We start from the raw sequence: 225,589 nt of genomic DNA, 5'->3' as shown, positions 1-225,589 counted from the left end.
GGTTGTCGGCGTAGTGCAGCGCGTACTGGCCGGCCCGGTCCGGGAGGAACTGCACCACGGAACGCGCCCCGGGTACGCCGCTGAGCAGCGGGGAGAGCAGGAAGACGGTCGGCACCAGCAGGCCCATCGCGGCCGTGAGGTTGCCGAGCAGAGCGGTCGCGCCGATGCAGAACACCACCAGCAGGACGGGGTACAGCACCCCGGCGGTGGCGCTGCGGGCGAGGGCCGGGCCGTCCCATGCACCGGGTGTGGTGGCGGCGTATCCGGCGAAGGAGCCGGCCGTCCCGATCAGGCCGACGGCGAGGGCGACGAGTGCGCCGACGGCGAGTTTGCCGCCGTAGAACAGGCCTCGGCGGGGGACGGCGGTGAGCGAGACGGTGATCATGCGGGTGTTCAACTCCTGGCCGATCAGCAGGACGCCGAAGCAGACCAGCGCGGCCTGGCCGAAGTTGAGGCCGTAGTAGAGGCCGACACCGGGGTCGTCGGTGAGGCTGTGGTCCTTGCCGCCGAGAGCGGCGCCGACGGCGGTGGTCAGGCCGACGGTGAGCAGGGCGGCGAGGACCGGGGTGAACCAGAGCGAGCGGAGGGTGGCGAGCTTGATCCCTTCGGACCGCAGCAGGTTCAGTGCGGTGGACGTGGACGTGGACGTGGACGTGGACGTGGCCGGGGCCGGGGCCGGGGCCGGTACGGACGGAACGGTGCTCATGCCGCCGCCGCCCGGTACTCGACGCTGTCGGCGGTCATCCGCATGAACGCCTCTTCCAGCGAGTCCTGCTGGACGGCGATCTCGTACAGCACCACGCCGTTCGCCGCCGCCAGCGCCGCGATCCGCTCCGGCTCGGCCCCGCTCACCTCCCAGGCGTCGCCGTCCACCGGCTCGGCGGTCACCGTTCCCGAACCGAGACTCCCGAGGTCGCCGCCGAGCAGGGCGGCCAGCTTCGTCCGGTCCACCGCGCGGACCCGGATCCGGGTGCGGCCGTGGCGTTGAAGGAATTCCGTGGTGGCGTCGTCCGCCAGCAGCCGGCCCCGGCCGATGACGACCAGATGGTCGGCGGTGAGCGCCATCTCCGTCATGAGGTGGGAGGAGACCAGCACGGCCCGGCCCTCGGCGGCCAGATCGCGCAGCAGGGTGCGGATCCAGCGGATGCCCTCGGGGTCGAGGCCGTTCACCGGCTCGTCCAGCAGCAGCACCGGCGGGTCGCCGAGCAGCGCGGCGGCCACGCCGAGCCGCTGGCGCATGCCGAGCGAGAACCCGCGGATCCGGCGGCCCGCCGCCTCGGTCAGGCCGACCTGCGCGAGCACCTCGTCCACCCGGCGGTTCGGCAGCCCGTTGCTGGCGGCCAGCCAGCGCAGCTGGCCGCGCGCGGTGCGGCCGCCGTGCACGGCCTGGGCGTCCAGCAGGGCGCCGACCTGCCGCAGCGGGTCGGCCAGTTCGGCGTACCGGCGACCGCCGACCAGGGCGTGGCCTGCGGTGGGCCGGTCGAGGCCGAGGATCAGCCGCATGGTGGTGCTCTTGCCCGCGCCGTTCGGCCCGAGGAAGCCCGTCACCACCCCGGGCCGGACGACGAAGCCGAGGTCGTCGACCACACGCTTTCCGTCGTACTCCTTGGTGAGGCCCTGAACCTCGATCATGACGCCCTCCCGCGTGCTCCCCGGACCTTCCCCGGACTCGCTTCGGGCTCCTCCGGATTCACTCCGACCCGCTCCGACCCGCTCCGGGATTCCGGACCCCGGCTCTCCGGCTCCGACGGCCCCATTCCACCGGAGCGGACCACTCCGGCGGATCCCGCCGGGGAGTGGAGCCCTCTCCCTCTTGGGAGGGAGTCGCGGCACATCGCTGACCTGGCAGGATGGCGTCATGCCCAGGATCCTCGCGCCCCTGCTGAGCGCCGCCACCTACGCGCGGTGGCTGCATCTGGTGATCGGGTGGATATTCGCCGGCGTCGTCCTGATGATCTACCCGGGGACGTACGGGTTCAGCCTCGCCGAGGTCCTGGCAAGGGCCGTTCTGCTGGATGCCGTGCTGCTCACGCTGGCCGCCCTGCTGCCCGCGATGCGCCGGGCCGAGGGCGTGCAGGCGCGGCTGCTGCTGATGCCCGAACGCGAGCAGGACATCGCCGCCGAACCCGCCCGTACCTGGGCCGACCGCCGACGCACCGCCGTCTGGTTGATCGGCCGGGTGGCTCTCGGCTCGGTGGTCGGGATCCTCGCCGTGCTGGTGCCCGCCGGCGCCGTCGAGCTGGTCGCCGACTCCGCGCCGAACCTGCACGGAATCCAACTCCCGCACCAGCACGGACTGCTCTGGTACCCGCTGCTGGCGGCCGCGGCGCTGTTCGGCTACGGCTGGCTGGTGGTCTGGGCGGGGCGTCTGCAACTCGCCATGGCGGTAAGGCTGCTGGGACCGTCCCCGGCCGAACGGCTGGCCGAGGCGGAGCTGCGGGCCGAACGTCTGCTGGAGCGCAACCGGTTGGCCCGCGAGCTGCACGACTCCATCGGCCACGCACTGACGGTGACGGTCCTTCAGGCCGGTGCGGCTCGGGAGGTGGGCGACCCGGCCTTCGTCGCCAAGGCGCTCGAAGTCATCGAGGAGACCGGCCGACAGGCCATGGACGACCTGGAGCGCACGCTCGTCCTGCTCCGCGAGGCCTCGGACCGGCGGGACGCGTCGGACGGGTCCGTCACCGAGCGCCCCGGCATCGAGCAGCTGTCCGCGCTCTTCGACACCGCGCGGGCCGCCGGCAGCCCGGTGGAGGCATGGATCGACGTGCCGTCGGGGAAGCTGCCCGGGGTGCTCTCCCGCGAGTCCTACCGGATCCTCCAGGAGGGCGTCACCAACGCCCTCAAGTACGCGCCGGGCGAGCCGATCAGCGTCCGGATCGCCCTGCGGGGAGGCCGGTTGGAGCTGCGCTGCGCCAACGCGACGGGCGGGCCTGGCCCGTCGTCCGCGCGCAGCGCACCGCGCAAGGGCGGCAAGGGACTTCGCGGTATCCGGGAGCGGGCCGCGCTGCTCGGTGGCGAGGCCTCGGCCGGGCTGGAGTCCGGCGAATGGGTCCTGGCCGTCCGCATGCCCCTACGCTTGGGCGTGTGATGATCGACATTCTGCTGGCCGACGACGAGGAACTGGTCCGGGCCGGACTGCGGGCCGTGCTGGAGGCGCAGGGCGACCTGCGGGTGGTCGGTGAGGCCTCCGACGGAGGCGAGGCGGTGGCCATGGCCCGGGAGCTGCGCCCGCACGTGGTGCTGATGGACGTCCGGATGCCGGAGGTCGACGGTCTGGCGGCGACCCGCGCCCTCGTCCGGTCGGGCGCGACCGGGGAGCAGCCGCCGAAGATCCTGGTCGTCACCACCTTCGAGAACGACGACTACGTCTACCAGGCCCTGCGCGCCGGTGCCGACGGCTTTCTGCTGAAGCGCTCCCGCCCGGCCGAGATCGCCCACGCGGTCCGGCTGGTCGCGGCGGGCGAGTCGCTGCTCTTCCCGGCCGCGATCCGTCGTCTCGCCGCAGGCCAGGGCAACGCGGCCGCCCGCGCGACGATGGCCCGTGCCGCCCTGACCGAGCGTGAGGCCGAGGTGCTGCGGCTGGTGGCCCGGGGCCTCGCCAACAGCGAGATCGCCGAGCAGCTGTTCCTCGGCGTGCAGACGGTGAAGACGCACGTCAGCAGTGTGCTGGCGAAGCTCGGCGCCCGCGACCGCACCCAGGCGGTGATCGCCGCGTACGAGTCCGGCTTCGTGGAGCCGGCCGAGGACCGGCTGTCCGAGGAACAGCCGAACCGTGCGGACCCGACGCGGAGTTGAGCCGGCCGTAGGGCAGGAGCCGGCCCCGCCGTCCGGCCCCGCCGTCCGGGACCGGTAACCGGTGGGCCGAAGCGATACCCGGCGGGCCTGGCCGGTACCCGGTGACGGGTGGCCGATGAGGGTGCTCAGGCGGGGTACGCGTGGGTCTGGGCGGCCTTGACCGAGGCCCAGACGGTGGTGCCGGGGGCGAGATCGAGCTCGGCGGCGGCGGCCGGGGTCAGGTCGGCGGCCATCGGCAGGTCACCGGCCAGGTCGGCGCGGACCTGGTCGCCGTGCAGGTCCAGGCCCGCGACCTGGAGCTCCCAGACGTTGCGCGCGCTGGACTGCGGTCGCTCCCGGTGCAGCGTGACGGCGGACGGCGGGAACGCCACGAAGGCGGGGCCGGTCAGCTCCTCGGTGGTGGCCAGCACGGGGCCGTCGGCCAGCGTCACCCGGTGGCCGTCCGCCGTGCCCTGGTAGAGGTTGAGGCCGACCAGGCGGGCGATGTAGTCGGTGCGCGGACGCCGGGCGATCTCGGCGGGGCTGCCGGACTGCACCTCGCGGCCGCCCTCGATCACCACCAGCCGGTCGGCCAGCACCATCGCGTCCAGCGGGTCGTGCGTCACCAGCACCGCCACCGCCTCGAACTCGGCCAGATGGCGCCGGAGTTGGGCGCGGACATCGAGCCGGGTGCGGGCGTCCAGGGCCGCCAGCGGCTCGTCCAGCAGCAGCAGCCGCGGCCGTACGGCCAGCGCCCGGGCGAGTGCCACCCGCTGCGCCTGGCCGCCGGAGAGGCGGCCGGGGCGGGCGCCCGCGTGGTCGGCCAGGCCCATCCGCTCCAGCCAGCCGGCCGCCTCGGCCCGGGCCTCGCGCTTGGGACGGCCCTGGCAGCGCGGGCCGAAGGCGACGTTGTCGAGGGCGCTGAGGTGCGGGAAGAGCAGGTAGTCCTGGAACACCACGCCGACCGGACGCTCCTCGGCGGGGGTGTGCAGCCGCTGCGCCGGGTCCTCCAGGACGCGGCCGTCCAGCCGCAGGTGGCCGCCGGTGAGCGGGAGCAGCCCGGCGAGGGCGCGCAGCGCGGTGGACTTGCCGGCGCCGTTCGGTCCGAGCAGGGCGACCACCTCGCCGGGGGCGGCGGTGAGGGCCAGGTCGAGGGTGAAGGCGGCGCGTTCCACCCGGAGCCGGGCGTCGAGCGCCGGGCCGTTGAGCGCCGGGCCGTTGAGCGCCGGGCCGTTGAGCGCCCGGTCGTCGGGCGTGTGGTCGTCGGGTGTGTGGTCGCTCGGGGTGTCGGCGGGGGCGGTCGTCATGGGGTGGGCGTCCAAGGGGCGGGGGCCGGAGCGGGGGCGGGTGTGCGAGGTGGCGGGCCGGGTGGTCCGGCCCGCCACCGCGGCGCGGGCGGCGCGGCGCTCACGGGGTCGACATCCAGCGGTCGCGCAGCCCGACCAGGACGGCGATGGAGACCACCAGCAGCACCAGCGAGAGCGCGATCGCGGCCTCCGGGTCGGACTCCATGGCGAGGTAGACGGCGAGCGGCATGGTCTGGGTCTTGCCGGGGAAGTTGCCCGCGAAGGTGATCGTCGCGCCGAACTCGCCGAGCGCGCGGGCCCAGGCCAGTACGGCGCCGGCACCGATGCCGGGGGCGATCAGGGGCAGGGTGACCCGGCGGAACGCGGTCAGCCGGGAGGCGCCCAGGGTCGCGGCGGCCTCCTCGTACCGAGGGTCGGCGGCCCGCAGCGCGCCCTCGACGCTGATCACCAGGAACGGCATCGCCACGAACGCCTCGGCGATCACCACGCCGGTGGTGGTGAAGGGCAGCGTGATGCCGAAGGCGGAGTCCAGCCAGGAGCCGACGATGCCGCGCCGGCCGAGGACCAGCAGCAGCGCCACGCCGCCGACCACCGGTGGCAGCACCAGCGGCAGGGTGACCAGCGCCCGGATGACGCGGCGGCCGGGCAGCTCGGTGCGCGCGAGCAGCCAGGCCAACGGCACCCCGAGCAGCAGCGACACCGCCGTGGCCGCCGTCGCGCAGACCAGCGAGAGGCGCAGCGCCTCCCAGACCTCGGCGCTGGTGAGCTGGTCGGACAGCGTACTCCAGGGTGCCCGGACCAGGAGCCCGACCAGCGGGAGGATCAGGAACGCCAGCCCGAGCAGCGCCGGGAGCAGCAGCGCGACCGGGACGCGGTGTGGGCGCCGCCGTCGGCGCGGCATCCCCTTCCCTGGGTGCGCCGCGCCGCCGGTGCCGGTGTTGTGGCCGGTGGCACCGGTGCCGGTGGCACCGGTGGTCCCGGTGGTGCGTCCGCTCACGGTGCCTGGAAGCCCGCCGCGGTGAGTACCTGCGTGGCCTCGGGTGACTCGATGTAGGCGACGAAGGCGGCGGCGCCGTCCTTGTTCGGGGCCTTGGCCAGCGCGGCGATCGGGTAGTCGTTCACGGCCTTGTCGGCCTCGGGGAAGTCCACGCCGTCGATCTTCGCAGCATCGGCCTTCACATCGGTCTTGTACACCAGGGAGGCGTCGACCTCGCCCAGCTCGACCTTGGTGAGCGCGCCCTTGACGTCCTGCTCCAGGGTGACCGGGGTCAGGTTCACGTTGCCGGCCTTGAGCGCGGTCAGGGCGGCGGCGCCGCAGGGCACCTCCTTTGCGCACAGCGCGACCTTGACGCCGGGTGCGGTCAGGTCGCCCAGGCCCGCGATGTGCTTGGGGTTGCCCTTGGGGACGGCGATGGTGAGCGTGTTCTTGACGAAGGTCTTCGACTCGCCGCTGACCCCGCCCGCGTCGGTGACGGTCTTCATGGTGGCCGGGCTCGCGGCGGCGAAGACGTCGGCGGGGGCGCCGGAGTTGATGCTGGTGGCGAGGCCGGAACTGCCGCCGAAGTTGAACTTGACCTTGGCGCCCGGGTTGGCGGCCTCGAACTTCCTGCCGAGTTCGGTGAAGCTCTCCTTGAGCGAGGCGGCGGCGAAGACGTTGATCTCGCCGGAGGCCTTCGGGGTGCCGGCCGACCCGCTGGCGGAGGCGCCCGTGTCGCCCGAGCTCTTGCTGCCGCCGTCGCTGCCGCAGGCGGTGACCCCGAGGCCGAGGGCGAGGGCCACCGCGGTGGCGACGGCGACTCTGCGCGTGGTGGTCGTACGGGTGCTCATCGGTGGTTTCCCCTCCTGGGCGCGCCGGAAGGGCGCGGGGACTCGGTTGCAGATGCGGCCATTAAGGCGATCATAGTGTCGCAAATACGAGTGAAAGTTTGCCTGCCGCATTGCACAGGCAAGGTGCATCAAGGGCGAGTGCCCCGCCGTGGGGAGCCTCAAACGGCGCCGCCCCCGGAAGCCCCGCCTCCCGGAAGCGTGCTCACGGAAGACCCGCCCCCGGAAGACCCGCCCCTGGAAAACCCGTCGCGGCGAAGCGCCCCGGGGCGCGACAGTGGTCACCGTCCGTACGCACCGCCGGCCGACCGGCCGAGCCAAGGGGAGGAGTACACCCATGTCCACGCTGCGCGTCACCGCCGAGCGGCTGACCATCCTGGCGCACCCGAACGCCGACGCACTGGAACTCGCACAGGTCGGCCTCTACCGGGCGGTGGTCGCCAAGGGCGCGTACCGCAGCGGCGACTACGCCGTGTACATCCCCGAGCAGGCGGTCCTGCCCGCCCCGCTGATCGAGGAGTTGGGGCTGACCGGACGGCTGGCCGGGGGAAACGCCGACCGGGTCAAGGCGGTCCGGCTGCGCGGGGAACTGTCGCAGGGCATCGTCTGCCGTCCCGGCGCGCTGGCCGGCACCGACCTGGCGGCCGCCGCCGAGCGCGGCGAGGACTTCGCCGACCTGCTCGGCGTCACCAAGTGGAAGCCGCCGGTCCCGACGTCGATGAACGGCGACGTGGTGAGCGCGCCGGATCTGCTGCCCTGGGTGGACATGGAGAATCTCAAGCGTTTCCCGGGCGTCTTCGAGCCGGGCGAACCGGTGGTGCTGACCGAGAAGCTGCACGGCAGTTGCTGCCTGGTCACCTACCATGCCGCCACCGGCGAGGTGCAGGTGTCGTCCAAGGGCATCGGGGCCCAGGGGCTGGCGCTGGCCGAGGACGAGCGGAACCTGTACTGGCGGGCGGTCCGGGCGTACGGCATACCGGCGGTGGCCGCCCGGCTGGCGGAGCGTCTCGGCGCCGAGCGGGTCGGCATCTTCGGCGAGGTCTTCGGCGCCGGTGTGCAGGACCTCACCTACGGCGAGTCCGGCCGCGCCGAGCTGCCCGGTTACGCCGCATTCGACGTCTCGGCGGTGCTGGACGGACAGTTGCGCTGGCTGCCGGCCGCCGAACTGCTGGACGGCCGGCTGCCGCTGGTGCCCGAGCTGTGGCGCGGGCCGTTCGACCCGGACACCGTGCTGGCGCTGGCCCAGGGGCGGGAGACCGTCTCCGGGCGCGAGCTGCACCTGCGGGAGGGCGTGGTGATCCGCCCGGTGGCCGAGCGCTGGAGCCCGGTGGTGGGCGGGCGGGCCATCGCCAAGGTGGTCAGTGACGCCTACCTGACCCGCAAGGGCGGCACCGAGTACGAGTAGGCGCAGCCGGTGGGCGTGTGCGGCCGGGGCGGCACATGCCGGTTGATGTACGAGCCGCGGCCGGGCGCCGGCGCTGCACGCCAGGGGGCGTGCGGGGCGGTCGTGGGTGATCCGCGACCGCCGTTGTGAGCCCTTCTCCATGTGATTACCAGTCAGTTAAGTTCGGGGGACGGTACTGGAGGAGGAGACAGATGACCACCGCTGCCCAGATACCCGGCCCGCCCGGACTCCCGTTGATCGGGTCGATGCTGGACCTCACCCGGCGCCCGCTGCAGACCTACCTCGCCGCCCGGCGCGACTACGGGGACGTGGTCCGCTTCGTCGCCGGACCGCCCGGGCTCCGCGCCGAGTTCTTCATGGTGTTCTCCCCGGAGGGCGCCCACCAGGTGCTCGCCGGTGAGGCGGCCAACTTCCGCAAGGACAACGGCTTCTACGACGAGCTGCGGACCAGCATCGGCAACGGCCTGCTGACCAGCCAGGACAACGACTACCAGCGCCAGCGCCGGCTGATCCAGCCGCTGTTCACCCGCCGCCGGGTGGATGGCTATGTGGACGCCATCGCGCTGGAGGCGGATGCGCTCACCGAACGCTGGCGGGCGGTGCCCGGCGGTGTGGTGGACGCGGCGGACGAGATGTCCCGGTTCGCGCTGCGCGCCGTCGCCAGGATCCTCTTCGGCTCCGACGTGGAGGCGGCGGTGGAGGTGGTGCACCGCAGCTTCCCGGTGCTCGGCGAGTACATACTCGAGCGGGGTTTCTCCCCGGTCCGCATTCCGCGCGCCTGGCCCACGCCCGCCAACCGGCGCAACGCCGAGGCGCAGCGTGACCTCTACGGGATCTGCGACCAGATCATCGCCGAACGGTCGGCCCGGGCCGGGGCCGTCGAGACGGACGACCTGCTGGCACTGCTCGCCCGGGCCCGGGGCGAGGACGGCGCGGGCCTCGATCCGACGGAACTGCGGGACCAGGTCCTGATCTTCCTGCTGGCCGGGCACGAGACCACCGCGACCTCGCTCGCCTTCGGGCTGCACCTGCTCGCCCGGCACCCGGAGGAGCAGCGCCGAGCCCAGTGCGAGGCGGAGGCGGCGCTCACCGGCCGGTCGCCGACCGCCGCCGATCTGGAGGCCCTGCCGTACATCACCCAGGTGTTGAAGGAGGCGATGCGCCTCTATCCGGCGGCCGCGCTGATGGGTCGGCGCTCGGTGGCCGAGACGGTGATCGGCGGGCACGTCGTCCCGGCGGGCGCGCAGGTGATCCTCGCGCCGTGGGTCACCCACCGCCACCCCGACCACTGGGCCGACCCGGACCGCTTCGATCCGGACCGTTTCCTGCCCGGCCGGGAGAAGGAGCGGCACCGCTACGCCTGGTTCCCGTTCGGCGGCGGTCCTCGCGCGTGCATCGGGCAGCACTTCTCGATGCTGGAGGCGGTGCTGGCGATGGGGGTGCTGCTGCGCGACTTCGACATCGAGGCGGTGGACCACGAGGTGGCGCTCGCTCAGGGGATCACCCTGCGGGCGGACAGCCCGATGCGGATCCGGCTGACGCCGCGGGGCTGACAGGCTGACAGACGGGCGGCTGACAGGCGGCGGCCGGCAGAAAACAGATGACAGAAAACAGATGTCGGATAACAGATAACGAAAGTCGTCATCTGTTCGCCGTCCTCCCGGGTGGCGCCGGGGTCGACCCGTTCGAGCGCGGGCCCGCCCCGGGTGGTGCGGTGTGCGCGGAAGGGGTGGGGGGTGCGGGCGGAGGGGGTGCCGCCCACCGGGACGGCACCCCCTCGCTCGTCTCCACTCGTCCGATCGCCCGCGGCTCAGCCGCGCGACTGGAAGACGATCCTGGTCCAGCTGGAGCCCGGGCAGTTGCCCCAGACCGCCCACGGCTGCGGTCGCGCGCCGATCCACAGGCCGGTGGTGGAGGTGCCGTTGGCGCAGTAGGTGATGGTGCGCAACTCGCCGGAGTAGATCGTGCAGTTGCCTTCCCAGCGCCAGCCGTAGTTGGCGGTGATCACGCAGTGGTAGGAGGCGGCGATGGCGTCGGCCGTCGTCACGCCGGATCCGGCGGTGATGGACTGGTCGGGGACCGGCTCGGCGGTGGCCGGCAGGGCGGTGGTGCCGAGCACGCCGAGGGCGGCCACGGCTACCACGCCGAGCTTGGTGAAGGTCCTGGCGATACAACCTGACATGGCGTTGTCTCCTCGCTCATGGGGGTTCGTCCCGGCCGGGTGCGGTGCTGGTCGGAATTCCCCGACGCCACCCGACCGGTAACGCAATGCACACGAATGACTGCGAAGAGTGAGACGACGAACTATGATGTGACCTGTGTCACAACTAGGCCTTCAGGGTGCCGATTTCCGAGGGGAGCGGCATGGAACTCAGTGGTCGGTGCACAGGTGGGCGGGAGCCGGATTTCGGCGACGCCGGAGGCGTGCCCGGTCGCGCCCCGGATCCTGGGGCCGCGAATCCCGGCGCGGCTGATTTCGACCGGGTGTTCACGGAGCTGCTGCCCCGGCTCCATCGGGCGGCCGCCTCGCTCACCGGAAGTTCGTTCGCGGCCGGTGATGTGGTGCACGACGCGTATCTGCGAATAGCCCGGCGCCCCGAGCACTTCCTCGGCCATCCGCAGCCGTACGCCTACGTGTTCACCACGATGGCGAACATCGTGCGCGACCAGTGGCGCCGGGAGCGCCGCCGGGCGGCCCTGTCGGGGCCGGTCGAGGCCGAGTTCGGTGCGGCCGATCCCTTCGGTGGCGGGGTGGGCGAACTGCAGGCGCACTGGGAGGTGGTCCGGCTGCTGCGCTGTCTGACCGTCAAGCAGGCCCGGGTGGTGGTCCTGGTCGACCTCGACGGCTACAGCGTCGACGAGGCCGCCGAACTGCTGGGTGTGCACCGCAGCACCCTGGCGGTCACCCGGCGCCGCGCCCTGGGGCGGCTCCGAGCCGTCCTCGAACACGAACGCGAACACGAACACGAGCGCGAACGCGAACGCGGCCGCGAACCCGCCGTCGAACCCGAACCCGGCCCCGGCCCTGGCCCCGAACCCGGCCCCGGCCCTGGCCCCGGACCCAGGCCCGGCCCCGGACCGGCGTCCGGTGCCGAAAGAGCTCCCGACGCACCGAACTGACGATGTGTCAGCTGATCCGCCGCCCCGGCCCGTACGCTGCGAATCGTGATCACGTACGAGGAGCAACGCCACCGCGCCCTGGCCGGCGAGGGCCGCTGGTCCGAACTGCTGGGTGTCTACCGGCAGGCCCGGGCGGCGGCCGTCGTACGCGGCGGTGAGGACTGGGCGGGGGTGGAGACCGCGCCGCTCGGCCATCTGATCGCCTACGCCGCCCCTCCCGAGCTGGCCGTCCGGCTGTTCGACCCGGACGGTGGCCCGGGCACCGCGGCCGGGGTCGCCGACCACGATGCCGGGCCGCTCTGGGAGGTACTGGCGACCCGGCACTCGTGGCTGCGGCTGGCCCCGCTGCTCACCCCCGCGCCGGTCCGCCGGCTGGTCGCGCACACCCGGGTGCTGATCGGCGAGGACCTCTCGTACGGCGCCGAGCCCGCCCCGGAGGGCGTGCCGTTGCTGCTGGAGCCCTGGGAGTCGGCGGGCTGGGGCGAGGGCGCGCGGGTCCGGGAGTACCTGCCGTCCGGTGGCTCGTGCAGCGCGCTGCTCACGCTCCCGGCCTCCCGGGAGGGGCTGGGCCCGGTGACACTGCCCGCGCCGGGCGCCCGGCTGCGTGGCCAGCGGGCGACCAGGGCGCTGGCCGCACTGGTGGGCTGGGCGGACTGGGCGGAGGTGGCCTGCGTACGCGGGCCGGCGCCGCAGGCGGTCGCACAGCTCGCCCCGGGGGCGCGGGTCACCGGGGGGTACCTGTCGTTCGCCGCCGCCTACCCGGCCCTGGTCCATGCGGGCGTCGCGGACCGGTCGCACGGCTCGGCGCACGGGCGGCTGGCCCTCTGGCGGGCGCTGGCCGCGATGGCCGGCGCCGACGGGCCGGACCGGGCCGAGGTGAACGCCCTGGTGGCCCGGATGCGCTGCTTCACCTGGTGCGACCCGGCGGACGGTCTGCGTCATCTGCATCTCGCGGTCGAGGACCCGGCGTCCGGCCTGAGCTGGGCGGTCAGCGGCTCCGAGGAGTTGTAGGGCCGGTCCGGCAGCCCCTGGCATCCTTCGGGGCCGCAACCGCGAACCCCCGACCCGGCGCCGCTCGGGGGTTGGGCGAGGCGCCGGACCGGGGGAGAAGGGGAGGCTCAGGCGGCCGCCGGGGTGGGCGCGGGCGTCGGCTGGGCCCCGCCGGGTACGTCGGTCCCACCGGGCACACCGGCTTCGCCGGACCCCGCGTGGGCGTCCGCCCCCGGGTGGCCGTGCGCGTCGACCAGCGTCCGCTCGTCGAACGGAACCGCGCCCGCCAGCACCTGCCGGGCGCGCTCCCGGTCGAACTCGCCGGTCCACTGCCCGACCAGCACGGTGGCGACGGCGTTCCCGGCGAAGTTGGTCAGCGCCCGGGCCTCGGACATGAAGCGGTCGATGCCGACGATCAGGCCGACCCCGTCCACCAGCGCGGGCTTGTGCGACTGCAGCCCGCCCGCCAGGGTGGCCAGGCCGGCGCCGGTGACCCCGGCCGCGCCCTTGCTGGCGATCACCATGAAGACCAGCAGCGACAGCTGCTCGCCGAGCGACATCGGCTTGTCCATCGCCTCGGAGATGAAGATCGACGCCATGGTGAGGTAGATCGCGGTGCCGTCCAGGTTGAAGCTGTAGCCGGTCGGCACCGTGATGCCGACCACCGGGCGGCTGACGCCCAGGTGTTCCATCTTGGCGATCAGCCGCGGCAGCGCGCTCTCCGAGGAGGAGGTGGAGAGGATCAGCAGGAACTCGCGGCCGAGGTAGCGCAGCAGCGCGAACACGTTCACCCCGGCGACCAGGCGCAGCAGCGCGCCGAGCACCACGACCACGAACAGCGCGCAGGTGACGTAGAAGCCGATCATGATCACGGCGAGGCTCTTCAGCGCGGCCGTGCCGGTCGCCCCGACCACCGCGGCCATCGCGCCGAACGCGCCGATCGGTGCCACCCACATGATCATCGCCATGATGCGGAACACCAGCCGCTGCATGTGCTCGATCCCGCGCAGCACCGGGGCGCCGACCGGGCCCATCGCCTGGAGGGCGAAGCCGGCCAGCAGCGCGACCAGCAGGGTCTGGAGCACCTTGCCCTCGGTGAGGGACGAGACCATGGTGGTCGGGATCATCCCGAGCAGGAAGTCGGTGGTGGACTGCGCCTCGCCGGCGGCGGCCTGGGCGTGGCCGGACTTGGCGAGCGCCGCGGTGAGGTGGAGGCCGGAGCCGGGCTCCAGCAGGTTGCCGACCGCCAGGCCGATGGCCAGCGCCACGGTCGACATGGTGAGGAAGTAGCCGAGGGCGAGCCCGCCGACCTTGCCGACCTTGGCGGCCTTGGTCACCGAGCCGATGCCCAGCACGATGGTGCAGAAGATGACCGGGCTGATCATCATCTTGATCAGGTTGACGAAGCCGGTCCCGACCGGCTTGAGGCCGACCGCGAAGCCGGGCGTGGCCAGTCCGACCACGACGCCCGCGACCACCGCCGCGATCACGGCGAGGTAGAGGTAGTGGGTGCGGTCCTTCGCTCTGACCCCGGCCGGCCGACCGGCCGGCCCTGCGACTCCGGTGATGGACATCTGCGGCTCCTTCGCCCTTGCACGTCCGGCAAGTCCTGGCGGCCCCGGGTGGTGGGCCGCTCCGACTATGGGCCCGCCTCGTGACGAAGGTCACGTTTGTGTTCATAGAGTTCACGGCACGCGGTGGCCGGCGGCTCTGCTCCGGGTGTGGTGCACACTGTCAGGCATGTCCGTGCGCACCCTCCCCGCTCCGCGCCGGCTGGTCCGCAGTCTGGCCGGGCAGCTCTTCGTCGTCCAAGTGGTCATCGTCGCCGCGGTGGTGGCGGGCGGCGCCGTGCTCGCCTACCTGTTCACCGCCGGCCGCACCGAGGCCGCGGCCCGCCGCCAGGTCACCGCCGTCGCCCGCGCGGTCGCCGATTCCCCGTCGGTGCGGGCCGCCGTCGCCGGGCCGGACCCGTCCGCGCTCCTCCAGCCGTACGCGGAGCAGGTGCGGGCGGACACCGGGGTCTCCTTCGTCACCGTGATGGACACCGCCGGGGTGCGCTGGACCCACCCGCTGCCCGAGCAGATCGGCAGGACCTTCCTCGGGCACATCGACTGGGCGCTGGCGGGGGAGACCCGCAGCGAGACGTACACCGGCACGCTGGGCCCGTCGGTCCGCGTCGTCACGCCCGTGCTGGACGACCGGGGCCGGGTGGTCGCGCTGGTCAGCGCGGGCCTCACGGTGCAGTCCATCTCCGCCCAGCTGCGCGGGCCGCTGCTGGCCCTGGCCGGTGTCGCGGTGGCCGCGCTCGCCCTCGGCGGGCTCGGCACCTACCTCGCCAACGCCCGGCTGCGGCGGCACACCCACGGCATGGGGCCGGCCGAACTCAGCCACCTCTACGAGTACCACCAGGCCACCCTGCACTCGGTGCGCGAGGGCCTGGTGCTGCTCGACCGTGGGCACCGGGTGGTGCTCTGCAATGACGCGGCCCGCGAACTCCTCGGCCTGTCGGGGAAATTGGAGGGGCAGCCGATCGCCGGTCTGGGCCTGCCGGAGGCGCTGCTCGACGCCGTGCTCGGCGCCGGGCCGGCGCGCGACGAGGTCCACCTCACCGCCGAGCGGGTGGTGGTGCTCAACACCTCCGTCATCGGCACCGGCCTCGGCCGGGTCGTCACCCTTCGCGACCACACCGAACTACAGTCCCTGAGTGGCGAGTTGGACTCCGTCCGGGGCTTCACCGAAGCGCTCGGCGCACAGGCGCACGAGGCCGCCAACCGGCTGCACGCCGTCGTCTCGCTGATCGAACTCGGCCGCCACGAACAGGCGGTGGAGTTCGCCACCGCCGAACTCGCCCTCGCCCAGCAGCTCACCGACCGGGTGGTCGCCGCCGTCGGCGAACCCGTGCTGGCCGCCCTGTTGCTGGGCAAGGCCGCCCAGGCGGCCGAGCGGGGAGTGGACCTGACCCTCACCGAGGACAGCCGCATCGACGACGGTGTGCTGCCGCCGGACCTCTCCGACCGCGATCTGATCACCGTCCTCGGCAACCTGCTCGACAACGCGGTGGACGCGGCCGTCGCCGGCGCCGCCGGGAACCCCGCCCCGCCCGAGGTCGCCGTCACCGCCCGGATCGACGACGGCCACCTGCTGCTGCGGGTCGCCGACACCGGTGCCGGGATCGACCCGGCCGCCGTGGACGACGTGTTCCGGCGCGGCTGGAGCACCAAGCGGGACGCCCACGGGCACGGCCTCGGGCTCGCCCTGGTCGCCCAGACCGTCCGGCGCAACGGCGGCACCGTCGAGGTCGGACGCGAGCACGGCGCGGTGCTGACCGTCCGGCTGCCGCTCACCCCGGCCGCCCGGCCGCAGCCGGCGGTGGCCCGGTGACCCCCGCACCTCCCGCCGTGCCGCCGACGCCGGCCGGACCGCCCGCGATCTCCGTCCTGGTGGTCGAGGACGACCCGGTGGCCGCGGCCGCCCACACCCTGTACGTCGAGCGCGAACCGGGCTTCCGCGCCGCCGGGACGGTGCACAGCTGCGCCGACGCCCTGCGCTTCCTGGACCGGGCCCGCGCCGCCGGGACGCCCGTCGACCTCACCCTGCTCGACCTCTACCTGCCGGACGGCCACGGGCTCCAGCTCTGCCGCGGCCTGCGCGCCGCCGGCCACACCACCGACATCATCGCCGTCACCTCCGCCCGCGACCTGGCCATGGTCCGCCAGGCGGTCTCGGCGGGGGTCGTCCAGTACCTGCTGAAACCCTTCAGCGGCGCCGCCCTGCACGACCGCCTGGAGCGCTACGCCCGCTACCGCGACAGCCTGGGCCGTACCGGCGAGGCCACCGGCCAGGACGAGGTCGACCAGGCCCTCGCGCTGCTCCGCACCCCCGAGCGCACCGACCTGCCCAAGGGTCTCAGCGCCCCCACCCTGGACACCGTCGCCACCGTCCTGCGCGAGGCCGCCACCGGCCTCTCCGCGGCCGCGGCCGGCACCGAGGCCGGCGTCTCCCGGATCACCGCCCGCCGCTACCTGGAACACCTCGTCGACACCGGCCTCGCCGTCCGCGAACCCCAGTACGGCACGGTGGGCCGACCCGAGCTCTGCTACCGCTGGCGGGGCAGGTGAGCCCCGGAGGCCGCCGCCCGGGGCGACCGCCCCGGACCCGGACGTGCGACCGTGCCGCCGCCGGTGCCGACTACGGGTGGACCCGGGTCGCCAGGGCGAGGTACCGGTCGTCCCGGTCCGTGTAGCTGTCCAGGTGCCAGTGGGAGGCGGCGAGGAGGGGGCGCAGGCGGGGTTCGGCGCGCAGGTCGTCGGGGGTGAGGGCGCGGCCGTGGCGGGCGGCGAGGGCGGCGCGGCCGACGGGGTGGAACAGGGCGAGGGCGGCGCCGGGGCGGGTGACGCGGGCGAGTTCGCGCAGGGTGCGGGCCGGGTCGGGGAGGTGGGAGATCAGGCCGGCCGCGAACACGGCGTCCAGGGCGGCGCCGGGCAGCGGCAGCCGGGCGCAGTCGGCGAGCAGCAGGGTGGCGGTACCGGGGTGGCGGGTGGCGGCCTGCTGGAGCATCTCGGGGGTGACGTCGGCGCCGAACACCCGGCCCTCGGCGGCGACCGCCGCGCGCAGCAGGGGCAGGGCGCGGCCGGTGCCGCAGCCCGCGTCGAGGACGGACTGCCCGGGCCGCAGGCCGAGTTCGGCGATCGCGGCCGCGTAGCGCGGGCCGTCGTCGGGGAAGCGGGCGTCCCAGTCGGCGGCGCGGGTGGCGAAGAACTCGCGGGTCCGGGCGAGTTCGGCATCGTACGGCGAGGACGGGGGCAGCTGCGGCATGCCCGGAAGAGTAGCGCGCGGGCCGTAACCACCAGGGCGGTCGCTCGTTGGAGAAGCGGGGTTCGTGTCACTCGCCAGGGTGGTTCTCGCTGCCTGTGGGGGGAGCCGACACCAACGGTCGGTAAAGTTAGGCTTACCTAACTTGACTGGGAGTATGCCTTGACGCTCGCCGCTGAGCCCGCCACCGGGCCCGCCGTCCCCGCCCAGGCCCCGGGCGACGCCATCCTGCGCCGCCAGCGCGTCCGCGAGTCCGCCGCCCGTACCTACGCCCGCTCGTTCCCGATCGTCCCCGTGCGCGCCAACGGCATGACCGTCGAAGGTGCCGACGGCCGCCGCTACCTGGACTGCCTCTCCGGCGCCGGCACCCTCGCGCTCGGCCACAACCACCCCGTGGTGCTGGAAGCGATCCGCCGCACCCTCGACAGCGGAGCGCCGCTGCACCTGCTGGACCTCGCCACCGCCGAGAAGGACGACTTCACCACCGCCCTGTTCGAGAGCCTGCCGAAGGGCTTCGGCGAGCACGCCCGGGTGCACTTCTGCGGCCCCGCCGGGACGGACGCCGTCGAGGCCGCGCTCAAGCTGATGCAGACCGCCACCGGCCGCTCCGGCGCCCTCGCCTTCACCGGCGCCTACCACGGCATGACGGCCGGGGCCCTCGCGCTGACCGGCAACGTCGCCGTCAAGGAGCCGCTCCCCGGCGGCGGGGAGGTGGTCCGGCTGCCCTACCCGTACGGCTACCGCTGCCCGTTCGGCGTCGGTGGCGAGACCGGCGCGGACCTCGCCGCGACCTATGCCGAACGGCTGCTGGACGACCCCTCGGGCGGGGTGGTCAAGCCCGCCGCGATGGTCCTGGAGGTGGTCCAGGGCGAGGGCGGCGTCGTTCCCGCCCCCGACGGCTGGCTGCGCGCGATGCGCCGGATCACCGCCGAGCGCGGCATCCCGCTGATCGTGGACGAGGTGCAGACCGGCGTCGGCCGCACCGGCGCGATGTGGGCGGTCGAGCACAGCGGGATCGTCCCCGACGCGATGGTGCTCTCCAAGGCGATCGGCGGCAGCCTCCCGCTCGCGGTCGTGGTCTACCGCGAGGACTACGACGGCTGGCGACCCGGCGCGCACACCGGCACCTTCCGCGGCAACACCCTCGCCATGGCAGCCGGCGCGGCCACCCTCCGGTACGTCGCCGCCCACGGCCTGGCCGAGCGCGCCGCCCTGGTCGGCGCCAGGATGACCGGGTGGCTGCGGGCCCTCGCCGACGAACTGCCGGTGATCGGCGACGTCCGCGGCCGCGGGCTGATGCTCGGCGTCGAACTCGTCGACCCGGACGCCGAACCGGACGCCTGCGGAGCCCGCCCGGCCGCGCCCGCCCTCGCCGTCAGGGTCCGCGAGGCCTGCCTGGCCCGCGGCCTGATCGTCGAACTCGGCGGCCGCCACGACGCCGTACTGCGCCTGCTCCCGCCGCTCACCATCACCGACGAGCAGGTCGCCGCGGTCCTCGACCGGCTCGCCGACGCCATCCGGGCCGCCTCCGGGGAAACCCGGTGACGGCCCCCGACGAGCCCCGCCTCGACGGATCCCCGCCGGCGGACCCCGGCCCGGTCGACACCCCGCTCGACGCTCTGGCCGGCGGTGTCGCCGGCCCCGCCGCGCTCGGGCCGCTGCTGGCCACGGTGCTGGACGCGCTCGACACCGGGGCCGCCCGGCGCGGCGGTCCGCTGCCCGCCGGCAGCCCGGCCGCGATCGCCGCGCTGGTCACCGAGACCCTGGCCGGCGCCCACGGCCGGGGCGCGCTCGCCCGCCTCACCGAACTGCTGGCCCACGGCGCCGCCGACCCCGCCGACCCGGCCTGCGCCGCCCACCTGCACTGCCCACCGCTCGCCGTCGCGGCCGCCGCCGACCTCGCGGTCAGCGCCCTCAACCCCTCCCAGGACTCCTGGGACCAGGCCCCCGCCGCCACCGCGCTGGAGACCGCGCTGATCGCCGAACTCGCCGCCCTGGTCGGCTACGACCCGGCCCGCGCAACCGGCGTGCTCACCTCCGGCGGCACCGAGTCCAACCTGATGGGCCTGATGCTGGCCAGGGACCAGAAACTCGACGGCATCGTCGAGTTGGACGGCATCCCGGCGGGTGTGACCCCCCGGATCATCGCCTCCCGCGCAGCGCACTTCTCCGTCCAGCGCGCCGCCGCCCTGCTCGGTCTCGGCGAACGCGCCGTCGTCCCCGTCCCGGTCGACCGCGAACTGCGCATGGACCCGGCCGCGTTGGAACGCGCCCTGGCCGAAACCAGCTGGGCCGGGCAGACCCCGATCGCCGTCGTCGCCACCGCCGGCACCACCGACACCGGCGCGATCGACCCGCTGCACACCGCCGCCGACCTCGCCGCCCGCTACGGTGCCTGGCTGCACGTGGACGCCGCGTACGGGGGCGGCGCGCTGCTCTCCGCGCGGCTCGCCCCGCTGCTGGACGGCATCGCCCGCGCCGACTCCGTCTCCCTCGACTGGCACAAGCTCGGCTGGCAGCCCGCCGCCGCCGGGATCTTCCTGACCCGCCGCGCCGAGAGCTACGTCTCGCTCGCCCGCCGCGCCGAGTACCTCAACCCGGCCGACGACGAGCAGGCCGGCTACCCCAGCCTGCTCGGCCGCTCACTGCGCACCACCCGGCGGGCCGACGCCTTCAAGATCGCCGTCACCCTGCGCACGCTCGGCCGGGACGGCCTGGGCAGGCTGGTCGACGCCTGCCACGAACTCGCCCTCGACACGGCCGAGGCCGTCCGCGCCGAGCCCGAACTGGAACTGCACGGCGAGCCCGTCCTCACCACGGTGGTGTTCCGCTACCGCCCGCCGGGGGAGCGGGACCCCGCCGCCGTGGACCGGCTCAACGGCGCCCTGCGCCGGGCGCTGCTGCGCACCGGCCGGGCCGTGGTCGGCCGTACCGAGTTGCCGGGCGAGGGCCCCGGCCGGGTCCGGCTGAAGCTGACGCTGCTCAACCCGCACACCACCCCGGCCGACGTGGGCGCGTTGCTGCACGAGGTGGTCCGGGCGGGCCGGGAGGCCGGGGCGGGGTGACGCGGGGCCGCGGCGACCACGTCCGCGCGGCGGCGGTTGGCCGGTGGTCCGGGCGGGCCGGTGGTTCGAGCGGGTCGGGGCCAGGCGGGCGCTACTCCCCGAACAGGACGGCCCGGGTCTGCTCCCAGGTCTCCTGGTCGGCGGCGACCAGCAGGCCGTCCTCGCCGCCCGGCGCCTCCGGCCGGTACGGGCTGCCGTCCAGCCGGGCGGAGACCCCGCCGGACTCGGTGACCAGCAGCGAACCGGGGGCGTGGTCCCACGGCAGGGTGCGCCAGTAGAGGATGAAGTCCAGCGCTCCCTCGACGAGGTCCGGGTACTCGATCCCGGCGGCGTTCCGGCCGGGCGTGAGCTCGCCGAAGGCCGCCGCGGCGCTGGTCTGGAGCCGGCGGTGCGACGCCGGGTCGAGGTAGCGGCTCTTCACCGAGCCGCGCCACTTGGCGGGCACGGCGGGTGCCGGGGTCCGGGTCAGCCGGTGGCCGTTCCGCCAGGCGCCGGCGCCCAGTTCGGCGCTGTAGCAGGTGGCGGTGACCGGCTGCCAGATCCACGCGGCGACGGTCTGCCCGGCGCGCACCAGCGAGGCCATCACGGCGTAGTCGGGGCGCCCGGCGATGAAGTTCGACGTGCCGTCGACCGGGTCCACCAGCCAGACGGCGGGCTCCGAGTGCAGGGCCTGCGCGAGGGCCGGGTCGGCGGCGACGGCCTCCTCGCCGACCACCGGGACGGGCAGCAGCTCGCGCAGCCGCCGCTCGATGATCACCTCGGCCTCGCGGTCGGCTATGGTCACGAGGTCGCCGGGGGCCTTCTCCATCACCTCGCCCGCGGCCAGGGCCCGGAACCGCGGCTCGACCACCTCGGCCGACGCCTCGGCGAGGATCTCCGCCACCTTGTCCATCAGCACGTGCCCGCTCCCTTCGCTGCCTACCACTCTCGCACGCCTGTGCGGTGGTGACCTGCGGCAGCCCCCTCGGCGGGGCGCGCGTCGCGGCCCCGCGCCGGGCTCCGCCGGTGTCCTCGGCAGCCCCCGGCAGCCTCCCGGCTGTGCCGTCAGCCGTCCCCGGTGGCCGCCCCGTCCAGATAGTGGAAGCCCGGGCGAGGGTGCATCAGGAACTCGTGGTGCGAGATGTTCCACCCGTACGCGCCGGCCATCGCGAACAGCACCCGGTCCGCCGTGCGCAGACCGTCCGCCGCCGGGGCGGCGCGGGCGAGCACGTCCTTCGGGGTGCAGAGCTGACCGGCCAGGGTGGCCCGGCCGGTGGTGACGGCGGGCCGCGGCCAGGGGTGGGGCCAGTCCGGCACCGGCAGCACCGAGAACGGCTGGTCGTGGCCGCGGGTGGCGGGGGTGCGCAGATGGTGGGTGCCGCCGCGGACCACCGCGAAGTCCTCGCCGTGGCTCCGCTTCACGTCCAGGACCTCGGTGGCGTACCAGCCGCAGTAGGAGGTCAGCGCGCGCCCCGGCTCGATCCGCAGGGTCAGGCCGGGGTGGCGGTCGAGAAGTCCGGCCAGGCCCGCGCCGAAGGCCGTCCAGTCGAAGCGGGCGGCCGGGTCGGCGTAGTCCACGGCCATGCCGCCGCCCACGTTGACCTCGTCCAGGACGAACCCGTGCCGGGTGGCCAGCGCGGCCGACCAGCCGACGATCCGCTCGGCGAGGGCCAGCTGCTCCCCGGCGGCCAGCCCGCTGGCCAGGTGGGCGTGCACACCGCGCAGCCGCAGCCGCCGTCCGAGTGGCCCGGCGAGCAGCCGGACGCACTCCTCGGCCCGCTCCGGGTCCAGCCCGAACGGGGTCGGCCGCCCGCCCATCGCCAGCGCCACCGAGGCGAGCGTGCCCGTCGCCACCGGCAGGTTGACCCGCAGCAGCACGTCCACCACGGTCTGCGGCCGCCCGGCCAGGACGGCGGCCAGCCGGTGCAGCTCCTGCTCGCTCTCGACGTGCCAGCGGTGCACCCCGGCGGCCACGGCGGCGGCGATCTCGGCGGGCGTCTTGCCCGGGCCGCCGAACGCCAGCCGGGCGCCCGGCACACTCGCCCGGACATGGGCCAACTCGCCTCCGCTGGAGACCTCGTAGCCGTCCACGGTGTCCCGCAGCGCGGTCAGCAGGGGGGCCTCGGGGTTGGCCTTGGCGGCGTAGTACAGCTCGACCCGCCGGGGCAGCGCGGCCCGGACGGCGGCGGCGTGCGCGCGCAGCGCCGCCAGGTCGTAGACGTAGGCGGGCAGCGCCTCCGGCGCGAGGCCGGCCACGTGCCGGCGGACGGCCTCGGTCATCGGGCACTCCCTGCGGCAGCGGGAACGGCGGTGGCGGGAACGGGCCGAGCGCCCGCGAGCGCGTCCCGGCCCGGGGGCTGCGCGGCCCCCGCCAGGACGTGCCCGGCCAGCGGGGACGGCAGCCGGACGTACCCGGCCTCGCGGTCCGCCTTGCGCTCCCAGCGGGTGAGCAGGTTGGCCTTGGCGGGCAGCGGCGCCCCGGCGAGCAGGGCGCGCAGCCTCGGCGGGCAGCCGTGGGCGTGTGCGTACCGTGCCAGTGTGTGGCGGACGGCCTCCCAGAGGGCGCCCTCCAGCGCGGGGTGGCGGTCGGCGAGCGCGGCCAGCAGTTCGGCGATGTGGTTGACCAGCAGGCAGTAGACGACGCGGTCCCAGCCGCGCTCGGCGTCGTACGCCATCGGCCCGGCCACCTCGGGCGGCAGGACGGCGAGCGGGGCGGCGTTCCGTTCGGGGAGGAGCTTGGTGCCCTCCAGGTCGCGGAAGATCACCTGGGCGGGCCACCCGGCCGCGTCCACACCGATCAGCACATTCTGCAGGTGCGGCTCCAGCACCACGCCGTGGTCGAAGTAGGCGGCCAGCACGGGTGGGACCAGCAGCCGCAGATAGGCGTTCCACCAGTCGAGCGCCGCCCGCCCGTCCTCCCGTCGTTCCCCGCCCCCGGGGCCGTCCCGCTGCCCGAGCAGCCGCGAGATGTGCGCCGAGCTGGTCGGGTGCTCGTCGGCGACGGCGGCCGCGAGCAGCGGGGTGACGCCGGGCCGCAGCACACCGGCGAAGCCCTCCCGGACGATCAGGCCGAAGCCCTCGTACAGCGCCTGGTCCGGGCGGCCGTCGGCGCCGGGCAGGGCGAGGGTGCGGAACGCCGGTTCGCGCAGCACCGCGGCGTCCGGGAAGCGTTCGGCGAGGTCGGCCAGCGCCGGGGCGAGCAGCCGGGTGAGCGCGACGGCGCCGGTCAGCTCGTACGCGGCGTTCTTGCGCAGGCAGTTGGTGATCCGGACGTTGAGGCTGAACTTCAGGAACGCGCCCGCGCCGTGCAGGGTGCGCACCGAGGCGGTGGCGGTGAACGGTTCCCCGCCGGGCCCGAGGTCCAGGATCTCCCCGCCGGCCAGCGCGTCACGCAACAGCGGGTGGTCGGCGAGGAGCTGGTACTGCCAGGGGTGGGCGGGCAGCAGTCGGTAACCGGCGGGCGCCTCGCCCAGTCCGTCCAGCAGCGCGGTGGCCCGCTCGTCCAGCGAGGAGTGCGCGAGCAGTTCCTCCCGGACGGCGAGGTGATGCAGCCGGAAGACGGCCCGGGACTCCGGCGCGTAGGCGCGCCAGTCGCCGCGCGCGGCGGAGCGGGACTTCGGGGCGGGGTGGAAGCGATGGCCGAACAGCAGGGCCTGCTCGGACTCCAGGTAGCGGTCGGTGCCGGGTTGTGGTCGGTTCTCCAGCCCCTCCCGCACGCCGTCATGGCTGGACGCCAGCTGGTCGAGGAACTCCTCGTTCACCGTTCCGGTCCGCAGCTCCAGCTCGTGCTGGACGTGCCCGGCCAGCTCACGCCAGTCCAGCTCGGTCCAGCCGTCCGGGCGTTCCTCCTCCACCGGGCCGGTGAAGCGGTGCGCGCCGAGCAGCGAGGTGCGGCGCAGCGTGATCCGCAGCCGGACGCCCAGCCGGGGCAGCCGGACCAGCAGCCGGCCGTCGGTGACGGCGGTCCGGCGCTCGGGTGCGGAGACCTCGCGCAGCAGGCAGTTGAGCAGGGTGTGGGCCACCGCCTGGTCGGCGGTCGGCAGTTCGTGGGTCATCGGCGACTCCAGCGCTTGCGGGACGGGAGGGCTGATCCGGTGGCCGCGACGGCACCGATTCCGGAGTACCACGCCACGGTGTTCGCGCTCATCGCGCGGGCCCGGGCGCCAGGAGGTAGTTGGGGCCGCTGGTGTAGTGCTTGTTGATGTCGGCGGCACCCGAGCGCTGCTTGCCGAGCAGGGTGCCGGCGGTGACCATGGCCTTGACGGGCAGCCGCCCGGCGTCCAGCAGGGCGGTGCGCAGCGGTGCGCCGGCCGGTCCGATCCGGTCGACGGCCTCGGTCAGGCGGCCGCGCAACAGGGCCAGGGTGTCGGTGAGTTCGGCGCGGCCGTGTGCGGCGAGGCCGAACGCCAGGGCGCCGGTGCAGAGATGGCCGGTGATGGTGGTGAACAGGTCGGTCAGCGGCCGGTCGTCCGTGCCGAAGATCCGGGCGTCGTCGAACTCCTCCCGGGCCGGGGCCTGTTCGCCGAGGGTGGCGGCGAGCCGGCCGGTGTGGACGCGCGGTCCGTCGTCGTCCTTGTAGAGCAGTCGCAGGCCGTCGCCGTCCAGGACGAGCGAGGTGTTCTGCTGGTGGGACTCCAGCGCGATGCCATAGCCGAACAGTGTGGTCTGCCAGTCGAGCAGCAGCTCCAGCAGGGCGTCGTAGAGGGCGAGCGGGTCACCGCCGTAGTAGCGGTCGGCCAGGTGGTCGAGGACGAGGCGGCCGCCGGGGGCGGGGGCCAGCAGGGCGGCCAGCGGGACGGTGACGGCCCGGTCGAGGCCGGCGGGGTAGCGGCGGCAGAGGACGGCGAGCAGTTCGTGCCCGGCGTGGGCCCAGCTCTGTTCGTCGGCGTGCAGGATTCGCCCGGCCAGGCGCGGTTCGCGGGCCAGCACGGCCTCGACCAGTCGCTGGCCGGCGGCGCCGTCGAGCAGGGTGCCGGGCTTGATGGTGCGCCGGTTGAGCCGGCCCAGCGTGGCGGTGGCGAGCGGGAGTTTGAGGTGGCGGGCGGGGTCGTCGGCGACCGCGACGGTGCGCATGGAGAGGGTGGGGACGACGGTCAGGTAGGGCCGCTCGGCGAGCACGGCGCGGTCGGCCAGGCCGGTGGCGCGCAGGGCCTCGGCGAGCGGCGCGCCGACGGTGAGGGGGTGCACCGGCAGGGTGGCCCAGGCGGCGTCGCCGCCGTCCAGGTCGAGGCCGAGCCAGCTGGGGGTGGGCCACCAGCTGGGCAGCGGCCGGTCGCCGTGCGCGGTGACGGCGCCGGCGGGGAGGGCCAGCCAGCGCAGTTCGAAAGCCGGGTGGAACTCCGGTGCATACGAGCGGAGTTGCTGTTCGGTGAGGCCGGCCCGGCCGCGCGCGGTGGGGTAGACCGGGTGGTCGAGATAGGCGGCGAGGGTGTCGTGGCCGAGGGTGGCGGCGGGGCCGGTCCAGTCGGCCGGGTCCGCGCCGTAGAGGTCGGTGAGCGCGGTGTGCACCTCGGCCCGGGAGCGCCGGTGCAGTTCCATGGTGGCCAGGGTCTGCCGGCATTCCTCGGTGAAGGCCGCCCAGCCGGGCCGGTCCTCGTCCTCGGAGAGCCCGGCGAGGGCGGCCACCACGGCCTCCAGGGAGGTGAGTCCGGTGCCGTGGAGTTCCAGCAGCGGCCGCCGGGCCGCGTACTCGCACTGGAAGCCCTCCGTGGCGACGGGCAGGGCGAGGCCGGCCTTGGGGAGGACCAGCCAGCGCCCGTCCGCCCGGTCCTCGGGCCGGCTGTGGCTGCGCAGCCCGAGCACGTCCTCGCGCAGCAGCGCGGAGAGCACCCGCAGGGTCAACTGGGCTTCGGTGGACTGGGGTTCGACGGAGTCCGGGCCGGTGGTGTTCGCATCGGGTGCAGGGCGCGCGGTGCTCACGGGGTGATCTCCCAGCGGTTGGCCGCGCGGAAGCGGGCGACGGCGGTGTCCACGGCGGCCTGGTCGGTGCCGACGGCCCAGATGACGCCGAGGTAGTCCCGGTTGGTGCGGTAGTGCTCGTGGCGTTCGCCGAGCGGGCGCAGCGGCCGGTAGGCGAGCCGGACGCCGTCGCGCTCCTCGTCGTACGGCCCGGGGGCGGCGGTGAGGATGCCGGCCCGGTCGGCGCAGACGGCCTCGTTGCGGGCGCGGCGGGCGGTGTCGGCGCAGTGCTCGCCGAGATCCTCGGGCAGTGCGCGGCCGAGGTGGGCGCCGAGGATGTGCTCGAACAGCGGGATGCCGAGGACCTCGGCGAGCATCAGGTCGCACTGGTCGCCGATGGCACGGTAGTTGACCTCGATGATCCGGGCCCGGCCGTCCGGCTGGACGACGAACTCGGTGTGGCAGGCGCCGAGCCCGATGCCGATCGCGTCGAGCTGGGCGAGCACCTGGCCGACCACGTGCGGCGGGTGCGCGGGGGTGAACTCCAGTGCCTCCTCGATGAAGTGCGGGGGAGGGGAGAGCCTGGTCCGGAAGCCGCCGAGGACATGCCGCCGCCGACCGTCACCAAGCGTCTCCAGGGTGTGCAGCCGCCCCGGCAGGAACTCCTCGACGACGAGGGTGGCACCGGCCCGGCGGTGCTGGATCTCCCGGCAGCGGAGCGCCAGTTCGGCGGCGTCGCCGACCAGTGTGACGTCCTCGCTGGCGACGCCCTCGCGCGGTTTGACGACGCAGGGGAACGGCGGGTCCAGCTCGGCCGGGTCCTGCCCGGGCGCCAGCTCGGCGGACCAGACGGAGTCCAGGCCGGCCAGGGCGAGGTGGCGGCGGAGCTGGCCCTTGTCCTTGGCGCGCAGCGCGGCCTTCCAGTCCTTGGCGGGCAGCCCGAAGTACTCGGCGGCCAGGGCGGTCTGGGTCTGGAGGTGGTCGCTGTTGCTGAAGACCGCGTCGGGCGCGTGGTGACGGGAGATGCGGCTGACCACCGCGCGGAAGTCCGGTACCTCGCACTCCAGCACCTCGGGCGCGAACTCCATTCCGGTGTAGGCGCGGTGGTGAGGGCCGGCGTGGTCGGTGAGCACGGTGACGTCCAGCCCGAGCCGGGCGGCGGCCGGGAGGAACCCCTCGGTGACCGAGTCGGTGGGATTGAGGGCGAGCAGATAGAGCCGCATGTCTGGCCTCTCCGTGGTGCGGACGGCTGCCGCCGGGGCCGCGGTGTCCGGCGGGTCGATTCTCGGCACGGGGCGAGATCCTAGGTTAGGTTTGCCTAAGTCCGTCAAGTCGCCCCGGTGTGGTCCGGGGCATCCATTGATCGCCTATAAGGTAAGCCTCACCTCATTCGATCTCGGGAGTGCCGATGATCTCGGGAACACCTGTGCCCGCCGTGCCCCGCGTCGCGCAGCCCCTCCGCGCGGACTACCGGCGGCTGTCCGACCTCTGCCCGGTGCTGCGGGTCCGGCTGCTCGCCGCCGGCGAACCGCCCCCGCCGGCGGCCATGGGCTGGTACTCGGCGGTCGAACTCGTCCGTGACCCACAGGCGCTGGATGCCGCGCTGGCCGGCGAGGCCGCCCGGATCGCCGCGGCCGACGGCACCGCCCCGCGCCCCCATGTCACCGCCTCCCGGCTGCTGCACCACTACCTGTGGTCCGTCTGCGTCCTGATCGCCGGACCATGGCACCTCGGCCGCCGGGTGCCCACGATCGACCCCGCGGACCTCTGGCTGCACGCCCCCACCGGCGACCTCGCGCTCCGCCCGCGCGACCACATCACCCTCCCCGGTGACGACGAACTCCGCGCCGAACTGCGCGCCGCCGTCGTCACCCACGTCGAACCCCTGCTCACCGCCTTCGCCGCCCCCACCCGGCGCGGCACCCGGGCGCTGTGGGGCATGGTGACGGACGATCTCGCCTCCGCGATCTGGTACCTCGGCCGGATGCTGGGCGAGGAGGACGCCGCCGTCGCCGCCGCCGAGGCCGTCCTGCCCGGCGGCACCCTGCCGCTGCCCGGTGCCGCCGCCTTCCGCCGCCTGACCGGCGCCGACGGCCGCGAGCACATCACCCGCACCCGGCTCGGCTGCTGCCTCTACTACGCGGTCGGCCCCGCCCCCGCCTGCCTCACCTGCCCCCGGACCTCGGACGAGGAACGCCTGCACCGCCTCTGACGCCCCGTCCGTCACGAGCGGGCCGCGGCACCGGTGCCGGTGACGGCCGCCACGCTCGCCCACATGCTCCGCGCCCGGGGAGCCCGAACCGCGGCCGGTCGATGCCGCTCACGCTCCCCGCGGCAGCTCCCGCCGCCCGAACACCGCGACGCCCCGTTCCAGGTCGACCCCCGTCCCGGGCGGAGCACCCGCCAGGTTGTCGTCCCGCAGGGCCAGCTGCTCCTGGCGCTGCTCGATCTGGACCCGCTTGTTGGGGTTGAAGAGGGCGTGCAACTCCTCGATCCCGGCGGCGCCGAGGCCCACCCCGGTACTCCGCGCGCCCGGGCTCCGCCCGCGTCGCCCGATCCGGCGCACCGCGACCGACCCGATCAGCACCAGCATCAGCGCCGCCATCGTCAACATGCTCACGACTATCGCCATGCTGGTCCAACGAGCCCCGGCCGCGCCTTGGTTCCGAGTACCCTGCACCGTGGATCATCTCCCGGACGACCATCTCCCGGACAGTCGTCCCCCCGACAACGGAAGCGAGACGCCGATGGCCACCGTGCGCGGAACATCCGTGGACATCCCCACCCAGGACGGCACCGCCGACGCCTACCTGACCCACCCGGACGACGGCGCGCTCCACCCCGCCGTCCTGTTCTACCTGGACGCCTTCGGGCTCCGGCCGCACATCCGGGCGATGGCGGACCGGCTCGCGGCCGCCGGCTACACCGTCCTGGTGCCCAACGTCTTCTACCGGCACGGCCGCGCGCCGGTCGTCGAACTGCCCGAGTTCATCGCCGCGGGCGCGGACCCGGGCCTGTTCGAACGCCTCGGCCCCATCGTGGGGTCGCTCACCCCGGAGCAGACGGAGCGCGACGCCGACGCCTACCTCCGCTGGCTGGCCGACTCCCCGCTCGCCGCCGACGGGCCGGTGGGCATCACCGGCTACTGCCTGGGCGCCCGGCTGGCCCTGCTGACGGCCGCCGACCACCCCGAGCGGGTCGCGGCGGCGGCCGGCTTCCACGGCGGCTTCCTGGCCACCGAGGCAGGGGACAGCCCGCACCTGCTCGCCGACCGGATCACCGCGGAGCTGTACTTCGGGCACGCCGACCAGGACCCTGCGCTCCCCGCCCAGCAGATCGACCGTCTGACGAAGGCCCTCACCGCCGCCGGTGTCCGCCACACCGCCGAGGTGTACGAGGGAGCCCACCACGGCTTCACCCAGGCCGACACCGACCGCTACGACGCGGCGGCGGACGAACGGCACTGGACCGCGCTGCTGGCCCTGCTGGAGCGCGCGCTCTGAGATGATGAGCCGCCTTCCCGCCCGGCCCCCAGGCGGCCACCGTGCGGCAACTCCCCGACGGCACCTGGACGACCCTCACACCCCGCCCTCGGCCGCCCCCTGACGCACCGACTTCCACGCACTGATCGACCCCGAGGCCATCGTCCGAGGTGCAAGGCCGTGGCGTACGGGAGAGTTCGCCCGGCCTCGGGGTGGATGGAAAACCGGTGTCGGCGAGCGTCCTGAGCTGGGATGATCATGTGGTGGTGCACACTGACTACCCACTCCCTCCGTCGCCGGCCGAGGCCGGCTTCCTCGGCGAGTTCGAGACCCATGTGACCGTCGCCTGCCCGGACGGCGATCTGCCGGGGCTCGAACGGTGGGCCGCCGAGCGCGGAGTGAAGCTCCTCCACATCCGCCTCGCCCGGGGCCGGACCAAGTCCCAGCCGATGGTGACCCTGAACGGCGCCGGATCGCTGCGCCAACAGCGTGTCGCGGCGGAGGAGTTGACGGACGGTCTGAGCGCCGCCGGGTACCGGCCGGTGCGGGTGAAGATCGAGGCCACGCCCTGGACGGACGGCGTTCCGGCGAGCGACGAGGACGCGCGCCGGCTCGGCCCGGAGCGGTACTTCGAGCACCATCTCAAGGTGGCTCTCGCCGCCGACGCCGAGCGCGAGGCCCTGACCGCCGTCGCCGTCGGCCACGGCGCGCACGTCTCCTGGAACGCCCGCCGGGTGGCCGGGCCGTCCGGGCGGCAGCAGCGGTTCGTCACCCAGCGCTGCCACGGCGTCGGCCTGCGGACGGCGGGGGACCGGCTGGACCGGCTGGTCGGCGCGGTCGCCGGGGCCGGCTTCGACATCCTCTCGGTGGAACGGGAGTTCGTCGTGTACGACAGCAATCTGGCGGTGGACGACGGTTGGCTCGACGGAACGGACAGACGATGACCGGCACCTGGGAATCCTTCGGATGGCGTAATCGGGAGGTGCCGAAGGCCCCGCTCGACGACGAACGGCGCCCGGGGTACGGGCTGCCGCTGACGCTCCGGCCGGTACAGGACCCGCGCGCGGTCCAGAAGGCGGTTTTCGACCCCGCCCTCAAGCAGTACCCGAACGCCTACCGGGCCACCGACCCCCGGTTCGCGGACCGCGAGGTCGGGCTCGCCTGGCGGGACGCCCGGCGCCGCGCCATCGACCTCGTCCTCGCCGGCATCGCCGGCTCGGACTGGGCCGACCACCTGGTGCTGCGCGGCAGTGTCCTGCTGCGCGGCTGGTACGGCGAGGCGGCGCGCGAGCCGGGCGACCTGGACTTCGTGGTCACCCCGGCCGACTGGGAGATCGGGGAGCCCCGGACGGCCGCGATGATCGACGGCATAGCCCGCGCCGCCGAGCTGGCGGCCGGGCAAGCTGCCGCCGGGCACCCGGTGCGCTTCGACGCGGCAGGCGCCGTGAGCGAGGACATCTGGACGTACGAGCGCGTTCCCGGCCGGCGCCTGGCCCTGCCCTGGACGGCCGAGGGGCTCCCCGGCGGCACCGTGCAGCTCGACTTCGTGTTCAACGAGCGGCTGCCGGTGGCGCCGGAGCGACGGCTGGTCCGTCCGCTGGCGGACGGGCCCGGTGCCCCGGTGCTCGGGGTCACCCCCGAACTCTCGCTCGCGTGGAAGCTGATGTGGCTGGTCACCGACCGGTACCCGCAGGGCAAGGACCTCTACGACGCGGTGCTGCTGGCCGAGTCGTGCCGGCTGCGCCGGTCGGTGCTGCGGGACGCCTTCGTGGGCGGGGAGCACTGGTACGCCTTCCACCCCGTCACCGCGGCGAGGATCGGGGAGCTGGCGGTGGACCTGGAGTGGGACGACTTCGCCCGGGAGTATCCCGAGGTCGAGGGCGGCCCCGAGCAGTACGTCCGACGGCTGGCCGAGGCCCTGGCACCGACCTTCGACGGCGACGACGGGACCGGCCCCGAGGCGAAGCGCTGGTGGCTGGCGGGCTGGGTGGACCGGTATCGCGAGGTGCTCGACAGCGCCGGTATGCCGGAGGTCCAGCGGCGGCTCGCCACCTCCGACGCCCCGGCCGCCCTCGCGATCGTCATCACCCGGGAACTGCTCGGAGGTGAGCGGTGCCGCTTCGAGGACGCCTGCGCCGTCGTCCTGGCGGAGCCGGCCTGGTCCGGCCTGGTCGACCGGTACGGGCGGGACCCGGAGTGGTGGGCCGGCCTGGTGCGAGAGGCCCGCGACGGGGCGTGAGTGCCGGTCGACGGACTGTCAGTGGCGGGTGCGAGGATCGCCGCCATGACCGAGGAGACCTTCGACTGGCGTTCGTTCCTCACCCGGTGGAGCGAGGAGTGGGCGGACGCGCACGCCGACGCCGACGACAACGGGGCGGGTGACGAAGAGCCGCTGCGTGCCCGCTGGCTGGGGTTCGAGCCCGCGTCCGCCGAGCGGACAGCCGCGATGGAGGCGTGGGTGGGGCAGCCGCTGCCGCCGTCGTACCGGGCCTTCCTGGAGGTCAGCGACGGCTGGCGGCACGCGGGCGGCTTCGTCTGGCGGCTCGCCGGTACCGAGGGGGCCCGTTGGCACCGGGACGGCGCGGGGGTGGGGCGGCTCGACCGTGAGTTCCTGGACGAGAACTCCTCGCCGGAGCAGGTCATGCGGGCCGGGATGTGGGATCGCGCGTTGCAGTTGGACGTCGAGTCCGACCTGGTGCTCGTCCTGCTCGACCCGCTCGACCGGGACGAGGCCGGGGAGTGGGCGGTCTACCGGCACGCGTCCTGGTCCGGTGGCCCGCCGACCAGGTACGGGTCGTTCCGGGCGTTCATGGCCGCCATGTACCGCGAGTTCCACCGGCTTGCCTCCGGCCGTACGGAGGGGAGGTTCGTCAACAGCACGACCCGGGCGCTGGACGAACTGGTCGAGCAGGGCCGGGCCGAGGCGCTGCGCGGGGGGTACGAGCGGGCCGAGGCGGCACTGAAGGAGGCGGCGGAGTTCGGCAGGCCGCGCGCCACGGAGATGCTCGACCAGATCAGGCGTCTTCTCGGGCAGACCTGGTCGGTCGGCTTTGGCGGCCTGGCGGCCGATCCGCGTTACACCGGTGACGTGGTGGCCGTGCTGGCGGCCGAGCACATCCGGTCCCAACGCGACCAGGGTTCATGGGAGTTCGTGCTGCGTTCCGCGTCCGGAGAGGTGCGCGGCGCGGCGGCGGAGATCCTGCGGCAGGTGGCGGAGCAGACCTTCCGCTACACCGCTCCCGGCGCGTTCGGCCGGGCCGTGGAGCACGCCCGGGAGCAGGCGCGATGGGGCGGCACGGACGAGGCCTGGCGGACGCTGCTCGCCGGGTTGCCGCACTGGACACCGCTGGGGCCGGACCATCTCGCGCCGCTCGGCCTGCTCGCCGACCCCCTCCTCGGGCCGCTCGTCACGCCGGAGCGCGGACGTGAACTCCTCGCCGTCCCGAGGGGCGGGTGCGCCGACGACGGACCGGCGGGGGTCGTCGCCCCGGCCGGCGGGTCCGGGTCCGGCTCCGGCTCCGGGTGCGGGTGCGGGTGCGGGGGCGAGTCCGGGTGCGATGGCCTGGCCTGGCTGGCCGCCGAGGACCGGCAGGGGCGCCATGACGGGTACCGCTTCGTCCTGGTCGAGGGTGTGGCCCCGGACGAACTGCCCGCCCGGTTCGGGGCGGACGGCGACGCCACCGCGCTGGGTGCGCCGATGACCCGTTGGGAGGCTCAGCGGCAACGGTTCGCCGGCGGCGTGAGTTCGACGTACGACGACAAGGCGCAGGCCTTCGTCGCCCGGGCCGGAGCCGGTTGGAGCGTCGCGTTCGACACGGACCCGGCCTCCTTCTGCGCCCCGCGCTTGGAGTCCCCGGCCGCAGCCGCCTCGCACGGCACCCGGGCGGTCGTGGTCTGGGGCGTACCGGCCGAGTCGCACGCGGCCGGGGACGGCCTGTTCCACCTCTCCGTCGCGGAGGACGGCGAGGAGCGGTACGCGTACACCGTCGAGGGCGCTGACATCCGCCGCAGCGGCGCGATACCGTCGGCGCTCGACCCGGACCGGTTCTTCGCCCGGGGTGAGGACGCCGGCCCGGACCACGTCATTGCGGAACACGTTCTACCGGAGCAGGACGACCGGCGGGGCGATCGGCGGGCCGAGCGCGCGGCTCTGACGGCGATCGCGGCAGAGTTCGGTGTCGCGCTGCCCCGCTTCGCCCTCACCGAGGGCCGTCTGCACTCCTTCACCACCCGCTCGTGGACGCGCCCGCCGGGGCCCGGCGAGAGCTACGGGGAACTCAGGTGGATGGCGGCGGGCGAGAGCTGACGTGCGGTCGCACCGTGACGGCCACCGGGGTCACCGGGGTCGCGGGGGTCGCGGGGGTCGCCGGGGCGGACCGGCTTTCCTACGGACCGCAGGCGTCCTCGCCCTCGCCGCCGGCGCGTGGCTCCAGCCGCCGCTGGCGCAGCAGTTCCTCGTACTCGGCGTGCACCCGCCGGTCCATCGCCAGCGCGAACTGCGCGTCCGCCACCGTCCGGGCCAGCGGGCGTACCCGGAGGATCCGCTCGGTCAGCCGGGCCGCCTCGCCGGGCGGCAGCGGGGCGTCGGCGGAGAGCGCGCCGAGCAGCTGCTCGGCGACCACGGTGGTGAAGATCTCGGCGATCGCGTCCACGTGCTCCCGGGTGCGCCGGCTGGCCTCCAGGACGGCGGAGAGCGGCACCCCCTCGGCGACCAGCGCCATCGTGGCGTCCATCAGCCGGCGGCTGACGTGGGTGATGCCGTCGTCCTCCACGGTGATGTAGCCCTGGGCGATGGACTCGGCGGTGTTCTCCTCGGTCAGCTGGTCGCCGAAGGTGGCCTTGAGCTCTTCCCAGTCCAGGCGCACCGGCGTCTCGTCCGACCAGGGCGCGACGATCGCGGCCTCCAGCCCGATCAGCTCGGCGACGTCCCGGCCGCTCTCGCCGGCGCCGATCAACTCGGCGATACCGCCCAGGGTGTGGCCGCGCTCCAGCAGTTCGGCGATCACCCGCAGGCGGGCCAGGTGGGCGTCGCCGTACCAGGCGATCCGGCCCTCCCTGCGGGGCGGCGGGAGCAGTTTGCGCTCGCGGTAGAAACGCAGCGTGCGGGCGGTGATGCCGGCCGCTTCGGCCAGTTCCTCCACCCGGTACTCGCGTTGTCCGTCGTCCGCAGCCGCTCTGAGCTTCTCCACGGCGCTCAGCATAGGACCGGCGGTCGTCGAAACGGGGTGGTCGTCCTTCTTCCATCAACTGTCAGCAAGGGCTACCCTGCCAACCATGCCAGTGATTGCTGGCATGGTTACCCGGTCTCCGGGGGACGCTTCCCGGGACAGTTCCTCTTGGCAGTGTGCAATCCGCGATCCCACCCTCAGGAGGACGCCGCATGGCATCCAGCACCAAGCGCCCCCGGCCCGGCACGCCCGCCCAGGAGGCCGGAAACACCCAGGACGCCGACGACTCCCACGACGCGCACGACGTCCCGGAGACCGACGACGCCCCGGCCGCCCACGACCCCCAGGCCCCCGCGGCCGTCCCGCACGTCCGGGTGGCGGTCATCGGCTCCGGTTTCGGCGGCCTCGGCGCCGGCGTCCGGCTGCGCCGCGCCGGCATCACCGACTTCGTCATCCTGGAGCGCGCCGACTCGGTCGGCGGCACCTGGCGGGACAACAGCTACCCCGGCTGCGCCTGCGACGTCCCCTCGCACCTCTACTCCTTCTCCTTCGCGCCCAACCCCGACTGGCCGCGCAGCTTCTCCGGCCAGCCCGACATCCGCGCCTACCTGGAGAAGGTCGCCGACGTCTTCGGCCTCCGCCCCCACCTGCGCTTCAACACCGAACTCACCGAAGCCCGTTGGGAGGCCGAGCAGACCCGCTGGCGGATCACCACCACCGCCGGTCAGTGGACCGCCGACGCGATCGTCTCCGCCTCCGGGGCGCTCGCCGACCCGCAGATCCCCGACCTGCCGGGCCTGGACACCTTCCCCGGCAAGGTGTTCCACTCCTCCCGCTGGGACCACGACTACGACCTCGCGGGCCGGCGGGTCGCCATGGTCGGCACCGGCGCCTCCGCCGCCCAGATCATCCCGTCCATCCAGCCGAAGGTCGGCCGGCTGACGGTCTTCCAGCGCACCCCCGCCTGGGTCCTCCCGCGCGGCGACCGCGAGATCAGCGGGCTGGAGAAGTGGCTCCACGGGCGGCTGCCCGTCACCGCCAGGATCCGCCGTGGCGCGCTGTTCGCGCTCCGCGAGCTCCAGGTGGACGCCTTCGTCCGCCGGCCCGGCGCGCTGCGCCTCGTCCAGGGGCTCGCCGAGCGGCACCTCGCGCAGGGCGTCGCCGACCCGGCGCTGCGGGCCCGGCTCACCCCGGACTACCGGATCGGCTGCAAGCGCATCCTGCTCAGCAACACCTACTACCCGGCACTCGCCGCCGCCAACACCGAGGTGGTCGCCTCCGGCCTGCGCGAGGTGCGCGGTTCGACCCTGGTCGCGGCCGACGGCAGCGAGCACGAGGTGGACGCGATCGTCTTCGGCACCGGCTTCCACGTCACCGACATGCCGATCGGCGCACGGGTGTTCGGTGCCAACGGCACCAGCCTCGCCGAGGAGTGGAAGGACGGCATGGAGGCACTGCGCGGGTCCACCGTGCACGGCTTCCCGAACCTCTTCTTCGTCGTCGGCCCCAACACCGGCCTCGGCAACAGCTCGATGATCCTGATGATCGAGTCCCAGCTGAACTATCTGATCGACGCGCTCACCACGCTCCGCTCCGTCGGCGCCACCGCGATGCAGCCGACCGCCCGCGCGCAGCGGCACTGGAACCTCGAACTCCAGCACCGGATGGACCGCACCGTCTGGACCACCGGCGGCTGCCGCAGCTGGTACCTGGACAGCAGTGGCAGGAACACCGTGCTCTGGCCCGCCTCCACCACCGCGTTCCGCCGCGCCACCCGCAAGGTGGACCTCGCCGAGTACGAGCTGATCACGCGTACCGCGCCCGCGCCCGCCGCCGCCACCGCCACCACCGAGGAGGCCCTGGTATGAGCCCGACGCTCCCGGCCGACTGCCTTCCGCCCGCTCCCGTCGAGGAGTTGGACGTCCGCTCGACCGACGGCATCCGGCTGCACGTCGAGATTCACGGGCAGCCCGCGGCGCCGACCGTCGTCCTCGCCCACGGCTGGACCTGCTCGACCGCCTTCTGGGCCCCGGTCATCCACCAACTCGCCGACCGTTACCGGGTGGTGGCCTACGACCAGCGCGGCCACGGTCGCAGCGAGATCCCGCCGAGCCGGGTCCGCTACTCCACCCGGGCGCTCGCCGAGGACCTCTCGGCCGTGCTCACCCGGACCGTCCCGGCGGGGGAGCGGGCCCTCCTCGTCGGCCACAGCATGGGCGGCATGACCATCATGGCCGCCGCCGGCCGCCCCGAGGTCGCCGAACGCACCGCCGCCGCCCTGCTGGTCTCCACCGGCCCCGCCGACCTGATCGCCGAACTGACCATCCTGCCGGGCGCGGTGCGCTCCCCTGGGCTGCGCCGCTTCCTCCACCGCCGGCTGCTGGGTTCCCGGCTGCCGCTCGGGCCGGTCGGCCCGGCCAGCCGCGCCGGGCTCAAGTACGTGACGATGGGAGCGGCGTCACCCACCGACCGGGTGCAGGCGGCGGCCCGGATCGTGCACGCCTGCCCGACCGCCGTCCGGGCCAACTGGGCGGGCGTGCTGGAGCGGCTGGACGTCAGGGCCGGACTCGCCCGGCTCACCGTGCCGACCGCCGTCATGGTCGGCACCGAGGACCGGATGACGCCCCCGGTGCACGCCCACCGGATGGTCGCCGCGCTGGCCGACCCGCAGGGACTGCTCCTGCTGCCCGGCATCGGCCACATGCTGCCCGTCGAGCGGCCCGCAGAGGTCGTCGCCGAGATCCACCGCCTCGCGGGCGCCCATCTCGCCGTCGCCCACCCGCCCGGCGTCCAGCCGTCGGCCGCCTCACTTGAGAGGACCGCCGACGCATGAACGCCATTCCGCCGCTCTCCGCGCAGGTCGTCGTGATCACCGGTGCCGCCCGAGGCGTGGGCGCCGCGCTCGCCCGCACGCTCGCCCGGCGCGGCGCCGAGGTCGCCCTGGTCGGCCTGGAGCCGGCCGAGCTGAAGAACGTCGCCGCCCTCTGCGGACCGACTGCCACCGCCTGGGAGGCCGATGTCACCGACATCGACGCGCTCACCGAGGCCGCCCGGCAGATCAAGGAACACCACGGCCGGATCGACACCGTCGTCGCCAACGCCGGCATCGCCGTCGGCGGCCCGCTGCTGGACAGTGACCACCGGGTGTTCAGCCGGGTGATCGAGGTCAACCTCCTCGGCAGTGTCGCCACCGCCCGGGCCTTCCTCCCCGCCCTCACCGAGAGCCGCGGTTACCTCCTTCAGATCGCCTCGCTCGCCGCGATCGCGCCCGCCCCGCTGATGAGCGCGTACTGCGCCAGCAAGTCGGGCGTCGAGGCCTTCGCCCACGCGCTCCGCGCCGAGGTCGCCCACCAGGGCGTCAAGGTCGGGGTCGGCTACCTGAGCTGGACCGACACCGACATGGTGCGCGGCGCCGACCAGGACGTCGTCCTCGCCCGGATGCGCTCCCGGCTGCCCTGGCCGGCCGGCAAGACCTACCCGCTGGATCCGGCGGTGGCCCGCCTCGCCGCGGGCATCTCCCGCCGCTCCGCCCACGTCTACGCCCAGGCCTGGCTGCGCGGCATTCAGCCGGTCCGCTGGCTCCTCCCCACCCTGATCGCCGCAGTCGGCTCCCGCGATGTCGCCAGGCTGGCCCCGGAGCTGAAGGCCACCGCCGCCACCCGGACGCGCCCCGTCGGCGCGGGCGGCGCCGCCGACGAAGCGGCGCGCGGCGAACGGACCTGAGCGGCACGGGCAACGGAGGATAGGTAACAGACAACAAGCAACAGATAACAGATTTCGAAATCTGTTATCTGTTACTTGTTGTCCGAACCTTGTCCGCCCGCGCAGCCTTACCTGGCAACGTGCTTCAGTACCTCGTAGCCGCGCTGGACGAAGCGTCCGTCCAGCGCCGGGCCGCAGTTGGCCAGAGCCCCGACGACCGAGGCGGTCTGGGGGCAGAAGCCGACCAGTGAGGTGAAGCCGCGCGTGGCGCCGGAGTGGAAGAAGAGGTCGCGGCCGCCGACGCGCCGGTGGTTCCAGACCAGGCAGAGCTGGTCGGTCGAGCGTGGCAACCGCAGCCGGAGCTGCTGGACGTCGTCCAGAGCCTCTCTCAATTCGCTTTCCTCGCCGGGAAGATGCGCGCGGAGGAAGCGCAGCACATCGGCGCCGCCGGCGCGGACGGCGCCGGCGCCGGGCAGGCCGGGGATGCGCCAGGGCGGCAGCGGGCGGCCTCGCCGGTGTCCGACGGCCCGGTCGGGGGCGTCGGGGGAGCAGGTGGTGGACCGCAGGTCCAGCGGGCGGAGAATGCGGTCGGCGAGCAGCTCGGGGTAGGTGGCGCCACCGGCCTCGGTGAGCAGGCGGCCGAGCAGGGCGACACCGTAGTTGGAGTAGCCGAACCAGCTTCCTGGTCTGTGGTGCACGGTGGTTCGCGCCAGGCCCTCCCTCAACTGCTCGTCAAGATAGGCGGCGTACGGGTTGCTGAACCAGGTGGGGACGGCCTCCGCGAGCAGGCCGGGCGGCAGTCCGGGAAGGCCGGAGGTGTGGGTGGCCAGGTGGAGCAGCCGGATCGGGCCGCCGCGGCGGACGGTCGCAGGGCGCCAGCGCTCGGGGAGGTGGCGTTCCACCGGGTCGTCCAGGGCGAGTTCGCCGCGGGCCGCCATGGTGGCGAGCAGCAGTGCCGTGAACGTCTTGGTCACCGAGCCGAGTTCGAAAACGGTTTCGGGCGTGCACGGCGCGGCGCTGTCGCGGGCGAGCCGCCCGTGGCAGCGGACGGCCTGCCGGTCGCCGCGGGCCACCGCCAGTGTGACGGCGGTGGCGTGCGGCGCGGCGGCCCGTACGAGTTCGGCCAGCTCCGGCTCGCCGAAGCCGTCGAGTTCGCCGGGTTCGCCCAGGTCGTCGAGGCGATCCAGGCCGCCCGGGCCGCCCAGACCGTAGGGCCCGCCAGTCGTGGTGGGCCCGCCAGGCCCGTTCACCCGGCCGAACGCGTCGGGCTCCCCCGAACCGCCGAGGGCGCCCGCCACGTTCATGCGGCCACGGCGGCGCCGCCGAGCGCGCGGGAGAGGGTGACGGTGCCGGCCACCACCCCGACCACGGCGGTGTGTTCGTGGTCCTTGAACGCCTGGGCCGGATCCTCCGATACGGGTTCGGAGCTGTCGCGGGGGATCAGTCCGTCCTCGCGCTGAACGGCGGCCAGCGCCTCCCAGCCCTGCATGCCGGTGACGGGCTCGCCGATGCACGAGTCCACCACCAGCAGTTCGCCGACCAGGTCCCACTCGCCGACCTCCAGCCAGATGTCCACCCAGACGGGCAGCCAGGCGCGGACGAAGTCGGCCATCGGCTCGGGCAGGCCTTCCGGTCGGGCGCCCCAGTCGGTGAGATGGAAGACGGCATGAGTGATGTGGTAGCCGGTCATCCAGTCCATGGCCCACGGTTCGGGCGTGGCGCTGAGCCATGTCCCGGCGGCGAGGGCGGCCCAGTCGTCCGGCCGGTCGGCGAGGCCCACCACCCGGCGGGCGTTGGCGACGGCGAGCCGGCGGCCGGGCAGGATCTCGACGGCGTGCACGGACCGCAGCCGGCTGAGCGACGCCAGCAGCTCTTCCAGTGCGGGATGCCGGTAGCCGGCCCTGGCGAAGTGGACATAGGTTTCCAGCGGGTCGGTCATCACCAGATGGCGCAACTGCCGCTCGTAGAGGAGGTTTCCTTTCTGCAGCTGGGACCAGCCGAAGTCCAGCATGTCGCGGGCGACCTGGGCGTCCCGCGGGCCGGTGACGCCGTCCCGCAGGACCAGCGAGGCGGCCAGCGCGCATTCGGCGATCGGCTTGTAGGCGTTGTTGGGGTCGGAGAGGTCGACGGTGACGTTGTCCGGGAGCCGGCCGAAGCCGCGTTCATGGGAGGCGTGCAGCCAGGCCATGGCACGCGAGCCGATCTGCTGTGCGATGGACAGCCGCTGATCGTCCGTCATGCCGTCGCTCCGTTCGGGGTGATGGCCAGCAGGGCTTCGGCGATGCCGAGTTCGAGCGCGGTTCGGGAGCTGCCGTCTCCGGCGGCGTGGATCCGCTCCAGCACCGGTTCGACCTCCAACGGCAGTGACAGGCCTTCGGCCCGGGACCAGGCGAGCCAGCGGGCGAGCCGGGCGGCCACCCGGTGGTCGCGGCGCAGCATGGAGCGGACGGTGCCCCGGGCGAGCGCAAGGGTGTGGGTGCGGGCGGTCCGGTGCACCGGGCCGTCGAGGCCGGGCAGGGCGAGCGCGGAGAGCTGGGCCATCCGGACCGACCAGGCCTGCCAGGCATGCGGTTGCGGCTGCGGCGCGTGGTCGGGCTGGGGTGCGCGGAGGGAGAGTTCCGCCAGGCCGGGAGTGCTGATGGAGCGCAGGGTCCGGGCGAACAAGGCCCCGGTGGCCCAGTCCCGCCAGGCGGCGATCAGTGCGGCGCCCTCGGGGGCGTCCGGGCCGTCCGCCTCGGCGGCGGTTGACGGAAAGGCCCGGTGCGCCTCGGCGAGCAGCAGGACGGCCTCGGTGTCGGGCGCGGCGCCGCCGAGCAGTTGCGGGGCGAACAGGTCCGGCCCGAGCACCCGGACGGCGGCGAGCAGCGGCCGGGACGCGTTGGCCGTGCCGGGGTCGACGAGCGCGACCGCACCCCCGGCGCCCCGAAGGGCGCCGAGGGTCTGGGCCGCCGTCTGCTCGACCGCTGCGGCGTACTCGTCGCGGAGCGAGGTATGGGCGAATGACATGGCTGGGTGGTCCTCCTTGAGGAAGGCTTCACGAAGGCTTGCGGGGAGGCCCGTTGGGAGAAGTTCCACATCGGTGGGCTTCGCGACGGGTGGCTTCACCGCGCAAGCCTTCGTGCGTGGCCGGTACCCGTTCCGGTTACCGGGTCTTCTCCTTGGGCGGCTTCGGGGACAGAAGGATGAGGCCCAGCAGCAACAGCAGCCCGGCGGCTTCGGGGCGGTACGTGGGCGCGTCGCTGACGACGGCCTCGTCCTCCACCATCAGGGCGCCGAGGGTGTCGAGTTCGGCCCGGGTCGCGCGCGACGCCGGGGCTTTTCCGGTCAGGTACTGAGCAAGCATCAGAAGTGCCTCCTCATAGGATCGTCATCGCCTGGTCCGGCGATGCCCCCGGACCGACCTTATGAGCGCCCACCGATACCTGCATCCGCAGTGCGCTGATCGGTTACCTTTCCGGTCTGTTGGGCCCGCCGGGGGTGGGGTCGGTACGGTCGGGGATATGACCACTGCCTTGATCACCGGCGCGACCGCCGGCATCGGAGCCGCGTTCGCCCGCCGGCTCGCCCGGAGCGGCTATCAACTCGTCCTGGTGGCCCGGGACACCGGGCGGCTGGAACGTTCCGCCGCGGACCTGCACGCGAAGTACGGCGTCGAGACGGAGGTGCTCACCGCCGATCTCGCCACCGACGAGGGCATCGCGGCCGTCGAGGCCCGGCTGGCCGATGCCGCCCGCCCGGTGGACCTGCTGGTGAACAACGCCGGCTTCGGCAACAAGGGCGCGTTCCTGACCGTCCCGCTCCAGGACGAACTGGACATGCTGAAGGTGCACATCGAGGCGATCCTGCGGCTGACCACGGCGGCCCTGCCGGGCATGCGCGAGCGGCGGCGCGGGGCGATCGTCAACGTCGCCTCGGTCGCGGCCTTCCTGCCGCGCGGCACGTACGGTGCCAGCAAGGCGTGGGTGGTGAGCTTCACCCAGGGGGTACTGCGCGATGTCGGCGGGACGGGAGTGCGGCTGATGGCGCTCTGCCCGGGCTTCACCCGGACCGAGTTCCACCAGCGGGCGGGCATGGGGACGGGCAACATCCCGTCCTGGGGCTGGCTGTCCGCTGAACGGGTGGTGGACGAGGCCATGCGGGACCTGGCCCGCGGCCGTTCGCTGTCCATCCCGGGCAAGCGCTACAAGGTCGCGATCGCGGCCGCCCGGCTGCTGCCGTCCGGCGCGCTCGGCGGGCTCTCCTCCAAGGCGGCGCGCACCTACGGACCCAACTAGGGCTTGCCCGACGGCCGGGGGCCGGTCGGGCGGCGGTCGGGGAGCGCGGGAATAGAGTGAGCCTCATTATTAGCTTTGCTAACTATGAGCTATTCTCGCTGTGCTGGTGGCCGCCCGACCGCCATGCCCGCCGCGCGCCCGCGCGTCCGACCCCGGGAGGTCCGCCCTTGAGGCCCGAAGGCATCCGATGGACCCCACCCGAGCGCGCCGAGGGCGAGCCCCGCCCGCCGTCCCAGTGGCGCCGGATCCTCGCGCTCTTCCGCCCGTACCGCGGCCGGCTCGCCGTGGTCGGCCTGCTGGTGGCGGCCTCCGCGGTGGTCTCGGTGGTGTCGCCGTTCCTGCTGAAGGCCGTCCTCGACACGGCCATCCCCGAGGGCCGCACCGGGCTGCTCAGCCTGCTCGTGCTCGGGATGATCGCCACCGCCGTGGTGAACAGCGTCTTCAACGTGCTGCAGACGCTGATCTCCACCACCGTCGGCCAGCGCGTCATGCACGACCTGCGCACCGCGGTCTACAGCCACCTCCAGCGGATGTCGCTGGCGTTCTTCACCCGGACCCGCACCGGTGAGGTGCAGTCCAGGATCGCCAACGACATCGGCGGCATGCAGTCCACGGTGACCTCCACCGCCACCTCGCTGGTCTCCAACTTCACCAGCGTGATCGCCTCGGTGGTCGCCATGGTGGCGCTGGACTGGCGGCTGACCGTGGTCTCCCTGCTGCTCCTGCCGCTCTTCGTGTGGATCAGCCGCCGGGTGGGCAACGAGCGCAAGAAGATCACCACCGAGCGGCAGAAGCAGCTCGCCGCGATGAGCTCGGCGGTGCAGGAGTCGCTCTCGGTCAGCGGCATCCTGCTCGGCCGCACCATGGGCCGCTCCCACTCGCTCTCCCGGGAGTTCACCGAGCAGTCCGACCAGCTGGCCGAGCTGGAGGTGCGCGCCAGCATGGCCGGGCGCTGGCGGATGAACACCATCCAGATCGTGATGGCCGCGATGCCCGCGGTGATCTACTGGGCGGCCGGCCTGGCCGCGGCCGGCGGTTCGCCGATCGTCTCGGTCGGCACCCTGGTCGCCTTCGTCTCGCTCCAGCAGGGCCTCTTCCGGCCGACCGTCAGCCTGCTCTCGACCGGTGTGGAGGTGCAGACCTCGCTGGCGCTGTTCCACCGGATCTTCGAGTACCTCGACCTGCCGGTGGAGATCGCCGAGCCCGAGCGGCCGGTCGGCCTGGAGAAGATCCGGGGCGAGGTCCGCTTCGAGGGGGTGGAGTTCCGCTACGACCCGGAGCAGGAACGGCCCACCCTGTCCGGCGTCGAGCTCAAGGTCCCGGCCGGCGGCTCACTCGCCGTGGTCGGCGAGACCGGCTCCGGCAAGACCACGCTCAGCTACCTCGTCCCCCGGCTGTACGACGTGACCGGCGGCCGGGTCACCATCGACGGCGTGGACGTGCGCGAGCTGTCCTTCGAGACGCTGTCCCGGGCGGTCGGCGTGGTCTCCCAGGAGACCTACCTCTTCCATGCCTCGGTCGCCGACAACCTGCGCTTCGCCAAGCCGGACGCCACCGACGCCGAACTGGTCGCCGCCGCCGAGGCCGCGCAGATCCACACGACCGTCGCCGGACTGCCGAACGGCTACGACACCCTGGTCGGCGAGCGCGGCTACCGCTTCTCGGGCGGGGAGAAGCAGCGCCTCGCCCTCGCCCGGACCATCCTGCGCAACCCGCCGGTGCTGATCCTGGACGAGGCCACCAGCGCGCTGGACAACCGCACCGAACGTGCCGTCCAGCAGGCCATCGACACCCTGGCGGCGGGCCGGACCACCATCACCATCGCCCACCGGCTCTCCACCGTCCGGGCGGCCGACCAGATCGTCGTCCTGGACCGGGGTGAGATCGCCGAGCTGGGCAGCCATGACGAACTGGTCGAGGCGGACGGCCGGTACGCGGCGCTGCTGCGGCGCGAGGCGCCGACGGCCGTGCTGGACCGGGCCTGACGGGCGCGCGTTCCGGCCGCGCGTACCGCAGGGCCGGGTACCGCCCGGGGGTCAGGCGGCCTTGGGGACCTCGTTGTAGCTCTCCACGACCTCCTGGCCGGAGAGCTGCTGGATCGCCCGCATCACCTCGTCGGTGACCTGCCGCCGGGCCTTCAGCGAGCGGGCCTGCCCGTGCAGTTCGTCGAAGTGCAGCGGTTCGCCGAAGCGGACCGTCACCTTGCGGACGCGCGGCACGCGCTTGCCGATCGGCAGGATCTGCTCCGGGCCCTCCAGCGCCACCGGCACCACCGGGACACCGGCGGTGAGGGCCAGCCAGGCCACGCCGGTCTTGCCCCGGTACAGCCGGCCGTCGAGCGAGCGGGTGCCCTCGGGGTAGATGCCGAACGCCTTGCCGTCCTCCAGGATCTCCAGCGCCGACTCCAGCGAGGCCTGGGCGGAACGGTAGGTGCCGCGCTCGACCGGCACCGCGCCGATCGACTCGAAGAAGCCCTTGGACAGCGCGCCCTTCAGCCCGGTGCCGGTGAAGTACTCGGCCTTGGCCAGGAAGTGCACCCGGCGCGGCGCGGTCAGCGGGATCACCACGCTGTCGATGAAGGAGAGGTGATTGCTGGCCAGGATCACGCCGCCCTTGCGCGGTACGTTCTCCAGACCTTCGATGTTCGGCCGCCAGATCCCCCGGGAGAGCGGTTTCAGCACCAGCTTGGTGACGAGATTGAGCATGGTCCCTCCCTGGACGAGCATGCCCGGGAGGCGCCCGGGCCTGAACATACGACAATCGGTGATCGGTTCCCGGCCGGGCCGAGATCAGAACCGCAGACTACGACACCCACCCCCGAGCCCGTCCACTCCCGCCGGCCGTGGCGCTCGCCACGGCCGGGTAGGGTACGGCCGTCGGAAACGCACATCAGCAGTTCATAGGAGGGGCAACTCATGGCAGACGTCGACACGATCCGCGCGGCCTTCGACAAGTACGACGTGAACGGCGACGGCCGGATCACCGCCGCCGAGTACGCCAGGGTCGCGCGCGAGCTCGGCGACCTGACCACGTCGATCTCGGTGGCCGAGGCCGTCATCAAGCAGATGGACACCAACCACGACGGCGAGCTGACCTTCGACGAGTTCCTGGCCGCGCGTCAGGGCTGAGTCCGGTCGCAGCCTGCGGGGCCCGCCGGGCGCGGGCCCCGCAGCCGTGTTCCCGGCCCTCCGGTCTCAGCCCCCGGCTGCCGCCCCCTGGGCTGCCGGCCTCAGCTCTCGGTCGGGAACACCCGGCGGACCACCCGCTCCGCCGCCCCGCCGTCGTCCCACGGGCAGAACCGCTCCCGGAACCTCGCCCGCGCGGCCGGCTCCGGGTCGCCCGCCAGCAGCGCCGCCGCCAGCCCGTCGGCGTCCACCGTCACCGCGCCGGGCGGCTCCGCGAACAGGTCGAAGTAGACCCCGCGCACCCGCCGGTACTCGTCCCAGTCCGGCGCGAAGATCACGATCGGCCGGTCCAGCACGGCGTAGTCGAACATCATCGACGAGTAGTCCGTGACCAGGACGTCCGCCGCCAGGTACAGGTCCTCCACGGTCGGGTGCGCGGAGACGTCCACGATCTCCGCCGCGCCCTCGCCCGCCGCCAGGTCGCCCGGGCCGCCGGTGTGGAAGTAGTGGGTCCGCACCAGCAGGGTGAAGCCGGGCCCGAGCCGCCTGGCCAGCTCGCGCACGTCCAGCAGCGGTACGTACCCGCCGCGGCCCTCACGGTGGGTCGGCGCGTACAGCACCGCCGTCCGGTCCGGGGCCAGCCCGAACCGTTCGCGCATCGCGGCCACCTCGGCCGGCGTGGTGTTCGCCAGCCGGTCGTTGCGCGGGTAACCGGTGTCCAGCATCTCGTAGCGGCCGGGGAAGGCCCGGGCGAAGTGCTCGCTGGTGTGCGGGTTCGAGGAGACCAGGAAGTCCCAGCGGTCGACCGCCTCCTGCAGCCGGTCGAAGTCCATCCCGTCCGCGGCGGCCGGGTGGTCCCTGAGGTCCATGCCCATCGCCTTCAGCGGCGTGCCGTGCTGGGTCTGCACATGCACCGTGCCCGGCCGCTTGACCATCGTGCGCGGGAAGTTGACGTTGTTGACGAAGTACTTGGCGGTCGCCATCGCCTTCAGATAGGCGGGCGTGTTGACGATCACGTACGGCACCCCGGCCGGCAGGGTGGCCGCCTGGGCGCGGTTCTCCACCACCCAGACACCCCGGACGCCGGGCACCAGTTCCTTCGCCTTCTCGTAGATCGCGGCCGGGCTGCACGCGTAACCCCGGTGCCAGTAGGCCGCGTAGACCGCCAGGTGCTCGTCCAGCGGCAGCCGGCGGAACGCGTTGTACGCGGTGAAACGGGCGCTGCTGCGCACCCCGCGCTTCACCGCCGGGGCCACCGCCCGTGCCCCGCGCTTGAGTTCGCGCGGCAGCCGGCCGGTACGGCGCAGCTCCGCGTACGCGATCCGCGATCCGCGCGCCGCCAGCCGGTACTGCACGCCGCGCAGGCCGCCGGGGAAGTGGTAGCCGGCCGGCCGGTGGCGGCCGAAGTGCTCGGAGATCCGGCGGAAGAAGTCCTTGCGCAGCTCGGGCGGGACCAGCCCCGGGGTGTCGTAGACGGTCAGCGCCTGCTGGACGGTCCGCTCGAAGACCAGGGTGCGCAGGGTGTCGGGGACGGGCCGGCCCGGGCGGTCCGGACGGTCGAGGAAGCCGAAGATCGCGTCGTACTGGGCGAAGGCGTCGGCGTGCTTGGGGGAGGCGGTGCTGGTGATCGCGCCGGCCCGGCCGCGCCGGTAGAAGTAGCAGGGGCGGTCGAGGTAGCGCAGCCGTTCGGCGGCCAGCAGCGCCGGGTAGGTGACCGAGATGTCCTCGTAGAACCCGCGCCCGAAGGAGACGCCGAGGCCGGTCAGGAACTCGCGGCGGAACACCTTGTTCCAGACCGACATCACGGTCCGGAACAGCGCCGGGTGCTCGGCCAGCGTGCAGCCCTCGACCAGCGGGGAGCCGGCCAGCACGTGCCGCCAGGGGTTGGGCTCGGTGCCGCCGTCGGGGTAGACGTGGGTGAAGCCGGTGAGCAGGACGTCGGCCGGGGTCTCGCGCCGGTGCTCCTGCTCCAGTTCGTCGAGGACCGCCCCGACGGTGCCCTCGGGGAGCCAGTCGTCGCTGTCGACGAACCAGACGTACTCGCCGCGCACCTCGGGGAGGGCGGCGGTACGGGCGCCGCCGAGGCCCTGGTTCTCGGTGAGGTGCAGGACGCGCAGCCGGGGGTCGCGGGCCGCGTACTCGTCCAGGATCGCGCCGCAGCGGTCGGGGGAGAGGTCGTCGACCGCGATCACTTCGAAGCGGGGCCCGCCGGCCGCGCCGGACCTCTCGGCCGGGCCTGGTTCGAGGATCGAGTCGAGGCAGCGGGGCAGGAAGCGCTCCACTCCGTGGACCGGGAGCACGATGCTGAGGAGAACTGGCACGCTGGCCGAGTCTACCGAGCCGGACCAGCGGCGGAGCCGCCCGGGTGCGACCGCCCGGCCGGTACGGGGCGGAGGCCGGAACCGCCGGTGCCGGACCCTGTGCGGGACGGCACCGGCAGTCTGGTGGTGGCCCGGCCGACCCTCTACGGCCGAGCCGCCGGTCCGGACCCCTTCCGAGCCTGGCCGCCGCAGCGTCGAGGCGGCCTGGCAGTGGCTCGGAGGAGCCGGAAATCTTCATCAGTCGAACACATGACTGGACACTCTCCCCTAAAGGGGCGTCGATAGAGATATTGCTTGGAGGGTCCGTTTGAGTCAATCCCTCGTATGTGTTCACTTCCTGAAGTGATTTTCCCGGAGTGGCTGCGTGGAGAGGCGTCACCTTCTCTCGTCGCCTCTCCGGTCACCCGGCTCCTGGCGGTGCCCCCGTGCGCCCGGCGCGTGCCTCCCGGCCGGGCGCAGCGCCGGTGCGCCCGGGGCCCCGTGTGCTCCGGCCGGTCGTGCACCATCATCGATGCCTAGTCGTGACCGGCCCGGCGGCCCCTGGTGCAGCGTCAGTTGACGCCGCACGATACGGTGGCAGAACACCAGGACGGTTGCGCGAAGACCGTCTGTCACGGATAGTCTTCGCCTCACGGCCCTGGCGCCTCGTAGGGGTGGGAATACTGATGGAACAGATGCAAGTGCGGACTCGGCCCCGAGTGCCGGCGATCCAGTGCGGTGTCGGCGCGACCGGCCGCCGGATCGACCGCCACCTGGCTGTGCTCGGCGCGCCCGCACTCCCGGCGGTGGAGACCGCCGAGGCGGTCGGGTTGATAAGGGAACTGACGCCCCGCGGCGCCAGTGCCCCGACCGCCCGTCGCCGTCACGCGCGGGTGTCGCTGCTGACGCCGCTGCGCCGACTGCGCCGGAGCCTCTTCGGCGGGCGAGGCTAGGGCCCTCACGGCTCGCTGTCGCGCCGCTCGGCACGCGACCCGACGGACCTCCGGGACCGTCGGGTCTTCGGCGTGTCCGGATGTCTCCTTCGCGGGGCGCGGTGCCGGGTTGTTCCGGGGTTCCTGGAGGCTCCCGGGGGGCTGCTTCGGGCCGCCCGCGCGGGCCCGGTTCTCCGGGCGGAAAGGTCTGAACCTCTCAGCGTACGACACCTTGCCCACCTGGCACGGAGAGTCGGCGAGGCAGGTCATCGCACCCCCGGGCGTGGGCCAGGATGGCGTCATGGCGGACAACATCCACTCCACCCCCCTGCAATTCCCTTCCTCCTACTCCAGCACCTTTCACTCCACGACCTTCGAGATCACCACCGGCAGCCACGAGGTGGCGCTCGACATCACCGACCGCTGCGCGGAGTTCCTCAACGAGCAGGCGACCGGGCGCGACGGTCTGCTCAATGTCTTCGTACCGCACGCCACAGCGGGCATCGCCGTTCTGGAAACCGGTTCGGGCAGCGACGACGACTTCCTCGCCACCCTGCGCGAGCTGCTGCCCCCCGACGACCGCTGGCGCCACCGCCACGGCAGCCCCGGCCACGGCCGCGACCACGTGGTGCCCGGCCTGGTCGCCCCGCACGCCACCCTGCCGGTCATCGGCGGTCAACTGGCGCTCGGCATCTGGCAGTCCGTGGTCCTGATCGACACCAATGGCGACAACCCGCACCGGACGGTCCGGCTGTCCTTCCTGGGCTGACGCGCCACCGTTCGGCTGACGGGCTACCGCTGGATCGCGGTGTCCGGGGCGTCGGTGTTCCGGGCCCCGGTGTCCGAGAGAGCTGTAGTGCCGGACGGGCCTGCGGTGCCCGACGTGGCCGGGGCGGTCGTGGCGGCAGTGCCGTCCGCGGCCGCCCCGGCGACCGCCGCGAGATAGCGCTCGATCGCCAGGTACTGGCAGAGCACCGCCACCGGGCGGCCCAGCCGCGCGTACCAGGCGGCGAGCCGGGAGAAGGCCGTGACCTCGAACCACACCTCGCCCGCCGCGTCCATGCTCACCAGGAACGCCTCCTCGCCGCACTCCGGGTGTCCCGGCAGCGTCCCGTACGCGAAGCCGATCCGGTCCGGCGCGTCCACCGTCCACACCACCCGGCAGGGGATCACCAGGCGCGGGCGCCGCAGCCCGGGCAGGCTCAGCCGCAGCAGCACGGTGGCGCCCTGTTCGGCGGGGGCATAGGGATGGACGGCGAACCCGCTGCCCAGCTGGCTGCCCCAGCCGAGGACGTACCGTCCGGCCCGCTCCAGCACCTCCGGCCCGTGCCCGAGGTGGATCCGCCGCCGCAGCTGCGCGTACCCCGCGGGCAGTCGGGCGTCCCGGGTGGCACCCACCTCCGGGTAGTTGGGCGAGGCGGCGCGGGCGGCTTCAAGGCGCCGGTGGAGAGCGGTCGGCATGGGCCCCACCGTAGCGGGCGCGTTCGGCGGGTGAGGCGGTCGGTCCGGGTGGCGGGTCGCTGGGCCGAGCCCCGCCACCCGGGCCCGGACGACCTTGCGGGCAGGCGGGGGAGCGGAGTAGGAAGGCGGCATGAGCGAAGCGGTGGACACGGCGGGCGTGCTGAACGAGGACGACGGGCCGGTCTGTGCCCTGGTTCCCACCGGGGCGGAGGCGGCGCTGACGCGTGCCCCGGAGTCGGCCGGTCCGCGCGCGGACTGCGTGCTGTGCGGGGAGCCGACCGAACTGCCCGCCGACCACCCCGGCAGCACGCTCTGCCCCGTCTGCGCCTGGCAGCAGGCCCAGCGGATCGCCTGCACCGGCTGACGGACGCCCCGTGGTCCCATGGCCGCCTGTCCGTTACACCCGATGAGGTGCACCGGGCTGGCTCAGCCGTCGGTGTCGGGGAGCGGGCCGACCCTGGTCACGGCTCCGGTCCACCAGCCCGGTTGATCGGTGGCCGCCCAGTCGACGTCCAGCTCCCGGCAGGTGAGCTCCGCGGCCTTGAGCCGCATGGCGGCCTGAGCGGTCTCCGGCTCGCAGGAGACCGCAGGACGATCGAGAGCGCCGTCGGCGATGCCCCGGGGGTTCTCGAAGTACACGGCGTAGCGCCAGCGGTCAGGGGTGCGGTACAGGACGAGCGTCCTCGGCGTCCCGAAAGTACGCCAGTACGGCTTTCGTGCGTTTCCCATGCCCGCACGGTATCGGTGCGGGTGCGGACTGCCCGCACCCCGGGCGGCCGGCCCGGAGATCACGCGGGCCGGCCGGCTCGCCGCACCCCGGCCGGCTCGGCGTCGCCCGCCCCTCAGGCGTCCTCCCGGCCGGCCAGGGCGAGGGTGGAGCCGTGACGGCCCTTGCGGACCAGCAGCTGGGCCGGGATCCGGCTGCGCAGGTCGGCCACGTGGCTGACGATGCCGACTGCGCGATCCCGCTCCCGCAGCCCGTCGAGGACGTCCATCACCTCCTCCAGCGCCTGCTCGTCCAGCGTTCCGAAGCCCTCGTCGATGAAGAGGGTGTCCAGCGGCATCCCGCCGGCCTCGTCGGTGACCACGTCCGCGAGGCCGAGGGCCAGGGCGAGCGAGGCGAAGAAGCTCTCGCCGCCGGAGAGCGTCGCGGTGTCCCGTTCGGTGCCGGTCCAGGCGTCGACCACACGCAGCGCCAGGCCCGAGCGCTTGTTGCCGGTGCCCCGGTCGTCGCTGTGGACGAGGGTGTAGCGGCCGCCCGACATCCGCACCAGGCGATCGCTCGCCGCCGCCGCGACCTGCTCCAGCCGGGCCGCCAGGACGTACGACTCCAGGCGCATCCGCAGCCGGTTCTCGGTGGAGGTGCCGGCCGCCAGCGCGGCGAGCCGGTTGATCCGGCCGTAACGGACCAGGGCCGGGGCCAGCGAAGCGGCCAGCTCAGCCAGCCGCCGCCCGATCGCGGCCAGCGCCTCGCAGCGCTCGCGCGCCGCGGTCTGGGCGGCGTGCGCCCGGCGCAGCCGGTCGACGGCCTCCTGGAGCCGGGCCCGCGCGCCCGGCACGTCCGCCGGAGGGCGGGCCGCCGCCTCGACCAGCTCGGGCAGCGCGAGCTGCCGCTCCACCGCCGCCAGCTCGGCACGGTGCCGCTCCAGCCGGGCCTCCAGCCGCTCGCGCTCCTCCCGTCGCAGCAGGACGGCGGTGGCCTCCTCCGCGCTCGGGAACCCGGCCGCCACCGCGGCCCTGGCCAGCTCGTCGTCGGCGTTCTTCAGCCGGAGCGCCGCCTCCGTACCGGCCCGCGCGGCCGCGGCCAGCGCCGCCACGCCCCCGGTGAGCCGGGTGAGCGCCGCCGCCCGGTCGGCCACCGAGGGCGCGTCGCCCCGGGCGGCGGCCACCCGTTCGGCCAGGTCCGTCCGCTCGGTGCGGAGCGCCTGGATCCGGGCCGTGAGCGCGGCGCTGCGCTCACCGGCCTCGCGCAGTGCGGCGAGCCGGACGGTCTGCTCCCGCGTCAGCCGCTCGACCCGCTGGGTGACCGGGCCCAGCCCCTCCGCCACCCGCAGCGCCTCGCGGTGCTCCCGCTCCAGCGCGGTGAGCGCCTCCGCCAGCGTCTCCGTGCTCTCCGGCCCGGCCGCGCCGGCGGCGGTGGCCTCGCGGACCCGGAGCCCGGCCAGCTCCCGTTCGGCGGTGTCCGCCGCCTGCTCGGCCGCCGTCTGGGCCGCCCTGGCCCGCTCCTCGTCCTCCGCGCTGACCTGGCCGCCCGCGGGCCGGGCCGGCGCCGGGTGCTCCGGCGAGCCGCAGACCCGGCAGGACTCGTCGGGCCGCAGCTGTGCCGCCAGTTCGGCGGCCATGCCGCCGAGCCGGCGTTCACGCAGGTCCTGGCTGTGTTCGCGGGCGTCCAGCGCCCGGGCCCGCAGGGCCAGCGCCCGGGGCTCCGCGTCCCGGATCTCCGCGCGCAGTCCGTCCCGGCCGCGGGCGGCGGCCAGGCGGTCCGTCGCCTCGCCGCGCCGCGTGTCCACCTGCTCGACCCGCGCACCCGCGGCCCGGGCCGCCGACTGCTCCTCCTGCAACGTGGCGAGCCGGCCGTCGAAGCCGTCCAGCCACTCACCCGCCTCCTCGGCCAGCTCCTCGGCCCGCTGCCGGTCGGCGTCCAGCGCCCGCTCCTGGTGCCCGAGCTCGGCGCACCGCCGCTCGTCGGCCTGCGCCGCCTCCAGCCGGACCACCTCGGCCCGCAGCCGGAGCTCGGCCTGCGCCAGCTCCTCGGCCTCCGCATGGGCGAGCGCCAGGCCCGTGCCGGCCATGACGCGGGCCTCGTCCGGGCCGTAGGCCTTGTCCGGCCCGGCCGCCCCGTCGGGGACACGCTCCCCGCCCGGGACTCGTGCCGTCTCCGGGATGCGCGCCAGCGCCGCGCGGTGGCGCCGCTCCTCGTCGCCCGCCACGCGGTAGGCCTCGGCGGCGGCCTCGCGCAGCCGTAGCACCGACTCCACGCCGACGGCCGCCTGCGCGGCGGCCAGCCTCCGCCGGTCGCGCCCCAGCGCCGCCTCGCCCTCGGCGAGCCGGGCGGCCTGGAGCGCCGCCTCCTGGTGGCGCCGCTGCCGGCCGGCCAGCTCCTCGGCGGCCTCCCGCGCCAGCTGCGCCTCCCGGTGGCCGGCCTCGGCCCCGGCCAGCGCGGCATCGGCGACCGCGAGCTGTTCGGCGGCGCCGCTGCGTAGCATGGCGGCCCAGCCGAGCACCCCGCCGGCGAGATCGGTGCCGGACCGCGTGGGCTCGTCCTCGGCGGGTACCCAGCCCTCGGCGGGCTCGGCCGCCGGGCCGGCCGCCTGTTCGGCCTTGCTGGCCAAGTCCCGAAGGCTCCGCCGCCCGGACTGGACGGCGGCCTCCTGGGCCCTGCGCTGTTCGGCCAGCCAGGACTCGACCTGCCCGAACCGCTCGGTGTCGAACAGCCGGCTCAGCAGCTTGCCCCGCTCCACGGCGTCCGCGCGCAGGAAGCGTGCGAAGTCGCCCTGCGGCAGCAGCACCACCTGGCAGAACTGCTCCCGGCTCATCCCGATCAGCCGGTGGATCTCCTCGCCGGCCTCCTGGTGCGATTTGCTGACCGCCTGCCAGCCGGGTGCGCCCCCGCCCGCGTCGGCCGTCCACTCGCGCAGCAGGGTCTGGGCCCGCTCGACCGTCGTCCCCGTGCCGACCTTCTTCGGCCGTCGCTGCTCCGGGAGCCGGGTGATCTCCAGCCGCCGCCCGCCGAGCGTCAGCTCCAGCCTGACCTCGGTCAGCCGCCGCGGGTCGGCGTGGTCGCTGCGCAGCCGGCTGGCCCGGCGGGCGCCGGGCACCTCGCCGTAGAGGGCGAAGCAGACCGCGTCCAGCACGCTGCTCTTGCCCGCGCCGGTGGCACCGCGCAGCAGGAAGAGCCCACCGGCGGAGAGGGCGTCGAAGTCGACCGTCTCGGCGCCGGCGAACGGGCCGAAGGCGGTGACGGTCAGCCTGTGCAGTCTCATCGGGGCAGCTCCGCCTTCCGGTCGGTGGTCTCCCGGACGCTTTCGAAGCCCTCGCGCAGCCAGCCCAGCTCGTCCCCGTCCGGTTCGGAGCCCGGGCGGACGTGGCGGAGGAAGCCCTCGGCGATCTCCAGATCCGCGCGCCCGCTCACCCGGGCCGCGTACGACTGCGAGGGCGCCGCCTCGGCCTCCTCGGGGTCGAAGAGCAGTTGCAGGGTGTGCGGGAAGCGCCGGCGCAGCTTCTCCATCGGCTCGGCGGGGCGGCCCGGGTCGGTCAGGGTCGCCTGTACCCAGGACTGCTCGAACGGCGCGTACCTCTCGTCGGACAGCAGCTCGTCGAGCCTTCCGCGCAGGCAGGCCAGCGGGCGCGGCCGCGGGCAGTCGATCCGCTCGGCGGCCACCGAACCGTCCGCGGCGAGGTCGACCAGCCACATCGTCTTGCGCTGGGTGGCCTCGGAGAAGGAGTAGGCGAGCGGGGATCCGCTGTAGCGCAGGTGCGGGGCGAGGGTCTGGCAGCCGTGCAGGTGGCCGAGCGCGGCGTAGTGCACACCGTCGAAGACCGAGGCGGGCACGGAGGCGACGCCGCCCACCGCGATGTCCCGCTCGCTGTCGCTGGGCGCGCCGCCGGTGACGAAGGCGTGCGCCAGCACCACCGCTCTGGTACCGGCCTGGCGGGCCGCCAGGTCGGCTCTGACCTGGTCCATCGCCGCGCCGAGCACCGCCGCGTGGCCGCCGCGCTCCAGCCCGAAGCGCTCCCGGACCAGCGTCGGCTCCAGGTACGGCAGCCCGTAGACGGCGACCGGCCCGTGCGCGTCCGCCAGCAGCACGGGCACCGCGCACTCGCCGGGGTCGGTGCGCAGATGGACGCCCGCCCGGCCGATCAGCCCGGCGCCCACCCCCAGGCGGCGTGCCGAGTCGTGGTTGCCGCTGATGAACACCGTCGGCACGCCGAGCCCGGCCAGCCGGTGCAGCACGTCGTCGAACATGGCGACCGCCTCCAGGCCCGGCAGCGCACGGTCGTACACGTCGCCGGCGACCAGCACGGCGTCCACGCGCTCGGCCCGGACCACCGCCACGAGGTGGTCCAGGAAGGCGCGCTGGGCGTCGTGCAGGCTCTCCCGGTGGAACGAACGCCCGAGATGCCAGTCGGAGGTATGCAGCAGTCGCATGGTTCCCGACCCTAACGTCCGTCACCGACAACGCGGCCCGGAACTGGGATCCCGCCCGTTCCACCGGGCTGCCGGTAATCGCTCTGGGTGGATTGTCGGTGACGGTGTGTAGGTTCTCGATCGTCGGTCGCCCGCGGGATTCCGGGGCGGCCGTGAGAGATGCGAGAAGAGAGAGGGAAGCCATGTCCGTTCGGTCCCGGTACATCGAGTTCTCCGGTCCGGTCGGCCCTGCCGGTTCCGACCGGTACCGGGCGGCGGTGCCGACGGGGAGGCGGGGTCTGCCGCGGGTTCGGGTGCACGCCGGGCAGCGCCCGGGCCCGGGCGGGCCGGGGGGTGGCCTGCCCGGCGGCGGTGCCTCGTCGGGTGGTGGGCCTCCGGCCGGGGGTCCTCCGCGCGGGGGCGGGGCGGGCGGGCCCGGCGGGCGTGCGCGTCGCCGGGGTGGCGGCTCGCGGGGCGCGCCGCCCCCGGAGCCGGTGGCCCTCGCGGTGGCCGCCCGGGCCGCCGACTTCGTGGGCCTGGCCCGGTACGGGCTGTTCGGCACCGCCCCCTACCGGGAGTACCTGCGGCGGACGGAGAGCCGGCTCCGAGCGCTGCGCGGGCAGGGGGTGGAGGTGCACCTGCGGGTGTTCGACGCGGCCGACTACGAGGACTACTGCGAGGCGTTCGGCCTCGACCCCGGTGAGGCGGCCGCCCGGGTCGCGTACGCGGCCGATCCGCAGCTGGCAGGGGAGCCCTTCGTGTACGCGGGGGAGCGGCTGGCCGAGTTGCTTCCGGTACTGGTCGACGACCACCGGGCCAGGGTACGGATCTCGGTCGCCGGCGAGGCGCTGCTGGACGCGGTCGGCGACGGCCCGTACGGGCAGCGGCGGCTGGTGGCGGTGATGAGGTTCGTCACCGCCGCCTACCTGGCACTGGCCGGGGGCGCGGGCGAGGGCTGCCACCTGCTGACGCTGCGCTGCCACGGCCCGGAGGACGGCGAAGAGCTCACCGCCGCGGCGGACGTCCGTGTCGAGGGCGGTCGGCTCGTCGGCACGGGGCGGGACGCGGAGGCGTTCTGCGTCACGCTGGCCGCGGGCGTGGCCGCGCGCGGCTCCGGCGCGCTGCTGCTGCACGGCGACCCGGCCGCGTCCGCCGGACCGCAGGTGCGCGGCTGGGCGCTGGCGGGCGGGCGGTTGCGGCCGATGGCCGTCCAGGAGGTGGCCGACTCGCTCACCGACGACGCCGACCGGGGGCTGCCCTTCCCGCCGGGAGCCGTGCCGCTGCCGGGCTTCCAGCTGCCGGACGGCCCGTCGGCGGCGGGGCCGTCCGGGGTCGAGGACGGGGGTGAGCCCCTGGGCTGACCAGCCGGTTCTGGCCCGGGTGTCCACCAAGCGGCGCTGGGGACTGTTCATCGACCGCCTGTTCGGGGAAGATTTCGGGGAAGATCAACAGGAGGAGCGGGCGGTGCCCCATGCCGCCGCTCCCGAAGCTCTGCCCCGAACCGCGTACCGCAGGTCTCCCCGCGCACCGCCGGTCCGGCGAGCCCGACACGGAGAGGGGGACGCATGGGCCGGATCGAGTTCAGCGCGGAGATCGCCGAGCTGCTCGGCAAGGTGCGGCGGCGTCCCACCGCGGGCTGGCCGTGGCGACCGGGGGAGCCGGTGCCCGCCGGGCTGCCGGTGAAGCAGTCGTGGGGGTGGCTGTTCGCCCCCGACGGCCGGGTGCTGACCCTGGTCAACCCCCGGGACGGCATCGTCTCGCTCCCCGGCGGTTCACTGGAACCGGAGGACACCGGCGATCCGGGCTCGGCGCTGGCACGGGAGGCGGCCGAGGAGGCCCAGGCCGTGATCGGCGCGCCCTACTACCTGGGCTACCTCTACGACCGGGTCGGCTCGGCCAACGGCGGGCACGAGTGCGCGCGGGTCCGGATGGCCGCCGCGCTGCGCGCCGTCGGCCCCAGCGCCGCGGACCCGGCCTCGGGCCGGCACTACCGGCGGCTGCTGGTCGCGCCCGGCCTCGCCGTCGAACTGCTCGGCTGGGGCGGGCCCGGGCTGCGTCAGGCCCGGTCGGCGGTGTCCGCCGCCGTCCAGTGGCTGGGTGTGCCCGCCGCCGCCAACGAGACGATCGAGGAACTGCCGGCCGGGGGCGCCGTGGTGTTCCCCGGCACCGCCCACTCGGGCACCGTCTACCCGGCCGGAGGCTGAGCCGGTGACGCTGCCGACGCCGGAACCGCGGGCTGCCGGGCAACCGGCCGCGTCGTCGTCCCCGGGCGCGGAGTGGGGCGAGGAACCGGCCGCGCCGTCGCTCCCGGACGGGCAGCCGGACGCGCAACCCGGCACGGCCGGGGACCGGCGCGGGCTGTTCCACCACGTCGAGCTGTGGGTGGACGACCTCGCCACCGCCGAGGCGCAGTGGGCCCCGGTCCTGCTCGCCCTCGGCTGCGAGCCGTTCCAGCACTGGCCCGCCGGCCGCAGCTGGCGCCTCGGCGCCGCGTACCTGGTGATCGAGCAGTCGCCCGCCCTGCTGCCGGGCGGCCACCAGCGCCTGCGCGCCGGGCTCAACCACCTCGCCGTGCACGGCTCACGCGAGGCGGTGGCCGCCGCGCTCTCCGCCGGTTGGACGGTACGTGTCGACACCGGTGAGGCCGCGCACCTGATCGACGGTCAGGGCTTCGAGCTTGAGGTCGTCTACCGTGCCGCGCCCGCCGACCCCTCGGGCGCGACCCCCGGCGCGAACGGCGCGAACGGGGTCTGACCAGCGCGGAAGCGCCCGTGTGGGATCCAATTCACCCCGTCGTTATCAGACTGTTCGTCAATATCCTTGGCATGACCACTTCCCGGGGAAGCTACTGCCTGGTATCACTTCTGTGACCCTCGTCACTCCAGGAGACTTCATGCTGCGCCCCACTCGTGTCATGTCGACTTCCGCCCTCGCGGCGGCCCTCACCCTGACCACCTTCTTCGCCGCCTCGTCAGCCGGCGCGGCCACCGTCAACTACGTCGCGCTGGGGGACTCGTACTCCGCCGGCGTCGGCGCCGGCAGCTACACCGGCGAGAGCGGAAGCTGCAAGCGGAGCACCAACGCGTACCCCTACCTCTGGAAGAACGCGCACTCCCCGTCCTCCTTCTCCTTCGTGGCCTGCTCCGGTGCCAAAACCGGTGACGTGCTCAACAACCAGCTGTCGGCGCTGACCTCCGGCACCACGCTGGTCAGCATCAGCATCGGCGGCAACGACGCGGGCTTCGCCGGCACCATGCAGACCTGCGTGCTGGACTCGGAGAGCGCCTGCCTCAGCGCCGTCGCCACCGCGAAGAACTACGCCACCAACACCCTGCCCGCCCAGCTCGACCGGGTGTACTCGGCCATCCACGCCAAGGCCCCCAACGCCCGTGTGGTGGTGCTGGGTTACCCGCACCTGTACAAGATCGGCGGCAGCTGCATCTTCGGCATCGGCGACACCAAGCGCGCCGCCATCAACAGCGCGGCCGACGCGCTCGACGGCGTCCTCGCCAAGCGCGCCGCCAACGCCGGGTTCGCCTTCGGCGACGTCCGCAGCATCTTCACCGAGCACGAGATCTGCGGCTCCAGCACCACCTGGCTGAACAGCACCACCCTCCCCGTCGACGAGAGCTACCACCCCAAGGCCTCCGGCCAGTCCGGCGGCTACCTGCCCGTCTTCTCCGCGCAGGTGTAGTACCCCCGCTCCGCCGGTCCTCCCCCTCCCCCCGAAGGGGGCGGGCCGGCGGAGCGTCACCAGGCCCTACGCCCTCGGCCGCGGGTTCGGCGGGAACGGAATCCCGGCGAGGACGGGCAGCAGGGATTCCTCCTCATAGGCCAGATGCGCCTCCAGCACCACGACCGGCAACACCCGTGCGGTGTGCGCCTGGTAGTCGCCGTACCCCGGTGCCGCCCGGACCACGGTCTCGAACAGCCGGTCCCGCCGCGCACCCTCGGCCGGTACCGCGATCGCGTCGAACACCTCCGTCCCGAGCTCCACCCGCACCACCGGTCGGGCGAGCAGATTGCGGTACCAGTGCGGGTGCTCCGGCGCCCCGGCCGCCGACGCGACGACCAGCAGCAGCCCGTCGGCCCGGACGTACCCGAGCGGCACCGTGTGCGGGCGGCCCGACCTCGCGCCGGTGGTGGTCAGCAACAGCAGGTCACCCCCCTCGAAGGGGCCGCCGACCCGGCCGCCGTTGGCGCGGAATTCCTCGATGATCGCTTCATTGAAAGACATGGACATACGTGTGTGAAGTCTCCGGAAAAGGGGAGCCGAGGCCGCGGACAGAACGGCGCACGCACGCGACGGAACGACAACGAGGCGGGCGCGCGCAGGCACTGCTGCGACCGCTTGCGTCAGATCAGGGGAGCGGAGTGAGAACTCATCGCGCATCGTCCCTCGGTGAAAGGTGCTCGCCCGGTCACCGGCCGGCCCACATCTCTTTGGCCGGCGCCACGCTGCACGCCCCCATTGGAGTCACCCCACCCGCCGCCTGTCAACGAGCATGATCACGCCGGATGGGCGTCCCGTCGGTGGCCCGGGGATTCTCGCGGGGCGCGTGTCGCCCGGGGTTCTCGGCCCGGACACACCAGTGGTCCGCCGGCGGCGAGGGCGGAATGCTGCCGGGCTCCGGGATCACCTCCGCGGCCCGAACGGCCGCGGCCCCGGCCGACGTGGTGTCGGGCCGGGGCCGCCGTAGGGCTTGTTCGGGACCGCTCAGGCGCACTTCATGGTGCGGTTGGCGAGCGCGACCCCGGTGACCTTCTCGCCGTCCACGGTGAACTCGTACTGCCAGCCCGGCTTGCCCTCGACCGGCAGCTGGAACTTGCCGCTCTTGGCCAGCTCCAGGCCCTTGGCACCGTAGGCCTGCTTGAGCGCGTCCACGGTCGAACCGGCGCCGATGCCCTCGGCGGTCCGGGCGTCCGCCGGAGCGACCAGCTCGCGCAGTCCGTCGACGCCGAAGGAGACCCGCCCGGCGGTCAGGAACGCCGCGTCCCGGGCCTCACGGGCCACCATCAGCTGGGCGGTGGACATCGTCGCGTCCGCGATCGTCTTGGCGTCGGCCGCGGAGTTCTTGGCCGAGCCGTACGCGCCCGCGGCGAACTCGGCCGCCTCCTTCGCCGAGGCGTTCGGCGGGAGGGTCGAGCCGGCGGCGGGCTTCTTGAGCGCGTCCGCCTTGGCGTTCAGGTCCTTGTAGGTGGCCTCGGTGGCCGCCTCGGAGGCCATCCGGGCGGCGTCCGGCGCCGGGCCGCCCTTGTAGGCGAAGTCGGTGCAGCCGTCGAGCAGCGACACCGGCGCGGGCTCCAGCGCGCCGGTCGCCAGTGCCGCGTCCTTCGCGATACCCGGCGTCAGGCCGCGGTAGCCGGCGGCGCCGAACGCCACCGGCGTCGGCGTCGCGCTCGCCGGGGCGGTCGCGCTCGCGGCGGCGCCGGTCCGGGCGGCGGCCGCTCCCGTGGCCTTCGAGTCGGCGGCGTCGTCGTTACAGGCCGACGCGCCGGCGACGACCAGCGCGACCGTCAGCCCGGCGCCCGCCAGGCGCCGCAGTGCGGGGTTCTTCCCCAAGTCGATCTCCCCCTTCGTTTCGGAGGACACGGTAGCGAAGCTGCGTGGACGATCCATGCCGGGTTCCGGGCGGGCGCATCCGCCGGTCGGCCAACTCGGCTTTCGGCAAGGGGAATTGGTGGCCGCCCCGCACGCTGCCCCCGGCCCCGGTGAGGGAGATCACATCCGCCGCGCCGGCCCGCGCGCCACCGTTCAGCACTGATCCCGGACGTGGCGGTCGAACTCCTCGATCGCCCAGGTCCTGCCGCCCGCCCAGACCTGGCCGGGGTTCAGGCCGGAGATGTCCAGTGGGGTGAAGCTGAGCCAGGAGTGGGCCGGTTCCGTGGTGCGGACACTGATGTTGTAAGACGTCCCGTCGGTGAGCGGTGGTGGCGTGGTGCCCTCGGCCGACCAGCCGGCCGGCGGCTGGAACAGCGGGAACGAGGTGGCCCCGTGGGCTTTCTGCGGCGTCAAGCTGAGCCGTGAGTCGCTGCGGTGTTCAGAGACGGTGATGAAATCGTAGGCCTCGTCGCCACAGGTCCGCAGCAGCACCACGGGCTGGCCGTTCTCGACGGTGATGCCGGTGATACTCCGCTCCGGTGGGGTGCAGCCGCCCAGCAGCAGCACCGTCACGACCGACCCCAGCCCCCAGTACAGCGTGTGAACTCCCCGATCCCTCATGCGCACGAGTCTCGCCAGGGCGGATCGCGCTTCGGCCACGGAGGGGGCACACCTGGATACCGGAGGCGAGTGCGGCGGGGCCGCGAAATCCCTGATGGCAGGGGGCCGGTGGTCTGTTGAGGCCCGGAGCCGTGGCCGGACACCGCGGTGGGATCCCGGCCGCGCGGAGGGCCCGCGCGGACGACAACCGCGACAGCCAGCTCCTGGGGAGGATCGCCGGGCGCGTCCAGGCACGGATCGAGGAGGTCAGCAGCCCGTGTCCGGGTAGCGGTCCGCCAGGGCCGCGACCGCGCGGGCGACGGCCGCGCGCAGTCCGGGCGGGCCCAGGACCTCGGCCTCCGCGCCGAGTCGGAGCAGGTCGCCGACCGCGACGGACTCCGTCTCGACGGGCAGGTCCGCCTCCACCCAGCCGGCCCCGTCCGGCTGGGAGGCCCCTTCCAGCGCGCGCAGACCCGCCGAGCCGAACTGGGCCGGCAGCAGCTTCTGCGCGAGCGGGGAGAGCCGGACCCGGGCCGTCTGCCGGTGGCAGGCGGCCTCCAGCCGCCGGGACGACTCCTGCCAGTAGGCGGCCAGATCGAAGCCGGCGGGCCGATGGAAGGCGTCCGGCCGTTCGGGGGCGTCCGGCTCCGTCTCCACGGCCAGGAATCGGGAGATCCGGTACGTCCGGACGGTTTCGCCGGCCCGCGCGACCAGATACCAGATGCCGCCCTTGAGGACCAGGCCGAGCGGGTGCAGCTCGCGGTCCACCTCGCCGCGCCAGCGGCGGTAGCGGGTGCGCAGCGGGCGCTGTTCCCAGACGGCTTCGGCGATCTGCGCGAGGTGCGGCACCGGGTCGGCCTCCCGGAACCAGGCGGGCGCGTCCAGGTGGAAGCGGTCCTGGATGTGCCGGGCGCGCCCGGCCAGTTCGGCGGGGAGGGCGGCCTGGAGCTTGAGCTGGGCGGCGGCGAGGTCGGCGCCGAGGCCGAGCTCCCGCGCCGGGCCGGGTGCGCCGGCCAGAAACAGCGACCCGGCCTGGGCATCGGTGAGCCCGGTGAGCCGGGTGCGATAGCCGTCCAGCAGCCGGTAACCGCCCTCGGGGCCGCGGTCGGCGCAGACCGGGACACCGGAGGCGCCGAGGGCCTCGATGTCGCGGTAGACGGTGCGGACCGAAACCTCCAGCTCGCGGGCGAGTTCGGGGGCGGTCATCCGGCCACGGGTCTGGAGCAGCAGGAGGAGGGAGAGGAGCCGGTCGGCGCGCATGGGGCCATTGTGTCGCCCGTACCTGACACGAGGTGTCAGGTACGGGCGGGAAGCTGATCACGCCTCGCCGCACGGATCAGGCCGTGCGGCGGATCGAAAGGAACGCGCATGCCCACGCAGACCAGCGGCCGGTTCACCTTCGCCAACTGGGAGGAGGCCCCGGTCGGCCCGGCCGACGGAACGCCGAGGCTCGCCCATGCCTCCGTCGCCAACAGCTTCACCGGGGGCATCGAAGCGGCCGGTACCACCTGCGAGTACGCCATCGTGTATGTCGGGGAGAGCGTCGGCACGTTCACCGGCATGGAGGTTGTGACGGGTGCCGTCGACGGCCGCAAGGGCTCGTTCGCGCTGGAGGAGCGCGGCACCTTCGACGCGGAGGCCACCCGCTGCACCTTCGAGGTGGTGCCGGGCTCGGGCACGGGCGAACTGGCCGGCCTGCGCGGGACGGGGAGCTTCACCTCCCGCCACGGCACGCCCGCCGTCGAGTACACCTTCGGGTACGAGCTGGGCTGACCGCCCGGCGGTGCCGGCGGCGTCGGCTCAGGGCGTCTCCTCGAGGAGTGCGGCGATGCCGTCGAGGAGGCGTTGCAGGCCGAACTCGAACAGCTCGTCCAGGTCGAAGTCGTACCCGGCCGTGGTGAGCCGCGCGAGTGTGGGGAATCGGCCGGTGGCCAGGATGGCCTGGAACACCGGCTCCTGGGTGTCCAGCCACTCCTCGTTGTTCTGGCCGCTGAGGGCCTCCGCCTCCGCCTCCAGCTCGACGTTGACAGCGGTGCCGCGAACGTAGTTGAACAACGTGAGGTGGGTGGTGAACATCGTCTGCAGGTCCAGACCGCGGCCGTCCAGGGCGGTGAGCACCCACTCGGTGAAGGGCAGTGCGCCGGCGACGGGCTGGGGCCGGGTCACCGACAGGGTCGGCGCGAGCCACGGGTGGCGACGGAACATGTCCCACAGCGTTCGGGCGGCGAGCGTGATCCGGTCCCGCCAGCTTTCCGGCGGATCGGCGGGGAACGGCCACTGGGAGAGGGTCGCGTCCAGCATCCGCATCAGCAGGTCGTCCTTGTCGGCCACGTGCCGGTACAGCGACATGGTCGCGACCCCGAGCTCGGCGGCGACCCGGCGCATGGAGACCGCGGCGACTCCCTCCGCGTCGGCGACCGCGACGGCCGAAGCGACGATCCGCCCGACCGTCAGCGTCTGGTCCGAGCCGCGCTTTCGGTGGGTGGACGATGCCGGGGCGGCGGGTGTGTCCGGGTGAGGCGAGGCCGGGAGCGGGCCGGTGCCCACGGGGCGGCGCCCGGCTTCGACGACTGTGCCGATGCCCGGGACCGCGCGGACCAGGCCCTCGCGGCGGAGCTCGGTGAGCGCCTTTGTCGCGGTCGCCATCGCGACGCCCCACTGCCGGGTGATCTCACGGGTCGAGGGCACCCGGTCGCCCGGTGCGAGCTCGCCCGCCTCGATCCGCTGCCGCAGTTCGGCGACGATCTGGCCGCAGCGTGGCGCTCGCTGTCCGCTCACCGGCGTCCCCTCCGCACTAGTGCACCTGAACGCGCACCACCCTAGTCCCCAGCTCGGTGTTCTCCCCAACCGTGCCCGTCCGGGTGGAGCAGGCACTCCAGCACTAGTGCACCTAAGGGTCAACTCGCCTTGATGGCAATGGTTTCCTGGCTTGTCTGATCTCATGTGTACGCCGTACATTCGGCGCTATGGGGAACACCGACGTACTCATCTCCGGCGCCGGCATCGCCGGGCCCGCGCTCGCGTACTGGCTGCGCAGGGCAGGCATCACCGTCACCGTCGTCGAGCGCGCGCCCGCGCCGCGGCCGGGCGGCCAGACCGTGGACCTGCGCGGCGCCGGGCGCACCGTGATGGCGCGTATGGGACTGCTGGAGCAGGCGCGGGCGACCAGCGTCGACCAGCGTGGCATCGCCTTCGTCGACGCCTCCGGCCGGCACACCGCCCGGATGACGGCGGACAGCTTCGGCGGCGAGGGAATCATTTCGGAGATCGAGATACTGCGCGGCGACCTCGGCCGCCTGCTGTACGAGGCGACCCTGCCGGAGACGGAGTACCTGTTCGATGACACCATCACCGCGCTCGACCAGGACGACGACGGCGTCACCGTCGCCTTCGAGAAAGCCGAGCCGTGTCGATACGGCCTGGTCGTCGGGGCGGACGGGCTGCACTCCGCGGTGCGCGCACTGGCCTTCGGCCCGGAGTCGGCGTACGTCCGCCCGCTGAACGTGTACACCGCCTGGTTCACGGCCACCGATGAGCTGGACCTCGACGGCTGGTTCCAGATGTACAACGCACCCGGCGGGCTCGTCGCGTCGGCCCGTCCGGGCCGCCTCCCCGGAGAGATCAAGGCCGGCCTCAGCTTCCGGTCGCCACCGATCGCCTACGACCGCCACGACACCGCCGCGCACCAGGACATGATGGCCGACCGATTCGCCGGTGCGGGCTGGGAGGTCCCGCGGCTGCTGCGGGCGATGCGCACCGCGCCGGACTTCTTCTTCGACTCCATGGGCCAGGTGCGGCTCGACCACTGGTCTCGCGGCCGGGTGGTGCTGCTCGGTGACGCCGGCTACTGCCCGACGCCGCTCACCGGCCTGGGAACGAGCGTGGCCCTGGTCGGCGCCTACGTGCTGGCCGGCGAGCTCGCCACCGCCGACGGAGACCACCGTGCCGCCTTCCGGAACTACGACCGGGTGATGCGCCCCTATGTCGGCCAGGCCCAGCAACTGCCGCCCGGCGGTGCTTCGGGATACGCGCCCTCCAGCGCGCTAGCCATCCGCTTGCGGGACCTCTCGATGCGCTCGATGAACCGCTGGCCGATGCGGAACCTGCTTGCCGCGCAGTTCGCCAAGGCCGGAGACATCACCCTGCCCGAGTACGGTCACGCACCCGCGCTGTAGTACCCGGCGCGGGCGCGGCCGGGGCGAACGGCCTTCGCCGGGACGGCGCCGCCGTGCTCCTTCGCCCGGGTCGGGCCGGTCGTTCGGTTGCGGCGGTCATCTGCCGTGCGCGTTCGTGGAGTTCCCGGGCGCGCTCCCCTCTTGCTGTGAGGTCTGAGGGCGGCGAGCATTGCGCGGATGCGGTCGTCGGCTAGGCCGGACTGGACGCGTGGGTAGTCTTCGACGGCCAGGTGCCAGGACGCGCAGGCTTCGTCGAGTCTCCCGTTGTGAGATCCCTGCCCTGTGCTACCGGGGCCTGCACTTCAGGTGAGCCAGGGTCACTACTGTGGTGCGGGTGAAGGGCATATGCGCTCACACGGGGGCCTCCGCTGACCGGAGGGAGCCGCCTTCGGCTGGCAGCGGACGCGACGGCAGAGGATCGAGCAGGCCCCGTGAGGCACGACGGACACAGCGATCAGGACGGCGGAAGCCTGATAGGCAGGAATCTGGCCACCTGGCGAGTGCGGCGGGCGGTGAGCGTCGGCGAACTCGCCGAGCGTGCCCGGATCCCGTCCGAGCGCATCGCCCTTCTGGAGAGCGGCCGGAACTGGGTGGACCGCCGCGGTGAGCTGGCCGCCCTGACCGGGGCCCTGCGGCTGGACGCCACCGATCTGACCGGGCAGCCCTACCCCCCGGCCGGCCCCGAGCACGCGGCGGTGCGGGCCGTGGCCTTCGAGCTGCGGCGCGAGATCGCCGGATCCGCAGCGGCGTCCTTGTCCGGGTCGGTGGACGATCTTGACGCCCGTACCTCCTCGGCCTTGGCCGCCGAGGCGGCCGGGGACGAGTACGCGCTGGCGCTTGCCCTGCCGGGCGCGATCCGTCTGGCCGACAGCATCGCCGCGACGGCGCGCTCGGAGGCCGGCCGGGAGCGGGCGGCGGAACTGCGGATGCTGGGACACGTCGCGGCGGCCGGACTGCTGCGGCGCCTGGGCTATCGGGATCTGGCCTGGATGCTGCTGCACACCGCCCGGCCTGGCGGCCCCGAGCCGGTGGAGGTCCTCATTGAGGAGGCCCGGCTGCTGATCGACATGGCCTTGCCGGAGTACGCCCTCGCCCGCCTCCAGCGGGCCAGGGCCGCCGGGGGCGGGCAGGGCCTGCCGCTGGTGGAAGCACTCGCGCACGCCGTCACCGGGCGGCGGGAGACGGCCGATGGGCTGCTTGACCAGGCGGCCGGTCAAGCGGAGGACTCCCGGACGGGCGCGGTGGTCGCGGCCACCCGGGTCGTGGTCGCCGTGGAGAGCGGAGCGGCGCACGAGATGGTCGAGCATGCCCGGTGCGCGGATCTGGATGCCTTGGAGCCGGCCTGGCGTGCCTCGGTGATGGTGGCCGCCGCCTTGGCTCACGCCCGGCTCGGCCGTCTTGAGGAGACGGCGGCCAACCTCGCCGCGGCCGAGGAGCTGGCGCCGTTGCGGGTGCGTCTGGACTCGTTCGCTCGCGAGCTGCTGGCCGTGCTGCCTGCCCAGACCCACGACCCTGCGTCCGCGGAGACGATCCGGCGAATCGCGGAGCGGGCCGGAGTGCGGTGACGGCACCCGGTTCGGGGAAACCTGTCCCGGCGGGCCCCGCGGTCGCCCTACGCTACGGCTTGGTCACCGGAACTGCGAGGGTGGGGCGTGATGAGCGAAGAGCAGGCCCAGCAGATCGGCCAGCGGCTGCGGTTGGCCCGCCGTCAGCGAGGGATGAGCCTGCGGACGCTGGCCGGGCTGTCCGGGCTGTCGGCCGGCTTCCTGTCGATGGTGGAGAACGGCCAGCGGCACCTGGACCGCACCGGGCACATCAACGCCCTGGCCGAGGCCCTGCAGATCGCACCCTCGGAGCTGACCGGCCAGCCCTACGCTCCCGCCGACCCGTCCACCGCGAGCGCGCACGAGGCGATCCCGGCCCTTCGCCTGGCGCTGATGGGCATGAACCTGGGGCTGCCTCCGGACCAGGGGCCGCCGGCCGAGCCGGTCGGCGTGCTGGCCGAGCGGGTCGCCGAGGCCAACCGGCTCTATCACTCCTGCGAGTACGGCCAGGTCGCGGACGTGCTTCCCGGCCTGCTTGGGGATCTGCACGCGGCGGCCGATGCGGCCACCGGTCCGCGGCGGCAGGTGCTGCTGCGGCTGCTGGCGGACGCCTACCACCCGGCCTGCACGCTGCTGCTGAAGAACCTTGGCTACACCGACCTGGCGTTCATCGCAGTCACCCGGGCGGCGGAGGCGATCGCCGAGCTGGACGACCCGATCTACCACGCGCTGTCAGGGTTCTTCCACACCCACGTGCTCATGGCCGCCGGCAGCCCGGCCCAGGCCCTGGCCCGCGCCGGACAGGCCGCTGCCGAGGTCGAGCGGCGCCTGGTGAGCCCGGCCGCGCACGCGCTGCTGGGCGAGCTGCACCTGATCCAGGCGACCTGTCTGACCCAGGATGTCCGCCGCCCAGCTCTATCTGACCGGAAATCCACGTCTGGCCCGACTGTTGCGGCACGAGGACCTCAAGGCGAGCCCGCGAGGTCACTGGGGCGTCTGCCCGCCGGTGAACTACCTGCTCGCCCACCTCGGCCCGCTGACCGCTCACCGGCCGGAAGGCTCGGAGCTGCTGGTGCTGCACGGCGCCGGACACGCCGGGCCGTCTGCGCTCGCTCACGCCTACCTCAACCAGAGCCTGCCCCGGCCCGGCAGCGAAGCCTGGACGATGGCCGACCTGCGGACCCTCGTCGCCGGCTTCCCCGACCCCGAGCGGTTCGGATCGGAGGTCACCCCGCTGATCCCCGGCGTCCGGCACACCGGCGGGCAGCTCGGCCCCGCGCTCGCTGTCGCCCAGGGCATGGCCCTGGACGCCCCGCACCGCCTGGTTGTCCCGCTGATCGGCGACGGCGAGCTGGAGACCGGTGCCACCGCGGCGGCCTGGCTCGCCTGCCGGGCCCTGGCCGGATCCGGCGGGCACGGGGCGGTGCTGCCGGTGGTGCTGGCCAACGGCCTGCGGATGGGGGGGCCCGTCCCTCCTCGCGGGGCTGACCAGTGAGGAGATGACGGCCTACTTCGCGGGGCTCGGCTACCGGCCGCTGGTCGCCGACGGCAGCGACCTGACCGCCTTCCGCCGCCTGCTCGCCGACGCGTTCACGGCGCTTCGCCCGCTCGGCGAGGCGGGCCCGCAGCCGGTGGTGGTGCTGACCATGCCCAAGGGCTACACCGGGCCCGAGCACGTCGCCGGACGGCAGATCGCCGGGACACCGGCGGTCCACAAGACACCACTGGCGAACCCGCTGGAGAACGACGCGGAGTTCTCCGCACTCGCCGGCTGGCTCGCCTCCTACCGGCCGACCGAGCTGCTGACCGCCCAGGGCCGCCCGACCGAACTGGTCCGCCGGGCCCTGCCCGGCCCTGCCGCACAACCACCTGCGGCAGGGACTGCGGTGATCGGCCAGCGGCAGTCCTGGGCGGACGTGAGCACGGTCCTGCGGGCCCGGGCCGAGCACCCCGCGTTTCGGCTGTTCAGCCCCGACGAGATCGCCTCCAACCGGCTCCGCCTCAGCCCGGACGGCAGCACCCCGCCCTGGGCGGTGGAGATCCTCAACGAGGAGATCTGCCACGCCTGGCTGCAGGGCTACACCGAGACCGGCCGCGACGCCGTGCTCGCGACCTACGAGGCGTTCGCCCCGGTCAACACCAGCCTGCTCGCCCAGCACCTCAAGCACCGCAACATGCGGTACGCGGCCGGGCATGCGAACCTGCCGTCGATCAACTACCTGATCACCTCGCTCGGCTGGCGCAACACCTACACCCACCAGAACCCGGGCCTGGCCTCCGCGATGCTCGAACTCGAAGACCCGTCCGTGCACATCTACACCCCGGCGGACACCACCCGGGCCGCCGCCGTTCTCGCCGAGATGCTCGCCGGCCGCGACCGTGTCAACTTCCTGATCACCGACAAGCACGGCGGGCTGAACTTCCCGCCCGGACCGTTCCGCGACGAGCTCACCCGAGGAGTCGCGATCTGGCCGCACCTGTCCTTCGGCCGGGGCACCCCGGAGGTGGTCCTGGCCTCCGCCGGAGACGTTCCGGCCCGCCAACTCGCCGAGGCCGCGCGCAACCTGCGTCGCGTCCGGGCCGCCACTACGATCCGATACCTGCACATCAACGACCTCACCGTCCTCGGCTCCCCGGGGACCTGGTCGGCAGCCCTGACCCGGCAGGCGTTCACCGACCTGTTCGGCGCCGACTGCCCCGTCCTGCTGGCCGTCCCGACCTTCCCCGGCGCCGTCCGCGGCCTGCTCGCGGCCCGCGGCGAGACGGACCGCTTCCACGTGGTCGGCTACCGCGACCCCGGCCGCCCCGTCAGCAACGAGGCCCTGCTCGAACACGCCGACCTGTCGACCCCGGCCCTGTCCGCCCGCGCGACCCGACTCATTGAGGAGCACCGCCGATGACCCGCACCCTCCCGGCCCCGCCCGACCCGGACCAGCTCGCCGCGTTCGACCGCGACGGCTACCTCATCCTGCGCGACGTCATCAGCCCCGAGCTCCGGGACCAGCTCGCCGAGGCGAGTGAGCGGCTCCTGGCCGGCGACCGGACCGCCGGCCGCGACCGCAGCACGGACGGCAAAGACGGCTTCCGTGGCGTCGTGGCCGTGGACGACGCCTTCCTGCCGCTGGTCGCCAACCCGGCCGTCCTGCCCACCATCGTCGGCCTGCTCAGCCCGAACCTGCACCTGATGTCCAGCAACCTGATCTCCATGCCGTCCATCCCGCCCGGCGGCACGCGCACCATCCGCGTCCCACAGCGGCACGGCTGGCACCGCGACATGGCCGCCGCCACCCGCGACCTCGGCACCGGCAAGGTCCCCCGGCTCGCGATCAAGGCCGCCTACTACCTCAGCGACATCACCCCCGATGCTGGCCTCACCATGGTCCTGCCCGGCAGCAGCCACGACCCCGGCCCGGTCACCGTTCCCCAGGGCGCCATCGACCCGCCCCGCGCGATCACCCCCGACCTCGGTCCCCTGGACGTCCTGCTGTTCGAAAACCGCACCTGGCACGCCGGCGGCCTGAACGTTTCTGGCCGCCCGCGCCTGGCGGTGATGATGCAATACGGCTACCGCTGGCTCGCCGACCTCGACGACCCCGCCCCGCACCTGCACGATCACCCCGGCCTGGACGACGTCGAACGCCAACTGCTGGGCACCCCCGACCGCAACCCGGACGGCTCGGTCACCCACGAAGGCGCCGGAGCCTGGGCCCTCCAGCAGTGGTGGGACCGTGTCAACTCCACTCCGCCGCATTCCTCCTGAAGAGCCACAAACCACGAGAGCGTCCGCGAAAGACTGGTGACCATGACCTCCTACACGCCCGACGAACTGTTCGCCTCCACCGCCCCCTACTACGCGAAATACCGGCCCGGCTACGACCCGAAGCTCTACGACCTGCTCAAGGAGAAGTTCGCCCTCGACGGCACCCAGCGCGTCCTGGACCTGGGCACCGGCACCGGCGTCCTCGCCCTCCCGCTCGCCCGCCTCGTCGGTGAGGTCGTCGCCGTCGACCCCGAGCCCGGCATGCTCGCCGAAGGCCGCACGCTCGCCGACCAGGCCGGCATCACCAACATCACCTGGCTGCAAGGCGATTCCACCACCCTGCACACCCTCGACCTCGGACAGATCCTGCTCACGGTGATGGGCGCCGCGTTCCACTGGACCGACCGCGACCAGCTCCTCAAGGACCTGGACCACCTCATCGCCCCCGGCGGGGCCGTCGTCCTCGCCTCCGGGGGAGCTCCCGGCGACGTCGAACCCACCCCCTGGCTGGAGGTGATCGCCGAGGTCCGCACCCGCTACCTCGGCCCCGAGCGCCGGGCCGGCTCCAGCACCTACAGCCACCCCAAAGAACGCCACCAGGACGTCGTCGCCCGCTCCCCGTTCTCCCACATCGAGACCGTCCGCTGGGACCGCACCGTCACCCGCACCCTGGACGAGGTCGTGGGCCTGCAGTTCTCCTACAGCTACTCCAGCCCCGCCCAACTCGGCGACCGGAAGGACTCCTTCGAGCACGACCTGCGCGAAGCCCTCACCGCCTTCAACCCCGAGGGCCGCTACGACGAACTCGTCCGCACCGAAGCGATCATCGCCACCCGAACCTGAGAAGACCCCAGCAGACCACCCGAAGGGCGGCCCCGGGCAACACCCAGCCCCTGGAGCCGCCTTTCCTCATACACCAGCGCCGAAATGCAGGGTCCTTGCGATCAGCTCCGACCACGCCACGGCGACGATGGCCTCGATACGCCAACGGCAGCACGCTGCGGCGAAGGACCACTGGTGGGAGCGCATGACCAAGCCGCTGCTCGACGGCTGCATCCCCCGCAAGCGGTTACCATCCTCAACCTGCCGAAGCCCAAGCGCTTCCGCGTGCTGGCCGAAGGCATGGCCAAACTCGCCGAGCACGTCGGCGCGCTCCACGGCGAACTGCAGCTGCTTCAGCAGAGCAGCGTTCCCCGGAGCCGGGTGGTAATTGACGGTCCGGCCAGCGAGGAAGCGGCGAAGATCCTCATCCTGTTCGATGTAGCCAGGATGGGCTGGGACGACCAGGAGCAGACGAAGCGACAGCTGGAGCGCAGCCCGTAGCCGGTTTCGTGAGGTGTCGGCGGTTTCCCGCAGCCGGCGGCCGACTCTCCGTCGGCCGCCGGTGAGTCACATCAGTCGGGTGCGTCGTTGGCCGTACTGACCGGGGCTGGCGCCCGCATGAGTGGCGGCCGGGTGGGAGGCGTCTCGACTCCGGGTGGCCGGTGGCTCGATCGTGGACAACCGGCTGTCAGAGTTCGCCGGCGATGACGCCGGTGCGGAAGGCGTGCCACTCGGCTTCGGTGAACAGCAGGGCCGGGCGGTCGGGGTTCTTGGAGTCGCGGACAGCGCGGGCGCCACCGGGGAGGACGGCGATCTCGACGCACTCGTGTTCACCCGCACTGGCCGACGACTTCGTCCAGTTGGCGTTGGAGAGGTCGGTGCCGTACAGGTCGGCCTTGGAGGAATCGGTGCTCATGTGCGTGTTCCTTCGTGTAGGCGTGTGACGAGTGCGAGGGAGTCGTCTGTGGAGAGCGCGGTGGCGACGATCCGCTCGTAGGCGGCGGTGTAGCTCTTCACGCCGTGGGCGTCCTCAATGTAGGTCGCGCCGAGCAGGTTCTCCAACACCACGACCCCGGGAAAGCCGATCAGGACGCGCTGTCGTCGGCTGCGCGCGGTGAACTGCGGCAGCCGTGGCCGGCGCTCGATGCGGAGTTCGTATGGCGGATCTTGCCGGATCCGTTCGCGTCCGCGGGGGCGGGAAGTGCCTGGTAGCACCGGTGTTTGACCGGCCCGTAGCCGGTTTCGTGAGGTGTCGGCGGTTTCCCGCAGCCGGCGGCCGACTCTCCGTCGGCCGCCGGTGAGTCACATCAGTCGGGTGCGTCGTTGGCTGTGTTGACCGGGGCTGGCGCCCGCGTGAGTGGCGGCCGGGCGGAGGCGTCTCGACTCAGGGTGGCCGGTGGCTCGATCGTGGACAGCTGGGCGTCAGAGTTCGCCGGCGATGACGCCGGTGCGGAAGGCGTGCCACTCGGTTTCGGTGAACAGGAGGGCCGGGCGGTCGGGGTTCTTGGAGTCGCGCACGGCGCGGGTGCCACTGGGGAGGACGGCGATCTCGACGCACTCATGCTCGCCCACGCTGGCCGAGGACTTGGTCCAGGCCGCGTTGGAGAGGTCGATGGCGTACAGCTCGGCCTTGGAGGACTCGGCGTTCATGTCCGTTTTCCTTTTTCTAGGTGTGCGATCAGTGCGTGCGAGTCGTCAGGAGACAAAGCTGCAGCAACGATCCGCTCATACGCGGTGGTGTAGCTCTTCACGCCGTGGGCGTCCTCAATGTAGGTCGCGCCGATCAGGTTCTCCAAGACCACAACAGCTGGGACCGGGCCCCGGAATCTGATCAGGCTGAAAGGGCCCGCGCTCCCTGGGTGGGGCGTAGAGCTGAGTGGCATGACTTGGATCGTGACGTTCGGCAGGTCCGGGACATGAAGGAGGTTACGTAGTGACTCGCGCATGACGACGGGCTTTATGGCGAATCGTTGGTGCAGGACAGCTGGATGCCTTCGCCCTGGCCAACGTGCGGTGTCGGCAAGGGAATGAGCTCATGGGCGGGGCGGCCCGGAGGTGGTATGCGCACCGTCTCTCCGGGGACCGCCCGATGCTGTGAGGCGCGCCGCCGGCCCCCCGGGGCTGGCGGCGCGCCCAGGAGTCAGCGCAGGTAGGAGGCCAGGCCCGCCGGCTTGAGGCCGGCCGCGTCGGCTGCCGCCAGGGCGCGCTGGAGGTCGGTGGCCAGGGTGTCGGTCCAGTGCATCAGGACGATGTCGCCGGGCTGCAAGGGGCCCTCGTGCCAGACGTTGGAAGCGCCCCAGCTGAAGTCGGCGTCGGCGGTCAGGACGGTGCGCATGCCGCAGTTGGCGGCGGCCTGGAGGGTGTCGGCGTTCCAGGTGAAGTAGGGCGGGCGGAAGACGGTGGGGGCGGCGCCGAAAGTGCGGGTCAGGGAGTCGCGGGCGTCGCAGATCTCGACCTGCTGCTCGGCGGGGGAGAGCGTGGTGAGGTCCGGGTGGGAGACGCTGTGGTCCTGGATGGACGAACCGGGCACGGCGGTGACCCGCTGGAAGAAGCCGGGGTCGGCGGCGGCCGGCATCGGCAGCGGGAAGGCGGTGATCGGCAGCTTGTGGTCGGCGATGAACTGCTCCGCCTCGGGGGTGCGCTGCCAGCCGTCGTCCACGGTGAAGAAGACGACCTTGTCCTTGGTCGGGACGGACGGGGTGGCCGTCGCCGGGGCGGGGGCCGGGCCGTCCACCCGGACGTCGTCGACGGAGAACGGGCCCTGCTGGTACCAGCCGTGGACGTACAGCCGGACGGTGCGCGCGGTGGGGCCGGTGGTGAAACGGGTGGTCAGCTGCTGCCAGCCGCCGTTGGTGTTCTCCGTCCAGGCGGGGGCGACGTCGCGGCCGGTGCCGGTGGCGCCCAGGTAGACGAACTTGCCGCGTACCCAAGCCGAGGCGGTGTACGTGGTGTTGGGCTGGACGGAGACGGTCTGGGCGCACTCGCCGGTGGAGTTGTCGCCCGCCGGGGTGACGGTGAGCGCGGAGCTGCCGGAGTGCGGGGCGGCGGTGGTGGCCGCGGCCTCGGCGGGGCCGCCGGCGCAGCTCCAGCCGGGGACGCTGCCCCAGTCGGCGAGCGAGGAGGCGGGGATCTCGAAGCCGGGGTTGGTGGCCAGGTTGACGGTGGGAGCGGCGGGGGCGGTGGGGCTGGTGGGGCCGGTGTCGGCGGACGCCGGGGCGGCGAGGCCGCAGACGGTGAGCGCGGCGCACGTGGCGAGCGCGGACAGGCGCGAGGACATGGACAAGTGGGGACTCCTGCGTGGGGGAAACGCACCCGTGGGGAGGGCGCGTCGGAACGGGTTGGGGCGCTCCCCGAGGGGCGGGAGCCGTTGGCGTGCCGCACTCAGACCGAGGCAAAACAATGGACTGGACCACTCGGATCGTCAAGGGAGCGGCAGGTCGAACGATCGCCGTACGGCCGACGACAAAGGGGACAAGACGAACCGTCAGGGGACGTACAGTTCCTCGATGTCCTGGCGGTGGAACTCCGTGATCACCGTTCGCCGCAGCTTCAGCGAGGGCGTGACCAGCCCCTGGGCCTGGCTGAACTCCCTTGGCAGCAGCCGGAACGCGCGGATCGACTCGGCCCGGGAGACCGCGGTGTTCGCCGCCGCCACCGCCCGCTGGATCTCGGCGTGCAGTTCCTCGTCGGCGAGCACCGCCCAGGTGTCCAGCTGCCCGCGCCCGTGACTCTTCAGCCAGTGCGCGAGCGCCGTCGGGTCGAGCGTGATCAGCGCGGCCACGTACGGGCGGTCGTCGCCGACCACCAGGCACTGGGAGACCAGCGGATGCGCCTGGACCCGCTGCTCCAGGGCGGCGGGGGCGAGGTTCTTGCCGCTGCTGGTGACGATCAGGTCCTTCTTGCGGCCGGTGATGGAGAGGTAGCCGCCCTCGTCCAGGGAGCCGAGGTCGCCGGTGCCGAACCAGCCGTCGTGCAGCGATTCGGCCGTGCAGCGCGGGTGGTTGAGGTATCCGCCGAAGACGCTGCCGCCGCGCACCCACACCTCGCCGTCGTCGGCGATGGCCACCGAGGCGCCGGGCAGCGGGTGGCCGACCGTACCGAGCTTCTGCCGCCCGGCCGGGTTGGCGGTGATCGCGGCCGTGGTCTCGGTCAGGCCGTAGCCCTCGTAGATGTTGAGGCCGATGCCGGTGAAGAAGAGGCCGAGCTCCCGCCGGAGCGTCGAGCCGCCGCACACCATGGTGCGCACCCGTCCGCCGAGCACGGACCGCAGCCGCTGGTAGACGGTCCGCTCGTACGCCAGGTGCCGTAACCGCAGTTTGGGGCCCGGGCCGGGGCCGTGGCCGAACGCGCGGCGCTCCCGGGCGGCGGCCCAGTCGACGGCCACCTGCCGGGCCTGCTCGAAGAGTTCGCCCCGCCCGGCCCGCTCGGCGGAGCGCCGGGCCTGCTGGAAGATCTTGTCGAAGATGTAGGGCACGGCGTGCAGGAACGTGGGCCGGTAGGAGGCGAGGGCGGGTAACAGGACGTCGGTGGAGACCTCGGGGAGGTGGCCGAGCCGGAACCCGCCGCGCATCGCCGCGACCTGCACGGCCCGGGCGTAGACGTGTGCCAGCGGGAGGAAGAGCAGGGTGGACGGCTGGCCGCCGCCGGTGTCCTGGAAGACGTCGGCCCAGCCGCCGATCAGGCTGTCGGCCTCGGCGGTCAGGTTGGCGTGGGTGATCAGGCAGCCCTTGGGCGGGCCGGTGGTGCCGGAGGTGTAGACGATGGTGGCGATGTTCTCGGCGGCGACGCCGAGCCGTTGGCGGTGGACCAGCGAGTCGGGCACCCCGCGCCCGTCCTCGGTGATCGCGGTGACGCAGTCGCGGTCCAGCTGCCAGATGCCGGTCAGGTCCGGCAGCGCGTCACAGACCGCGCCGATCGTCATGGCGTGGTCCTCGTCCTCGACCACGCAGGCCACCGCCTGGGTCTCGGCGAGGATCCAGCGGACCTGCTCGGCCGCCGAGGTGGGGTAGATCGGGACGGGGATCGCGCCGATCGACCACAGCGCGTAGTCGAACAGCGTCCACTCGTAGCGGGTGCGGGACATCAGGGCGACCCGGTCGCCGTACCGCACGCCCCGGGTCAGCAGGCCCTTGGCGAGCGCCAGCACCTCGTCGCGGAAGGCCAGCGCGGTGACCTCGCGCCACTCCTGCGAGCCCTCGTCCTGGCGGGCCAGCTGGACCAGTTCGGGCGTGCGTTCGGCGGTGTCGTACAGCGAGTCGGCCAGTCCGCCGGCGGCCGGGGGCCGGTCCAGGGCGGGGGTGGTGAACTCGCGCACATCGCCCCCGATCCTGTTGCGGCCCTGCCTGCCGGGCCCGTGGGGCGTCCGGATCGGCGGCGCGCTGGACGGTCGGGCAGGTGCAGCGAAACTATCGGATTGCTCTGCCACTGCCCAGGGTTGTGACCGTGACGCGACGAGATCGGCACCGGCGCGTGGGGAAAGTGCCGCCGGGGGGAGCGGTCCGGGCAGGGCGCGTGATGGGTGAATCCGGGATGTCGGGGATGATTCGGACATGATCAGGGCGGGGGTGCGAGGAGTGGGCATTCGACCCTCGAACGAGTGGTCAGGGCGTAGTAGGCTCTCGCAGACCTGCGACCGGGGCCCTCCCGGCCGGGCCCGATCCGACGTCCACGACCCGCCCACGACCCGTCCGCGAACCGACCTCCAGCCGGCCTCCAGCCGACCGCGATCTCACTGCGATCTCGCCGCGATCCGACTGTGATCCGGCCGAGATCCTGACACACAGCCGACCCGCAGCCACCCCCCCAGCCGACCGTCAGCCGACCTCCGTCCGGGCTCCCGAAGCCTCGAACCGCTCCCCGTCCGCGCCTGGCACTTCCCGACCGAGGACTCCATGCGTCTGCGCAGCAGCTCGATCCGCGCGAAGATCATCGCGCTGCTCCTGGTGCCCATCGTCGCGCTCACCGCCCTGTGGGTGTACGCGACGCTCGCCACCACCGGAGACGTCTGGACCCAGCTGGAGGTCAGCAGTACGTACAAGGAGTTCGGGACGCCGGTCGACCGGTACGCCGACGACCTGCAGAACGAGCGCCGCGCCGCCGTCCAGCGGCTGGCGGACCCCGGCTCGCGGGCTGCCCGGGACGCCTTCGAGCACGCCCAGGCGGTCACCGACCGTGACCTCGCCGTCCTGCGGGTCAAGAAGGACAGTGGCGCGGCCGGCCGGCTGGACGCGGCCCAGCGCGGCCGCTATGTGCAGATCCTCGCCGCCGCCGACCAACTCGCCCCGCTGCGCGGCCAGATCAACCGTACGGCGCTCAACTGGGAGTTCGCGCTCGGTCAGTACAGCGACCTGATCAAGCCCACCTTCGGCTTCCGGTCCGCCTACGTCGCCCGCCAGAGCGGCCAACTGCCCCGCCAGGGAACGATCCTGAACGAACTGGTGCGCGCCCGCGATTACCTCGCGCAGGAGGACGCGGCGATGGAGGGGCTGCGCACCACCACCGGCCGGGTCACCGCCGAGCAGTACCAGGTGGCGCTGGACGCCCTGCACAACCAGCAGGCCCTGTTCACCGTCTACATCGCCGAGCTGGACCCGGTCGACCAGGCCGACTACATCGCGCTGCGCGGCGGCGAGGCGTGGGCCGCGCTGGCCCGTGCCGAGGCCGACTTCGTGGGCGCCGGCGGCCCGGACCGGGTGGTCCGGGCGATCGGCGGCGACTCCTGGCGGGAGACCGCCGAGCGGGCGCTGGACGACCTCGCCGCGATCAACTCCCGGCTGGCCGGCAGCCTCGGGGACCGCGAACGCTCGTACGCGATCGGGCTGCTCTGGCGCGGCGGCATCGCCGGTGCGATCGGCCTGGTCGCGGTGGTGCTCTCGATCATGATCTCGTACCGGATCGGCCGCGGCATGGTCCGCGAGCTGATCGGCCTGCGCAACGCGGCGAACGAACTGGCCGGTACCCGGCTGCCCTCGGTGATGCTGCGGCTGCGGCGTGGCGAGGCGGTGGACGTCGCGGCCGAAGCGCCGGAGCTGCAGTTCGGGCCGGCCGAGGTCGGGCAGGTCGGACGGGCGATCAACGCGGTGCAGCGGGCCGCCGTCGAGGCCGCGGTCGAGCAGGCCGAACTGCGGCGCGGCGTCGCGGCGGTCTTCGTCAACCTGGCCCGGCGCAGCCAGGTGCTGCTGCACCGCCAGCTGACCCTGCTGGACACCATGGAGCGCCGCACCGAGGACCCGGCGGAGCTGGAGGACCTGTTCAAGGTCGACCACCTCACCACCCGGATGAGGCGGCACGCCGAGGGCCTGATCATCCTGGCGGGCGGGTCGCCGGGGCGTGCCTGGCGCAAGCCAGTGCGGATGGTGGACGTGGTGCGCGCCGCCGTCGGCGAGGTGGAGGACTACGCCCGGGTGACCGTCCGGCCGTTCCCCGGCACCGGGCTGCTCGGCAGCGCGGTCGCGGACGTCACCCACCTGGTCGCCGAACTCGTCGAGAACGCGGCGGTGTTCTCCCCGCCGAGCACCCAGGTCACCGTCCAGGGCGAGGTGGTGGCGCACGGCTTCGCGCTGGAGATCGACGACCGGGGGCTCGGACTGAGCGAGCAGGCACTCGGCGAGATCAACGAACGGCTCGCGGTGGAGCAGGAGTTCGACCTCGCGGACACCGACCGGCTGGGGCTGTTCGTGGTCAGCCGGCTGGCCCGGCGGCACGGCATCCGGGTCCATCTGCGGCCCTCGCCGTACGGGGGGACCACCGCGGTGGTGCTGATCCCGCGCGAGCTGCTGGCGGAGGCGCCGGACGGACTGCCCGAACCCCCGGCCGCCGCGTCGGCCGTGTCCGCCGCGTCCGCCGTCGGCGGCAGGGCCAGGCCCGCCCAGGCCAGGGCCGCCCAGGCCCGGCGGGGCCAGCGGGACCTGGTCGCCGTGCCCGCGCTGGGCGGCGAGGGCGGTGGCCTCGGCGAGGTCGGCGGATCCGGTGGCCTCGGCGATTTCGGTGATTCAGGTGATTCCGGCGATTTCGGTGCGGAGGGCGCCGATGGTGCCCGGGGCGGCGGCCGTGCGGCCGAGGCGGCGCAGGGCGGGCGGCACCGGGGGAGTGGCGGGCCGCGTCCGTCGGCGCCCGAACCGACCCGGACGCCGGGAGGTCTGCCGCGCCGGGCGCGGGTCAAGGGCGGGCCGGTGCTGGTGCCCGCGCCGAACGGAGAGACCGTGTCCGGCACCGGCCGACACCGCCGGACGGGTGTGCCGCAGGCGGGCTCCGGTCCTGCTGACGTCGGCCCTGCCGACGCCGGCCCGGTGGACCCCGGTGTCGGGGGCTCCCGACCAGCGGACTCCGGCCCCGCCGACCGGCGGCCCGCCGACGGTGCCCTGCCGCGCCGCATCCGGCAGGCCAACCTCGCCCCGCAGCTCAAGGAACGTGCCGGCCAGGAGGCCGAGCGGGCCGCGGGCGGTGCCGAATCCGCCCGCGAGCGCTCGCCGGAAGAGGCGCGGGCGACCTTCGCCTCCTTCCAGCGCGGTTTCACCCGAGGCCGCGGTACGGGCACCCCGCCTGCCTCGGGCACGCCGGCCGCATCGTCCCGATCGTCCGTCCGGCCCGCCGCCGTACCCACCTGGAGCCCGCCCGACCCGGCCCGCCGGGCGATCTCCCCGGCGCCCGCGCAGGCCGCTCTGCCCGCGCCGTCCGGCGGCGCGTCGGCCCCCCTGGCGCGCCGCGTACCACCCGCACCGCCGGCACGATTCGCACCACCTGTACTACCCGCACCACCCGCACCAGCGGAAGGAACAGATTCATGACCACTTCGACGCAGCCGTCCGGGGACCTCAACTGGCTTCTGGACGACCTGGTGGGGCGCGTCGCGGCCCTGCGGCACGCGGTGATCCTGTCCAGCGACGGACTGGCCACCGGGGCGTCCCGCGACCTCGACCGCGAGGACGCCGAGCACCTGGCCGCCGTCGCGGCCGGCTTCCACAGCCTGGCCAAGGGCGCCGGCGGGCACTTCAAGGTCGGCGGCGTCCGGCAGACCATGGTCGAGCTGGACGAGGCGTTCCTCTTCATCACCGCCGCCGGCGACGGCAGCTGCCTGGCCGTGCTCAGCGAGGCCGAGGCGGACATCGGCCAGATCGCCTACGAGATGGCCCTGCTGGTCAAGCGGGTCGGTGAGCATCTGGCCGCCGAGCCGCGCACCGAGACCGCCCCGCCGGGGAGATGAGCGGTCCGATGGCGGAGGACGAGCCGAGGCGGGAGCGGGACGACCCGGGCGGGGACGAGCCCGAGGTCGACCTGTTCCGGCCGCGCACCCCGGTCGACGAGCGCTGGTTCGACGACGACGCCGGCCCGGTGGTGCGCCTGTACTCGATGACCCGGGGCCGTACCCGACCGGTCGAGGACGGCCTGTTCGACCTGATCTCGCTGATCACCGCCGTCGAGCCCGGACCCGGCTCGGGGGCCGTGCCCGCGCACGTGCTCGACCCGGAGCACCAGACCATCCTGGCCTGGTGCCGCCGGGAGCCGCTGTCCGTCGCCGAGCTGGGCTCCTACACCGACCTGCCGGTCAGTGTGGTCCGGGTGCTGCTCGGCGACCTCTACGACGCCGAGCTGATCAGCGTCACCCGACCCGTTCCGCTCGCCGAGCTGCCGGACGAGCGCCTGCTGCGAGACGTGATCAATGGACTCCGTGCGCTCTGACGCCGCTGCTTCCGCCGCCTTTTCCGGTCCCGGTCCCGGTGCCGCCGGTAGTACCGGTGCCGCCGTTCCCGCCGGCCCGGGGGCCAACGATCCGCGCTGGCGCGGCGGACCGGCCGTCGCCGTGAAGATCCTCGTCGCGGGCGGGTTCGGCGCGGGCAAGACGACGCTGGTCGGCTCGGTCAGCGAGATCCGCCCGCTGCGCACCGAGGAGGAGCTCAGCGAGCTGGGCCGCCCGGTGGACGACACCGCGGGTGTCGAGGCCAAGCGGACCACCACGGTGGCGATGGACTTCGGCCGGATCGACCTGCGGCCCGGGCTCGCTCTCTACCTGTTCGGCACCCCCGGCCAGGACCGGTTCTGGTTCGTCTGGGACGAGCTGGCGCGCGGCTCGCTCGGCGCGGTGGTGCTGGCCGACACCCGGCGGCTGGCGGACTGCTTCCCGTCGGTGGACTTCTTCGAGCAGCGCGGCATCCCCTTCGTGGTCGCGGTGAACTGCTTCGACGGTACCGAGGTGTTCTCCCCCGAGGAGGTCCGCGACGCGCTCGACCTCGACGCGGACATCCCGGTGCTGCTCTGCGACGCCCGGCGCCGCGAGGACGGCAAGGAGCTGCTGGTCACGCTGGTCGAGCACGCCGCCGTACGCCGCCGAGGGGCGTCGGCGGGAGCCTGAGCCGACCGCGCCGTCTCATTCGGCCGTCCGAATCCCGGACGTCCGGCGCATGGAAGGTTGCCTTGACCGGCGCGGCGTGGAAGGCTCAGTGGGCGAAAGCCGTCCGGCCCTGCCGCCGGGACGTACCGAGACCGTGGGGGAGGGCAGCACCGTGACCGTCGACCACCGGCGTGCCGTCACCGTGCCCACCCCCGTCACGCCGACGCTGACGATCCGCCGGTACATCGACCACGCGCTCATCTGCAGCGCCTGCTGTCGGTGACCGGTCAGCCCGCCCTCGGTCCGTCGACAGCCCGCCGGGTCGACCGGGCCATCCCTTCCCGACGTTCCTGACGTTCCGTCAACTCGTCGACCCGGCCGTACCGGACACCCCGTCCGGCGCGCCGCACCTGCCCCGGCCCGCTTCGCGGAGAGCACCAGTGAACCTCGCCTGCCCCAGCTCCAGCCCTGCCGCCGCTACCGTCCGCGTGACGGGGGCGACACTCCCGGTGCGCTGCAACGGTCCGTTCACATGGTTGAATACGTGCATGAACAACGTCGTGGACAGCAGCCGAGGTCACTCCGACCTCGAGCCGTTCTGGCCGTCCCGGCAGCCGCACCTGTTCGACCAGACGTGTCCGGGTTCGCCCAGCGCGTCCCGGCTCTCCGCCCGCTGACCTCAAATCAGCCCCCGGCAGTTCGCCCGGTCGACGCGCAGACGACTCCACCCCGTCCGTCACGCGCGAAATGAGCGGCACCATGTCTTCTTCCTCCACGGCCACCCTTCCCCTGCCCGCCGCGACCCCGCACCTGCGCGCGGTCCGCTCCCTCCCCCCGACCGCCGAACGATGGCACGGCGGGTCCGCCCCGCAGCGCCCGGCGGCCGTTCCCCAGCACCCCGGCGCCTCCGCGCACCCCGGTGCCTCGCAGCACCCGTCCGCCGTCCAGGCCCCGCAGACCGCCCCGGCTCCGCAGGCGCCGCAGGCCCTGCTCGCCGCGCTGCCGGAGGGGGCCACCGTCGTCGCCGCGCTCCCGCAGGGCGCGTTGCCGCAGGCTCTGCTCGCCCAGTACGGCGCGCAGTTCGGCACGCAGTTCGGCGGCGCGACCGGGCACCCGATGGTCGGGTACCTGGTGCTCGTGCCCGCGGAGAACCCGCTTGTGGCGGCCCCGGCCCCGGCCCCGGTCACGGCTCCCGCCGTCGTCCAGACTCCGCCCGTCGGGCCGACCGGAGCCGCGGCGGCCGCCGCCGTCTCCGGACCCGCCGCGGTCCGGCCGGTCCGGCCCGCCGGCCGGGGCATCGCCGTCGACGTGGAGCGCCGCAACGCCTATGTCGACGGACGGCTGCTCGATCTCACCTACCTCGAGTTCGAGCTGCTGGCCCACCTGACCGAGCACCCGCAGCGGGTGCACACCCGCGATCACCTGGTCTCCGCCGTCTGGGGCTACGGCCACGTCGGCGACGGCCGCACGGTGGACGTGCACGTGGCCCGGCTGCGCCGCAAGCTCGGATCGGCCTACCGGGACAGCATCGTGACGGTCCGTCGGGTCGGCTACAAGTACACCCCGGTGGCGTGAACCGCCGCTGAACCAGGCCGGGCGGGCCGCTCGTCCATCGCGGACGTCAGGCCCGCCCGGCCCCGTTGACGGCACGTCAGGGATATTCGCTCGACGGGCGGCCGGTCACGCCCGCTGGTCGGGCGGCAGCAGCAGGACGGCCAGTGCGCTCGCGCAGGTCCGCGCGTGCCCGAGGAACCAGTCCAGTCGGTCGTCCGTCAGGTGGGCCGGTGTCGAGCGCACGGCCAGGGCGAACCGGGCCTGCCCGGAGCGGTCCAGGACCGGGACGGCCGCGGTGCGCACCCCGGCGGCCGACTCGCCGTCGTTGAGTGCGAAGCCGGCTATTCGGACCTTCGCCAACTCCTCGGCCAGCCGCTCCGGTTCGGTGATGGTCCGGTCGGTGAACGGGTGCAGCGGGCCGAGCGCCGCCGCGCCCGCGTCCCCCGGGCGCGGCCAGGCGAGCAGCACCTTTCCGAGCGCGGTGGAGTGCAGCGGCCGGCGCAGCCCGAGCCCGGTGTCCGGGCGGACCGAGGCGCCGACCAGGATCACCGCGTGCGACCCGCTGCGGATCGCCAGGTCCGCGGTGGCGCCGGTGCGCTTGGCGAGCAGGTCCAGTTCCGGCGCGGCCAGGTGCAGTCCCCGCTGGTGGAAGCTGAGTTGGCCGAGTTCGGCGACGGCCGGGCCGAGCCGGTACCGGGCGGTCTGCTCGTCCTGTTCCAGGAAGCCGGCGCTGACCAGCGTCCGGGCCAGCCGGTGCGCGGTGGAGACCGACAGGCCCATCCGGCGGGCCAGGTCCGAGGCGCTCAGGTCGGGGCCGTTGTCGTGGAAACAGTGCAGCAGCCCGAGGGCCCGCTGGACGGCCTGCGCACCGGCCGGCGGGCTCTGGACGGCGGTGGCGGCCTCGGCCATGGCACCTCGCGTTCTGTCCGACGCTCCGGCTGGTTCACCGAAGTCACTTCCAGACTATGGCAGCCAGTGCTTCGGGATTGTGTCGGCGGCGTTGCAATGGAATGGCGTTCATGAACAAGTGATCCCACCATGTGGCAAAGGCTTGCTTCGTGCTCCCTTGCCGTGGAACGCTCGGCACATCGCCACCGAGCAGGACCGAGCAAGGCCGAGTGGTGTCGAGCAACACCGAACAGCACCAAGCAGTACCGGGCAGTACCGAACAGCACCAAGCATTACCGAGCAGGACCACAGGAACCACCGAACCCGCAGGAAGGAGCAGCGCCGTGACGACCCACCGGTGCCCCGCCCCCTGCGCCTGTTGTCGCTGACGCCTCCCCGCGCCTCCCGTACTCCCTGAAGCTCCACGCCCTGTGCCGCGCCCAGCCGCGCCCGCGCACTCCCCGTTGCAGAGGAACCCCACCACCGTGCCCAGTCACGCCCCCAGCGCCCAGGCGACCTCCGAAGCCGCCCCGGACACCCTCTGGTTCACTCGCTGCCCCGTCCCCACCGCCACCGGCATCGCCGCCGACCAGGGGTGGCTCGCCAAGGAGTTCGCCGCCGACGGCATCACCGTCCGCTCGCTCCAGGACGCGCCGCCGGAGGTGGCCGCCGACCACCACTACACCCACGCCCTCACCGGCCTGTTCCGCGAGGGCGGCAACGTCCCGGCGCTCTGGGCCCGTTCGCGCGGTGAGCAGACCCGGCTGATCGGCCTCACCTGGATCGAGGAACGCCAGGTCGTCCTGGTCCGGGCCGGCAGCGGCATCACCACTCCCGGGCAGTTGCGCGGTCTGCGCCTGGCCGTCCCACGTCATGGGATCGGTATCGATTTCTGGCGGGCGATGGCCCTGGCCGGGCTGCACGGCGCCCTCTCGCTCGCCGGACTCACCCTGGACGACGCCGAGTTGGTCGATGTGCCGGCCGCCCCCGGAGGTGGCCAGTGGGCCGCCGAACTCGCCGCGCTGCGTGACGGTGTGGTGGACGCGGTCTACGTCAAGGGTGCGCTCGCCGTCGAGGCCGCCCGCCGGTTCGGCGCCGAGGTCGCCGTCGAGCTGGACACCGCGCTGGACCGCCGCACCCGGGTGAACAACGGCACGCCCCGCCCGGTGACCGTCCACCAGCGTCTGCTGGACGACCACCCCGACCTGGTGGTCCGGTTCCTCGCCGTCCTGCTGGACGCCGCCGACTGGGCCGTCGACAACCCCGCCGAGGTGGTCCGGATCCTCCAGGCCGAGACCGGCGCCGGAGCCGAGGGCGTCACCGGGGCGTACGCGGCGGGCAGCCACCGCGCCCTGCATCTCGACCTCTCCGAGGAGCGCCTCGGTCTGCTGGAGCAGCAGGAGCGCTTCCTGCGCGGCCAGGGCTTCCTCGACGCGGCCGTCGACATCCGTGCCTGGACCGACCCCGAGCCGCTGCGTGCGGCCCGCGAGCTGCTCGACCGTCGTCGCGCGGCTGTGCGCGACTGACGGACGGCAGGGAACAGAAAACAGAAAACAGGAAACAGATGACGGATAACAGATTTCGTTTTCTGTTACCTGTTTTCCGTTACCCGTCACCTGTCGCCCGCCCGCCCGCCCGCTCGCCGCCCGCCCACCCCTCCGCCACCGCCCGTCATCAGCAGCCCCCGACCAGCTGCCGATCCATCAGGAGTTGACCCGTGAAGACCCCCCGCCTCGCCCTCGCTGCCACCGCGCTGCTCGCCACCACCGCCCTGGCCGCCTGCGGCTCGTCCGCCGACGGGGTCAAGGCCTCCGCCGACGGCGGGGGCAAGGCCGAGGTGGTCCTGCGACTGCCCGACCCGGGCAACAACGGCTTCCTCGCCCTCGGCAAGAAGGACGGCTCGCTGGACCGGGCCCTGGCCGCCGTCCACGCCAAGGTCTCCTGGACCGGCAGCGCCGGCCCGTTCGCCCCCGCCGCCCAGGCGCTCTCCGCCGACCAGCTGGACGTCGCGCTGGGCTCGATCACCTCGGCCGTCGCCGCGCTCGCCCAGAAGCCCGGCTTCAAGCTGTTCGCCCAGACCGCCCCCGACGGCGTCGGCGAGGGGATCCTGGTGAAGAACGACTCGCCCATCAAGTCCGTCCAGGACCTGGTCGGCCGGAAGGTCGCCGTCTCCCAGGGCGGCACCAGCGAGTACCTGCTGCTCAAGGCGCTGGAGAAGAACAACATCCCGGCCGACAAGGTCGAGCGCGTCTACCTGCGCGCCGACCAGACCTCGGGCGTCTTCAACTCCGGCCAGGTGGACGCCTGGGCCACCTGGAACACCTTCTCCACCCCGTCGATCGCCAACTCCGGCGCGCACTTCCTGGTCAACGGCAAGGAGGTGGGCTCCGACAACTACGCGGTCTGGGCGGTGCGCAACGGCTTCGCCGAGAAGCACCCCGACGTGGTCAAGGCCTTCTACACCTACCTGCACGAGAACGGCCTCAAGGAGAAGGCCGACCCGGCCGCCTACCTCAACGTCTTCACCGACTCCGGACCGACCGCCGTCACCCCGGCCGAGAAGGACATCGCGGTCAACATCGGCAAGCAGGGCGCAACCGCCGACGTGATCGCCGACGCCGACATCGCCCGCTTCGGCACCGTCGCCCAGTTCTTCGCCGACCAGAAGGTCACCAAGCAGCCGGTCGACGTCAAGCCGTACCTGATCGACATCAGCAAGATCGCGGACGGTGCCAAGTGAGCCCTGCCCCCTCGACAGCGGCAACACCAGCGGCAACACCGGCCGCAACGACACCGGCAGAGGCGGCACCGGTGGCCGCCGGTGGCCACACCCCCGCCGACACCGCGGCCGCCCTCGAAGCCGGCCTGGTCGTCCCCCGGACCAGGCTGCCCGCGCCCCGCCCGCGCGCCCTCGCCGTGATCCTGCGTACCATCGGCCCGCTCGCCCTGCTCGGCGGCTGGGCCCTGGCCTCCGCCACCGGCGTGCTCACCCAGGACGTGCTCGCCTCGCCCGCCCAGGTCGCCGAGGCGGTCGGCGAGCTCTGGGGCAACGGCCAGCTCACCGACGCCCTCGCGGTCTCGCTCACCCGGGCCGGCCTCGGCCTGGTCTTCGGAGCCGCCACCGGTCTGGTGCTGGGCGTGGTCACCGGGTTCTTCCGGCTCGGCGACGAACTGTTGGACTCCGCCGTCCAGGTCCTGCGGACCGTGCCCTTCCTCGCCCTGGTGCCGCTCTTCATGGTCTGGTTCGGCATCACCGAGACGGCGAAGATCGCCCTGATCGGTGTCGCCACCAGCTTCCCGATGTACGTCTCCACCTCCGGCGGCGTCCGCAACACCGACCGCAAGCTGATCGAGGCGATGCGCAGCTTCGGCCTCGGCCGCTGGGCGATCGTCCGTACGGTCGTGCTGCCCGGCGCGCTGCCCTCGCTGCTCTCCGGCCTGCGGCTGTCCATGACGCTCAGTGTGATCGCGCTGATCGCCGCCGAGGAGATCAACTCCACCGAGGGCATCGGCTATCTGATGGCCCAGGCGCAGAACTACTCCCGCACCGACATCCTCGCCGTCTGCATCCTGATCTACGGACTCCTCGGCCTCACCGCCGACGGCATCGTCCGTGTGCTGGAACGGTTCCTGATGCCCTGGCGCAAGGCCACCCAAGGAGCAGGCCGATGACCACCGTCGCGTCCCCCGCCGTGCACATCCGCGGTCTGCGCCGGGTGTTCGGTACCCGGGCCGTCCTCGACGGCGTCGATCTGTCCATCGCGCGCGGGGAGTTCGTCGCGCTGCTCGGTGCCAGCGGTACCGGCAAGACCACCCTGCTGCGGATCCTGGGAGCCCTGGACAAGGCCGACGGCGGCACCGTCCTCGTTCCGCCGGTGCGCACCGTGGTCTTCCAGGAGCCCAGGCTCGTGCCCTCCAAGCGGGTGCTCGCCAATGTCACCGTCGGCCTGCCACGTGGCGCGGCCACCCGGGAGACCGGCCTCACCGCGCTGGCCGAGGTCGGCCTGGAGAAGCACGCCGACGCCTGGCCCGCCACCCTCTCCGGTGGCGAGGCACAGCGGGCGGCGCTGGCCCGGGCGCTCGTCCGCGAGCCCCAACTGCTCTTGCTGGACGAGCCGTTCGCCGCCCTGGACGCGCTCACCCGGCTGCGGATGCAGGACCTCGTCGGCGACCTGGTCCGCCGCCACCGCCCAGCCGTCCTGCTGGTCACCCACGATGTGGAGGAGGCCGTCCGGCTGGCCGACCGGGTCGCCGTCCTGCGCGACGGCAACCTCGTCCGCGATGAGCGGGTCACCGTCGACCGCCCCCGCGACCCGGCCGACCCGGCCTTCGCCGAACTGCGCCGACAACTGCTCGCGGACCTCGGCGTCCACTGATCCGACCCGCCCCGAACCACCCTGACCCTTCCGGCAATCCCGCCCAGCAACCCCGCTCAGCACCAATGGAGTTGATCCCCATGGCCATCACCCTCGGCGTCCACGCCAGCAACCCCTCGCTCTACTACCTCTCCCGCCTGGACTACCTGAACGAGGAACTGGCCCCGCTCGGCGAGACCGGTGTGTTCCACCGCTACGCGGACGGCACCCGCACCGGCGAACTGCTCGCCGACGGCACCATCGACTTCGGCGGCACCGGCTCCACTCCGCCGGTCACCGCCCAGGCCGCCGGGTACGACCTGGTGTACGCGGCGGTCTCCGCGCCCCGCCCCGACCACGGCGCGCTGCTGGTGCGTGCCGACGGTCCGGTGCGGGCCGTCGCCGACCTCAGGGGCGGCACCGTCGTCCTCGGCATCGGTTCCTGGCAGACCCACCTGCTCGCCAAGGCGCTGCACGCCGAGGGCCTCTCCTACGCCGACGACATCACCCCGGTCCGCCCGGCCGCCGGGGAGGACCCGGCGCAGCGGCTGCGTGACGGCGAGATCGCCGGCTGGATCGCCCAGGGCGCCGAACTGGCCGCCGCCCGCCGGACCGGGGAGTTCCGCGAGCTGATCCGCACCGGGGACTTCATCACCGACCGCTCGGTCTTCTTCACCCGCCGGGACTTCGCCACCGACCGCCCCGAGGTGGTGGCCGCGATCGGCGCCGCGCTGCGCCGGGCCGACGCCTGGGTGGCCGCCAACCTGGCCGAGGCCGCCGCGATCGCCGCCGACGACCTCGGTGGCACCGCCGAGGACTGGCAGAGTGCGCTGGCCGTCCTGCCGTGGCGGCTGGAGCCCGCCACGACCGCCTTCGTGGCCGAGCAGCAGGAGGCCGCGGACATCTTCCACGGGGTCGGCTTCATCGGCCGCGCGCTGACCGTCGCCGACGCCCATCTGCCCGCGCTGGAGGCCCCGGTGGCCGCCGCACTGGCCAAGGCGGTCTGAGTCGTGGCCTCCGAATTCCTCTGGTACATCATCCCGCGCGAGGGCCACTACCCGTGGGAGCCGGCCGGGCGCCGCCCGACGGACCTCCGCTACCTCCAGCAACTCGCGGGCAGTGTGGAGCGGTTGGGCTACACGGGCGCCCTGCTCGCCACCGACCTCTACGACGTGTGGGACCTCGGCAACGCGCTGGCCGCCGCCACCACCCCGGCGTTCAAGCCGTTGCTGGCGATCCACCCCGGGCTGGTCTCGCCCACCCTGCTGGCCAAGATGGCGCTCAGCTTCGACCATCTGCACGGCAGCCGGCTGCGGTTCAACGTGGTCAACGGCTCCACCGCGCAGCTGCGCGAGTACGGCCTGGACGTCGAGCACGACGACCGCTACCGGCTCAGCGCCGAGTACTGGTCGATCGTCAAGCGCCTCACCTCGGGCGAAGTCTTCGACCACAAGGGCGAGTTCTACAACCTGAAGAACGCCGGCGCGAGCCTGCGCGAGCTCACCCCGGTCCAGCCGGGCGGCATCCCGCTCTGGTTCGGCGGCAGTTCGGCGGCCGGCATCGAGATGGCCGCCGAGCACGTGGACGTCTACCTCACCTGGGGCGAGCCGCCGCACCTGCTCAAGGAGAAGCTGGACCTGGTCCGCGAACGCGCCGCCGCGTACGGGCGCACCCTGCGGATCGGGCTGCGGCTGCACCTGATCGTCCGCGACACCGAGGACGAGGCCTGGGCCGCCGCGGACCGGCTGCTCGACGTCACCAGCGAGGCCACCTACGCGCGCCAGCTCGGCGGTGCCAAGGGGGAGGACGGGGTCGGCTGGCAGCGCCAGTTCCGCCAGCACGGCGGCAAGGTCCCGGCCCGCGCCCGGGAGCTGGAGAGCTACCCGAACCTCTGGCCGGGGATGAGCCTGTTCCGCCCCGGTCCCGGTACGGCGGTGGTCGGCTCGACGGCCCAGGTGATCGAACGCCTCCAGGAGTTCGAGTCGCTGGGCGTGGACACCTTCATACTCTCCGGCAACCCGCTGCTCGAAGAGGCCCACCGGGTGGCCGAGACGGTGCTACCGGCGCTGGGCGTCACCCGCCGGTAGCGCACCGGTCAGCAGGGTGAACGGCGCCGGCCAGGTCACGCGGCGCGGCCCGAACGCCCCACCCGGGGGCGCCGGGGCCGCGCCGCGCGCCGTCCTCAGCGGCTCAGCCGGTCGATCTCCGCCAGCTCCTCGGCCGTCAGCGGACCGCCGTTCAGCGCGTCGATGTTCTGGTCCAGCTGGGCGACGGAGCTGGCGCCGATGATCACCGACACCACCCGCTCGTCGCGCAGCACCCAGGAGAGCGCCAGCTGCGCGAGCGTCTGCCCGCGCCGCTCGGCCACCTTGTTCAGCGCCCGCAGCTGCTCCAGCTTCGGGCCGGTCAGCGCCTCCTTGTTCAGGAAGTGCCCGACCGACATCCGCGATCCGGCCGGCACCTCGCCCGAGAGGTAACGGTCTGTCAGCAGCCCCTGGGCGAGCGGGGAGTAGGAGATCAGGCTGGTCCCGGTCTCGCCGACCGCGTCCAGCACGCCCTCCTCCACGGAGCGGTTGAGAATCGAGTACGCCGACTGGTTCATCAGCACCGGCGTGCCCAGCTCCCGCAGGATCTCCACCGCCTTCCGGTGCTGCTCCGCCGGGTAGTTGGAGATGCCCGCGTACAGCGCCTTGCCCGCGCGCACCGCCGAGTCCAGCGCGCCCATCGTCTCCTCCAGCGGAGTGTCCGGGTCGTAGCGGTGCGAGTAGAAGATGTCGACGTAGTCCAGGCCCATCCGGCCCAGCGACTGGTCCAGGCTGGCCAGCAGGTACTTGCGGCTGCCGCCGTCCCCGTACGGGCCGGGCCACATGTCCCAGCCGGCCTTGGTGGCGATGAACAGCTCGTCCCGGTACGGACGGAAGTCCTGCGCGAACAGGTAGCCGAAGTTGCGTTCGGCGCTGCCGTACGGCGGGCCGTAGTTGTTCGCCAGGTCGAAGTGGGTGATGCCGCGGTCGAAGGCGCGGCGCAGCACCGCCCGCTGCACCTCCAGCGGCTGGGCGTCACCGAAGTTGTGCCACAGGCCCAGTGAGACGGCGGGCAGCTGTACGCCGCTGCGGCCGGCCCGGCGGTAGGTCATCGAGGCATAGCGGTCATCCGCCGCGAGGTAGGTCATGCCGGACATCCTGCCAGCCCCGGCCCTCCGATCAAGCTCTTGCCCCGTTCCTGAGCGGTGCATATGCTCGCGGTGGATCGTGTGTGTGCGAGGCGAGGGAGAGTCGGTATGTCCGTGTACGCCGCACCCCTGCGCTGTTGTCGTCCCCGCAGCACCTCGCGCTGACGCCGCCACCGAGCCGATTCCGCGCGATCCCTCCCCGGTGCCGCCCCCGGGTGAGCGCGGCCGTGTCCGGAGTGCTCAGCCCGGGCCGCCGCGCCGTCCTCGCCGAACTCCCACCGAGTGCCCCACAAGGAGACCGCCATGCGGTTCACCGTCTCGTCCCTCGTCGCCAACGGCCCCGACCCCGTCACCGGTGTGCGGCGCACCCCGAACGAGAAGCTGCACAACGTCATCGACCAGGCCGTCACCGCCGAGGAACTCGGCTACGACGGCTACGGGGTGGGGGAGCGGCACGGCGAGCCGTTCCTCTCCCCGGCGCCGCCCGTGCTGCTCAGCGCCATCGCCGCCCGCACCTCGACGATCCGGCTGTTCACCACCGTGACGGTGCTGAGCATCCTGGACCCGGTCCGGGTCGCCGAGGACTACGCCCTGCTCGACCAACTCTCCGGCGGCCGACTCGAACTGATCATCGGCAAGGGCAACGACCCGCGCCACTTCGACCTGTTCGGCCTGCCCGAGGAACGGCAGTGGGACGCGCTGGCCGAGAACTACGCTCTGCTGCGCCGGCTCTGGCGCGAGGAGAAGGTGACCTGGGAGGGCGGCACCCGGCCGCCGCTCAAGGACGCGACCATCTCGCCGCGCCCGTTCCAGGACCCGATCCCGGTCTGGCACGGCAGTGCCACCAGCACCCAGTCCACCGACCTGGCGGCCCGCTACGGGGACCCGCTGTTCTCCGCCAACTCCTTCCACCCGCTGGCCAAGTACAAGGCCCTGGTGGACCACTACCGCGAGCGCTGGGAGCACTACGGCCGTGACCCGAAGGGCGCCCGGGTCGGCACCAGTTTCGGCGGCCTGTTCATCGCCAGGCGCTCGCAGGACGCCGTCGAGGGCTTCCGCCCGTACTGGGACGCGCTGTTCAACTCGGCGGCCGGCAAGCACAACAACTCGCCGTTCGAGTCGCTGGAGGACGCGCTGGAGCGCGGCTCGGCGCTGGTCGGCAGCCCGCAGCAGGTGATCGAGAAGATCCACCGCTACCACGAGGCCTTCGGCAACGAGGTCGTCGGGATCGGCGTGGACTCGCTCACCGAGGACGTCCAGCACGAGCAGCTGGAGCTGTTCGCGAGCGAGGTCGCCCCGGTGATCCGGCGGGAGCTGCCCTGACGGCCCCTCGGGGGTGACGTACACCTCACCCGGACCGCGGGGCCCGGGGGAATGCCGCCCGCCGTTCCGGGGGACGACGATCACAGGGAGGGCCGTGGACCGCCGGGGGGCGGCCCACGGCCCTCGGCAGGTCTGTCGGGATCTGTCGGGATCTGTCGGGGTGTGTCGGGTCGTGCCCGGCCGGGCCGTTCCCGGTGCACCCCTGGCGTTCTGTACCTACTGGTATGTACAGTGATCGGTATGGCAACCCAGGACCGTCTCATCGAGAGCACCCAGGAACTCCTCTGGGAGCGCGGCTACGTCGGCACCAGCCCCAAGGCCATCCAGCAGCGCGCGGGCGTCGGCCAGGGCAGCATGTACCACCACTTCGACGGCAAACCCGATCTGGCCGCCGCCGCCCTGCGCCGCAGCGCCGAGCAGCTGCGCGCCGTCGCCGAGGCCGACCTGGCCGGGCCCGGCACCGCCTACGACCGCATCGCGGCCTATCTGCACCGCGAACGCGACGTGCTGCGCGGCTGCCGGATCGGCCGGATGGCCCAGGACCCGGAGGTGATCGCCGACCCGCGGCTGCGCGCGCCCGTCGAGGAGACCTTCGACTGGCTGCGCGGCCGGCTGGCCGAACTGGTGGCCGAGGGGCAGACCGCCGGCGAGCTGATCCCCGGTGCCGACCCGGCCGACACCGCCGCCGCGGTGGTCGCCGTCGTGCAGGGCGGCTACGTCCTCGCCCGCGCGGCCGGCTCCGCCGAACCGTTCGAGCAGGCCGTCCGGGGCGCCCTCGGCCTGCTCGCCGCCCACCGCTCCCGCTGAGGCCCGGTCCCCGCGCCGCACCGCCCGCCGCCCTGCCCCGCCCCGTCCCGCCCGGCCGTTCCGGAGGTACCGCCCGTGCACGCCATGCAGTACGAGATCACCCTCCCCGCCGACTACGACATGGGGATCATCCGGAAGCGGGTCGCCGACAAGGGCCACCTGCTCGACGACTACCCCGGCCTCGGCCTCAAGGCGTACCTGGTGCGCGAGCGCGGCCGACACGGGGCCGCCTCCCGGCCGGAGACCGGAGGAGGCTCACCGGTCAACCAGTACGCGCCGTTCTACCTCTGGCGCACCCCCGAGGGGATGAACAGCTTCCTCTGGGGCCCGGGCTTCCGGGGCGTGAGCGCCGACTTCGGCCGCCCGGCCGTCCGGCACTGGCTCGGAGCCGGACTGCGCCGGGGCACCGCGACAGGGAGCCCGGCCGCCGCCACCCGCCGTATCGAACGGCTCCCGGAGGGCGCGGACCCGGCCGAGGCGGTCGAGCGGGCCCTTGCCGGGCTGCCCGACCACCCCGGCCTGCACACGGCCGCCGTCGCCGTCGACCCGGCCCGCTGGGAGCTGCTGCGGATCGCGCTCTGGCACGGCGACGCACCCGAGGACGAGCCCGGCGTCCACTACCGCGTACTGCACCTCTGCCGCCCCGAACTCGACCGGCTGCCCGCCGGCCGCCACTGGTGAAAGGACCGCCCGACCCGATGGAACCCGCCGACCTCACCCCCGCCCCGCTCGACCGCGCCGCCGGCTACGCGCTGCTCAACGACCTCGCCGGACCGCAGACCCAGGCCGACACCCTGCGCGGCCTGGACGAGGTGGCACCCGGCTTCCCCGACTGGATCGTCACCAGCCTGTTCGGCGGCACCTACCAGCGGCCCGGCCTCTCCCCGCGCGACCGCCAGGTCGCCAACCTGGCCGCGCTCACCGCCCTCGGTGGCGTCGAGCCGCAGCTCGCCGACCACGTCCGCAACAGCCTGCGGATCGGCCTCACCCGGGAGGAGATCACCGAGGTGCTGGTCCACCTCGCGCCCTACGTCGGCGTCCCCAAGGCGCTCGCGGGCCTGCGGGCCGCGACCGCGGCCTTCGCCGGGTACGCCGCCGCGGCCGAGGACACCACCGACCCGGATGCCGCGTGACCGCCACCGTCCGGACGGTGCTCGGCGACCTCGATCCGGCCGAACTCGGCGTCTGCGACTCCCACGACCACCTCTTCCTCCGCAGCCCCCGGCTGCCCGGCGAGGAACTGGACGACCAGGGGGCCGCCGCCGAGGTGCTGCGCGCCTTCGCGGCGGCCGGCGGCCGGGCGCTCGTCCAGTGGACCCCGCACGGCATGGGCCGGGGCGGCGCCGCGCTCGCCGGGCTGTCGCGCGGCGCCGGCGTCCACCTCGTCGCGGCCACCGGTCTGCACCAGGCCGTCCACTACGACCCGGACGGGCTCGCCGACCTGTACGACGGACTGGCCGGGCTGTTCACCGCCGAGCTGACCACCGGCCTGCGCGGGGCGCCGGCCGGCACCAGGGCCGGACTGATCAAGGTGGCCGGCGACTACCACGGCCTCGGCGAGCACACCCGCCGGGTGATGGCGGCCGCCGCCGAGGCGCACCACGCCACCGGCGCGCCGATCGCGGTCCACCACGAACTCGGCACCGCCGCGCCCGACGTCCTGGACCTGCTCTGCGGTCGGTACGGCGTCCCGCCCCGGCGGATCGTCCTCGGCCACCTCAACCGGCTCCCCGACCTCCGGCTGCACCGGCACCTCGCCGCCTCCGGCGCCTACCTCGCGCTGGACGGCCCCTCCCGCGCCCACCACGCCACCGACCACCACCTGTTCGACACCATCGCCGCCCTCGCCGAGGCCGGCCACGCCGCCCAGCTGCTCCTCGGCGGCGACACCACCACCCGTGGCGCCCGCCACAGCCCCGGCCCGACCCACCTCCTGACCGCGCTCGCACCCCGCCTCGCCCGCGAGTTCGGCCCCGCCCTCCCGCATCAGCTCCTCACCGCCAACCCCGCCCGCGCCTTCGCCGCCGAGTGGGCCGCGCCCTGACGGACCGGCCCGTTCGTTCCTCGTGATCCGGCGGGCCGGGTCCGCGCCCGCGACCACCGGCGCGCCCTCGGCGACCCGCGCCCCCGTCCCGCTCCTGTCGCCTCCGTCACCCCGCATACCCGCTGGTCGGCGGGTCCGCGGCAGCCTCCCGGACCGCTAGGGTGGTTGATCGCGCCTCGGCGGGGGCTTCCGCGACGAGCGGGGGAACCGGGGCGGCCGTCCTGGATGTCCTAGGGGTTGTCCGTCGGACAGGCCCTAGGGGCGGGGACGGGGAGTTCGAGGCGTGGGAGCAAGTAGGACATGGGTCTGACGAGCCACAAGGTGCTGGCGCTGACCGTATTGATCGCCGTCGTGATGATGGCGGGCACCGTCTGGCTGTGGCCGAGACTGGCGAAGCGGAGCTGGCAGGCGGTGCTCGGCCGGATCGGCACGCTGCTCGCCACCCAGCTCACCGTGCTCGCCGCGCTGGGCCTGGTGGCGAACAACTACTTCGCCTTCTACAGCAGCTGGGACGACCTGCTCGGCACCGGCGACAACGGCCCGGTCGTCATCCAGAACAAGGTGGACGCCTCCGGCCGGCTGCGGGTGGAGACCATCGGGCACGCGGAGGTCCAGGGCGGCGGGGCGCTCGGCCGCGACCCCGGAAAGTCCGGGGAGATCCGCGAGGTCCGGATCGACGGGGCCACCACCCGGCTCTCCACCGAGGGGTACGTCTACCTGCCGCCGCAGTACTTCCAGCCGGAGTACGCGCAGAAGCAGTTCCCGGCGGTGATCGTCAGCACCGGCTTCCCCGGCATCGCCAAGAACCTGGTGACCCGCCTCAACTACCCGGGCGCGGCGCTGAAGCTGCTCCAGGAGGGGAAGATGCAGCCGACCGTGATGGTGCTGATGCGCCCCTCGCCCGCGCTGCCGCAGGACACCGAGTGCGAGGACATCCCCGGTGGCGCACAGTCCGAGACGTACTTCACCAAGGACGTCCCGTCCGCGATCCAGGCGTCGTTCCGGGTCTCCGCCGACCCGCAGGCGTGGGGCTTCATGGGCAACTCGACCGGTGGCTACTGCGCGCTCAAGCTGGCCATGCGCCACCCGGAGGTCTTCCCGACCGCCGTCTCGCTCTCCGGTTACTACCAGGCGGCCGACGACCCGACCACCGGTGACCTCTTCAAGGGCAGCGAGCAGCGCCGCAACGAGGCGGACCTGATCTGGCGACTGAAGAACCTGCCCCAGCCCAAGGCGTCCGTGCTGCTGGCCGGCACCAAGGAGGGCGACGGTGAATACCGGCGCGACACCGAGCAGTTCGTGGCCGCCGTGCACAGCCCGATGAAGGTGTCGTACAGCATGCTGCAGACCGGCGGCCACAACTTCGAGACCTGGGGCAAGCTGCTGCCGTCCTCGCTGGAGTGGCTCTCCCAGCACCTCCGGGTGCCCGGCCAGCCGGTCTGAGCCCCCGGCCGCCCTGCCGGCCCCTGACGGTCCCTGACAGCCCCGGCCGGTTCCGGCGGGGCGTCGGGGCCGGGGCCGGGGCTTCGGCTCAAGGCCTGCTCAGGCCACCGGCTCCAGCGTCCCGGTGTGCAGCTCGCCGACCCGGCCACCCTCGCCCTCGTACGTCCAGAAGGCGCGCACCGTCAGCCTGGCGAGGTCCATCACATGGCTGACGGTGATGCCGCTCTGCTCGGTCCAGCTGACGAAGTACAGCTCCGGCCCGACCTCGGCGACGTGCAGTGTCACGTCCTCCCACTGGCCCGCCGACTCGCCGAGGCCCTCCCAGCGCAGCCGCTTGCCGTCGGCCGAGTAGGCGTTGCGGAAGGCCGCACCGTTGTCGACCTGGAAGAGATAGGTACGGCCGGCGAAGGCGGGCAGGGGCGCGGTCATGGTTGGGCGTGTCCTCGTCTCTTGTGCGGAGCGGTACGGATGGACCTCCAACTTATCCGACCCGGCGACCTTTCCCGGCGTACTCGGGGACACCCGCCACGGCACCGGTCCCACGGCACCGGTCCCCACGGCGCGGATCACCACGGCACGGGGATCGCCATGGCCCCGGGGCGCCGAAGCCCGGGGACGCCACGGCGCGAAGCGCCACGACGGCCGCCCGCCGGGTGTGCGACCGGCACATGGGCGCTCCGGCGGGCCGACCGTACCGTGCAGGCTCCGGCCCACCGGGACGTGGGCCCGACCAGGGAGCCGCCCATGAACCCCGCCAGAGATCCGCACGCCGCAAGCGGCATGAGCCCCGTCCGCGACGGCAGGGACTCCAGACGCCCGGCCGCCGCCCTCGCCGCCGTCCTGCTCACCCTGGCCGCCCTCCTGCTGGGCGCGCCGCCCCGGGCCTCGGCCGCCGCGCCGCTCACCCTGGAGGCGACCTACCCCTCACCCGGCAACGGCTGGGCCAAGGTCGAGCGCTATCTGGACACCACCGCCGGCTTCCACGCCGAGCAGTACCCGGCCGACGGCCGCGGCGACCAGGACGGCGCCCGTCTCACGTACTTCGGCGGCGTCCGCCAACCGTTCTCCGGCCGCTTCCTGCTCTACTCGGCGGCCGGCTGGGACACCGGCAGCCGCCAGACCCCCGTCCTGCTCGTCCACGGTGCCAACGACAACGCCGACCGCGCCTGGGCCAACCCCGGCGAGAGCGGCAGCTGCGGTGCGTCCGGCTGTCCGTCCACCGGCCTGGCCCAGTACCTCGCCTCGACCGGCCACCGCGTCTTCGCGATCAACTTCGCCCACAAGAACGGCGACAACCTGATGCAGGCGCAGGCCGTCGGCGACGCCGTCGCGCTGATCCGGGCCCGGCTCGGCGTCCCCCAGGTGGACGTGGTCGCGTGGAGCAAGGGCGAGGTCGCGGCCCGCGCGTACGTCTCCTCGGTGCGCCCCTCCTGGGGCCGGGCATACGCGGGGGACGTCCGCCGCCTGGTCACGCTCGGCGGTCCGAACGGCGGCCTCGACTACGTGTACGCCCACGGCTGGGCCTTCTCGCTCGCGACCTGGCCGGCCTGCGGCGGCAGCGCCAACGCGCCGTCCCCGCACCTCTTCATGACCTGCTACGGCACGTACACCTCGCAGCCCTGCCTCGGCGTGCTGCCCAGCGGCGGCCACGACTGCTACCCGGGGCAGCGGCAGCTGCTCGCCCGCTGGGACGGCACCTACGGGGTGGACGGCACCGCCCAGGACTGGTGGACGACGTACTACGGCGGCCAGGGCTTCTACACCTCGGGCCAGGGCATCCAGGCGGCCATCGACGCCGGTTCGCTGATCGGACCGCTCCAGCGGGCCGGGGTCCCGGCCGCCGTCCGCGGCTACCTGCTCGCGGGCGGCTCGGCCGACATCCCGGGCGTCCTCAACGAGAACCGGGGGCCCAGCGACGGCATCGTCTTCACCGCGAGCGCGCTGGACACCACCGGGATCGGTACGGTCGGCGGCACCCGGCTGCTCGCCGGGCTCAACCACCTGGAACTGGCCTGGGCGCCGGAGTCGCTGAGCCAGGTGGACGCCTGGCTCGACTGACCGGCCCCGGAGCCCTGTTGACCGGCCGCCTGCGCCGGCGGCCCGGACGCGACAACGCCCGGGCCGCCGCCGTCACCGGCTCGCCGTCAGCCGGTCCGCGTCAGCGGATCTCCGTCAGCGGATCTCCGTCTCGACGACGGGGATCGCGAACGGCTGCTTGTCGTTCGACGTGTTCCGGTCGTCGTCGCCGCGCACCGAGACCCAGCCCCCGAGCAGCGTTCCGGGGGCCGGGACGGTGCGCGCCAGCCGGACCGGGATCAGCGCCGTCGCGCTCCGCAGCGCGGGCAGGCCGGCCGGGAAGGTGCAGTGCACCCGGTGGCCGTCCTGGAACGGGGCGCAGTTCTCCGGGAAGTACGGGCCCTCCGGCGTCACGCCCGCCGGCAGGGTGACCACCACCGTGAACGGCGAGGCGGTGCGGTCGGGGCCGCGGTTGCCGACGACGGCGTGCACCGTGGTGGTGCCACCGGGTGCGGCGGGGTCCGGGTCCAGCCCGATGACCTCCAGATCGGAGTCGGAGGCCGTCGCGGCCGTGGCGCCGGGCCCGGTCGACGGTGCGGCCGTGGCCGGCCATTGCAGACCGGCCCAGGCGGGCCCGGCCGTCAGTGCCGTCAGCGCACAACCCGCCGTTAGTGCACAACCCGCCGTCAGCGCGGAACCCACCGCGACAGCGCCGCGCACCGCGGCCCGCCGGCCCGACGATCCCGGGGCCGACGTTCCCGGGGCCGAACCCCCGTCCGATCCCTGAACCGAACCACGAACGGATCCTCTGCGGGACATCGCCGCTCACCCTGCCCTTGCGTTCCCGGTGCCCGCGCCGTCGCGGGCCGCGTCCGCAACAGCCTGGCCGACCGGCTCCCCGCCGCTGCCGCAACCCGCCCCCGGCCGCTCGAACGGGGGAAAACCCGCACCGGAAGTCGGCCGGCCCGACTTCCGGTGTTCACCGGCGGCCGGACCGGCGGATCGTCAGGGCGCGAGGACCTGTCCCAGCCGGGTCGCGATCCGGTGCATCACCGGCACCAGCGACGAGCTGCCGTCCTGCTCCTCCAGCGCCCGGATGCGCGCCTCCGGGCCGGAGACCGAGATCGCCGCAGGGGTCGGCGCGCCCGGCACCGCGAGCGCGATGCAGCGCACCCCGATCTCCTGCTCCTGGTCGTCCACCACATAGCCGCGCTCGCGCGCCTCGGCGAGCTGGGCCATCAGCTCCTGCGGGTCGGTCAGCGTGTACGAGGTGTGCGCGGGCAGCGGGTCGGGGCCGAGGACGGCGCGTGCCTCCTCCTCCGGCAGCTGCGCCAGCAGGGCCTTGCCGACGCCCGTGCAGTGCGGCTGCGCCCGTCGCCCGACCTCGGTGAACATCCGCATCGAGCGCCGCGACTGCACCTGCCCGACGTAGACCACCTCACCGCCCTCCAGCACGGCCAGGTTGGCCGTCTCGCCGGTGGCCTCCATCAGTTCGGCCAGGTAGGGGCGGGCCCAGCTGCCGAGCAGCCGGCCGGCCGTCTCGCCGAGCCGGATCAGCCGGGGGCCCAGGGTGTAGCGGCGCGTGGTGTCCTGGCGGACATAGCCCTGCTGGACGAGGGTACGAACCAGGCGGTGGATGGTCGGCATGGGCAGACCGGAGGAGGTGGAGAGCTCGCTGAGCGTCGCGATGCCCCCGGAGTCGGCCAGCGCCTCCAGCAGCTGGAAGGCGCGCTCGACGGACTGCACGCCGCCGCTCGCGCGGTCCGTGCCCGTCGTCGATGCGGTCTCGGGGGTGGCGACCACCGGCGTTCCCTTCACTGTGGGGGGAGGATCAGAGCCTCCGCGATCGCTTCAACAAACCGTTGAAATTCTGTATCGCGGAAACTAGTCTCCACCTTACAGAATCGGGCCCTCCGGCAGCCGGGTTCGGTTCGAGGCAGTTCCCGCCGGAGCTCCCTTCGTCGGGCTCAACCGTCTTAGGAGTGTCCTGCCCATGGCCACAGATCAGGGACCCTCGCCCAGCCCCGGGCCGGGGGTGCCCCCGGACGCCCTCTCCGCCGCTCCGGCCGTCACCGTCGCCGGTCCGCGCGTCCACCGGGCGGAGGAGGTGCTCACCCCGGAGGCGGTCGCCTTCGTCGCCGGACTCCACCGCGCCTTCGAGGGCCGTCGGCAGGAGCTCCTGGCCCGCCGCAGGGCCCGCCGCGCCGAGATCGCCGAGGCCGGCACCCTGGACTTCCTCCCCGGGACGGCCCACATCCGGGCCGGCGACTGGAGGGTGGCCGAGGCCCCCCGCGCACTCCAGGACCGCCGGGTCGAGATCACCGGCCCGACCGACCGCAAGATGGTCATCAACGCCCTCAACTCCGGCGCCCGGGTCTGGCTCGCCGACTTCGAGGACGCCACCTCCCCGACCTGGGAGAACGTGGTCGGCGGCCAGATCAACCTGATCGACGCCTTCGAGGGCGGGATCGACTTCACCGGCCCGCAGGGCAGGGCGTACGCCCTGCGGCCCGCCGCCGAACTGGCCACCGTGGTGGTCCGCCCGCGCGGCTGGCACCTGGACGAGACGCACCTGCTGGTCGACGGTGCCCCGGTGGCCGGCGCCCTTCTCGACTTCGGCCTCTACTTCTTCCACAACGCGGCCCGGCTGATCGCGCGCGGCCCCGAGGACCCGAACTCCGGCCCGTACTTCTACCTGCCGAAGACCGAGAGCCACCTCGAGGCCCGGCTCTGGAACGACGTCTTCACCCACGCCCAGGCCGCGCTCGGCATCCCGTACGGCACCGTCCGCGCCACCGTGCTGATCGAGACCATCACCGCCGCGTTCGAGATGGACGAGATCCTCTACGAGCTGCGCGACCACGCCGCCGGGCTCAACGCGGGCCGCTGGGACTACCTGTTCTCGATCGTCAAGAACTTCCGCGACGCCGGCGAGCACTACATCCTGCCCGACCGCAACACCGTCACCATAGCCTCCCCGTTCATGGCCGCCTACACCCGCCTGCTGGTGCGGACCTGCCACCGGCGCGGCGCCCACGCGATCGGCGGCATGGCCGCGTTCATCCCCAGCCGCCGCGACCCCGAGGTCACCGCCGCCGCGCTGGAGAAGGTCAAGGCCGACAAGGACCGCGAGGCCGGCCACGGTTTCGACGGCTCCTGGGTCGCCCACCCCGACCTCGTCCCGGTCGCCCGCGCCTCCTTCGACGCCGTCCTCGGTGAGCGCCCCCACCAGAAGGACAACCCCGGCCCGGCCGAACCGGTCACCGCCGCCCAGCTGCTGGACATCGCGGGCGCCGGCGGCAGCTGCACCCGCGCCGGGCTGCACAACGCCGTCCAGGTCGGCGTGCGCTACATCGAGGCGTGGCTGCGTGGCCTCGGCGCCGTCGCCATCTTCCACCTGATGGAGGACGCCGCCACCGCCGAGATCTCCCGTTCGCAGGTCTGGCAGTGGATCCACAACGGCGTCGTGCTCGCCGACACCGGCGAGAAGGCCACCGCGGCCCTGGTGCGGCGGCTGGTGGCCGAGGAGCTGGCCGGGCTCCGGGCCGGGCTGGGTGCCGACGCCTACGCCGACGGGCGCTGGGACGAGGCCGCCGCGCTCTTCGAACAGGTCGCCCTGGCCGAGGAGTTCGTGGACTTCCTGACCCTCCCCGCGCTTCCCCTGCTGGACTGAGCCCCGGCCCGCCCAGTGGCGGCGGCCGGCGCGCCTGCCCCGCCACGCCGCGGACCCGGACCCCTGCCGTGGGTCCGGGTCCGCGGTCCGCTGTCATGCCGGGGTGATCGTCCGGAGGCCGACGGCCTCGGCGGCTTCCACCAGGCGCTTGTCGTAGGCGAGGAACCAGGCCACCGACGGTGCCACGCTGAGCGCGGCGGCCACATGGATGGCCGTCCAGCGACCGGAGTGTCCCGCCGGGTGCGAGGCGGCCCGCCTGGTCGAAGAGGGCCGGGGTGAGCCGCAGAACGGCCGCGATGCCCAGCCAGTCCTCGGCGTTCCGGCGGGAGACCGGATCGGTCCGGGCGGCGTGCGTGGCGCGACGCGGCTCCGTGCGGGTCGGATCGCCGGTGACGACGAGCGCTCCGCCCGGTCCGTCCAGCCGCTCCAGCAGGGCGGCGCCGCGGTCGTGAGTCCAAGGGGGAGGGTCAGCCGGGGCGGGTGGCGAGTTCCCTGGCGGCGCGGGCGCAGGCCTGGGCGATCCGGTCCTCGTCGACGGTGGTCAGCCGGCCCCGCTCGACCACGGCGTTGCCGTTGACGAAGAGGGCGGTCAGCGGGGGCAGGGCGCCGAGGGTGAGGGCGGCGACCGGGTCGGCGATCGAGGAGTGCATGATGCCGTCGATCTTCCACAGGGCGAGGTCGGCCAGCTTGCCGGCCTCGATGGAGCCGATCTCGTTCTGCCGGCCGAGCACCCGGGCGCCGCCCATGGTGCCGAGGCGCAGCGCCTGCCGGCCGGTCAGCGCGGTGGGGGAGCCGTGCAGCCGGTTGATCAGCAGGGCGTTGCGCAGCTCGGTGCCCAGCTCGCCGGACTCGTTGGAGGCGGTGCCGTCCACGCCGAGGCCGACCGGGACGCCTGCCGCCAGCATGTCGGGGACGCGGGCGATGCCGGCCGCCAGGCGGGCGTTGGAGGAGGGGCAGTGCGCCACGCCGGTGCCGGTCTCGGCGAACTTGACGAGGTCGGAGTCGTCCATGTGGACGCAGTGCGCCATCCAGACGTCCTCGCCGAGCCAGCCGACCGACTCGAAGTAGTCGGTCGGGCCCATGCCGAACAGCTCCTTGCAGAACTGTTCCTCCTCGGCCGTCTCCGAGCCGTGGGTGTGCAGCCGGACGCCCTTGCGGCGGGCCAGGAGGGCGGTCTCGCGCATCAGCTCGGTGGAGACCGAGAAGGGGGAGCAGGGGGCGATGGCGATCCGCAGCATCGAGTCGAAGGAGGCGTCGTGGTAGCGGTCCACGGCGGCCTCGGAGGCGATCAGGACGGCCTCGGTCGACTCGACCGCGTGGTCCGGCGGCAGCCCGCCGTCCTTCTTCCCGCGGTCCATCGAGCCGCGCAGCGCGGTGAAGCGCAGACCGAGCTCCTGGACGGCCTCGATCTCGGCGCCGAGGATGTCGCCGCCGTCCCGGGGGAAGACGTAGTGGTGGTCGGCGGCCGTCGTGCAGCCGGACTTGAGCAGGGCGGCGGCCGAGCCCTGGGCGGCGGCGTGGACGAGCCGGTCGTCGATCCGGGCCCAGGTCGGGTAGAGCGCCACCAGCCAGTCGAACAGGATGGCGTCCTGGGCCAGGCCGCGGGTGATCCACTGGTAGAAGTGGTGGTGGGTGTTGACCAGGCCGGGGGTGAGGAGGTGGCCCTCGCCGTCGATCCGGCGCACCACGTTGTCCGGCCACTGCGGGGCGGGGCCGTCGCCGACCGACTCGATCCGGTTGCCGAGGACGACCACGTGGCCGCGGGCGTACTCGGTGTCGTCGGCGTCGACCGTCGCGACGGCGACGTTCTCGATCACGATCCGCCGGCCGGCGGGCGGGGGCTGGACTGCCATGGTGGGGCTCCTGGGGGGAGGGCCGACGGGGGAGCACGCTGAGCGGGGGTGCGACGGCCCCCGCGTACCCGGCGGCGGTCACGGGGGCGCTCCGGGTCAGGCGACCGGGATGACCGGGGTGACGCCCTCGCGGTGCACGGTGCCCTCGATCAGGCCGTACATCCGGTCGGCGGCGTAGTAGACCTCGTTCTCGTTCGTCAGGCCGAACGGCTCCAGGTCGACCAGGAAGTGGTGCTTGTTGGGGAGTTCCAGGCGGACCTCGTCCACCTCGGCGCGGTTGTCGAGGACCCGGGTGCCCATCGCGTGCAGGGTCTGCTGCAACGAGTAGGAGTAGGTCCCGGCGAACGCCTCCAGCAGATGGCGGCGGACCTGGGTGTAGCAGCGGTTCCAGTCGGGCCGGGCCTCGTCGCCCCGGCCGGTGAAGCCGTACGCCCAACGGGCCGTCACCTGGGTGGCGAGGATGCGGTCGTAGGCCTCCCGCAGCGTGGTGTACCCGTCCTTGAGGTAGCCCCGGAACTCCGAGTCGGTGGAGTTCAGCACGACGAGGTCCCTGAGGCCCGAGATGACCCGGACGGTCTCGCCGTCGTAGGCGATCTCGGTGGTGCGGGTCTCCTGCCCGTTGCGGACGAAGGAGTGGCCGGTCTCCTCCGGACCGGTGAAGCGGGCCGAGCCGTCGGACGTCCTGATCCGGTCCCAGGCGTACTCCTCGATCCGGATCCGGGCACGGTGGACGGGGTCGGTGCTGTCGACGAAGTGGCGGGCCAGCGCGATGCCGAAGGCCTCGGCCGACTCGATCCCGTGCTCCTTGGCGAAGGCGTAGACGGTGTTCTTGGTGGTGTCGGTGGGGAGGCAGTTGGCGTTCGACCCGGTGAGGTGGACGTCCTCGAAGTCGCCGGAGAGGGCGACCGAGACGTTCAGGTCCTTGATCTCGTGCCGGGTCGAGTCGCGGCTGATCCGGACGATGCGGTTCTCCGCCTTGCCGTACTGGTTCTGGCCGAGCACATGGGCCATGGCATGGCTTCCAATCAATGAAGTGGCCTAGCTTCCGCGGTAGACCGAGTATCCGAACGGGTTCAGCAGCAGCGGCACGTGGTAGTGGTGCTGCGCGGGCGCGATCGTGAAGACGATCGCGACCTCGGGGAAGAACGGCGTCCCGTCCGACACCGCGGCGAAGTAAGCGGCGGTGCCGAAGCGGAGCCGGACGACCGAGCCCGCCTCCGCGGCCGGCAGGTCCTCGGCCCGGCCGTCGGAGTCCGTGACGGAGGCGCCGAGCACCTGCCAGCCGCCCTCGGTCTGCAGTGCGAGCTCGACCGGGACGCCGGCGGCCGGGCGGCCCAGGCTGGTGTCGAGCACATGGGTGGAGATGCCGGTCATGGGCGAAGTGACCTTACTGATGGCAGAGGTGGGACCTGTCGGATCTGACGGTACGTCAGGATCCGTCGAGCAGCCGGTTGATGCGGATGTCGTTGATTCTGCGCAGCTCGCCCCGGGTGATCTCCGTCTCGGTGGCGGCGTCGTTGGGGTGGCGCTCGCGCAGGGCGGCGAGCATGGTGGCCGCGGTGCGGCCGGTCGCGCAGATCAGGAACGCATGGCCGAACTTCGCCTCGTAGGCGGCGTTGGCCTCGTGCAGGGCGTCGAGGAGAGCGCCGTCCGCCCTCCGGATGCCGGCCTGCTCGCGCTCGGCGGTGGCGTCGCCCGCCATGGGTGTGCCGATCCGGGCGTGGCCGGCCATCGCGTCGCGCAGGTCTTCGGTGGTCAGCGTGGCCATGGCCGCCTCGTTGGCGGCGAGCAGGGCCTCGCGGTCGGGCCACGGCCGGGCTGCCGCGACGGTGGTGGCCCAGCGGGGGCTGGAACAGATCTCCAGCAGGATTGCCGTCAGGTCGGCGGCGTCGGCCGCGGCCAGGGCGTCGAGGGCGTGGGGGCGGTTGGTCACGGGTGGACCTCCTGGAGAGTGGCGCCACCCGCACAAGCTAGATCTGCCCACCCGGGCCGTCAACACTTTGTTGAACAGTTGGTGGTTATGGTGTGAGTCGGTCCCGGTCGCGGGGGCGTTCCGTTGTGCGATACGCCGAACGCGCCCGCCGGGGGCCGGTCCCGGCCGGTCCGGACCGACTCCCGGCCCCCGGTGCCGCCGCGATCAGCCGGACTTCGAACCGTCCTGGCGGTTGAGGTAGTTGTAGACGGTGAAGCGGCTGACCCCGAGCGCCGAGGCGACCGTCTCCACCCCGTGGCGGACGGTGAAGGCGCCGCGCTCCTCCAGGAGGGCGACCACCCGCTGCTTCTCCCCGCGGTCCAGCTCGGCCAGCGGGCGGCCGTCGAACTGGCGGGTCATCTCCGCCAGCAGCCGGTCCAGCGCGCTGCTCAGGTGCGGCAGCCGGACGGCCAGGGCCGGGGCGCCCTCCCACTCCAGCACCACGTCCTCGCCCTTCGCCTCGGCCGGCGGGACGGGCGTCGCGCCGATCGCGTCCAGCAGCGGCTTCACCGCCGCGGCGAGCGGGTGCTCCGCATGCTCGGTCACGGCCTACCGCCCTCCTCGCCGAGCACGCTGACCTGGACCGAGATCCGGGTCGCGCCGGCGTCCAGGGTCTCCCGCAGCAGCTTGGTCACGGCGGCCAGGACCTGGTCGGCCTCGCCCTCCGCGCCGGTGCCGAACGGGCCGACCGCGACGGTCAAGCCGGCCTCGTCGACCGCCTTCCGGGCCGCCACGGCGTGCTCCGGGAACGTCTCCAGTTCGAACGGTTCTGTCGTGAACTCCACCATCAATCGCACTTGCTCACTTTAGGGCTTGTCTGACCATTCCCGCCGCGCGTTGATGTGACGCGAATGGTCGGACAAGCCCTGACGAGCGCGGGCGCGTCCCGGTCGGGGGCCGGTCTCCGGCAGGCCGTACGCCGATCCCCTGGGCGGGCGCCGCACCCGGTCGCCGGGCGGCGGAGGCGCCGAGCCCCGCCCCCAGGGCACATGCTTGTCGGACCATCGCCAGACCGTCCGGAAGTGAGGCCCGCACCATGCCCGCCACCCCCCGCCAGGGCCATGTGGTCGTAGCTCCCGACAAGTTCAAGGGCACGCTGGAGGCCGCCGAGGCCGCCGCACGGATCGCCGCCGGGATCCGCCGGGCCGCACCCGGTACCGAGGTCCGCGAACTGCCCGTCGCCGACGGCGGCGAGGGCACCCTGGCGGCCGCGCTGGCGGCCGGCTTCACCAGGATCCCGGCCGAGGTGACCGGCCCGACCGGGCTGCCGGTGGCCGCCGCGTTCGCCGTCCGGGGCGACACCGCCGTGGTCGAACTGGCGCAGGCCGCCGGACTGGCCCGCCTCCCCGGCGGCCGGACCGCCCCGCTCGCGGCCGGCTCGTACGGGGTCGGCCAGTTGATCGGCCGGGCGGTGGCCCTGGGCGCCCGGCGGATCGTGCTCGGCCTCGGCGGCAGCGCCTGCACCGACGGCGGCGCGGGCATGGTCCAGGCGCTCGGCGTCCGTCTGCTGGACGCCGACGGCGCCGAACTCCCGGCCGGCGGCGCCGCGCTGCGCCGGCTGGCCCGGATCGACCTCGGCCGGTCGGCCGACGTGCTCGCCGGGGCCGGCGTCGTGGTGGCCTGCGACGTGGACAACCCGCTGCTCGGCCCGCGCGGCGCGGCCGCCGTGTACGGCCCGCAGAAGGGTGCCGGCGCCGACGACCTGGTGGTACTGGAGGAGGGGCTGACCCGCTTCGCCGACCTGGTCGGCGCCGCCGTCGGCCGGGACCTGCGCGACGCCCCCGGGGCCGGTGCCGCGGGCGGGGTGGGCTTCGCCGCCCTCGCCCTGCTGGGTGCCACCATGCGGCCCGGCATCGCGTTGATGCTCGAACTGCTGGGCTTCGCCGAGGCGGTGCGGGGCGCGCGCCTGGTCGTGACCGGCGAGGGCTGTCTGGACGCGCAGACGCTGCACGGCAAGGCCCCCGCCGGGGTGGCCGCGGCGGCTGCCCGGTCGGAAGTCCCGGTGGTCGCCGTGGCGGGACGGCTGGAGCTGTCGGAGCGGGAGTGGCGGGCGGCCGGGTTCGCCGGGGCGTACGCGCTCACCGAGCTGGCCGAGCGGCCCGGGGACAGTACGACCAGGGCGGCCGAGCTGGCCGAGGTCGCGGGGGAGCGGCTGGCGGTCGCCTTCCTCGGGGGCGGTGCGGCTTGATCTTCCGCGCGCGATCGGGCGTTGACGTTTTGTTGAAGGCGGGCCTAGGCTCCCAGCACGCTGCCGCCGCCGACCCGGTCGGGGTCAGACCCGCGGCACCAACTGCCGTGCACGCCTTCGCTGTTCCCTCGCCGCTCCCTGCCGCACCTGCTTCGCCGTTCCCTTCGGTGTCTCCACCCGTTCCCAGGTTTCGGAGGTTCAGATGCCCCTCAGCGAGACTCCGCCGCACCCGGCGGTGATCCGCTCCCGCAGGGTGGTCCTGCCGGACGGCGAACGCCCCGCCGATGTGCTGATCCGGGACGGACGGATCGAGCGGGTCGCCGCGCACGGCTCGGCGCCCGTCGACGGCCGGCCGGTGACCGACCTCGGTGACACCGCCCTGCTCCCCGGCCTGGTCGACACCCATGTGCACGTGAACGAGCCGGGCCGGACGGCGTGGGAGGGTTTCGCCACCGCCACCCGGGCCGCCGCGGCCGGCGGCGTCACCACGATCGTCGACATGCCGCTCAACTCCGTTCCGCCCACCACCACCCCCGACGGCCTGGCGGCCAAACGGCGGACCGCGGAGGGCCAGGCCTGGGTCGACCTCGGCTTCTGGGGCGGCGCCGTCCCCGGCAACGTCCCGGACCTCCAACCGCTCCACGACGCCGGGGTGTTCGGCTTCAAGAGCTTCCTCGCACCCTCCGGGGTGGCCGAGTTCCCGCACGTCGAGCAGGCCGCCCTGGAGGCCGCGCTGGTCGAACAGGCCCGGATCGGCGCCCTGGCGATCGTCCACGCCGAGGACCCGGCCGTCCTGGCCGCCGCGCCGCAGCGGCCCGGCGCGCACTACCGCGACTTCCTCGCCTCCCGCCCGGCCGCCGCCGAGACCGCCGCCGTCGCCCGGCTGCTCGACACGGCCCGTCGCACCGGCGCCCGGGTCCACATCCTGCACGTCTCCGCCGCCGCCGTGCTGCCGCTGCTGCGCCGGGCCCGCGAGGACGGTGTCCGGGTGACCGCCGAGACCTGTCCGCACTACCTCACCCTCGCGGCCGAGGAGGTGCCGGACGGCGGCACCGCCTTCAAGTGCTGCCCGCCGATCCGCGACGAGTCCAACCGCGACCGGCTCTGGGAGGCCCTGGCGAACGGCGAGTTCGCCGCGGTCGTCTCGGACCACTCGCCGTCCACCCCGGACCTCAAGCTGCTGCCCGAACTCGGCGGCAGCGGCGACTTCGCGGCCGCCTGGGGCGGGATCGCCTCCCTCCAGCTGGGCCTGCCCGCCGTCTGGACCGAGGCCCGCCGGCGCGGCCACACCCTCGCCGACGTGGTCCGCTGGATGGCCGCCGGCCCGGCCGCGCTGGCCGGTCTGACCGGCACCAAGGGCGCCATCGCCGCCGGTGGCGACGCCGATCTGGTCGCCTTCGACCCCGACGGCGCGTTCGCGGTGCGCGCCGCCGAACTGCACCACCGCAACCCCGTCACCCCGTACGCGGGCCGGACGCTGACCGGCACCGTCCGCACCACCTGGCTCCGCGGCCGGGTGGTCGACCCCGCCGCCGAGCCCTTCGGCCGCCAGATCACCCGACCCCAGGAGCCGAAGTGAGCACCGTCCACACCCCGAGTGCCCCGTTCACCGAGCTGGTCGACCTGGCGTCCCGGCTGCTCGGCGCCGGCGTCGTCGCCACCAACGAGGACACCTTCGCGGACGCCGAGAACCTGCTGGTCGCCCGGCCCGCCGAGTTCCGCCCGCACACCTTCGGCCACAAGGGCCAGATCATGGACGGCTGGGAGTCCAAGCGCCGCCGCGGCGTCAGCGCCGACCAGCCGCACCCCGCCGACGACGACCACGACTGGACGATCGTGCGGCTCGGCGCCGGCGGCGTGATCCGTGGCGTGATCGTCGACACCGCCCACTTCACCGGCAACCACCCGGAGAGCGCCTCGGTCGAGGCCGCCTCGGTGCCCGGCCACCCCTCGCCCGAGGAACTCCAGGCCGCCGCGTGGGTCGAACTGGTGCCGCGCACCCCGCTCCGGGGTGACACCGCGCACGAGTTCGCCGTCGACAGCCCGGCCCGCTTCACCCACGTCCGCCTCAACATCTTCCCGGACGGCGGCGTCGCCCGGCTGCGGGTGCACGGCGAGGTGCTGCCCGACCCCCGTGAGCTGGACGGTCTCACCTTCGACCTGGCCGCCCAGGAGTACGGCGGCGTGGCCGAGGCGGCGTCCGACCGCTACTTCTCCTCCCCGCACAACCTGAACGCTCCCGGCCGTGCCTCCGTCATGGGCGAGGGCTGGGAGACCAGGCGTCGGCGCGACAAGGCCAACGACTGGGTGCGGATCGCCCTGGCCGCCGGCGGCGAGGTCCTGGCCGTCGAGGTGGACACCACCCACTTCGTCGCCAACGCGCCCGGCTGGGCCGACCTGACCGGCTACGACGCCTCCGCGGGCGGCGACCCGCCCGAGGACGCGGCCGGCTGGTTCGAGCTCCTGCCCCGTACCCGCCTCCAGCCCGACACCCGGCACCGCTTCCGGCTCGACGCCGGCCGCCCGGTGACCCATGTGCGGATCAACGTCCACCCGGACGGCGGCCTGGCCCGGCTCCGGCTGACCGGTCGGCTCACCGAGGCGGGCCGCGCCGCCCTCGCGCTGCGCTGGTTCGACGCCGTCCCGGCCGCCGAGGCCGTCGCCGCCCTGACCGGGGCGGGCCTGGCCGGCGAGGAGGCCGCCGCGCTGACCGCCGCCCGCCCGCTGTCCGGCCGGTCCGCGGCCACCGCCGCCGTCGCCGCGCTTTGGCCGGCGGACCGCGCGGATGACGGCGCGAACGGCGGTCCGGACGACGGGTACTCCGCCCGCCGCCGCGCGGCCGTCCGGCGCCTGCTCGGAATCTGACCGTCCGACACCCCGGGTGGATGCCGCCGGACCCCGGCGCGGACGTAACGGCCGGGCCGGTGCCAGTCAAGTCCTTCGTGCAACCTCCACCAATATTGGCGGAGGACAACTGCCGGAGCCCATGGGTGGCTAGGCTGGAGAAGCTCGCGGGTGGTTTCGCGGGCGGACATCGGAAGGGGACGACATGTCGACACCAGCCCCGGGTCGTCACGCCACGCTGGACCAGGGCGAGCCCGGTCCGTTCACCTCCCTGCAGCACGCCCTCAGACTGCTGGAGGCCGTCGACCGGCACCCCGACGGCGCCACCCTGGTCGCTCTCGCCCGGGAGACGTCCCTGGCGCTGCCGACCGTCCGCCGGCTCGCCGAGATCCTGGAGATCGAGGGCTATCTCCAGTGCCAGGACGGCGGTTGGGTGCTCGGCGGCACCTTCGCGCTGCTCGGCCAGCACAACCGGGAGCAGCTGGTGCGGGCCCGGCTGAACCGCAAACTCGCCGAACTGCGTGACGAGTTGGGCGCGGCGGTGTACTTCAGCCGCTACCACGACGGCGAGCTGTCGGTGGAGGCGGTCGCCGCGGCCGACGACGCCCCGGCGGTGCAGGAGTGGGTGGACTTCCGGGCCACCGCGCACGCCAGCGCGATCGGCAAGTGCCTGCTCAGCCAGCTCGACCACGACGCCCGCCGGGACCACCTGTCCCGGCACCCGGTGGCCCGGCTGACCTCCCGGACGGTCGTCGACGCCGACCAGTTGATGCACCGGCTGGAGCGCCAGCCCGCCACCGTGCCGGTGCTGGACTTCCAGGAGTACGCGCTCGGCACGGTCTGTGCCGCCGTCCCGGTGACGGCGGGCAGCACCGTCGGCTGCCTGGCCACCTCGATGCCGGTCGGCAATGTGCACCGGCTCAAGGCCGCCGCCGAACTGCTCGCGGCCCGTGCCGCGCCGCTGATGCTCGCGATGGCCGTCTGACGGCCCAGCGGTCGCCCGTACCACGAAGCTCCGCCGGCCGAGGCGGGGCTTTGGTGTTTCCCGGGGTCCGTTCCGGCGCACATCACTTATTAGACTTGATGTCGATAAGAGTGTCGAAACCCTTGAAGCGGGGCTCTACCCGCGAGTAGGTTGCCCTGGAACCGAGCGCGAGCCACCCGCCCCCCGGTCAGGAGGCCCCAGCCATGCCCCGTTCCACCGCCCCCGTCCCCGGCGTCCCCGCGGTCCCTACCGCCCCCGCCGTGACCGCCCCCGCCGTGACCGTCCCCGTCCTCGCCGGCCCCGCCGCCCGGGTCCACGAGAGCCTCGTCCTGGAGCCCCGGGACGTGCGCTTCGACTGGTCCGGGCTGCCGCTGCACTGGATCCCCGACGAGCCGGTGGCCACCCACATCATCAACGTCCTGCACCTGCTGCTGCCCGAGGGGGAGCGCTGGTTCGTCAAGGTGTTCAAGGAGGCCCTGCCGCTGATCCGGGACGAGCAGCTGCGCGAGGAGGTGCTCGGCTTCATCGGCCAGGAGGCCATCCACGCCGAGGCCCACCAGGAGGTCCTGGACCACCTGCTCGGCCAGGGCCTCGACCCGCGCCCCTACGTCCGTCAGATCGCCTGGCTGTTCCGGCGCGTCCTCGGCGACCGGCCCGGCCTGACGCCCGCCCAGCAGCGGGAGAACGTCATCGAGCGGGTCGCCTTCGTCGCGGCGATCGAGCACTTCACCGCCTTCCTGGGCAACTGGGCGCTCAACTCCCCGGGCCTGGACCGCGCCAAGGCCGACCCGACCATGCTCGACCTGCTCCGCTGGCACGGCGCCGAGGAGGTCGAACACCGCAGCGTCGCCTACGACCTGATGGTCCACCTGGACCCGGGCTATCTGCGCCGGATCCGCGGCATGGCCGTCTCCGGACCGCTGCTGGTCCACCTCTGGGTGCGCGGCGCCCGCTTCCTGCTGGCCGCCGACCCCACCCTCGACGGGCGGCTGCGGCCCAGCTGGCGCGAGGCGGGACGGATCGCCCGGCGCGGGCTGCTGCCCGACCCGGTCGCGTCGCTCCGCTCCGGCCTGCGGTACCTGCGGCCCGGCTACCACCCCACCCAGGAGGGCTCCTCCAGCCAGGCGCTCGGCTACCTCGCCACCTCCCCGGCCGCCCGCGCCGCCGCCCACTGAGCCCGCCACCGGCCGGGCCGCCTGCCGCCCGTGCCACCAACCGCCCGTGCCACCCGACGCCCGAGCCACCCGACGAGAACGGGGACCGACCGCCCGATGGACCTGCGCACCCCGCCCCCCGACCTCTACGGCCGCCCCCGCGCCGACCGGTTCATGCGGCGCCTCACCGCCTTCGGCGACCGCTACACCCCGGCCCTCGCCGGCCCGCTGCTGCGCCGCAACCCCCGGCGCCCGCCCGGCCGCCCCACCCCGCCGCTGCAACTCGTCGTCACCGGCCGCCGCCAGGTCGCCGCCGACGTCGTCGAGCTGCGGCTCGCCGACCCCTCCGGCACCGCGCTCCCGCCCTGGCAGCCCGGCGCGCACCTGCGCCTCGCCCTGCCCTCCGGCCGCGAGCGCCACTACTCGCTCTGCGGCGACCCGGCCGACCGCGCCGCCTACCGGATCGCCGTCCGCCGGCTGCCCGCGGGCGGCGGCGGCTCGGTGGAGATCCACGACGAACTGCACCCCGGCAGCCGCCTGACGGCCCGCCGCCCGCGCAACGGCTTCGCGTTCTGCGCCGAACCGGCCGTGCTGCTGCTGGCCGGCGGCATCGGCATCACCCCGCTGCTGCCGATGGCCCGCGAGGCACGGCGGCACGGCCTGGACTGGCGGCTGCTCCACGTCGGCCGCAGCGCCGACACCCTCCCGTACACGGACGAGCTGCGCGCCCTCGACCCGCACCGCGTCACCCTGCGCACCGACGACGAGCACGGCGTTCCCACCGGCGCCGAACTGCTGGCCCACGCCCCGCGCGGGGCCGCCGTCTACTGCTGCGGACCGGCCCCGATGCTCGCCGCCGTCCAGCGCGCCCTGGACGAATCACCCGCCGCCGCCCTGCACTTCGAGCGGTTCGGTGCCGCCCCGGTCACCGACGGCGAACCGTTCACCGTCCGCCTCGGCGCGACCGGCCCGGCGCTGGACGTCCCCGCCGACCGCTCCGCCCTGGACATCCTCCGCGAGACCCGCCCCGACCTGCCGTACTCCTGCCACCAGGGCTTCTGCGGCACCTGCGAGGTCCGGCTGCTGGCCGGCACCCCCGACCACCGCGACCGCCGCCTCACCCCCGAACAGCGTGCCGCCGGCGCCCTGCTGCCCTGCGTCTCCCGGGCCGCCGAGGGCGAGACCCTGGTCCTCGATCTGTAGCAAGGAGCCCCGTCGTGGCCGAGCCCCCGTCCTTCCCGTTCACCGCGCACGACCTCGCCCGCTTCCGCGAGACCCAGCAACTCGCCTACCACTGCGCCGAACAGGTCGCCGCCTGGATCGAACCGGGCGTCACCGAGCGGCAGGCCACCGCGGAGCTGCGCCGCCGCCTGGTCGCGGCCGGTGTGCGGGACTTCTTCCACATCCCGTTCGCCTGGTTCGGCGACCGGACGGCGTTCCGGCACTTCCACACCCCGCTCCAGTTCTTCGCGGGCGGCCGGCGGCTGGCCGAGGGCATGCCCTATGTGCTGGACTGCGCACCGGTGGTGGACGGCTACACCGCCGACATCGGCTACGGCGGCAAGGTCGGCGAGAACCCGGTCTGGGACCGTCTCGCCGCCGACCTCAAGGTCTACCGCGAGCTGATCCTCGCCGAGGTCCGCGCCCGCAAACCGCTCGACGAGGCGTACGCGGCGGTGGACGCGCAGATCGCCGCGCACGGCTACGACAACCGCCACCAGGTCTACCCCGGCCGGGTGATCGGCCACCAGGTGACCAGGACGACCACCCGCGGCCCGGCCGGGGTGAACGTCCTCGGCTTCGGCGTCCGGACCCTCCAGACGCTCGGCCGCGAGCTGATCGGCGAACGCCTGCACGGCCGTTCACCGCTCTGGGCGGACGGCCGGTCCTCCCGGCACGCGCCGACCCCGGGCCTCTGGGCGGTGGAGCCGCACATCGCCTTCCGCGAGGTGGGCATCAAGTTCGAGGAACTGCTCGTGGTGACGGACGACGACGCGTACTGGCTCGACGACGACCTGCCGCACGTCCGGCGCTGGACCGTGCGGGAGACCCCGCAGCAGACCGCCCAGGAGGCGACCCGATGACGACGACCACCCGCCGCCGGACCGTCCGCTCCGGCGGGCTGCCGCTCGCCGTCTTCGAGGACGGCGACCCGGCCGCCCCCACCGTCCTGCTGGTGCACGGCTACCCGGACACCCATGTGGTCTGGGACGACATCGCCGCCGACCTCGCCCGCGACCACCACGTGGTCCGCTACGACGTGCGCGGCGCCGGCGAGTCGGGCGCGCCGGCCACCCGCGACGGCTACCGGCTGGAGCACCTCGCCGCCGACCTCCTCGCCGTCGCCGACGCCGTCAGCCCGGACCGCCCGGTGCACGTCGTCGCCCACGACTGGGGCTCGCTGCAGTCCTGGGAGGCCGTCACCGCGCCCGGCGCCGGGCAGCGGATCGCCTCCTACACCACCATGTCCGGCCCCTGCCTGGACCACCTGGGGTACTGGCTGCGCGAGCGCTACCGCCGGCCCACCCCGCGCCACCTGCGGCAACTGCTCTCCCAGGGCGTGCACTCCTGGTACATCACCGCCTTCCACCTGCCCTTCCTCGCCCCCGGCGTCTGGCGGCTCGGCCTCGCCCGGGCCTGGCCCCGGGTGCTGCGCGACCTGGAGGGCGTCACCCCGCGCCCCGGCCACCCGCAGCCCACCCTGCGGCGGGACGCCGTGCGCGGCATCGAGCTGTACCGGGCCAATATGCGCCCCGCCCTGGGCCACCCGCGCGAGCGGCCCACCGAGGTGCCCGTCCAGCTGATCACCCTCACCGAGGACCACTACGTCGGAGAGTTCCTCTCCGAGGGGCTGGAGCGCTGGGTGCCGCGGCTGACCCGCCGTTCGCTGCGCGCCTCCCACTGGTCCGCCCTGCTGGAGAAGGGGTCCGCCGTGGCCGCCATGGTCCGCGAGTTCACCGCCCGGGTCGACGCCGGACAGCCCGGCGCGGCCCCGGACCCCGGCCGGCTGGTCGTCGTCACCGGCGGCGGCAGCGGCATCGGACGGGCCACCGCGCTCGCCTTCGCCGAGGACGGCGCCCGGGTGGTGGTCTGCGACCTCGACCTCGCCGCCGCCGAGCGCACCGCCGAACTCGCCGCCCTGATCGGCCCGCCCGCCCACGCCTACCGGGTGGACGTCAGCGACGGCGCCGCCGTGGACGCCTTCGCCCAGCAGGTCGCCGCCGAGCACGGGGTGCCCGACGTGGTCGTCAACAACGCGGGCATCGGCCACTCCGGGACGTTCCTGCAGACCACCGAGAAGGAGTGGCAGCGCGTCCTGGACGTCAACCTCTGGGGCGTGATCCACGGCTGCCGCGCCTTCGGCTCGCTGATGGCCGAGCGTGCCGAGGGCGGCCACATCGTCAACCTCGCCTCGGCGGCGGCCTATCTGCCCGCCAAGGCGCTGACCGCCTACGCCACCAGCAAGGCCGCCGTCTTCATGCTCTCCGACTGCCTGCGCGCCGAACTGGCCGGGCACGGCATCGGCGTCTCCACGATCTGCCCCGGCATCGTCAACACCAACATCACCCGCACCTCCACCTTCTCCGCCACCACCCCCGCCCAGCAGACCGCCAAACAGGCCCGCGCCGCCAAGCTCTACGCCCGCCGCGGCTTCCCGCCCGAGAAGGTCGCCGCCGCCGTCCTGCACGCCGTCCGCACCGGCAAACCCGTCGTCCCCGTCACCCCCGAGGCGAAACTCGCCCGCCTCCTCAGCCGCCTCTCCCCGGGCCTGCTCCGCCTCGCCGCCCGCCTCGACGTCACCTGACGGCAGGCCTCGCGGCCTCCCGCGGCGCTTCTTCGCACTACCGCGGGGAATCCCGACAGGAGGTGTCGGGATTCCACGGCAGCATCGGCGGGGTCGGAGCGAGCACGAGGGAAGGAGCAGGGCATGACACAGCCGCTGAAGGGCAGGGTCGCGCTGGTCGCGGGGGCGACGCGGGGGGCGGGGCGGGCGATCGCCGTCCAGCTGGGGGCCGCGGGGGCCACGGTGTACGGGACGGGGCGAAGTGCCGAGGGGCACCGGTCGGAGTACGGGCGGGCGGAGACGCTGGAGGAGACGGCGGAGCTGGTCACGGCGGCCGGCGGGCGGGGGATCGCGGTGCGGGCGGACCACCTGGTGCCGGCCGAGGTGGCGGCGGTGGCCGAGCGGATCGACGCCGAACAGGGCGGGCTGGACATCCTGGTCAACGACATCTGGGGCGGCGAGCAACTGTTCGCCTGGGACCGTCCGGTCTGGGAGCACGACCTCGACAAGGGGCTGCGCCTGCTGCGTCTCGCGGTCGAGACGCACGCCGTCACCAGTCACCACCTGCTGCCGTTGCTGCTGCGCAGGCCCGGCGGGCTGGTGGTGGAGATGACGGACGGCACCGCCGAGTACAACGCGAACCGCTACCGGATGTCGTTCTTCTACGACCTCGCCAAGGCCTCCGTGCTGCGGATGGCGTTCGCACTGGGGCACGAACTCGGCCCGCGCGGGGCGACGGCGGTCGCCCTGACGCCCGGCTGGATGCGCTCGGAGATCATGCTGGAGCACTTCGGCGTCACCGAGGAGACCTGGCGCGAGGCGACCGAGCGGGAGCCGCAGTTCGGCATCTCGGAGTCGCCCGGCTATGTCGGCCGGGCGGTGGTGGCGCTGGCCGCCGACCCGGACGTGGCGCGCTGGAACGGGACGTCCCTCTCCAGCGGCGCCCTGGCCGGGGAATACGGCTTCACCGATCTGGACGGCAGCCGGCCGGACGCCTGGCGCTACCTGGTGGACGCGGAGACGGCGGAAGGGCCGCTGGACCCGGCCGGCTACCGCTGAGCGGAAACGCCGTACAGGGCAGCGGTGCGGGCCGCCGCCTGGGCCAACCGCCTTCGCAGCGGCGGCGGTTCGAGCACCTCGGCCTCCGGTCCGAGCCGCAGCAGCTCGTCGTAGGCGACCTCCAGTGATTCGACGGGGAGCCGGACGGTCACCCAGCCGTGGCCGTCCGGCTCCCCGGCGGTGGCGAGGGCCTGCCGGGCGGGGACGGGCTCCAGCAGCCGGGGGAGCAGCTCGGTGCCCAGCGGGCTCAGCCGTACCGTGACACTCTCCCGCAGCAGGGACCGGGCGAACGCGGCCGCGCTGGCCTCCCAGAACGCCCCGAGGTCGAACTCCTCGTCCCGCTCGAAGCGTTCGGGCAGCGGCTCGGCGCTCTCCAGCCGGTCCACCCGGTACACCCGCGGCTCGGTGGCACCCTCCGGGCGGGCCACCAGGTACCAGGTGCCCGCCTTCAGCACCAGCCCGTACGGCCGCAGCGTCCGCGCCACGGTCTCCGTCCGCTCGGGGGTTTCCGTCCGCTCGGCGGCCCGCCGCCGGTAGCGGGCCCGCAGCAGCCGCTCGCCCCAGACGGCCCGGGAGACCTCGGTGAGCAGCGGGGGAGCCGGCGCGGTGCGGAACCAGCCGGGCGCGTCCAGGTGGAACCGCCGCACCCCGGCGGCCGGCGCCTCGCCGAGTTCGTTCAGCACCTTCAGCCGGGCGGTCAGTGCCGGGTCGGCGAGCCCCATGTCGCCCAGCGGGCCGGGCAGTCCGGCGAGCAGCAGCACCTCGGCCTCGGCCCGGTCCAGCCCGGTCAGCCGGGTGCGGTAGCCGTCCAGCAGCCGGTAGCCGCCGGCCCGCCCGCGCTCCGCGTACACCGGCACCCCGGCCTCGGCGAGCGCCAGCACGTCCCGCTGGACGGTGCGCTCGGACACCTCCAGTTCGGCCGCCAGCTCGGCCCCGGTCATGGTCCGCCGCGCCTGCAGCAGCAACAGCAACGAGATCGCCCGCGCCGCCCGCATCCGCTCCGCCCTTCCCGCCCGGCCGTGGTCCTGCTGCCCGATCCTAGGACGCGCGCCCCACCCCCACTGCACCGATCATGGGTGCCACAGGGCCATCACCCGGCGCGAGCGAAGGAGCACCCATGGCCACCGGCACCGTGAAGTCCTACAACGCCGACCACGGCTACGGCACGATCACCCCCGACGACGAGGGACCCGCGCTGTACGTCTACTTCGACTCGATCCTGGGCGCGCGCGAGGACGGGGGCGCGCGCGGCCTCGCCGTGGGCCAGAAGGTGGAGTACGACCCGACCGAACAGGAGGGCCGGCCGGTCGCGGAGCGCGTCCGGCCGCGGTGAGCCGGCGCCGGGACCGCGTGCCGGGACCGTGTGCCGGGGCCGGGAGCCGGGAGCCTAGGATCGAGGCCCATGGAGATCTCGACCGCCCTCTGGTCCTTCGCCCTCGTCGTGGGGCTGCTCACCCTCACCCCCGGTCTCGACACCGCGCTGATCCTGCGCACCTCCGCGCTCGGCCACCGCCGGCAGGCGTGGGGCGTGGTGCTCGGCATCCAGACCGGCACGCTGATCTGGGGCACCCTCACCTCGGCCGGGGTGACGGCGCTGCTGACCGCCTCCCATCTGGCGTACGAGATCGTCCGCTGGGCCGGGGCCGCGTACCTGGTCTGGATGGGTGTGGGGATGCTGCGCAGCCGGGGCGCCGAGCCGGCGGCGGACGCGGTGGGGCCCGCGGACGGCGGTTTCGGGTACGGCTGGCGGCGCGGCACGCTGACCAATCTGCTGAACCCCAAGGTCGGCGTCTTCTATGTGGCGATGCTGCCGCAGTTCATCCCGGCGGGCGCGCCGCACTTCGCCACCGGTGTGGCGCTGACCTGCGTGCACGTCGTGGAGGGGGTGCTCTGGTCGACGGTCCTGGTGGGCTTCGCCCAGGTGGTGCGCGGCTGGCTGCGCAGGCCCGCCGCGCGCCGGGTGCTGGACCGGGTGACCGGTGCGGTGGTGGTCGGCTTCGGGCTGAAGCTGGCGGTCTCCGAGTAAGGCCGTGTGGCGGGCCGCAGAGCGGGGCAGGGGCGGCGACCGGGCAGCGTCACCCGGGTGGTGGCCAGCGATGGCCGCCCCGGGCCGGTCCGGGCTGCACTGGAGGCGACACGGCCCCGGCCCGGCGGGCCGGAGACAGGAGCGGCCCCATGGCCATCATCGCGACGTTCGAGTTCCCCGGGGTCGGTCTGGCCCAGTACGAGGAGGCCGTGGACCGGCTGACCGGCGGTGCGGGCCTCAACGCGCCGTCCGACTGGCCGGTGCGCGGGCTGGTGCTGCACACGGCGGGCCCGACGCCGGACGGCGGCTGGCTGGTCACCGACGTGTGGGAGTCCCGGGAGGCGTTCGAACACTATGCGGCGGTGCTGATGCCGATCCTCCAGGAGGTCGGCATCCCGGCCGTGCCGCCGCTGCTCTGCCAGGCCTACAACGTGGTGACCTGAGCGCGTTCAGGCCGCGTGCGACCGCGGCTTCCCGGCCTCGGCCCGTCCGTTCGCGCCAGGTCGTGGTGGATCGGCCCGCTGCCGGAGCTCAGCGGCCGGCTGCCGCCGCCGCGGCGGTGGGCGATGATCTCGGCGGCCACCGAGACGGCCGTCTCCTCGGGGGTGCGGGCGCCGAGGTCGAGGCCGATCGGGGAGCGCAGCCGGGCGATCTCGGCGTCGGTGAGGCCGGCCTCGCGCAGCCGGGCCAGCCGGTCGTGGTGGGTGCGGCGCGAGCCCATCGCGCCGACGTAGCCGACCGGCAGCCGCAGGGCGCGTTCCAGCAGCGGGATGTCGAACTTGGCGTCGTGGGTGAGGACGCAGAGCACCGTCCGCCCGTCGATCGCCGCCGCGCCGTCCGGGAGGGCCAGCTGGGAGTCGAGGTAGCGGTGCGGCCAGTCCACGACGACCTGGTCGGCCTCGGGGAAGCGGCGTTCGGTGGCGAAGACCGGGCGGGCGTCGCAGACGGTGACGTGGTAGCCGAGGAACTTGCCGATCCGCACCACGGCGGCGGCGAAGTCGATGGCGCCGAAGACCAGCATGCGGGGCGGGGGAACGCAGGACTCGACGAAGACGGTGACGCTGCCTTGCTCACGGACGGTGGCCGGTTCACGTTCGCCGCAGGGGCGCCCGTCCAGGCCGAGGACGACCCGGCCGGTGCGTCCGGCGTCCAGCATGGCCCGCGCCTCGGCGGTGATCGCGCGCTCCAGCGCGGTGAGGCGGTGCGCGGCGGGGCGCGCGGGGGAGAGGGAGCCGTGGCGGGTGTCGGCGGTGACGGCGAGGGCGGCGCCGACCAGCCCGCCGGGGCCGGCGATCACCCGGGCGAGGGCCACCGGGGTGCCGGCGGCGATGGCCGCGATGCCGGTGTCCAGGGCGGGGTCGGTGCCGGGGGTGACCGGCTGGACGAAGACGTCCAGGACGCCGCCGCAGGTCAGGCCGACCGCGAAGGCGTCCTCGTCGTTGTAGCCGAACCGCTTCAGCACCGGTTCGCCGGAGGCGAGGGCGGCCCGGCACAGCTCGTACACGGCGCCCTCGACGCAGCCGCCGGAGACACTGCCGACCGCCTCGCCGGCCGCGTCCACGGCGAGGGCCGCCCCCGGGTCGCGCGGCGCGCTGCCGGCGACCCCGACGACGGTGGCCACGGCGAAGGAGCGCCCGGACGCGTGCCAGGCCCGCAGCTGCTCGGCGATGTCCTGCATGTCGGGGAACTCCTCGCGCGACGAAGTCGGGGCGGGCCGGAAGGGCCGCCGTACGGGAAACGATTCCGGCCCGGCGACGGTGCGGCCGGCGCGCGGTTCGTCGGCGACGGCCGAGCCCCCAGGACGGCCGCGGCCCCGGGGACGTTCGGGCCGGCCCGCCGGGCTACCGCGCCCCGGGGGCCTCGGTGGTCAGGTGCTCGGGCCGGACCGGGATCCGGTGCAGCGCCAGCCCGGTGGCGTCGCGGATGGCGGCCACGATGGACGGCGTCGCGGAGACGGTCGGGGCCTCGCCCACCCCGCGCAGCCCGTACGGGGCGTGCGGGTCGGGCAGTTCGAGGAGCTCCACCGGCATCGGCGGGGTGTCCAGGATGGTGGGGATCAGGTAGTCGGTGAAGGAGGCGTTGCGCACCTTCCCGTCCTTGACGACGATCTCCTCCATCACGGCCAGGCCGAGCGCCTGGGCGCAGCCGCCCTGGATCTGGCCGACCACCGAGAGCGGGTTGAGCGCCTTGCCGACGTCCTGGACGGCGGTCAGCTCGACCACCTTGACCAGGCCGAGTTCGACGTCCACGTCGACGACCGCGCGGTTGGCGCAGAAGGAGTACTGGAGGTGGCCGGAGCCCTGCCCGGTCTCCTTGTCGAACGGGACGGTCGGGCGGTGGTGGTGCTCGCGGGTGAGGTCGATCGCGTCGTCGCCGAGCAGGTCGACCATGGCCACCAGCGGGCCGGCCGACGCCGAGACCACCGTTCCGGCGCTCAGCGTGAGGTCGTGGTGGGTCCAGCCGTAACGCCGGCGGCCCTTCTCGATCAGCGCCTGCCGGACGGCCTCGGCGGCGAGCTTGACCGCGCCGCCGGTCATGTAGGTCTGCCGGGAGGCGGAGGTCGAACCGGCCGAGCCGACCTCGGTGTTGGCCGGCTGGATGGTCACCTGCTCGACGCCCAGCTCGGTGCGGGCGATCTGGGCGTGCACGGTGACCCCGCCCTGGCCGACCTCCGCCATCGCGGTGTGCACCATGGCGACCGGCTCGCCGCCGATCACCTCCAGCCGCACCCGGGCGGTGGAGTAGTCGTCGAAGCCCTCGGAGAAGCCGACGTTCTTGATGCCGACCGAGTAGCCGACACCGCGCACGATGCCCTCGCCGTGCGAGGTGTTGGACAGCGCGCCCGGGAGCCGCCGGATGTCCGGGCGGTCGGGGTCCAGCGGTGGCGGGAGCGGCATGTCCTTGACGCGGCGCAGGAGTTCGGCGACCGGGGCGGGTGAGTCGATCCGCTGGCCGGTGGGCAGCCGGTCGCCCTCGGCCATCGCGTTCAGCCGCCGCAGCTCGACCGGGTCCATGCCCAGGGCGGCGGCCAGCTTGTCCATCTGCGTCTCGTAGCCGAACGCGGCCTGGACGGCGCCGAAGCCGCGCATCGCCCCGCAGGGCGGGTTGTTGCTGTAGAGCGCGATGGCGTGCATCCGCACGTTCGGGATCACGTACGGGCCGTGGCCGAGCGAGGCCGCGTTGCCGACCACGGCGGGTGAGGAGGAGGCGTACGCACCGCCGTCCAGCACGATCCGGCAGTCGGCGAAGACCAGCCTGCCGTCCCGGGTGGCGCCGTGCTCGTACGTCATCCGGGCCGGGTGGCGGTGGACATGGCCGAAGAAGGACTCGTCGCGGGAGTAGACGATCTTGACCGGCTTGCCGGTGCGCAGCGCCAGCAGACCGGCGTGGATCTGCATCGAGAGGTCCTCGCGACCGCCGAAGGCGCCGCCGACGCCGGCCAGGGTGAGCCGGATCCTCTCCTCCGGCAGGGCCAGCACGGGGGCCATCTGCCGGCGGTCCACGTGCAGCCACTGGGTGGCGATGTAGAGGTCGATGCCGCCGTCCTCGGCGGGCACCGCCAGGCCGGACTCGGGGCCGAGGAAGGCCTGGTCCTGCATGCCGACCTCGTAGCTGCCGCTGACGGTGACGTCCGCCATCGCCCGCACCTCGTCGGTCACCCCGAGGCCGGAGACCAGCCGCTGCTCGTGGCAGATGTTGCCGTGCCCGTGCGACCTGTACTCGTGCGGCTCGTGCACATGGCCGTGGGTCTCCGGGTCGAGGCACTGCTCCTCGGTGGTGATCGGGGTGAGCACCTCGTACTCGACCCTGATCCGCTCCACCGCGCGGCGGGCCGTCTCCGGGTGGTCGGCCGCGACCAGCGCGATCGCCTCGCCGTGGTGGCGGACCTTGTCGATCGCCAGGACCGGCTGGTCCTGGATCTCCAGGCCGTAGTACTTGGAGCCCGGGATGTCCTCGTGGGTGAGCACGGCGTACACCCCGGGCAGCCTCAGTGCCTCGGAGACGTCCACCGAGCGGATGGTGGCGCGGGGGTGCGGCGAGCGCAGGGCCGTACCCCAGAGCATGTCCTCGTGCCACAGGTCGGACGAGTAGGCGAACTCGCCCCTGACCTTCAGCGCGCCGTCCGGGCGCAGCGGCGAGCCGCCGACGCCGTCCCCGCCGGTCTGCCGGATGTCCTGGAGGTTCTTCTGGCCCCGGAGGGTGCGCATGCTCATTCCGCGACCGCCTTGCCGCCCATGCGGGCGGAGGCCAGCCGCACCGCGTCCATGATCTTCCCGTAGCCGGTGCAGCGGCAGAGGTTGCCGGAGAGCGCCTCGCGGATGTCGTCGTCGCCCGGCCGGGCGTCCCTGGCGAGCAGCGCGTCGGTCTGCACCAGCAGGCCGGGGGTGCAGAAGCCGCACTGGACGGCCCCGGCGTCGACGAACGCCTGCTGGACGAGGCCCAGTTCACCGTTCTCGCCGGTCAGGCCCTCGACCGTGCGGACGTCCCGGTCCTGGACCTGGCCGGCCGCGACCAGGCAGGAACAGACCGGCACGCCGTCCAGGTAGACCGTGCAGGAGCCGCACTCGCCCTGCTCGCAGGCGTTCTTCGAGCCCGGCAGGCCCACGCGCTCGCGCAGCACGTACAGCAGGCTCTCGCCCTCCCACACGTCGTCGGCCTCGACCGGCCTGCCGTTGGCGGTGAATGTGACCCTCATGCCGCGCTCCCGATCTGCTTGCCGTAGTCGTTCCACGTCCAGGTGAGGGTGCGCCGGGCCAGCACGGCCAGCGCGTGCCGCCGGTAGTCGGCGGTGCCGCGGACGTCGTCGATCGGTGCGGCGGCGGCCTTCACCAGCTCGCCGAACCGCTGAACCACCCCGGCGCCCAGCGGGCCGCCGGACTCCCAGAGGCCGCGCCCGGCGAGCACGCCCTGGAGGTACTCCTCGGCCTCGACGGCGCGGCGCGGCGTGGGGGCGGCCGAGCCGATCCCGGTGCCGACGGTGCCGCTCCCCGGGTGGAGGGCGAAGCCGAACGCGCAGACCGCGATCACCATGGCGTTGCGGGTGCCGACCTTGGAGAACTGCTGGGGGCCGTCCGCGACCGGGATCCGCACGGCGCGGATCAGCTCGTCCGGCTCCAGCGAGTTGCGCTTCACCCCGACGTAGAACTCGTCGATGGGGATCAACCGGGTGCCGCGCACCGAGGCGGCCTCCACGAGGACGTCCCGGCCGGCCGCCAGCAGCGCGGGGTGCGCGTCACCGGCGGGCGAGGCACCGCCGAGGTTGCCGCCCACGCTGCCGCGGTTGCGGATCTGCGGCGAGCCGACGGTGCGGGCCGCCAGCGCCAGGCCGGGCAGCGGGCCGGACAGCTCGTCGATGATCCGGCGGTAGGGGACGGCGGCGCCGAGCCGCACGACATCGCCGTCGTTCGACCAGGTGGTGAGCTCGGTGACGCGGTTGAGGTCGAGGAGCGCGGATGGCCGGCGCACGTCGAAGTTCAGCTCGACCATGACGTCCGTACCGCCCGAGAGGGGCAGCGCGGTCGGGTGCCCGGCCTTCGCCGCGAGCGCCTCGTCCCAGGTGGCGGGCCGAAGGAACTCCATACGGGGGTCTCCTCACGTCGTCGGCGCCAGGACGGGTGGGCCCGGTGCCCGCCGCCCGGTGCCCGGATCGCGTGGACCGCCTCGTCGCCTCGGCGCCGGATGCCGGTCACCGGCGTCGTTCCGGCGGCGTGTGGACAGTGAACCGCCGGGACGGGCCCGTCGGCAGTCACCGATGGCATGAAGCCCCGGCTCTGGTGCCGCCCGGCATCCTGTACGTTCCTCTAAGGAGGGGAATCGCGCATCCCAGCCGTGGAGCGGACACCACCGACGACCGTGACCCGGCCGCGGTTCCCGAGCCGCGGGCCCGTGATCCGGGCACCGGCCGGTCCGTCCCCCCGAGCCCGGCCGGTCGGGCAGGCTGTGAGCCCGGCCGAGCGCCCGGGCCGCCCTCACCCCCAGCCCGTTAGGAGTCCGCGGATGCGTGTCCGTGACCTGCTCGCCCCCGGTGCCCCGCGTCTGCGCCTGCTCGCGGCCGAGGAGGAGCTGGACCGGCAGGTCGGCGGTGTGATGACCACGGACCTGCACGACCCGGGCCGCTATCTGCACGGCGGCGAGCTGGTGCTCACCGGCATGCTCTGGCGCACCGGCCCGGCGGACTCCGAGCGCTTCGTGCGGACCATCGCGGCCGGCGGCGCGGTCGCCCTGGCGGCCGGCGAGGCCGAGGTCGGGCCCGTCCCCGAGGACCTGATCGAGGCCTGTCGCCGGCACCGGATGCCGCTGCTGGCGGTCCCCGACGACATCGCGTTCGGCACCGTCGCCGAGTTCATCGGCCGCCAGGTCTCCGCCGACCGCGCCGCCGACCTCGCCGCCCTGGTGGACCGTCACCGTCTGCTGGTCTCCGCGGCCGGCGGCGGTGGCCTGGACGCCGTCCTCGACCTGCTCGGCGGCGACCTCGACCTGGACTGCTGGGTGCTCACCCCCACCGGATCGGTGATCGCCGGTCCGGCCGACCGGCTCTCCGCCGACGACCGGGACCAGCTGGTCCGCGCCCACCTCGGCGCCCAGCGCGGGCGCCGTCGCCCCCCGCACCTGGCCCGGCTGCGCACCGGCGCCTACTCGCTGCTGCCCGTGCCCGCCGTTCCCGACACCGGGACGCCGCTCGCCGACTGGCTGCTGGCGGTCGCCGGTGACATCACCGAGTGGACCACCAAGCGCCAGCAGCTCGCCGAGAACCTGGCCGGGCTGGTCGCCGCCGAGCGCCACCGCCGGGACGAGGGCCGCCGGCTGCGCCGCCGCCTCGCCGACGAGGCGCTGACGCTGCTCCAGCGCGACGCCGACCCGGCCGAGATCAGCCGCGCCCTCTACGCCTCCTCGGCGATGGCCGCCCGCTACGAGAGCGCCGAGCCCGGGCGCCGGACGGCGCAGGGTTCCTGGCTGGTGCTCAGCGCCGAGGGGACGGGTCTGCCGGAGGGGGCGGTGCGGCCGATCCTGGAGGAAGCCCTCAACGGGACCACCGACCGCGCCCTGGTCGCCGGGGCCGGCGACGACGCGGTGGTGGTGCTGCCGGTCCTCGACAGCCCGGTGCCCGCCGACGCCCTGCGCGAGCTGCTCGCCCCGCTGGAGGCCGGCCTCGGTCCGGAGGGCCGGATCACCCTCGGCGTCTCCGCCCCCGCCTCCGAGGCGGGCGGCCTGCGCGGCGCCCTGGAGGAGGCCCGGCACGCCCGCCGGATCGCCGCCGCCCGGGTGGGCCGGGTCTGCGTCGCCGGTCCGGAGGAGCTGGCCTCGCACGTGCTGCTGCTGGCCGCCGTCCCGGACGAGGTCCGCCGGGCGTTCCGCGGCCGGCTGCTGGACAAGGTGATCGGGTACGACCTCGAGCACCAGGCGGACCTGGTCCGCACCCTGGAGGCGTTCCTGCGCTCGGACGGCTCCTGGACGCGCTGCGCCGCCCAGCTGCACGTCCACGTCAACACCCTGCGCTACCGGATCGGCCGGATCGAGGAGCTGACCGGGCGGGACCTCTCCCGCCTGGAGGACCGGGTGGACTTCTACCTGGCCCTGGAACTGGCCTGAGCCGGTAGGTACCGGCCGGACGGACCGAGGGCCCGCCACGACCGCCGGAAACCGGCGTCGTGGCGGGCCCTCGGCGCGGTGCTACGGCTGGACCGGGATCACCCCGGTGAGCCACTCGAAGACCCCGGGCACCATGTTCTTCCAGACGTCACTGGAGTGCGGGCCGGTGGTCTCCACCGGCTGGACGGTGGTGGGCGCCTTGGCGACGTCCTTCATCGCGACCGCGCCTTCGTAGCCGTCGCCCTTGTTGCCGCTCATGTAGAGGGCGACCTTCGGGGGCTGGCCGGCGCTCTTGAGGATGTTGACCGGGTTGTTGGCCTCGCGCAGCTTGGCGTCCTTGCCGACCAGGGAGTCCGGCTCGGTGGCCGGGTCGTTGTAGCCGGAGAGGCTGACGCCGGCCCGGTAGCGGTCGGGGTGGGCGACCGCCAGCTTGGTGGCGCAGTGCGCGCCGGCCGAGTACCCGGCGACGGCCCAGCGGTCCGGGGCGGGGTCGGCCCGGAAGTTGTCCAGCACCATCTGCGGTACGTCGCGGGTCAGCCAGGCCTCGGCGTTGACCTTGCCCGGCACGTCGGCGCAGCCGGTGTCGGTGTGGTTGCCGAGCAGCAGGGTGCGCGGCGAGACCAGGATGAACGGCGCCACCTTGCCCTGCTGCATCAGCGGCTTCAGCTGGTCGGAGACCTTCAGCGTGCCGTACCAGGTGGAGGAGGAGCCCGGGTAGCCCGGGATCAGCTCGACGACCGGGAACTTCTTGTCCTTGAAGGCCGGGTCGTTGTACTGCGGCGGCAGCCAGACCAGCACCTCGCCGTCGACCCCGGAGACCTGGCCCTTGAGGTCGGTCTTCTGGACGTCGCCCGGCACCTTCGGGTCGTCCACGCCGTGGAACTGCTGCAGCACCTTGGTCGGTTTGGCGTCGCCCCCGCCCTCCTGGCCGTGGCCGGCGCCCGTGCCGTGCTCGGCCGGCGGGACGGGGGGCACGGCCCGGACGTGGTTGCCGGTGCCGAGCAGGTCGTCCCAGGTGCCGTAGATCAGGTTGGCGTTGTTGACCATGACGAAGACCATCGTCACGGCGGTGATCTGGCAGAAGACGATCATGGCAAGTCTGGACAGGATCCGCACCGGTCGAGGTCCGCGGACCTTGCCCCAGAGCAGCATCGCCACCGCGATGGAGATCGGCACGAGGATCACCGTGCAGACGAAGAATGGCGTACCTGTCAGTTGCATCAAGTTCTCGTATCCGGGTTTCAAGCCGCTCCGGGCCCCACTCGCCCGGAACGCGCTCCAATGGCATCAGACGGTGGGGAACGGGAGATCGGTTGCCGTTCAAATCTGTGCGGAACCTGAGAGGAACATCACGTTTCCGGGATGTTCCGTTTTCGGGCCGGACCTAGTCTGCCACCCAATCGGCCCTGTCCTGGACGGCGTTGCCAGCCAACTCCCAGGATCGCCACTCAGCAGGGCACGATACCGCGCGTACGGACCCGGCCGGCGGGCGAGGCGGTGCAATACCGCGCGCGCCGGGAAGCGAGACTATGGGGATGAGCAATACCCGCTTTCGTCCTTACCGCCGGTTCTGGCCCGCCTGCGCCGCCCTGGCACTGGTGGTCGCCGTGGCCGGTTGCAGCAGTACCGGGGGCAGACGCGCAGAGCAGGCCCGCGCCAAGGCCGCGGCCGGCGCCGGCAGCGCTGTCACCACCCCGCGCTGGAAGGTCGCCATGGTGACCCACGCGGGCGCCGGCGACGCGTTCTGGGACACCGTGCGCAAGGGTGCCGAGCAGGCCGCGGCCAAGGACAACATCACCTTCCTGTACTCCAACGACGCGCAGACCCAGAACCAGGTCCAGCTCGTCCAGGCCGCCATCGACCAGAAGGTCGACGGCCTGCTGGTCACCCTCGCCAAGGGCGACGCGCTCGGCGACGTCCTCGGCAAGGCCAAGGCGGCCGGCATCCCGGTGATCACCATCAACTCCGGCCAGGAGTACTCGGCCAGGTTCGGCGCGCTCACCCACATCGGCCAGGACGAGTCCACCGCCGGCCAGGCCGCCGGCACCGAGCTGGCCGCGCGCGGCCGCAGGAACGTCCTCTGCGTCATCCACGAGCAGGGCAACGTGGGCCAGGAGCAGCGCTGCGCCGGAGCCCGGAGCACGGCCGGCGGCCCCTTCCAGGTGCTCTACGTGGACGGCGTCAACATGCCCGACGCCCGCGCCGCCGTCTCCGCCCGGCTCCAGGCCGACCCGGCCATCGACACCGTGCTCACCCTCTCCGCGCCGATGGCCGCCACCGGCCTCCAGGCCATCCAGGACGCCCGCCGCGACGTCGAACTCGACACCTTCGACCTGGGCGCCCAGGTGGTGGCCGGCCTCAAGTCCGGCAGCGTCGGCTTCGCCGTCGACCAGCAGCCCTACCTCCAGGGCTACGAGGGCGTCGACCTGCTCTGGCTGTACCGCTCCAACCTGGACGCGCTCGGCGGCGGCAAGCCCGTCCTGACCGGCCCGCAGATCCTCACCCGGGACGACGCCGACGCGCTCGCCGAGTACGTCGCGAGGGGGACCAGGTGAGCACCGACCTCCTCGCCCAGGACCGCCCGGCGGCACTGCGCCGACTCTTCGCCCGGCCCGAGTTCGGCTCGCTGATCGCCGCCGCCGCGGTGTTCCTGGTCTTCGCCGCCGTCGCCGAGCCGTTCCTGCGGGTCTCCTCGCTGGGCACGGTGCTGTACGCGGCCTCCACCATCGGGATCATGGCGGTGCCGGTCTCGCTGCTGATGATCGGCGGCGAGTTCGACCTCTCGGCCGGGGTGCTGGTCACCACCGCGGCCCTGACCTCGTCGATGGTCTCCTACCAGCTCACCGCCGTGACCTGGGTCGGTGTGCTGGTCTCGCTGCTGGTCGCGCTGGCCGTCGGCGGCTTCAACGGCTGGATGCTCAGCCGGACGAAGCTGCCCAGCTTCATCGTCACCCTCGGCACGTTCCTGATGCTGACCGGTGCCAACCTCGGCGTCACCAAGCTGGTCTCCGGCACCGTCTCCACCAAGCCGATCTCCGACATGCGGGGCTTCGCCTCCTGCCGCTGGCTGTTCGCCTCCGAGGTCACCGTCGGCGGGCTGACGATCAAGGCCACCGTCTGGTGGTGGCTCGGCCTGCTGCTGGTCGGCAGCTGGGTGCTGCTGCGGACCCGCTTCGGCAACTGGATCTTCGCGGTCGGCGGCGACGCGGACGCGGCCCGCGCGGTCGGCGTGCCCGTCGCCCGGACCAAGACCCTGCTCTACCTCGGCGTCGGCTTCGGCGCCTGGGTGCTCGGCCAGCACCTGCTGTTCTCCTTCGACACCGTGCAGTCCGGCGAGGGCGTCGGCAACGAGCTGATCTACATCGTCGCGGCGGTCATCGGCGGCTGCCTGATCACCGGCGGCTACGGCTCGGTGGCCGGCTCGGCGCTCGGCGCGCTGATCTTCGGCATGGCCAGCAAGGGGATCATCTACGCCCAGTGGAACCCGGACTGGTTCAAGTTCTTCCTGGGCGCGATGCTGCTGCTCGCCGCCCTGCTGAACTCCTGGGTCAAGCGCCGGGCCGAACGGGGGCCGCGATGAGCGACAGCACGAACCACGGGACGAACGAACTGCTCGCCCTGGACGGCGTCGGCAAGACGTACGGCACGGTCCGGGCGCTCCAGGACGTCTCGCTCACCCTGCGGGCCGGCGAGATCAGCTGCGTGCTCGGCGACAACGGCGCCGGGAAGTCCACCCTGATCAAGATCATCGCCGGGCTGCACCAGCACGACGAGGGCGTCTACACCGTCGGCGGCGAGGAGGTTCGCCTGGCCTCCCCGCGCCAGGCCCTGGACCGCGGCATCGCCACCGTCTACCAGGACCTCGCGGTGGTGCCGCTGATGCCGGTCTGGCGCAACTTCTTCCTCGGCTCCGAACAGGGCACCAAGCGCTGGGGCCGGTTCGGCCCGCTGCGCCTGGACGCCGACGGGATGCGCGCCACCACCCGCGAGGCGCTCGCCCGGATGGGCATCGACCTGTACGACGTGGACCGCCCGATCGGCACCCTCTCCGGCGGTCAGCGGCAGTGCGTGGCGATCGCCCGGGCCGTCCACTTCGGCGCCAGGGTGCTGATCCTGGACGAGCCGACGGCCGCGCTCGGCGTCAAGCAGTCCGGGGTGGTGCTCAAGTACGTCGACGCCGCCCGCGACGCCGGGCTCGGAGTCGTCCTGATCACCCACAACCCGCACCACGCCTACCTGGTCGGCGACCACTTCACCCTGCTCAAGCGGGGGCGGATGGCCGGCAGCCACCCCCGGGCGGAGATCAGCCTCGAACAGCTCACCACCGAGATGGCGGGCGGCTCCGACCTCGCCGAGCTCTCGCACGAGCTCGGCCGCAGTGAGCCCCGCCCGGACTCCCGCCCCGGTTCCCCTCCCAGCTCCCCGTCCGACCCCGACCCCGATTCCCGTGAGGAGCGTCCGCAGCCGTGACCAGCCCCAACGGCCCCACCCGGCCGGCCGTCCTGCCCACCCTGCTCGGCCTCGGACCGCGCGCCGAGCGCCGCCGCCGGGCCCTGCCCGCCAGCATCCTGCGGCTGCCCACCATCGGCGTCGACATCGGCGGCACCAAGGTGGTCGCGGGCGTGGTGGACGGCGAGGGCACGATCCTGGAGAAGCTGCGCACCGACACCCCGCACCGGAGCAAGAGCCCCCGGGTGGTCGAGGACGTCATCGTCGAGCTGGTGCTCCAGCTCGCCGACCGGCACGACGTCCACGCGGTCGGGATCGGCGCGGCCGGCTGGGTGGACGCCGACCGCTCCAAGGTGCTCTTCGCCCCGCACCTGAACTGGCGCAACGAGCCGCTCCAGCAGGCGCTCAGCGAGCGGCTGCGGTTCCCGGTGATCGTCGAGAACGACGCCAACGCCGCCGCCTGGGCCGAGTGGCGGTTCGGCGCCGGGCGCGGCGAGGACCACATGGTGATGCTCACCCTCGGCACCGGCATCGGCGGCGCGGTCGTCCGCGACGGCTACGTGGACCGGGGCAAGTACGGGCTGGCGGGGGAGTTCGGGCACATGCAGGTGGTGCCCGGCGGCCACCGCTGCCCGTGCGGCAACCGGGGCTGCTGGGAGCAGTACTCCTCCGGCAACGCGCTGGTGCGCGACGCGCGCGAGCTGGTCGCCGAGGAGTCGCCGGTGGTGCAGCCGCTGCTGGCCAGGGCCGGCGGCACCGTCGAGGGCATCACCGGCCCGCTGGTCACCGAGGCGGCCCGGGCCGGCGACCCGACCGCCACCGAACTGCTGTACGAGGTCGGCACCTGGCTCGGCATCGGCATCGCCAACCTGGCCGCCGCCCTCGACCCGGGCCGCTTCGTGATCGGCGGCGGTGTCTCCGAGGCCGGCGACCTGCTGATCGGCCCGGCCCGGGACACCTTCCGCCGCACTCTCACCGGCCGCGGCTTCCGCCCCGAGGCCACCATCGTGCACGCCGCCCTCGGCAACGAGGCCGGTCTGGTCGGCGCCGCCGACCTGGCCCGCCAGGTGGCCCGCCGTTTCCGCACCATCAAGCGCCGCCGGGTGGAGCGCAGCGTGCTGTAGCTCCCGCCACGGGCGCCGCGGGCCACGGGCCGTGCGGAACGTCAACTACCCGTTGGTAGTCACGAGGCCCTGTTGTCCGGGCCATGCCTCCTGTGAAACAACGGAGTTGACGCCCACTCAGGAGGCCCCGGATGAGAGCTCTGGCCCGTATCGCCCCGCCGCTCCTGCTCGCCACCGCCCTGGTCTGGTCCACCGTCGGACCGGCCGGGGCGGCGGCGCCACCGCCCAAGGTGCCCGAGGCGGTGGGCTGGGGCGGGGCGGTGGCCAGCGTGGACGCCGACGCCACGGCGGCCGGCATCGAGGTGCTGCGCAAGGGCGGCAACGCGGTGGACGCCGCCGTCGCCGTCGCGGCCGCGCTCGGGGTCACCGAGCCCTACTCGGCCGGCATCGGCGGGGGCGGCTACTTCGTCTACTACGACCACGACAGCGGCCGGGTCTCCACCATCGACGGCCGCGAGGTCGCCTCCCGGACCGCCGACGAGTCGCTCTTCCTGGAGGACGGCCGGCCGCTGGCCTTCGCCGACGCCGTCACCAGTGGCCTCTCGGTCGGCGTGCCCGGCACCCCCGCGACCTGGGAGACGGCCGTCCGGGAGTGGGGCCGGCACTCGCTGGGCGACGCGCTGGCGCCCGCCCGGCGGATCGCCGAGCAGGGCTTCACCGTCGACCAGACCTTCCAGGACCAGACCGCGCTCAACCAGGACCGGTTCAAGGACTTCCCCGCCACCGCGAAGCTCTTCCTGCCCGGCGGCAGACTCCCCGCCGTCGGCTCCACCCTGCGCAACCCCGATCTCGCCGCCACCTACGGCCAGTTGGCCAAGGAGGGCACCAAGGCGCTCTACCAGGGCGACCTCGGCGCCGACATCGTCCGGGCCGTCCAGCACCCCCCGGTGGACCCGGCCTCCGGGCGCGACGCCCGCCCCGGCAAGGTGGACGCCACCGACCTGGCCGACTACCAGGTCCGCCGCCAGCAGCCCACCCACGTCGCCTACCGCGACTACGACGTCTACTCCATCGCCCCGTCCAGCTCCGGCGGCACCACCGTCGGCGAGGCACTGGGCATCCTGGAGGACGGCGAGCTGTCCCGGCTGAGCGCCACGCAGTACTACCACCACTTCCTGGACGCCTCCCGGATCGCCTTCGCCGACCGCAACCGCTGGGTCGGCGACCCGCGCTTCTCGTCCGTGCCCACCAGGGAACTGCTCTCCGAGCGGTACGCCGCCTCCCGGGCCTGCCTGATCAGCCCCGACCGGGCGCTCACCAGCCCGCTCGCCCCCGGCGACCCGCGCCACCCGGCCGACTGCGCCTCGTACGGCCCGGCGGTGGCCGAGCCGTACGAGGGGCTGAGCACCACCCACCTGAGCGTCGCCGACCGCTGGGGCAACGTCGTCTCGTACACCCTCACCCTGGAGCAGACCGGCGGCAGCGGCATCACCGTCCCCGGCCGCGGCTTCCTGCTCAACAACGAGCTGACCGACTTCGACTTCACCCCGCTCACCCCCGGGGTGCCCGACCCCAACCTGCCCGGGCCCGGCAAGCGGCCGCGCTCCTCGATCTCGCCGACCATCGTGCTGCGCGACGGCGAGCCCCTCCTCGCGGCCGGCTCGCCCGGCGGCGCGACCATCGTCACCACCACGCTCCAGGTGCTGCTCGGCCGGCTCGACCGCGGTCTGAGCCTGGAGCAGGCGATCGCCGCGCCGCGCGCCAGCCAGCGCAACACGGCCGCCACCCAGGCCGAACCGGCCTTCCTCGCGCTGCCCGAGCGGGCCCGGCTGGAGGCGCTCGGGCACGTGTTCAGCGGCACCCCGGAGATCGGCGCCGCGACCGGCGTCGAGCGCCTGCCGGACGGCCGCTGGGTGGCGGCCGCCGAACCGGTGCGCCGGGGCGGCGGCGCGGCGGCGGTGGTCCGGCCCGCGCCCTGAGCCCGGCCGCCGGATCCCTTGGGCAGGCCCGGCCTGTCAGTGGGCGGCGGTAGATTCGGGGTGGGCGTCCGGCTGGGCGCCCACCCCTCGTCCGTACCACCGGGAAGGCCGCCCGCCGTGACCGTCCGCATCGCCACCTGGAACATCAACTCCGTGACCGCGCGGCTGCCCAAGCTCCTGGAGTGGCTGGAGAGCGCCAAGCCGGACGTGCTCTGTCTCCAGGAGCTCAAGTGCGCCGCCGACGCCTTCCCGTACGAGGCGGTGCGCGAGCTCGGCTACGAGACGGCCGCCCACGGCAACGGCCGGTGGAACGGCGTCGCCATCGTCTCCCGGCTCGGCCTGGACGACGTGGTGCGGGACCTCCCCGGCCAGCCCGGCTACCTCGCCGACGACGCCCTGCTGCCCGACGTCGAGCCGCGGGCCGTCGCCGCCACCTGCGGGCCGGTCCGGGTCTGGTCCGTCTACGTGCCCAACGGCCGCGAGGTCGGCCACGCCCACTACCGCTACAAGCTGGAGTGGCTGGAGGCCCTGCGCAAGGCCTCGGTCGAGGACGCCGCCGGCCCGCGCCCCTTCGCCGTCCTCGGCGACTTCAACATCGCCCCCACCGACGAGGACGTCTTCGACGTCGCCGCCTTCGAAGGCCTGACCCACATCACCCCCGCCGAGCGCGCCGCGCTCGCCGCCCTCGGCGAGGCCGGTCTCCAGGACGTCGTGCCCCGCCCGCTCAAGTACGACTGGCCCTACACCTACTGGGACTACCGCCAGCTGGCCTTCCCGAAGAACCGGGGCATGCGGATCGACCTCACCTACGCCAACAAGCCCTTCGCCGACGCCGTCACCGACAGTTATGTGGACCGCGAGGCCCGCAAGGGCAAGGGCACCTCGGACCACGCGCCGGTCGTGGTGGACCTCGACCTGTGAGTCACGCTCGGTGAGTCACGCTGTGTGAGTGGCCGTCGCCCGAACGGTCCAGAGCGGTGGCCGAGCGGGTGAGGCCTGCATACCGTCGGTGAATGACTGGGTGTAGTTGTTCGATCACGGGGACTTCGGAGTCCCCGGCTGCGCCCGAGAATTCCGGAGGTTCCGGTATGCGCCCCACGCGTACGGCCGCCGCCGCCCTGATCGGCGCGACGGTGCTGACCGGTCTTACGGCCCCCCTCGCGCTGGCCAAGGACGGCGCGGCCACCGTCAGCCCGTCCCAGGCCGCACCGGGCCAGACCGTGAAGGTCACGGTCTCCTGCGAGAAGTCCGACAAGCCCAACGCCAAGACCATCACCGCCAACTCCCCGGCCTTCGAGGGCGGCCCGGCCACCCTCACGCTGGGGTCGGACGGCAAGCACACCGGCTCCGTCCGGCTGGCGGGCAAGTACGGCGGTGACAGCAAGGTGGACGGCAACTGCCCCGACGGCGGTGCCTTCGCCACCAACGTCAACGTGAAGGACGCCGGCGGCTCCGCACCCAGCCAGGGCCTCGGCGAATTCGGCAAGGCCGCGGGGGAGTGGGCCGGCTCGCTCGGCCAGTCCGGCGTGGGCGGCCAGCAGGTCGCCCCGCACGGCGCCGTGCAGACCGGCCTCGGCGGCTCGGTCGCGGCCGATCCGATCGAGCTGGCCGGCGGCGCGGCGCTGGTCGCCGGGGGGGTCGGCGGCTTCTGGCTGCTGCGGCGGCGCGGCGGCGCCGGATCCCTCTGAGCGGCCCCCGGCCGTGCTCCGTCCGGGTCTGTTCCGCTGACGTCTGTTCCGTTCGCGAGCGTGCCGTTCGCGAGTGTTCCGTTCGAGAGTGCTCCGTGAGCGCCGCCGGGCCCGGGGGTCCGGCGGCGCTCAGGTGCGCGGGCCCCGCTCAGGCGGGCGCGGGACCGGCCGGGGCGGTCTTCGCGTTCTCCTGGTCCTCCTCGGGGAGGGCCCGAAGGGTGCCGCTGGCCAGCAGGTACTGGGCCAGGATGTATGTCGCCATGATCCAGAACTGGTGTCCCGGCAGCTCCCGCCACTTCGCCAGCTGGGTCGCGATCAGCGTGTCGGAGAGCAGGAACAGCCCCCCGCCCAGTCCGGTCCGCCAGCCGAGCCCGGCCGAGGTGACGGCGGTGGAGGCCAGCAGCAGGCTGTAGCCGGCCACCGGCACCCGCAGATCGCCGAGGTCCGGCCAGAGCCGGCCGACCAGGGTCACCCAGGCCGTCGCGTACGCGGCGGCGACCACCAGCGCCCGCCGCCGGTCGCTGAGCGCCCCGCGCCGGACGAACATCGTCACGTAGCAGACGTGCGCCGCCGCGAAGGAGCCCATACCGGCCAGGAAGGCGGTGTCGTTGCCGAGCTGGAGCAGGACGTCCCCGCCCGCGCTCAGCAGCAGCGCGGGCGCCAGCAGCTTCGGCGCCCCGGCGGCCCGGTCCCCGGCGGCGGTCAGGCTGTGTGCGGCCAGCAGCGGCATCAGGGCCGGTTTGGTGGCGTGCTGCAGGACGGACGTGCCGGTGAGGATCGCGCCCAGATGGGCCGCCGAGGTGGCGGCGAAGCCGCTGAGCAGCCCGGTGGCGGAGCGCAGGCGTCCGCCGAGCACGGCGCGGGTGGTCGTACGGATGCTCATGCGGCGGTGACCTCCGGAAGGGGCGGCGGGGGGTGGGCTGGTCCGTCGTGGCACGATAGGCGACCGGCGGCGTCCGGGGGAAGAGCCTTGTTACCGGCGCGTAGCGGCCGGCCGCCCTGCCAGGGCGCGGCGGTGGATCCCGGCCGCGTCCCGGCGGCGGTCCGCCAATTCGCCGGCTGGTCCGGTTGCTGCCACCGGGGGCGGCGCCCACCGTCTACTCTGGTCCACGACATGGAGCAGCAGGAGTACGCGACCGGCACCACACAGGTGGCCGGTGGCACGGCGGACGGGCACACGGGCGAGGCGGGGCGCAACAGCACCGACGCCGCCGTCGCCGTACGCGAAGCCCGCCCTGACGGTCCGCAGGGGGGCCGGTCGGCCGGGAGTGCCGCCGCACCGTCGCCCGATCCCGGACTGCTCCGGCTCGCCCACTGGTTCGCCGCGGCCGATCCGGGCACCGCCGACGACCTCTGCACCGCCTCCTTCGGCCTCTACCCGGCCCGCCACTTCGGCGTCTGTGCCGAGCCGGCGGCCGGCGCCGGAGCGGACGCCGACGTCAGCTGGTGGCACGGCCCCACCGCACACGCCCCGGCCGTGCTCCGCTCCCGCGAGGCCCGCCCGGCGCGCGGGCCGCGGCGGGCCCGGCGGGACGCGGCCGCGCTGCCCGTCGTCCTCTCAGGGGCCAAGCCGGGCAGGCCCGGCAGGCACCGCAAGCCCGAGCGGTCCCGGGCGGTGGCCGCACCGCAGGATCGTTCCGCCGCCGCCGAGCGCCGGATCGCCGCCCGCCTGCTGCTCGCCCACCCGCTGGTCACCGCCTCCGGGCCGCACGCCGACGGCTTCCCGCTGATCCGCCGTCACCGTGACTGGCTGACCGAACGCTTCGCCACCCTGCTCGGCTACCGGCTGGTCGTCGGCCCCTGGCATGCCCGCCTCTGCAAGGCCGGGCTTGGCCCCGGCGCCGCCCGCCGCCTCGAACACCCCGTCACCGGTGCCCCGTTCACCCCCGCCGGGTACGCCCAACTCGCCCTCGCCCTGGCCCTGTTGGTGGACGCTCCGGAGCGGCTGCCGCTCGACCGGCTGCTGGCCGCGATGCACGAGGCCGCGCCCGCGCTGGCCGCCGCCCCCGCCGACCGGGCCATGGCCCTCGCCGCGCTGGCGGACTGGCAGGTGCTCACCGACCTGCCGGCCGACCCGGCCGACCCGGCCGACCCGCGCGCGCGGACCGCCGTCCTGACGGTGGACCGGGAGCTCGCCCGGGCCGTCCCGGCCGGCCCGCCCGCCCTCGCCGACGACGCCGCCGACCTGATCCGCCGCGCCGCCGAGGCCGAGCCCGCGACGGCCGTCCGCCGCCTCCTCGCCGAGACCCCGGCCGTGCTCGCCGCCGACCTGTCCGAGAAGCAGCGCGCCTGGCTGCACCGCCACCGCCACACCGGCCCGGCCGCCCTCGCCGACTTCCTCGGCCTGGAGGCCGAGCTGCGCGCCGAGGGCGTCGCCCTGCTCGACCCCGCCGACGAGCTGACCGACCTCGCCCTCCCCGGCGCGGGCACCCTCGCCCAGGCCACCCTGCTGCTGGTCGAGCGCCTGGTCGAGGAGGTCCGCCCGCTCCCCGGCGAGCCGGCCGCCGGCCTCGATCTGCCGATCCCCGAGGTGCCGATCCCCGACGCGCTGATAGACGGTGTCCTGGGCGACCTCGCCGACGAGTACGGCCTCCCGGCCGGCTGGCGCCGCGACTACCTCGCCGACCGCACCGCCCTGCGCCGCGACGCGCTGGACCTGCTCCACCGGATGGGCCTGATCACCCCCGCCCCGCGCGGCACCCGGCCCCCGGGCTGGCTCCTCCGCGCCCCCGCCGCCCGCTACGCCCCGGCGGCCGACCTGCTCCCCGCGCCCGGCAGCGGCCGCCACTCCCGACCGGACGCACCGGACGCACCGGACGCACCGGCGATCCCGGCGCCCACGGCCCCGCGGGCGGAGCAGCGGGCGTAGCGCCCGGCCGAGGCTGAGGCCGAGGCCGAGGTACCCCCTGCCGGTGCGCCGCCCGGTTGCCGCGTGCTCACCCGTGCCTTCTCACCCGAGCCGCCGCAGCCGGCCCGGGGTGGTCCCCAGCCGCTCGCGCAGGAGGGTGGTGAGGGTCGTGGCGTTCTCGTAGCCCACCCGCCGGGCCACCGCCTCGGTCGGCAGGGTGGTGGTGCGCAGGAGGTGCACCGCGTGGTCGAGGCGGATCCGCTGGGCGAAGCGAAGCGGGGAGACGCCCACCACCCGGGCGAGGGCGCGCTGCAGCGTGCGCTCGCTCGTGCCGATGGCCCGGGCGGCGTCCGCGATGCGCAGCGGCCGGTCGAGGTGCTCGCGGACCCAGCGCTCGAAGGCGCCGACCGTCGGGTCGGCGCGGGCGAGGTGGCCGGGGACGGCGTAACCGGCCTGGGTGGGGCGGGAGTCGGCGACGAGGTAGCGCGCGGCGAGGTCGGCCAGCGCCGGACTGCCGTCCCGTACCAGGCAGAGCGCCAGGTCGAGGTGGGCCATGGCGGCCCCGGCCGTGGTGACACCAGGCGCCCGGGCGACCATCAGGCTCTCGTCCAGAGCCACCCGCGGGTAGCGGCGGCGGAACTCGGGCGCGAGCCACCAGCTGGTGGTGGCGGGCAGCCCGTCGAGCACGCCGCTCTCGGCGAGCACGAAGGTGCCGGTGCAGGCCGCCGCCAGGGCGATCCCGTCCGCGCGGGCCTGCCGGACCGTTTCGAGGACGGGCCGCTGCCCGGGGGCGGTGACCCACGCGGTGAGCGGTTCCGGCTGTTTCCGCCAGGCCCCGGGCACCACCAGGACGTCCGGGGCTCCGGCGGCCTCCGGCGTGGCGGTGTCCACCAGGTGCCCGGCGGCCGTCCGCACCGGGCCGTACGGGCTGACACACCGCACCTGCCAGGCGGGCGGGGGCTGCGGGAGCTCCCGGCGCAGTTCGTTGGCGGTCCGCAGCACGTCGAGCACCGCGGCGAGGCCGGAATCGAAGACCCCGTCGGCGACCAGGACCGAGACTCTCATGTCGGAAACGGTAAGGGATGTGTCGGATCCGCCACTGGAGGGGCCGGTGGCCCCGCCCCTACGGTGGGCAGCCAGCGGCCCCGACAGCCACTCAGGAAGGAATGCCGATGACCGAGCCCGCCGTCTCCGCGACCACCCGCGTCGGACTGATCGTCCGCCTGGAGGCCAGACCGGAACACGCCCAGGAGCTCCAGGAACTCCTCACCGGCGCCCTCGACCTCGCCCGGGAGGAGACCGGCACCACGGTCTGGTTCGTGCTGCGCCTCGGTCCGGCCTCCTTCGCCATCGTCGACGCCTTCCCGGACGACGGGGCCCGCCAGGCCCACATCGACGGCCGGATCGCCGACCTCCTCCGCACCGAGGGCCCGCGCCTGCTGGCCGCCCGGGTGGAGGTCAGCCCGGTCGACGTGCTGGCCGCGAAGCTCCCCGCGGCCTGAACCCCCGGCCGTACCGGCGGGCCCGGGGCGGCGGGGCTCACGGTCTGGCGGTGGCGGTGGCCACGGTGCCGTGCTGGACGGTCTCGACGGTGACGGCCACGCCGCAGGCGCCGAGGATGACGGAGGCGAGAACGGCGGTGCACGCGAGGAAGCGGCGGTGCCGCTGGGGGAGCGGGAAGCGCGGTTCCTGGAGGGCTGCCGGAGGGTTGGCGTTCATGGCACGGAGGTTTCCAGGGCGGTGTGAACGGTCGCTACGCACGGGTGAAGTCCGGATGGGGGGCGGGCGTCGGATTGGGCCCGATATGCCCCACCCCGCACCGCCCCACCCCGAGCGGGGGCGGGGCGGTGCGAATTCACCTGAACGGGGGACGGTCGCGCCGGCGGGCGTCGGCCATCGCCTCGCCCACGGCGACCCGGACGGCATCCCGTAGGCCGTGGGCCGGGTGGAACCGGGACGGGCCGGCCGCCGGGTCCTCCCGCAGCTCCTTCACGAGGGAGACGCAGAGCAGCAGCATCACCACGACGAACGGCAGCGCGACCAGGATGGTGGCGTTCTGCAGCGCGGTGAGCCCGCCCGCCAGCAGCAGCGCGGCGGCCACCCCGCCCATCAGGACGCCCCAGACCACCACCAGCCAGGTGCGGGGGTGCAGGGAGCCCCGGCTGGAGAGCGAGCCGAGGACCAGCGAGGCGGAGTCGGCGCTGGTGACGAAGAAGGTCATCACCAGCAGCACCGCGACCACGCTGGTCACCGAGCCGAGCGGGAGCGAGCGCAGCATCTCGAACAGCGACGCCTCGGCGCCCTGCGGGATGGTGGCGACCAGGTCGGCCGCGCCGGTGGAGTCCAGCCGGATCGCCGTCCCGCCCATCACGCAGAACCAGATCACCGTCGCCCCGCTGGGCACCAGCAGTACGCCGAGCAGGAACTGCCGGACGGTGCGGCCGCGCGAGATCCGGGCGATGAAGGTGCCGACGAACGGCGCCCAGGAGAGCCACCAGGCCCAGTAGAAGATCGTCCAGGTGCCGAGCCAGCTCTCGTCGGTGAAGGCCCCGGTCTGGGTGGACATGGTGAGCAGGTCGGAGAGGTAGCCGCCGACGCTGGAGGGGATCGAGTCCAGGACGAACACCGAGGGGCCGAACACGAAGACGAAGACCATGATCAGCGAGGCCAGTACGACGTTCGCGGTGGAGAGCCACTTGACGCCCTTGTGGACGCCGGAGAAGGCGGAGAGGACGAAGGCCGCGGTCAGCGAGCCGATGATGATCAGCTGGGCGTGCTGGGTGTTGCGCACCGAGGAGATGTAGCCGAGGCCGTCCGCGACCTGGAGGGCGCCGAGGCCGAGGCTGGTGGCGGAGCCGAAGACGGTGGCGAAGACGGCGAGCATGTCGATTCCCCGGCCGGCCCAGCCGTCCGCGCCGCGCTGTCCGATCAGCGGGACGAAGGCGGCGGAGATCCGGTTGCCCCGGCCCTTGCGGAAGGTGGTGTAGGCGAGCGCGAGGCCGCCGACCGCGTAGATCGCCCACGGGTGCAGGGTCCAGTGGAACAGCGAGAACTCCAGCGCCTGCTGGGCGGCGGCGGCGCTCCGCGGTTCCAGGCCGGAGCCCGGCTGCGGGGCGGCGAAGAGCTGGAGCGGCTCGCCGACGCCGTAGAACATCAGGCCGATGCCCATGCCGGCGCTGAACATCATGGCGATCCAGGCGATGGTGCTGAACTCCGGTTCGTCGTCGTCGCGCCCGAGCCGGATCCGGCCGAAGCGGCTGAACGCGAGCAGGACGGCGAGCACCAGGAAGACATCGGCGGCGACCACGAACAGCCAGCCGAAGTTGTGCAGGACCCAGCCCAGCGCGGTGCTGGAGGTCCGGCCGAGGGAGTCCTCGGCGAAGACGCCCCAGGCGACCACCCCGAGCACCAGGACGGCGCTGATCCCGAACACCGCCCGGTCGGTGGGGAGGGTCGAGGCCGGTTGGTCCGGTTCCGTCGGATCGGGCTCGGGGGTCGGCGGATGACTGCTCATCGGGGTGCCTCTCGTGGCGTACTGGGGCTCGGCGACATGATCAGAAATTGGCTACATGTCGTACTATGTCCAGTTCGTGCCGGGAGGGCGGGGAGGGCACGCCGGGGAAGGGGCCGTCGGGCGGGGTGCGCGGGCCCCGGCCCCGGGCCGTGCGAACGGGCCCTCGGGCCGCCTGGCCGGTCGCGAAGTCCAGCAGCAGTCGGCGCAGTTCGGGCAGCCGCTCGGTCACCGCCAGCTGGCCGCAGGCGAGTTCGGCCGCAGGCCGGTCCGCCGGCGACCGGTCCGGCCGGGCCCGGTCAGACGGTCGGCTGGACCTCGTACGGGGCGGGGTACGGCGTCTCGTACGGGGTCAGCACCAGCCGCACCACGTCCTCCAGCCGCCGCCGGGCGTCCCCGAGCGTGGTGCGGCCGGTCACCCAGGCGGTCAGCTCGCCCTGCCAGGCGTGCCCGACGATGTGCCGCACCAGATCGCTCGCGGCGGCCGGGACCTCCGCCATCACCGCCTGGAGCGCGGCGCTGTCGGCCCGGGCCATGCCCTGCAGGGCCTCGCTGGCGAAGGGATCCGTGGAGGCGGCGACGGCCACCCGGAGCCGGGCCAGCTCGGGCTGGCGCTGGTAGGCCCGCATGCCGCCGCGGACGAAGCGCACCACCCGGTCGGTGGCCCCCAGCCCGGCGCGCGGCCCGCGCAGCTCCGCCACCAGGTCGGCCAGCAGCAGCCGATGCCACTCGGCGATCGCCGCCGCCAGCAGATGGTCCTTGGAGGAGAAGTAGCGGTACGCCGTCCCCAGGGCGACTCCGGACCGCTCGCAGACCTGTTTCATCTGCAGCCGCTCGACGCCGATCTCGTTCACCAGGGCAAGCGCGGCCGCGATCAGGCTTTCGCGGCGTTCGAGCTGACGCGGAGACATCGCCTCCACCGGTCGTGGTGACAGGTCAACCTTGGTCACCCGCACCATGATACGGCTCAGGACCGCTCAGGAGTATGACGCCGACCGGCCGCCCGGAGTTCGCCCCCCGGACACCGGCCCGGGTGAGGGCGTGAGGGGCGGCCGGCCGGTGGTCAGCGGAGCCGGGCCGACCTCTCCCGGACCAGGGCCTCCTGGGTGGCGGAGGCCACCAGCCGCCCGCTCCGGTCGTAGAAATCGCCGTGCGACAGGCCCCGGCCGTCCGAGGCGGACGGGCTGCGCTGGTCGAACAGCAGCCACTCGTCGGCCCGGAACGGCCGGTGGAACCACATCGAGTGGTCCAGCGAGGCGAGGATCAGCCGGGGCGGCTCGGTCAGCTGGAAATAGCTCGGCTGCACGTGCAGTCCGGCCGTGGACCCCAGCGTGAGGTCCGAGAGGTAGGTGAGCGCGCCGACGTGCAGCAGCGGGTCGTCGGCGGGCAGCGGGGAGCCGGTGCGCAGCCAGACGAACTGCTGCTGCATGCCCGGGGCGGCCGGCGGCACCCCGGGCGCGTCCGGCGGGACGAACCGCAGTTCCATGGTGCGGAAGCCGGCCGTGCGGTCGAAGTCCCGGCGGGCGGCCTCGTCCCAGAGCGAGAACGCGTCCGGCACCTCCTCGGGGCCGGGCAGCGGGGGCATCGCGCGGCGGCGGTCGTCCGCCGGCTCGGGCCGCTTGAAGGAGGCGGAGAGGGTGAAGACCGCGTCCCCGTTCTGGACCGCCGTCACCTGGCGGGTGGCGTACGACAGGCCCTCGCGGACCCGGTCGACCTCGTAGTGGATCGGGCGGGTCGGGTCGCCGGGGAGCAGGAAGTAGCCGTGCAGCGAGTGCGCCACGCGGCCGGCCTCGACGGTGTGCCCGGCGGCGGTCAGTGCCTGTGCGGCGACCTGGCCGCCGAAGGCCCGCATCGGGGCTCCGGCGTGGCAGCGGCCCCGGAACGTGTTCTCGTCCAGCCGTTCGATCCGTAGCAGCTCGGCGAACGATCCGGCGCTGTCGGTGGCCCGTCTCTCCTGTTCGGTCACTTCAGTCACAGGCCCATAGTGACAGAAGCCCGCACTATGGGGGACGTGAGCCGATCGGCCAGTTCGAAAGGGCGGTAGGTATAGAACCTGTTTCAGTATTGGCCGGGCCCGACGGGCTGTCAGTGCCGCCGCCTAACGTGCTCGCCATGTCGCAAGCCGCACACGCGTACGCCTATCTGCGCCCGTCCGCCGTCCTCGACGGAGCCGACGGCCCGCGCCTCGCCCTGGAGACCTCCGGCGGCGCCACCCCGCTCGGGGCGGTCGCCAACCCGCGCTTCTTCGCGGGCTTCCTCGCCGATCCGGCACCGGCCGCCGCCGCGCTGCTCGCCGTCGCCGATGTCGCCGCCGCCCGCTACTACCAGCCGCAGCTGCGCGCCTCGCTGGACCCGGTGGTCACCGCCAACGGGGACCGGCTGCGCTTCGAGTCCTTCTCGGGCTGCTGCGGCGTCTACGCCCGTCTCGACGTGCTGGAGGCCGGCCTCGACGGGGACGACATCGGCCACGGCACCACCAACGTGGACGTCAACAACCCGCTGCGGGAGGCGCTCACCCGGATCGGCCCGGCCGACCCGCTGCACCTCGCCGTCGGACCGGACGCGCTGGAGGTGACCACCTTCGACGGGCCGGTCGTGGAGAAGAAGGTCCCGCTGCCCGAGCGCTGGCTGCGCGGCTTCGCCGAGACCCAGGTGACCGCCGCCGGCTTCGACCTGCGGGCCGAGCTGCCCGCCGCCGAGGCGGTCCGCTTCCTGCGCTCGCTGCCGCGCGCCGGCAGTGGCGGCCGGGCCGCGGCCCGCACCGCCCAGTGGGTGGTCCCGGCCGGCCGGACGCTGCGGCCGACCACCCGCCCGGTGCCCGGCGCGGTCTGCCTGCCCGGCCCGGAGCGGCTGGTGGCCCTGCAGCGCGTACTCCGGCACGCGCTGGCGCTGCGGGTGTACGGGCCGGTGGCGGCCGACGGACCGGTGGCCTCGGCCTGGGAGGCGGTGCTGCCGGGGATGCGCCTCACGCTCACCCTCTCGCCCGACGCCTCCCGGGGCTTCTCCGGCGAGGGCGGGGTGCTGGGCGCGCTGGCCACCGGCACCGCCGAGCAGGACGCCGAGCTGGTCGCGGTGCTGCTCGCCTGGGAGCCGCGGATCGAGGTGGCCGAGCTGGCCGAGCAGTCCGGGCTCACCCCCGCCCGGGTGCGGGCCGCCCTCACCCGGCTGGGCACCGCCGGGCAGATCGGCTACGACACGGCGGAGGCCGCGTACTTCCACCGGCAGCTGCCGTACGACGCCGGCCGGGCGGAGGCGCGCAACCCGCGGCTGCGGGCCGCGCAGGCCCTGGTCGCGGCGGGCGCGGTGCGGCTGGAGGCGGGCGGTGCGCTCGCCACGGTGACGGTGGACGACCACCTCCAGCGGGTACGGACGGACGAGGCGGGCCGGGCGAGCTGCACCTGCCTCTGGTGGGCCAAGTACCGGGGCGGGCGCGGGCCGTGCAAGCACGCGCTGGCGGTCGGGATGGTCCGCGAGGCGGCCGCGGCCGGCGCGGTTCCGGCGACGGGCGCGGAGGTGGCCCGATGAGCGGGGTCACGGAGCCGGGGAGCCGGGTCGAGGAGCTGCTGCGGGCGGTGCGGGAGGGGCGGGGACCGCAGATCCCGGCCCTGGTGGCCGCACTGGACCCGGCCGAACGGCGGGCCTGCCTGCCGGAGCTGAAGGCGCTGCGCAAGCAGGTCCGGGGCGAGTGGTCCAAGGAGGCGAGCGCGCGGTCCGGGGCGCTGCTGTTCGCGGGCGCCGGCTGCCACGCGGGGCCGGCCGCCGCCGCCACCTGGATCGGCGGGCGGGACTTCGCCGGCCGGTCCTGGGCCCGCCACCCCGCGCTCGCCGACGTGGTCGAGGCGCAGCCGGTGGAGTGGCAGATCGAGGTGGTCACCCGGCTCTCGGCGCGGCCCGTCCAGCAGTGGGGCTGGGACCTCTACCCGCTGATCGAGCGGGTGGTGCGGCGCACCGGCTGCCCGGTGCCCGACTCCGAGGCCTTCACCACCGAGTGGCTGCGCCAGGTCTCCTCCGGCGGAGGCGGCCGCCGCGGCGAGTCCACCACGCTGCTGGAACGGCTGCGCCGCGACCCGTACCTGCCGGTGCTGCTGCCCAAGGTGTTCGAACTCGCCGACATCGGCTCGATGCTGGACCACCGGCGCAGCGACCGGCCGGGGGACTTCTGGCCGGAGGCGGTCGCCGGGCTGGCGGCCGAGGGCGTGCTGGACCGCGCCGGGCTGACCGACCGCTGCCTGGCCCGGCTGGTGCGCGGTGGCAGGCCGGGCGACCAGCGGCTCTTCCTGGTGACCTTGCAGGCCCTCGCGCCCACCCCCGGGGAGTACGCGGGGCAGGTGCGCAGCCTGGTGGCGCTGCTGGACGGCCTCTCGGCGGTGGCCGGCCACGCCCAGCAGGTGCTGACCGAGCTCGACGAGGCGGGCCTGGTCGAGGCGGAGGTGCTGACCGAGGCCTCGGCGGTGGTGCTGTTCCGGACCGAGAAGAAGCTCGTCCGGGCCCAGCTGGGCTGGCTGGAGAAGGCGGCCCGGCGTTCGCCGGAGCGGGCCGGCCCGGTGGTGCTGGCGGCGGCCGAGGCCTTCGGCCACCCCGACACGGCCCTCCAGGAGCGGGCGCTCAACGTGGTGGCCCGCCACCTCAAGGCGGCCGGCGAGGCCGTTCTGCCCGAGCTGCGGTTCGCCGCCGAGGGGCTCAGCCCGGCCCACCACGCCCGGGCCGGCGTGCTGCTCGGCGCGCCGGTGGGCGGCGACGACCCGGACACCGGGTGGACCGAGCTGCTGCCCCCCGTCCCGGTGCCGCGTCCGCTGGGGGAGCCGATCGCCACCCCGGCCGAGGTGGCCGAGGAACTGTCGGCCCTGCTGGCGGCGGAGCAGCCGGAGGTCGCCGTCTTCGAACGGACCCTGGACGGCCTGGTCCGGCACGCCCACCGGGACCGGGCGGCGCTGGCCGAGGCGCTCGGGCCGGTGCTGCGGGTGCACCCGTGGAACGGCCCCGGACGGTGGGCCGACTGCTCGCCGCGGGACGTCCTGTACGTCGCGCTCGCGATCACCGGGGAGGTCGATCCGCACCGCCGGGACTCGTTCTGGCGCCGGCAGACGCGGTCCCCGCTGCGCGGTGAGCACAACACCGTCCACGGGAACGTCCTCGCCGCCCGGCTGACGGAGGCGGCCCAGCGGGTGACGGCGGACCGGCCGCCGCTGCTGCTGGCCACGCCCACCGACGCGACCGGTGCGCTGGCGGCGGCGGTGCTGGTCGAGCGGGTGGCCGGGTACGAGGCGGCGGGCGTCGAACCGGGGCCGGCGGACCTGCACACCGCGCTGCTGCGGCTGACCCCGGCCCCGGACGGCGAGGTGCCGGCCGCCGCCGGGCGGCTGGCCTCACCGGCCGGGCGCTGGGTGGCCCGGTGGCTGCGCGAGGGCGGGCTGCCCCGCCGGCGCTCCGAGCGGGTGGTCTTCGCGCCCATGGCGGGGGCCAAGCCGGTCCACCGCTACTGGGAGCGCTGGTGGGAGGAGCTGAAGCGGGTCGTCGTGGCCCAGCCCGGCATCGGTGCCGGCCCCGAGGGCCCGGCGGGCGAGCGGCTGGGCGCCGACTTCCGGGCGCTGCTGGAGGGCACCGAGCCGAGCGTGGCGCGGGTCAGGAAGCAGGCCGAGTGGCAGTGGCAGCCGACCGCGCACTGGGCCGCGCTCCTCCCGCACCACCGCGAGGAGCTGGCCGCCCGCTGGCTGGACTGGTTCGCCGGGGTCGCGGACCGTGAGATCCGCGGCCCGGCCCGGATGCTGCCCCCGCTCGCCGAGGCCGGCGGCCCGGCCGGGCTCGCGGTGCACCTCGCGGTGGCGTACGGCCTGGGCGCGCGGTTCCCCGAGGACCGGACGGCGGCGGTGGACGCGCTGCTGGTGCTCGCCGCGCGCGGGGACCTGGACGCCGGGCTGCTCGGCCGGGAGCTGGCCGAACTGGTCGCCATCGGCGCGGTCAAGCCGGTCCGGCTGGGCCAGGCGGTGGCGGCGGCCGCCGAGACCGGCGCGTACGCCGCCACGGTCTGGTCGGTCCTGGCGGCCGCCCTGCCGGGCCTGCTGGCCGGCGAGCCGGCGCGGGGCGCGGGGGACGTGGTCGCGGTGGCGGCGGACTGTGCGCGCCGGTGTTCGGCGCGCGGGCCGATCGAGCAGGTGAGCGCGGTGGCGCAGCGCTCCGGTTCGAGCCGGCTGGTCAAGGAGGCGCGGGCGCTGCGGGAGGTGCTGGCGGGCTGATCCCGGGCGGCGGTGGGGGCGGCCGGGAGTTTGAGAACACTCGTTCTTGACTGAGTGTTCTTAAACTCGTAGAGTCCTGGGCATGGGAAGACCACGCGCCTTCGACGAGGACGAGGCCGTTCAGGCGGCAGCCGAGCTGTTCGCCACCCGGGGCTACGAAGGCACCTCGGTGGACGATCTGGTCACCGGCCTCGGCGTGCACCGGGGCAGCCTCTACAAGGTGTTCGGCAGTAAACGCGGCCTCTATCTGACCGCGCTGCGCCGCCACCTGGACCAGGAGGTGCTGCCGCTCGCGGCGGCCCTCGGCGAGGCCCGCGACCTGCCCGCCGTGCTGGCCCAGGCCGCCGCCGGGTACGACGGCGGCCGGGCCGCCGGGCTGCTGCTGTTCGCGGCGGCCGAGCGGGCGCCGTCCGACCCGGACGTCGCCGCGCTCGTCGAGGAGGGGTTCGCCGCGCTCGACCGGGCGATCGGACGGGTCCTGTCCGCCTCCGGCGATCCCGCGGGCGGCTCGCCCGACGGGCCGGCCGGGGTGCTGGCCGCCACCGTGCTCGGTCTGCGCCTGCGGGCCCGCGCCGGGGTCGGCGGGCCGTCGCCCGTCGCCGTGGCGGCGCTCGCCGGCCGCCTCACGGGCTGACCCGCCGGGCGCCGCCACACCACCACCACTGCACCGTCACCACCGCACCACCACCACCGCACCGTCACCACCGCACCGTCACCGGCAACAGAACTGGGGAACGCTCCATGGCTCACGTGAGTGTCAGCAACGGCCTGCTCGTCGTCGAGATCGAAGGGCTCGACCGGCTCTGGGCGGTCAAGAGCAGGATCGAGATCCCGCTCGGCAACGTCCGGGGCGCCACGCTCGACCCGGGGATCCTCCGTGAGCCCAAGGGCGTCAAGGTCGGCGGCACGTACTTCCCCGGGCTGATCACGGCCGGGACGTTCCGGTCGGGCGGCGAATGGGTCTTCTGGGACGTCAAGAACCCGGCCAGGGCCGTGGTGATCGAACTCGCCGACGAGCGGTACAGCCGGCTGATCGTCGAGGTCGACGACCCGCACGCCACCGTGGACCTGGTCGAGCGGCGGAAGGGCGCGCCGCCGGCCGGGCCGGTGGCGGCGGAGCGGTAGGAGGGCGGGAGAACGGCAGGGGACCGGCCCCGCGTTCGGGCGGCGGCCCGAGTGCCGCCGCCCCGGCGGGCCCGGTCAGACGGGGACGCCGTCGTCCTCGGCCGAGGCCTTCGACCGCGCCGACCCGTTCGCGCCGGCCGGGTCCGCGCCGTCCGGGACCGGTGGCCGTGGGCCCGTCGGCTGCGGTTCGGACGGCTGCTCCTCCGCCGGCCGCGTCGTGACCGCCCGCCACCAGAGACGCAGGGCCGGGGCCTCCACCGGCTCGAAGGGCTTGCCCGGCCGGGGCACCGCCAGCCGGGCGCCGAGCGACTGGGCCGCCGCGACCACCCGCTCGGCGGGTTCGTCCCAGGGGTGCAGCGCCAGGTTGAAGGTGCACCAGTGGATCGGCAGCAGCAGTTCGCCGCCGAGGTCCAGGTGCGCCCGGACGCCCTCCTCGGGCGTCATGTGCACCTCGGGCCAGAAGTCGCTGTACGCGCCGACCTGCATCATCGTCGCGTCGAACGGGCCGAGCCGGCGGCCGACCTCGGCGAAGCCCGGGAAGTAGCCGGTGTCCCCGCTGTGGAACAGCCGGTGCCCGCCGCCGGCCACCACCCAGGACGCCCAGAGGAACAGCGCGCTGGTGCGCGGGCCGCGGCTGCAGTAGTGCCGGGCCGGGGTGGCGGTCAGGGTCAGCCCGGCGACCTCGGCCGACTCCCACCAGTCCAGCTCGACCAGCCGGTCGGCCGGCACCCCCCAGTGCTCCAGGTGCGCGCCGACCCCGAGCGGCACGGCGAACACCGCGCCGGTGCCGGTCAGCTCGCGGATGGTGGCCATGTCCAGGTGGTCGTAGTGGTCGTGCGAGACCACCACCACGTCCACCGGGCCGAGTTCGGCGAGCGGCAGCGGCACCGGGTGCAGCCGCTTGGGGCCGGTCCAGCCGAACGGGGAGCAGCGGTCACCCCAGACCGGGTCGAACAGCACCCGGCGGCCGCCGATCTCGGCCAGCACGGTGGCGTGGCCGAGCCAGGTGAGCCGCAGGCCCGAGGCGGGCGGCCGGGCCAGGTCGGCGGGGAGCAGCCGGTGCACCGGCACGGCGGCGCCGGGCGCCCGGCGGGTCCTGTCGCCGGTGAGCTGGGCCCGGGTGATCTCCAGCGGGGTGCGCTCGTACACCAGCCGGCGGGTGGGCAGCGGGTTGCGGAAGGCGCCGTCGGCGAACTGCGGTGAGCGGTGGATCCTGGACAGCCGCTCGCCCCGCGGCTCGGCCCCGAAGGCGTCCGTCCGGACCCGGTGCCAGGCCGCGCGGGACAGTCCGGCCAGACCCGGGGGAGTGGCGAGCTGTGGGGTGAGACCGGCGACGCGGGTGAACCACGGGACGGGGCGGGGCACGGCACCTCCAAGGACGGTTACGGCTACCGGGCATGCCGGGGCGCGTACCGAGGGCGGTGGGGCCTCTGCGATACGACAACCATCTCGTCGGAGGTTACTCGCCGTGGGCCGTCCGGACCTGGTGAGCGGCCCCGCGCACGCCGTTCGGCGTAGCGGGGGCCGGGGCGGGACCTACGCCGGGACCTACGCGTAGAAGAGGGTGATCGCCTCCGCGACGCAGTGCGGCTTGGCGCTCTCCGCGCTGCTGATGGTGAACCGGACCACCGTCCGGACGCCGCCGGGCACCTCGGTGGCGGAGACCAGCTCGGCCGTCGCCCGGACCGCCGTGCCGACCGGCAGCGGCGCCGGGAAACGGACCTTCTCCGAGCCGTAGTTCAGCGCCATCCGGACGCCCCCGACGCTGTAGCACTCCTTGGCCAGCATCGGGACGAGCGACAGCGTGAGGTAACCGTGCGCGATCGTCGAGCCGAACCGGCTCTCCTTCGCCCGCTCCGGATCCACGTGGATCCACTGGTGGTCACCGGTGGCCTCGGCGAACAGGTCGATCCGCTCCTGCTCGACGGTGTGCCACTGGCTGGTGCCCAGCTCGGTGCCGACGGCGGCGGTCAGCTCGGCGAGGGAGGCGAAGGACGTCACGGGTGCTCCTGGGTGAGGGTGAGGACTCCGGCAGAGTATGCCCAGTCGCCGGTCACCTGTCAGGAGCCGGTCCCGATCGGGGTCGCACCGCCGGACGGCCGCCGAACGCCTGTCGGAGGGCGGGGGGTTCGGGAAGGCGCGGGCCCGGGAGCGCGGCGCCGGGAGCAGGAGCGCGGGAGTTCAGGACCGCTGGACGCTGCGGCCGACCGGCAGCAGCCGCCGGCCGCTGACCAGCTCCGGTACCAGCGAGACGAACATCGGGTCCGGGTCGCCGACCCAGGGCCGCAGACCGGAGCGCAGCGCACGCCGGTACTGCTCCGGATCGCGCACCACGTCCGCCCGGCCGTGCACCAGCACGCTCCAGCCGGTCCGGGTGACCGGGTCCAGCTGGTCCGCCTGGAAGGCCACGACCGTGCCGTCCAGCCCCCGCGCGGTCGTACTGCCCCGGCGCACCGCCAGCAGCAGCCGTCCGTCCGGCGCGACCTCGAAGGAGACCGGCAGGACCGCCGGCAGCGCGTGCTCGGTGTACACCACGCGCCCGACGGGCACGGTGCTGAGCAGCCGCAGGCACTCGGCCTCGCTCAGGGACTCCACACGGTCGTCACGGTCCATGTGTCCGATCGTCCTCCTGTCGGTGCGGTGGCCGATAGGGCCCATGGTCCCTGAGCGGGCAGGACGGGAGCCCCGTTCGCGGGCGCCCGGGCGGTAGCTTGTCCGGCGGCGGTACGGGAGAGCGCGGTCGTACGGGAGTGCGGGCGCGACAGGCGGTTCCGGGTGTCCCGGGGCCGGCGAGGAGGGGGCGTGCGGATGGTCGGCGGAGTCGATCTGGTGGTGATCGGGGCGGACGGCGGGCCCGACCGCGGCTTCGGGGGCTCGGCGCGCGCGGCGGACGGCGCCCGGCTGCTCGCCGAGGTCCTGCCCGGGATGTGCTTCGACGCCGGCTCGGCCGGCTGCCGGGTCGCCGTGGTGGACCCGGGCGCGGACGCCAACACCATGCTCACCGCCGTCCGGGAGGCGGCCCAGCGCCCCGGCCGGTGGCTGGTGGTCTGTCTGGTCGGCCAGTTGGCCGCCGATCCGCGCGGGCGGCGGCTCGCCCTGGTCACCGGTGGCAGCACCGCCGACAACGCCTACCGGCGCGGGCTGGCCTGGGACTGGGTGGTGAGCGCGATGGTCCACGGCGACCAGGAGGAGGCGCTGCTGCTGGTGGACGCCGTCGCGGACCGGGACACCTGGGCGGCACTCGAACGCGGGGGCGGCGAGGACGGGGCCGGTGAACTGCTCAGCTATCCGCGCGTCCCGCTCTGGGGCCGGGTCGGCCGCTTCACCCCCGGCCGGCGTGGCCGGGACGCCGTCCTGCCCGGCGGTGAAGGATCGTTCAGCCAGGTGCTCACCGACGTCCTCCGGCAAGGGGTCCCGGGCGCGCCGGCCGCCGTCGCCCCGCTGGACCTCCAGCCGGCCGTCGCCGCGCTGCTCGACGGGGGCGGGCCCGCCGCCGGAAGCGGCGCGCCGGGCGCACGCCTGCTCGTACCGCCGCAGAGCGGGCGCCTGTTGATGCGCAATCGGGCCGCGGTTCGGGGCGCATTGGCCGGATTGTCGCTTTCCGAGGAACTGTTGGCCGTTCTGTGGCGAGAAAGTGCTCCGACGGATCCGCCTTCCGCGTAAGGTCAGGGGGCCCGAGGTGTTGCCGTGAAGGGCCGGGTTGGCGAAGAATCGACGCACTCGCAGCAACACCGGCGGGACGGCGGAATTCTTCTGGCGGCCACGGAGCACGAACGGGGTCGGTCGCGATGAGGTGGGGCGATGCGGCAGCGCGGAATTGTGGTGCGCCCTGGGGTTGTTGGGGCCAGTGGGGTGGTTTTGGCGATGCTGCTGAGCGCGTGTGCGGCCAGCGGTGACGCCGGTTCCGTCGACCGCCTGGGGACGACTGCGCCCAGTGTCGCGGCGGTGACCCCGGTAGCTCCTTCGGGTGGTCCCGCAAACGACCGGATCGCGCCGACCGAAGGCCCCGAAGGGGCGGCGGGCCGTGCGGTGCTGAGGACCTATCAGGACTGGTGGACGGCGCAGACGGAGGCTTTCGGCCGTTCCGATTCGGACGGTTCCACGCTGGAGGCCTACTCCTCGGGGAGCGCGCTGGGCGGAGCCCTCGTCAATCTCCGTCAGCTCCACGACGCCAAAATGGTGATGATCGGCAGCCCGCGGAATTCCCCCGTGGTGAAGACCCTTGATCTGACGGCCGCTCCACAGACCGCCGTGATCGAGGACTGCCTCGATGTGACGGGCTGGCATCAGGCCGATGCCACCACCCGTGCGACAAAGGATCCGCGGGAACGGCTGACGCGGTACATCGCGACGGTTTCCCTACGGAAGTTCGATGCCCGGTGGCTGATCTACGAGTTCAAGCGGGAGGTGGACCGAACATGCTGAAACCCGTACGGCGATTCGCGATCCGCGCGATGGTGTTCGCCGCTTTGCTGTTATCCCCCGTGGTCCCCGCGGCGGCGGACCCGACGCCCGGTGGGGAGGTCAACCACTGCACGGTGAACGTGATCTGTGCGGGCACCAACGAACCGGGCACCAAGCCCACCCCCGGTACCGGCGGCGGGGGCGGCGGGGGCGGCGGCGGTCCCGAGCTCTGCAGCTACCACGACGTGGAGTGGCCCTGCCACGACCCGGAGCTGGGCTGGTTCAGCAACTCGACCGGCTGCTACTACCAGCTCACCAACCCGCAGCCCCCGGCGGACTCGCCCGACTGGGAGGGCCACAAGCCCTCGGACGGGGCGGTCTACGACAAGACCTGCCGCTCGTCCGACGGCGGGCAGAGCGCGCCCCAACCCACGTTCTTCGCCCAGGCGCCGGCCGGCCCGCCGCCGGACAACCCGGCCGCGCTCGCCAGGCAGGCGGCCGACCGCATCACCTTCCCCGCCCCGGTGCCGGGCATCGCGCCCCAGGGCACGGCGGTCGTGGGCGTGCCGGTCTGGCTCTGGCTGGACCAGTCGAAGGGTTCCGCGGTGCCGGCCCCGGTGACGGTGCACGGCAACACCCTCTCGGTGACGGTCACCCCCAAGCTGGACCGGGTGGTCTGGGACCTCGGTGACGGCAGGGTCGAGACGTGCGAGGGACAGGCCGCCCCTGGGACGCCGTACGACCCCGCGTACGGTGCCGCCGCGTCGCCCACCTGCGGGCACGTGTTCGCCAAGGGCTCGGCCACCTTGCCGACCGGCACGTTCTTCGGGAGCGTCACGGCGCACTGGACGGCCTATGTCACCGTCACCGGCAGCAACCAGAAGATCGACCCGCTCCAGATGACCCGGATGACCGACCTCGAACTGCGGGTGGCCGAGGTGCAGGTCCTCAACTGACCGCCGGGCGAAGGGAGTAGCCGTCCGGTGCGGGGCGGGCGCGGCGCCTCCCGAGCGTGGCACTGTCCGAACACAGCACTGTCCTCAACGCTGCACAGTCCTCAACGACGTGGGAAGGCCGGAACCCGGTGGAGAACCGTACATTTGCGACGCCGGGATCCGGCGCGTCCGGGGCGGCGGGGGTGTCCGTGGTGGAGCCGGAGCAGGGGCGCGCCACACCGCACTCACCGGGGCGGACGCTGCGGGCGAGGCGGCGGCGGCCGGCCGTGCTGGCGATGGCGGTGGCGCTGATAGCCGCCGGTGGGCTGGGCGGCGCGGTGCTCTACAACAGCACCGGGCAGCGGGTCGCCGTGCTGGCGCTCGCCCGGGACGTGCCGTACGGGCAGGTGGTGACCGACGCCGACCTGGTGGTGGCGCGGATCGCGAGCGATCCGGCGCTCAAGCCGCTGGGGGCCGTCGACCGGAAGGACGCGGTCGGGATGCGGGCCGCCACGGACCTGAGGCGCGGCGCGCTGCTGCTGAAGGCGGACCTCGCACAGGCGCTGACGGTGCAGCCGGGGCAACTGGTGGTCGGGGTCTCGGCCAAGCGCACCCAGCTGCCGGCCACCAGGCTCCAGCCGGGCGCGCAGATCGTCGTGGTCTTCACCCCGGACACCGGCCGTCCGGACTCGCTGGCCGCGGTGGTCACCACGATCGGGCGGGTGGACACCGACGGCAGCCAGGTGGTGGACGTGGCGGTGCCGGCGGCCGACGCCGCCCGGCTGGCCGCCTGGGTGGCGAGCGGGCGGATCCAGGTGGTGCTGGCGCCGCGCGGCGCGGCGGCGGGCGGCGCGCCGTCGGGCGGCGCTCCCGGCACCCCCACGCCGTCGGGCACGGCCCCGTCGGGCACCGCCCCGGGGACGGCCGCCCCGTCCGCGTCGCAGTCCGGGGCGGGTGGGGCCTGAGATGGCCGTGATCGCGGTGGTCGGCGGCCCGGGGGCCCCGGGCGCGACCACGACGGCACTGGCGCTGCTGCTGGCCTGGCCGCTGCAGCCGGGGCGCCGGGTCCTGCTGGTGGAGTGCGACCCGGACGGCGGCGCGGTGCTCGCCGGCGCGCTGGAGGGCCGGGTCGAGGCCGTGTACGGGCTGCGCAACCTCGCCGTCGCGGACCGGCGCGGGCTGCTCGCCCAGGCGCTCTGGGAACAGCTGATCGACCTCTCGCCCGAGGGCGGCGCCGACCGGCTGCTGCTGCCCGGGCTGACCGACCCCACCCAGGCGCCCGGGCTCGCCTACACCTGGGAGCCGCTGATGGAGGTGCTGCACGGCCTCGAACAGCAGGGCTACGACGTGATCCTGGACCTCGGGCGCTCCGGCGCCACCGGGACCAGCGCCGTGCTGGCCCGGCGGGCCGACGTGGTGGCGGCCACCGTACGGACCACGCTGCGCGGGCTGAGCGCGGTCCGGCCCCGGCTGGCCGCGCTGGCCGAGGACCTGGCGACGGCCGGCACCGGGGCGGACGCCCTGGGGCTGCTGCTGGTCACCGAGGGGCCGTACTCGGGGGCGGAGGTGGCGCGCGAGTTCGGGCTGCCGGTGCTCGGGCAGCTGCCGCACGCGGTGCGCACCGCGCGGGTGCTGTCGGACGGCGGGGACATCACCGACCGGCGGTTCATCCGCTCGGAGCTGATGCGCACCGCCCGGTCGGCGGCCGACGAGGTGCAGCTGCTGGTGCGCCGCCGCCGGCAGCGGCTGGCGCCCTCGGCCGCGCCCGCGCAGGTCGCGGCGGCGCCGACGGCCGAGGGGGAGCCGTCCGGGTACCCGCCGCAGGCGGCCCAGCCACCGCAGCAGCCGTCCCCGTCGTCCCCGTCGTTCGGCCAGCCGCCGCAGCACGGCGCGCCGCCGGTGATCACCACCGGGCCGGTGGCGCCGCTCGCGGGGCTGGCGCCCCAGCCGGCCGCGCCGGCGCCGTTCCCGGCACACGTCCAGCCGCAACATGTCCAGCCACCGCAGCACGTCCAGCCCCCGCAGCAGGCCCGGCCGCCGAAGCATGCCGCGCCCTCGCCGCACGTCCGACCGGAACAGCACGTCCAGCCACAGCAGTACGTCCAGCCGCAGCAGTCGCCGGGCGCACCGCAGCAGTACGGGCAGCCGCAGCCCGTCCAGCCGCAGCCGTACGCGCAGCCCGCCCACCCCCAGCCCGCCCACCCGCAGCCGTACGCGCAGCCGCCCCAGCCCCACGGCCAGGCGCCGCAGCAGCAGCCGCACGTCACCTACGGGGAGGTGCTCCGTGCGCGGTAGCCCCCTGCATCAGCACCCGGCGGCCGACCCGGCCGCGCTGCCCTGGGCGGCGCCCCAGCCGGTGCCCCAGGCCGGTCCGGTCGCCCCCGGCCCGGTGGCACCCGGTCCGGTCCGGCCCGGGCCGATCGCGCCCGGAGCGCCCCAGCCACCGCACGGGGGCGGGTACCCGGGCGCCCACCAGGGCGGCGCCGCGACGCCCACCGCCGTCCCCTCCCAGCTGCCCGCGCTCGACCGGCGCGGCGCCGGCACCCGGCCGGCCGTCGACCCGCAGGTGGCGCGCGAGCTCAAGCGCCAGGTGGCGGCCGAACTGCACCAGCAGATCACCCGGTTGACCACCACCTCCGGTGCCGAGCCGGACCGCGCCACCCGCCGCCAGCGCGGCCGGGCGCTGATCGAGGAGGCCGTCGCCCGCTGGTCCGACGCCTACGCGCAGACCCACGGCATCCCGCCGACCCGGGAGCAGGACCGCGCCCTCGCCGAGGCCGTCTTCGACCTGCTCTTCCGGGCCGGCCGGCTCCAGCCCTACCTGGACGACCCGGACATCGAGAACATCCTGATCAACGGCTGCGACGACGTCTGGGTCTCCCGGGTGCACCAACCCCTGCGCCAGGTACCGCCGGTGGCCGACAGCGACGCCGAACTCGTCGAACTGCTCCAGGACCTCGCCCGGCAGCACGGCGGCGGCGAGCGCAGCCTCTCGACCGCCAGCCCGACGCTCGCGCTGCGGCTGGAGGGCGGCATGCGCCTCCAGGCGCTCACCGAGGTGACGCCGCGCCCGTACGTGGCGATCCGCCGTCACCGGGTGGCCTCGGCGACGCTCACCGAGATGGTCCAGCTCGGCACCCTGGACTCCACCCTGGCCGCCTTCCTGGGCTCGGCGATCCGGGCCAGGAAGAACGTGATGATCACCGGCACCCAGGGCGTCGGCAAGACCAGCCTGCTGCGCGCGATGGCCGCCGAGATCCCGCCGGACGAACGGATCGGCACCCTGGAGTCGGAGTTCGAGCTCTGGCTGCACACCCTCGGCCATCTGCGCCAGGTCGTCCCGATGGAGGCCCGCGAGGGCAACGGCGAGCGCGTCGAGGGCCGGATGGCGGGCGAGCTGACGATCGGCGACCTCATCCCGGCCGCGCTGCGGATGACCCTCTCCCGGATCATCGTCGGCGAGGTCCGCTCCGGCGAGGTCGTCCCGATGCTGCGCGTGATGACCAACGGCGAGGGCGGCTCGATGTGCACCCTGCACGCGCGCGGCCCGCACATGGTGGTCGACCGGATCGCCGAACTCTGCCTGGAGTACGGCTCGCACATGACCGACATGCTCGCCTACCGCCTCACCGCCAACGCCGTGGACCTCATCGTGCACGTCGCGATGGTCGACGAGACGGCCGTCGGCGGCCGCCGCCACCGCTTCGTCTCGCACGTCATGGAGGTCACCGGCCTCGGCGAGAGCGGCCGGCCCGCGCTGAACACGGTGTTCGGCCCGCGCCCCGACCTGGGCGAGCCGCGCGCCGTCCCGCACACCCCGCCGAACTGCCTGGACGACCTGCGCCGGGCCGGCTTCGACGCCTCGCTGCTCGGCTCCCGGTACGGGAGCTGGACCGCGCCGCTCCAGCTGCGGATCGGCGGTGGCGCGCGATGATGCTGCTCTTCGCCCTGTGCGGACTGCTGGTCGCCACCGGCCTGGTCGCCCTGGTGGCCTGGGCCCGTGGCAGCGCGGGGGCCGGCGAGGAGGGGGACGGCGACCGCACGCCGGCCAACCCGCTGGCCGGCCGCGCCCACGTCTTCTGGTACGGCGCCCCCGGCACCGCCCCCGCCCGGGTGGCGCGGCTGCGCCGGGTCCAGCTGCCGCTGGCACTGATCGGCGCGGCCCTGGCCTGGCTGTTCACCGGCATCCCGCTGACCGCGCTGCTGGTGCCGCTGGCCGTCTTCGGGCTGCCCTGGCTGTTCGACACCACCCGACCCGACACCCACCGGATCGAACGGCTGGAGGCGCTCTCCGAGTGGACCCAGCGCATCGCGGACGTGCTGCTGCTCGGCGTCGGCCTCAACCAGGCCATCGTCACCAGCCGCCGGACCGCCCCGGCCGCGCTGGAGGAGGAGGTGGGTGAGCTGGCCGCCCGGCTGCAGGCCCGCTGGCGGCCCGAGGAGGCGCTGCGCGCCTTCGCCGACAGCATCGCCGACGCCACCGCGGACAAGGTGCTAGCCGCCCTGCTGCTGCGGGCCGGGGACAGCGGTCCCGGCCTCGCCCGGGCCCTCTCCGACATGGCCGACTCGGTCCGCGAGGAGGTCCGCCAGCGCCGCGTCATCGAGGCCGACCGGGCCAAGCACCGCACCACCATCCGCTGGCTGGTCGGCATCATCGTGCTGGTCGTCACCCTCGGCTCGTTCAACACCGACTACACCAGGCCGTACAGCTCCCTGCTGGGGCAGGTGGTGCTCGGCGTGGTGGCCGCGCTGTTCGTGGCGGTGATCGCCTGGATGCGCGCGCTCGCCTCGCACCCGCCGGTGCCCCGGCTGCTGGAGGCCGACCGGCGCAGCCGGGCCGGCCGGCGGTCCGGACCGGGCGCGGAACAGACCGACGCCACCGACGGCGAACGACACCTCGGGGAGGTGCGGTGATCTCCCCCTGGTCCGTGCTGGCCGGCGCGATCGCGGCCGGCGGCGTCGCCCTGCTGGTGTCCGAACTCCGCCCCGCCCCGCCCGACCTGGGCCAGGCGCTGGACCGGCTGCACCGCACCCCCGCCGACCGGGTGCCCGACCCGGACGAGCGGCCTCGCTGGTTCGACCGGATCGGCGAGCGCTCGATCGGCCTGCGCGGCGTGCGGATCCCGCAGCGCGAGCTGTCGCTGATCGGCCGCGCCCCCGCCCGGTTCATGGCGCACAAGCTGCTCTTCGCCCTGATCGGCCTGGTCCTCCCGGCCTATCTGGCGGCGATGGCGGTGCTGCTGGACATGGGCCTGCCGTTCGCCCTGCCGCTGCTGCTCGGGCCGCTGCTGGCCGGGCTGCTCTGGTTCGTCCCGGACGCCATCGTGCGCGGCGAGGCCAAGGAGGCGCGGACCGAGTACCTGCACGGCATCGCCGCCTACCTGGAGCTCGTCGCGCTCGAACGGGCCGCCGACTGCGGGCCCGCCGAGGCGCTGCGCCGGGCCGCCTCGGTCGGGCGCGGCCCGGTCTTCCGCCGGATCCGGGAGGCCCTGGACCGGGCCGCCACCGACCGGCTGCCGCCCTGGGCCGGCCTGGACGCGCTCGCCGTCGAGCTCGGGCTGACCCCGCTGCAGGACGTCGCGGACATCATGCGGATCTCCGGCACCGACGGCGCCGCCGTCTACGACACGCTGCGGGCCCGGGCCAAGGGCCTGCGCGGCGAACTGCTCGCCGAGGACCTGGCCCGCGCCAACGCCGACAGTGAGCGGATGGTCGCTCCCGGGGCCGCGCTGACCCTGCTGATGACCGTCCTGATCGTCTTCCCCGCGCTGCACCAGATGCTCAACTGAGATCAGTACACAGGCAGTTGTGATCAGCAGTCACCACACCACACCCCGGGAGTCCCGATGAACGTCCAACTGAAGAACCTGGCAGGCCGGTTGATCCGGCCGGCCCTGCTACCCGTCCAGTTCGCCCTGCTGCTCTTCCACTTCCGGGTGGGCCGGCTGCGCGCCGCCCGGGCCCGTGGCGACCGCGGTGCCATCAGCATCGAACTCGCCCTGGCGATCATCGCGTTGGTCTTCGTCGCCGGGGCCGTCGCGGTGGCCCTGTACGCGCTGAAGGACAAGGTCGTGAACAAGGTCAAGGAGGACCCGAACCTGCCGGGCGCGGGCGGGGGAGGTGCGACCGGGTGATTCGCCGACCCCGTCGCCGCACCGACCGCGGGGCGATGAGCCTGAGCCTGGCCATCGTCTTCCCCGTGGTGCTCCTGCTCGTCCTGATCGTCGTCCAGGGCTCGATGTGGTGGTACAACCGCCAACTCGCGCTCACCGCCGCCCGCGAGGGTGTGGACGCCGGCCGGGTGCAGGGGAACGCGAGCGACGCGGTGAAGGACGCCGCGGCGAGGCGGCAGGCCGAGGACTTCCTCGGCCGGCAGGGCGAACGCGACTACCGCGTGAGCACGGACGGGAGTACGCCGGTGCTGATCAGGGTCACCGTCGAAGTGACGCCGCCGATCCTGATACCCGGCGTCACTCCGCCGACCATCACCCAGCACGCCGAGGCGCCGCGCGAGCGGTTCGTCCCCCCGAAGGCGGTGCCGTGAGGCGCTCGGCCCGGTGGTGGCGGACCACCCGCGCGCGGCGGTCGGCCTGCGGGCGGGACGGCGGCGGGGTGGCGATCGAGGCGGCGATCGTCGCCCCGGGCGTCGTCGGCCTGATCCTGGTGGCCATCGCCGCCGGCCGGGTGCAGACCACGGCCGGCACGGTGGAGGCGGCGGCCCGCTCGGCGGCCCGGACGGTCTCGATGGCGCGCGGCGTGGAGAGCACGAGGGACCTGGCCCGGACGACGGCCGTGGACACCCTGCGCCAGCAGGGCGTCGACTGCCGCGGCCTGGACGTCCAGGCCACGGACGGCCAGATCGAGGTCCGGGGCAGGGCGATCAGGACCGTCAAGGTGACGGTGCGCTGCGACGTCGGCCTGGACGACCTGCTGTTCGGGCCGAGGATGCCGCTGACGAAGCACCTCGTCGGGGAGTTCACCTCCGTCCTCGACCGGTACCGCGGCGAGTGACCGGGAGTGGGCCCGGGCGGGGCCCGGCGGGATACCCCCGCCGGGGATTGGTGACAGCCCGGGGATTGGGAACGGCCCGCGCGGGGGAGACGCAAGCGGAGAGCGCCCGGGGGATGACGGTACGAAGCGGAACGGTTCCCGAGGGAGCCGGTGGGGAGACGAACGTGCGGGAGGGGGCGTGATGGTGCGCACACCCGTGGGAGACGGCCCGGCTGGCCGGGGTGCCCCGGGCGGGCGGGACGGCCTGCGTGGCCCGGGTGACTCGGGTGTCCCGCGTGGCCGGGGCTTCCTGCGTGCCCTGGGTGCCCGGCGCGGCCGGTCGGACCAGGGTGCGATCGCGATCTTCGTGGCGATCTGCGCCGCGTTCCTGGTCCTGGTGATCGCCCTGGTCATCGACGCAGGCGGCCGGCTGCGGGTCGCCGAGCGGACCGACGGCTACGCCCAGGAGGCCGCCCGGGTGGGCGGCCAGCAGCTCGACGAGGCCGCCGTGCTCCAGGGCGAGGGGTACCGGGTCAAGCAGGAGTACGTCAAAGAGGCCGCCAACAGCTACCTCGGCCTGTACGGCCTCGCCGTCCACAACGTCGAGTTCTCCGGCGACGGTTCGGTCGTCACCATCACGGTGCAGGCGGACTACCGGCCGGCCCTGCTGGGCGAACTCGGCAAACAGAAGGTGACGGGCAAGGGCAGTGCGACCCTCGTCCACGGAGTCGAGAAAGCGGAGACCGACTGATGGCCGCGCCACGTGCCAAGGACCAAGCCCGAGCCGGACGTTCGGCCCGTGGCGGGCCAGCCTCCCCGGCGCCCGGCCGCCGGCCGGCGCCGCTGCCGCCCCGCCGCGGCCGCGGTGGATCCGTACTCACCGCGCTCGCCGCGCTGGTCGCCCTGCTCGGCCTGCTGGTCGGCGTCCCCGCCCTGCTGCTCTACGGCACCCAGGCGGTGGCCGCGATGGGCGAGGTCGCGCCGGACGGCCTCGGCCAGGCGCTGACCAGCCCGGACGACGGGCGGCTCTTCCTCTGGCTGCTGGTCGCGATCGGCTGGCTGGGGTGGCTCTGCTTCGCGCTCTCCGTCCTGCTGGAGATCCCGGCCCAGCTGCGCGGCCGGATCGCCCGGCGGATCCCGGCGTTCGGCTGGAGCCAGCGGGTCGCGGCCGGGCTGGTCGGTTCGGTGATCGCCCTGCTGCCGGTCGCCGGTTCGGCCTTCGCCGCCGCCCCCGACCGGGCCCCGGCCGCCTCGGCCCCGGCCCAGTTGACCGCCGGCGTGCAGCGGGCCGCGCTGACCGCCGCGCAGGCGGCGCCCGCGCTGACGCCCGCCGCCGAGCAGAACCCCACCTACACCGTGCGCGACAGCCGCCCGGCCGACAGCCTCTGGTCCATCGCCGAGCGTCAACTCGGCTCGGGGGAGCGCTGGGTGGAGATCGCCAAGCTCAACGACGGCCGGGTGATGGACGGTTCGGGAATCCGCTTCGACGCGGACCGGCCGATCCAGCCCGGCTGGGAGCTGCTGATGCCGGGCGACGCCAAGGCCCCGGCACCGGCGCCCGCCCCGGCCCCCGCGCCGCCGGCTCCGACCGCACCGCAGTCCGGGACCACCGGCGCCGGGCACGCCACGGTGACGGTCGCCACCGGGGACAGTCTGTCGGGCATCGCGCAGCGGGAGCTGGGCGACGCCGAGGCCTGGCCGCAGCTGTTCGAGGCGAACAAGGGCGCCCAGGCGCCGGACGGCGAGCGGCTGACGGACCCGGACGTGGTGGTGCCGGGGATGGTGCTGACCGTCCCGGGGGCGGCCACGCCTGCTCCCGCGCCCGCGCCCGCACCCGCTCCGGCCCCGGCTCCCGCCGACCAGGCTCCGGCCCCCGCGCCGTCCGCCCCCGCCACCCAGGCGCCCGCCCCGGCCCCCGCGCCCGCGACGCAGGCCCCCGGCCAGGCACCGGGCCAGGCCCCCGCCGCCGACGCCGAGGACGCCACGAGCGACGACTACACCGTCGCCCTCGCCGCCTCCACCGTCGGCGTCCTGCTCGCCGCCGTCATGGTCGGTGCCGTCGCCCGCAAGCGCGGCGCCCAGCTGCGCGCCCGCCGTCCCCGGCACCGCATCGCCATGCCCGCCGCCCCGGCCGCCGCCTTCGAGGCCGAACTCAAGGCCCGCCAGGACGACAGCGGCCTCGACCTGCTCGACCGCGCCCTGCGCACCATGGCCCGCAACACCGTGCGCGGCGGCAAGCGGCTGCCCGCCATCGTCGCCGCCCGGATCACCGCGGGCCGCACGGTCGAGCTGCACCTCGCCGGCCCGGCCGCCCCGATCGCCCCGTTCCGCGCCGCCCACACACCCAACATCTGGTGGTGCGCCGCCGACTCCGGCGAACTGCTCTCGCCCGCCCAGGCCCGCAAGACCGCCGCGCCCTACCCGGCCCTGGTCACCCTCGGCTCCTCGCCGGACGGTTCGGTGGTCCTCGCCGACCTGGAGACCGTCCGGCTGCTCCACCTGTCCGGCCACCCGGACGACGCCCGGGACGTGCTGCGCACCCTCGCCATCGAGCTGGCCCACAGCCCGCTCGCCGACCGCCTCCACCTGCACCTGGTGGACCTCGTCGAGGAACTGCCGATCAGCGGCCCGGCCGCCGAGCGCGTCCACCGCCACCCCACCCTGGAGGCCGCCCTCACCGCGCTCGGCCCGCGCACCGCCAAGGCCCGCGCCACGCTGGTCGCCGCCGAGGCCGCCAGCCCCCGGGACGCGCGCAGCCGCGGCCAGGCCGACGAGTCCTGGGTCCCGGAGATCGTGCTCTGCGCCCAGCAGCCCGGTGGCGAGATCCCGGCCGAACTCGGCCGCCTGCTCGACGCCCGCCCCCGGACGTGCGTCGCCGTGGTCACCCGCGCGCCCGAGCGCGGCACCGGCCCGGTCGCCCGCTGGACCCTGCCCTCCACCGGCCAGGCCACCATCCCCGGGCTGCACCTCACCCTGGAGCTCCAGCGCCTGACCACCCGGCAGTACGAGCAGGTCTCCGAACTGCTCAGGGCCGCCGACGACACCACCCAGCACCCCGCCCCCGCCTGGACCCTGGACGGCCCCGGCACCGACCTCGAACCGGCCGAACTCCCCTCCGGGGTACCGGTGCTGGCCGCCGTCGGCGCGCGCACGGAGACCTCCGGCGAGGTGGACGGCGGCACCGAGGCGGCCGGTCCGCGGCTGATCGCCCGGGTCATCGGCACCGGCGCCAGCCCCTTCGCGGGCACCGACCCGGCCGCGCCCGCCGCGCCGGGGCCCCGCTACATCGTCAACGGCCTCGGCCGGCGGGCCGGCACCCCCGCCGTGCCGCCCGCCCGGACGGGCGACGCCGGGCCGGACGCGGGACCGGCCGCCGGGTTCGACGTCGCGCCGGATGCCGAGCCGGACATCGACGAGACCACGCAGAACCTCCGACTGCCCGCCGCCGTCGAGGCGGTCGTCCCGGTGGCCCCGGTGTCGCCGGTCGAGCCCGTGGACCCCGCCCGGCCGGTGCCGCCGCAGCCGCCCGCCGAACCCCTGCCGACCCACGATCCCGCGCCCGCGCCCACCGGCACCGACCCGCGCGTCCCGGCCCGCCCGGAACCGTCCCCCGAACCGTCCCCCGCAGCCGCAGCCGCAGCCGAGCCCGAGCCTGCCACCGAGTCGGCTGCCGGTTCGGCCGCCGAGCCCGGTCCGGCCGCCGTCGCCCCGGTGGCCCGCACCTCCTCCGGCCGCTCCGACAGCGACGACCTGCTCGCCATCCTCCGCTCCCCGGAGGCGCACGCCGTCCGCACCGCCCCCCGGATCCGCCTCCTCGGCCCCGTCGACGTGGCGTGCACGAGCGGCACGGCCGACCCGACCGCCCTGCTGCGGCTCACCGAGCTCGCCGCCTACCTGGCGCTGCGCCCCGGCGCCGACCACGCCGCGCTCGACCACGACCTGCACCCCGGCGCGGCCCACCTCGACCCGCACCCCACCGTCGCCGACGCCAAGAGCCCGCTGCCCGGCAAACTCGCCGACCTGGCCGCCTGGTTCGGCAACTCGACCGAGGGGCGCGCCTTCCTGCCCATCGACACCACCGAGGGCTACGCCTTCGCCCCGACCGTCACCTGCGACTGGGACGAGTTCCGCAGCCTCTACCGCCGGGGTATGCGCAGCACCAGCGCCACGGCGGACGCGGCCCTCGCCCACGCCCTCGCCCTGGTCCGGGGAGCCCCGTTCGCCGAGGCCCCGCCCGCCGCGTACGGCTGGGCCGAGGCCGAGCGGCAGGACATGATCGCCGCGATCGTCGACACCGCCCACGAACTCGCCGCCCGCCGCCTCCAGTACGGCGACCACCGCAGCGCCGAGGCCGCCGTCTTCCGCGGCCTCGCCGTCGCCCCGGACGTCGAACTCCTGCACCGCGACCTGTTCTACGCCTACGCCTCCGCCGGCGCCCGCGACCAGCTCGTCCGCGCGGTCAACCGGCTCGACGCCCTCAGCCGCCGCACCGGCCGCGACCTCGACGCCGACACCGTCGCCCTCCTGCGCGACCTCCTCTCGGGCTCGTGACCACCGCCGTGCTCACGGAAACCCACGATTCCGTGAGCACGACGGGCGGGCCGAGCCGGGCGCCCGGTGCGCACGGCCCCGGATCTCCCGGGCCGATGGACAAGGCCCGGGTGCTCGGTCGGTTCAGGGGCCGACGTACTCGTACACACCGCCGCCGGGGTGGCGCAGGACCGCGCGGTGGCCGTTGGGCGTGGGCTGGGCGGGCATCACCACGACGGCACCGGCCGCCACCCCCCCGCTCGACCGCGGCCGCCAGGTCGGAGACCGCCAGGGTGGCCGCCACGGCGGCGACCCGCTGGACCGCCTCCTCCGGTCCGCTGAACAGCAGGCTGATGTTCGCCGACGAGGGGGTGCTGGTCTCCCTGGAGCGGATCGCCCGGCACGCCGGGGTCGGCTCGGCGACGCTGCACCGCCACTTCCGGGGGCGCCAAGCACTGGCCGCGGCCGTCCTGGACGATCAGGTCCGCGGCCTGTGTGCCCGGGCGGACCGGCTGTCGGCCGAACTCCCGCCGGGCCCGGCCCTGGAAGCCTGGCTGCTGGCCGTCGTCCGGCACAGCGGCACCTTCCGCGGGCTGGCCGTGCTCCTGTCGGAGGAGCTCGCCGAGCCCGGCGACCGGGTCGAAGCACGACACGACCGGGTGCGCGCGACCGGTGCCGAACTCCTGCGCCGGGCCCAGCGGGCGGGTGCGGCAAGGGCGGACGTCACGGTCTCCGAACTGCTCGGCCTGGCCAACGCGATCGCCACCGCCCACGGTCAGGACCGGGAGCGACAGGCCCGGCACCTGCTCGACCTCGTGGTCACCGGAGTGCGCCCCCGCGCGGCGACGCCTCCGCGCGCCTCCGACGGACGGACAGTCGGACCGGGTGTACCCGAAGGACCCTGACGGTCCGCCGACCGCCCACCCGGCCTGGCTCGGGTGAGCCGGGATCTCGTAGGGTGGCGGAAAACGGCGTGGTGGCAGGCACCACGGGGCAAGGGCATCAGACGCCGCTGAGCGGCGGGGTGGGCGGTGACCAGAGATGGCGGAAACGACAGCTGTCCCGGGAGGTCCCGATCCGCTGGCGGACGCGGGGCCCTGGGACGCCGTACCGCCCGGTGCGCCGCGCAACCCGTACGAGGAGCATCCACCCGGCCCGGCCGCCCTCTACGAACCCCCGGCGCCGGTCCCCGCCCCGCCGCCCGCGCCGCCCACCGGATGGACCGTCACCGGGATGCCCGCCGTGGTCCCACCGCCCTCGGCGACGCCGCCGCCGGTCGGCCTGCCCGGCGCCACCCCCGCCCACGGCGTGGTCGGTCTGGCCGGCGCCAACGGCTTCGGCACCGCGCCGCGCGGGCGGATCCTGGTGGTCGAAGGCGGCTACGGCACCTCCGGCCGCCGCACCTGGGGCCGCGGCGGGCCCGCGCAGGCGCCCGTGCTGTCCGCGATGCTCGCCGCCGTGCAACCGCAGGTGCTGCTCGCGGCGGACGCCGTGGACGCCGTCCACCTCCCCGGCGCCAGCGACCCGCACACCGTGCTGGCCCACCTGCGCGCCGCCGCCCGCCACCCCGGACCGCTGCTCGTCCATCTCGGCGGCCACCTGCTCGCCGACAAGCGCGGCGGTCAGCTCCACCTCACCCTGCGCGACTCCAAGCCCGGCAGCGTCCGGCAGGACGGCCTCGCCTGGCAGTCCATCGCCGCCGAGCTGCGCCACCGCCCGGCGGAGTGGCAGACCCTCGTCATCGCCGACCTGAGCGCGGACCAGCAGGCCTGGCCGTTCCTCCAGGGCACCGTCTCGCCGCTCGCCGACGGCCTCCCGCTCTGGGCGGTGGTCAGCCCGGACCCGGAGCAGATCGGCACCTTCACCCGCGCCCTGATCGAGGCGCTGCACGGCGGCCGCCCCGGCGCCGATGCCGTCCTGGCGCCCGAACAGCTGCGCCAGCAGGTGTACTCGGTGCTCCGCCCGGACGTCGTCATCCTGGCCACCCACGCGCCCGACCGCCCGATCTTCCGCAACACCGCCCGCCGCGCCGACGGCCCCCTGCCGGACGCCGTCCCGTACGACGGCCCGGGCCCGGCCGCCGTCCTGCCCCGCCCGGCCGCCCCGCACGACACCCCCGCGCCGCGGCCGCCCGTCACCCTGGACAAGCCCGCCGCGGCCGCGTTCGGGCCGGGCGCCGCCGCGGGTACCCCGGTGGCCGTGTCCGTGGCTGCCCCGGTGGCCCCGGTGGCTGTCGTGACGGCCGCAGCCGGGGCCGGGACGCCGACCGAGGGGCCGGTGAACCTGCTGAAGGCCCACATCGTCCCCACCCCTCCGCGGCCGGCCCGGCCCGTCAGCCTGCTGAAGCCGTACGCCTGGCAGCCGCCGGCCCCGGTCGGGGTGACGCTGGACAAGGCGCTCCCGGCGGATGCGGTGCCTTCGGACGACGTGCCTTCGGACCCGCTGCCGTCGGACGCCGAACCGTCGGACGCCGTGCCTGCCGACGCCGTGCCTGCCGACGCCGTGCCCGCCGACGCCGCGCCGCCGACCGCCCCGGAACCGGCCGGCGCCGTGCCGGCCATCGAGCCCGCTGCCGAGGTGCCGGCCGACGGCCGGCCCGGTGACGCCGAACCGGCCGGGGTCGCGCCGGTGGACGCCGAGCCCGGGGACGCCACACCCGCGCCCGCGCCTGATCACGAGCCTCAGCCCGAGCCCCGGCTCGCCCCCGCACCCCGCGCCGACTACCGCGAGGTGATCGGCCGGATCGTCCGCAGCGCCGACGCGGGGGAGCACGCCGCCGCCACCGATCTCGCCCTCGCCCTCGAACTGGAGGCGACCGCCGAGCACGGCGCCGTCTCCGCGCCCGTGCTCCAGGTGCGGCAGGTCCGGGCGCATGTGTGCCGGCTCGCCGGGAAGACGGCCGAGGCGGCGGACATCTACCGCGAGGTGGCCCTGACGCTGCTCCGCTCCCAGGGCCCGGACCACCCGGAGACCCAGCAGGCGGCCACCAACGCCGAGGCCTGCTGGCGGGCGATCCAGGACCGGGCGGAGGCCATCCGGATCGCCCCCGGGATCATCGAGCTCCGCGCCTGCCTGCCGGGCCCGGACGGCCGCAAGCTCCGCGCGGCCGAACGCCACCTGGCCCAGCTCGCCGCGGCCGACCGCGTCTGAGGGGCCGGCGCCCCCGAACCGGCCCGCCCCGGACATGACGACGGAGTGGGAAGTCGGCCGGCCGACTTCCCACTCCGTCCTGTCAAGAGCCGGTCGAGCGGTTACCGCCCGGCGATCGCGTGGACGAACTTCGCCCCGTCGATGGTGCCGAGGCCGCTGGCGAGGTCGTAGCCCTTCGCGGCCTGGTAGCCCGTCACGGTGTCCCAGGAGTTGTCGCCCGTGGTCACGTCGACCAGGCCGCTCCACTGCTGCGGGAGCAGGTCGAGGCCGTAGAGGCGCCAGTTGAGCTGGCCGAGGCGGTGCCCGGCGAGCTGGTCGGCGAGGGCGACGACGCCGGAGAAGATCGGGGTCGCCTCGCTGGTGCCGCCGGTGAGGTGCCAGCCGACCGAGGTCGGGTCGTACGACTCGTACGTCCAGGCGCCGCCGTCCACGGCCGCGCTCATGCTGATGTCGGGGGTGCCGCGGTGGTTGCCGGTGACGTTGGCGACGCCGGCCTGGTACAAGGGGCGCTCGAAGACGCCGGAGACCCCGCCGCCGCCCGCGCCGTACTTGTCGTGCCAGACCTTGTCGGGCGCGGTCCGCTTGCCGGCGTCATCCAGGCTGAGCTGGGTGCCGCCGATCGAGGTGACCAGCGGGTCGGAGGACGGCCAGGAGTTGACCCGGTACGGGTAGAGGTCGGTGCCGTTCTCCTGGGCGTCGGTCGCGCCGTTGTCGCCGGAGGCGGCGAGCACGGTGACGTCGCGGGCGGCGGCCTCCTTGAAGGCGTAGCGCAGGTCGGTCAGGGACTTGAAGTCGCCCTTGTCGTAGCCGGGGAAGGTGTTCTCGGTGGCGCCGAAGCTCTGCGAGATCACGTCGGCCCGGCCGGACTTGATGAGGGCCCGCTCGGCGTCCATCATCTCGGGCAGACCGGTCGTTCCCTCGGTCTCGGCGACGCCGGTCTCCACCAGGACGATGTGCGCGTCGGGGGCGATGGCGTGGGCGTACTCGACGTCCAGGGTGGTCTCGCCGGCCCAGCCGGTGTGGTCGGGGTTGGTGGGGTCGAAGACCGGGACGTTGCCCCACTTGACCACCTCGACCTGGGTGTCCGGGATGCCCCACTGCTTGTCGAAGACCTCCAGGTCGTGCTGGATGGTCGGCGAGCCGAAGGAGTCGACGATGACGATGGTGCGGCCCTTGCCGGTGACACCCTCCTGGTACAGCGGGCCCAGGTTGTAGGCGGTCCGGTACTGGAGCGGGGAGTAGCAGTGGATGCCGATCTGGCTGACGCACTGCGAGGTGGACAGCGGGGCCGGCCGCCCGACGGCGCTGGTGTGGCCGCTGGAGGCGGGGCGGACGTGGACGCCGGACGCCGGGTGCGCGGAGGCGGGGGACGCGGCGGAGGCGGCGCCGAGCGCCGGCACGGAGACACTGGCGGCCGTGAGGGCGGTGGCCCCGGCGGCGAACAGGGCCAGGGCGCGGCGGAGGGTGGCGGGGCTGCCCATGGGACTCCTTGGGACGCAGGGCCCGACCTGGTCCGGTCGGGTCGGTCCGGCCATCCCATCGAGAGCCGCATGATCATGCCATAGTCATTTGGAACCGTCGGCATGGTCATGCCTGACCACGGGAAAAGGTAAAGGCCGTCCCAGGTGAAGGTAACCCGGCACCGGGGACGGCATGCTGATGAAACGTCAGATCATCTCACCGAGCTCCACCATTGACGTACAGCGTCTGCCCGCTGACGTACGAGGCGTCCTCGCTCGCCAGGAAGGCCACCACCGAGGCGACCTCCTCGGGGCGCCCGACCCGCCGCAGCGGCGTCCGGGCGGAGGCGTCCGCCTGGTGCTCCTCCGCGGTGGCGCCGACCCGTTCGGCCGTGGCGGCCGTCATGGGGGTGGCGATGTAGCCGGGGGCGACGGCGTTGACGTTGATGTTGAACGGGCCCAGCTCGATCGCCAGGGTGGCGGTCAGCCCCTGGATCCCGGCCTTGGCGGCGGCGTAGTTGGCCTGGCCCCGGTTGCCGAGGGCCGAGCGCGAGCTGAGCGAGACGATCTTGCCGTACTTCTGCGCCACCATGTAGGTCTGGGCGACGTGGCAGCAGTTGTAGGCGCTGGTCAGGTTGACCGTCAGCACCGCGTCCCAGTCGGCCTTGGGCATCCTGAAGAACAGGTTGTCCCGGGTGATCCCGGCGTTGTTCACCAGGATGTGCACCCCGCCGAGGTCCCGGGCGATCTCGGCGAAGACGGCCTCCACCGCCTCGTAGTCGGCCACGTCGCAGCCGTACGCCCGCGCGGTGCCGCCCTTGGCGGTGATCTCCCCGGCCGTCCCGGCGGCCCGCTCGGCGCTCAGGTCGACCACGGCCACGGCCGCGCCCTCCTCCGCCAGCAGCCGCGCGGTGGCCGCGCCGATGCCCTGCGCCGCACCGGTGACGACGGCGACCCTGCCTGCGAAACGAGTCACAGCAACTCCCTCAAGAGACGTTCTCGACGAGGACGGCGGTGCCCTGACCGACGCCCACACACATGGTGGCCAGCCCGCGCCCGGCGCCGGTGCGGCGCATCCGGTGCAGCAGGGTGGTGAGGATGCGGGCGCCGGAGCCGCCCAGCGGGTGGCCGAGCGCGATCGCCCCACCGGTCGGGTTGACCAGCTCCGGGTCGAGGCCCAGCTGGTCGGTGCCGGCCAGCACCTGGGCGGCGAACGCCTCGTTGAGCTCGGCCTCCTCCAGCGAGTCGATCGACCAGCCGGCCCGCCCGAGCGCCTTCCGGGTGGCCGGCACCGGGCCGATGCCCATCACGTCCGGGTGCACCCCGGCCGAGGCGCCCGCGACGTACCGGCCGAGCGGCCGGAGGCCCAGCCCGGCCAGGGCCTCCTCGCTGACCAGCACCAGCCCGGCCGCGCCGTCGTTCATCGGCGAGGCGTTGCCCGCCGTCACCGTGCCGCCCGGGCGGAAGGCCGGCTTCAGCCGGGCCAGCTTCTCCAGACTGGTGTCCTCGCGGATGCCCTCGTCCTGGTGGACCGTCACCCCGTCCGGGCGTTCGACCGGGATCAGCTCGGCGTCGAAGTGTCCGTCCTTGCGGGCGGCGGCGGCCCGCTGGTGGCTGCGCAGCGCGAAGGCGTCCTGGCGCTCCCGGCCGATGCCGTGGCGGACGGCGACCTCCTCGGCCGTCTCGCCCATGCTGAGCACGCCGTGCAGGTCGGCCATCCGGGGGTTGGTGAGCCGCCAGCCGAGCCGGGTGTCGTAGGTCTCGATCCGGTGCGGCAGCGCCTCGTCGGGGCGGGGGAGGACGAAGGGCGCTCGGGTCATCGACTCGCAGCCGCCGGCCAGCACCACGTCGGCCTCGCCGGAGCCGATCGCCCGGGCGGCCATGGTGACGGCCTCCAGGCCGGAGGCGCAGAGCCGGTTGACGGTGGCGCCGGGCACGGTGTCGGGGAGGCCGGCCAGCAGGACGGCCATCCGCGCGGCGTTGCGGTTGTCCTCGCCGGCCTGGTTGGCGGCGCCCCAGTAGACGTCGTCGATCCGGGCCGGGTCGAGGGCGGGTACGTCGGCGAGCAGGGCGCGCAGCACGGTGGCCGAGAGGTCGTCGGGGCGGACCGTGGCGAGCGCTCCGCGCAGCCGGCCGATGGGTGTGCGGCGGGCTGCGGCGAAGTAGACAGGACGCACGTCGTCGGGCTCCTTATCGTTTTGTCGATATCGCTTTGTCGATCATGGTGTCGATCTCGATCTCGATCTCGATCGCGGTGTCGGTCGCGGTGTCGGTGCGGCGGGGGTTCTCCCCGGGCGGGGGGTTCTCCCCGGCTCAGAAGGCGTTGACGCCGGTGAGCGCCCGCCCGATGAGCAGCTTGTGGATCTGGCTGGTGCCCTCGTAGAGGGTCATCACCCGCGCGTCGCGCAGGTACCGGCCGACGGGGTACTCGTCGGTGAAGCCGTAGCCGCCGAACACCTGGAGCGCGTTGTTGGCGGCCCGGACGGCGGCCTCGCTCGCGTAGAGCTTGGCGACGGAGGACTCGGTGGCGAACGGCAGGCCGCGGTCGATGTGGTCGGCGGCCTTCCAGGTGAGCAGCCGGGCGGCCTCGACGTCCACCGCGATGTCGGAGAGCAGCTCCTGCACCAGTTGGTGCGCGGCGATCGGCCGGCCGAACTGCTCGCGCTCGCCCGCGTACCGGACGGCGGCCTCCAGGCAGGCCCGGGCGATGCCGACGCAGCCGGCCGCGACGGACATCCGGCCCTTGGCGAGGGCGGCCATCGCCACGGTGAAGCCCTTGCCCTCGGGGCCGAGCCGGGCGCTGTCGGGCACGCGGACGGCATCGAGGGCGAGTTCCGCGGTGGCCTGGCCGCGCAGGCCGAGCTTGCCGTGGATCTCGGTGCGGGCGAAGCCGGGCAGGCCGGTCGGGACGAGGAAGGCGGTGATGCCGCGGTGGCCGGCCTCCCCGGTGCGGGCGAAGAGCAGGGCGACGTCCGCCCACGTCCCGTTGGTGATGAACGTCTTGGTGCCGGTGATCAGCCAGTCCCCGCCGTCCCGGACGGCCCGGGTGGTGAGGGCGGCGGCGTCGGAGCCGGTGCCGGGCTCGGTGAGCGCGAAGCAGCCGAGCGCCTCGCCGGAGGTGAGCCGGGGCAGCCAGTGCCGTTTCTGCTCCGTGCTGCCGTAGGCCTCGACCGACTTGGCGACCAGGCCGAGCGAGACCGAGACGATCCCGCGCACGGCGGAGTCGCCCCGGCCCAGCTCCTCCAGGACCAGGCAGTAGGCGAGGTGGTCGCCGCCGCTGCCGCCGTGCTCCTCGGGGAGGGTGAGGCCGAGGAAGCCGAGCCTCCCCAGCTTGCCGACGATCGCGCGGTCCACGGACTCGGCGCGGTCCCACGCGGCGGCGTACGGCGCGATCTCGCGGTCGGTGAAGGCCGCCGCCAGGTCGCGGACGGCGGCCTGCTCCTCGGACAGCTCCAGATTCATCGCGGCCTCGTTAAACTAGCGCTGCAAGTTTTACCGGGACTGTAACGCCGACCGGGCCGCGCTGGGAAGAGGCGCCTGCCAGAATCGGTCCCCACCCCACTCGACCGGAGGAACCGCGACGATGGCCCGCCCGCGCACCCCCCTGCTCAGCCGCGAGCGCATCGTCACCGCCGCTCTGCTGCTCATCGACACCGAGGGCCTGGACGCGCTCTCCACCCGCCGCCTCGCCACCGAGCTGTCGGTCAGCGGGCCGTCCCTCTACAACCACGTCGCCACCAAGGACGACCTGCTGGACGCGGTGGTGGACAGCGTGATGGGCGAGGTCGACCTGTCGATGTTCACCGCCGGGGTGCCCTGGCCCGCCGCCCTGCGCGACTGGGCCCGCTCCTACCGGGCCGCCCTCGCCGCGCACCCCAACATCGTCCCGGTGCTCGCCCAGGGCCCCGGGCGCCGGCCGAACGCGCTGCGGCTGGCCGACGCGGTCTTCGGCTGCCTGGTCGAGGCGGGCTGGCCGCGCGGGCAGGCCACCCGGATCGGCGCGCTGATGCGGTACTTCGTCACCGGCTCGGCGCTGGCCTCCTTCGCGGCCGGTTTTCCCGAGGACGCCGGGCTGTACGACGCGGCCGACTACCCGCACCTGGGCGAGGCCCACCGGCTCGCGGAGCACCGGGGGGCGGTCGACGAGGGCGCCTTCGAGACCGGGCTGGAGGCGCTCCTCGACGGCCTCGCCCTACGCTACGAACGGACCGTCCGGCAGGGGCGCCCGGGCCACCCGGGCCACCCGGACCAGCCGGAGCACCCGGATCACCAGGGCTCGCGGGCCACGAAGGCCGGCCGCAGCGAGGGGTCCACCGGGTCGTAGTACCGGTGGTAGACGGGGGTGAGCCCACCGGAGACCGGGGGCACGATCCAGCTCCAGTCGGCGGGGGTGGGCCGCCCCAGCCGCTGCTCCTGGGCGATGTGCCGCAGGAACCGCTCCGACTCGGTGTGGTGGTCGGCGATGGTCACCCCGGCCTCCTGGAACGAGTGCAGCACCGCGATGTTGAGCTCCACCAGCGCCCGGTCGCGCCAGAGGGTGCGCGCGCTGGAGGTGTCCAGGCCGAGCCGGCCGGCGACCGTCGCCAGCATGTCGTACCGGTCGGCGTCGGCCAGGTCGCGGGCGCCGATCTCGGTGCCCATGTACCAGCCGTTGAACGGCGCGGTGGGGTAGTGGACGCCCCCGATCTCCAGCGTCATGTCGCTGATCGCGGGCACCGCGTACCAGCGCAGGCCGAGCTCCGCGAACCAGGCGTGGTCGGGGTGGGTGAGCCGGACCTCCAGCGTGGTGTCGTCCGGCAGTCCGTACCAGCGGGGCCGGGCGCCGGGCCGCTCCTGGACCAGCAGCGGCAGCACCTCGAACCGCTCCCCGCCGCACTTCCAGCCGAGGTCCCGGGCGCGGGCGGTCAGCTGGGCGCCGGCCGGGTCCCCGATCCAGCCGCCGTCCCCGGCCGGGTGGCCGGCGTAGCGGACCAGCTGCTGGTTGAGGACGCGGGCGGCCGGCCGGCCGGGCCGGTCGGGGGCGAACACCGAGATCACCGGGCGGATCCGGCCGCCGTTGCCGGCCAGCCGCAGGTGCTCGAAGCACTCGGTGGCGATGTCGTCGGCGGAGGACAGCTGCCGCAGGTCGCGCACCACCAGGCTGCGCCAGTACAGCCGGCCGATGCAGCGGGCCGCGTTGCGCCAGGCGAGCCGGGCGCCGTAGGTGAGTTCGGCGGACGTCTGCCGGTAGGTCCCGGTGCGGTCGATCTCGTCGAGGACGGCCCGGACCCGCGCGGCCGGGTCACCGGTGCCGGGCTGCTCGCGGTGGAACTGCCGGACGAAGGCGGCGGCCTGGCCGGGGTCGGTGAAGTGCCCCGCCCGGGGCGGGGGTTCGGGAACGAGCGGCGGCCCGGGCGCGGGGTGCGCATGGGCGAACGGGCAGCCGTCGGCCGGGGCCGTCACGGGTCTGCGGGTACGGAGCCGGTTGAAGATCAAGGACACATCCCTCCTGCCGGACAGGAGTACCGGAGGTGTGCGGCCCACCGCAGGGAGTGAACGATTCGGCCCCGCACCCGGGCGATTGGCGATAGGGTTTGGGCCGGTCCGACTGTCGGATCAGCCCATGTCCTCCAGTCGGATGCCCTTGGTCTCCTTCACGAACCGCGCCACGAAGAGGACGGACAACGCGGCGAAGGCCGCGTACACCAGGTAGGTCGCCGAGAGGTTCCAGCGCGAGAGCGACGGGAACGACACGGTGATCGCCCAGTTGGCGATCCACTGCGCGGAGGCGGCGACGGAGAGCGCGGCGGCCCGGATCCGGTTCGGGAACATCTCGCCGAGCATCACCCAGACGACCACACCCCAGGACATCGCGAAGAACAGCACGAAGGCGTTGGCGGCGATCAGCGCGACGGTGCCCTGGAGGTCGGGGAGGGTGACGTTGTCGCCGCTGCCGGTGGCGGCGGAGAACGCCCAGCCGCAGGCGCCGAGCGCGAGGGCCATCCCGGCGGAGCCGATCAGGGCGAGCGGCTTGCGGCCGATCCGGTCCACCAGCAGGATCGCGACCACGGTGCCCAGGATGTTGATGACCGAGCCGATGAAGCTGATCAGCAGCGAGTTGCTCTGGTCGATGCCGACCGACTGCCAGAGGATCGACGAGTAGTAGAAGATCACGTTGATGCCGACCAGCTGCTGGAAGACCGAGAGGCCGATGCCGACCCAGACGATCGGCAGCAGGCCGAACCGGCCGCCCAGCAGGTCGCGGAAGCGCGGCCGGTGGTCGGAGTCGATCAGTGCCCTGATCTCGGCGATCCGGGCCCCGGTGTCGGAGCCCTCGCCCTCGACCTCGGCGAGTACGGCGCGGGCCTCGTCCAGCCGGCCGGCCGAGATCAGATAGCGGGGGGACTCGGGGATGGTCGAGGCGAGCACGAAGTAGACGGCGGCCGGCACGACGCAGATGCCGAGCATCCACTGCCAGGCCTCCAGACCGAGCAGGTGGCCGCGGGTCTCACCGCCGGCGGCGTTCGCCAGCATCCAGTTGACCAGCTGGGATATCGCGATGCCGAGCACGATCGCGGCCTGCTGGAAGGAGGCCAGCCGGCCCCGGTACCTGGTCGGCGCGACCTCGGCGATGTAGGTCGGGGCGATCACCGAGGCGATGCCGATGGCCGCCCCGCCGAGGACCCGCCAGCAGGCGAGGTCCCAGGCCGAGAACGGCAGCATCGAGCCGACGGCGCTCACCGCGAAGAGCAGCGCGCCCGCCTTCATCACCGTGATCCGGCCGTGCCGGTCGGCGAACCGCCCGGCCAGCGCGGCGCCCACGGCGGAGCCGAGCAGTGCCGAGGAGACGATCAGACCGGTCACGCCGTCGCCGACGCCGAACTTCTCCTGGATGCCGGAGACGGCGCCGTTGATCACGGAGCTGTCGTAGCCGAACAGGAACCCGCCGAGGGCCGCGACGGCGGTGATGAAGACGACGAAGCCGAGGCGGCCGGAGGACGCGGTCTCCGTCCCCGAGGGCCCGGCGGGCCTCGGAGACGGAGACCCGGCGGACTCCAAGGGCTGCTTGGTGACGCTCACGATCTTGACTCCTGGTACTCAACGCTGAGTTCGGTAGCCGAGATCGTAACCCCTCAATGTTCAAGTGTTGTACATCGGGAAGCTCAGATTTTGCTCTGAGTATTAGTAAAGTGAACGATCAAACTCGGCCGGGTAAGGGCAGGCGGGGTGCGGGCGGCCGGGGTGCGGGCAGATCAGGCCGGGGTGGCCAGCGACAGCCCGAACCGGCCCTCGTCGTCCGTCCACCAGTGGTCCAGCCGCAGCCCGGCCGCGGCCAGTTCCTCGGTGACCCGCTCCCGGCGGAACTTGGCCGAGACCTCGGTCCGCAGCTCCTCGCCCCGGTCGAAGTGGACCGGCAGGTTCAGGGCCGGGATCTTCACGGTCTGCGCGCGCAGTGAGCGCAGCCGCATCTCGATCCACTCCTGCCCGGCGTCCCAGACCGCCACGTGCTCGAAGGCGTCCGGGTCGAAGTCCGCCTCCAGCTCCCGGTTCAGCACGTTGAGCACATTGCGGTTGAACTCGGCGGTCACCCCGGCCGCGTCGTCGTAGGCGGCGACCAGCACCCGCGGGTCCTTGACCAGGTCGGTGCCGAGCAGCAGGAAGTCGCCGGGGTCGAGCGCGGCGCGCAGCCCGCGCAGGAAGGTCGCCCGTTCGGCGGGCAGCAGGTTGCCCAGGGTGCCGCCGAGGAAGGCGACCAGGCGGGGTCCGCCGTCCGGGGGCAGCCCGAGCCGGGCGGTGAAGTCGGCCAGTACGCCGTGCACGGCCAGCCCCGGGTACTCGGCCGCGAGCGCTTCGCCGGCCGAGGCCAGCGCGCTCTCGCTGACGTCCACCGGCACGTAGGTGTGCAGGGTGCCGAGGTCGCGCAGCGCGCTCAGCAGCAGCCTGGTCTTCTCGGAGGAGCCCGAGCCCAGTTCCACCAGGGTGCGGGCCCGGGTGGCCGCGGCGATCTCGCCGGCCCGGGCGGTCAGGATGGCCCGCTCGGCCCGGGTGGGGTAGTACTCCGGCAGCCGGGTGATCTCCTCGAACAGTTCGCTGCCCCGGGCGTCGTAGAACCACTTCGGCGGCAGCCATTTGGGCTCGGCGGTCAGGCCCCGCCGCACGTCGTGCCGCAGGGCGGTGCTGAAGTGGTCGGCGGGCAGCAGGCGGGTGAGATCAAATGTGCTCATGACAGGTCGATCCTCTATTCAAAAGGTGAAGGAGAGGGGGAGTGTGACGTTCGCGCGGCCGGGCCTCAGCCGGCCGGGAGCGGGCGTATGGTGACGCCCTCGGGGCCGGCCAGCAGCAGCGAGCGGTCCGGGACGGCGGTCCAGGCCGGGTCGTCGTCGTACGGCTCGGAGGCGACCAGCACGCCGCGCCCCGGCAGGGTCCGGTGGTGCAGGGTGTCGCCCCAGGCGGTCGCGGCGAGCGTCCGGCCGTCGGTGAGCAGCAGGTTGAGCCGGCCGGTGGTGTGCGCGGCCACGTCCGCGACGGTGCCGGCCAGCGCCGCGCCGAGCTCGGCGCCCGCCCGCAGCCGGTGCAGCGCCAGGCCCCAGAGCAGCGCCGAGTCCGTCCGGGCCTCCAGGTCCAGCAGTTCGGCGGGCGGCAGCAGTCCGGCCAGCGCGTCCAGCTTCTCCGGCCAGCCCGTCACCGCGCCGTTGTGGCTGAACAGCCAGCGCCCGGCGGCGAACGGCGCCGCCGCCGCCTCGCCCGGCGCGCAGCCCTCGGTGGCCGAGCGGACGGCCGCCAGCAGCGCCCGGGTGCGGATCACCCGGGCGAGGTCCGCGAACGAGGCGTCCGCCCAGATCGGCCCGGCCCGCCGGTAGCGGGCGGGCACCTCGTCGCCGTCCGCGTACCAGCCGAGGCCGAAGCCGTCCGCGTTGACCGTGCCGTACTGCTGCACCCGGGGCGCCCAGGACTGCCGGTAGAGCCCGAACGGCGGCTCCACCAGCAGTTCCCGGGGCGCCACCGGCTCGCCCAGATAGGCGAGATGGCGGCACATCAGCCGGCCGCCGGGTCGGCGGCGGTGCGGAACCCGGCGAAGATCTGCCGCCGGACCGGATAGTCCCAGTTGCGGAAGGTGCCCCGGCAGGCGACCGGCGCGACGGCGAAGCAGCCGCCGCGCAGCACCTTGTACTCGGGCCCGAAGAAGACCTCCGAGTACTCCCGGTACGGCCAGGCCCGGAAGCCCGGGTACGGCCGGAAGTCGCTGGCCGTCCACTCCCAGACGTCGCCCATCAACTGACGTACCCCATAAGGGGATTCGCCGCCCGGGTAGCTGCCGGCCGGGGCCGGGCGCAGATGCCGCTGGCCGAGGTTGGCGTGCCCGGGGGAGGGTGCGCCGTCACCCCACGGGTAGCGGCGGGAGCGGCCGGTGGCCGGGTCGTGCCGGGCGGCCTTCTCCCACTCCGCCTCGGTCGGCAGCCGCCGGCCGGCCCACCGCGCGTACGCGTCCGCCTCGTACCAGCTGACGTGCAGCACCGGCTCGTCCCCGGGCACCGGCTCCAGCAGGCCGAACCGCCTGCGCAGCCACTGGCCGTCCTCGCGGTGCCAGAACAGCGGGGCGGTCAGCCCTGCCCGCTGCCGGTGCTCCCAGCCCTCGGCGGTCCACCAGCGCGGCTCGTCGTAGCCGCCATCGGCGATGAACCGCTGATAGGCGCCGTTGGTGACGGGCGTGGTGTCCAGCAGGAAGGCGGGCAGTTCGACCCGGTGCGCCGGGCGCTCGTTGTCCAGCGCCCACGGCTCGGTGTCGGTGCCCATGGTGAACGGCCCGGCGGGGACGAGGACTTCGGCCGGCAGCGTGGCCGCGTCGGCGGGTGCGGGCGGCGGCGGGGGAGCGGCCAGGACGGGCTCGCCCGACCGCAGCTGATGGGTGATCAGCATGGTCTCGTCGTGCTGCTGTTCGTGCTGGGCGATCATGCCGAAGGCGAATCCGGCGTCCAGCAGCGGTGCGCCCTCCAGCGGGCTGGCGGCCAGCAGGTCGAGCACCCGGCCGCGGACCTCGTGGGCGTACGCGCGGGCCTCGCCGGGCGGCAGCAGCGGCAGGCTGGGGCGCTCGGCGCGCGGGTGCTCGAAGGCGTCGTAGAGCGGGTCGATCTCGGGGTGCATCGGGTCGCGGCCGCCGACGTTGCGCAGCAGCCAGAGCTCCTCCTGGTTGCCGATGTGGGCGAGGTCCCAGACCAGCGGGGACATCAGCGGGGAGTGCTGGGCGGTGAGGTCGCGCTCCCCGACGCAGTCGGTCAGCGCGGCGGTCCGGGCCCGGGCGGCCAGCAGCTCGTTCGCGATCGTCTCGCGCAGCGCCTCCGGGGTGGCGGGGGCGTCGGCGGGGGCGTCGGTCGGGCGGGCGTCGTCGATCATGGTGCGGCCTCCTCCGGGGGAGTGGGGCGGGTGCCGGCGCGCAGGGCGTCCAACTGGTCGTCGGCGGGGCAGCGGCCGCGCGCGGGGTAGCGCTCGGCGTACTCGGCGACGACGGCGCGCAGCCGCTCGGCGCCGGGCAGACGGCCCAGCGCGGCGTCGGCGGCGGCGAAGCAGGCGAGGGCGGCGCGGCGCAGCCCCGGGTCGGCGACGGCCAGGGTGGCGGCCCGGCGCCAGACGTCGCTGCGCGGTGGCAGCGGGCCGTCGGCGCACCCCAGCGGCTCCAGCGCGGCCAGCGCGGCGTCGGCGGCCGGCGGGTCCTCCAGCAGCGCGGTGACCAGGGCGGTCGGGACGATCCAGCCGTCACCGGGCTGGGCGTCGATCATCCGCAGCTCCAGGTGGCCCTGCGGCCGTACCGGAGGGAAGAGCGTGGTGCGGTGGTAGTCCAGGTCGGCCAGGGTGGGCGGGCGTTCGCCGGCGCCGGCCAGCCAGTCGCGGAAGGTCAGTCCGGCCGGGGCCGTCCAGGGCAGCCCGCCCGGTCGGCGGATGCAGAGCACCTCGGCGTCCAGCACGTAGCGGGACCAGGCCTCGCGCGGGTCGCCGTGGTCCGGGCCGGGGGCGAGGGTGCGGGAGGGGTCCATCCTGGACCAGACGGTCTGCCGGGTGGACCGGTGGCCGGTCGGCTTCCCGTCGAGTAAAGGGGAGTTGGCGAAGGCCGCGACCAGGACGGGGCCCAGCCGGTGGGCCAGCCGCCAGCGCCGGTCCAGCGCCTGCGGGCCCTCCTCGGCCCCGGCGTCCAGGCAGACCTGGACGGAGGCGGTGCCGGTCATCATGATCCGGCCCCAGGGCCCGGCCGAGTCGAAGAATCGTTCCATCGCCAGATAGCGAGGGTGGTCCAGGACCATCAGACGGGGGCGGGCCAGCGGATCGGTACCGGTACCCGTGAGACGCAGGCCCTGCGCCGCGAAGGCGGCCCGCAGGGCGGCGAGATCGCGCCGGGTTTCGTCGACGCAGGCCGTGAGGCCGGGGGCGGGCGGGGAGCTGAGCTCGACCTGACCGCCGGGTTCGAGGGTGAGACGGGCGCCGGAGGGAAGTGAGGTCCCGTCCGGGCCGCCGAGTGGCAGTGAGTCCAACGCGGCGTGCAGCCGCTCCGGTAGGACGGGGCCGGTCGGACATCGGTTGTCGTGGACGAACCACTCGACTTCGATGCCGACCAGCCGGGGAGGTCCGATCTTGAAGCAGACACCTGACATGTGGCTGCGCGCCGCCGACTCGGTCAGTGGCGTCACCCCGCCCGGGGGCGGTTCCGCGCTCTGCCGGTCGGGTGGGCTGGTGGGTGGGCTGGTCGGGCGAACGGGTATCACCGGACTCACCATCCTCGGGATCACGATTGCGGCCCGGTCTACTCTGCCCAGTCTGCTACGGACCATGCGGGCCTGCTCCGCAAACATCTCGTGAAGAGATGTATCCGCAGGTCAGAGGTGGTGCAATCGGGTGAATCAGGGCTTTCGCAGCCGGGCCAGCCGGGCCAGTGCCCGCGCCAGCTCCGGGCCGGGCAGGGCGTAGTTGAGCCGGAGTCCGCCGCGCCCGCCGGGCCCGAAGTCGGCGCCGTCCGAGACCTCCAGGGCGCAGCGCTCCAGCAGCGCCGCCCGGGCGTCCGCGGCCGGCAGGCCGAGCGCGGCGGCGTCCAGCCAGAGCAGGTACGAGGCCTGTGGCGCGGAGCGGACGGCGTCACCGAGCACAGCGGTCAACTCGTCCCGGGCGGTGGCGAGATGACGCAGCAGGGCGTCCAGCCACGGCCCGCCGTGCCGCAGCGCCGCCCGCTGCACCACCTGCTCCAGCAGCCCGCCCTCCCAGAGGCCGTACCCGGCCATCACCTCGCCGAGCCGCCCGCGCAGCGCCGGGTCCGGGACGAGTGCGAAGCAGCTGGGGATGCCGGAGGTGTTGAAGGTCTTGCCGACCGAGTTGAGGGTGACCGTCCGGTCGCGCAGCGGGCCCGCCACGGCCACCGCGACGGGGTGGCGGTGGCCGGGGTGGGTGAGGTCGCCGTGCACCTCGTCGGAGAGCAGCACCCCGCCCGCCCGCGCCGCGGCCTCGGCGAGCCCGTGGATCTCCGCCGCCGTCCAGACCCGGCCGGACGGGTTGTGCGGGCTGCTCAACAGCACCGCCCCGGGCCGGTGCCGGGCGAAGGCGTCCAGCGGCAGCCGGTAGCCGGTGCCGGTGCGGTCGCCGGTGCCGTCGTTACCGTCGTGGACCAGCGGGATCTCCCGGTACGGCAGCCGGGCGGCCCGGCAGAGCTGGGCGAAGCCGCCCCACTCGGGCGTCGGGAACAGCACCGGCCCGGCCGGGCGGACCGCCTCCAGCAGCAGCCGGACGGCGGTCCGGGGCCCGAACGGCAGCAGCAGCACCCATGCCGGGTCCACCGCGACGCCGTGCCGCGCCCGGTACCAGTCGGCCACCAGGGCCCGCCCGGCCGGATCGCAGGCCGTGTACCCGTACGCCCGGTGCCGCGCCCGTCGCGCCAGCGCCTCGGCGACGGCCGGCGGACCGGGCAGGTCCATGTCGGCCAGACCCAGTGCGATCACCCCGTCCGGCCCGCCGGCCGTCCGCGCCCACTTGCTGCTGCCCGTCCCGGCCCGGTCGAAGGGCAGTCCGAAGCCGAAGTCGTCCGGCGCGGTCGTCATGGGGGCCTCCGTAGGGTGTGAGACGGCCCGGTCCGCCGTCAGGCTAGGGCGTCCGCTCTCGTTCCGTCCTCGTTCCGTCCGGCGGTCAGGTCCGTTTCCGGCCCCCGCTGCCACCCGGGCAGGACGGCAGAACTCCGCTTGCACGCGTTCAGCGTGCAGAGGAGGATCTTTTGTGCTTGTAGTCTCATCTGTCGCAGCCATCTCTTCAGATCGCTGCGTCCTCAGAACCGGAGTGAAGGAGTCCCGAAGATGCGGCGACCGAACTGGGTACCGGAGGGCACGGACCTGGACAAACCGAACGCCGCACGGGTCTACGACTACTACCTCGGGGGATCGCACAACTTCGAGGTGGACCGGGAGATGGCCCGCAAGGCGATCGCCCTCTGGCCGGAGCTGCCCCAGATCATGCGTTCCAACCGGGCCTTCCTCCGCCGGGCCGTGCAGTTCCTCGCCGAGCGGGGCATCACCCGCTTCCTGGACATCGGCTCCGGCATCCCGACCTTCGGCGCCGTGCACGAGCACGCCCGCGCGATCCGCCCCGAGACCGAGGTCGTCTACATCGACCGCGACCCGGTCGCCGTCGCGCACAGCCGGCTGCTGCTGGAGAACGACCCGCAGAGCGCCGTCGTCCAGGCCGACCTCCGGGACATCGACGACCTGCTGAGCCGCCCCGAGGTGAAGGCCCTGCTGGCGGCCGGCGAACCGGTGGGCGTCCTGCTGGTCGCCGTCATGCACTTCGTCAGCGACGCCGAGGAGCCGCGGAAGCTGCTCTCGGTGCTGCATGACGCCCTCCCGCCCGGCAGCGCGCTGGTCCTCTCGCACGCCTCCCTGGAGGGCCGCCCCGACCAGGCGGAGGACCACCAGAAGCTCTACCAGCGGACCCCCACCCCGCTGACCATGCGCACCCACGAGCAGATCACCGCCATGTTCACCGGCTTCGAGCTGGTCGAGCCGGGCGTGGTCTACCTGCCGCAGTGGCGGCCCGACCAGCCGGAGGCGGTCGGGCAGCACCCCGAGCGGATGACCGGGGTGGCGGGCGTGGGGTTCCGTCCGTGAGCGGAGCGCCGGTGCCGAGCAGCCCCGAACGGTTCCACGAGGACTGGGCGCGGCTGCTCTCCGGCGACCACGGCACGGCGGTCCACCCCGGCCTGCTCGGCCGGCTGATCTCCCGGACCGCCGCGCTGCTCCACCGGGCCCAGCTGGACGAGCCGTTCGAACCGCACCTGGCCGCCCGGGCCGGCGCCGAGCTCGTCGACGCGCACTTCACCGACCCGGTGGTGCTGGCCCGGGCGGTCGAACTGCTGCAGGAACAGCCGGTCGCCGACGGCCGCGGGCCCGTCCTCTGCGGCGCGTTCGCGGCCGGCTGGGCCGACGCCCTGCGCGAGCGCACCCTGCGCGAGCAGGAGGCGATCATGACCGCCGCCGACGTGGCCCGCAAGGAGGCCGAACGGGCCCTGCGCGCCTCCGAGGCCCGCTTTCGCGCGCTCTTCGAGAGCGCGGCCATCGGCATCGGCATCGGCGACACCGACGGCAACATCCTGGCCGTCAACCGCGCCCTCCAGGAGCTGTTCGGCGCCGGCCCGGAGGACATGCAGGGCCGTCGGGTCGGCGACCTCGTCCACCCCGAGGACACCCCCGGCGTCTGGGAGGCGTACGAGGAGCTGATCAGCGGCAAACGGGACTACTTCCAGTTCGACAAGCCGTACTACCGGCAGGACGGCGAGGTGGTCTGGACCCACCTCACGGTCTCGCTGATCCGCGACGACGACGGCCGCCCGGTGTACCAGGTCGCCATGCTGGAGGACGTCACCGACCGCTACCGGCTCCAGGAGCGACTGCGCCACCAGGCCACCCACGACCCGCTGACCGGTCTGCCCAACCGGGCGGCCTTCTTCGAACGGCTGGAGAAGCTCTTCGAGGAGCCGGACCCGGGCGCCCGGTTCGGCCTCTGCTACGTGGACCTCGACGGGTTCAAGGTGGTCAACGACAGCCTCGGCCACGACACCGGCGACCAACTGCTCTCCGCCGTCGCCGACCGGCTCAAGGCCGCCCTCACCCCGCTCGGCCATCTGGTCGCCCGGCTCGGCGGCGACGAGTTCGTGGTGCTGCTGGAGAACTGCCGGGGCGAACAGGAGGCGGTCGCCGCCGCCAAGACCGTCCTCAAGGCGCTGGCCGGGCCAGTGCTGATCGGGGACCACAAGCTCGCCGTCGGCGCCAGCGTGGGCGTGCTGGAGCGCCGGGTCTCCACCACCACCCCCGGCGCCGCCGTCCGCGCCGCCGACCTGACGCTGTACCGGGCCAAGGAGGCCGGCCGCGGCCGCTGGACGCTGTTCGACCCCAAGGAGAACGCCCGCGCCGTCAGCCGCTACGCCGTCTCGGTGCGGATGCCGGCCGCCCTCGACCGGGGCGAGTTCTTCATCGACTACCAGCCGCTCTACGCGCTGGCCGACGGCCGGCTCGCCGCCGTGGAGGCGCTGGTGCGCTGGCGTCACCCGCAGCTCGGCGTGCTCGGACCGGACGAGTTCGTGACCACCGCCGAGGAGACCGGCCTGATCATGCCGCTCGGCCGGTGGGTGCTGGAGCAGGCCTGCGGCCAGGCCGCCGACTGGATCAAGCGGTTCGGCGACGACGCGCCCCAGCTCAACGTCAACCTGGCGGTCCGCCAGGCCCGCAGCGCCGCTCTGGTCACCGACCTCGGCCGGATCCTCGACTCCACCGGCCTGGACCCGGCCCGGCTCCAGCTGGAGATCACCGAGTCCACCGTGGTCGGCCCCGAGGACGAGGCGCTGCGCACCCTGCACGGGCTGGTCGACCTCGGCGTCTCGCTCGCCGTGGACGACTTCGGCACCGGCTGGTCCAACCTCGCCTACCTGCGCGACCTGCCGGTCTCCGGCCTGAAGATCGCCGGCTCCTTCGTCGGCGACCTGCACGACCCGGGCAAGGACGAGTCCACCGGCTGGCGGATCGTCAGCGGCCTGGTGTCGATGGCGCACGCGCTGAGCCTGACCGTCACGGCCGAGGGCGTGGAGACCCGGCGGGACGCCGAGCGGCTGCGCACCATCGGCTGCGACTGGGCCCAGGGCTGGCACTTCGGCCGCCCGGTGCGGCCGGGCGAGATCGCCCGCCGGATCACCGAGGAGCCGAAGGGACGACCGGTCGAGGACTGAGCCGGCCGGCCCTCCCGCGCCGGACCGTCCGCGCGTCCGCCGCTCAGCCGACCAGGCGGGACAGCTCGATCGAGTGGCCGGTGCGCTCCACCTTCGCCCGCAGGTAGCGGACGTTGCTCGCCGACAGGTGCACGCCCGTCGGCACCCGGCGCTCGACGGCGATGCCGAGGCCGGCCAGCTGCGCCGCCTTGTCCGGGTTGTTGCTCAGCAGGTCGATGCCGGTGGCGCCGAGCGCGGCGAGCATCTGGGCGGCGGCGGTGTAGTCGCGCCCGTCCTCGGGCAGGCCGAGCGCGGTGTTGGCGTCGTAGGTGTCCAGGCCGGAGTCCTGCAGGGCGTAGGCGTCCAGCTTGTTGTAGAGGCCGATGCCCCGGCCCTCCTGCCGCAGGTAGAGCAGGTAGCCGCCCGCCTCGCTGATCCGCTCCACCGACTCGCGCAGCTGCGGTCCGCAGTCGCACCGGTCCGAGCCGAACACGTCGCCGGTCAGGCACTCCGAGTGCAGCCGGACCAGCGGCGTCCCGCCCTGCGACACCTCGCCGAAGGCCAGCGCCAGGTGCTCGGCGCCGTCGGCCAGGCCGTGGAAGGTGAAGACCTCGGCCTCGGCGCGGTAGCCGTCCGGGAAGGTCAGCGGGATGCGCACACGCGAACGCACGGTGGCGGGGCCGGGCTGCGGCGTGGCGGGCTGCGGCATGGGTGGGGCCTCCGTTACTGGGGTGGTGTTCCGGTAGTCGACCGTACTAGGTAGTTCCAATTTGAACAACAAGCTTCCGCGAGTCCTTCCCCCGCCGTGGCAATGGCAGCGGCAGCGGCGGGGAGCGGGAAGCGGGACGGGGCGGGAAAGGAAACGGCGCCGGCGCCGACCGCTGGGGCCGGCGCCGGCGCCAGGGCGCGGCGGTGGACGCTACTTCACCCGGCTGGTCATCGCGGCGCGGATGGTGCGGGTGCGCTCGGCGAGGCCGGGGAGGTCGAGGTCGGCGGCGTTCTGGGTGAGGTCGGTGACGCTGCCGACGGTGGTGAAGTCGGCCCAGGCGCAGACGGCGAGGACGTCACCGTGCCCGTTCGGGGTGGCGGAGCACTTGAGGGCGCCGCCGAGCGGGCCGGCCGGGAAGGCGGTGTACGGGGCGGTGGGGGCCTGCGGGGCGTGGCCGCCGACGGTGACCGGGGCGAGCGACGGGTCCGGCCCGCCGAGCAGGTCGTCCAGTTCGCGGACCGGGCTGGAGAAGTTGCCGGTGGCGCCGATCACGATGAAATCGGTCCCGGTGGAACCGGGTCGGCGGTAGCCGGTGACGAAGTGCTCGCGGAAGCGGAGGTAGGCGAGGGTGTCGGGGAAGATCTCCGCGTTCCGGGCGGCGTACGAGCCCGAGGTGTCCGGCTCCCTGGCCAGGTCGCCGATGCTCTGCACCGGGTCCAGCCGGTTCCGCACCGGGTCGTCCGGACCGAGCACGGTGGCCAGCAGTCCGGCCGCCACCAGTGCAGCCAGTACGCCGCCCGACACCTTCCAGGTCCGCCGTGACACCCGCCGGTACCACGGCGGCACCGGCCCCTCCGGCTCCGCCCAGCGGGACTTCAACCGGTCGGCGGAGGTCTCGGGTGCGGGCGCGGGTTCGGCTGTGCTGCCGGTGGTGTCGGCGTCGTTGTTCGGCATGGCGCGGTGGCGATTCCTCCCGGACGGCCGCCCGGATGCCCGGACGGATGTTCGGGTCGGAACAATGCGGCCCCGGACACCGCTCCGTCAAACGCACCGGGGGCGCTCCCCCGGGAACCGGCACCCGGGGCGCCCGCCGGCTGTGAGCTTGCTCACGGTCGGGCGGGGTGTGGCGGGGCGAGCGGTCGGTCGAGGGGGCGTGGCGCCGGGGAATGTCCGCTATTCGGAGAGTTGGGCGCGGGCCGCATCGTGGCAGAGCGGTTCCACCATGTGGATGGGGTCGTACATGGGGTGTTAACACTGGGACACTACCCGGATAACAGCGGTCCTGTATGCCGCTTCGGCGCGCAAGGACAGCGCGATGCCCTCAATGGCGAGGGGGACCGCCGGCGTTCCCCGATACGGGACGTCTCGCGCGCGACTGACGACCACGGAAGGTCCTGAATCTGATGCCGGTCACCTCTCGTTCCTCCGCGTCCCACGACGCCGAGAACCGTGTCATCGAGTCCCTCTACGCCGAGGTTCTGCGCCGCAACCAGGGCGAGCTGGAGTTCCACCAGGCTGTCCGGGAGGTCCTGGAGACCCTCGGCCCGGTGCTGGCCAGGCGGCCCGAGTTCGTCGACGCCCGGATCATCGAGCGGATCTGCGAGCCCGAGCGCCAGCTGATCTTCCGGGTGCCGTGGTCGGACGACAAGGGTGGCATCCACGTCAACCGCGGCTTCCGGGTCGAGTTCAGCAGCGTGCTCGGCCCCTACAAGGGCGGCCTGCGCTTCCACCCGTCCGTCAACCTGGGCATCGTCAAGTTCCTCGGCTTCGAGCAGATCTTCAAGAACGCGCTCACCGGGATGCCGATCGGCGGCGGCAAGGGCGGTGCCGACTTCGACCCGAAGGGCCGCTCGGACGCCGAGATCATGCGGTTCTGCCAGTCCTTCATGACCGAGCTCCACCGCCACCTGGGCGAGTACACCGACGTCCCGGCCGGTGACATCGGCGTCGGCGGCCGCGAGATCGGCTACCTCTTCGGCCAGTACAAGCGGATCACCAACCGCTACGAGTCCGGCGTCCTCACCGGCAAGGGCCTCGGCTGGGGCGGCGCGCAGGCCCGCACCGAGGCCACCGGCTACGGCTGCGTGCTCTTCACCGCCGAGATGCTGCGCAGCCGGGGCGAGAGCCTGGAGGGCCAGCGGGTGGTCGTCTCCGGCTCGGGCAACGTCGCCATCTACGCGATCGAGAAGGCGCAGCAGCTCGGCGCGACCGTGGTCACCTGCTCCGACTCCTCCGGCTACGTCGTGGACGAGAAGGGCATCGACCTCGCCCTGCTCAAGGAGGTCAAGGAGGTCCGCCGCGGCCGGATCTCCGAGTACGCCGAACTGCGCGGCGGCCACGTCAAGTTCGTCGCCGGTCCGGGCGTCTGGAGCGTGCCGTGCGACGTCGCGCTGCCCTGTGCCACCCAGAACGAGCTGGACGAGACGGACGCGCTCGCGCTCGTCCGGGGCGGCGTCAAGGCGGTCGCCGAGGGCGCCAACATGCCCACCACCCCGGAGGCCGTCCGGGTCCTCCAGGAGGCGGGCGTGGCCTTCGCGCCGGGCAAGGCGGCCAACGCGGGTGGCGTCGCCACCAGCGCGCTGGAGATGCAGCAGAACGCCTCGCGCGACTCCTGGACCTTCGCCCACACCGAGGAGCGGCTCGCCGAGATCATGCGGCACATCCACGACTCCTGCTTCACCACGGCCGAGCGCTACGGCAGCCCGGGCAACTACGTGGTGGGCGCGAACATCGCGGGCTTCGAGCTGGTCGCGGACGCGATGCTGGCGCAGGGCCTGATCTGATCCTGCGCACCCTTCCGCGGGTCCTCCCGCGGCTCTGCTGACCCGGGCCCCCGGTCGGTCCTTCGTGACCGGCCGGGGGCCCGGGCCGTTCGCCGTTGGCCGCTCGATGCTTGCCGTTCGTCGTTCGTCGGGGGCTGGGCCGGAACGGTGGTGCCGTGCCGTCTGCCGGACCCGACCGGAGCGGGCACAGGATGTCGGGTGCGGCAGGGTGGGTCCTTTCTACGGTGGTGAGCAGTAAGGGAAGGACGGGGGCTGGCATGCTGGAGCAGCTGAACCGGGCCATGGAGCACATCGAGGACCGGCTCGACCAGCCGGTCGAGGTGGCCGAACTGGCGCGGATCGCGATGACGTCGGAGTACCACTTCCGGCGGTTGTTCTCCGCGCTGGCCGGGATGCCGCTGTCGGAGTACGTCCGGCGTCGGCGGCTGACCGTTGCCGGGGCCGAAGTGCTGTCCGGCGAACGGACGTTGCTGGAGGTGGCGGTCCGCTGCGGCTACACCTCGGGGGAGGCGTTCGCCCGGGCGTTCCGGGCGATGCACGGCGTCGGGCCCGGGGAGGCCCGGCGCGGTGGTGCGGCGCTGCGGTCCCAGCCCCGGATGTCCTTCCGACTCGTCGTGGAAGGGAGTAGCAGTATGGAGTACCGCATCGTGGAGAAGCCCGAGTTCCGGGTGGTGGGCAGGCGGACCCGGGTGCCGCTGGTCTGCGAGGGGGTGAACCCGGCCATCGCCGCGTTCATCCAGGGTCTCGACCAGGAGACCGTCGCCCGGATCTCGGCGCTCTCCGGCCCGGAGCCGGACGGCATCGTCTCGGTCACCGAGCACCTCTCGGAGAGCCGCGAGGAAGGGTCCGAACTCGACTACTACCACGCGGTGGTGGCGTCCTCGGAGGCCGTCGTCCCGGACGACCTGGACGTCCGGGTGGTGCCGGCCGGCAGCTGGGCCGTGTTCACCAGCACCGGCCCGTTCCCGCAGGCCCTGCAGGAGATGTGGCGGGACGTCTACACCCAGTGGTTCCCGTCCAACCCGTACGAGTCCTGCTCGGGACCGGAGATCCTGCGCACCCGCTTCCTGCCGGACGGCGGCGGGGCGCAGGCCCAGCTCTGGGTCCCGGTCGAGCGGGCGGCTCGCTGAACAGCCCTGGGCCGGTGGGAGGTTGGATCTCCCACCGGCCCAGGGTCGGTGGGGGTCCGCCCGGCCCGGGGGCCTGTTAGGGTCCGCGCATGACGAAGCGTGTGCCCTTCCGGGGCGGGGAGAAGGAGAGCCTGTTCACGGCTCTCGACCGGCATCGCGACGCGGTGCTGTGGAAGCTGGAGGGGCTGGACGACGAGCAGTTGCGGCGGCCGGTGACGGCGTCGGGGACGAATCTGCTGGGCCTGGTGAAGCACCTGGGCGGGGTCGAACTCGGCTGGTTCTGCGAGACGTTCGGCCGTGCGACCGGGCCGCTGCCGTTCGACCTGACCGAGGACGAGGAGTCCGATCTCCGGGTGCGGCCGGACGAGTCCACCGCGGACGTGCTGACCTTCTACGCCCGTGCCCGGGCGGCGGCCGATCTCGTCATCGGGGAGCTGGAGTTGGACGACGTCGGCCGGGCCTGGTTCGGGGACGAGGTGTCGCTGCGCTGGGTGCTGATCCACATGACGACGGAGACCGCCCGGCACACGGGCCACATGGACATCCTGCGGGAGCTGATCGACGGGCGGACCGGAGACCACAGCCGGGGGTGACCGGGCCGGGGCGGCCGCCTTCCCCACCGGGCTGTCCGCCCCCTCGACCACGTGTCTGCTCCGGCCGCGCGCCTGTTCCGGCCACGTGCCTGTTTCGGCCGCGGCCGGCTTTCGAGCGCGGTCAGCTTCCGAGCGCGCTGAGCGCGAAGGCCCGGGTGCCCGCGACGTGGCGGCGGGCGAGGTCGGCGGCGGCCTGCGGGTCGCGGGAGCGGATGGCGGCGAGCAACTGCTCGTGCTCGGTGCACATCGGGGTGGTGCTCTCGGGGCCGGAGGTGAGCCGGAAGAGGCGGCGCAGCCGGCCGTCGAGCGGGGCCATCATGTCCTGGAGCAGCGGGTTGCCGGAGAGCTCGACGATCGCCCGGTGGAAGTCGGCGTTGAGGCTCACGGTCTCGCGCAGCCGCCCCGCCTCGGCGGCCTTCCTGGTCCGGGTCAGGATGCGTTCGAGGGACTTGAGGCCCGCCGGGGTGGCGTGCTGGGCGGCCAGTTGGGCGGCGAGGGCCTCCAGGGACTCCCGTACGGCGAAGAAGTGTTCGGCCTCGGCGGGGCCGAACTCGGCGACCACCGCGCCCCGGCGGGCCTGGACGGTGAGGAAGCCCTCCTGCTCCAGCCGCTGCATGGCCTCGCGGACGGGGACGCGGGAGACGTTCATCGTCTCCGCCAGCTCGCGCTCCACGAGCCGTCGGCCGGCCGGGTACTCGCCCTCGATGATCCGTTCGCGGAGCTGGACGTAGACGAGGTCCCGGAGCGACTGGTGGGCGTCGCCGGGGGTGTCGGGCATCGGGGCTCCAGTCGGGTGGGGGACCGCGCGGGCGGTGGGGGCAGTGCAGATCATTTCAGATCCGTTCGCCGGGCCCGGTGCCGGATCTGGTCCGCGGTGTCGGTGCGGTACCGGTGCGGATCCCGTGCCGGGGCCTGCTCGGGATCCGACCCGGGATGCCGGTCGGCAGCCGGCTCCGGCTGGCTCCATCTCGCTTCCGGTCTCGTTTCGGATCCGTTGGCGGACACCTCTTGTTTGGTATTCGGTATACCAGCTAGCGTGCCCGTGTGACCCCCACCTCGCCCCTTCACCCCGCCCTCCTCCTGGACGCCACCCTGCCCGACGGCACCGCGGCCGACGTCCACCTCGCCGACGGCCGGATCGCCGCCCTGACCGCGCCCGCCCGGCGTGCGCCCGAGGCCGCCGGCCGGGGCCTGCGGCTGGACGGCGCGCTGCTGCTGCCCGCCCTGGTGGACGGGCACGCGCACCTGGACAAGACCTTCCTCGGTGCGCCCTGGCAGCCCCATCGTGCCACCGCCGGTCTCCGGACCCAGATCGCCTCCGAGCGGGAGCTGCGCCGCGAGGTCGCGGCGGCCGTGCCCGTCGCCGACCGGGCCGAGGCGCTGGCCCGGCGGATGGCGGCGCTCGGCACCGGGTACGTCCGCTCGCACGTCGACGTGGATCCGGACACCGGGCTCGACCACCTGCACGCCCTGCTGGAGGTGCGCGAGCGCGTCCGGGACGTGATCGGCATCCAGCTCGTCGCCTTCCCGCAGAGCGGGGTGGTGACCGCCCCCGGCGTCGCCGACCTGCTGGACGCGGCACTGCGCGAGGGCGCCGAGCTGATCGGCGGCCTCGACCCGGCCGGTTTCGACGGCGACGTGGACGGCCAGCTCGACATCGTCTTCGGCCTCGCCGAGCGGCACGGCGCCGGCGTGGACATCCATCTGCACGACGGTGGCCCGGTCGGTGCCTCCCAGCTGCGTGACATCGCCGACCGGACGGCCGCCCTCGGGCTCGGCGGGCGGGTCGCGGTCAGCCACGCGTACGCGCTCGGGAGCGGTCTCGACTCCTCTGAACTCATGCTCACCGTACAGAAGCTGGCGGACGCCGGGGTGGCCGTGATGACCAACGGCCCGAGCCGCTCGATGCCGCCCGTGAAGCTGCTGCACGAGGCCGGCGTCCGGGTCTTCGCCGGCTCCGACAACATCCGTGACGCGTGGTGGCCGTACGGCACCGGGGACATGCTCGAACGCGCCACCGTCATCGGCCTCCAGGGTGAACTGATGACCGATCAGGAGCTCTTCCTAGCAGCGGACTTGGTGACAGAGAACGCCGCGGTGGCGCTCGGGCTGGCCGACTACGGGCTCGCCGTCGGCGTCCGTGCCGACCTGGTGGCGATCGCGGCCGGATCCGTCCCCGAGGCCGTCGCGGCGCACCCCGAGCGGCTGCTCGTCCTGCACGGCGGCCGGGTCGTCCTCGACCGCACGCCGCGGACCTGACCTTTCCTTTCTCGCCTTCCCCTCTTCCCCTCTTCCCCCTTCCATCCGTTGGCCGGGCCCCACCCCGGTCGGCGGACCCCGCACCCCCCGCCCCTGCCGGAAGGACGCCCCCACCGTGAATGTCTCCGCAGAAAGATCCCAGGCCATCGCCCCGCCGGCCGGCCCGCAGTCGGCCCGGCAGTCGGCCTCGCAGTCGCCGCAACGGCTCGCGGGCGGCCTGATCGGCACCACCGACCTGGTCTTCTTCGTGGTCGCCGCCGCCGCGCCGCTCACCGTCCTCGCGGGCATCGCGCCCTTCGCGATCGGCGTCGGCGGTGCCTCTGCCCCCGCCGCCTACCTGATCTCGGGCGTGCTGCTGGTCCTGTTCGCGGCGGGCTTCACCGCGATGAGCCGCTACGTGCGCAACGCGGGCGCCTTCTACGCGTACGTCGCGCGCGGCCTGGGCCGGACGTTCGGCGTCGTCACCGCCTATGTGGCGGTGGTCTGTTACAACCTGATCACCCCGGGCGTGGCCGCCGCCTTCGGCTACTTCGCCGCCGGGCACATCGAACAGCGCACCGGCGCGCACGTGCCGTGGTGGCTGCTCTCGGGCGGCTGCGTCGTGGTGGTCGGCGTGCTGGGCTGGCTGAAGGTGACGCTCAGCGCCAAGGTGCTCGGCGTCGCGCTGGTCCTGGAGGTGCTGGCGCTGCTGGTGATGGAGGGCGGGGTGCTCGCCGACCGGGGCACGGCCGCGCTCGACCCGGTCTCCTTCGACCCCTCGCTGCTCACCCAGGGCGGGGTCGCCGGGATGTTCGTGCTGGTCATCGGCGCCTTCACCGGTTTCGAGGCGACGGCGATCTACGCCGAGGAGGTACGTGACCCGCGCCGGACGGTGCCCCGGGCGACGTTCATCGCGATCGGCTTCCTCGCCGTCTTCTACGCCCTCGGCACCTGGATCGTGATGGGCGCCTACGGGACGGACCAGGCCGTGGCGGCGGCCCGCGCCGCCGAGGGGCCGGACCTCACCTTCACCGCGGCCGAGCGCTTCGTCGGTGTCTGGCTCTCGGACTCGATGCACGTCCTGATCGTGGTCTCCGCCTTCGCCTCCGCGCTCGCCTTCCACAACGCGGCCGCCCGCTACCTGTACGCGCTCGGACGGGAGGGGCTGCTGCCGCGCCGGCTCGGGCGGGTGTCGGGCAGGTTCGGCTCGCCCGGTGCGGCGGTCGTGGTGCAGAGCTCGTTCAACGCGCTGGTGGTGCTGCTGGGCGCGGTGCTGGCGGCGGATCCGTATCTGGTGGTGCTGATGTGGTCCAACAGCATCGGTGTGCTCGGCATCATGGCGATGCAGGCACTGGCGGCGGTCGCCGTGTGGGCGTTCTTCCGGCGCGACCGGCGCGGGATGTCGGCGCTGCGGGTGGTCTGGGCGCCGCTGCTGGCGGCGGCCGGGCTGGCCGTGCTCACCGTCCTCGCCGTCTTCAACTTCGGTCTGCTGACCGGGGCTTCGGACTTGGTGAACGCGCTGCTGCTGGTGCCGCTGCCGTTGGTCGCGCTGGCCGGGTTCGCGGTGGCGCGGCACATCCGGCGGACCGATCCGGAGCGGTTCGCGCGGTTGACCGAGGTCGATGTCGAGCGTGGCTGACCCGGTGCGGTCCCCCTCCGCGCGGAGGGGGACCGCCGTCCGGTCTCAGCCCTCGAAGCGGCCGTCCCGGGCGACCACCCGTCCGGCGCGGACGACGAGTTCGCGCCTCGGCAGGTCCACCACCACCTGTGGCAGGCACTCGCCGTCGACCAGCATGAAGTCGGCCGGGGAGCCCGGCGTCAGGTCGGCGGCCGGCAGTCCGAGCAACTCGGCGCCCCCGGCGGCGGCGAGGGCGAAGCAGTCGGCCAGCTCCGCGTCCGTGCGGGCGTCGGTGGTCCAGCCGAGCAGATGCGCGCGGTGCAGCATGTCGGCGTTGCCGAACGGGCTCCAGGAGTCCCGCACGCCGTCCGAGCCTAGGCCCACCTTGACCCCGTGGGCCGCCAACTCCCGGAACGGCAGCACCTGGTGGGTGGAGGGCGCGACGGTGGTCAGGCCGATGCTGGCATCGGCCAGCAGCTCGGCCAGCTCACTGAGCGCGCCGCCGGACAACTCCGGCACGCAGAACGCGTGGCTCACCACGACCCGGCCGCCCAGCCCGGCCGCCTTCGTCCGGGCGGCGATGTCACGCAGCGGGGCGAGGCCCCGGTCGCCGGTGTCGTGCAGGTGGACGTCCAGCTGGAGTCCGTGCTTCTCGGCGAGGCCGAAGACCTGGTCGAGCTGGGCCGGGCCTTCGCCGTCCTCGCCGACCCCGTCGAACCCGGCCGGGTCGATCCCGCCCACCGCGTCGATCAGCCCGCTCGCCGCCGCCTCGGCGAGCAGCGCCCCCGCCCCCGGCGTCCGCCGCACCCCGTGCTGCGGGAACGCCACCACCTGCACGTCCAGCGCCGGGCCCAGCCGCTCCCGTGCGGCGGCCAGCCCCGTCACGCCCGCCAGTCCGTACGCGGGCGCCACATCCACGTGCGCCCGCACCGCGCGCGTCCCCTGGGCCACCGCGTGCGCGAGCAGCCGGCCCGCGCGCTCGGTGAGCGGCGTCCGCTGGTGCTCGTACAGCTCCACATCGCCCCGTACGTACTCCGGCAGCCCGCCGGCCGGGCGCCGGCTGTACCAGGGCTCGCCCCACGCGGTCTTGTCCGGGTGGATGTGGGCGTCCACCAGCGTCGGCAGCGCGATCCGTCCGCGCCCCTCCACCACCTCCACCCGGGAGCCCTCCGGCACCGCGGCGACCAGCAGGCCGTCGACGGCGACCAGGTCGGCGACGGCGGCCGCGCCGAAGGGGCGGACGTCGCGGAAGACGGTAACGGTGGGTGGGGTCATGATTTCTCCTGATTTGGGGTGTTTTGCGGTCGGCACCAATCAACCCGACGGCGAGGTGGTTCGTCAACTCCCTTTTGCGATAGGGGAGATGGTGGTCGGCCCGGTCGCGCCCGGCCGGTGGGTGGCCGGGGGAGCCGGTCGACGGTCGGGCGACAAGTGACAACTAACAGATGACAGATAACGGATAACAGAATCTGAAATCTGTCATCCGTTATCTGTTCCCCGTTCCCCGCAGGCGCCCCCGTTCGGCGCAGCAGCGGCGGGCCGAGAGCTGCGGGCGGCCGCATGCTGGGGCGGGGAAGGGGGCCGGCAAGCTGAGGAACGGGATCAACGATGGTCAAGGCGTTGGGGTTCGTCGACTACGGCGGGCCGGAGAATCAGGAGTTCCTGGACCGACCGGTGCTGGAGCCCGGACCGGGCCAGTTGGGAATCACCGTGCGGGCGGCCGGGGTGAACCCGGTGGACTGGAAGATCCGCACCGGACGGCTGGGGAAGAACCGTACGCTCCCGGCCGTGCTGGGGCAGGAGGCGGCGGGGGTGGTGGAGCGGGTCGGTCCAGGGGTGGAGGGCTTCACCCCGGGAGACGAGGTGTTCGGTCTCGCGGCCGCCGGCGGCTACGCGGAGCAGACCCTGCTGCTCGCCGCGATGAGCGCGCTGCGGCCGCTCGGGGCCGGGTTCGATCAGGTGGCGGCACTGCCGGTGGCGGCCGCGACCGGGGACGACGGAGTGCGGGACGTCGGGCTCGGTTCCGGCCGGACGCTGCTGATCCTCGGCATCGCGGGCGGCGTCGGCAGCGCCGCCGCGCAGATCGCCCGCAGCCGGGGCCTGCGGGTGATCGGCACGGCGAGCGACACCAACCGGGAGTACGTGGAGTCACTGGGCGCGGTGCAGGTGCGGTACGGCGACGGGGTGGCCGAGCGGATCAGGGCCGCGGCGCCTGACGGCGCGCACGGCATCCTCGACCTGGTCGGCGGAGACGATCTGCGGGCCGCCGCCGAGACGCTGGCCGACCGCGCCAAGCTGGTCAGCACCGTGGACCCGGACACCGTCGCCGAGCTGGGCGGGCGGTACATCACCCGCTCCACCACCTCGGAGACTCTCGCCGCGCTGGCCGCCCTGGTGGCCGCCGGAGAACTGGACCCGCACATCACCGGGCGGTACCCGCTGAACCGCGCCGCCGAGGCACTGGCGCTGGTGGAGTCCGGGCACGCGCGCGGCAAGCTCGTCCTGGACATCGGATGAGGCCCCGGACCCCGGCCGAGGAGGAGAGCGGACGATGAAGATCAACGAGGTGACCGTCGGCGGTCCCTGCTGGGTGGAGCACGCCAGCGCCGACCCGGGCGCCGCCAAGCGGTTCTACGGCGAGCTGTTCGCCTGGCGGGCCGAGGCCGGCGAAAGCCACGGGACGGACGGCTACACCTTTATGACGCTGGACGGCGCGACCGTCGCCGCCGTGACCCCGCTGGAGGGGGAGGGGCAGCCGACGGCCTGGACGGTCTCCTTCGCCGTCACCGACGCGGACGCCTCCGCCGCCAAGGTGGCCGCGGCCGGCGGGAGCGTCCTCGCCGGACCGGCGGACGTGTCGGACCTCGGGCGGTTCGTCGTGGCCGCCGATCCCTCCGGCGCGGTCTTCGCGCTCTGGCAGGCGCGCGGCCTGCCGGGCGTCGGCCTGCTCAACGCCCCCGGCGCGCTGGGCTGGGTCGAACTGCTCACCAGGGACACCGCGGGCGCGACCGCTTTCTACCCGGCCGTGTTCGGCTGGACGGTCAACCCGTCCGACACCTACACCCAGTGGGGCCTGGCCGGCCTGGACTTCGGCGGGATGATGGCGATGGGCGAGAACTTCCCGCCGCAACTGCCGCCGTACTGGCTGCCCTACTTCGCGGTCGCGGACGTCGACGGGACGGCCTTCCGGGCCGGCAGCCTCGGCGCCGATGTGCTGATGCCGCCGACCTCGGTGCCGGACGGCCCGCGGATCGCGGTCCTGCGGGACCCGGTGGGTGCGGTGTTCGGCGTCTACCCGGCAGGCACCGAGGGCTGACCACCCGCGCCGCCCGTACCGTCCGTATCACCCGCGCCGCCCGCACGGCCTGCCCGGTCTGCTCGGTCCGGGCGGTTCGCCCGGCGCGCCCGGTCGCGCCAGAGGGCGACCACCGAACCCGCCGTCACCAGCAGCGCCGCGGCCGGCACCACGTCGCCGACCCGGTCGTACCAGGTCAGCGTGGTGGGCGCGGTCAGCGGCAGCCGCACCGTCAGCGCGCCGGTGCGGTCGGTGCCGAGCCGGGCCAGCTCGCGCCCCTGGGCGTCGAAGGCCGCCGAGACACCGGTGAGCGCGGCCTGGACGGCCGGGCGCCCGGTCTCGGCGGCCCGGATCGCGGCCAGCGAGACATGCTGTTCGGGCGCCCAGGTGTGCTGGAAGGTCGAGGTCGACGACTGGTAGACCAGCACCCGTGCGCCGTCCCGGGCGGCCGTCCGGGACATGTCGGGGAAGGCCGACTCGAAACAGATCAGCGCGCCGACCGGCAGTGGGCCGCGGCCTCGGTCGGTGGCCGGCAGCAGACGGAAGGCGGTGCCGGGCGCCCGGTTCTCCCCCGCCGCCCGGCTGACACCGGCGATCCAGCCGAGCACCGGCCGCAGCGGGATGTACTCGCCGAACGGGACCAGCCGGATCTTGCGGTAGCGGTCCACGATGCCGGTCGGCGAGACCAGGACGGCGTCCTTGGAGATCCGTCCGTCGGCCTTGCGGGCGTCCTCGCCGGCCAGGATCCCGGCGCCGGTGTCGGCGGCGAGTCGGCGGAGCCGGGCCAGTGCGGCGGGGTCCCGGTCCAGGTCGGCGGTGGTGCTGCTCTCGCCCCAGACGATCAGGTCGACGGGTCGCCCGCCCAGGGCGGCGGTGGCCTCGGCACTGGCCTCGAACCGGGCCTGCGGATCGTCGACGATGCCGGGCTGGACGAGTGCGACCGTCACCGCCCCGGCACGGGCGGGCGCCGTGCGCAGCGCGAACAGCAGCGGCCCGGCCGCCAGTACCACGACGGTGGCCAGGGCGGCGAGGGCGCGCGGTCGCCACCCGGTGGCCGTCAGGACGATCAGCACCCCGGTGTTGACGGCCACGACGGCGGCGCTGACCAGCCAGATCCCGCCGGCCGAGGCCAGCGCGAGGACGGTCGGGTGCTGCCACTGGGTGGCACCGAGCAGTGCCCACGGGCCGCCGAGCGCGTGCCAGGACCGCGCGTACTCGGTGGTCAGCCAGACCGCCGGGACGACCACCAGTGCGAGCATCGCCCGACGGGCGGTCAGCGGCGGGTGCAGCAGCCGGTGGACGGCCAGGCCCACCCCGGCCTGCAGGGTGCCGAACAGCACCGCGAGCACCGGCAGCGCCGGTCCGACGGACGGGATCAGCCAGTACATCGTGGTGAGGATGAACCCGGCCCCGAACCACCACCCGCGCACCGCGGCCTCCCGAGCCCCGGGCGCCCGCTGCATCAGCAGCAGCCCGGGCACCAGCGCGACCCAGGCCAGCGAGGCCAGTCCGGGGGCCGGAAACGCCAGCACCGGCACCGCCCCGGCCGCGAGCGCCGCCACCCGGGCCCGGTACCGCCGCCCCCGGCCCGAACGGTCCGAACGGCCCGCCGTGTCAGGCCTGCTGGGGACGGGCCTGCTGGGGACGGGCCCGGCAAGGGCGGGACGACTGGCGGCGGGGCGGCGCGACATGTCCCGCATTGTCCACTTCGGAGCCGATCGCTGCCAGATGTCGGTCCACGGCGACACGTGTAGGCCCAGCCCGCTACCACGAGGAATGAAAGGGCGAAAGGGGCGAATCGGCAAGATCGTAAGCTGATCAGGAAAGCAGATGAATTGAGGTCAGTCGAGGTGTCCCGCCATGCGGGTGATTGTTTCTGGCGAACGGGGTAACCGCAGTCAAATTCGTGTACGGATTGGGAAGTGAAAGCGCGAGGTGCAGCCGCGCGGGGGATTCGCTCGCCACGGAAGGAAGCGGTACGTGAGCCCGAAAATCGACCCCTACTCCAAGACCGTCGAGGACTTTCTCAAGAACGTCAGAAAGCGCTACGACGACGAAGCAGATTATTTCAAGGCCGATTTCGAAGCGGCGATCGAGGGCGTTCAGCCGCGTCCGGATGGCACGTCGGACGACGTCTGGAAAGACTGGGCGGACGCGAATGTCGACACCCTGTGCGACTTCTTCCAGGAGTGGTACGACTGGGGGCTGAAGCAGTACTTCCAGGACGGGCTGAACTATATCGAGAAGTTCAGCTGGATCAATTACAATAATTGCGCCGGAATGTATTTCGTTACCGAAGGGTCGGGGCGCGAGATGCTGGCCGACTTTACGCATCTACAAGGCATGCAGATGGATGACCCGTCATCGAAGAGCCTCGTTGACAAGTGGAAGGAGGACCTCGGTCCGAAGGTCATGGCCAACTACAAGGAAGGAGACTGGTCGACCTTCAATAAGTTCTTCATCAGGGAACTGGCGCCTGGTGTGCGGCCGATCGACGGCGAGGACGACCCCAGTGTGGTGGTTGCCCCGACCGACTGTGTCATCAACATGATTGTTGATGAGCTGACGGAGTCGACGCGGATCCCGTGCAAGGGGGTGACCATGAACGTCCGGCAGCTGCTCGACGGCTCCGAGTACGCGACGTACTTCACCCGCGGCAGGCCGGCGAACCCGGGCGGCGGCACGGCCGTGTCGTGCATCCTGATGCCCGACACCTACCACTGGTATCACGCCCCGGTGAGCGGCCAGGTGGTGGAGGCCCGCGATGACATCGGCGGCGACTACTACGGGATGCGGGACTTCCCGGAACTGCTCAACAAGGGAAACGTCGGATACGGGTACGACTACAGCATGTTCGATTACTTCCGCCGTGGGTACGTCATCATCAAAACGCCGTATTTTGATCACAAGGGGAATCCGGACGGTGATGGCTATGTCGCCCTGGTGCCCGTAGGCCTCAACTCGATCGGCTCCGTGAAGTTCCTCGACAAGTTCAGGGACATTACAAAGGAGTCGACTCCGGTAGAGGTGCAAAAGGGCAATCAGATCGGCTACTTCCAGTACGGCGGGTCGTTGAACATCCTGCTGTTCGAGAAGGGGCGGTTCCCCGCACTGCAACTGCTCATGGGGCAGCGCATCGGGGTCCTGGAGGAATCGAGGCGGACCGAGCGTCTCTTCGAAAACTTCCGCCGCACTCGGCCGCGGCGTGTTCCGCCGACTTCCTGACCCTGATTCCGAACGGAAGGTGAACCATGTCTCGCAGCCCCGTGTACAAGATCCCCGCCAACGTCTCCAGCACGCAGACGATCCACTTCTACCCAGACCCCGAAAATCCCGATGATGCCGACGTCCAGAAGAAGGTCCGCTCCTACGCCGGATATGCGGACGTCGACGGCCCGGGCGCAGCGCAGAGTCATTTGTTCTACTGGTTCTTCGAAAGCCAGACCTGCGACCCCAACCTCGACCCCAAGGACCAGCAGGACCTGATCGAAAAAACGCCGCTGCTGATCTGGCTCAACGGCGGGCCCGGCGCCTCCTCCTTGGCGGGACTGTTCATTGAGAACGGGCCGCTGCGCATCGGTGACGACGCCGCCGGGACAGTGTCGGTGAGCCCCGACACCTGGAACCAGGAAGCGCACGTCGTCTTCTGGGACCAGCCCATCGGCGCGGGATACAGCTACTGTGACGACCCGAAGAAGTACGTCGAGGACGAGGAAACCCTCAGCCAGATGTTCTGGCAGGCCCTGCAGGAGTTCTTCACGACGTACCCGGAGTACGTGAAGTGCCCCCTGTATGTCTGCGGTGAGAGCTACGCGGGCAAGTACGTGCCGGCGATCGCCCTGAAGATCGACGAACAGAACAACAAGCAGGCCGGAAAACACATCGAACTGAAAGGGATCGCCGTAGGCAACGGCTGGATCAAGCCGGAACTGTCGATCCGCATCATGATCGACTACGCCTACGTGTCCGGATTCATCGGCAAGAACCAGAAGAAGATCCTGGACGACCACTACGCCACATTCCAGAGCGTCCTCGAGGACGGCGAGAAGACCAAGGACGCCAAAAAGCTGAAGCAGGCCACCGACCTCGGCAACGGCCTGGTGAACGCGGTCCTGGCCTACGGGGGCAACTTCGACGTCTACGACGTACGGCGCTGGGACGACCTGTCCATGGGAGCGCTGCACCCCTACCTCGACAGCGCAGAGGTCCAGAAAGCCCTGCACGTCAACAGGAAATGGCTGTGTCAGGACAATGCCGGCCCGGTGGCCACGGCGCTGAAGTGCGACAACATGGCCGACGCCTCCCCCTTGTACGCCAAGCTCATCGGCAAGGGCTACAAGACCCTCCTCTACACCGGGAACTTCGACACCGCCTGCGGATATCAGAGCACCGAGGAGATCCTGGACGGCATCCTGACGCCGCCCGACGACTGGCGCAAGGCCAAGCGGCTGATCTGGAAGCAGGCACAGGGGAACCCGAAGGGGTTCGTCCGTACCCTCAAAAACGTGACGCAGGTCTCTCTGCCCGACTCCGGACACGAAGTGCCGGCCTACCAGCCGCAGATCTGCCGGGAAATGCTCTACACCTGGCTCTCCGACCTTCCCTTCCACGGCCAGAACCCCGAGAGCGTGGCCCAGGACATCCTTGACCGGGCCCAGAAGGACGCCGACAACGAAACGGGATGAGCAAAACCTGGGCGCAGCCGGGGGCCACGAGGACCGGCGCCGGTCCACCAGGGAATGAAGGCGTGCGGTCCGTGTTCGTGAGCCGGATCACCGGCGGATCCTGACTCGATATCAGCACCGTCCGCGGAGATGGCCGGCCCCTCGCAGTCGAATCACGAGGGGCCGGCCATCAACGTACGGACCGGGCCCAGAGCCCGGGAGCCACGCGGTCAGGCCTCACCGAGGCGGGTCACCGGACGCCCGTCAGCCCTCGTCGCCGCCCTCCAGGTCGCCCTCGGTCTCCAGGAACGCGGCCTGGAGCTGCTCGATCAGCGCCGGGTCGGGCTGCTCCCAGAGGCCGCGGCTGGCCGCCTCCAGCAGACGCTCGCTGATGCCGTGCAGGGCCCAGGGGTTGGCGCCGGCCAGGAACTCGCGGTTGACCGGGTCCAGGACGTACTCCTGGGTCAGCTTCTCGTACATCCAGTCGGCGACCACGCCGGTGGTGGCGTCGTAGCCGAACAGGTAGTCCACCGTCGCGGCCATCTCGAAGGCGCCCTTGTAGCCGTGGCGGCGCATCGCCTCCATCCAGCGCGGGTTGACCACCCGGGCGCGGAAGACCCGGGCGGCCTCCTCGGTCAGGGTGCGGGTGCGGACCGTCTCCGGGCGGGTCGAGTCGCCGATGTAGGCGGTCGGGGCCTTGCCGGTGAGCGCGCGGACGGTGGCGACCATGCCGCCGTGGTACTGGAAGTAGTCGTCCGAGTCGGCGATGTCGTGCTCGCGGGTGTCGGTGTTCTTCGCGGCGACGGTGATCCGCTTGTACGCGGTCTCCATCTCCTCGCGCGCCGGGCGCCCGTCCAGCCCGCGCCCGTACGCGTAGCCGCCCCAGACCGTGTACACCTCGGCGAGGTCGGCGTCGGTGCGCCAGTCGCGGCTGTCGATCAGCTGGAGCAGGCCCGCGCCGTACGTGCCCGGGCGGGAGCCGAAGACGCGGACGGTGGCCTTGCGCTCGTCTCCGTGCACGGCGAGGTCGGCCTGGACGTGGGCACGGACGTAGTTGTCCACGTCCGGCTCCTCCTGGGCGGCGGCGAGGCGCACCGCGTCGTCCAGCAGGGCGACCACGTGCGGGAAGGCGTCCCGGAAGAAGCCGGAGATGCGCAGGGTGACGTCGATGCGCGGGCGGCCCAGCTCCTCCAGGGAGATCGCCTCCAGGCCGGTGACCCGGCGCGAGGCGTCGTCCCAGACCGGGCGGACGCCGAGCAGCGCGAAGGCCTCGGCGATGTCGTCGCCGGCGGTGCGCATCGCGCTGGTGCCCCAGAGCGAGAGCCCGACCGAGGGCGGGCAGGCGCCGTCGTTGTCGGCCCGGTACCGCTCGACCAGCGAGGCGGCGAGCGCCTGCCCGGTCTCCCAGGCGAGCTTGCTCGGCACGGCCTTGGGGTCGACGGAGTAGAAGTTGCGCCCGGTCGGCAGCACGTTGACCAGACCGCGCAGCGGCGAGCCGGACGGTCCGGCCGGGACGAAACCGCCGCCGAGCGCGTGCAGGACGGCGTCCAGCTCGTCGGTGGTGGCGGCCAGGCGCGGCACGACCTGGGTGGCGGCGAAGGCGAGCACCTCGTGCACGGCCTCCGGCAGCCCGGCGGCGACCTTCTCGACCGCCTCGGGCGACCAGTCCTCGGCCTCCATCGCCTCGACCAGGGCGCGGGCCTGCGCCTCGGCCGCGTCGGTGGCGCCGAGGGTGAGCGCGGCCTCGTCCAGGCCGAGCGCCTCACGCAGGCCGGGCAGCGCGCTGACCCCGCCCCAGATCTGCCGGGCACGCAGGATGGCGAGCACGATGTTGACCCGGTCGGTGCCGGCCGGGGCCTGGCCGAGGACGTGCAGGCCGTCGCGGATCTGGGCGTCCTTGATCTCGCAGAGCCAGCCGTCGACGTGCAGCAGGAAGTCGTCGAAGCCGTCGTCCTCGGGGCGCTCGTCCAGCCCGAGGTCGTGGTCGAGCTTGGCGGCCTGGATCAGGGTCCAGATCTGCGCGCGGATGGCGGGCAGCTTGGCCGGGTCCATCGCGGCGATGTTGGAGTGCTCGTCCAGCAGCTGCTCCAGCCGCGCGATGTCGCCGTAGGAGTCGGCGCGGGCCATCGGCGGGACGAGGTGGTCGACCAGGGTGGCGTGGGCGCGGCGCTTGGCCTGGGTGCCCTCGCCCGGGTCGTTGACCAGGAACGGGTAGACGAGGGGCAGGTCGCCGAGGACGGCGTCCGGGCCGCACTCGGCCGACAGCGCGGCGGTCTTGCCGGGCAGCCACTCCAGGTTGCCGTGCTTGCCGAGGTGGATCACCGCGTCGGCGCCGAAGCCGCCGTCCGCCTGGGCGGCCGCGATCCAGCGGTAGGCGGCCAGGTAGTGGTGCGACGGCGGGAGGTCCGGGTCGTGGTAGATCGCGACCGGGTTCTCGCCGAAACCGCGCGGCGGCTGGATCAGGACCAGCAGGTTGCCGGAGCGGATGGCGGCGAGCACGATGTCGCCGTCCGGGTTCTGCGAGCGGTCGACGTACAGCTCGCCGGGGGCCGGGCCCCAGTGCTCCTCGACGGTGTCGCGCAGGCCCTGGGGGAGCGTGGCGTACCAGCGGCGGTAGTCGGCGGCGGGGATCCGGACCGGGTTGCGGGCCAGCTGCTCCTCGGTGAGCCAGTCCTGGTCGTAGCCGCCGGCCGCGATCAGGGCGTGGATCAGGGCGTCACCCTCGTGGAGCGCTGCCTGTCCGGTCGTCTCCGAGCCGGCTCGGGCCGGGACGTCATCGGCGTCGGTGTCCAGGCCCGGCAGGTCGTGGCCGAGGTCCATGCCCTCCGCGCGGAGCCGGTGCAGCAGCCGGATCGCACTGGCCGGGGTGTCCAGGCCGACCGCGTTGCCGACCCGGGCGTGCTTGGTCGGGTAGGCGGAGAGGACCAGCGCGAGCCGGCGCTCGGCGGCCGGGATGTGCCGCAGCCGGGCGTGCTTGACCGCCGTCCCGGCGACCCTGGCGGCGCGCTCGGGGTCGGCGGCATAGACGGTGAGGCCGTCCTCGTCCAGCTCCTTGAAGGAGAACGGGACGGTGATCAGCCGGCCGTCGAACTCGGGCACGGCGATCTGGGTGGCGGTGTCCAGCGGGGAGAGGCCGTCGTCGCTGGCCTCCCACTGTGCCCGCGACCAGGTCAGGCAGAGCGCCTGCAGGATCGGCCGGTCCAGCGCCGCCAGCGCGCCCGCGTCCCAGGCCTCCTCGTCGCCGCCGGCCTGCGCGTCGGCCGGGCGGGTGCCGCCGGCGGCCAGCACGGTGGTGACGAGGACGTCGGCCGTGCCGAGCGCGGCCAGCAGCTCGGGCTCGGCGCCGCGCAGCGAGGCGCAGTAGTAGGCCTTCGCCTGCGCACCCTGGTCCTCGATGGCCCGGCAGAGGGTCTCGACGAACGCGGTGTTGCCGCTCATGTGGTGGGCGCGGTAGTAGAGCACGGCGACGGTCGGGCCCTCGCTCGTCCGGGCCTCGCGCTCCAGCGGGCCCCAGGCCGGCGCGGAGGCGGGCGGCGCGAAGCCGTGACCGGTGAGCAGCACGGTGTCGGAGAGGAACGCGCCCAGCTCGGCCAGGTTGGCCGCGCCACCGTGGGCGAGGTAGGCGTGCGCCTCGGCGGCGATGCCGGCCGGGACGGTGGACAGCTCCATCAGCTGGGCGTCGGGCGCCTGCTCGCCGGTCAGCACGACGACCGGGCGGGGGCCGGCGAGCAGTGCGTCCAGGCCCTCCTGCCAGGCGCGCCGGCCGCCGAGCAGGCGGACCACGACCAGGTCGGTGCCCTCCAGCAGGGCGGGCAGCTCCTCGGCGGAGAGCCGGGCCGGGTTGCCGAGGCGGTAGCGGACCGGGCCCTCGGAGGCGCGGGCACTGAGCAGGTCGGTGTCGGACGTCGACAGCAGCAGGATCATGCGAAGGCCCTCCCGGCCTCGATGGCGGGCACGGGGACGCGCAGGGGCGCGGGCATGCGGCAGCGCAAAGCTTCAAGCCTTCCTCGGGGTCCGCGCCCCGGGCCGGTGGAGGACGGCAGGAGTTCCTGGCTTCCACGGCGGTTGAACCGTGGTCACAGTGGCGGGACCGCACCGGGCTTGCACCGGTTTCCTCCCCTGCGCCGTCGCTGGCGTGCGGGCGGTCCGCGGGGACCGCCCGCCAGCATCGTACGGGGTGCGGCCGACCCGGGGGAGAGTGATCCGGACCGCAGCCGGGGTCACGGCCGGGCGGGAGGCGTGGATCCGGCCTGTGGGGGAGCGGCGGGTGCGGTCGGGCGGCAGCCCGTGGACGCGGCCGGGGGAAACCGGCGGAGTGACCGGACGGAGGCCGTGGGTGTGACCCGGCGATGTGACCCGGCGGAGGCCGTGGGTGTGACCCGACGGACGGAGGCAACCGATCGGATCATCTGTATGCTCGCGGCCATGCCACCGACACCCGACGCCACCGTGCCGGGCGCCGCGGTGCCCGACCGGGGGCGCGCGGACGCCTGTCCAGGAGCCCTTCGTCTGCACACCGCCGATGACGGAGCCCTGGCCCGGGTGCGCATACCCGGCGGTCTGCTGACGGTGCGTCAGGCGCTCGCGCTGGCCGACGCCGCCGACGCGCTCGGCGACGGCGACCTGGAGACCACCTCGCGCGGCAACGTCCAGTTGCGCGGCCTCGCTTCGGACTGCGGACGCGAGCTCGCCGACCGGCTGCGCGCCGTCGGCCTGCTGCCCTCCGAGACCCATGAACGGGTCCGGAACATCGTCGCCTCCCCGCTCGCCGGGCTGGACCGGGCGGGCTTCGCCGATATGCGGGCCTGGGTGCGGGAACTGGACGGCCGGCTCTGCGCGAGCGCCTGGGCGGCCGGTCTCTCCGGCAAGTTCCTCTTCGCGCTGGACGACGGGCGGGGTGATGTCGCCGCGCTCGACGCCGATGTGACATTGATCGCAGGCCCGGGCGGTACGGCGCTGCTGCGCCTCGGCCGGGCCCCCGTCGCGCGGCCCGTGCCGGCCGGGCGGGCGGTGGACGCGGTGCTGGCCGCGGCCCGCGGCTTCCTGGACGCGCTGCGGGCGCACGGCCGCAAGGCCTGGCACCTGCGCGAGGTGCCCGATCTCCTGCCGGACCTGCTGGCCGGGCTGCCCGACCTGCCCGGCCTGCCCGATGCGCCGGACCTGCCGGACGCCCCCGCGGGTGTCGTGCCGCTCCCCCCGGTGGGCGGGGCACATCCCGAGGTGGGCGTGGTGCCCGGCGGCCTGTCGGTCGGGATGCGCTTCGGCCGGGTCGGCTCCGACCAGTGGCGGACCCTGGCCGACGCCGCCGAGGGCGAGCTCAGACTGACTCCCTGGCGCGGCGCCGTCCTGCCGGGCGCCCCGCCCGGGCGACTGCCCGCGCTGGCCGCGGCCGGCTTCCGTACCGAGCCGGGATCGCCGTGGGCGCGGGCCACCGCCTGCACCGGACTGCCGGGCTGCGCCCGGTCGGTGGCCGATGTCCGGGCTGACGCGGCGCGGGCGCTGGACGTGATGAGCGGCGCCGGCCTGCCCGTGCACTGGTCCGGCTGCGAACGGCGCTGCGGGCACCCCGCCGGCCGATGGGTGGACGTGCTGGCGACCGGGCAGGGCTACCGGGTGACGGTGACCGACGGAACGTCGGGCGTGAAGAGCGGCGAAACGAGTGACGTGACGAGCCATCTGACGACACACCCGACGAGTCACCTGACGAGCGGCGTGACGAACGTGACGAACGACGTGACGAACGAGGAGATGGCCGAGGCGGTCGCCGAGGCCAGGAGGACCACGAAGTGATCGAGTACGAGAAGGACGGCGCGTCCATCTACCGCCAGTCCTTTGCCACCATCCGCGCCGAGGCCGACCTGGCCGCCCTGCCCGCGGACGTCTCCCAGGTCGCGGTGCGGATGATCCACGCCTGCGGCATGGTCGACCTGGTCGAGGACCTGGTGTACTCGCCGGGCGTGGTCGCCTCCGCCCGCCGGGCACTGCGCGCCGGGGCGCCGATCCTCTGCGACGTGAACATGGTGGCCAGCGGTGTCACCCGCAAGCGGCTGCCCGCCGACAACGAGGTGATCTGCACCCTGACCGACCCGTCGGTGCCCGAGCTGGCCCGGAAGGCGGGCAACACCCGCAGCGCCGCCGCGATGGAACTGTGGCTGCCCCGGCTTGAGGGCGCGGTGGTGGCCGTCGGCAACGCGCCCACCTCGCTGTTCCGGCTGCTGGAGCTGATCGAGGCGGGTGCCCCGCGCCCGGCCGCGGTGATCGGCGTCCCGGTCGGCTTCATCGGTGCCGCCGAATCGAAGGACGCACTGGCCGGGCATCCGTCCGGGCTGGAGCACCTGGTGGTGCGCGGCCGTCGCGGCGGCAGCGCGATCGCCGCCGCCGCCATCAACGCGATTGCGAGCGAAGAAGAGTGACGGAGCAGCAGAACGCCACCGGCCGGCTCTACGGAGTGGGTCTCGGCCCCGGCGACCCGTCCCTGGTGACGGTTCGCGCCGCCGAACTCATCGGCAAGGCCGACGTGGTGGCGTACCACAGTGCCCGGCACGGCCGCTCGATCGCCCGCTCCATCGCCGAGCGATATCTGACGGGTGGTCAGATCGAGGAGAAGCTGGTCTACCCGATCACGGTCGAGACCACCGACCACCCCGGCGGCTACCGGGGGGCGTTGGACGACTTCTACGAGGAGGCGGCCGTCCGCCTCGCCGCCCACCTGGACGCCGGGCGCGACGTCGTCGTGCTCGCGGAGGGCGACCCGCTGTTCTACGGCTCGTACCAGCACATGCACAAGCGCCTCGCGCACCGCTACCCGACCGAGGTGGTCCCCGGCGTGACGTCGGTCAGCGCGGCCGCCGCCCGGCTCGGGCAGGCGCTCACCGAGGCCGAGGAGACGCTCACCATCATCCCGGGCACCCTGCCCGAGGAGGAGCTGACCGCGCGGATCGCCTCCGCCGACTCCGCCGTGATCATGAAGCTGGGCCGCACCTTCCCGGCCGTCCGTCGCGCCCTGGAGCGGGCCGGGCGGCTCGACGACGCGCAGTACGTGGAGCGCGCCTTCATGGACGGCGAGCGCACCGCGCCGCTGGCGGACGTCGACGCCGAGACCGTGCCGTACTTCTCGGTGGCCGTGCTGCCGAGCAAGGTCGCGCCGTTGGAGGCCGTGGTCTCCGTTCCTGCGGCCTCCGTGCCCGAGGCTTCGGAGTCCGAGGCTTCGGAGCCCGAGGGTGTGGGTGCCGGCAGTGTCACCGTCATCGGTACCGGCCCGGCCGGCCCGCTCTGGCTCACCCCCGAGGCACGCGGTGCGCTCGCGGCCGCCACCGACCTGGTCGGCTACACCACCTACCTGGACCGGGTGCCCGTCCGGCCCGGTCAGCAGCGGCACGGCTCGGACAACAAGGTCGAGTCCGAGCGCGCCGAGTTCGCGCTCGACCTGGCCCGGCGAGGACACCGCGTCGCCGTGGTGTCCTCCGGTGACCCGGGTGTCTTCGCGATGGCCACCGCCGTGCTGGAGGTCGCCTGCGAGGAGACGTACCGGGACGTCCCGGTGCGGATCGTCCCCGGCATGACCGCCGCGCACGCGGCCGCCTCCCGGGCCGGCGCCCCGCTCGGCCACGACTACGCCGTGGTCTCGCTGTCCGACCGGCTCAAGCCCTGGGACGTCGTGGCCAAGCGCCTGCGTGCCGCGGCCGAGGCCGACCTGGTGCTCGCCCTCTACAACCCCGGTTCGCAGTCCCGCACCACTCAGGTCGGCCGCGCGCGCGACCTGCTGCTGGAGTACCGGGCGCCCGGGACGCCGGTGGTGATGGCCCGCGATGTCGGCGGTCCGACCGAGCGCGTCCGGACGGTGCGGCTGGGGGAGCTGGACCCCACGCAGGTCGACATGCGGACCATCCTGCTCATCGGCTCCTCGCAGACCCAGGCCGTCGAGCGTGGCAACGGCACCGAGGTCGTCTGGACCCCGCGCCGGTACCCGGAGTAGCGGGCGGACAGCGAACGGCAAACGACAAACGGCGAACAACTAACAGATAACAGATTTCGAAATCTGTTATCTGTTAGTTGTCGGCGATCTCGATGATCCGGGCGTGTTGCGGGTAGTCGATGTGGGAGGCGGTGTTGATCTCCCAGAAGGCGCGCTCCGGCACCCCGTGGCCGTGCGCGGTGATCTTGTTCATGTGGGTGTGGCCGTTCACCCAGGCGACCACGTTCGGGTAGCGCTGCAGCAGGGCCACCAACTCGTTGCCGTCGTGCCGCTTCTCGAAGATGTTGCGCGGGTCCGGCAGCAGGTTGCCCATGGTGTCGCTGGTGTGGTGGCTGAAGACCACGATCAGCTGGTCGCTGCCGCCGCCGCGCACCCTGCGGCCGTCCGCGTCGTACCAGTGGCCGCTGTTCGCCTTGAGCCGGCTCTCCAGCCAGCGCAGTTGGGCGGTGCCGAGCGAACCGTCCGCGAAACCGGCCTGGTTGGTGGTGTCCAGGCTGATGCCCAGCACCTTCTCCGAGATCCGGAAGGTGTAGTACAGCTTGCCGCTGCCCACCGCGTCCGAGGTGAAGCCGTGGCCGTGCGGGCCCGCGCCGGTGTAGGCGGGGTCGAGGTGCGCCTTGGCGAACTCCTTGAGCGTGAACGGCCGGCGGCGCTCGTCCGGGGTGATCCGGCGCACTGCGTCGCCGTCCGACAGCAGCCGGCCCAGCAGCAGCGCGGCGCCGGCCGGATCGCGTCGCAGCGCCTCCATCAGCTTGGCCGCGTCCGCGTCGTTGCAGCCCTCCAGCTTGTACTCGCCGGTGTAGAGCGAGTCCAGCAGCCCGAAGTCGGGCAGCGAGCCCTCAAGGCTGTCGTCGTGGTTGCCGACCGTGGTGTACCAGGGCGTCCGCAGGCCGGGCGCGTCGAACGGGCGGCCGGCGGCGGCGAGCAGCCCGGGCACCTGCGGGAACCCCTTGGCCTTGTAGCCGTCCTGGAACGTCGACTCGGGGTTCCAGTAGGCGGCGCTGCCGGAGTTCTGCACGCCCTCGTAGCGGGAGGTGTCACCGGTGTTCTGGGCCAGCCGGCCGCCGGCCATCACGGTCAGGTACCAGTCGAGCTCGATGTGCTCGTGGTTGTCGGTGTTGTCGCCGGTGGCCATCACCAGGCTGAACGGCATCCCCGTGTAGGGGCCGCCGGCCAGCGAGTTGACCCGCTCGACGAGGGCGGAGACGCCGCGTGCGTTCAGGGTCTCCTGCGGACGGTGCGCACTGTCGTTGAACCGGGCCAGGTACTCGAACCGTACCGGGGACTCGGTGTCCACCAGGTGCAGGTCGGTGAACTGGACGAAGCTGGCCAGGCCGGTGCGGCGGTCGTCCCGTCCGGCGCCGGGGGCGGCCACGTCGCCGCGGACCACCAGCGGCCGGCCCGGCCCCGCGGTGAGCCGCTTGTACGCGGCGCTGCCGACCGGAGTGGCGACCTGGTCGAGCGTCGTCCCCTTCACCTGGACGGCGCGCGCCGCGGTGGCCGCCAGCGCGCGGTCCCGCTCCGCCGCCGACGCGAACCGCGCGCCGCCCGCCGACAGCGCCGTCCACGCCGCGGCCACCGACGTGCCCGTGACGAACGTGCGCCGACTCATCCCAGCCACAACAACCCCCACGCTTCTGACGGTCCGGTTGGGCGGACCGTCATGTCATGAACCCGACTTCTGGCGGAGCGACAGATTACTCACTGGTAGGGGTGCGGTGCGAGGCCCGGGCGGAGAACTCTTCGGGAACGCGCGGGGACAGGGTGGGAGCGAGCGACCCCGCCGGGGCTCCGCCAGGCGAATGGGGGAAAATCGACCCCGGCGGCCGACCCGGCCGTGCAGTGGCGGACGGCCCGGTTCCGGTGGCACCGGCGGGCGGTCCCGAGACAAAGGGGCGCACGTGGCCGAATCGGGAGGCCGGGCCGGGCAGCTGAAGAGCAGCGGCCTGCGGCACGGCTGGACGACGGGCGCCTGTGCCACGGCGGCCACCAAGGCCGCCTACACCGCCCTGCTCGACGGCGGCTTCCCCGACCCCGTGACGATCACGCTCCCCAAGGGCCAGCGGCCCGCGTTCGCCCTGGCCGTCGAGGAACTGACCGCCGAGGAGCCGGCAGCCGAGGACCTGGCAGCCGAGGACCTGGCAGCCGAGGACCTGGCGGCCGGAGAGCCGCTGGGCCCCCGGGCGATGGCCGGGGTGGTCAAGGACGCCGGCGACGACCCCGACGTCACGCACGGCGCGCTGATCCGTTCGACCGTGTGGGCGGGGGAGCCCGGCAGCGGGGTGGTGTTCCGGGCCGGACCGGGGGTGGGGACGGTCACCAAGGCGGGGCTGCCGCTGGCGGTGGGGGAGCCGGCCGTCAATCCGGTGCCCCGACAGATGATCCGGGACGCCGTCGCCGAGGTGGCGGCCGAGTTCGGCGGCACCGGGGACGTGGTGGTGGAGATCTCCGTCGACCACGGCGAGGAGATCGCCCGCTCCACCTGGAACCCCCGGCTGGGAATCCTCGGTGGGCTGTCCATCCTCGGCACGACCGGGATCGTCGTCCCCTACTCCTGCTCCGCCTGGATCGACTCCATCCGGCGCGGGGTGGACGTGGCCCGGGCCGCCGGGCGGACCCATGTCGCGGGCTGCACCGGTTCGACGTCCGAGAAGGTGGCCGTCGCGGTGCACGGGCTGCCCGAGGACGCGCTGCTCGACATGGGCGACTTCGCCGGCGCCGTCCTCAAGTACCTCAAGCGCCACCCGGTGCCCCGGCTGACCATCGCGGGCGGCTTCGCCAAGCTCTCCAAGCTGGCCGCGGGCCACCTCGACCTGCACTCGGCGCGTTCCCAGGTCGACAAGGGGTACCTGGCCGGGCTGGCCCGCAAGGGCGGTGCGGACGCGGCGCTCGCCGAGGCGGTGGCCGCGGCCAACACGGGCCTGGAGGCGGTCCAGCTCTGCCGGGCGGCCGGCGTCCCGCTCGGCGACCTGGTGGCCGAGGCCGCCCGCGCCACCGCGCTCGGCGTGCTGGTCGGTTCGCCGGTCGCGGTGGACGTCATCTGCATCGACCGCGCGGGCACCCTCGTCGGCCGGGCGGAGCCGCTCGGGCCGGCCGCCGGCTGAGCGAACGGGCACCCGGTTCTCCGGGGCAGGAGCCGAGGGCGCCTGCCCTTCCATATCGTGGATGAGATTGCCACCGTCCTGCCCGAGGCGTCCGCCACCTGGCAGTGCGTCACCCTCGACGGGCCGGAGGACGACTGGGCGGAGGCGTGCTGCCGTGCTGCCGGACGGGTCTGCGCCCGAAGGAGGCGACGCCCTTGCTGGCGTCATGTACTGACGCAGATAAGCCCTGCAAAAGGACAAATAGTTCGCCACGCCCACCCCGGATTCTGGTGATATCTCAAGCATGAGATATGGTCTGGCGGGTGACAGGCGACTACCTCACCCGTATCGGCACCCTCATCCGTACCGCGCGTCAGCACCGTGGTTGGTCCCAGGCCCAGCTCGGCGAAGCCCTCGGCACCAGCCAGAGCGCGGTCAACCGCATCGAACAGGGCAAGCAGAACGTCAGCCTTGAGATGATCGCCCGCATCGGCGAAGCCCTCGACAGCGAGATCGTCTCCCTCGGCTACGCCGGCCCGATGCACCTGCGCGTCGCCGGCGGCACCCGGCTCTCCGGCGCCATCGACGTGCGCAGCAGCAAGAACGCCTGCGTGGCGATCCTCTGCGCCTCGCTGCTGACCACCGGCCGCACCACGCTGCGCCAGGTGGCCCGGATCGAGGAGGTCTACCGGATCCTCGAGGTGCTCACCAGCATCGGCGTCAAGAGCCGCTGGATCAACGACGGCCGCGACCTCGAACTCACCCCGCCCGCCGAGCTCGACCTCGCCGCCATGGACGTCGCGGCCGCCCGCCGCACCCGCAGCGTGCTGATGTTCCTCGGGCCGCTGATGCACCGCGCCGACCGCTTCGCCATCCCGTACGCGGGCGGCTGCGACCTCGGCACCCGGACCGTCCAGCCGCACCTGGCCGCGTTGCGCCGCTTCGGTCTGGAGGTCGCCACCACCTCCGGCGCGTATCACGCCTCGGTCGAGCCGGGCGTCTCGCTGGACCGCCCGATCGTGCTGACCGAGCGCGGCGACACCGTCACCGAGAACGCCCTGCTCGCCGCCGCCCGGCACAACGGCGTCAGCGTCATCCGCAACGCCTCCTCCAACTACATGGTCCAGGACCTCTGCTTCTTCCTGGAACTGCTGGGCGTGAAGATCGAGGGCATCGGCACCACCACCCTCACCGTGCACGGTCTGCCCGAGATCGGTTGCGACGTCGACTACACCCCCGCCGAGGACCCGGTGGAGGCGATGAGCCTGCTGGCGGCCGCGGTGGTGACCGGCTCCGAGCTGACGATCCGCCGGGTGCCGATCGAGTTCCTGGAGATCGAGCTCGCGGTGCTGGAGGAGATGGGCCTCGACTACGACCGGACCCCCGAGTACCCGGCCCACAACGGCCGTACCCGGCTCACCGACCTCACCGTGCGGCCGTCCAAGCTGACCGCGCCGATCGACAAGATCCACCCGATGCCGTTCCCCGGCATCAACATCGACAACGTGCCGTTCTTCGCCGCGATCGCCGCGGCCGCCCACGGCACCACGATGATCCACGACTGGGTCTACGACAACCGCGCCATCTACCTCACCGAACTCACCCGCCTCGGTGCGGACATCAAGCTGCTCGACCCGCACCGCGTCCTGGTCCAGGGCCCGACCCGCTGGCGCGCCGCCGAGATGGTCTGCCCGCCCGCGCTGCGTCCCGCCGTGGTCATCCTGCTCGCCATGCTCGCCGCCCAGGGCACCTCGGTGCTGCGCAACGTCTATGTCATCAACCGCGGTTACGAGGACCTGGCCGAGCGCCTCAACTCGGTCGGCGCCCAGATCGAGACCTTCCGCGACATCTGACGCCCGCCCGGGAACCGCCTGTCGACCGGCCTCAGCCACCGAGGCCGGTCAACAGCCAGGCGACATCCAGCCGACAGCCGGACGACATCCGGTCCGGCTACTCCCCGGTTTCGCCGTTGAGGTGCTCGCGCAGGAGGTCGGCGTGGCCGTTGTGGCGGGCGTACTCCTCGATCATGTGGGTGAGGATCCAGCGCAGCGAGAAGACCTCCTCGCCGTAGTGCCCGATTACGTCCAACGACTCGGCGGCGGCGACGAGTTCCCGGGCGTGGTCGCACTCGCGGCGCCAGACGGTGAAGGCCTCGTCGGGGTCGGCGGTGTCGGTGTCGAACTCGGCGAAGGTGCCGTCGGGGTGCTTCCAGAAGCCGTTCCGGGCCTCGTTGTTGAGGACGTTGCGGAACCAGCTCCGCTCGACCTCGGCGAGGTGCCGGACCAGGCCGAGCAGCGAGAGCCCCGACGGCGCGAGTGCCCGGGTCCGGAGCTGCTCGGCGGTCAGCCCGGCGCACTTCATGGCGAGGGTGTCCCGCTGATAGTCCAGAAAACCGGTCAGGGTGGACCGTTCGTCGCCCGTCCGCGGGGTCTCGGTGCGCTGATCGCTCTTCATGCGCCCATTCTGCCGAAGGGGCCGGACGCCCGCCCGGTGATTTCCGAGGGCGGTGGCGTCAGCCGCCAACCGTCGTGATCCCCAGGCCGAGCAGCCGCTCCAGCCGGCCGACGGCTGCCGGGACGTCCGGTGCGACCGGTACGCCGGCCGGTACCGCCGGGCGCTCCACGATCACCACGGGCAGGCCGAGTTCGCGGGCGGCGGTCAGTTTGGGGGCGGTGGCGGCGCCACCGCTGTCCTTGGTGACCAGCACGTCGATGCGGTGCGCGCGCAGCAGCTCCCGCTCACCGTCGAGGGTGAACGGGCCCCGGTCGAGCAGGACTTCGGTGGCGGCCGGCATCGGCGGCTCCGGCGGTTCGACCGAGCGGGCCAGGAAGTGCAGGCCGTCGAGGCGGGCGAAGGCGCCGATGCCCTGGCGGCCGGTGGTCAGGAAGACGCGCCGGCCGAGGGAGGGCAGCAGCGCGGCGGCGGAGGCGAGCGAGGCCACCGGGTGCCAGCGGTCCCCGGCCACCGGTGTCCAGCCCGGGCGGCGCAGGGCCAGCAGCGGTACGCCGGTGGCGGCGGCCGCGAGGGCCGCGTTGTGCGACATGGCGGCGGCGAACGGATGGGTGGCGTCCACGAGCGCGTCCACCCGCTCGGCCCGGAGCCAGTCGGCGAGTCCGTCCGGCCCGCCGAAGCCGCCGATCCGGACCTCCCCGGCGGGCAGCCGGGGTTCGGCGACCCGGCCGGCCAGCGAGCTGGTGACCCGCAGCGCGGGGGCACCGGTCAGTGCGGAGGCCAGCGCGCGGGCCTCCGTGGTGCCGCCGAGGATCAGGACGTGTGCCATCAGGCCCCGCAGGGCTCGTGCGGGCGCTCGCGGTCCGCCGAGTAGAGGTGGCTGTCGCGGAACTGCTCGGCGGCCAGCGTCCGTCCGACGATGATCACCGCCGTCCGGACCACGCCCGCCGCCTTCAGCTGCCCGGCGATGTCGGCCAGGGTGCCGCGCAGCACCAGCTCGTCGGGGCGGCTGGCCATCGCGACCACGGCGGCCGGGCAGTCGGCGCCGTAGTGCGGCAGCAGCTGCTCGACCACGTCGTCCACGTACCCGGCGGCCAGGTGCAGCACCAGCAGGGCGCCGCTGCGGCCGAGGGTGGCCAGGTCCTCGCCCTCGGGCATCGGGGTGGCGCGCTTGGCGATCCGGGTGAGGATGACGGTCTGGCCGACGGTCGGCACCGTCAGTTCCCGCTTCAGCGCGGCCGCCGCGGCGGCGAAGGCGGGCACGCCGGGTACGACCTCGTACGGGACGCCGGCCGCGTCCAGCCGGCGCATCTGTTCGGCGACGGCGCTGAAGACGGACGGGTCGCCGGAGTGCAGCCGGGCCACGTCCTGCCCGGCCTCGTGCGCGCGGACCAGCTCGGCGATGATCTGGTCCAGGTTGAGCTGCGCGGTGTCGACCAGCCGGGCGCCGGGCGGGCACTCGTCCAGCAGCTCGCGCGGCACCAGGCTGCCGGCGTAGAGGCAGACCTCGGCGCGGGCCAGGATCCGCTGGCCGCGCAGGGTGATCAGGTCGGCGGCGCCCGGGCCGGCTCCGATGAAGTGGACGGTCACGAGGAGTCTCCTAAACGGCAGAGGGCTTGGCGGCGGGCTGCGCGGGCTCACCGGCGGGCGGTACGTGCTCGACGGCCGGCCGTGCGGGCTTGACGGCGGACCACTGGGTGACGGGCATCGCCTGCCGCCAGCCGGTGAAGCCGCCCACCGGGACGGCGTGCGCGACGGAGAGCCGCAGCAACTCGCCGCCGTGGCGCCGGTACCACTCGGTGAGCAGGGCCTCGGACTCCAGCGTCACGGTGTTGGCGACCAGTCGCCCGCCCGGTGGCAGCGCCGCCCAGCAGGCGTCCAGCAGGCCGGGCGCGGTGAGCCCGCCGCCGATGAACACGGCGTCGGGGGTGGGCAGTCCGGCGAGCGCGGCGGGTGCGGGCCCGGTGACCACGCGTAGCCGGGGCACGCCGAGCGCGGCGGCGTTGCGGGCGATGCGCCCGGCCCGGACGGCGTCCCGCTCGATGCTGACGGCCTGGCAGTCACGGTGCGCGCGCAGCCACTCGACGGCGATCGAGCCGGAGCCGCCGCCGACGTCCCAGAGCAGTTCGCCGGGGGCGGGGGCCAGCGTGGCGAGGGTGGCGGCGCGGACGTGCCGCTTGGTGAGCTGGCCGTCGCTCTCGTAGGAGTCGTCGGGCAGACCGGGGACGAGGGAAGCCCGGGGGCCGTCGGCCAGTTCGACGGCGATGACGTTCAGCGGGTCGCCGGCCGGGTGGGGCCAGCCGTCCGCCGGACCGTCCAGCCGCCGTTCGCCCGGTCCGCCGAGCTGCTCCAGCACGCTCAGCCGGGCGGCGCCGTGGCCGCGCGCGGTGAGCAGCCCGGCGACGGCGGCCGGGGTGGCGGCGTCGGAGCTGAGCACCAGCAGGCGGCGGCCGGGGTGGAGGGCGAGGGTGAGGGCGTCCAGGGGGCGGCCGACCAGGCTCACCACCTCGGTGGCTTCGAGCGGCCAGCCGAGCCGGGCGCAGGCGTAGGAGACGGAGGAGGGGTGCGGCAGTACACGCAGCCGTTCGGCTCCGACGGTCTCGGCGAGGGTGCGGCCGATGCCGTAGAACATCGGGTCCCCGCTGGCGAGGACGGCCACCGCGCGCGAGGCGTGCTCGGCCAGCAGCCCGGGGACGGCCGGGCGCAGCGGTGAGGGCCACGGCACCCGTTCGGCGGCCACCTCGTCGGCGGGCAGCAGGGCGAGCTGCCGGGGCCCGCCGATCACCACCTCGGCGGTCCGCAGCGCCGCCCGGGAGGTGCCGGCGAGGCCGGGCCAGCCGTCGGCCCCGATCCCGACGACGGTGATCGGGGGTGGCAGCTCGGGCACCGGGTGGCTCCTCGTCGATCCGTTTGGCGTGGTCGGGGCAGCCTACCTGGCGGTTCGCCCGCCTCTCCCGGCCAGGGTGCGGGCCTTCCCGGCCGTCGGGATACGGGTCTTTCCCGCTGGGGTGCGGGGCTTCCCGGCCGTCGGGGTGCAGGTCTTCCGGGACCGGGCTAGCGTCGTCAGGGGGGACCTCAGCACGCAACGGAGGACACCATGTCCGAGTCAGCGGTCCCGTACTCCACCAACAACGTGGGCATCCCGGTGCCGAGTGACGAGAACTCACTCACGGTGGGCCGGGACGGCCCGATTCTGCTGCACGACCACTATCTGATCGAGAAGATGGCCCAGTTCAACCGGGAGCGGGTGCCCGAGCGGGTGGTGCATGCCAAGGGAGCCGGGGCGTACGGCGTCTTCGACACGACGGAGGACGTCAGCCGGTACACGAAGGCGACCCTGTTCCAGCCGGGCAAGCGGACCGAGATGCTGGCCCGCTTCTCGACCGTGGCCGGGGAGCAGGGCAGCCCGGACACCTGGCGCGACCCCCGCGGGTTCGCGTTGAAGTTCTACACCGAGGACGGCAACTACGACCTGGTCGGCAACAACACGCCGGTCTTCTTCGTCCGCGACACGATCAAGTTCCAGGACTTCATCCGCTCGCAGAAGCGCCGCCCCGACAACGGGCTGCGCGACCACGACATGCAGTGGGACTTCTGGACGCTGTCGCCGGAGTCCGCGCACATGGTCACCTGGCTGATGGGCGACCGCGGCATCCCGAAGTCGTACCGGCATATGAACGGCTATGGCTCGCACACCTATCTGTGGATCAACGCGAGCGGCGAGCGGCACTGGGTCAAGTACCACTTCAAGACCGACCAGGGCATCGACTTCCTCACCGCGGAGGAGGCCGACCGGCTGGCCGGCACCGACCCGGACCTGCACCGCCAGGACCTCTGGCACGCCATCGAGCACGGCAACCACCCGTCCTGGACGCTGTACGTCCAGGTCATGCCGTTCGACCAGGCGCCCGGCTACCGGTTCAACCCCTTCGACCTGACCAAGGTGTGGCCGCACGGCGACTACCCGCTGATCAAGGTCGGGACGATGACCCTGAACCGCAACCCCGAGGACTACTTCATCCACATCGAGCAGGCCGCCTTCGAGCCCTCCAACCTGGTCCCCGGCGTCAGCGTCTCGCCGGACAAGATGCTGCTCGGCCGGATCTTCTCCTACCCCGACACCCACCGCTACCGGATCGGCCCCAACTACGCCCAGCTGCCGCCGAACCGGCCGCACGTCCCGGTGCACTCGTACGCCAAGGACGGTCCGATGCGCTTCGACCCGGCGCGCACGGCCGCACCGTACGCGCCCAACTCCAAGGGCGGCCCGGCGGCGGACCCGCAGCGGTACGACGACCCGGCCGCCGGGTGGCAGAGCTCCGGCGAGATGGTGCGTGAGGCGTACTCGTTGCACGCCGAGGACGACGACTGGGGGCAGGCCGGCACGATGGTGCGCAAGGTGCTGAACGACGCGCAGCGCGACCGGCTGGTCTCGAACATCGTCGGCCACCTCAAGGACGGGGTCACCGACCCGGTGCTGGAGCGGGCGGTGCAGTACTGGCGCAATGTCGACAAGAACCTCGGCGACCGCGTCGCCGCGGGTGTCGGCAAGTCCTGACCGGCTGTTGTCGCAGTCGCAGTGGCTGGTGGTGGTGAGGGCGCGGGCCGCGGGCGGGCCCGCGCCCTCACCGCTGCGTCCAGTCCCCGGACGGGATGAGCGCGGGGTGGGCGCGCAGCCGGGCGGCGACGGCCGGGCCGGCCAGGTAGACCCAGGCGTCCAGGGTCTCGCCGGTCTCGGTGCGCACGGCCAGCCGGCGCCGGACGTAGTGGCCGGTGCCGTCCGCCCGGCAGCCCTCCAGAGCGTCGAGCCCGGCGAGCGCGGGGGCGTACGCGTCGGCGTGCACGGTGATCAGCTCGCCCACGATCCGCCGGCCCGGTGCCTGGTCCGGCAGGGCGTACGGGAAGCCGGGGCCGTCGTGCAGCGCGGCGCCGTCCAGGACGGCCGGCCGGATGTCCGCGCAGTGGCCGGCCAGGTGGGCGGCGTGGTTGCCACCGTCGCTGCGGAGCGTGCCGTAGACGAAGAACGGCAGGCCGGCCGACGAATCGGCGGACGAACCAGCGGGCGAACCGGTGGGCACGGGGTCGCCACCTCCTGGCTGGGGAGCGCCCACGGTACGTCGCGGTGGCCGCCTGGCGATACCCACTGGCGCGACGGGCCGCCGATGCGCTCTCATAGCGGG

Annotated in this window: 199 protein-coding genes, 3 pseudogenes and 1 riboswitch (1 of these 203 running past the window's edge); of the genes and pseudogenes, 116 read left to right on the top strand and 86 right to left on the bottom strand. The window is 74.0% G+C overall.

The annotated features are described in order from the left end of the window. Both ACIP82_RS01530 and ACIP82_RS01525 read right to left on the bottom strand, forming a co-directional pair. Positions 1-706 carry the 5' portion of an ABC transporter permease gene (locus tag ACIP82_RS01530; protein WP_400649664.1) on the bottom strand. It extends 104 nt beyond the left edge of the window, so 706 of the gene's 810 nt are visible here — the first part of the coding sequence; its start codon is at positions 704-706; its stop codon lies off the left edge, out of view. Then, entirely contained in the window at positions 703-1,632 is a 930-nt protein-coding gene (locus ACIP82_RS01525) for an ABC transporter ATP-binding protein (RefSeq protein ID WP_363608572.1), read from the bottom strand. Before ACIP82_RS01525 ends, ACIP82_RS01530 begins: the two co-directional genes overlap by 4 nt. A 226-nt stretch (positions 1,633-1,858) precedes the next feature. Here ACIP82_RS01525 and ACIP82_RS01520 point away from each other — a divergent pair, with 226 nt between their 5' ends. Then, positions 1,859-3,088, top strand: coding sequence for a histidine kinase (locus tag ACIP82_RS01520; RefSeq protein WP_363608571.1), 1,230 nt, complete (start codon positions 1,859-1,861; stop codon positions 3,086-3,088). Next, positions 3,088-3,795: a response regulator gene (locus tag ACIP82_RS01515; protein ID WP_400650307.1), complete on the top strand. Its 708-nt coding sequence runs from the start codon at positions 3,088-3,090 to the stop codon at positions 3,793-3,795. The genes ACIP82_RS01520 and ACIP82_RS01515 overlap by 1 nt, the downstream gene beginning before the upstream one ends. Before the next feature lie 125 nt (positions 3,796-3,920). Here the strand turns inward: ACIP82_RS01515 and ACIP82_RS01510 are convergent, their stop codons facing one another. The 3 genes from ACIP82_RS01510 to modA all read right to left on the bottom strand — a co-directional run bounded on the left by ACIP82_RS01510 (position 3,921) and on the right by modA (position 6,908). Beyond that, a complete protein-coding gene (locus ACIP82_RS01510; protein ID WP_400649659.1) occupies positions 3,921-5,081 on the bottom strand; it encodes an ABC transporter ATP-binding protein in 1,161 nt (386 codons plus the stop codon). Positions 5,082-5,181: 100 nt separating this feature from the next. Continuing rightward, a complete protein-coding gene (locus tag ACIP82_RS01505) occupies positions 5,182-5,982 on the bottom strand; it encodes an ABC transporter permease (RefSeq protein ID WP_363608683.1) in 801 nt (266 codons plus the stop codon). A 92-nt stretch (positions 5,983-6,074) separates the two neighbouring features. Further along, positions 6,075-6,908, bottom strand: a complete 834-nt coding sequence (gene modA, locus ACIP82_RS01500; RefSeq protein WP_400649656.1) for a molybdate ABC transporter substrate-binding protein — start codon at positions 6,906-6,908, stop codon at positions 6,075-6,077. 334 nt (positions 6,909-7,242) lie between these two features. On the opposite strand from modA, the gene ACIP82_RS01495 reads away from it, so the two are divergent. Together ACIP82_RS01495 and ACIP82_RS01490 are read left to right on the top strand one after the other, a co-directional pair. Continuing rightward, positions 7,243-8,310, top strand: a complete 1,068-nt coding sequence (locus ACIP82_RS01495) for an RNA ligase (ATP) (RefSeq protein WP_400649654.1) — start codon at positions 7,243-7,245, stop codon at positions 8,308-8,310. 191 nt (positions 8,311-8,501) lie between these two features. After that, positions 8,502-9,863 carry a cytochrome P450 gene (locus ACIP82_RS01490; protein WP_400649653.1) on the top strand — a complete coding sequence of 454 codons (1,362 nt, stop codon included), beginning with the start codon at positions 8,502-8,504 and terminating at the stop codon, positions 9,861-9,863. A 257-nt stretch (positions 9,864-10,120) separates the two neighbouring features. Here ACIP82_RS01490 and ACIP82_RS01485 read toward each other — a convergent pair whose 3' ends face one another. Further along, positions 10,121-10,492, bottom strand: coding sequence for a hypothetical protein (locus tag ACIP82_RS01485; protein WP_400649651.1), 372 nt, complete (start codon positions 10,490-10,492; stop codon positions 10,121-10,123). Between the two features lie 302 nt (positions 10,493-10,794). On the opposite strand from ACIP82_RS01485, the gene ACIP82_RS01480 reads away from it, so the two are divergent. Together ACIP82_RS01480 and ACIP82_RS01475 are read left to right on the top strand one after the other, a co-directional pair. Next, positions 10,795-11,430 carry an RNA polymerase sigma factor gene (locus ACIP82_RS01480; protein ID WP_400649649.1) on the top strand — a complete coding sequence of 212 codons (636 nt, stop codon included), beginning with the start codon at positions 10,795-10,797 and terminating at the stop codon, positions 11,428-11,430. 45 nt (positions 11,431-11,475) lie between these two features. Further along, complete coding sequence (locus ACIP82_RS01475; RefSeq protein WP_363608555.1) at positions 11,476-12,441, top strand: hypothetical protein; 966 nt, start codon at positions 11,476-11,478, stop codon at positions 12,439-12,441. A gap of 107 nt (positions 12,442-12,548) precedes the next feature. On the opposite strand, the gene ACIP82_RS01470 is transcribed toward ACIP82_RS01475, so the two are convergent. Continuing rightward, positions 12,549-13,994, bottom strand: a complete 1,446-nt coding sequence (locus ACIP82_RS01470; protein ID WP_400649646.1) for a cation:dicarboxylate symporter family transporter — start codon at positions 13,992-13,994, stop codon at positions 12,549-12,551. Positions 13,995-14,160: 166 nt separating this feature from the next. Between ACIP82_RS01470 and ACIP82_RS01465 the strand changes: the two genes are divergently transcribed. Then, positions 14,161-15,801 (top strand): ATP-binding protein, encoded by a 1,641-nt coding sequence (locus ACIP82_RS01465; protein ID WP_400649643.1) that lies wholly within the window; start codon positions 14,161-14,163, stop codon positions 15,799-15,801. Next, complete coding sequence (locus ACIP82_RS01460; RefSeq protein WP_363608548.1) at positions 15,798-16,538, top strand: response regulator; 741 nt, start codon at positions 15,798-15,800, stop codon at positions 16,536-16,538. Before ACIP82_RS01465 ends, ACIP82_RS01460 begins: the two co-directional genes overlap by 4 nt. A gap of 70 nt (positions 16,539-16,608) precedes the next feature. Here ACIP82_RS01460 and ACIP82_RS01455 read toward each other — a convergent pair whose 3' ends face one another. Then, positions 16,609-17,235: a class I SAM-dependent methyltransferase gene (locus ACIP82_RS01455; RefSeq protein WP_400649640.1), complete on the bottom strand. Its 627-nt coding sequence runs from the start codon at positions 17,233-17,235 to the stop codon at positions 16,609-16,611. 159 nt (positions 17,236-17,394) lie between these two features. Here ACIP82_RS01455 and ACIP82_RS01450 point away from each other — a divergent pair, with 159 nt between their 5' ends. Next, entirely contained in the window at positions 17,395-18,777 is a 1,383-nt protein-coding gene (locus ACIP82_RS01450; protein WP_400649638.1) for a diaminobutyrate--2-oxoglutarate transaminase family protein, read from the top strand. A gap of 74 nt (positions 18,778-18,851) precedes the next feature. Continuing rightward, positions 18,852-20,297, top strand: coding sequence for a pyridoxal phosphate-dependent decarboxylase family protein (locus tag ACIP82_RS01445; RefSeq protein WP_400650303.1), 1,446 nt, complete (start codon positions 18,852-18,854; stop codon positions 20,295-20,297). A gap of 91 nt (positions 20,298-20,388) precedes the next feature. Here the strand turns inward: ACIP82_RS01445 and ACIP82_RS01440 are convergent, their stop codons facing one another. The 5 genes from ACIP82_RS01440 to ACIP82_RS01420 form a co-directional block, all read right to left on the bottom strand. Beyond that, positions 20,389-21,189: an inositol monophosphatase family protein gene (locus ACIP82_RS01440; RefSeq protein ID WP_400650301.1), complete on the bottom strand. Its 801-nt coding sequence runs from the start codon at positions 21,187-21,189 to the stop codon at positions 20,389-20,391. 152 nt (positions 21,190-21,341) lie between these two features. Then, positions 21,342-22,556 carry a type III PLP-dependent enzyme gene (locus tag ACIP82_RS01435; RefSeq protein WP_363608542.1) on the bottom strand — a complete coding sequence of 405 codons (1,215 nt, stop codon included), beginning with the start codon at positions 22,554-22,556 and terminating at the stop codon, positions 21,342-21,344. Next, positions 22,553-24,331, bottom strand: coding sequence for an IucA/IucC family protein (locus ACIP82_RS01430; protein WP_400649635.1), 1,779 nt, complete (start codon positions 24,329-24,331; stop codon positions 22,553-22,555). The genes ACIP82_RS01435 and ACIP82_RS01430 overlap by 4 nt, the downstream gene beginning before the upstream one ends. 88 nt (positions 24,332-24,419) lie before the next feature. Then, on the bottom strand, positions 24,420-26,195 hold the full coding sequence (locus tag ACIP82_RS01425; RefSeq protein WP_400649633.1) for an IucA/IucC family protein: 1,776 nt from the start codon (positions 26,193-26,195) through the stop codon (positions 24,420-24,422). Next, the gene (locus ACIP82_RS01420) at positions 26,192-27,397 is read right to left on the bottom strand and encodes an acetyl-CoA carboxylase biotin carboxylase subunit family protein (protein ID WP_400650298.1); all 1,206 of its coding nucleotides are present in this window, start codon (positions 27,395-27,397) and stop codon (positions 26,192-26,194) included. Before ACIP82_RS01420 ends, ACIP82_RS01425 begins: the two co-directional genes overlap by 4 nt. Before the next feature lie 203 nt (positions 27,398-27,600). On the opposite strand from ACIP82_RS01420, the gene ACIP82_RS01415 reads away from it, so the two are divergent. Next, entirely contained in the window at positions 27,601-28,386 is a 786-nt protein-coding gene (locus ACIP82_RS01415) for an iron-sulfur protein (RefSeq protein WP_400649630.1), read from the top strand. A 108-nt stretch (positions 28,387-28,494) separates the two neighbouring features. On the opposite strand, the gene ACIP82_RS01410 is transcribed toward ACIP82_RS01415, so the two are convergent. Beyond that, entirely contained in the window at positions 28,495-28,788 is a 294-nt protein-coding gene (locus tag ACIP82_RS01410) for a DUF6191 domain-containing protein (RefSeq protein ID WP_363608536.1), read from the bottom strand. Positions 28,789-28,921: 133 nt separating this feature from the next. Between ACIP82_RS01410 and ACIP82_RS01405 the strand changes: the two genes are divergently transcribed. The 4 genes from ACIP82_RS01405 (at position 28,922) to ACIP82_RS01390 (ending at position 33,962) form a co-directional block, all read left to right on the top strand. Then, positions 28,922-29,677 (top strand): dienelactone hydrolase family protein, encoded by a 756-nt coding sequence (locus ACIP82_RS01405; protein ID WP_400650296.1) that lies wholly within the window; start codon positions 28,922-28,924, stop codon positions 29,675-29,677. Positions 29,678-29,922: 245 nt separating this feature from the next. Next, positions 29,923-30,600 (top strand): hypothetical protein, encoded by a 678-nt coding sequence (locus ACIP82_RS01400; protein WP_363608532.1) that lies wholly within the window; start codon positions 29,923-29,925, stop codon positions 30,598-30,600. Continuing rightward, the gene (locus tag ACIP82_RS01395; RefSeq protein WP_400649626.1) at positions 30,597-31,895 is read left to right on the top strand and encodes a nucleotidyl transferase AbiEii/AbiGii toxin family protein; all 1,299 of its coding nucleotides are present in this window, start codon (positions 30,597-30,599) and stop codon (positions 31,893-31,895) included. The genes ACIP82_RS01400 and ACIP82_RS01395 overlap by 4 nt, the downstream gene beginning before the upstream one ends. A gap of 45 nt (positions 31,896-31,940) precedes the next feature. Then, positions 31,941-33,962, top strand: coding sequence for a DUF6461 domain-containing protein (locus ACIP82_RS01390; protein ID WP_400649624.1), 2,022 nt, complete (start codon positions 31,941-31,943; stop codon positions 33,960-33,962). Positions 33,963-34,041: 79 nt separating this feature from the next. Here the strand turns inward: ACIP82_RS01390 and ACIP82_RS01385 are convergent, their stop codons facing one another. Then, a complete protein-coding gene (locus ACIP82_RS01385) occupies positions 34,042-34,857 on the bottom strand; it encodes a MerR family transcriptional regulator (protein ID WP_400649621.1) in 816 nt (271 codons plus the stop codon). Positions 34,858-35,036: 179 nt separating this feature from the next. Here ACIP82_RS01385 and ACIP82_RS01380 point away from each other — a divergent pair, with 179 nt between their 5' ends. Genes ACIP82_RS01380 through ACIP82_RS01370 form a run of 3 tightly spaced genes read left to right on the top strand, consistent with a single transcriptional unit; the run spans position 35,037 to position 38,547 of the window. Continuing rightward, on the top strand, positions 35,037-36,692 hold the full coding sequence (locus ACIP82_RS01380) for a flavin-containing monooxygenase (RefSeq protein WP_400649618.1): 1,656 nt from the start codon (positions 35,037-35,039) through the stop codon (positions 36,690-36,692). Beyond that, positions 36,689-37,657, top strand: a complete 969-nt coding sequence (locus tag ACIP82_RS01375) for an alpha/beta fold hydrolase (protein ID WP_400649615.1) — start codon at positions 36,689-36,691, stop codon at positions 37,655-37,657. The genes ACIP82_RS01380 and ACIP82_RS01375 overlap by 4 nt, the downstream gene beginning before the upstream one ends. Continuing rightward, complete coding sequence (locus tag ACIP82_RS01370) at positions 37,654-38,547, top strand: SDR family oxidoreductase (protein WP_400649613.1); 894 nt, start codon at positions 37,654-37,656, stop codon at positions 38,545-38,547. Before ACIP82_RS01375 ends, ACIP82_RS01370 begins: the two co-directional genes overlap by 4 nt. Positions 38,548-38,654: 107 nt before the next feature. On the opposite strand, the gene ACIP82_RS01365 is transcribed toward ACIP82_RS01370, so the two are convergent. The 4 genes from ACIP82_RS01365 to ACIP82_RS01350 form a co-directional block, all read right to left on the bottom strand. Continuing rightward, a complete protein-coding gene (locus ACIP82_RS01365; protein ID WP_400649610.1) occupies positions 38,655-39,830 on the bottom strand; it encodes a serine hydrolase domain-containing protein in 1,176 nt (391 codons plus the stop codon). After that, positions 39,827-40,765 carry a DUF6895 family protein gene (locus tag ACIP82_RS01360; RefSeq protein ID WP_400649608.1) on the bottom strand — a complete coding sequence of 313 codons (939 nt, stop codon included), beginning with the start codon at positions 40,763-40,765 and terminating at the stop codon, positions 39,827-39,829. Before ACIP82_RS01360 ends, ACIP82_RS01365 begins: the two co-directional genes overlap by 4 nt. After that, positions 40,762-41,532: a hypothetical protein gene (locus tag ACIP82_RS01355; RefSeq protein ID WP_400649605.1), complete on the bottom strand. Its 771-nt coding sequence runs from the start codon at positions 41,530-41,532 to the stop codon at positions 40,762-40,764. The genes ACIP82_RS01360 and ACIP82_RS01355 overlap by 4 nt, the downstream gene beginning before the upstream one ends. Before the next feature lie 136 nt (positions 41,533-41,668). After that, on the bottom strand, positions 41,669-41,869 hold the full coding sequence (locus ACIP82_RS01350) for a hypothetical protein (protein ID WP_363608511.1): 201 nt from the start codon (positions 41,867-41,869) through the stop codon (positions 41,669-41,671). Between the two features lie 157 nt (positions 41,870-42,026). Between ACIP82_RS01350 and ACIP82_RS01345 the strand changes: the two genes are divergently transcribed. Both ACIP82_RS01345 and ACIP82_RS01340 read left to right on the top strand, forming a co-directional pair. Then, positions 42,027-42,800, top strand: coding sequence for an SDR family oxidoreductase (locus ACIP82_RS01345; RefSeq protein WP_363608509.1), 774 nt, complete (start codon positions 42,027-42,029; stop codon positions 42,798-42,800). 167 nt (positions 42,801-42,967) lie between these two features. Further along, a complete protein-coding gene (locus ACIP82_RS01340) occupies positions 42,968-44,785 on the top strand; it encodes an ABC transporter ATP-binding protein (RefSeq protein ID WP_400649600.1) in 1,818 nt (605 codons plus the stop codon). 51 nt (positions 44,786-44,836) lie between these two features. Here the strand turns inward: ACIP82_RS01340 and ACIP82_RS01335 are convergent, their stop codons facing one another. After that, the gene (locus tag ACIP82_RS01335) at positions 44,837-45,505 is read right to left on the bottom strand and encodes a lysophospholipid acyltransferase family protein (protein WP_363615259.1); all 669 of its coding nucleotides are present in this window, start codon (positions 45,503-45,505) and stop codon (positions 44,837-44,839) included. A 210-nt stretch (positions 45,506-45,715) separates the two neighbouring features. Between ACIP82_RS01335 and ACIP82_RS01330 the strand changes: the two genes are divergently transcribed. Further along, positions 45,716-45,928 (top strand): EF-hand domain-containing protein, encoded by a 213-nt coding sequence (locus ACIP82_RS01330; RefSeq protein WP_363615257.1) that lies wholly within the window; start codon positions 45,716-45,718, stop codon positions 45,926-45,928. Positions 45,929-46,029: 101 nt separating this feature from the next. Here ACIP82_RS01330 and ACIP82_RS01325 read toward each other — a convergent pair whose 3' ends face one another. Next, complete coding sequence (locus ACIP82_RS01325) at positions 46,030-48,246, bottom strand: CDP-glycerol glycerophosphotransferase family protein (RefSeq protein WP_400649597.1); 2,217 nt, start codon at positions 48,244-48,246, stop codon at positions 46,030-46,032. 665 nt (positions 48,247-48,911) lie between these two features. On the opposite strand from ACIP82_RS01325, the gene ACIP82_RS01320 reads away from it, so the two are divergent. Together ACIP82_RS01320 and ACIP82_RS01315 are read left to right on the top strand one after the other, a co-directional pair. Then, a complete protein-coding gene (locus ACIP82_RS01320) occupies positions 48,912-49,178 on the top strand; it encodes a hypothetical protein (protein WP_363606336.1) in 267 nt (88 codons plus the stop codon). Between the two features lie 280 nt (positions 49,179-49,458). Next, on the top strand, positions 49,459-49,926 hold the full coding sequence (locus ACIP82_RS01315) for a YjbQ family protein (protein WP_363606338.1): 468 nt from the start codon (positions 49,459-49,461) through the stop codon (positions 49,924-49,926). Between the two features lie 23 nt (positions 49,927-49,949). Here the strand turns inward: ACIP82_RS01315 and ACIP82_RS01310 are convergent, their stop codons facing one another. Continuing rightward, positions 49,950-50,618 (bottom strand): DUF1990 family protein, encoded by a 669-nt coding sequence (locus tag ACIP82_RS01310; RefSeq protein WP_400649594.1) that lies wholly within the window; start codon positions 50,616-50,618, stop codon positions 49,950-49,952. A 130-nt stretch (positions 50,619-50,748) separates the two neighbouring features. On the opposite strand from ACIP82_RS01310, the gene ACIP82_RS01305 reads away from it, so the two are divergent. Further along, entirely contained in the window at positions 50,749-50,982 is a 234-nt protein-coding gene (locus tag ACIP82_RS01305) for a hypothetical protein (protein WP_400649592.1), read from the top strand. A 62-nt stretch (positions 50,983-51,044) separates the two neighbouring features. On the opposite strand, the gene ACIP82_RS01300 is transcribed toward ACIP82_RS01305, so the two are convergent. The 3 genes from ACIP82_RS01300 to ACIP82_RS01290 all read right to left on the bottom strand — a co-directional run bounded on the left by ACIP82_RS01300 (position 51,045) and on the right by ACIP82_RS01290 (position 55,767). Next, on the bottom strand, positions 51,045-51,347 hold the full coding sequence (locus ACIP82_RS01300) for a hypothetical protein (RefSeq protein ID WP_363606342.1): 303 nt from the start codon (positions 51,345-51,347) through the stop codon (positions 51,045-51,047). A 113-nt stretch (positions 51,348-51,460) separates the two neighbouring features. Continuing rightward, on the bottom strand, positions 51,461-54,601 hold the full coding sequence (locus ACIP82_RS01295) for an AAA family ATPase (protein WP_400649589.1): 3,141 nt from the start codon (positions 54,599-54,601) through the stop codon (positions 51,461-51,463). Further along, positions 54,598-55,767, bottom strand: coding sequence for an exonuclease SbcCD subunit D (locus tag ACIP82_RS01290; RefSeq protein WP_400649586.1), 1,170 nt, complete (start codon positions 55,765-55,767; stop codon positions 54,598-54,600). Before ACIP82_RS01290 ends, ACIP82_RS01295 begins: the two co-directional genes overlap by 4 nt. A gap of 473 nt (positions 55,768-56,240) precedes the next feature. Here ACIP82_RS01290 and ACIP82_RS01285 point away from each other — a divergent pair, with 473 nt between their 5' ends. The 4 genes from ACIP82_RS01285 (at position 56,241) to ACIP82_RS01270 (ending at position 59,440) form a co-directional block, all read left to right on the top strand. After that, a complete protein-coding gene (locus ACIP82_RS01285) occupies positions 56,241-57,107 on the top strand; it encodes a hypothetical protein (protein ID WP_400649583.1) in 867 nt (288 codons plus the stop codon). A 204-nt stretch (positions 57,108-57,311) separates the two neighbouring features. Continuing rightward, entirely contained in the window at positions 57,312-57,950 is a 639-nt protein-coding gene (locus ACIP82_RS01280; RefSeq protein ID WP_363606348.1) for a hypothetical protein, read from the top strand. 4 nt (positions 57,951-57,954) lie between these two features. Next, positions 57,955-58,500, top strand: a complete 546-nt coding sequence (locus tag ACIP82_RS01275) for a glyoxalase (RefSeq protein WP_363606349.1) — start codon at positions 57,955-57,957, stop codon at positions 58,498-58,500. Positions 58,501-58,660: 160 nt separating this feature from the next. Beyond that, on the top strand, positions 58,661-59,440 hold the full coding sequence (locus tag ACIP82_RS01270; protein ID WP_400649579.1) for an SGNH/GDSL hydrolase family protein: 780 nt from the start codon (positions 58,661-58,663) through the stop codon (positions 59,438-59,440). Between the two features lie 150 nt (positions 59,441-59,590). Here the strand turns inward: ACIP82_RS01270 and ACIP82_RS01265 are convergent. The 4 genes and pseudogenes from ACIP82_RS01265 to ACIP82_RS01250 form a co-directional block, all read right to left on the bottom strand. Next, positions 59,591-59,989 (bottom strand): annotated as a pseudogene (locus ACIP82_RS01265) (nitroreductase family deazaflavin-dependent oxidoreductase); the annotation flags it as partial. A 474-nt stretch (positions 59,990-60,463) separates the two neighbouring features. Continuing rightward, complete coding sequence (locus ACIP82_RS01260; RefSeq protein WP_400649576.1) at positions 60,464-61,339, bottom strand: hypothetical protein; 876 nt, start codon at positions 61,337-61,339, stop codon at positions 60,464-60,466. A gap of 162 nt (positions 61,340-61,501) precedes the next feature. Then, positions 61,502-61,969 (bottom strand): hypothetical protein, encoded by a 468-nt coding sequence (locus tag ACIP82_RS01255; RefSeq protein ID WP_400649573.1) that lies wholly within the window; start codon positions 61,967-61,969, stop codon positions 61,502-61,504. 246 nt (positions 61,970-62,215) lie between these two features. Continuing rightward, positions 62,216-63,208 carry a helix-turn-helix transcriptional regulator gene (locus ACIP82_RS01250; RefSeq protein ID WP_400649571.1) on the bottom strand — a complete coding sequence of 331 codons (993 nt, stop codon included), beginning with the start codon at positions 63,206-63,208 and terminating at the stop codon, positions 62,216-62,218. Between the two features lie 108 nt (positions 63,209-63,316). Here ACIP82_RS01250 and ACIP82_RS01245 point away from each other — a divergent pair, with 108 nt between their 5' ends. Next, complete coding sequence (locus tag ACIP82_RS01245) at positions 63,317-63,721, top strand: DUF3224 domain-containing protein (protein ID WP_363606356.1); 405 nt, start codon at positions 63,317-63,319, stop codon at positions 63,719-63,721. A gap of 27 nt (positions 63,722-63,748) precedes the next feature. On the opposite strand, the gene ACIP82_RS01240 is transcribed toward ACIP82_RS01245, so the two are convergent. Next, positions 63,749-64,726 carry a TetR/AcrR family transcriptional regulator C-terminal domain-containing protein gene (locus tag ACIP82_RS01240; RefSeq protein ID WP_400649567.1) on the bottom strand — a complete coding sequence of 326 codons (978 nt, stop codon included), beginning with the start codon at positions 64,724-64,726 and terminating at the stop codon, positions 63,749-63,751. A 188-nt stretch (positions 64,727-64,914) separates the two neighbouring features. Between ACIP82_RS01240 and ACIP82_RS01235 the strand changes: the two genes are divergently transcribed. The 3 genes and pseudogenes from ACIP82_RS01235 to ACIP82_RS01225 form a co-directional block, all read left to right on the top strand. Further along, positions 64,915-66,123, top strand: a complete 1,209-nt coding sequence (locus ACIP82_RS01235; RefSeq protein WP_400649565.1) for an FAD-dependent monooxygenase — start codon at positions 64,915-64,917, stop codon at positions 66,121-66,123. A 431-nt stretch (positions 66,124-66,554) separates the two neighbouring features. Then, a complete protein-coding gene (locus tag ACIP82_RS01230; RefSeq protein ID WP_400649563.1) occupies positions 66,555-67,688 on the top strand; it encodes a DNA-binding protein in 1,134 nt (377 codons plus the stop codon). Positions 67,689-67,778: 90 nt separating this feature from the next. Continuing rightward, positions 67,779-67,922: pseudogene (locus ACIP82_RS01225) on the top strand (helix-turn-helix domain-containing protein); the annotation flags it as partial. Positions 67,923-68,399: 477 nt separating this feature from the next. Here the strand turns inward: ACIP82_RS01225 and ACIP82_RS01220 are convergent. After that, on the bottom strand, positions 68,400-68,537 hold the full coding sequence (locus ACIP82_RS01220) for a hypothetical protein (protein WP_400649561.1): 138 nt from the start codon (positions 68,535-68,537) through the stop codon (positions 68,400-68,402). Between the two features lie 28 nt (positions 68,538-68,565). Here ACIP82_RS01220 and ACIP82_RS01215 point away from each other — a divergent pair, with 28 nt between their 5' ends. The 5 genes from ACIP82_RS01215 to ACIP82_RS01195 all read left to right on the top strand — a co-directional run bounded on the left by ACIP82_RS01215 (position 68,566) and on the right by ACIP82_RS01195 (position 72,750). Then, complete coding sequence (locus ACIP82_RS01215) at positions 68,566-69,162, top strand: hypothetical protein (RefSeq protein ID WP_400649558.1); 597 nt, start codon at positions 68,566-68,568, stop codon at positions 69,160-69,162. 4 nt (positions 69,163-69,166) lie between these two features. Next, positions 69,167-70,567, top strand: a complete 1,401-nt coding sequence (locus ACIP82_RS01210) for a hypothetical protein (RefSeq protein WP_400649556.1) — start codon at positions 69,167-69,169, stop codon at positions 70,565-70,567. After that, entirely contained in the window at positions 70,564-71,427 is an 864-nt protein-coding gene (locus tag ACIP82_RS01205; protein WP_363606376.1) for a phytanoyl-CoA dioxygenase family protein, read from the top strand. Before ACIP82_RS01210 ends, ACIP82_RS01205 begins: the two co-directional genes overlap by 4 nt. Positions 71,428-71,469: 42 nt before the next feature. Then, on the top strand, positions 71,470-72,270 hold the full coding sequence (locus ACIP82_RS01200; RefSeq protein ID WP_363606378.1) for a class I SAM-dependent methyltransferase: 801 nt from the start codon (positions 71,470-71,472) through the stop codon (positions 72,268-72,270). 174 nt (positions 72,271-72,444) lie between these two features. Continuing rightward, entirely contained in the window at positions 72,445-72,750 is a 306-nt protein-coding gene (locus tag ACIP82_RS01195) for a hypothetical protein (RefSeq protein WP_363606380.1), read from the top strand. Between the two features lie 187 nt (positions 72,751-72,937). On the opposite strand, the gene ACIP82_RS01190 is transcribed toward ACIP82_RS01195, so the two are convergent. The 6 genes from ACIP82_RS01190 to ACIP82_RS01165 form a co-directional block, all read right to left on the bottom strand. Then, positions 72,938-73,165, bottom strand: coding sequence for a DUF397 domain-containing protein (locus ACIP82_RS01190; protein WP_363606381.1), 228 nt, complete (start codon positions 73,163-73,165; stop codon positions 72,938-72,940). After that, entirely contained in the window at positions 73,162-73,317 is a 156-nt protein-coding gene (locus ACIP82_RS01185) for a Scr1 family TA system antitoxin-like transcriptional regulator (RefSeq protein ID WP_363606383.1), read from the bottom strand. Before ACIP82_RS01185 ends, ACIP82_RS01190 begins: the two co-directional genes overlap by 4 nt. Positions 73,318-73,671: 354 nt before the next feature. Beyond that, the gene (locus ACIP82_RS01180; protein ID WP_400649550.1) at positions 73,672-73,899 is read right to left on the bottom strand and encodes a DUF397 domain-containing protein; all 228 of its coding nucleotides are present in this window, start codon (positions 73,897-73,899) and stop codon (positions 73,672-73,674) included. Beyond that, positions 73,896-74,228: a DUF5753 domain-containing protein gene (locus ACIP82_RS01175; RefSeq protein ID WP_400650293.1), complete on the bottom strand. Its 333-nt coding sequence runs from the start codon at positions 74,226-74,228 to the stop codon at positions 73,896-73,898. The genes ACIP82_RS01180 and ACIP82_RS01175 overlap by 4 nt, the downstream gene beginning before the upstream one ends. Positions 74,229-74,389: 161 nt before the next feature. Beyond that, the gene (locus tag ACIP82_RS01170; protein WP_400649547.1) at positions 74,390-75,526 is read right to left on the bottom strand and encodes a polysaccharide deacetylase family protein; all 1,137 of its coding nucleotides are present in this window, start codon (positions 75,524-75,526) and stop codon (positions 74,390-74,392) included. Positions 75,527-75,733: 207 nt separating this feature from the next. Beyond that, positions 75,734-77,563, bottom strand: a complete 1,830-nt coding sequence (locus tag ACIP82_RS01165) for an AMP-dependent synthetase/ligase (RefSeq protein WP_400649544.1) — start codon at positions 77,561-77,563, stop codon at positions 75,734-75,736. Between the two features lie 577 nt (positions 77,564-78,140). On the opposite strand from ACIP82_RS01165, the gene ACIP82_RS01160 reads away from it, so the two are divergent. From ACIP82_RS01160 to ACIP82_RS01135, 6 genes are all read left to right on the top strand, one after another. Continuing rightward, positions 78,141-81,035: a nitrate- and nitrite sensing domain-containing protein gene (locus ACIP82_RS01160; RefSeq protein ID WP_400649543.1), complete on the top strand. Its 2,895-nt coding sequence runs from the start codon at positions 78,141-78,143 to the stop codon at positions 81,033-81,035. After that, entirely contained in the window at positions 81,032-81,451 is a 420-nt protein-coding gene (locus tag ACIP82_RS01155) for a roadblock/LC7 domain-containing protein (RefSeq protein WP_363606390.1), read from the top strand. Before ACIP82_RS01160 ends, ACIP82_RS01155 begins: the two co-directional genes overlap by 4 nt. Positions 81,452-81,459: 8 nt before the next feature. Then, on the top strand, positions 81,460-81,927 hold the full coding sequence (locus tag ACIP82_RS01150) for a DUF742 domain-containing protein (RefSeq protein ID WP_363606391.1): 468 nt from the start codon (positions 81,460-81,462) through the stop codon (positions 81,925-81,927). Between the two features lie 121 nt (positions 81,928-82,048). Next, positions 82,049-82,597 (top strand): ATP/GTP-binding protein, encoded by a 549-nt coding sequence (locus ACIP82_RS01145; protein ID WP_363606392.1) that lies wholly within the window; start codon positions 82,049-82,051, stop codon positions 82,595-82,597. 527 nt (positions 82,598-83,124) lie between these two features. Next, on the top strand, positions 83,125-83,253 hold the full coding sequence (locus ACIP82_RS01140; RefSeq protein ID WP_363606393.1) for a hypothetical protein: 129 nt from the start codon (positions 83,125-83,127) through the stop codon (positions 83,251-83,253). Between the two features lie 82 nt (positions 83,254-83,335). After that, a complete protein-coding gene (locus tag ACIP82_RS01135) occupies positions 83,336-84,151 on the top strand; it encodes a winged helix-turn-helix domain-containing protein (protein ID WP_400649539.1) in 816 nt (271 codons plus the stop codon). 105 nt (positions 84,152-84,256) lie between these two features. On the opposite strand, the gene ACIP82_RS01130 is transcribed toward ACIP82_RS01135, so the two are convergent. Further along, on the bottom strand, positions 84,257-85,039 hold the full coding sequence (locus ACIP82_RS01130) for an IclR family transcriptional regulator (protein WP_363606395.1): 783 nt from the start codon (positions 85,037-85,039) through the stop codon (positions 84,257-84,259). 464 nt (positions 85,040-85,503) lie between these two features. Between ACIP82_RS01130 and ACIP82_RS01125 the strand changes: the two genes are divergently transcribed. From ACIP82_RS01125 to ACIP82_RS01100, 6 genes are all read left to right on the top strand, one after another. Beyond that, on the top strand, positions 85,504-86,544 hold the full coding sequence (locus ACIP82_RS01125; protein WP_400649537.1) for an ABC transporter substrate-binding protein: 1,041 nt from the start codon (positions 85,504-85,506) through the stop codon (positions 86,542-86,544). Positions 86,545-86,735: 191 nt separating this feature from the next. Then, complete coding sequence (locus ACIP82_RS01120; RefSeq protein WP_400649535.1) at positions 86,736-87,758, top strand: NrtA/SsuA/CpmA family ABC transporter substrate-binding protein; 1,023 nt, start codon at positions 86,736-86,738, stop codon at positions 87,756-87,758. Between the two features lie 71 nt (positions 87,759-87,829). Continuing rightward, positions 87,830-88,690, top strand: coding sequence for an ABC transporter permease (locus ACIP82_RS01115; RefSeq protein WP_363606401.1), 861 nt, complete (start codon positions 87,830-87,832; stop codon positions 88,688-88,690). Further along, positions 88,687-89,394 carry an ABC transporter ATP-binding protein gene (locus tag ACIP82_RS01110; RefSeq protein ID WP_363606403.1) on the top strand — a complete coding sequence of 236 codons (708 nt, stop codon included), beginning with the start codon at positions 88,687-88,689 and terminating at the stop codon, positions 89,392-89,394. Before ACIP82_RS01115 ends, ACIP82_RS01110 begins: the two co-directional genes overlap by 4 nt. An 80-nt stretch (positions 89,395-89,474) precedes the next feature. Then, the gene (locus ACIP82_RS01105) at positions 89,475-90,380 is read left to right on the top strand and encodes an ABC transporter substrate-binding protein (RefSeq protein WP_363606405.1); all 906 of its coding nucleotides are present in this window, start codon (positions 89,475-89,477) and stop codon (positions 90,378-90,380) included. A 3-nt stretch (positions 90,381-90,383) separates the two neighbouring features. Beyond that, positions 90,384-91,460 carry an LLM class flavin-dependent oxidoreductase gene (locus tag ACIP82_RS01100; RefSeq protein WP_363606406.1) on the top strand — a complete coding sequence of 359 codons (1,077 nt, stop codon included), beginning with the start codon at positions 90,384-90,386 and terminating at the stop codon, positions 91,458-91,460. Positions 91,461-91,555: 95 nt separating this feature from the next. Here the strand turns inward: ACIP82_RS01100 and ACIP82_RS01095 are convergent, their stop codons facing one another. Then, on the bottom strand, positions 91,556-92,545 hold the full coding sequence (locus tag ACIP82_RS01095) for an aldo/keto reductase (RefSeq protein ID WP_363606408.1): 990 nt from the start codon (positions 92,543-92,545) through the stop codon (positions 91,556-91,558). A gap of 303 nt (positions 92,546-92,848) precedes the next feature. Between ACIP82_RS01095 and ACIP82_RS01090 the strand changes: the two genes are divergently transcribed. From ACIP82_RS01090 to ACIP82_RS01065, 6 genes are all read left to right on the top strand, one after another. Beyond that, complete coding sequence (locus tag ACIP82_RS01090; RefSeq protein ID WP_400649531.1) at positions 92,849-93,868, top strand: LLM class flavin-dependent oxidoreductase; 1,020 nt, start codon at positions 92,849-92,851, stop codon at positions 93,866-93,868. A gap of 240 nt (positions 93,869-94,108) precedes the next feature. Beyond that, entirely contained in the window at positions 94,109-94,675 is a 567-nt protein-coding gene (locus ACIP82_RS01085) for a TetR/AcrR family transcriptional regulator (protein WP_363606411.1), read from the top strand. Positions 94,676-94,750: 75 nt separating this feature from the next. Then, positions 94,751-95,356 carry a DUF4865 family protein gene (locus tag ACIP82_RS01080; protein ID WP_400649528.1) on the top strand — a complete coding sequence of 202 codons (606 nt, stop codon included), beginning with the start codon at positions 94,751-94,753 and terminating at the stop codon, positions 95,354-95,356. A 17-nt stretch (positions 95,357-95,373) separates the two neighbouring features. Next, positions 95,374-95,808, top strand: coding sequence for a carboxymuconolactone decarboxylase family protein (locus ACIP82_RS01075; RefSeq protein ID WP_400649525.1), 435 nt, complete (start codon positions 95,374-95,376; stop codon positions 95,806-95,808). Beyond that, complete coding sequence (locus ACIP82_RS01070) at positions 95,805-96,719, top strand: phosphotriesterase (RefSeq protein ID WP_400649522.1); 915 nt, start codon at positions 95,805-95,807, stop codon at positions 96,717-96,719. The genes ACIP82_RS01075 and ACIP82_RS01070 overlap by 4 nt, the downstream gene beginning before the upstream one ends. A 300-nt stretch (positions 96,720-97,019) precedes the next feature. Beyond that, positions 97,020-98,162: an alpha/beta hydrolase-fold protein gene (locus ACIP82_RS01065; protein WP_363606417.1), complete on the top strand. Its 1,143-nt coding sequence runs from the start codon at positions 97,020-97,022 to the stop codon at positions 98,160-98,162. Between the two features lie 99 nt (positions 98,163-98,261). Here the strand turns inward: ACIP82_RS01065 and ACIP82_RS01060 are convergent, their stop codons facing one another. Next, on the bottom strand, positions 98,262-98,591 hold the full coding sequence (locus ACIP82_RS01060) for a MoaF-related domain-containing protein (RefSeq protein ID WP_363606418.1): 330 nt from the start codon (positions 98,589-98,591) through the stop codon (positions 98,262-98,264). 315 nt (positions 98,592-98,906) lie between these two features. Here ACIP82_RS01060 and ACIP82_RS01055 point away from each other — a divergent pair, with 315 nt between their 5' ends. Continuing rightward, entirely contained in the window at positions 98,907-100,220 is a 1,314-nt protein-coding gene (locus ACIP82_RS01055; RefSeq protein ID WP_363606419.1) for a lipase, read from the top strand. Positions 100,221-100,334: 114 nt separating this feature from the next. Here the strand turns inward: ACIP82_RS01055 and ACIP82_RS01050 are convergent, their stop codons facing one another. Together ACIP82_RS01050 and ACIP82_RS01045 are read right to left on the bottom strand one after the other, a co-directional pair. After that, a complete protein-coding gene (locus ACIP82_RS01050) occupies positions 100,335-100,880 on the bottom strand; it encodes a hypothetical protein (RefSeq protein ID WP_400649519.1) in 546 nt (181 codons plus the stop codon). A gap of 303 nt (positions 100,881-101,183) precedes the next feature. After that, positions 101,184-101,981 (bottom strand): IclR family transcriptional regulator, encoded by a 798-nt coding sequence (locus ACIP82_RS01045; RefSeq protein ID WP_363606422.1) that lies wholly within the window; start codon positions 101,979-101,981, stop codon positions 101,184-101,186. A gap of 190 nt (positions 101,982-102,171) precedes the next feature. Here ACIP82_RS01045 and aceB point away from each other — a divergent pair, with 190 nt between their 5' ends. Beyond that, positions 102,172-103,851, top strand: a complete 1,680-nt coding sequence (aceB, locus tag ACIP82_RS01040; protein WP_400649516.1) for a malate synthase A — start codon at positions 102,172-102,174, stop codon at positions 103,849-103,851. A 467-nt stretch (positions 103,852-104,318) separates the two neighbouring features. On the opposite strand, the gene ACIP82_RS01035 is transcribed toward aceB, so the two are convergent. The 6 genes from ACIP82_RS01035 to ACIP82_RS01010 form a co-directional block, all read right to left on the bottom strand. Beyond that, on the bottom strand, positions 104,319-105,704 hold the full coding sequence (locus ACIP82_RS01035; protein ID WP_363606426.1) for an 8-oxoguanine deaminase: 1,386 nt from the start codon (positions 105,702-105,704) through the stop codon (positions 104,319-104,321). Positions 105,705-105,800: 96 nt separating this feature from the next. Continuing rightward, positions 105,801-106,715, bottom strand: coding sequence for a factor-independent urate hydroxylase (gene pucL, locus ACIP82_RS01030; protein WP_363606427.1), 915 nt, complete (start codon positions 106,713-106,715; stop codon positions 105,801-105,803). Positions 106,716-106,742: 27 nt separating this feature from the next. After that, positions 106,743-107,078 (bottom strand): hydroxyisourate hydrolase, encoded by a 336-nt coding sequence (gene uraH / locus ACIP82_RS01025; protein WP_400649511.1) that lies wholly within the window; start codon positions 107,076-107,078, stop codon positions 106,743-106,745. Between the two features lie 55 nt (positions 107,079-107,133). Beyond that, the gene (uraD, locus tag ACIP82_RS01020) at positions 107,134-107,637 is read right to left on the bottom strand and encodes a 2-oxo-4-hydroxy-4-carboxy-5-ureidoimidazoline decarboxylase (protein WP_400649508.1); all 504 of its coding nucleotides are present in this window, start codon (positions 107,635-107,637) and stop codon (positions 107,134-107,136) included. Positions 107,638-107,841: 204 nt separating this feature from the next. Then, on the bottom strand, positions 107,842-108,222 hold the full coding sequence (locus tag ACIP82_RS01015; RefSeq protein WP_400649505.1) for a helix-turn-helix domain-containing protein: 381 nt from the start codon (positions 108,220-108,222) through the stop codon (positions 107,842-107,844). Continuing rightward, positions 108,219-108,464, bottom strand: coding sequence for a thiamine-binding protein (locus ACIP82_RS01010; protein WP_400650290.1), 246 nt, complete (start codon positions 108,462-108,464; stop codon positions 108,219-108,221). The genes ACIP82_RS01015 and ACIP82_RS01010 overlap by 4 nt, the downstream gene beginning before the upstream one ends. 248 nt (positions 108,465-108,712) lie before the next feature. On the opposite strand from ACIP82_RS01010, the gene ACIP82_RS01005 reads away from it, so the two are divergent. From ACIP82_RS01005 to ACIP82_RS00965, 9 genes and pseudogenes are all read left to right on the top strand, one after another. Next, on the top strand, positions 108,713-109,864 hold the full coding sequence (locus tag ACIP82_RS01005; RefSeq protein WP_363606435.1) for a glycerate kinase: 1,152 nt from the start codon (positions 108,713-108,715) through the stop codon (positions 109,862-109,864). A 202-nt stretch (positions 109,865-110,066) separates the two neighbouring features. Continuing rightward, positions 110,067-111,443, top strand: a complete 1,377-nt coding sequence (gene allB, locus ACIP82_RS01000; protein ID WP_400649501.1) for an allantoinase AllB — start codon at positions 110,067-110,069, stop codon at positions 111,441-111,443. Beyond that, positions 111,440-112,492: pseudogene (gene alc, locus ACIP82_RS00995) on the top strand (allantoicase); the annotation flags it as partial. The gene allB and the pseudogene alc, both read left to right, overlap by 4 nt. A 421-nt stretch (positions 112,493-112,913) precedes the next feature. After that, positions 112,914-113,693, top strand: a complete 780-nt coding sequence (locus ACIP82_RS00990) for an IclR family transcriptional regulator C-terminal domain-containing protein (RefSeq protein WP_363606437.1) — start codon at positions 112,914-112,916, stop codon at positions 113,691-113,693. A 203-nt stretch (positions 113,694-113,896) separates the two neighbouring features. Beyond that, positions 113,897-114,868 (top strand): metal-dependent hydrolase, encoded by a 972-nt coding sequence (locus tag ACIP82_RS00985; protein ID WP_363606439.1) that lies wholly within the window; start codon positions 113,897-113,899, stop codon positions 114,866-114,868. A 96-nt stretch (positions 114,869-114,964) separates the two neighbouring features. Continuing rightward, positions 114,965-116,050: a PDR/VanB family oxidoreductase gene (locus tag ACIP82_RS00980; RefSeq protein WP_400649497.1), complete on the top strand. Its 1,086-nt coding sequence runs from the start codon at positions 114,965-114,967 to the stop codon at positions 116,048-116,050. Between the two features lie 14 nt (positions 116,051-116,064). Next, a complete protein-coding gene (locus tag ACIP82_RS00975; protein WP_400649494.1) occupies positions 116,065-116,931 on the top strand; it encodes a M24 family metallopeptidase in 867 nt (288 codons plus the stop codon). Next, a complete protein-coding gene (locus ACIP82_RS00970) occupies positions 116,928-118,652 on the top strand; it encodes an SDR family oxidoreductase (RefSeq protein WP_400649491.1) in 1,725 nt (574 codons plus the stop codon). Before ACIP82_RS00975 ends, ACIP82_RS00970 begins: the two co-directional genes overlap by 4 nt. 123 nt (positions 118,653-118,775) lie before the next feature. Then, positions 118,776-119,690: an SDR family oxidoreductase gene (locus ACIP82_RS00965; RefSeq protein ID WP_363606445.1), complete on the top strand. Its 915-nt coding sequence runs from the start codon at positions 118,776-118,778 to the stop codon at positions 119,688-119,690. Here ACIP82_RS00965 and ACIP82_RS00960 read toward each other — a convergent pair. Beyond that, entirely contained in the window at positions 119,681-120,685 is a 1,005-nt protein-coding gene (locus ACIP82_RS00960; RefSeq protein ID WP_400649488.1) for a helix-turn-helix transcriptional regulator, read from the bottom strand. The genes ACIP82_RS00965 and ACIP82_RS00960 overlap by 10 nt on opposite strands. Before the next feature lie 122 nt (positions 120,686-120,807). On the opposite strand from ACIP82_RS00960, the gene ACIP82_RS00955 reads away from it, so the two are divergent. From ACIP82_RS00955 to ACIP82_RS00945, 3 genes are all read left to right on the top strand, one after another. Further along, positions 120,808-121,023, top strand: a complete 216-nt coding sequence (locus ACIP82_RS00955) for a cold shock domain-containing protein (protein ID WP_363606447.1) — start codon at positions 120,808-120,810, stop codon at positions 121,021-121,023. A 69-nt stretch (positions 121,024-121,092) separates the two neighbouring features. Next, a complete protein-coding gene (locus tag ACIP82_RS00950; protein ID WP_363606448.1) occupies positions 121,093-121,716 on the top strand; it encodes a LysE family translocator in 624 nt (207 codons plus the stop codon). 149 nt (positions 121,717-121,865) lie between these two features. Beyond that, a complete protein-coding gene (locus ACIP82_RS00945) occupies positions 121,866-122,159 on the top strand; it encodes a hypothetical protein (RefSeq protein WP_363606450.1) in 294 nt (97 codons plus the stop codon). Here the strand turns inward: ACIP82_RS00945 and ACIP82_RS00940 are convergent. The 4 genes from ACIP82_RS00940 to ACIP82_RS00925 form a co-directional block, all read right to left on the bottom strand. Then, positions 122,141-123,394 carry an XdhC family protein gene (locus tag ACIP82_RS00940; RefSeq protein WP_400649486.1) on the bottom strand — a complete coding sequence of 418 codons (1,254 nt, stop codon included), beginning with the start codon at positions 123,392-123,394 and terminating at the stop codon, positions 122,141-122,143. The genes ACIP82_RS00945 and ACIP82_RS00940 overlap by 19 nt on opposite strands. A 163-nt stretch (positions 123,395-123,557) precedes the next feature. Further along, positions 123,558-125,924, bottom strand: coding sequence for a xanthine dehydrogenase subunit D (gene pucD / locus ACIP82_RS00935; RefSeq protein WP_400650288.1), 2,367 nt, complete (start codon positions 125,922-125,924; stop codon positions 123,558-123,560). Positions 125,925-125,926: 2 nt separating this feature from the next. Beyond that, positions 125,927-126,412: a (2Fe-2S)-binding protein gene (locus ACIP82_RS00930; protein ID WP_363606452.1), complete on the bottom strand. Its 486-nt coding sequence runs from the start codon at positions 126,410-126,412 to the stop codon at positions 125,927-125,929. Continuing rightward, a complete protein-coding gene (locus ACIP82_RS00925) occupies positions 126,409-127,296 on the bottom strand; it encodes an FAD binding domain-containing protein (RefSeq protein ID WP_400649481.1) in 888 nt (295 codons plus the stop codon). Before ACIP82_RS00925 ends, ACIP82_RS00930 begins: the two co-directional genes overlap by 4 nt. A 417-nt stretch (positions 127,297-127,713) precedes the next feature. Here ACIP82_RS00925 and ACIP82_RS00920 point away from each other — a divergent pair, with 417 nt between their 5' ends. Beyond that, positions 127,714-129,306: a PucR family transcriptional regulator gene (locus ACIP82_RS00920; protein ID WP_400649478.1), complete on the top strand. Its 1,593-nt coding sequence runs from the start codon at positions 127,714-127,716 to the stop codon at positions 129,304-129,306. Positions 129,307-129,387: 81 nt separating this feature from the next. On the opposite strand, the gene ACIP82_RS00915 is transcribed toward ACIP82_RS00920, so the two are convergent. After that, positions 129,388-130,482 carry an alpha/beta hydrolase gene (locus ACIP82_RS00915; protein ID WP_400649475.1) on the bottom strand — a complete coding sequence of 365 codons (1,095 nt, stop codon included), beginning with the start codon at positions 130,480-130,482 and terminating at the stop codon, positions 129,388-129,390. Positions 130,483-130,841: 359 nt separating this feature from the next. Here ACIP82_RS00915 and ACIP82_RS00910 point away from each other — a divergent pair, with 359 nt between their 5' ends. The 7 genes from ACIP82_RS00910 to ACIP82_RS00880 all read left to right on the top strand — a co-directional run bounded on the left by ACIP82_RS00910 (position 130,842) and on the right by ACIP82_RS00880 (position 138,486). Beyond that, positions 130,842-131,861: a substrate-binding domain-containing protein gene (locus ACIP82_RS00910; RefSeq protein ID WP_363606458.1), complete on the top strand. Its 1,020-nt coding sequence runs from the start codon at positions 130,842-130,844 to the stop codon at positions 131,859-131,861. Next, on the top strand, positions 131,858-132,886 hold the full coding sequence (locus ACIP82_RS00905) for an ABC transporter permease (RefSeq protein WP_363606459.1): 1,029 nt from the start codon (positions 131,858-131,860) through the stop codon (positions 132,884-132,886). Before ACIP82_RS00910 ends, ACIP82_RS00905 begins: the two co-directional genes overlap by 4 nt. Then, positions 132,883-133,776, top strand: a complete 894-nt coding sequence (locus ACIP82_RS00900; RefSeq protein WP_363606460.1) for an ATP-binding cassette domain-containing protein — start codon at positions 132,883-132,885, stop codon at positions 133,774-133,776. Before ACIP82_RS00905 ends, ACIP82_RS00900 begins: the two co-directional genes overlap by 4 nt. Then, a complete protein-coding gene (locus tag ACIP82_RS00895) occupies positions 133,773-134,879 on the top strand; it encodes an ROK family glucokinase (RefSeq protein WP_400649470.1) in 1,107 nt (368 codons plus the stop codon). The genes ACIP82_RS00900 and ACIP82_RS00895 overlap by 4 nt, the downstream gene beginning before the upstream one ends. 131 nt (positions 134,880-135,010) lie before the next feature. Next, positions 135,011-136,798, top strand: coding sequence for a gamma-glutamyltransferase (ggt, locus tag ACIP82_RS00890; RefSeq protein WP_400649467.1), 1,788 nt, complete (start codon positions 135,011-135,013; stop codon positions 136,796-136,798). A gap of 117 nt (positions 136,799-136,915) precedes the next feature. Further along, positions 136,916-137,719 carry an exodeoxyribonuclease III gene (locus ACIP82_RS00885; protein WP_400649464.1) on the top strand — a complete coding sequence of 268 codons (804 nt, stop codon included), beginning with the start codon at positions 136,916-136,918 and terminating at the stop codon, positions 137,717-137,719. Between the two features lie 167 nt (positions 137,720-137,886). Then, the gene (locus ACIP82_RS00880) at positions 137,887-138,486 is read left to right on the top strand and encodes a hypothetical protein (RefSeq protein WP_400649461.1); all 600 of its coding nucleotides are present in this window, start codon (positions 137,887-137,889) and stop codon (positions 138,484-138,486) included. 148 nt (positions 138,487-138,634) lie between these two features. On the opposite strand, the gene ACIP82_RS00875 is transcribed toward ACIP82_RS00880, so the two are convergent. Then, positions 138,635-139,369: a lysoplasmalogenase gene (locus ACIP82_RS00875; RefSeq protein WP_400649458.1), complete on the bottom strand. Its 735-nt coding sequence runs from the start codon at positions 139,367-139,369 to the stop codon at positions 138,635-138,637. A 231-nt stretch (positions 139,370-139,600) separates the two neighbouring features. Here ACIP82_RS00875 and ACIP82_RS00870 point away from each other — a divergent pair, with 231 nt between their 5' ends. Then, positions 139,601-141,355: a DUF2398 family protein gene (locus ACIP82_RS00870; protein WP_400649455.1), complete on the top strand. Its 1,755-nt coding sequence runs from the start codon at positions 139,601-139,603 to the stop codon at positions 141,353-141,355. 81 nt (positions 141,356-141,436) lie between these two features. Here ACIP82_RS00870 and ACIP82_RS00865 read toward each other — a convergent pair whose 3' ends face one another. Next, complete coding sequence (locus tag ACIP82_RS00865; protein WP_363606469.1) at positions 141,437-142,399, bottom strand: helix-turn-helix domain-containing protein; 963 nt, start codon at positions 142,397-142,399, stop codon at positions 141,437-141,439. Positions 142,400-142,506: 107 nt separating this feature from the next. Here ACIP82_RS00865 and ACIP82_RS00860 point away from each other — a divergent pair, with 107 nt between their 5' ends. Then, positions 142,507-142,836, top strand: coding sequence for a putative quinol monooxygenase (locus tag ACIP82_RS00860; protein ID WP_400649451.1), 330 nt, complete (start codon positions 142,507-142,509; stop codon positions 142,834-142,836). Positions 142,837-142,873: 37 nt separating this feature from the next. Here ACIP82_RS00860 and ACIP82_RS00855 read toward each other — a convergent pair whose 3' ends face one another. From ACIP82_RS00855 to ACIP82_RS00840, 4 genes are all read right to left on the bottom strand, one after another. Next, positions 142,874-143,053 (bottom strand): hypothetical protein, encoded by a 180-nt coding sequence (locus ACIP82_RS00855; RefSeq protein ID WP_363606472.1) that lies wholly within the window; start codon positions 143,051-143,053, stop codon positions 142,874-142,876. A 136-nt stretch (positions 143,054-143,189) separates the two neighbouring features. Then, positions 143,190-144,848 (bottom strand): BCCT family transporter, encoded by a 1,659-nt coding sequence (locus ACIP82_RS00850; RefSeq protein ID WP_363606474.1) that lies wholly within the window; start codon positions 144,846-144,848, stop codon positions 143,190-143,192. A gap of 296 nt (positions 144,849-145,144) precedes the next feature. Next, positions 145,145-145,795, bottom strand: coding sequence for a TetR/AcrR family transcriptional regulator (locus ACIP82_RS00845; RefSeq protein WP_363606475.1), 651 nt, complete (start codon positions 145,793-145,795; stop codon positions 145,145-145,147). Between the two features lie 113 nt (positions 145,796-145,908). Then, positions 145,909-146,820 (bottom strand): acyl-CoA thioesterase II, encoded by a 912-nt coding sequence (locus ACIP82_RS00840; protein WP_363606477.1) that lies wholly within the window; start codon positions 146,818-146,820, stop codon positions 145,909-145,911. Positions 146,821-146,957: 137 nt separating this feature from the next. Here ACIP82_RS00840 and ACIP82_RS00835 point away from each other — a divergent pair, with 137 nt between their 5' ends. From ACIP82_RS00835 to ACIP82_RS00820, 4 genes are all read left to right on the top strand, one after another. Beyond that, a complete protein-coding gene (locus tag ACIP82_RS00835; protein WP_363606478.1) occupies positions 146,958-148,370 on the top strand; it encodes an SWIM zinc finger family protein in 1,413 nt (470 codons plus the stop codon). Then, complete coding sequence (locus ACIP82_RS00830; protein ID WP_400649445.1) at positions 148,367-151,078, top strand: DUF6493 family protein; 2,712 nt, start codon at positions 148,367-148,369, stop codon at positions 151,076-151,078. Before ACIP82_RS00835 ends, ACIP82_RS00830 begins: the two co-directional genes overlap by 4 nt. An 82-nt stretch (positions 151,079-151,160) precedes the next feature. Continuing rightward, entirely contained in the window at positions 151,161-151,712 is a 552-nt protein-coding gene (locus tag ACIP82_RS00825; RefSeq protein ID WP_363606481.1) for a TetR/AcrR family transcriptional regulator, read from the top strand. Positions 151,713-151,819: 107 nt separating this feature from the next. Beyond that, a complete protein-coding gene (locus tag ACIP82_RS00820) occupies positions 151,820-152,203 on the top strand; it encodes a hypothetical protein (protein ID WP_363606482.1) in 384 nt (127 codons plus the stop codon). Between the two features lie 75 nt (positions 152,204-152,278). Here the strand turns inward: ACIP82_RS00820 and ACIP82_RS00815 are convergent, their stop codons facing one another. The 3 genes from ACIP82_RS00815 to ACIP82_RS00805 all read right to left on the bottom strand — a co-directional run bounded on the left by ACIP82_RS00815 (position 152,279) and on the right by ACIP82_RS00805 (position 154,816). Further along, the gene (locus tag ACIP82_RS00815) at positions 152,279-153,499 is read right to left on the bottom strand and encodes an MBL fold metallo-hydrolase (RefSeq protein WP_400650285.1); all 1,221 of its coding nucleotides are present in this window, start codon (positions 153,497-153,499) and stop codon (positions 152,279-152,281) included. A gap of 252 nt (positions 153,500-153,751) precedes the next feature. Beyond that, positions 153,752-154,204: a MaoC family dehydratase gene (locus tag ACIP82_RS00810; RefSeq protein ID WP_363606484.1), complete on the bottom strand. Its 453-nt coding sequence runs from the start codon at positions 154,202-154,204 to the stop codon at positions 153,752-153,754. Positions 154,205-154,384: 180 nt separating this feature from the next. After that, positions 154,385-154,816, bottom strand: coding sequence for a pyridoxamine 5'-phosphate oxidase family protein (locus ACIP82_RS00805; protein ID WP_363606485.1), 432 nt, complete (start codon positions 154,814-154,816; stop codon positions 154,385-154,387). Positions 154,817-155,011: 195 nt separating this feature from the next. Here ACIP82_RS00805 and ACIP82_RS00800 point away from each other — a divergent pair, with 195 nt between their 5' ends. The 15 genes from ACIP82_RS00800 to ACIP82_RS00730 all read left to right on the top strand — a co-directional run bounded on the left by ACIP82_RS00800 (position 155,012) and on the right by ACIP82_RS00730 (position 172,212). Then, on the top strand, positions 155,012-155,866 hold the full coding sequence (locus ACIP82_RS00800) for a hypothetical protein (RefSeq protein WP_400649430.1): 855 nt from the start codon (positions 155,012-155,014) through the stop codon (positions 155,864-155,866). Between the two features lie 201 nt (positions 155,867-156,067). Then, entirely contained in the window at positions 156,068-156,628 is a 561-nt protein-coding gene (locus tag ACIP82_RS00795; protein WP_400649428.1) for a hypothetical protein, read from the top strand. Next, positions 156,622-157,563 carry a hypothetical protein gene (locus ACIP82_RS00790; protein ID WP_400649425.1) on the top strand — a complete coding sequence of 314 codons (942 nt, stop codon included), beginning with the start codon at positions 156,622-156,624 and terminating at the stop codon, positions 157,561-157,563. Before ACIP82_RS00795 ends, ACIP82_RS00790 begins: the two co-directional genes overlap by 7 nt. Before the next feature lie 191 nt (positions 157,564-157,754). After that, positions 157,755-158,507: an SAF domain-containing protein gene (locus tag ACIP82_RS00785; RefSeq protein ID WP_400649422.1), complete on the top strand. Its 753-nt coding sequence runs from the start codon at positions 157,755-157,757 to the stop codon at positions 158,505-158,507. A gap of 1 nt (position 158,508) precedes the next feature. After that, positions 158,509-159,837: a hypothetical protein gene (locus ACIP82_RS00780; RefSeq protein ID WP_400649420.1), complete on the top strand. Its 1,329-nt coding sequence runs from the start codon at positions 158,509-158,511 to the stop codon at positions 159,835-159,837. Continuing rightward, entirely contained in the window at positions 159,827-161,476 is a 1,650-nt protein-coding gene (locus tag ACIP82_RS00775) for an ATPase, T2SS/T4P/T4SS family (protein ID WP_363606494.1), read from the top strand. The genes ACIP82_RS00780 and ACIP82_RS00775 overlap by 11 nt, the downstream gene beginning before the upstream one ends. After that, the gene (locus ACIP82_RS00770) at positions 161,473-162,456 is read left to right on the top strand and encodes a type II secretion system F family protein (RefSeq protein WP_400649417.1); all 984 of its coding nucleotides are present in this window, start codon (positions 161,473-161,475) and stop codon (positions 162,454-162,456) included. Before ACIP82_RS00775 ends, ACIP82_RS00770 begins: the two co-directional genes overlap by 4 nt. Beyond that, entirely contained in the window at positions 162,453-163,331 is an 879-nt protein-coding gene (locus ACIP82_RS00765; protein WP_363606496.1) for a hypothetical protein, read from the top strand. The genes ACIP82_RS00770 and ACIP82_RS00765 overlap by 4 nt, the downstream gene beginning before the upstream one ends. Before the next feature lie 57 nt (positions 163,332-163,388). Then, positions 163,389-163,676, top strand: coding sequence for a hypothetical protein (locus tag ACIP82_RS00760; protein ID WP_400649414.1), 288 nt, complete (start codon positions 163,389-163,391; stop codon positions 163,674-163,676). Positions 163,677-163,711: 35 nt separating this feature from the next. Beyond that, a complete protein-coding gene (locus tag ACIP82_RS00755) occupies positions 163,712-164,086 on the top strand; it encodes a TadE/TadG family type IV pilus assembly protein (RefSeq protein WP_400649411.1) in 375 nt (124 codons plus the stop codon). After that, a complete protein-coding gene (locus tag ACIP82_RS00750) occupies positions 164,083-164,553 on the top strand; it encodes a TadE family protein (protein WP_400649409.1) in 471 nt (156 codons plus the stop codon). Before ACIP82_RS00755 ends, ACIP82_RS00750 begins: the two co-directional genes overlap by 4 nt. A 181-nt stretch (positions 164,554-164,734) precedes the next feature. Further along, positions 164,735-165,283, top strand: a complete 549-nt coding sequence (locus ACIP82_RS00745; RefSeq protein WP_363606503.1) for a hypothetical protein — start codon at positions 164,735-164,737, stop codon at positions 165,281-165,283. Then, positions 165,283-169,083, top strand: coding sequence for a LysM peptidoglycan-binding domain-containing protein (locus ACIP82_RS00740; RefSeq protein WP_400649406.1), 3,801 nt, complete (start codon positions 165,283-165,285; stop codon positions 169,081-169,083). Before ACIP82_RS00745 ends, ACIP82_RS00740 begins: the two co-directional genes overlap by 1 nt. 272 nt (positions 169,084-169,355) lie before the next feature. Next, a complete protein-coding gene (locus ACIP82_RS00735; RefSeq protein ID WP_400649403.1) occupies positions 169,356-169,967 on the top strand; it encodes a TetR/AcrR family transcriptional regulator in 612 nt (203 codons plus the stop codon). 136 nt (positions 169,968-170,103) lie between these two features. Further along, complete coding sequence (locus tag ACIP82_RS00730; RefSeq protein ID WP_400649402.1) at positions 170,104-172,212, top strand: hypothetical protein; 2,109 nt, start codon at positions 170,104-170,106, stop codon at positions 172,210-172,212. A 101-nt stretch (positions 172,213-172,313) separates the two neighbouring features. Here ACIP82_RS00730 and ACIP82_RS00725 read toward each other — a convergent pair whose 3' ends face one another. From ACIP82_RS00725 to ACIP82_RS00710, 4 genes are all read right to left on the bottom strand, one after another. Continuing rightward, a complete protein-coding gene (locus ACIP82_RS00725) occupies positions 172,314-173,693 on the bottom strand; it encodes a S8 family serine peptidase (protein WP_400649399.1) in 1,380 nt (459 codons plus the stop codon). A 196-nt stretch (positions 173,694-173,889) separates the two neighbouring features. Beyond that, on the bottom strand, positions 173,890-174,648 hold the full coding sequence (fabG, locus tag ACIP82_RS00720; RefSeq protein ID WP_363606508.1) for a 3-oxoacyl-ACP reductase FabG: 759 nt from the start codon (positions 174,646-174,648) through the stop codon (positions 173,890-173,892). Positions 174,649-174,658: 10 nt separating this feature from the next. Further along, positions 174,659-175,849, bottom strand: a complete 1,191-nt coding sequence (locus ACIP82_RS00715; RefSeq protein WP_400649396.1) for a thiolase family protein — start codon at positions 175,847-175,849, stop codon at positions 174,659-174,661. A gap of 136 nt (positions 175,850-175,985) precedes the next feature. Beyond that, positions 175,986-177,134: an acyl-CoA dehydrogenase family protein gene (locus ACIP82_RS00710; RefSeq protein ID WP_400649394.1), complete on the bottom strand. Its 1,149-nt coding sequence runs from the start codon at positions 177,132-177,134 to the stop codon at positions 175,986-175,988. Between the two features lie 121 nt (positions 177,135-177,255). On the opposite strand from ACIP82_RS00710, the gene ACIP82_RS00705 reads away from it, so the two are divergent. Continuing rightward, positions 177,256-177,996 (top strand): TetR/AcrR family transcriptional regulator C-terminal domain-containing protein, encoded by a 741-nt coding sequence (locus ACIP82_RS00705; protein ID WP_400649392.1) that lies wholly within the window; start codon positions 177,256-177,258, stop codon positions 177,994-177,996. Here ACIP82_RS00705 and ACIP82_RS00700 read toward each other — a convergent pair. The 7 genes from ACIP82_RS00700 to ACIP82_RS00670 all read right to left on the bottom strand — a co-directional run bounded on the left by ACIP82_RS00700 (position 177,939) and on the right by ACIP82_RS00670 (position 186,724). Further along, on the bottom strand, positions 177,939-179,153 hold the full coding sequence (locus ACIP82_RS00700) for a nitric oxide synthase oxygenase (protein ID WP_400649389.1): 1,215 nt from the start codon (positions 179,151-179,153) through the stop codon (positions 177,939-177,941). The two genes, ACIP82_RS00705 and ACIP82_RS00700, sit on opposite strands and share 58 nt — an antisense overlap. A 114-nt stretch (positions 179,154-179,267) precedes the next feature. Next, complete coding sequence (locus tag ACIP82_RS00695) at positions 179,268-180,710, bottom strand: sugar porter family MFS transporter (RefSeq protein WP_400650282.1); 1,443 nt, start codon at positions 180,708-180,710, stop codon at positions 179,268-179,270. A 194-nt stretch (positions 180,711-180,904) separates the two neighbouring features. Then, positions 180,905-181,876 (bottom strand): L-histidine N(alpha)-methyltransferase, encoded by a 972-nt coding sequence (gene egtD / locus ACIP82_RS00690; RefSeq protein WP_363606515.1) that lies wholly within the window; start codon positions 181,874-181,876, stop codon positions 180,905-180,907. 65 nt (positions 181,877-181,941) lie between these two features. Further along, positions 181,942-182,688 (bottom strand): ergothioneine biosynthesis protein EgtC, encoded by a 747-nt coding sequence (egtC, locus tag ACIP82_RS00685; protein ID WP_363606517.1) that lies wholly within the window; start codon positions 182,686-182,688, stop codon positions 181,942-181,944. Further along, positions 182,688-184,043: an ergothioneine biosynthesis protein EgtB gene (egtB, locus tag ACIP82_RS00680; protein WP_400649385.1), complete on the bottom strand. Its 1,356-nt coding sequence runs from the start codon at positions 184,041-184,043 to the stop codon at positions 182,688-182,690. The genes egtC and egtB overlap by 1 nt, the downstream gene beginning before the upstream one ends. Beyond that, positions 184,040-185,329: an ergothioneine biosynthesis glutamate--cysteine ligase EgtA gene (egtA, locus tag ACIP82_RS00675; RefSeq protein ID WP_400649382.1), complete on the bottom strand. Its 1,290-nt coding sequence runs from the start codon at positions 185,327-185,329 to the stop codon at positions 184,040-184,042. The genes egtB and egtA overlap by 4 nt, the downstream gene beginning before the upstream one ends. Positions 185,330-185,539: 210 nt before the next feature. Then, complete coding sequence (locus tag ACIP82_RS00670) at positions 185,540-186,724, bottom strand: aminotransferase class I/II-fold pyridoxal phosphate-dependent enzyme (RefSeq protein WP_400649380.1); 1,185 nt, start codon at positions 186,722-186,724, stop codon at positions 185,540-185,542. Between the two features lie 249 nt (positions 186,725-186,973). Between ACIP82_RS00670 and ACIP82_RS00665 the strand changes: the two genes are divergently transcribed. After that, complete coding sequence (locus ACIP82_RS00665; RefSeq protein WP_363606523.1) at positions 186,974-187,780, top strand: SAM-dependent methyltransferase; 807 nt, start codon at positions 186,974-186,976, stop codon at positions 187,778-187,780. 11 nt (positions 187,781-187,791) lie between these two features. After that, complete coding sequence (locus tag ACIP82_RS00660; protein ID WP_400649377.1) at positions 187,792-189,891, top strand: putative bifunctional diguanylate cyclase/phosphodiesterase; 2,100 nt, start codon at positions 187,792-187,794, stop codon at positions 189,889-189,891. A gap of 43 nt (positions 189,892-189,934) precedes the next feature. Here ACIP82_RS00660 and ribA read toward each other — a convergent pair whose 3' ends face one another. After that, positions 189,935-190,579 carry a GTP cyclohydrolase II gene (ribA, locus tag ACIP82_RS00655; RefSeq protein WP_363606527.1) on the bottom strand — a complete coding sequence of 215 codons (645 nt, stop codon included), beginning with the start codon at positions 190,577-190,579 and terminating at the stop codon, positions 189,935-189,937. A 210-nt stretch (positions 190,580-190,789) separates the two neighbouring features. Then, on the bottom strand, positions 190,790-191,533 hold the full coding sequence (locus ACIP82_RS00650; protein ID WP_400649374.1) for a hypothetical protein: 744 nt from the start codon (positions 191,531-191,533) through the stop codon (positions 190,790-190,792). 449 nt (positions 191,534-191,982) lie between these two features. Here ACIP82_RS00650 and gdhA point away from each other — a divergent pair, with 449 nt between their 5' ends. The 3 genes from gdhA to ACIP82_RS00635 all read left to right on the top strand — a co-directional run bounded on the left by gdhA (position 191,983) and on the right by ACIP82_RS00635 (position 195,085). Next, entirely contained in the window at positions 191,983-193,362 is a 1,380-nt protein-coding gene (gdhA, locus tag ACIP82_RS00645; RefSeq protein ID WP_363606530.1) for an NADP-specific glutamate dehydrogenase, read from the top strand. A gap of 257 nt (positions 193,363-193,619) precedes the next feature. Next, positions 193,620-194,492 carry a GyrI-like domain-containing protein gene (locus ACIP82_RS00640; protein WP_400649370.1) on the top strand — a complete coding sequence of 291 codons (873 nt, stop codon included), beginning with the start codon at positions 193,620-193,622 and terminating at the stop codon, positions 194,490-194,492. An 89-nt stretch (positions 194,493-194,581) separates the two neighbouring features. Further along, entirely contained in the window at positions 194,582-195,085 is a 504-nt protein-coding gene (locus ACIP82_RS00635; RefSeq protein WP_363606534.1) for a DinB family protein, read from the top strand. Between the two features lie 121 nt (positions 195,086-195,206). On the opposite strand, the gene ACIP82_RS00630 is transcribed toward ACIP82_RS00635, so the two are convergent. Further along, entirely contained in the window at positions 195,207-195,863 is a 657-nt protein-coding gene (locus ACIP82_RS00630; protein WP_400649366.1) for a GntR family transcriptional regulator, read from the bottom strand. A 266-nt stretch (positions 195,864-196,129) separates the two neighbouring features. On the opposite strand from ACIP82_RS00630, the gene ACIP82_RS00625 reads away from it, so the two are divergent. Further along, complete coding sequence (locus tag ACIP82_RS00625) at positions 196,130-197,344, top strand: amidohydrolase family protein (protein WP_400649364.1); 1,215 nt, start codon at positions 196,130-196,132, stop codon at positions 197,342-197,344. 115 nt (positions 197,345-197,459) lie between these two features. Beyond that, positions 197,460-198,962 carry an APC family permease gene (locus ACIP82_RS00620; RefSeq protein WP_400649361.1) on the top strand — a complete coding sequence of 501 codons (1,503 nt, stop codon included), beginning with the start codon at positions 197,460-197,462 and terminating at the stop codon, positions 198,960-198,962. Between the two features lie 45 nt (positions 198,963-199,007). Here the strand turns inward: ACIP82_RS00620 and ACIP82_RS00615 are convergent, their stop codons facing one another. Beyond that, complete coding sequence (locus tag ACIP82_RS00615; RefSeq protein ID WP_400649359.1) at positions 199,008-200,216, bottom strand: amidohydrolase; 1,209 nt, start codon at positions 200,214-200,216, stop codon at positions 199,008-199,010. A 333-nt stretch (positions 200,217-200,549) separates the two neighbouring features. Between ACIP82_RS00615 and ACIP82_RS00610 the strand changes: the two genes are divergently transcribed. Together ACIP82_RS00610 and ACIP82_RS00605 are read left to right on the top strand one after the other, a co-directional pair. Further along, positions 200,550-201,458, top strand: coding sequence for an NADP-dependent oxidoreductase (locus tag ACIP82_RS00610; protein ID WP_400649357.1), 909 nt, complete (start codon positions 200,550-200,552; stop codon positions 201,456-201,458). Positions 201,459-201,492: 34 nt separating this feature from the next. Next, the gene (locus ACIP82_RS00605) at positions 201,493-202,257 is read left to right on the top strand and encodes a VOC family protein (RefSeq protein WP_400649355.1); all 765 of its coding nucleotides are present in this window, start codon (positions 201,493-201,495) and stop codon (positions 202,255-202,257) included. Here ACIP82_RS00605 and lnt read toward each other — a convergent pair. Further along, entirely contained in the window at positions 202,233-203,798 is a 1,566-nt protein-coding gene (gene lnt, locus ACIP82_RS00600) for an apolipoprotein N-acyltransferase (RefSeq protein WP_400649352.1), read from the bottom strand. The genes ACIP82_RS00605 and lnt overlap by 25 nt on opposite strands. Positions 203,799-204,216: 418 nt before the next feature. Between lnt and ACIP82_RS00595 the strand changes: the two genes are divergently transcribed. Both ACIP82_RS00595 and ACIP82_RS00590 read left to right on the top strand, forming a co-directional pair. Continuing rightward, positions 204,217-205,461 (top strand): phosphatidylserine decarboxylase, encoded by a 1,245-nt coding sequence (locus ACIP82_RS00595; RefSeq protein WP_400649350.1) that lies wholly within the window; start codon positions 204,217-204,219, stop codon positions 205,459-205,461. A 41-nt stretch (positions 205,462-205,502) separates the two neighbouring features. Then, positions 205,503-206,921 carry a hypothetical protein gene (locus ACIP82_RS00590; RefSeq protein ID WP_400649347.1) on the top strand — a complete coding sequence of 473 codons (1,419 nt, stop codon included), beginning with the start codon at positions 205,503-205,505 and terminating at the stop codon, positions 206,919-206,921. Between the two features lie 243 nt (positions 206,922-207,164). On the opposite strand, the gene cobN is transcribed toward ACIP82_RS00590, so the two are convergent. Further along, positions 207,165-210,824, bottom strand: coding sequence for a cobaltochelatase subunit CobN (cobN, locus tag ACIP82_RS00585; protein WP_400649344.1), 3,660 nt, complete (start codon positions 210,822-210,824; stop codon positions 207,165-207,167). Positions 210,825-210,943: 119 nt separating this feature from the next. After that, positions 210,944-211,017, bottom strand: a riboswitch (cobalamin riboswitch). A 308-nt stretch (positions 211,018-211,325) separates the two neighbouring features. Between cobN and cobG the strand changes: the two genes are divergently transcribed. The 3 genes from cobG to ACIP82_RS00570 are packed head-to-tail and all read left to right on the top strand — an operon-like array spanning position 211,326 to position 214,875. After that, on the top strand, positions 211,326-212,690 hold the full coding sequence (gene cobG / locus ACIP82_RS00580) for a precorrin-3B synthase (protein ID WP_400649342.1): 1,365 nt from the start codon (positions 211,326-211,328) through the stop codon (positions 212,688-212,690). Further along, positions 212,687-213,313, top strand: coding sequence for a precorrin-8X methylmutase (locus ACIP82_RS00575; RefSeq protein ID WP_363606552.1), 627 nt, complete (start codon positions 212,687-212,689; stop codon positions 213,311-213,313). Before cobG ends, ACIP82_RS00575 begins: the two co-directional genes overlap by 4 nt. Beyond that, a complete protein-coding gene (locus ACIP82_RS00570; RefSeq protein WP_400649340.1) occupies positions 213,310-214,875 on the top strand; it encodes a precorrin-2 C(20)-methyltransferase in 1,566 nt (521 codons plus the stop codon). Before ACIP82_RS00575 ends, ACIP82_RS00570 begins: the two co-directional genes overlap by 4 nt. 73 nt (positions 214,876-214,948) lie before the next feature. On the opposite strand, the gene ACIP82_RS00565 is transcribed toward ACIP82_RS00570, so the two are convergent. Next, a complete protein-coding gene (locus tag ACIP82_RS00565; RefSeq protein ID WP_400649337.1) occupies positions 214,949-216,487 on the bottom strand; it encodes a TIGR03767 family metallophosphoesterase in 1,539 nt (512 codons plus the stop codon). 190 nt (positions 216,488-216,677) lie between these two features. On the opposite strand from ACIP82_RS00565, the gene ACIP82_RS00560 reads away from it, so the two are divergent. Next, entirely contained in the window at positions 216,678-217,979 is a 1,302-nt protein-coding gene (locus ACIP82_RS00560; protein ID WP_400649335.1) for a cobalt-precorrin-5B (C(1))-methyltransferase, read from the top strand. Between the two features lie 302 nt (positions 217,980-218,281). After that, on the top strand, positions 218,282-219,811 hold the full coding sequence (locus ACIP82_RS00555) for a UDP-N-acetylglucosamine 1-carboxyvinyltransferase (protein ID WP_400649333.1): 1,530 nt from the start codon (positions 218,282-218,284) through the stop codon (positions 219,809-219,811). A 97-nt stretch (positions 219,812-219,908) separates the two neighbouring features. On the opposite strand, the gene ACIP82_RS00550 is transcribed toward ACIP82_RS00555, so the two are convergent. The 4 genes from ACIP82_RS00550 to cbiE are packed head-to-tail and all read right to left on the bottom strand — an operon-like array spanning position 219,909 to position 223,296. Continuing rightward, positions 219,909-220,412 (bottom strand): DinB family protein, encoded by a 504-nt coding sequence (locus tag ACIP82_RS00550; protein ID WP_400649330.1) that lies wholly within the window; start codon positions 220,410-220,412, stop codon positions 219,909-219,911. A gap of 58 nt (positions 220,413-220,470) precedes the next feature. Continuing rightward, positions 220,471-221,238, bottom strand: coding sequence for a cobalt-precorrin-6A reductase (locus ACIP82_RS00545; protein WP_363606560.1), 768 nt, complete (start codon positions 221,236-221,238; stop codon positions 220,471-220,473). Further along, complete coding sequence (gene cobM / locus ACIP82_RS00540; RefSeq protein WP_363606561.1) at positions 221,238-221,999, bottom strand: precorrin-4 C(11)-methyltransferase; 762 nt, start codon at positions 221,997-221,999, stop codon at positions 221,238-221,240. Before cobM ends, ACIP82_RS00545 begins: the two co-directional genes overlap by 1 nt. Positions 222,000-222,009: 10 nt before the next feature. Further along, positions 222,010-223,296 carry a precorrin-6y C5,15-methyltransferase (decarboxylating) subunit CbiE gene (gene cbiE / locus ACIP82_RS00535; protein WP_400649326.1) on the bottom strand — a complete coding sequence of 429 codons (1,287 nt, stop codon included), beginning with the start codon at positions 223,294-223,296 and terminating at the stop codon, positions 222,010-222,012. Between the two features lie 210 nt (positions 223,297-223,506). On the opposite strand from cbiE, the gene ACIP82_RS00530 reads away from it, so the two are divergent. After that, on the top strand, positions 223,507-224,967 hold the full coding sequence (locus ACIP82_RS00530; RefSeq protein ID WP_400649323.1) for a catalase: 1,461 nt from the start codon (positions 223,507-223,509) through the stop codon (positions 224,965-224,967). A 67-nt stretch (positions 224,968-225,034) separates the two neighbouring features. Here ACIP82_RS00530 and ACIP82_RS00525 read toward each other — a convergent pair whose 3' ends face one another. Next, positions 225,035-225,487: a gamma-glutamylcyclotransferase family protein gene (locus ACIP82_RS00525; protein WP_363606566.1), complete on the bottom strand. Its 453-nt coding sequence runs from the start codon at positions 225,485-225,487 to the stop codon at positions 225,035-225,037. Positions 225,488-225,589 lie beyond the last annotated feature (102 nt).

It is taken from the genome of Kitasatospora sp. NPDC088548, assembly GCF_044753005.1.
Classification (GTDB): Bacteria; Actinomycetota; Actinomycetes; order Streptomycetales; family Streptomycetaceae; genus Kitasatospora.
The sequence above is the reverse complement of the archived record's forward strand: the minus strand, read 5'-3'. Positions and strand labels throughout refer to the sequence as shown.

What these genes read in the sequence shown, in the direction of transcription:
- ACIP82_RS01525 (WP_363608572.1), bottom strand. Translation starts at nt 1,632, where the DNA reads ATGATCGAGGTTCAGGGCCTCACCAAGGAGTACGACGGAAAGCGTGTG.
- ACIP82_RS01520 (WP_363608571.1), top strand. Translation starts at nt 1,859, where the DNA reads ATGCCCAGGATCCTCGCGCCCCTGCTGAGCGCCGCCACCTACGCGCGG.
- ACIP82_RS01515 (WP_400650307.1), top strand. Translation starts at nt 3,088, where the DNA reads ATGATCGACATTCTGCTGGCCGACGACGAGGAACTGGTCCGGGCCGGA.
- ACIP82_RS01510 (WP_400649659.1), bottom strand. Translation starts at nt 5,081, where the DNA reads ATGACGACCGCCCCCGCCGACACCCCGAGCGACCACACACCCGACGAC.
- ACIP82_RS01505 (WP_363608683.1), bottom strand. Translation starts at nt 5,982, where the DNA reads ATGCCGCGCCGACGGCGGCGCCCACACCGCGTCCCGGTCGCGCTGCTG.
- modA (WP_400649656.1), bottom strand. Translation starts at nt 6,908, where the DNA reads ATGAGCACCCGTACGACCACCACGCGCAGAGTCGCCGTCGCCACCGCG.
- ACIP82_RS01495 (WP_400649654.1), top strand. Translation starts at nt 7,243, where the DNA reads ATGTCCACGCTGCGCGTCACCGCCGAGCGGCTGACCATCCTGGCGCAC.
- ACIP82_RS01490 (WP_400649653.1), top strand. Translation starts at nt 8,502, where the DNA reads ATGACCACCGCTGCCCAGATACCCGGCCCGCCCGGACTCCCGTTGATC.
- ACIP82_RS01485 (WP_400649651.1), bottom strand. Translation starts at nt 10,492, where the DNA reads ATGTCAGGTTGTATCGCCAGGACCTTCACCAAGCTCGGCGTGGTAGCC.
- ACIP82_RS01470 (WP_400649646.1), bottom strand. Translation starts at nt 13,994, where the DNA reads ATGTCCATCACCGGAGTCGCAGGGCCGGCCGGTCGGCCGGCCGGGGTC.
- ACIP82_RS01465 (WP_400649643.1), top strand. Translation starts at nt 14,161, where the DNA reads ATGTCCGTGCGCACCCTCCCCGCTCCGCGCCGGCTGGTCCGCAGTCTG.
- ACIP82_RS01455 (WP_400649640.1), bottom strand. Translation starts at nt 17,235, where the DNA reads ATGCCGCAGCTGCCCCCGTCCTCGCCGTACGATGCCGAACTCGCCCGG.
- ACIP82_RS01440 (WP_400650301.1), bottom strand. Translation starts at nt 21,189, where the DNA reads ATGGACAAGGTGGCGGAGATCCTCGCCGAGGCGTCGGCCGAGGTGGTC.
- ACIP82_RS01435 (WP_363608542.1), bottom strand. Translation starts at nt 22,556, where the DNA reads ATGACCGAGGCCGTCCGCCGGCACGTGGCCGGCCTCGCGCCGGAGGCG.
- ACIP82_RS01430 (WP_400649635.1), bottom strand. Translation starts at nt 24,331, where the DNA reads ATGACCCACGAACTGCCGACCGCCGACCAGGCGGTGGCCCACACCCTG.
- ACIP82_RS01420 (WP_400650298.1), bottom strand. Translation starts at nt 27,397, where the DNA reads ATGCGGCTCTATCTGCTCGCCCTCAATCCCACCGACTCGGTCACCGAG.
- ACIP82_RS01410 (WP_363608536.1), bottom strand. Translation starts at nt 28,788, where the DNA reads ATGTTGACGATGGCGGCGCTGATGCTGGTGCTGATCGGGTCGGTCGCG.
- ACIP82_RS01405 (WP_400650296.1), top strand. Translation starts at nt 28,922, where the DNA reads ATGGCCACCGTGCGCGGAACATCCGTGGACATCCCCACCCAGGACGGC.
- ACIP82_RS01395 (WP_400649626.1), top strand. Translation starts at nt 30,597, where the DNA reads ATGACCGGCACCTGGGAATCCTTCGGATGGCGTAATCGGGAGGTGCCG.
- ACIP82_RS01390 (WP_400649624.1), top strand. Translation starts at nt 31,941, where the DNA reads ATGACCGAGGAGACCTTCGACTGGCGTTCGTTCCTCACCCGGTGGAGC.
- ACIP82_RS01385 (WP_400649621.1), bottom strand. Translation starts at nt 34,857, where the DNA reads ATGCTGAGCGCCGTGGAGAAGCTCAGAGCGGCTGCGGACGACGGACAA.
- ACIP82_RS01380 (WP_400649618.1), top strand. Translation starts at nt 35,037, where the DNA reads ATGGCATCCAGCACCAAGCGCCCCCGGCCCGGCACGCCCGCCCAGGAG.
- ACIP82_RS01375 (WP_400649615.1), top strand. Translation starts at nt 36,689, where the DNA reads ATGAGCCCGACGCTCCCGGCCGACTGCCTTCCGCCCGCTCCCGTCGAG.
- ACIP82_RS01370 (WP_400649613.1), top strand. Translation starts at nt 37,654, where the DNA reads ATGAACGCCATTCCGCCGCTCTCCGCGCAGGTCGTCGTGATCACCGGT.
- ACIP82_RS01365 (WP_400649610.1), bottom strand. Translation starts at nt 39,830, where the DNA reads ATGAACGTGGCGGGCGCCCTCGGCGGTTCGGGGGAGCCCGACGCGTTC.
- ACIP82_RS01360 (WP_400649608.1), bottom strand. Translation starts at nt 40,765, where the DNA reads ATGACGGACGATCAGCGGCTGTCCATCGCACAGCAGATCGGCTCGCGT.
- ACIP82_RS01355 (WP_400649605.1), bottom strand. Translation starts at nt 41,532, where the DNA reads ATGTCATTCGCCCATACCTCGCTCCGCGACGAGTACGCCGCAGCGGTC.
- ACIP82_RS01350 (WP_363608511.1), bottom strand. Translation starts at nt 41,869, where the DNA reads ATGCTTGCTCAGTACCTGACCGGAAAAGCCCCGGCGTCGCGCGCGACC.
- ACIP82_RS01345 (WP_363608509.1), top strand. Translation starts at nt 42,027, where the DNA reads ATGACCACTGCCTTGATCACCGGCGCGACCGCCGGCATCGGAGCCGCG.
- ACIP82_RS01335 (WP_363615259.1), bottom strand. Translation starts at nt 45,505, where the DNA reads ATGCTCAATCTCGTCACCAAGCTGGTGCTGAAACCGCTCTCCCGGGGG.
- ACIP82_RS01330 (WP_363615257.1), top strand. Translation starts at nt 45,716, where the DNA reads ATGGCAGACGTCGACACGATCCGCGCGGCCTTCGACAAGTACGACGTG.
- ACIP82_RS01320 (WP_363606336.1), top strand. Translation starts at nt 48,912, where the DNA reads ATGGAACAGATGCAAGTGCGGACTCGGCCCCGAGTGCCGGCGATCCAG.
- ACIP82_RS01315 (WP_363606338.1), top strand. Translation starts at nt 49,459, where the DNA reads ATGGCGGACAACATCCACTCCACCCCCCTGCAATTCCCTTCCTCCTAC.
- ACIP82_RS01310 (WP_400649594.1), bottom strand. Translation starts at nt 50,618, where the DNA reads ATGCCGACCGCTCTCCACCGGCGCCTTGAAGCCGCCCGCGCCGCCTCG.
- ACIP82_RS01305 (WP_400649592.1), top strand. Translation starts at nt 50,749, where the DNA reads ATGAGCGAAGCGGTGGACACGGCGGGCGTGCTGAACGAGGACGACGGG.
- ACIP82_RS01300 (WP_363606342.1), bottom strand. Translation starts at nt 51,347, where the DNA reads ATGGGAAACGCACGAAAGCCGTACTGGCGTACTTTCGGGACGCCGAGG.
- ACIP82_RS01295 (WP_400649589.1), bottom strand. Translation starts at nt 54,601, where the DNA reads ATGAGACTGCACAGGCTGACCGTCACCGCCTTCGGCCCGTTCGCCGGC.
- ACIP82_RS01290 (WP_400649586.1), bottom strand. Translation starts at nt 55,767, where the DNA reads ATGCGACTGCTGCATACCTCCGACTGGCATCTCGGGCGTTCGTTCCAC.
- ACIP82_RS01280 (WP_363606348.1), top strand. Translation starts at nt 57,312, where the DNA reads ATGGGCCGGATCGAGTTCAGCGCGGAGATCGCCGAGCTGCTCGGCAAG.
- ACIP82_RS01270 (WP_400649579.1), top strand. Translation starts at nt 58,661, where the DNA reads ATGTCGACTTCCGCCCTCGCGGCGGCCCTCACCCTGACCACCTTCTTC.
- ACIP82_RS01255 (WP_400649573.1), bottom strand. Translation starts at nt 61,969, where the DNA reads ATGAGGGATCGGGGAGTTCACACGCTGTACTGGGGGCTGGGGTCGGTC.
- ACIP82_RS01250 (WP_400649571.1), bottom strand. Translation starts at nt 63,208, where the DNA reads ATGCGCGCCGACCGGCTCCTCTCCCTCCTCCTGCTGCTCCAGACCCGT.
- ACIP82_RS01245 (WP_363606356.1), top strand. Translation starts at nt 63,317, where the DNA reads ATGCCCACGCAGACCAGCGGCCGGTTCACCTTCGCCAACTGGGAGGAG.
- ACIP82_RS01235 (WP_400649565.1), top strand. Translation starts at nt 64,915, where the DNA reads ATGGGGAACACCGACGTACTCATCTCCGGCGCCGGCATCGCCGGGCCC.
- ACIP82_RS01215 (WP_400649558.1), top strand. Translation starts at nt 68,566, where the DNA reads ATGTCCGCCGCCCAGCTCTATCTGACCGGAAATCCACGTCTGGCCCGA.
- ACIP82_RS01210 (WP_400649556.1), top strand. Translation starts at nt 69,167, where the DNA reads ATGACGGCCTACTTCGCGGGGCTCGGCTACCGGCCGCTGGTCGCCGAC.
- ACIP82_RS01205 (WP_363606376.1), top strand. Translation starts at nt 70,564, where the DNA reads ATGACCCGCACCCTCCCGGCCCCGCCCGACCCGGACCAGCTCGCCGCG.
- ACIP82_RS01200 (WP_363606378.1), top strand. Translation starts at nt 71,470, where the DNA reads ATGACCTCCTACACGCCCGACGAACTGTTCGCCTCCACCGCCCCCTAC.
- ACIP82_RS01190 (WP_363606381.1), bottom strand. Translation starts at nt 73,165, where the DNA reads ATGAGCACCGATTCCTCCAAGGCCGACCTGTACGGCACCGACCTCTCC.
- ACIP82_RS01180 (WP_400649550.1), bottom strand. Translation starts at nt 73,899, where the DNA reads ATGAACGCCGAGTCCTCCAAGGCCGAGCTGTACGCCATCGACCTCTCC.
- ACIP82_RS01170 (WP_400649547.1), bottom strand. Translation starts at nt 75,526, where the DNA reads ATGTCCTCGCGCCTGTCCGCGCTCGCCACGTGCGCCGCGCTCACCGTC.
- ACIP82_RS01160 (WP_400649543.1), top strand. Translation starts at nt 78,141, where the DNA reads ATGCGTCTGCGCAGCAGCTCGATCCGCGCGAAGATCATCGCGCTGCTC.
- ACIP82_RS01155 (WP_363606390.1), top strand. Translation starts at nt 81,032, where the DNA reads ATGACCACTTCGACGCAGCCGTCCGGGGACCTCAACTGGCTTCTGGAC.
- ACIP82_RS01150 (WP_363606391.1), top strand. Translation starts at nt 81,460, where the DNA reads ATGGCGGAGGACGAGCCGAGGCGGGAGCGGGACGACCCGGGCGGGGAC.
- ACIP82_RS01140 (WP_363606393.1), top strand. Translation starts at nt 83,125, where the DNA reads ATGAACAACGTCGTGGACAGCAGCCGAGGTCACTCCGACCTCGAGCCG.
- ACIP82_RS01135 (WP_400649539.1), top strand. Translation starts at nt 83,336, where the DNA reads ATGTCTTCTTCCTCCACGGCCACCCTTCCCCTGCCCGCCGCGACCCCG.
- ACIP82_RS01130 (WP_363606395.1), bottom strand. Translation starts at nt 85,039, where the DNA reads ATGGCCGAGGCCGCCACCGCCGTCCAGAGCCCGCCGGCCGGTGCGCAG.
- ACIP82_RS01110 (WP_363606403.1), top strand. Translation starts at nt 88,687, where the DNA reads ATGACCACCGTCGCGTCCCCCGCCGTGCACATCCGCGGTCTGCGCCGG.
- ACIP82_RS01105 (WP_363606405.1), top strand. Translation starts at nt 89,475, where the DNA reads ATGGCCATCACCCTCGGCGTCCACGCCAGCAACCCCTCGCTCTACTAC.
- ACIP82_RS01095 (WP_363606408.1), bottom strand. Translation starts at nt 92,545, where the DNA reads ATGACCTACCTCGCGGCGGATGACCGCTATGCCTCGATGACCTACCGC.
- ACIP82_RS01090 (WP_400649531.1), top strand. Translation starts at nt 92,849, where the DNA reads ATGCGGTTCACCGTCTCGTCCCTCGTCGCCAACGGCCCCGACCCCGTC.
- ACIP82_RS01085 (WP_363606411.1), top strand. Translation starts at nt 94,109, where the DNA reads ATGGCAACCCAGGACCGTCTCATCGAGAGCACCCAGGAACTCCTCTGG.
- ACIP82_RS01075 (WP_400649525.1), top strand. Translation starts at nt 95,374, where the DNA reads ATGGAACCCGCCGACCTCACCCCCGCCCCGCTCGACCGCGCCGCCGGC.
- ACIP82_RS01065 (WP_363606417.1), top strand. Translation starts at nt 97,020, where the DNA reads ATGGGTCTGACGAGCCACAAGGTGCTGGCGCTGACCGTATTGATCGCC.
- ACIP82_RS01060 (WP_363606418.1), bottom strand. Translation starts at nt 98,591, where the DNA reads ATGACCGCGCCCCTGCCCGCCTTCGCCGGCCGTACCTATCTCTTCCAG.
- ACIP82_RS01055 (WP_363606419.1), top strand. Translation starts at nt 98,907, where the DNA reads ATGAACCCCGCCAGAGATCCGCACGCCGCAAGCGGCATGAGCCCCGTC.
- aceB (WP_400649516.1), top strand. Translation starts at nt 102,172, where the DNA reads ATGGCCACAGATCAGGGACCCTCGCCCAGCCCCGGGCCGGGGGTGCCC.
- ACIP82_RS01035 (WP_363606426.1), bottom strand. Translation starts at nt 105,704, where the DNA reads ATGGCAGTCCAGCCCCCGCCCGCCGGCCGGCGGATCGTGATCGAGAAC.
- pucL (WP_363606427.1), bottom strand. Translation starts at nt 106,715, where the DNA reads ATGGCCCATGTGCTCGGCCAGAACCAGTACGGCAAGGCGGAGAACCGC.
- uraH (WP_400649511.1), bottom strand. Translation starts at nt 107,078, where the DNA reads ATGACCGGCATCTCCACCCATGTGCTCGACACCAGCCTGGGCCGCCCG.
- ACIP82_RS01010 (WP_400650290.1), bottom strand. Translation starts at nt 108,464, where the DNA reads ATGGTGGAGTTCACGACAGAACCGTTCGAACTGGAGACGTTCCCGGAG.
- ACIP82_RS01005 (WP_363606435.1), top strand. Translation starts at nt 108,713, where the DNA reads ATGCCCGCCACCCCCCGCCAGGGCCATGTGGTCGTAGCTCCCGACAAG.
- allB (WP_400649501.1), top strand. Translation starts at nt 110,067, where the DNA reads ATGCCCCTCAGCGAGACTCCGCCGCACCCGGCGGTGATCCGCTCCCGC.
- ACIP82_RS00990 (WP_363606437.1), top strand. Translation starts at nt 112,914, where the DNA reads ATGTCGACACCAGCCCCGGGTCGTCACGCCACGCTGGACCAGGGCGAG.
- ACIP82_RS00985 (WP_363606439.1), top strand. Translation starts at nt 113,897, where the DNA reads ATGCCCCGTTCCACCGCCCCCGTCCCCGGCGTCCCCGCGGTCCCTACC.
- ACIP82_RS00980 (WP_400649497.1), top strand. Translation starts at nt 114,965, where the DNA reads ATGGACCTGCGCACCCCGCCCCCCGACCTCTACGGCCGCCCCCGCGCC.
- ACIP82_RS00970 (WP_400649491.1), top strand. Translation starts at nt 116,928, where the DNA reads ATGACGACGACCACCCGCCGCCGGACCGTCCGCTCCGGCGGGCTGCCG.
- ACIP82_RS00965 (WP_363606445.1), top strand. Translation starts at nt 118,776, where the DNA reads ATGACACAGCCGCTGAAGGGCAGGGTCGCGCTGGTCGCGGGGGCGACG.
- ACIP82_RS00960 (WP_400649488.1), bottom strand. Translation starts at nt 120,685, where the DNA reads ATGCGGGCGGCGCGGGCGATCTCGTTGCTGTTGCTGCTGCAGGCGCGG.
- ACIP82_RS00955 (WP_363606447.1), top strand. Translation starts at nt 120,808, where the DNA reads ATGGCCACCGGCACCGTGAAGTCCTACAACGCCGACCACGGCTACGGC.
- ACIP82_RS00950 (WP_363606448.1), top strand. Translation starts at nt 121,093, where the DNA reads ATGGAGATCTCGACCGCCCTCTGGTCCTTCGCCCTCGTCGTGGGGCTG.
- ACIP82_RS00945 (WP_363606450.1), top strand. Translation starts at nt 121,866, where the DNA reads ATGGCCATCATCGCGACGTTCGAGTTCCCCGGGGTCGGTCTGGCCCAG.
- ACIP82_RS00940 (WP_400649486.1), bottom strand. Translation starts at nt 123,394, where the DNA reads ATGCAGGACATCGCCGAGCAGCTGCGGGCCTGGCACGCGTCCGGGCGC.
- pucD (WP_400650288.1), bottom strand. Translation starts at nt 125,924, where the DNA reads ATGCGCACCCTCCGGGGCCAGAAGAACCTCCAGGACATCCGGCAGACC.
- ACIP82_RS00930 (WP_363606452.1), bottom strand. Translation starts at nt 126,412, where the DNA reads ATGAGGGTCACATTCACCGCCAACGGCAGGCCGGTCGAGGCCGACGAC.
- ACIP82_RS00925 (WP_400649481.1), bottom strand. Translation starts at nt 127,296, where the DNA reads ATGGAGTTCCTTCGGCCCGCCACCTGGGACGAGGCGCTCGCGGCGAAG.
- ACIP82_RS00920 (WP_400649478.1), top strand. Translation starts at nt 127,714, where the DNA reads ATGCGTGTCCGTGACCTGCTCGCCCCCGGTGCCCCGCGTCTGCGCCTG.
- ACIP82_RS00910 (WP_363606458.1), top strand. Translation starts at nt 130,842, where the DNA reads ATGAGCAATACCCGCTTTCGTCCTTACCGCCGGTTCTGGCCCGCCTGC.
- ACIP82_RS00900 (WP_363606460.1), top strand. Translation starts at nt 132,883, where the DNA reads ATGAGCGACAGCACGAACCACGGGACGAACGAACTGCTCGCCCTGGAC.
- ggt (WP_400649467.1), top strand. Translation starts at nt 135,011, where the DNA reads ATGAGAGCTCTGGCCCGTATCGCCCCGCCGCTCCTGCTCGCCACCGCC.
- ACIP82_RS00880 (WP_400649461.1), top strand. Translation starts at nt 137,887, where the DNA reads ATGCGCCCCACGCGTACGGCCGCCGCCGCCCTGATCGGCGCGACGGTG.
- ACIP82_RS00875 (WP_400649458.1), bottom strand. Translation starts at nt 139,369, where the DNA reads ATGAGCATCCGTACGACCACCCGCGCCGTGCTCGGCGGACGCCTGCGC.
- ACIP82_RS00870 (WP_400649455.1), top strand. Translation starts at nt 139,601, where the DNA reads ATGGAGCAGCAGGAGTACGCGACCGGCACCACACAGGTGGCCGGTGGC.
- ACIP82_RS00865 (WP_363606469.1), bottom strand. Translation starts at nt 142,399, where the DNA reads ATGAGAGTCTCGGTCCTGGTCGCCGACGGGGTCTTCGATTCCGGCCTC.
- ACIP82_RS00860 (WP_400649451.1), top strand. Translation starts at nt 142,507, where the DNA reads ATGACCGAGCCCGCCGTCTCCGCGACCACCCGCGTCGGACTGATCGTC.
- ACIP82_RS00855 (WP_363606472.1), bottom strand. Translation starts at nt 143,053, where the DNA reads ATGAACGCCAACCCTCCGGCAGCCCTCCAGGAACCGCGCTTCCCGCTC.
- ACIP82_RS00850 (WP_363606474.1), bottom strand. Translation starts at nt 144,848, where the DNA reads ATGAGCAGTCATCCGCCGACCCCCGAGCCCGATCCGACGGAACCGGAC.
- ACIP82_RS00835 (WP_363606478.1), top strand. Translation starts at nt 146,958, where the DNA reads ATGTCGCAAGCCGCACACGCGTACGCCTATCTGCGCCCGTCCGCCGTC.
- ACIP82_RS00830 (WP_400649445.1), top strand. Translation starts at nt 148,367, where the DNA reads ATGAGCGGGGTCACGGAGCCGGGGAGCCGGGTCGAGGAGCTGCTGCGG.
- ACIP82_RS00825 (WP_363606481.1), top strand. Translation starts at nt 151,161, where the DNA reads ATGGGAAGACCACGCGCCTTCGACGAGGACGAGGCCGTTCAGGCGGCA.
- ACIP82_RS00820 (WP_363606482.1), top strand. Translation starts at nt 151,820, where the DNA reads ATGGCTCACGTGAGTGTCAGCAACGGCCTGCTCGTCGTCGAGATCGAA.
- ACIP82_RS00805 (WP_363606485.1), bottom strand. Translation starts at nt 154,816, where the DNA reads ATGGACCGTGACGACCGTGTGGAGTCCCTGAGCGAGGCCGAGTGCCTG.
- ACIP82_RS00800 (WP_400649430.1), top strand. Translation starts at nt 155,012, where the DNA reads ATGGTCGGCGGAGTCGATCTGGTGGTGATCGGGGCGGACGGCGGGCCC.
- ACIP82_RS00795 (WP_400649428.1), top strand. Translation starts at nt 156,068, where the DNA reads ATGCTGCTGAGCGCGTGTGCGGCCAGCGGTGACGCCGGTTCCGTCGAC.
- ACIP82_RS00790 (WP_400649425.1), top strand. Translation starts at nt 156,622, where the DNA reads ATGCTGAAACCCGTACGGCGATTCGCGATCCGCGCGATGGTGTTCGCC.
- ACIP82_RS00780 (WP_400649420.1), top strand. Translation starts at nt 158,509, where the DNA reads ATGGCCGTGATCGCGGTGGTCGGCGGCCCGGGGGCCCCGGGCGCGACC.
- ACIP82_RS00770 (WP_400649417.1), top strand. Translation starts at nt 161,473, where the DNA reads ATGATGCTGCTCTTCGCCCTGTGCGGACTGCTGGTCGCCACCGGCCTG.
- ACIP82_RS00760 (WP_400649414.1), top strand. Translation starts at nt 163,389, where the DNA reads ATGAACGTCCAACTGAAGAACCTGGCAGGCCGGTTGATCCGGCCGGCC.
- ACIP82_RS00755 (WP_400649411.1), top strand. Translation starts at nt 163,712, where the DNA reads ATGAGCCTGAGCCTGGCCATCGTCTTCCCCGTGGTGCTCCTGCTCGTC.
- ACIP82_RS00745 (WP_363606503.1), top strand. Translation starts at nt 164,735, where the DNA reads ATGGTGCGCACACCCGTGGGAGACGGCCCGGCTGGCCGGGGTGCCCCG.
- ACIP82_RS00740 (WP_400649406.1), top strand. Translation starts at nt 165,283, where the DNA reads ATGGCCGCGCCACGTGCCAAGGACCAAGCCCGAGCCGGACGTTCGGCC.
- ACIP82_RS00730 (WP_400649402.1), top strand. Translation starts at nt 170,104, where the DNA reads ATGGCGGAAACGACAGCTGTCCCGGGAGGTCCCGATCCGCTGGCGGAC.
- ACIP82_RS00725 (WP_400649399.1), bottom strand. Translation starts at nt 173,693, where the DNA reads ATGGGCAGCCCCGCCACCCTCCGCCGCGCCCTGGCCCTGTTCGCCGCC.
- ACIP82_RS00710 (WP_400649394.1), bottom strand. Translation starts at nt 177,134, where the DNA reads ATGAATCTGGAGCTGTCCGAGGAGCAGGCCGCCGTCCGCGACCTGGCG.
- ACIP82_RS00705 (WP_400649392.1), top strand. Translation starts at nt 177,256, where the DNA reads ATGGCCCGCCCGCGCACCCCCCTGCTCAGCCGCGAGCGCATCGTCACC.
- egtD (WP_363606515.1), bottom strand. Translation starts at nt 181,876, where the DNA reads ATGAGCACATTTGATCTCACCCGCCTGCTGCCCGCCGACCACTTCAGC.
- egtC (WP_363606517.1), bottom strand. Translation starts at nt 182,688, where the DNA reads ATGTGCCGCCATCTCGCCTATCTGGGCGAGCCGGTGGCGCCCCGGGAA.
- egtB (WP_400649385.1), bottom strand. Translation starts at nt 184,043, where the DNA reads ATGATCGACGACGCCCGCCCGACCGACGCCCCCGCCGACGCCCCCGCC.
- ACIP82_RS00670 (WP_400649380.1), bottom strand. Translation starts at nt 186,724, where the DNA reads ATGACGACCGCGCCGGACGACTTCGGCTTCGGACTGCCCTTCGACCGG.
- ACIP82_RS00665 (WP_363606523.1), top strand. Translation starts at nt 186,974, where the DNA reads ATGCGGCGACCGAACTGGGTACCGGAGGGCACGGACCTGGACAAACCG.
- ribA (WP_363606527.1), bottom strand. Translation starts at nt 190,579, where the DNA reads ATGCCGCAGCCCGCCACGCCGCAGCCCGGCCCCGCCACCGTGCGTTCG.
- ACIP82_RS00650 (WP_400649374.1), bottom strand. Translation starts at nt 191,533, where the DNA reads ATGCCGAACAACGACGCCGACACCACCGGCAGCACAGCCGAACCCGCG.
- gdhA (WP_363606530.1), top strand. Translation starts at nt 191,983, where the DNA reads ATGCCGGTCACCTCTCGTTCCTCCGCGTCCCACGACGCCGAGAACCGT.
- ACIP82_RS00640 (WP_400649370.1), top strand. Translation starts at nt 193,620, where the DNA reads ATGCTGGAGCAGCTGAACCGGGCCATGGAGCACATCGAGGACCGGCTC.
- ACIP82_RS00635 (WP_363606534.1), top strand. Translation starts at nt 194,582, where the DNA reads ATGACGAAGCGTGTGCCCTTCCGGGGCGGGGAGAAGGAGAGCCTGTTC.
- ACIP82_RS00630 (WP_400649366.1), bottom strand. Translation starts at nt 195,863, where the DNA reads ATGCCCGACACCCCCGGCGACGCCCACCAGTCGCTCCGGGACCTCGTC.
- ACIP82_RS00615 (WP_400649359.1), bottom strand. Translation starts at nt 200,216, where the DNA reads ATGACCCCACCCACCGTTACCGTCTTCCGCGACGTCCGCCCCTTCGGC.
- ACIP82_RS00610 (WP_400649357.1), top strand. Translation starts at nt 200,550, where the DNA reads ATGGTCAAGGCGTTGGGGTTCGTCGACTACGGCGGGCCGGAGAATCAG.
- ACIP82_RS00605 (WP_400649355.1), top strand. Translation starts at nt 201,493, where the DNA reads ATGAAGATCAACGAGGTGACCGTCGGCGGTCCCTGCTGGGTGGAGCAC.
- cobN (WP_400649344.1), bottom strand. Translation starts at nt 210,824, where the DNA reads ATGATCCTGCTGCTGTCGACGTCCGACACCGACCTGCTCAGTGCCCGC.
- cobG (WP_400649342.1), top strand. Translation starts at nt 211,326, where the DNA reads ATGCCACCGACACCCGACGCCACCGTGCCGGGCGCCGCGGTGCCCGAC.
- ACIP82_RS00565 (WP_400649337.1), bottom strand. Translation starts at nt 216,487, where the DNA reads ATGAGTCGGCGCACGTTCGTCACGGGCACGTCGGTGGCCGCGGCGTGG.
- ACIP82_RS00560 (WP_400649335.1), top strand. Translation starts at nt 216,678, where the DNA reads ATGGGGGAAAATCGACCCCGGCGGCCGACCCGGCCGTGCAGTGGCGGA.
- ACIP82_RS00550 (WP_400649330.1), bottom strand. Translation starts at nt 220,412, where the DNA reads ATGAAGAGCGATCAGCGCACCGAGACCCCGCGGACGGGCGACGAACGG.
- ACIP82_RS00545 (WP_363606560.1), bottom strand. Translation starts at nt 221,238, where the DNA reads ATGGCACACGTCCTGATCCTCGGCGGCACCACGGAGGCCCGCGCGCTG.
- ACIP82_RS00530 (WP_400649323.1), top strand. Translation starts at nt 223,507, where the DNA reads ATGTCCGAGTCAGCGGTCCCGTACTCCACCAACAACGTGGGCATCCCG.